This window comes from Propioniciclava flava, assembly GCF_004126535.1.
GTDB classification, from domain to species: Bacteria; Actinomycetota; Actinomycetes; order Propionibacteriales; family Propionibacteriaceae; genus Propioniciclava; species Propioniciclava flava.
This window is the reverse complement of record NZ_PPCV01000002.1, coordinates 225,842-423,834: the sequence shown is the minus strand read 5'-3', so window position 1 is coordinate 423,834 and position 197,993 is coordinate 225,842. Positions and strand designations below refer to the sequence as shown.

The window sequence follows — 197,993 nt, the reverse complement described above, 5'->3', positions numbered from 1 at the left end:
CCCAAAACACAAGGCCAAACAGCACCAAACGCGACACCCAAGAACCCTCAAACCGAAGCTCAACCAGCCCCCGAGCGCTTGAGAAACATTACACCCACCACAACCCACCACCAAATCAACCACCCCCCACACCCACCACCAACCCCACCAAACCCCACCCCACAACCGGCAACACCGTTGCCACTCGCCCGGGGACCCCCGAACACCAAGTGCCGGCAGTGGTGGACTGGGCTCGAACAAACCTCAGTTTTTCGTCCCCTTTTGTTGGCAACCTTGTCCTTGTGGGATCCCCGCTGCACTCAGATGTCGTTTCTTCCCGCGGGTCTGGGGGTCTCCGTCTCCGTCCTCAGCCCAACTGGATCAAGGAGTCAGCCACGGTCATCGGCATGGGGCGCAAGGGTCATCGGCATGGGGCGCAAGCCGCCCTCTCGAGGCTTCGGGTCTACGTAGCGGGGGTGACCCTGCTTGGTGATCCATTCGACAGAGCCCGTGAGCGATGTCTTTGGTGGGTGGTACACGAGCGTTCCGGGACGGAGGTCCGCTCCCAGCCAGGCTTCTCTTCGTGGCGTCGGTACGCAAAGGCACGTGCCGCTACCCGTGGTGCCCCTGCCCACCTGCATGAGCCGCTACCCGTGGTACCCCTGCCCAACTACACGTGCCATTGCCAGTAGGTGACCTTGCCACCACTGCACACGTCGCTGAACGGACTCACGGCAGCGTTATGTACGTCGGTCTATGTACTGGAACGTGTCGTTGCGGGCTTGTGTTGCTCTCAAGGAGGGACGGCTCCTGGTCTCAGTGGAGTTGATCTGCTCCAGGCTTCGGGATCGACGGCTGCCGTGACGACGCTCGTCATCTGCGTCAGTTCTCTCCGCGGGCGGGGGGGCCTTGCCGTGCACATGACAAGGTGGCGCTGCGCCTCGCCGAAGGCAGGTGGGATGCGCCACCTCCATCGATTCCCTTGGACGAGCCGATGCTCAGCCCCTGGACTGTCTTCAGGAGCGTGAGCGGTGCCCTATGCCGTGAGACTCTGTCGGTTCCCCCTGTGTGAGCAGGTTGGTCCTTCTGGTCTGGCAGGGCTGGAAACCGACCCTGTTCCCTGGAGTGTGGGAGCAGCACCAGGTCGATGAGGTCGGCACCATCCCTCACCGCACTCCGCAGAGCGCAACTCCCCACTGGCCGCGGGCCGAACACGGCGCGTCAGTCACGGAAGGGCACGTCCAGATGCCGATTCCCAGGGTGCCGCCTCTCAGGGAGAAATCACTCACATGGGTCGCCTCGGTGACGTTCGGTCTGCTGCGCGGACATTTGCCCCTCAGGTCTGAGCCACCGCACGGACCCGAGATGGGCGTCCGGGGCCGACTTGCATGCGACGCTCACAGGTGGCTAGACGGTGAACGAGATTCATACGCAGCGATGGGTTAGGTGCGCCGCGATCAGGTGGGGGCACTGTGACCGGCTACGCACACCGTAGAGCATGCTGGTAGGCAGTGATTGGGAAGAAGTCACTGGGGGGCCACACCGTGGAGCAGGCTGCTAGACGGTGTGCGGGAAAGAGTCACTGGAGGGGCCACACCGTGGAGCAGGCTGCTGGACAGTGTGCGGGAAAAGAGCCGCTGGCTGGGCACACCATGGATCAGGTTGGAAGATAGCGCGTGGGGGCCTCGGGGCTGCGCAAGGCCAACCCCGGCGAGGCGCTCGGCCCTGGTTCCCGAAGGCTCACGGCTGGGCTCAGCTCTGGGACCGCACCGCAGACCAGCCAGTCAGCGCCGAAGACCACAAGAGGGACCTCCGGTGACCAGCTAGTGGACGCCCTGAAGGGCTAATCAAGCAGCGCTCCTGAAAGCCGCCACCAAGGGATCAACCGCAACGGCACAACGGCACAACGGCACAACGGCACAACGGCACAACGGCACAACGGCAAACGATCCACGATGGGCTGCGGTGGCCTCACGGCACTGAGGCGTGGGCGACTACCGGAGGCCTTGCCTCATACGACAACCCAGCCCAGGAGGAGCCTCATTGCCCCCCCACCCTCTGCCTCATCGACGCTTCCGAGACGCGACCTCTACGCCGATGGCTGCGAGACCTCTCGACTCTGCTGTGTCTGAACGCGCGAGTGCCCCCTCCACACGGAAGGGGGCACTCGCGGCCAACGAAAATCGAGAGATCAGGCCTCGGCGTTAGCCGGCTTGACGCGAGCGACGTCAATGGACACACCCGGGCCCATCGTCGTCGACAGCGTGATCTTCTTGATGTAGCGACCCTTGGCGGCCGACGGCTTCAAGCGGAGCACCTCATCGAGAGCGGCGAAGTAGTTCTGCTCCAACTGCTCGGGAGTAAACGACGCCTTCCCGATGATGAAGTGCAGGTTCGCGTGACGATCCACGCGGAACTCGATCTTTCCGCCCTTGATGTCGGTGACAGCCTTGGCGACATCCATCGTCACCGTGCCCGTCTTCGGGTTCGGCATGAGACCACGCGGACCGAGGACGCGGCCCAGCTTGCCGACCTTACCCATCATGTCCGGGGTCGCGACGACGGCATCAAAGTCGAGGTAGCCGCCAGCCACCTTGTCGATGAGCTCGTCCGCGCCAATCTCGTCCGCACCAGCAGCCTCAGCGGCCGCGGCACGATCACCGGTCGCGAAGACGAGGACCCTTGCCGTCTTGCCGGTGCCGTTGGGGAGATTGACGGTGCCGCGCACCATCTGGTCAGCCTTGCGCGGGTCAACGCCGAGCCGCATCGCGACATCGACCGTCTCGTCGAACTTGGCCGAAGCTCCCTTCTTGGCCAAAGCGATGGCCTCTTCGGGGGAGTAGTTCTGATCTGCGTCCGCCAGTGCTGCGGCGGCGCGGTAAGCCTTGCTGCGCTTCATGTCTGGTTCCTTCCTTGGCCTCGAGGGCCTACCAGGGTGTGGTGTGTGGGCCGCGCTGGCCCTGCCACGATGAGAGGGGTCAGCCTTCGACGGTGACGCCCATGGAACGAGCGGTGCCCTCGACGATCTTCATCGCCGCATCGACATCGTTCGCATTCAGGTCGGGGAGCTTCGTGCTAGCAATCTCACGCACCTGATCGCGCGTGATCTTGCCGACGGTCTCCTTGCTCGGGTTCGACGCGCCCGACTTCAGGCCGGCAGCCTTCTTGATCAACTCGGCGGCAGGCGGCGTCTTCGTGATGAAGGTGAACGTGCGGTCCTCGTAGATCGTGATCTCGACGGGGATGACGTTGCCGCGCATGGATTCGGTCTGGGCGTTGTACGCCTTGCAGAACTCCATGATGTTGACGCCGTGCGGACCGAGAGCGGTACCGACCGGAGGTGCAGGGGTTGCCGCGCCCGCGTTCAAGGCAACCTTGACGAGCGCCGCTACCTTCTTCTTGGGAGGCATGTTGGGTCCTTGCTACTTAGTGGCGCAGCCGGGTCGCTGCACCGGGTGATGAAACGGCCCGCCAAACGGGCCACACGAACCTCGTGCTCAGATGTCCTTCTGAACCTGCGAGAACGTGAGGTCCACGGGGGTCTCCCGCCCCAGGATCTCGACCAGCGCCTTGAGGCGCTGATGGTTCGCGTTGATCTCGGTGATCGTGGCATGGACGCCGGAGAACGGCCCCTGCACAACCATGACGGAATCGCCTTCCTTGAAGTCGGCGACCTCGATCTTCCTCTTCTTCGTGGCCGACGGGCCCGCCGACTCAGCAGCAGCCTTGGCCAGCGCGGCCGGAGCGAGCATCTTGACGACCTCGTCGATCGACAACGGCACAGGCTGGCTGGCATGGGCGACGAAGCCCGTCACCGACGGCGTCTGACGCACTGCAGACCAGGACCCGTCCGTGAGTTCCATGCGGACCAGCACATAGCCCGGCAGCACCGTGCGCGTCACGGTTTTGCGCGCACCGTTACGGATCTCAACGACCTCTTCAGTCGGCACGACCGTCTCGAAGATGTAGTCCTCCATGCCGAGGGTCTGGATGCGGGCGTCCAGGTTCTGCTTCACGCGATTCTCCATGCCGGAGTACGTGTGAATGACGTACCAGTCACCGAACTGCCCCGTGAGGCGCTCGCGCAACTCCTCCAAAACCGCAGCCTCGTCGGCGTCCGAAGCGGGAGCCTCGTCGGCCTCCGGCTCGTCGTCCTCGAGGTTCAAGACCACGTCATCGGCATCGTCTTCAGCGTCGCCGCCAAAATCGAGGTTGAGTTCGACCTCGTCGGGCTGAGACTCCTCGATCGGGCCGAGGTCAATCTCTACCTCGTCCAGATCGATGTCGTTCTCGGGCACGTCAGCCATGAAAATCCTTCCACTCCTCGGTCGTCGGTCAGCCGAACAGCTTCAGCAGCAGAGCGCCGAAGCCCAGGTCCAAGCCGCTGACATAAGCGATGATGACGAACACGAACAAGAGCACGGCCCAGAAGTACGCCGAGACCTGCGGCCACGTCGGCCACACGACCTTCTTGAGTTCGTCGACCGACTGGCCAGCGAACGTGATCGGCCCGACCCGGCCACTATCGGACGACGGGCGCGGGGCGCGTTTCGCCGTGCTCTTCCCCTTCGGCGCCGTCTCAGCGGACTCGCTGCGACGCACCGGACGCGAACTACGCGCCTGCTGCGCCACGGATTCCGCCGCCACGAGTTGCGCGGCATCATCGACGCCACCCTCGCCCTCGGCTGAACCGTCGGTCAGCTCCTCGGCTTCGGTCTCGTCGGGAGCCACGCGATAGGGCTCGGGATCGTTGAGGTCGTCGGCGAGGAACTCGCCAGGCAGGTCTTCACGAGCGACGTCGTCGGGGTCGCCGACGGAGCCCTCGCTCATGTCGCTCCTGGGTGCCACCTGCACGTCCTCACATTGCCGACCAAATCACCTTCCGGACCGCGATCGGCCCAGCAGGGCAAGAGGGACTTGAACCCCCAACCTGCGGTTTTGGAGACCGCTGCTCTGCCAATTGAGCTATTGCCCTTTGCTTCCTACTTCAGCAGCACCCATGCTACCCACCTCGCGGAGGGCTCGCCGAAGCGACAGGTGCCACCAAGACGACGAGTGTACGGGGTTTCTTCCGCCGCGTCGAACTGGGTCAGTCCAGCGACACCCCGACGAACACGGGTTCCGGCACGAGTCGGACCCCCCACTTGGCTTCGACACCATCGCGGATCTCGCGAGCCAAGGCGATGACCTCATCGGCGCGAGCACCCCCGCGATTCGTGATCGCGAGCGCATGCTTCGTCGACAACGTCACCGGTGCAACTCCATACCCCTTGCCAAAGCCGGCGTGGTCGATGAGCCAGGCGGCGCTGCTCTTGACGAGCCCGCCCCCTGCATCGAAACGAGGCGCCTCGGGTGGCAAAGCGGCTGCCACCTCAGGCGTGACGACGGGGTTGGTGAAGAAGGATCCGGCGCTCCAGGTGTCGTGGTCCTCGGCGTCCAGGACCATCCCCTTGCCTCGCCGCAGCGCCAGCACCGCGTCCCGGACCGCCGCCAAGTTCGCCTTGTGACCCACCTCAACCCCGACGCGGTTCGCCAGTTCGGCATAACGCACCTTGGAACTCCGCGTCCCCTGGGTGAGCTGGAAGGTGACACCCAAAACGACGTAGCGATCGGGTTCGGCCTTAAACCGACTCGAGCGGTAGCCGAAGGCGCAATCTGCGTTGCTGAACAGCTTCGGCGACCGAGTGCGCCGATCCCACGTGCGCACATGCCACAGCGTCTGGGAGACGTCTTGCCCATAAGCGCCGACGTTTTGGATCGGCGTCGAGCCGACCGTTCCCGGGATGCCGGCCAGCGCCTCGACCCCCACCAGTTCGGATGCCACCGTCCAGTCGACGAAGGCCGACCAGTTCTCCCCGGCTGCGACATCCACCATGATGCCGCCGCAGGCAGCTTCGCCCAGGTCGCAACTGGCGACCTGGCCCCCGATCCCGCGCGTCGCGACGTGAACCACGACACCGTCGAAACCGTCATCCGAGACCACCATGTTGGACCCTCCAGACAGGAGGAGGACCGGCTCGCCGGCCGCATCCGCGTCCGCGACAGCGCTGATGAGGGCCTGCTCCGTGTCCGCTTCGACCCAGCGTCGCGCCGGGCCGCCGACGCGCAGGGTGGTGTGATCAGCCAGCAATTCAGCCACACCGCACCTGCGCTTGCGCCGAACCCAGCACGCGGGTCTCTCCCAGGAGAGCATCGATCGCGATCGTGGCCAGACCGTCCTCCAGCGCCGTCACCCGTGCCGTGACGTGAACGTCGACCCCGGCGTCGTCATCAGGGACGGGGACCGGCTTGGTAAACCGGACGAAGTAGCCCTCGACCCGCGCGGGATCCCCCACCCAATCGGTGACGATTCGCAACGCTTTGCCCATCGTGAGCATGCCGTGAGCGATGACGCTGGGCATGCCCAGGGCACGGGCGGCTCGATCGGACCAGTGGATCGGATTGAAGTCCCCCGAGGCACCCGCGTAGCGGACCAGATCCTCACGCGTGTAATGCAGCACCAAGGGCGGCAACTCAGTGCCGACCTCAACAACGTGGGCGCTCATGCTGTGACCTCCGGCCAGGTGTGGAGCAGGGTCGAGGTGGCCGTCACCAGCGACTCCCCCGCCGACGTGGACAGCGCTACCGACACGGTGACGAAGGCCGAGGCTCCGCGCGAACGCACCTTGTCGATCGTCAGGCGCGCCACCACCTCATCGCCGGCACGCAAGGGCCTGCGCCAGGCAAACCGCTGGTCGCCATGAATCGTCTGCGCAAGCTTCATATCGAGTTCAGGATCGGAAAACAGCGCATCCCACGCCTGCGCAGCAAGGACGGCTGCGAAGGTGGGGGGTGCCTGCGGCCGGTCGCCGGCATAGGCCGGATTGTCGTCGCCCAAGGCTCGGGCGAACTCGGCGATCTTCTCGCGGCTCACCAGATAGGGGCGCGTGGCCGGGTAGGTGCGACCCACGTGCGCATCGGAGAGGGACATGCCGCACAGGCTACCTGTGCCGTAGGGTCGCGTGGGTGACGCTCCGGCTCCTGTTCGTGTCCATGCACACCTCCCCCGCATCAGCGCCCGGCGCAGGCGATGCAGGGGGGATGAATGTCGTCGAACTCCACCAGGCGCGCGCCCTGGCCGATCTCGGATATCGCGTCGACATTGCGACGCGACGCTCACACCCCGACCAGCCCGACGTCGCCGACCTCGGTGGCGGGGTTCAACTGCTCCACGTGGACGCCGGACCGGCCGCCGACCTCCCCAAGAGCGCCATCGACGCCCACATCGACGAGTTCTCTGCCGGGCTGGCGCGCTTGATGCCCTACGACCTCATCCAGTCACACCATTGGATGAGCGGTGTGGCCGCCTTGCCGGTCGCCCGCGCGTGGGGCGTCCCCCATGTTCAAAGCTTCCATTCCGTGGCCGCCCATCCCGGCGACCCGCTCTCGGCAGGCGAGCCGCCCGAATCGGGGGCTCGGGTCGCGGGCGAGGCCCTCATCGCCCAGCGCTCGGACGCCATCATCGCGGTCAGCACCGCCGAAGCGCGGACGATCATCGAACGCTGCGGTGCCGACCCTCGCCGCGTGAGCGTCATTCCGCCCGGCGTTGACCTGGACACCTTCCGCCCGGCGGCGCCCACCGACCAGCGTCCAGCCTGCCCCTGGTGCGGGTCGGAGGCAGGCTACGTGCTCATGGCGGCACGGCTCCAACCCCTCAAGGGGGGCGACCTCGCTATCCGCGCCATGGCCGAACTAGCGCCCGACGAGCGCCCCGACCTCATGATCGCCGGGGACGTCTCCGCCGACTTCGCCGACTACCGCGCTGAGGTTGAGGCACTCATCGATCGTCTGGGGATGCGCAACCACGTTCACTTCGTGGGTGCCCAATCCCGCGTCGACCTAGCCGCACTCATGCGTCACGCCCAAGCGCTGCTGGTCCCCTCCCATTCGGAGACCTTCGGCCTGGTCGCACTCGAAGGCGCAGCCAGCGGGGTCCCCGTCCTAGCGTCCTCGACGGGTGGGCTGCGAGAGGTCGTCGTCCACGAGGAGACCGGCTACCTCATGCACGACCGCGACCCCATCGCCTGGGGCACGACGCTGCGGGGCCTCCTCACGAACGAGACGCTGCGCACCCGCCTGGGCGTCGTGGCACGCATCCATGCGCGACGGTTCTACTGGCCCGACATCGGAGCGCGGCTGGCGACCACCTACGAGCGGATCGCCGTCAGCGAGGGCGCCGACGTGTCCACCTGGTCGGTCCAGGTGTCCTGAACTTAGCCCCCGGACGGCCCCCGCACGGGCCAACAGCAACACGGGCCGCCCCCAACAGGGGACGGCCCGTGTGTCGTGTGACCTAGATCAACGCGTCTCGCGGTGCTCGGTGTGGTGCTTGCAGTTCGGGCAGAACTTCTGCAGCTCCAAGCGATCGGGATCGTTGCGGCGGTTCTTCTTGGTGATGTAGTTGCGGTGCTTGCACACGGTGCAAGCCAACGTGATCTTCGGGCGGATGTCGCCAGACTTCTTGGCCATCTCAGCCACTCCATTCGTTACGTAGGGCACCTAGGTGGTAGCGGGAACGGGACTTGAACCCGTGACACAGCGATTATGAGCCGCTTGCTCTACCGTCTGAGCTATCCCGCCTCTCGCCTCCGGCCGGAACCGGAGACCCGAGCCCCCATGCGGAATCGAACCGCAGACCTTCTCCTTACCATGGAGACGCTCTGCCTACTGAGCTATAGGGGCAAGACCGCAGATCAACTTACCCTACGCAGGCCCGGTTCCAAAATCGGGGGCCACCCAGCGCAACAACCTGGGCCAACCGGCACAGCAAAAGGGCCCCTGACTCGCCATCACGGCTTGTCAGAGGCCCTTTCCTTGCTGTGGCAGGTGTAGGGTTCGAACCTACGTAGGCAATGCCGACGGTTTTACAGACCGCTCCCTTTGGCCGCTCGGGCAACCTGCCATGCTGAACACTCAGCGGGAAAGTACTCTAGCAACTCATCGCCCGTCCGCCCAATCGAGAGGACCACCCATGGCAGGAGACAGCTCCTTCGACATCGTCAGCAAGGTCGACAAGCAGGAAGTCGACAACGCTCTCAACATGGCCGCCAAGGAGGTGCACCAGCGCTTCGACTTCAAAGGCACCGACGCCTCGATCCGCTGGTCCGGTGACGCCATCGAGCTGGAAGCCAGCGGCGAGGAGCGCGTCAAGGCCGTCCTCGACGTCTTTCAGAGCAAGCTCATCAAGCGGGGCGTGTCCTTGAAGTCTTTGGACGCAGGAGAACCCCGCCTCTCGGGAAAGATCTGGAAGATCACCGCGTCCCTGGAGCAAGGCATCTCCCAAGACAACGCCAAGAAGGTGGCCAAGCTGATCCGCGACGAAGGACCCAAGGGTGTGAAGACCCAGATTCAAGGCGACGAACTGCGCGTCAGCTCCAAGAGCCGCAACGACCTGCAAGCCGTGCAACAGATGGTGCGCGACGCCGACTACCCCTTCGCCGTCCAGTTCGTGAACTACCGATGAGTTCGATGGCCCGGCCCGCCCTTCCCCTGGCCGTCGCCACCGGCGTCGGCACCTTTGCCTGGTATGCCCTGCCTGGCGCCGTCGCCTCCCGTCCCGCCCGCGCCGTCGCGAAGACCGCGCTGGCCGCTGGTGTGACCGGGGTGTACGCCCTCACCAGGCCCCGCACTGAGGCCACCAACGGCCCCGACCGCGTCGACGAGCTTCTCCACGAGGCCAATGCCCACCCTGTCCAAGCGCTGGCCATCGCTACCGCCGGCGTGGGAGCAGGAGCCGCGATCACCGCACTGGGCGAGAGGGCCATGTACCGCTGGGGCGAGCGCCGTCGCGCGGCCGGGCGACGCTGGCCCTTCGGCGTCCCCGCCCTGCTCGCGGCCGTCGTTGCCACCGTGGGCGTCCTCGCGGATCCCCCGCGCGCCTGAACCCCGCGACGCGAGCGGCGGCGCCCCGAGGGACGCCGCCGCTCATCGTCTAAGCGAACAGGCCAGCCCCGACGTAGGAGCCCTCGCTCGCCCCGGGCGGGATCGCCCACAGGCCTGATCCCAGATGCTTGAGGTACTCGTTCATCGCATCAGTGGACAGCGAGCGCTGCACGGCAATGAAGTCGTCTGGGCGGCGCTGATAGGACAAGAAGAACAGGCCCGCATCGAGCTTGCCGAGCGCATCGTTGCCGTCCACGTAGTTGTAGCCGCGACGCAGCAGTTGGATGCCGTTGTTCTGATCTGGATGCGCCAATCGAACGTGGCTAGCACGGTCGATCATCGGCTTGCCACTCGCCGCCAGTGCGGCGAAATTGGGGGCGTCGTTCTCGACGCCGCTCGGGCTCGACAACGGAGCCCCCTCCCCCTTGTTGCGACCCACGATGCGGTCCTGCTCGGCCAGCCGTAGCCGATCCCAGCTTTCGGTGATCATCGCGATCTTGCGCGCAACCAGATAGGAACCGCCCGCCAGCCACGGCTGGTCGTCCGTGCCGACCCACACGTGCCGGGTCAGCGCCGCCTCGTCGTTGGCCAAAATGTTGGCCGTGCCGTCCTTGTAGCCGAACAGGTTCCGCGGGGTCTTTTGGTCCGCGGTGGTCTTGGACGTCCGCCCGAAACCAAGCTGCGACCACCGCAACCGGGCGCGCCCGAAAGCGATCCGCGTCAGGTTCCGGATGGCATGCACCGCCACTTGCGGGTCATCGGCGCACGCCTGGATGCACAGATCGCCATCGGAGTGCTCCCGCTGCAGATCCTCGCCGAGGAAGGCGGGCAGCCGGACCAGGCCCGCCGGACGCTTCGCGGCAAGACCGAACCGATCCGTGCCGTCCACCTCAAACAGCGTCGGACCGACACCGAACGTGATCGTCAGACCGCTCGCGGCCAGCCCCAGCGCCTCGCCCGTATCGTCCGGCGGCGCGGCGGGCGAACCGCCTACTGCCCCCTTGACGGTGACCTCCAGCCCCGCGACCATCCGCGACGCCGCGTACGACCAGTCCTGCAGCAGGCTGATCAGATCGTCACGATCGGCCCGCTCGGACATGTCGAACGCGGCGAAATGCAGGTGATCCTGGACAGGCGTCGTGATCCCACTTTGGTGCTGCCCGAAGAACGGATAGACCGTCGCGTCCGACGCTTCGCCGCCACCACGCTGCACGCCGAGGGTGCCCGCGACGCCCGCCCCGGCACCCACGGCCGCGCCGGCACCGAACAGCCCCAGCATCCCGCGCCGCGACAGGCCGCGACGCGGGGCATCGCTCGTCGATCCCGACCCCGACCCCGTGGCGGGAGGCGTCGAGGTGGCGGCGTCCTCCGCGGGAGAGGGCGCCTCCGAGGCCGGGGGCGCGAGAGGTTCCTCACGGGAGGCGCCCCCTGCGGCATCGGCAGAGTCGGGAAGAACTGGCTCGTCGGGCATCGGTATCACCCCAAAATGGTCGTGGTCAGCTTGGACAAGGGCTCCGCGAGCGCATTGATGTCGTCGATGAGCGCGCGCTTGTCGGCATCGGTGAGATCGGCGAACGTCGTGAAGCCCCGCTCGGCCGACCCATGGTCAGCCAGCGACTTCTCCAACGCCGCATAACCCTTGTCGATCTCGGCGACCAGCTTCTTGCCAGCGTCGCCCTTGCTCAACGTGAAGTCCCGCACCAGGGAGAACGCCATCTTGGAGCCCTCCACGTTGGCCGCGAAATCGTAAAGATCGGTGCCGCTCCACCAGTCTTCCTCGCCGGTGATCTTCGTGGTGGCCACCTCGTCGAGCAGGGAGATCGCCCCATTCGACAGCCCCGCGACGCCCTGCTCGTTGAGTGACGTGGCGAAATCATTGCCGTGGACGTAGTCGTAAAGCTGCTGCACGTCGGCGACTAGCGCGGAGGCGTGCGTCACCCGCTGTTGCGGCGTCGAAGGCTCCCAGTCCTTCCACGCGGGGGAATCGTCAGAGTTCTTGGCGTCCTTCGCCGGAACCCACAGATCCTTCTCGATGCGGTGGAACCCGGTCCAGTCCAGGCCCTCGGCCTTGGCGTCCACCTCGCGATAGTCGATGCGAGGGTCAAGATCGCCCAACGCCTCAGCGATCGGCTCGATCCGCTCATAGTAGGCGCGGACCTTCGGGAAGGCTGCGCGGGCCGCGTCGTCGCGTCCGGCCGCGTAGTCCTCGGTGAACGAGCGGACCGCAGGCAGCAACTGGGCCGTCTGATCCTTGACGAAAGCGGCATACAACGTCACGGCCTGCTGCTTCTGCTCGGCGTCTTCGCCGGTGATGGCCACGGTGTCGCCGGTCACGGTGAAGGCGGCCTTGCCCACGCCTTGACCAATCATGCCCGGCTTGCACAAGGTGAAGTAGTTGCCGGGTTGGGCGACGACGGTCAGCGTGCGGGACGCGCCGGGGGCGATGTTCTCGACCTCGCCCACGATGCGCAACGCGTCGTCGGCCAACAGGTAGAACTCGGTGATCTGCGGGCCCTTGTTGGTGACGGTGAACGCCAGGGTGCCACTGGTGGCCTTGGCGGTCGACACCTGGCAGGTCGTGGCGTCGGAGGTGACGGTCAGGGGACCGCCGGAGGCCGCGAGATCAGCCTTGGCGACACAACCCGACAACGCCAGGGCTGCGGTGGGAACCGCCACGAGGGCGGCGGTCAGGGACGTACGGTTCACGATGCTCCTTGAGCGGGAGAAGGGGACGGTTCGGTGGAAGGGCGCGGCCGACCAGCGGTCATGCGAGAGAAGAAGATGCTGAAAACCACAGCCAGGTAGAGCGCCCACGCGATGACCTGGATCCACGTCATCTCGGGCATGAAGCCCACGGTGGCCTGCAGCAGCGTGGCGAGGGTGCCGCCGGGCGCGATGATCGTCGACACATCGAAGGCGTAGCCGAAGGGGAAGCCCTCGAGCCCGACACCCACGGCGCCGGTCGCCGGGTCGAGGGTGGCCAGTGCGCTGAACGGCCCCGGCACTACCCCAGCCTCTTGCAGATCGTGCAGGCCGTAGGCCAGCACCCCGGCGGCCACCACGATGAGCAAGGCACCCGTCCAGGTGAAGAACGTCGACAAGTTCAGGCGAACCATGCCTCGAGCGATCGCCCAGCCGAGCAGAACAGAGATCGTCAACCCCAACAGGGCGCCGACGATCGCCTGGGGGGCAGACCCTGCCGACTCGACCATCGACCACAGCAGCAGCGCCGTCTCGATGCCTTCGCGCGTCACCGAGACGAAACCGACGATGACGATCCCCCACAGCGAACCCTGGGCGAGTGCCCGGTCCAGTTCGCCTTCCAGGGTTTTCTTCAGGTTGCGGGCGGCCCGCTGCATCCAAAAGATCATCCAGGTCACCAAGGCGACGGCTGCCAGAGAGAGCAATCCCCCGATGAGCTCTTGACCTTGGGTCGTCAGCGCGTAGGACCCGAACGTGAGGAGCGCGCCGATGCCGAGCGAGAGCGCGATCGCCAGACCGACGCCGATCCAGAGCCGGTGCAAGACGTCGCGACGGCCGAGTTTGGTGAGGTAGGACACGAGAATGCCGACGACGAGCGCGGCTTCGAGACCCTCGCGCAACCCGATGAGGAAGGCGCCGAGCACGGGTACCCACTTTCTTGGACGGACGGCCGCGCCTGGCGGTCAGGTAAGGCTTGCCTTACCCAAGGTCCGATGCTAGCGGCATCCCGGGCGGACGACTAATCGGTCCGCCGAACGAAACCGGGGCGTCCCTCACGCCGCTAACCTGGCAGCCGTGCTGCGGATCGCGTCGTTCAATGTCAATGGAATCCGGGCCGCGCAACGGCGCGGCATCGAGGCGTGGTGGTCCCGGACGCGTCCCGACATCGTGGCGATCCAGGAGATGCGGGCCTCCACCGCCGCGATCCCCGAAGGCCTCCTCGACGACTGGCACGTGGCCTATCACGAGGGAAACCTCGCCGGACGCAATGGTGTCGCCCTGCTCAGCCGGACGCCGCCGACCGCGATTCGGCACGGATTCGGTCACCGGCCCTCCGATCCCGAAGGCCGCTACGTCGAAGCGGATTACGACCTCGACGGGCTCGCGCTGAGGATCGGATCGGTGTACGTCCCCAAGGGCGCCACCTGGGAGGGGCCCGACGCCGATCCGGAGAAGTACCGCCGCAAGATGCGCTTCATGACGTCTTTCCGCTCCTACCTGACGCGAGCCCGCCGCCACGCCGCCCGCGAGGGGCGCGAGTTCTTGGTGATGGGCGACTTCAACATCGCGCACACCCGCGACGATGTGAAGAACTGGCGCAGCAACCAGCGCTCGGAGGGGTTCCTCCCCGAGGAGCGGGAGTGGTTCGGCTCCATCCTGGGGCCCCGCACACTGGTGGATGTGGTACGCCGCCTCCACCCCGAAGGGCCGGGCCCCTATTCGTGGTGGAGTTGGCGCGGGCAAGCGTTCGCCAACGATGCTGGGTGGCGCATCGACTACCACCTGGCCAGCCCCGGGCTTGCCGCCCGCGCGGTGGCCGGTGGCACCCACAAGGACGCGAGCTACGACACCCGCATCAGCGATCACGCGCCGGTCGTCGTGGACTACGCCACCTCCTGACGCGCCTTCGAGGAGGGATGCGGCCTCAGAACGTGAGGCTGCTGGGCTCTTCGGTACGGAAGCAGGCCAACACCTCGGCACGCGTCACGTCCTCGATGCGGTCGTGGCTCCAGCGCGGCGTCCGGTCCTTGTCGACCAGTTGCGCCCGCACACCCTCGATGAAGTCGGGGCTACCTATCATGTGGTCGGCCAGGACGCGGTCTTGGGCCAGCACGTCCGCCACCCCCGTCATGGTCGGGACACGGCGCATCGCCTCGAGCGTCACCGCGACGCTCAGCGGGCTACGGGCCCGGATCAGCGCGGCGGCGGCTCGGGCGCGAGAGTCGGCGTGCGATTCCAGTGCTGCGATCACGTCGGACGGGTCGGGGAAGCAGTAGCAGGCGTCGATCCAGGCACGGTTGTCCTCGAGTTCCCCGGCGGGGGCGGCCTCATCGGCCTCATCTGCTAGCCCGAGCAGGACGCCGTCGCGGGCACCGACCGTCGCCCCGGTCAAGGCGACGTGCATGCCCGTCCAGCCCGGGGCGTGCGCGAGATACCAGGTGACGCCGACGTCGGGCGTGAAACCGATGATCGTCTCGGGCATGGCGAACGCGGCATCCGCGGACGCCAAGCGGCGCGACCCGTGCGCAGAGATACCCAGGCCACCCCCCATGGTGATGCCGTGCTGTCGCGCCTCGTACGGCTTGGGGTACTCCTTGATGAGGAGATCGAGCCCATACTCGAGATCGAAGAACTCCCCGAAATCGCGGCCATCGAGCACCGCCTGGCGCAGCGCTCGCACATCGGCCCCGGCGCACAGCCCTCGGCTCCCCTCCCCTAGCAGCAGGACGCTGTCGACGCCCTCATCGTCACGCCAGGATTCCAGCGCCTCGCGCATGCCGCGCATCATCGCGACGGTCAACGCGTTGATTGCCGCAGGACGGTTGAGGCGCAGCACGCCCACGCCCTCGACAACCTGGGTGAGCAGTTCGGGTTCGGCCATGTCGTCTCCTGGTCGTTACGGATGGGCGCCCGTTCGGCGCGCTCGGAGTGGTTCCAGCCTAGGCTGCGGACGCCCTGGCGGCGTGGCGACGCAGGATGATCCACACGACGATGGCCGCGACACCCGCCAAGGCGATCGCGATGTACTGCCCGCCACCATCGTTTTGCCCGTTGCGCCATGCGAGGTTGCCCGCGCCGTAGGCCAGCAGGACCGAGGTGGCGGCTGCCGCCGCCCGCAGCACCCGGTCGCGGACCTGGGCCAGGGGCAGGAAGAGCGCCCCCCACAGCAGGTACCAGGTGTGCAGGGCGGGGCCGAAGACCGCAAACGTCAGGTAGGCCCAGGCCAAGAACCGCAGCGGCTCGGTGCGTCCGAAGCGAACCGCGAGCACCACCATCAGCACTGCGGCGATCCCCAGGCTGATGGTCTGCAGCAGCGGGATCACCGTGGCCGCCGCCGCCGTCATGCCCAGCGCGAGGAACACCTGCTGGCACACCCACCCGATCAGGCTGAAGGGCGCCAGCGTGACGATCATGCCGGGGACGCTGACCGCGTTCAGCCACCCAAACCCCAGACCTGTCGCCCACGAGATCGCGGCAAAGACGGCGAGCACACCGCCCAGGGTGCTCAATGCCCGGGGGAGGAATCGGACGAGATCACGCCAACGCCAAGACGCCCAGTTGCTGCCGATCACCGCCACCGGGAAGGCCGCCAGAAGGGCTGGTTGCTTGACGGCCATGCCCACCCCCAGCGCGACGACGGCCGGCCAATGCCATCCCTGGTAAGCCCAGCAGATCGCCACGGCGATCAGGCCGAGCATGAGGGCGTCGTTGTGGGCGCCACCGATGAGGTCGATGACGAGCAGCGGGTTGATGGCCGAGAACCAGGCGGTCTGGTGGGGGTCGATCCCGATCTGCCGGGCGATCCGTGGGAGGAAGTGCACGATCAACGCGACGCCGATCAAAGCAGGGATCCGTTGCGCGACGGCCGAATAGTAGGGGTTGAAACCCGCCAACTGGTCCAGCCAATGCGCCAAGGTCAACGCCAGCGGCCCGTAGGGGGCGGGCGTGTAGCGCCACAGCCAGGCCACCTGGTCGGCGAAGGTGCCGGGCAAAACCCCCGGAGAGACCTCGTAGGGGTTCATGCCGTTCTCGATCAGCCACCCCTGCGCCGCGTAGGAGTAGGCGTCGTGGCTGAAAATCGGGGGGGCCGCCACCAAAGGGGTCGCCCACCAGCACAGGATCGCCCACGGTTTGACGTCGTGGTAGACGGCCGGCCGCAGCCGGTACCAGGCGAGGATGAGCAGGTTGACGGCGCCGATGACCAGGGCTGTCGCCATGATCCTGGCCCATTCGGTGTCGAGGCCCAGGGCCCGCATGATGGGCCAGTAGGGGCTGGCTTGCGGCAGGTAGGCCGGGGACAGCGCTCCGAGCGCCAGCAGGGTCGTGCCGAGCAGGCCGAGCCGCACCGGCGCCAGCCGGATGGCAGCGACGACGTCCTGCCATCGGGCGCCCACGTTCTCGGCGAACCCGTTCACGGCCGTCCTCCTTGCCTGTCACGGTTGGCTGTCAGCGTATCCAATGGGCGCCGCTCCTTCGTCACAGCGTCGGCAACCCCCACGCGCACGCGCCCGACAGTTGGCGGAGCTACTAGGGTGGGGAACCGAGTCAGTCTGATCAGAGAAGAATGAGGCAGTCCGCCGTGACCGATGTGCAATCCCTCGACCGTGTCGTCATCCGCTTCGCAGGGGACTCCGGCGACGGGATGCAACTCACCGGCGACCGGTTCACCTCCGACACCGCCAGTCTGGGCAACGACTTCGCGACCCTCCCGAACTTCCCCGCCGAGATCCGCGCACCCCAGGGAACGGTGGCGGGGGTGTCGAGCTTCCAGCTGCACTTCGCCGACAGCGACATCAAGACGCCCGGCGATGCACCCGACGTCTTGGTGGCGATGAACCCGGCCGCGCTGAAAGCCAACCTGGCCGACCTGAAACGCGGCGGCGTCATCATCGCTGACGCGCACGAGTTCACCAAGCGGAACCTCGCCAAGGTCGGGTATGCGTCCGACCCGCTCACCGACGGTTCCCTGACCGACTACCAACTCCACGCCCTGGATCTGACAGGGCTCACCGTCGCCTCGGTGGAGCAGTTCCACCTGGGCCGCAAAGAGGCCTCCCGCGCCAAGAACATGTTTTCGCTGGGCCTGCTGACGTGGCTTTACACGCGTCCGGTGGAGCACACCCTGGAGTTCCTGGATCACAAGTTCGGCACCAAGCCCGAGATTCGCGACTCAAACAAGGCCGCCTTCCTGGCCGGTCACGCCTTCGGTGAGACGACCGAGACGTTCGCGGTCCGCTTCGAGGTGGCCGCCGCGCCCGCACAGCCGGGCACCTACCGTCAGATCACCGGCAATAAGGCGCTCGCATTGGGTCTCATCGCCGGATCGGTCACCTCCGGTCTTCCCCTGTTCCTGGGCGCCTACCCGATTACCCCGGCGTCCGACGTCTTGCACGAGTTGAGCAAGGCCAAGGATCAGGGCGTCACCACGTTCCAGGCCGAGGATGAGATCGCGGCCGTGGGCGCGGCCCTCGGCGCGTCCTATGCGGGACACCTGGGCGTCACGTCGACGTCAGGGCCGGGCATGGCGCTGAAGAGCGAGACCATCTCGCTGGCCGTCATGCTGGAGCAGCCCCTGGTCATCTGCGACATCCAGCGCGCCGGGCCCGCCACCGGCATGCCGACCAAGACCGAGCAGGCCGACCTGCTGCAGGCCATGTTCGGGCGCCACGGCGAGGCTCCCCTGCCCGTCATCGCCGCGCAATCCCCCGCCGACTGCTTCGACGCCGCCATCGAGGCGGTCCGCATCGCGCTGACGTACCGCACGCCGGTGATCCTGCTGACCGACGGCTACCTCGCCAACGGTGCCGAACCGTGGCTGCTGCCCGACATCGCGTCGTTGCCCGCCATCGACCCGCACTTCGCGACGCAACCCAACGGTCCGGAGGGAACGTACCTGCCTTACCTGCGCGATGAGCGGGGTGCCCGCCCGTGGGCGATCCCCGGCACGCCGGGCCTCGAACACCGCATCGGCGGCATCGAAAAGGCCGACAAGACCGGCAACGTCAGCTATGCGCCCGACAATCACGAGTTCATGGTTGCCGCCCGGCAGGCCAAGATCGATGGCATCGTCGCGGACGTGCCCGACCTGGTCGTCGATGACCCGACCGGGGACGCCGACGTGCTCGTGCTCGGCTGGGGATCGACGTGGGGCCCGATCTCGGCGGCCGCCCGCCGCGTCCGCGACGCCGGACGCCGCGTGGCCACCACGCACCTGCGTCACCTCAATCCGCTGCCCGCCAACACGGGCGAGGTGCTGCGCCGCTACCGCCGCGTCATCGTCCCAGAGATGAACCTGGGCCAGATGGCCATGATCCTGCGGGCCCGCTACCTGGTGGACGTGCAGTCCTACAGCCGTGTGCGGGGGTTGCCGATCAGCCCCGCCGAACTGGCACCGCACCTGATCGACGTCATCGATGCAGAGGAGGCCCGATGAGCACCGGACTGTCCGGCGTGCCCCTGGCGATCACGCCGCTCAACCGCAAGGAGTTCGTCTCCGACCAGGAGGTGCGCTGGTGCCCCGGCTGCGGCGACTACGCCGTCTTGGCGGCGTTCCAGTCGCTCATGCCTCAACTGGGCGTCAAGCGGGAGAACACCGTCGTCGTCTCGGGGATCGGCTGTTCCTCGCGGTTCCCGTACTACCTCGACACCTACGGCCTGCATTCGATCCACGGACGCGCGCCCGCCATCGCCACCGGCGTCGCTTTGACGCGTCCCGACCTGGCGGTGTGGGTGGTGACCGGTGACGGCGACGCGCTGAGCATCGGTGGCAACCACCTCATCCATGCGCTGCGCCGCAACGTGAACATCACGATCATGCTGTTCAACAACCGCATCTACGGCTTGACCAAGGGCCAGTTCTCCCCCACCTCGGAGACCGGCAAAGTCACCAAGTCCTCCCCCGTCGGCTCGGTGGACCACCCGTTCAACCCTTTGACGCTGGCCCTGGGCGCTGAGGCGTCCTTCGTGGCCCGGGCGCTGGATTCGGACCGCAAGCAACTCACCGAGGTGCTGACCGCCGCGATCAACCACCGCGGCGCGTCCATCGTCGAGATCTACCAAAACTGCCCGATCTTCAACGACGGCGCCTTCGAGGGGCTCAAAACGCCCGAATCCTCGGCGATCATCCCGCTGGTCCACGGCGAGCCGATCACCTTCGCCGGGGGCGAGTTGGGCGTCGTCCGCAAGCCCGACGGCTCGCTCGGCGTCAGCGCGGTCAGCGACGTCGAGCCGGGCGCGCTGGTCGTCCACGATGCGCACGCGCACGACGCGACGCTGGCCTTCCAGCTCTCCCAGCTCACCGACACCCAGGGGCTGTCGCTCTCGCCGGTGGGCATCCTGCGTGACGTGGCCCGTCCGGTGTTCGACGACGAGGCCCGCAACCAGGTTCACATGCCCGCCGATCGGGTCGCGTCCTTGCAGCGCCTGGTGGCTGGACCGGACACCTGGACCGTCTTGTAGTCCTCCCGCCTTCACGCGAACGCCCGCCTCTCCTGCGAGGGGCGGGCGTTCGCGCGTGAGGCGAGGTCGTCAGACCGTGGCCAGTGACGTCTCGATGAGCGCCTTCAGGGCGTCGACGTCGTTGGGCAGGTCGATCACGTGGCGAGGCAAGTTCTCCAGCCCGGCGAACGCGGCCGGACGCTCAACATCGCGGCCGAGCGCCTCCACGATGGTCGCGGAGAACTTCACCGGCAGTGCCGTCTCCAACACGATGACGGGTGCCTCCACGATTCCTGACTCCAGGGCCCGGCGGGCGACGGTGACCCCATCGGCGGTGTGGGGATCGATGATGACCCCGCTGTGGGCCGCTTCTGCGGCGATGGTGGCCAGTCGGTCAGCGTGAGTGGAGGTGCCCGCCACGAAGCCGTAGCGCTCGCCCAGGGCGGCGAACTCCGGCGTTGCGGACAGGTCGATGCTGCCGGTGGCGGGGAGCTCTTCGCCGAACAACTGCCGCACCCGGACGCCGTCGCGGCCCAGCAGGTCGAACACGAACCGCTCGAAGTTGGACGCCTTGGAGATGTCCATCGACGGGCTGGACGTGGCGCGGGTTTCTGCCGATCCGCGCACCCGGTATACGCCGGTGGCGAAGAACTCCGCCAGCACGTTGTTCTCGTTGGTGGCCAGCACGAGGCGGTCGATCGGCAGGCCCATCTCGCGCGCGACGTGTCCGGCGCAGATATTGCCGAAGTTCCCGCTCGGGACGGCGAAGCTGACGCGCTCATCCTCGGACGATGTGGCGTCCAGGTAGAGGGCGACGTAGTAGACGACCTGAGCGACGACACGGGCCCAGTTGATCGAGTTCACCGCACCGATGCTGTGGGCGGCCTTGAACGCGGCGTCCGCGTTGACGGCTTTGACGAGGTCTTGGCAGTCGTCGAAGACGCCTTCGACGGCGATGTTGACGATGGCGGGATCGTCGATGCTGAACATCTGCGCCTGCTGGAAGGGGCTCATGCGACCACGCGGGGTCAGCATGAAGACCCGGACGCGGCTCTTGCCGAGCATGGCGTGCTCGGCAGCGGACCCTGTATCGCCGCTGGTGGCGCCGACGATGGTGAGGGTGGCGTCGCGGCGCTCCAGTTCGTACTCGAACAGTTGTCCCAGCAGTTGCATCGCCATGTCTTTGAATGCGGCGGTGGGCCCGTTCGACAGGTGACCGATCTCAATCCCGCCGGGCAGGTCGGTGACGCCCACCACGGACATGTCGCCGAACGCCTCGGCGGTGTAGGCGCGCTCGCACAGGGCGCGCAGATCGGCTGCGGGAATGTCGTCGATGAACAGTTCCAGCACCGCGGCGGCCAAGGCCGCATACCCCTGCGTGGCGCGCAGTTCACGCCAGGACGCCAGCGTTGCGGCGTCGATGCGGGGGTAGCTCTGGGGGACGTACAGCCCGCCGTCGGGCGCGAGACCCTCGAGCAGGATGTCGCTGAACGAGCGGGCGGGCGCGTCGGCGGCGCCGCGGGTGGAGACATACTTCACGGAGTTGAGCCTACCGAGGGGCGATGGGCGAACGCGTGGCAGTCCGTGCCGACCGAGGCTGACGCACCTCCCCCGCCGGGATGACCGGGCGGCCTCACGCGGTGGCCAGGCCGTCCAGCATGGTGGCCGCAACATCGAGGTAGGCCGCCACGTCGAACTCCGCGAGCAAGGTGCGCTGGGCGAGCATGCCCATCATCTGACCCATCGTCAGCATGGCGATGACGGTGGCTCGCCCTTCCGCGTCCTGGACGCCGCGTGCGCGCAGGTAGACGGCCAGCCCGCCGGTGGTTCGTTCCCGCACGCCCTCCATCTGGTCGCGGATGATGGAGGCCAGTTGGGGCTCGTCGGCGGCGCCAGCCCACAGTTGGACGATCAGCGAGGAGTGCAGCGTCCCGTCCAGCACCGCCCCGGCCATGAGCCGCAGCAGGTCTCCGGGGGACAGCGCTTCGTCCTGGTGCGCGGCCAGGGCCGCCTCCAGCGGCTCGACGAGCGCGCGGCGGGCCACCGCGAGGACGATGTCGTTCTTGCTGCCGAAGTGGTGGTAGACGCTGCCCGCGGAACTGCCGGACGCCGCGATGATCTTCGCGATCGACGCCGCCCGGACGCCGTCGCTGCGGATGAGTTCGGTGGCAGCAGCCACGATCTCGTCGCGTTTGGTGGATCGCATGTGCGGACACCCTCCCCTTCGCCTGCGAAAAGCACTACGCTCTGTAGTAACTAGAACGATCGTTCTAATGGAGGTCTCATGACGCAACCCCCCCTCAGCCTCGGTCTCGACATCGGTTCGACGACGGTGAAGGCCGTCCTGATGGACGCTGACCATGTGGCCTTCTCCGATTATCGTCGCCACCACGCCGACGCGCGAGGAGAAGTGCGGCGCCTCCTGGCCGATATCGCCCACCAGTGGCCCGACGCGCCAGTGCGGGCCGCCGTCACCGGGTCAGGCGGGCTCCAGGTCGCCGAGATGATGGGGGCCACCTTCGTTCAAGAGGTGATCGCCGGCACCGAAGCCGTGGAACGCTTCCACCCCGACGCGGACGTCGTCATCGAACTCGGCGGCGAAGACGCCAAGATCACCTACCTCAAACCCACCCCCGAGCAGCGGATGAACGGCACCTGCGCGGGCGGCACCGGCGCCTTCATCGATCAGATGGCGACTCTGCTGGGGACCGACGCGTCCGGGCTCGACGAGTTGGCCTCGCGCTACGAGACCCTGTACCCCATCGCGTCGCGCTGCGGCGTCTTCGCCAAGTCCGACATCCAGCCCTTGCTCAACCAAGGCGCCGCCCACACCGACCTGGCCGCCTCCGTCTTCCAAGCAGTCGCGACCCAGACGATCTCCGGGCTGGCCTGCGGACGCCCCATCCGCGGCAACCTGGTGTTCCTGGGCGGCCCGCTGCACTTCCTGCCCCAGTTGCGTGCCGCCTACGAGCGCACCCTCGCCGACCAGGTCACCTGCTTCACCACCCCACCCGATGCCCAGCTCTACGTCGCCCGCGGTGCCGCGTTGCTCGCCGACGGGGAACCCACCACGCTCTCCACCCTGATCGCCGGACTGGACGCGGGCGCCGGAGGGGCCCCCTCCCTCACCGCCACCTTGCGCCCCTTGTTCACCGATGACGCCGAACGCGAGGCCTTCACGACCCGCCACGGCGCAGCGACGATTCCCACCGGGGACCTCGCCACCGCGTCCGGCCCGCTGTTTTGGGGTTTGGATGCAGGATCGACGACCATCAAGTCGGTCGTCATGAGCAGCGACGGCACGATCGTGCACCGTCACTACGCAGGCAACGGCGGCGACCCCGTCAAGGCCGCCCTCGGCATCGTCAAGGAGGTCCGCGAGGCGCTCCCGCCGGACGCCTACCTGGCCCGCTGCTGCGTGACGGGCTACGGGGAGGGCCTCGTCCAGGCTGCGCTGCGCGTCGACCAGGGCGAGATCGAGACGATGGCGCACTACCGCGCCGCGGAAGCCATCGCGCCGGGCGTGACCAGCGTCATCGACATCGGCGGACAAGACATGAAGTATCTGCGCGTCCGGGGCGGCGCGCTGGACTCGATCGCCGTCAACGAGGCCTGCTCGTCAGGCTGCGGGTCCTTCCTGCAGACGTTCGCCGAGACCATGGGCACCGACGTGCGCGCGTTCGCCCAGAAGGCGCTCCAGGCGCAGGCCCCGGTCGATCTGGGGTCACGGTGCACCGTCTTCATGAACAGTTCGGTCAAGCAGGCCCAGAAGGAAGGCGCCTCGGTCGGTGACATCGCCGCCGGCCTGTCCTACTCGGTGGTCCGCAACGCGCTCTACAAGGTCATCAAACTGCGCGACGCTGACGCGTTGGGAGACAAGGTCGTCGTCCAAGGCGGCACGTTCCTCAACGACGCCGTCCTGCGCGCCTTCGAACTGCTCACCGGCCGCGAGGTCGTCCGCCCCGACATCGCGGGCCTCATGGGCGCCTATGGGGCCGCGCTGACCGCCCAGCGCTCCTGGGAACCGGACCAGGTCAGTTCACTGATCGAACTCGACGAACTGGACGACTTCCAGGTCGAGGTCGAACGCCGCACCTGCAAGCTGTGCCAAAACCACTGCGGCCTCACCGTCAGCAGCTTCCCCGACGGCAGCCGTCACGTCTCCGGCAACCGCTGCGAGCGCGGCGCGTCGGTGGAGGCCAAGCCGCAGCGCAGCGAGATCCCCAACCTGTACGACTTCAAGTACCGCCGGTTGTTCTCCTACCGTCGCCTCACCGACGCGAAGGCGACCCGGGGCGCCATCGGCATCCCCCGCGTCCTCAACATGTACGAGAACTACCCGCTGTGGTTCACCATCTTGACCCACCTGGGGTTCAAGGTGATGCTGTCGGGACGCTCCAATCACGACCTGTTCACCGACGGCATGGAGACCATCCCCTCAGAAAACGTGTGTTACCCCGCCAAGCTGGCCCACGGGCACATCGAATGGCTGCTGGACCGGGGCGTCACCACGATCTTCTATCCGTGCGTCAGCCTGGAGCAGCCCACCTTCGAGGCGTCCGACCACAACTTCAACTGCCCCGTCGTGGCCTTCTATCCGCAGGTGCTGGCCAAGAACGTCGACCGCCTGCGAGAGCCCGGGGTGAAGTTCCTCGACCCCTTCGTCAACCTCGCCGACCCCGACAAGCTCGCCGAACGCCTCGTCGAGATTTTCGAGAGCGAGGGCGTCACGTTAGCCGAAGCCCAGGAAGCGGTGAGCGCGGGTTATGCCGAAGACGCGGCCTACAAGGCCGACGTCCTCGCCGAGGGACGCCGGGCCCTGGAGTACATGGCCGCCCACGAACGCAAGGGCATCGTGCTGGCCGGACGCCCCTACCACGTCGATCCCGAGGTTCATCACGGCATCCCGGAGATGATCAACCAACTCGGGATGGTCGTCTTGACCGAAGACTCCGTCGCCGATGCGCCGCGCCTGGAACGCCCCCTACGCGTCCGGGATCAGTGGACCTATCACAGCCGCCTGTATGAGGCCGCCGCTCGCGTCCGTACCGAACCCGAACTGCAACTCGTCCAGCTCAACTCGTTCGGTTGCGGCCTCGACGCCGTCACCACCGATCAGGTGCAAGAAATCCTGGAGGCAGCCGGGGACGTCTACACGGCCCTGAAGATCGACGAGGTGTCCAACCTGGGCGCCGCGACGATCCGGCTGCGCTCCCTGAAGGCGGCCACCGCCGAACGCCAGCCCCGCTCGGCGGAAGTCCTCACCTACGACGCTGCCGCCAAGGACGGCGGACGTGCCGTGTTCACGGCCGAAGCCAAGCGCACCCACACGCTGTACGCGCCGCAGATGGCGCCGGTTCACTTCCGGCTGCTCGTCCCGGTGCTGCGCCGCGTCGGATACAACGTCGAACTGCTGGAGCACGCCTCGCGCGACGACGTCGAGGTGGGGCTGCGCTACGTCAACAACGACGTGTGCTACCCGGCCATCATGGTCGTCGGTCAGCTCATCAACACGTTCCTGGCCGGGGGCGCCGATCCCGACAACAGTTCGGTCATCATCACCCAGACCGGGGGCATGTGCCGGGCCACGAACTATGCCGGGATGCTGCGCAAGGGCCTGGCTGACGCCGGGTTCGCCCAAGTGCCCGTGCTGGCCATCAGCGCGCAGGGGCTGGAGGAGAGCCCCGGGTTCAAGCTGACCCCGACCATGATCCACAAGGCCATTCAGGCGGTCGTCATCGGCGACCTCCTCCAAAACGTCGTGCTTCGGACGCGGCCCTACGAGGCGGAGCCCGGATCAGCCGATGCCCTGTATCGCCATTGGGACGCCGTCGCCGGCGAGTTCTTCACCACCGGCGGCTGGTCGGCCACGCTGCGGCGCCGGGTCAGCTACCGCTGGCTGATTGACCACATCGTCACCGCCTTCGATCAGTTGGCCGTGCGCGACGAGCCGCGACGCCCCCGCGTCGGGCTCGTGGGAGAGATCCTGGTGAAGTTCCAGCCCGACGCCAACAACGACGCCGTGCGCACCATCGAGGCCGAAGGCTGCGAGGCTGTCCTCCCCGATCTGCTGCCGTTCTTCATGATGCAGTTGCACACCGCGGGATGGCGGCTCGACAACTTGGGCGTCGGCTCCACGACGGGGGTCAAGCTGCAGCAGGGCATCGCCTGGTTCATCGAGCAATACCAGCGGCCAGCTCGGCGCGCCCTCGCGAAGGCGGAGCGCGACTTCACGGTCTCCCAGCCGCTCGCCGAAATCGCCCGTCGGGCCGAATCCGTCATCTCCCTCGGGACGACCGCTGGTGAAGGCTGGCTGCTCGTCGGGGAGATGATGGAACTCATCGAGCACGGCTGCCCGAACATCATCGTCGCCCAGCCGTTCGCGTGCCTGCCCAACCACGTCGTCGGCAAGGGCGTCTTCCGCGAGTTGCGGCGCCTGTTCCCCGAAGCGAACGTCGTCTCGATCGATTACGACCCCGGGGCCTCCGAGGTCAACCAGCTCAACCGGATCAAGCTCATGGTCGCCACCGCCCACAAGAACGCCGGACGCATCCAGGCCGAAAAGGTCGGGCCGCGTCCCCTGCGCATCACGCCGGTGAGTTCTCCCGTGGGGGTGTGAGCGGCCACGGATGAGCGGCCTCCAGGGAGGCGGCCAGCGCCAGGAGCGCTGCGTCGCGTCCGCGGACGCCGGTCAGCATGACGCCGAGCGGAAGCGTGACGCCGTCGATGTCAGCGCGCACCAACGGCAGGCTGATGGAGGGGCGTCCGGTGAGGTTCGCGACGCTCGTCCAAGGCGTGTAATCGATCTGAGCTGCGAAGTCGCCCGCCGGATCGGCGTCGTCGCGCAAGGCCCCAACCTTGGCGGGGGGCTGCGCCAGCGTCGGGGTGAGGACCGCGTCCAGGCCAGCCCACTGCGCTTCCACCTCCCACTCCAGCTTCTGGATCTCCGCTAACGCTGCGGCGTACTGCACGCCAGTCACGTCACGGCCTCGCTCGCGGAGCCAGCGCGTCAACGGCATGAGCCCCGCATCCGCCTGCGGGGGCAGCGGCAGCCCTGCGGCGCCGGTCGTCCACAGTGCGTCGAAGGCGCCCCACCGGCTGGCGGGAAACGCCCGAGGCGCGTCGACCAGGTCATGTCCCAGATCATCAAGCCAAGCCGCCACCTGTTCGACGGCGGCGACCATCGCGGGATGCACCTGGGCGGTGTCCGAGATGATCGGCGTCACGGAAAGACCGATCCGCAAGCGCTGTGGGGCGTGCTCCAGCCCAGCAAGCAGCCCGTGCCCAGGGGCCAGCACCTCCAAACCGAGCGCCGTGTCCGCGACTGTGCGGCTCAGGACGCCGTCGCAGGCCAGGCCGGGGGTACTCACGCGGCTGGGCGCGGTGGAGACCAGCCCGCGTGAGGGCTTGTGCCCGACCAGGCCACAACTCGCTGCCGGGATCCTGATGCTGCCGCCACCATCGGAAGCGTGCGCGAGCGGGACGATCCCGGCGGCAACAGCCGCTGCCGCTCCCCCACTGGAACCACCGGCGCCACGCGTCCGATCCCACGGCGTGACCGCGGGTGGGCGCCCGGCAGGCTCTGTGTAGGGCGGGAAACCGAACTCGGGGGTGGCTGTCTTGCCCAGCGTCAGCGAATCTGCGTCCATCAGGCGTTGCGCCACGACATCGGTGGTGTCAGCGATGGTGCCGCGCAACAGCGCCGCCCCCGCCTCGAACGGTACCCCGGCGACTTCGGCAAGGTCCTTGATCGGGACAGGCACGCCAGCCAAGGGGCCGACTCGCTCGCCTCGCGTCACCGCCGCATCGACGCGTCGGGCCTGCTCGAACGCCAGATCCGGCGTCAGACAAGCGAAAGCGCCCAGTTCGGGGTCCGCTTCGGCACGGGCGAGGGCCGAGGCCAGGATCGTCTCGGCACTCCACTCCCCAGCCCGGACACGACGCGCCATCTCGACGGCGCTGACCAGATGCTCCTCCTGCATACTCAGGAGGCTACTCCCTAGGCTCCCGGAGGCTTAGGCGGAGCGGAACGCCACCTGATCGCACAGTGCGGACAGGGCGTCCCTCGCGTGTCCCTGCGGCAACACCGACAGGTAGCCGCGAGCCACCTCGGCCCGACGCGCCACCTCGGCCCGTGCCTCGTCCATCACCCGGTGCGCCCGCAGGAGCGTCAACGCCTCGGCCACTTCGGCCTCGTCGTCCAGCGGGCCTGCCGTGAGTTCTAGCAGGCGCGCGTCCTCATCAGTCGCCGAAGCGCGCAGCAGCAGGACCGGCAGCGTAGGCACGCCCTCGCGCAGATCCGTGCCCGGTGTCTTGCCTGACGCGTCGGAAGCGATGTCGAGAAGGTCATCGCTCAACTGGAAGACCAGCCCGATCTCCTCGCCATAGGCGGCCAGCGCCGACAGCACCTCGGGCGGCGCGCCGCACACCATGCCGCCGAAGACCGTGGACGCCGCGATGAGCGATCCCGTCTTGTCGGCGATCACGTCGAGATAGTGCCGTAGCGGATCTTCGCCCTCGGTCAGACCACGCGTCTCGGCGATCTGCCCCTGGACAAGCCGGGCGAACGTTTCTGCCTGCAGCATCACGTAGTCGGTGCCCAGCGTGGCGACCGTGGATGAGGCTCGGGCGAACAGGAAGTCGCCGACCATAATCGCGACCGTGTTCCCCCACCGGCTGTTCGCCGACGGGACGCCGCGACGCACCTCGGCCTCGTCCATCACGTCGTCGTGGTAGAGGCTCGCCACATGGGTGAGTTCCATCACGATCGCCGCCCGGTCGATCGCCGAATCCTCGGCCCCGGCGTACAACTGCGAAGCCAGCACCACCAACAGGGGCCGGAATCGCTTCCCGCCCGCGGCCAGCAAATGCTGGGCGGCGTCCGACGTGAAAGCGGTTTGTGCCGCGGCAGCCTCGGCGAGGCGAAGCTCGATCGCGTCGATCCGCCGCCGGACGAAGGCTTCGAAGTCGGCGTCAGGTTGGGTCAGTGACGTCACCGCAGGAAGCCGCCCGCGAACGCCGCCAACTGCATGACTGAATCGGGAAGCAGCCCGAGCCACAGCGTGCCGACGACACCGATGATGATCGGAATCCACGTCCAGGCGCTTGCGCGGCCCACGAACGTCGTGGGGGCGGGCTCACCGACAAACATCACCACAACCACGCGCAGGTAGAAGTAGGCCGCCACCAACGAGAACAGGACCGCGACGATGACCAGCCACCAGTAGCCGCCCTGCCACGCGGACGTGAAGACGGCCCACTTGCCGATGAAGCCACCTGTCAGCGGGATACCGGCGAAGCTCAGCATGAACAGCGCAAACAGCGCCGCCACCCAAGGGTTCTTCGAGGCCAGCCCGGACCATCCCGCCAGCGTGTTGTCCTCACCGGCCGGGTTGCGGACGAGCGTCACGATGGCGAAGGCGCCGATCGTCGCGAATCCGTACGCCGCCAGGTAGAAGAACACCGACGAAGCGGACGTGGCCTGACCGGCCACCACCTGCTGGTTGGCTCCCACGATCGCGGTGAGAACGAACCCGGCGTGGGCGATGGAACTGTAAGCCAGCAGCCGCTTGATGTCGGTCTGCGTCAAGGCACCGATGACGCCCACGACCATCGTGGCGATCGCGAGCACCGCGAAGATGGGCTGCCACGTCCAGCGCATCCCATCCAGGGCCACGAAGAAGACACGCATCAGCGCGACGACCGCGGCGAACTTCGTGCAGATCGCCATGAAGCCCGTCACCGGAGTGGGAGCGCCCATGTAGACGTCGGGGGTCCAGTTGTGGAACGGGACGACACCGGTCTTGAACAGCAGCCCGATCGCGATGAAGGTCAGCCCGATGAAAATCAGGCCGGGCCCCGTCGTCGCGCCGCCCACGGCAGCGTGAATAACACGCAGGTCGAAGGAGCCGGAGAACACGTACAGCATCGCGATACCGAACAGCATGAACGCTGAGGAGAACGCGCCCAGCAGGAAGTACTTCAGGGCCGCCTCCTGCGACAGGAGGCGACGGCGTCGCGCCATGCCGCTGAGCAGGTACAGCGGAAGCGAGAACACTTCCAGGGCCACGAACAGCGTCAGCAGGTCAGACGCCGAGGCGAACACCATCATTCCGGTCAGGGCGAACAAGCCCAGCGGGAAGACTTCCGTGTGCTCGTGGCGCGCCGCCGACGACTCCGCTTCATCCGCCGACCCCGGAACCGAGGCCGCCGACGCCGCGAAGGTCGTGGCGCCACCGTTGAGGCTCCGCTCGGCGAACACCATGAAGGCCAGCACCCCGAACACCAGCAGGGCGCCCCACGCGAAGTAGGTGGGGCCATCCAGCATGATGGAGCCCATCGCCAGGCGTCCGGCGTACCCGGCCCGCCAGTTGATGACCAGGAAGGCGAGCGAGGCAACACCGGCGGCAATCACCAGCGTGGTCTGGGCGACGAAGCGCAACCGACGCGGAAGGACGGCCTCCAGCAGGATGCCCAGGCAGGCCGCCGCGAACACGAGCAGGACCGGGGCCAGCGCACGCCATTCGAGGGTCGGCGCCGCCATCTCCAGGACCGGCATGAGATACGACGACATCTACTTGGCTCCCTTCACGACCGGAGCGGGATCGGTCACACCGACGTACTCCATGGTCGCCTTGGCGGTGGTTTCGACCATCGACACCGCAGGCTGCGGGACGAAGCCGAAGAACAGCAGCATCGCGATGATCGGCACCATGACCGCCTTCTCGATACCGGTCAGGTCGCGGCCTTCGAAGGCCTTCTGCGTCTGCTCGGTGACAGGGCCGGTCATCGTGCGCTGGTACAAGACGGCCAGCACGTAGACGGCCGCGAGCACCACGCCGATCAGCGCGAACGCCGTGACGATCGGGTTGCGGGCCCACGTTCCGGCGATCACGAGGAACTCGCTGACGAACGTGGCCATGCCGGGCAGCGACAGCGCAGACAATCCGGCCAGCAGCATGACCCCTGCGGTCACCGGTGCGACCTTCTGCACTCCGCCGTAGGCGTTGATGTCGTAGCTGCCTCGACGCTTGGCGAGGAAGCCGACGACCAGGAACAGTGCCGCGGTAGAGAACCCGTGGTTGAGCATGTAGAAGATCGACCCGGTCTGGCTAGTGGTGGTGAAGGCGTAGATGCCCAACACCATGAAGCCGAAGTGGCTGACCGAGGTGTAGGCGACCAGGCGCATCATGTTCGTGCTGCCGATGGCTGCCAGCGCACCCCACAGGATCGAGATGACGGCGAAGACCATCATGAACGGCGCGACCCAGACCGACGCTTCGGGGAACAGACCCAGGCAGAACCGGATCATGCCGAAGGTGCCGATCTTGTCCAGAATGCCGACGAGCAGCGTCGCCGTGCCTGGCGTCGATGCGGCGGCCGTATCCGGCAGCCACGTGTGCAACGGCACCATGGGTGCCTTGATGATGAACGCGATCAGGAAGCCCAGCATCAGCCAGCGACCCAGATCCCCGTCGATGCGCAGGCTGGCCAGGTCACCGATCAGGTAGGACGGCATGCCCTGGCTGGCCGAGACGGCGAACAGCCCGACGACCGAAGCCAGCATGATCAGGCCACCGGCCAGGCTGAACAGCAGGAACTTCAGCGCCGCGTAGCCGCGCCGTTCCCCGCCGAACCCGACGATCAGGAAGTACGTCGGTATCAGCGTCGCCTCGAAGAAGAGGTAGAACAGCAAGACGTCGGTGGAGGTGAAGACGAACAGCGCCAACCCTTCCAAGATGAGCACGAGCGCGAAGAAGGTCTGCGCGCTCCAGCGCCCGGCGGGGGGTTCCCATTCGGCGAGCAGCACCAACGGGGTCAAGACGACGGTCAGCAGGATCATCGCCAGCCCCATGCCGTCCACGCCCAGCGCCCACCACGCACCGAACGCGCGGATCCACGGGACGGTCACGCTCAGGTCGACGCCAGAACCGCGCATCACGGCGACGGCCACACCGACGGCCAGCGTGGCCACCGAGAACACCAGGCCGAGCGTGCGGGCTGCGCCCTTGCCCATCGGCAAGAACAGGAGCAGGCCACCGATGATCGGCAGCAGGCCGAGGAAGGTGAGCCAAGGGAATGTCATGTCAACTCCTCCCTCAGCCCAGCTGACTGAGGATCAGAACGGCACCCACGACCAGCACGCCGAGCAGCATGGTGAGGGCGTAGTTGCGGGTGTAGCCGGTTTGCAAGCGTCGCAGTTGCGTCGACAGACCCTGGAAGGCACGGCCCGCGCCGTCGAACGAGCGGTCGATGAGCGAGACGTCGGCGGTATCGATCGCCTTGGCGGTGGCGACCGTGGGATGGGTGAACAAGAAGCCGTTCACCTGGTCGCCGAACAAGACGTTGCGACCGGCGATGGTGACGGGGTTCTTGGTAGCCGGAGCCACGTCGGGGATGCTCCCCCGCCCGAACACCATCCAGGACGCCGCGACACCAGCCGCCACGACCAGCAGGGTGGCCCACCCGACAGGCGTCGGGATGAGGCTGATGTCGTGAGCGTGGTTACCCACAGCCGGCTCAAGCCAAGTCTGGATCCACCAGTTCATCAGCAGGCCCGCGCCCACCGAGAACACGGCCAAGATGATCAGCGGAACGGTCATGGCCTTGGGCGACTCGTGCGGATGCACCCCCTGACGCCAGCGCTTCTCGCCGAAGAACGTCATCAGCATCAACCGCGTCATGTAGAAGGCGGTGATGCCCGCACCCAGCAGGGCGCACAAGCCGATGACGACATTGTTGGCGAAGGCCGCCTCGATGATGTGGTCCTTGGAGAAGTAGCCCGCGAAGAACGGGAACCCGATGATGGCCAGGTAGCCCATCGAGAACGTCAAGAATGTGACGCGCATGGCACTCGCGAGGCCACCGAAGTGGCGCATGTTCACGTCGTCGTTCATGCCGTGCATGATCGATCCGGCTCCCAAGAACATGTTGGCCTTGAAGAAACCATGCGTCAGCAGGTGGAAAATCGCGAAGGCATACCCGGCGGGCCCGATGCCCGCAGCGAGCATCATGTAGCCGATCTGGCTCATGGTCGAGCCTGCAAGGACCTTCTTGATGTCGTCTTGGCTCGTGCCGATCCAGGCGCCAGCCAGGAGGGTCACCGTCCCGACGATCACGACCGCCGCTTGGGCGATCGGGGCCATCTCGAAGATCGCGTGGCTGCGCACCACCAGGTAGACCCCGGCAGTAACCATCGTCGCCGCGTGAATGAGGGCCGACACCGGCGTGGGGCCTTCCATGGCGTCCAGCAGCCAGGCCTGCAACGGAACCTGAGCCGACTTGCCACAGGCGGCCAGCAGCAGGAAGAAGCCGATCAGCGTCGCCCACAGCGGAGGAACGTGGGCTGCACCCGCGTTGACCGCCTCAAACGAGGAGGACCCGAACATGGCCAGCATGGTGCTGATCGCCATGAGCAGCCCCAGGTCGCCGACACGGTTCATCACAAAAGCCTTGGTTCCGGCGGCGGCCGCGGACGGCTTGTGCTGCCAGAAGCTGATGAGCAGGTAGGACGCCAAACCGACGCCTTCCCAGCCGACGAACAACACAAGGTAGTTGTCGGCGAGCACCAGGATGAGCATCGCGGCGATGAACAAGTTCAGGTAGGCGAAGAACCGGCGGCGGCGCGCGTCGTGGGCCATGTACCCGATCGAGTAGATGTGGATCAGCGACCCGACACCGGTGATCAGCAGGGCGAACAAGATGGAGAGTTGGTCGACCAGGAGGCCAACCTCGAACGTCCAGTGTCCGACGCCCAGCCAGGTGTAGAGGTGAGCGGAGACGGCGCGCTCGGAGGCCGGGCGCATCATCTGCTCGGCGAACAGGCACACGGCAATCGCGAACGACCACACCACTGCGGCGGTCGCCGCAAGGTGTCCCCAGCGATCGGAGAGCTTGCCCGCCAGGAGCAGCAGGCCAGCCATCACCGCGGGGACGGCGATCATCGTCCACGCGAGCGTGAACATGCCGGTCGCTGCGACCGGGGCGGCGAGGGTTTCCAGAAGCATCACGTCGCCCACCTCAGAGCTTCAGCAGGTTGGCGTCATCGACCGAGGTCGAACGACGCGTCTTGTAGATCGAAACGATGATCGCCAAACCGACCACGACCTCCGCGGCAGCCACGACCATCACGAAGAAGGACGCCACCTGCCCGTTCAGCCCGCCGGTGATCTGCGACCCGGCGACCAAAGCCAGGTTGCACGCATTCAGCATCAGTTCCACGCACATGAAGGCGACCAGCGCGTTGCGGCGCACGAGGACACCGATCGAGCCGATCGAGAACAACAGCGCGGCCAAGATGAGGTAATTCTCCGGGTTCATCACTCGTCCTCGTCTTCCTCGACGGCCTCGATGGCGGCGAACGTTTGATCGGTCACCTTGGCCAACGGGATCGGATCGATGACCGCACCACGCAACAGCAGCGTCTGGCTGATCGACTTCGGCGCAATCGAACCGTCCGGCAACAGGGCCGGGGCTGCGATGGAGTTCGTGGTGGCGTAGACGCCCGAGTTGGGCAGCGGACCGGGGTGCTCACCCTTGTCGGCGTAAGCCGCCATGCGCTCCTGCGCCAACTCACGTTGATCGCGCTTCGGCGTCACACGCTGACGATGGGCCAAGATCATTGCGCCCACGGCAGCGGTGATCAGCAGTGCGCTGGCCAATTCGAAGACGAAGATGTAGCGCCCGAACATCAAGTTGGCTAGCCCCTGCGGGTTACCACCGAACTGTGCGTTCGCCTCGACGACCGTGGCAGCGGGCTGTGTGATCGAGCCGATGATCGCGAAGATCAGCAGGGCCGCCAGGCCGATGCCAGCCAGGATCGCCAGTGGCCGCTGTCCCTTGAGGGTCTCGACAGCCGAGTCGGGGGTGTCGACGCCCACCATCATCATGACGAACAAGAACATCATCATGACGGCACCGGTGTAGACGATGATCTGGGTCATCGCCAGGAAGGGTGCATCCAAGGAGGCGTACAGCACGGCGAGGCTGATCATCGCGACAGCCATCGACAAGGCGGCGTACACGGCCCGCCTGCTGAACACGAGGCCTAGAGCACCGAGCACCGCCAACGGGGCGCCGATCCAAAACGTCACCTCCGCTCCGGTCACGAGCGGAATGAGCATGGGGCTCACGAGGCGACCTCCTCGGTATTGACAGGACCGGTGCGGGTGTCCGGGACGCCGGTGGGCGGCAGGCCGAGGAAGTAGTCCTTCTCGTCCGCGCCGAGCCGCTGCGGATGCGGAGGCTCTTCCATGCCCGGCAGGAGCGGCGCCAGCAGGCGGTCCTTGGTGTAGATCATCAGTTCGCGACTGGTGTCGGCGAGCTTGAAGTCGTTGGTCATCGTCAGCGCCCGTGTCGGACACGCCTCGATGCACAGGCCGCACAGGATGCAGCGCAAGTAGTTGATTTGGTAGACGCGGCCGTACCGCTCCCCGGGGGAGTAACGCTCGTCGTCGGTGTTGTTAGCACCTTCGACGTAGATCGCGTCGGCCGGGCATGCCCAGGCGCACAGTTCGCAGCCCACACACTTTTCCAGGCCGTCGGGCCAGCGGTTGAGCTGGTGTCGCCCGTGGAAGCGCGGTGCGGTGACCTTCTCCTGTCCGGGCATCGGGTAGCCCTGGGTGAAGGTCTTACGGAAGATGGTTCTGAAGGTGACGCCGAAGCCGGCCCACGCATCGAAGATGCCCATTACTGGTCGCCCTTCCTCTCCTCGTCGGACGTCAGGACGCCCTGTTGTTCGGTGTCTGCGGTGGAACTGCCCGCCACCACTCCGGCGAACTCGGGCAGCGTCTGCCCGGGCATCGGGGGCACCGGGTATCCCCCGGCGAAGGCATCGAACGGCCCTTCGGGTTTCGGTGGGGCCACCTCAACCCGCTCCCCGCCCAGGAACACCACCGCGATCAGCCCGCAGGCCACCACGCCGATGAGGATGAACAGGAGCGGCCCCTGCAGCAGGCCGTGGTTCATCAGGCCACGCATGACGGCGATCACCATGACCCAGGCCAGCGAGATCGGGATCAGCCACTTCCAGCCCAGCGTCATGAACTGGTCGTAGCGGAAGCGAGGCAGCGTGCCGCGCAGCCACACGAAGATCGAGATCAGGAACTGCACCTTGATGAAGAACCACAAGAAGCCCCAGTAGCCGGTGTCGGGGATGATCATGCTCAAGGGCCAGATCGCCTTGTAGCCGCCGAGGAACAACGTCGTCGCGACGGCGGACACCGTCGCCATGTTGATGTACTCGGCGAGGAAGAAGATGGCGTACCGGAAGCCGGTGTACTCGGTGAGGTGACCCGACACCAGTTCGGATTCACACTCGGGCAGGTCGAAGGGGGCGCGGTTGGTCTCGCCGACCATCGAGATCACGTACACGATGAACGAGGGGAACAGCAACGCCCAGTACCACTGCTGCAGGTTCAAGGCGTTGCCCCCGAACAGCGGCAGCCCCTGCGCTTCGACGATTTCGGAGGTCGACATGCTGCCCGCGTACAGGAACACGGCGACGTAGCTCAGCCCCATGGAGATCTCATAGGAGATCATCTGGGCCGAGGAGCGCAGCGAACCGAGCAACGAGTAGGGCGAGTTCGACGACCAGCCGGCCAGCACGAACCCGTAGACCGCGACCGAACTCATCGCGAGGAGGAGAAGCGCGGAGACGGGCATGTCGGTGACCTGCAGGCGCGTCGTCACCCCGAACATGTTCACCTCGCCGCCCAGCGGGAGCACCGACCAGGCACCGAAGGCGCACACGCCGGCGAGGATGGGGGCGATGGTGAACAGCACCCGATCGACCATGCCCGGAGCGAAATCCTCCTTGAACATGAGTTTGAGGCCATCACCCAGCGCCTGGCCCAAACCGCCCAGCCAGATCGGGTTCATGATCGGGCCAAGACGATGCTGCATCTTGGCGACCAGGCGGCGCTCGTACCACACGTTGAAGATCGTCCAGGTCAGCAGCAGGACGACCACGCCGACGACCTTGATCAGGACGATCCACCAGGGATCGTTCATGAAGATCGAAATGTCTGCAGGCGTCATGCCGCACCTCCGTTGACTTCGACGGTTTCACCGGCAACGACGTCGAGCTCACCGAGCCCGGCACCGTGACGGTTTCCGGGGATCCAAACCACCCCGTCGACCATGGAATCCTCGATCACCAGCGGGAGCGTGGTCGCCCCGCCGCGAGCCGTCACCGTGAGCGGTTCTCCGGCTCCCACGCCCAGCGCCGCAGCCGTAGCCGGGCTGAGTCGTGCGACGTCCGGCTTGGCGGTCTCCAGCAGCGCGGTCGCACCATCGGTGGAGGCCGACCCGCCCAACAGGAGGCGCCACGACGCCAAGACGAGCGACGTCGGGAAGGCGACGTCAGGCAGCCCGCCCGCGGCTACGGCCGGGGCAGCGACGCGAGCACCCTCCCAGGCGCCCAGTTCGTCGAACTCGGCGCGCGCGCCAGCAGGAACCCGGAAGCCCAGATCCTCACCCAGCGCATCGGCGAGCATCGCCAGCACACGCACATCGGTCATCGGGGAAGGAACCCGCTTGATGACGCGGTTGACGCGTCCGGGGCGGTGCTCCCAGTTCCAGAACGTTCCGGCCTGCTCCTCGATCAAGTCGACCGGGAACACCACGTCGGCGCGCTCGGTCACCTCGGACTGACGCGACTCGAGGCTGATCACGAAGCCAGCCTTCTCGATGCCGTCACGCGTGGTCTGGGCGTCGGCGAAGTCGGTCGGCTGAAACCCGGCCACCACGAGGGCGTTCAGTTCACCAGCCGCAGTAGCGGCAAGGATCTGGGCCCCGGTCAGGCCGGGAGCGCTCGGCACCTCAGCCCCCCAGGCGGCAGCCAGATCGACGCGCGCGGCGGCGTCCGCCACCGGGCGACCGCCCGGGAGAAGCCCGGGCAGGCATCCGGCCTCCAGAGCGCCACGATCACCGGCGCGGCGCGGGATCCACGCGACGCGCGCCCCCGTCCGCTCGGTGAGGTCGGCCAGCGCGCTGAACGCACCGGGCAGGCCCGCTGCGCGCTCCCCCACCAGGATGACGGTGTCGGCGTCGGCGTCCAGGGTCGAGATGACCGACGCCTCGGTGCCGGGGACGGCAGCGATCAGGTTCGCGTTGAGCTTGGCGAAACCGTTGGACAGGTACGGGGCCACGCTGTGCACCGTGAGCTTGTTCTTCCGCACGCCCTTGCGCAGCCGCAGGAAGACGATCGCGCTTTCTTCCTCGGGCTCAAACGCCACGCAGATCACCGAAGAGGCGCTTTGCAGGTCGGCGAAGGTGACGCCCTCCCCCAGACGCTTGCCCGCCACGGAACTGCCCAGGAACTGGGCCTCCTCATCGCTGGCTTGCCGGGAGCGGAAGTCGATGTTGTTGGTCCCCAGCACCGTGCGGGCGAACTTGGAGTAGCCGTAAGCGTTCTCCAGCGTCAGGCGTCCGCCGGTGAGGACGCCGACGCTCGAGCCAGCGGCCTTCAAGCCGGTGACGGCGGCGTCGATCGCCTCAGGCCAGGACGCCACGCGCAGTTCGCCGTTCTCGCGCACGAGCGGTGCGGTGATGCGGTCGTCTTGACGCCCGGAGTAGAAGCCGAAGCGGCCCAAGTCGCAGTTCCACTCTTCGTTGACTTCGGGCTTGTTGCCCGCGAGGCGGCGCTTGACCTGGAAGTGACGGTGATCGGTTCGCAGTTCGCAGCCCGACGCGCACCCCTCGCAGGTGGTGGTCGTGGAGACCAGATCGAACGGGCGCGCCTGGAAGCGGTAGTCGGCACTGGTCAGCGCACCGACCGGGCAGATCTGGATGACGTTGCCCGAGAAGTAGCTGTCGTAGGGATGGTCCTCGTAGAAGCCCACCTGCTGCAGCGCGCCGCGCTCGACCAGCGCGATGAACGGATCGCCCGAAATCTGCTCGGAGAACCGGGTGCAGCGTGCGCACAAGACGCAACGCTCGCGGTCGAGGAGGATCTGCGCGGAAACCGAGACGGGCTTGGGGAACGTACGCTTGACGCCCTCGTATCGCGAGGTGCCCCGACCGTGCGACATGGCCTGGTTCTGCAGGGGGCACTCGCCGCCCTTGTCGCAGATCGGGCAATCAAGCGGGTGGTTGATCAGCAGGAGTTCCAGGATGCCGCGCTGAGCCTTATCGGCCTTCTCGGAGCTGACCTGGGTCTTGACCTGCATGCCGGGCGCGCACTCCAGGGTGCAGGACGCCTGAGGCTTGGGCATGCCGCGCCCATTGCCCATGTCGGGCACCTCGACCATGCACTCGCGACAGGCCCCGACCGGGTCGAGCAGCGGGTGGTCGCAGAAACGCGGGATGTCGACGCCGATCATCTCGGCGGCGCGGATCACCAGCGTGCCCTTGGGCACCTTGACCTCGGTGTCGTCGATGAAGACGCTGATCAGGTCGCTGGCGACGACATCGCCAGCCTTGGCCTCGACGCTCATGCGTGCGCTCCTTCGGACTGCTTGGCGAACAGGGCGCTGCGCCCGTAGGGGAACAACTCCCATGCAGGCGTGTGGTAGCCCTGTTCGAACTCGGAACGGAAGTGCTTCACGGCGCTGGTGACACACGCCACGGCGCCATCGGCCAGCGCGCAGAACGACTTGCCGCCGATGTTGTCGCACAGGTCGAGCATCTTTTCGATGTCGCCCTCGGACGCCTTCCCGGCCTCGAAGTCGCGCAGCAACTGCACCAGCCACCAGGTACCTTCGCGGCAGGGCGTGCACTTGCCACAGGATTCGTGCTTGTAGAACTCCACCCAGCGCAGCGTGGTGCGAACCACCGAGGTGGTCTCGTCGAAGATTTGCAGCGCCTTGGTCCCCAGCATGGAACCGGCACCGGCCATGCCCTCGTAGTCCAGCGGGAGGTCGATGTCAGCCGGCGTCAGGATCGGGGTGGACGAGCCGCCCGGGGTCCAGAACTTCAGTTCGTGTCCCTCGCGGACGCCCCCGGAGAGTTCCAGCAACTGGCGCAACGTGATGCCCAGAGGTGCCTCGAACTGGCCCGGGCGGGCGACGTGGCCCGACAGCGAGTACAGCGTGTACCCCTTGGACTTCTCCGACCCCATCGAGGAGAACCAGGACGCCCCCTCGCGAATGATGGAGGGCACCGACGAGATCGTCTCGACGTTGTTCACCACGGTCGGCGAGGCGTACAGGCCCGCCACGGCGGGGAACGGGGGCCGCAAGCGCGGTTGCCCGCGGCGGCCTTCGAGGGAATCCAGCAGCGCCGTCTCTTCGCCGCAGATGTAGGCGCCCGCACCAGCGTGGACGACGATCTCCAGGTCGTAGCCCGAGCCGAGGATGTTCTTGCCCGCATACCCGGCCGAGTAGGCCTCGCGGACGGCTTGCTGCAGGCGTCGGATCACGTGGGCGACCTCACCGCGCACGTAGATGAACGCGTAAGCGCACCCGATGGCGTAGGAGGAGATGATGACGCCCTCCACCAGGGTGTGGGGCGAGGCCATCAGCAGCGGCATGTCCTTGCAGGTGCCCGGCTCCGACTCGTCGGCGTTCACCACGAGGTACTTCGGGTTGGGGTTGTCCTGCGGGACAAAGCTCCACTTCATGCCGGTCGGGAAGCCCGCGCCGCCGCGGCCGCGCAGCCCCGAATCCTTCACCACGGAGATCACGTCCGACGGCGAGGTCTTCAGCGCCTTCTTCAGGCCCTGGTAGCCGCCGGTGCGCTCGTAGTTGGCGATCTTCCAGGAGCGCTCCTGGGTCCAGTTCTTGCTCAGGACGGGCGTCAGCAGGTCAGTCACTGGTTCTCCTCCTTCACCGGTGCAGCGATCTCACCGGGGGTCGGCGCCTGCCAACCCCGCTCTTCGGCGATCTGCAGGCCCAGCAGCGAGGCCGGACCGGCGCTGGGGCCCTCGTCGGCGCGGCCGTCGGGGAACCCGGCCAGCAGGCGCTCGGTGTTGCGCCACCCGGTCAGGACCGGGCCACGCGTGGACTGGACGGGACGTCCGGCAGCCAGATCGTCGATCATGGCGGACGCCTTGACCGGATCCATGTTGTCCATGAACTCCCAGTCGACCATCATCACCGGCGCATAGTCACACGCCGCGTTGCACTCGATCCGCTCCAGCGTGAACATGCCATCGGGGGTGGTCTCCCCCTCCCCGACGCCCAGCTTCTCGCTCACCTCATCGAGCAGGATGTCGCCGCCCATGACCGCGCACAGCGCGGTGGTGCAGACGCCGACGTGGTGCTTGCCGCCCGGCTTGCGGACGTACATCGTGTAGAAGGTCGCCACGCCCGCAACCTGGGCGGTGGTGATGCCCAAGACGTCGGCGCACACCTCAATGCCGCGGGGAGAGATGCGCCCGTCGACGGACTGGACCAGGTGCAGCATCGGCAACAGCGCCGAACGCGGCTCGGGGTAGCGAGCCGCGATCTGGCGCATCTCTTCGACGGTCGCGTCCGTGATCGAGGACGCCGTGTCGGCGTAATCGATGGAACCGGACTCGGGGAAGAACGACTGGAACTCGTGACCGCTCACCGGTCAACACCTCCCATGACGGGGTCGAGCGAACCGACCGCGACGACGACGTCGGAGATCATGCCGCCTTCGCACTGGATCGGGATGGACTGCAGGTGGTTGAACCCTGGGTCCCGCATGTGGACGCGGAAGGGGCGCGTGCCGCCGTCGGAGACGACGTGAGCGCCTAGTTCGCCCTTGGGGGACTCGATCGGGACGTAAGCCTGACCGGCGGGTACCTTGAAACCTTCGGTGACCAGCTTGAAGTGGTGGATCAGGGCCTCCATTGAGGTGCCCATGATCTCCTTGATGTGCTCGTGGCTGTTGCCCTGGCCGTCCGGACCGACCGCCAACTGTGCGGGCCAGGCGATCTTCTTGTCGGCCACCATCACGGGCTGCCCGACGGAGGCCTCCAGCCGGTCGGCGCACTGCTTGACGATCTTCAGCGACTCCCACATCTCCGCGAGGCGGACGCGGAAGCGCGCGTAGCCGTCGCTGCTGGGCCACTGCTCGGGCTCGCCCTCGGCCGGTACCGGCCAGGCGCACACGTCGAAGTCGTAGGTCTCGTAACCGCAGTACGCCTGCTGCTTGCGCAGATCCCAGGCGTACCCGGTGGAGCGCAGGACCGGTCCGGTGACCCCGAGCGCCATGCAGGCCGCGAGATCCTGGTGCCCGATCCCCATCATGCGGCCCTTGAAGATCGGGTTCTCGTTGCAGAACGCCGCGTACTCGGGCAGGTGATCGTCCAGCCAGGTGATGAGGTCACGCAACTGGGCCAGCCCGTTCTCGGGCAGGTCGTTGGCCACGCCGCCGGGGCGGATGTAGTTGTGGTTCATGCGCAGGCCGGTGAGCGCCTCGAAGAAGTCGAGGATCATTTCGCGCTCACGGAAGCCGATCGTCATGACGGTCAGCGCGCCGATCTCCATGCCGCCGGTGCCGATGGCGACCAGGTGGGAGGCGATCCGGCACAGTTCCATGACCAGCACGCGCAACTCGTTGGCGCGCTCGGGGATCTGGTCTTCGACGCCCAGCAGGCGCTCGACCGACAGACAGTAGGCGGCCTCATTGAACAGCGGCGCCACGTAATCCATGCGGGTCACGAAGGTGCCGCCCTGAACCCAGCTGCGGTACTCCATGGTCTTCTCGATGCCAGTGTGGAGGAAGCCGATGGCCGGACGGATCTTGACCACGGTCTCCCCGTCACACTCCAACTCCAGGCGAAGGACGCCGTGGGTGGAGGGGTGCTGCGGGCCCATGTTGATGACCATGGTCTCGTCGCTGCGCTCAGCCTGCTCCTGCGCGATCTCGGCCCAGTCGCCGCCCATCGCCGTGTAGACGGCGTCGGCAGGCTTGTCGCCGGACCCGGCGTAGAAGTCGCGAGTGGTTGCGCTCATCGGTACGTCCTCCGCTGATCCGGGGGCGGAACAACCGCACCCTTGTATTCCACGGGAATGCCGCCCAGCGGGTAGTCCTTGCGCTGGGGGTGCCCGACCCAGTCATCCGGCATGAGGATGCGGGTCAGTGACGGGTGATCGTCGTAGATGATCCCGAACATGTCCCAGGCTTCCCGCTCATGCCAATCGGCAGCCGGGTAGATGGCGCACACGCTCGGGATGTGCGGGTCGGCGTCGGGGCAGGTGACCTCGACACGCAACCGGCGGTTATGGGTGAAGGACTGCAGGTGGTACACCGAGTGCAGTTCGGCGCCGGCGTCGGTGGGATAGTTCACCCCGGAAACGCTCATGCAGCCCTCGTAGCGCAGGTGGGCGTCGTCGCGCAGCGCGGTGACGACCTCCAGCAGCTTCTCGCGCGGGACGAAGATCGTCAGCTCACCGCGATCCACCAGCACATGGCTGAACGGATCATCGACCAGAGTCTCCAACCGTGCCACGATCCGCTCATCCGCGTCGTCGAGCGGGCGTGCGCTGTACCGCTTGGGCAGGTACTCGCGCACGATCTCGCCGTAGCCGGACGTGTCGGGAGAGCCGTCGGACCACATGCCACGCCGGGTCACCGGGGGCTGCGGGCTGGGCTGGGCGTCTTCGCGTTCCAGGCCCGCCGACGGCGCCGAGTCGGCACCCTCAACGGGATCAGAGATCGTCTTCTCCTCGCCAGGCAGCTTGTCGCTCATCGCATGAGCCCCTTCTGCTCGAGGGTCGGCGTCGCGATCAAGGCGAGTTCTTCGAGATCCTCCAGCACCTTCGCGCGGTGCGCACCCATGGGATCCTTCAACACGATTTCGCGGAGCTTGAACATGCCGTCGATCAGCATGTCCGGACGCGGCGGGCAACCGGGCACGTACACGTCAACCGGGACGATGTGGTCGCCGCCCTGCACGATCGCATAGTTGTTGAACATGCCGCCCGCGCTGGCGCACACGCCCATCGCCATGACCCACTTCGGGTTCGGCATCTGGTCGTAGACCTGACGCATGACGGGGGCGAACTTTTGGCTGACGCGCCCGGAGATGATCATGAGGTCGGCCTGGCGCGGCGAGGCGCGGAAGACCTCTTGACCCCAGCGGCCGGCGTCGAAGCGCGGCGTGCCGAAGCTCATCATCTCGATCGCGCAGCAGGCGATGCCGAACGTGGCTGGCCAAAACGACGTGCGCCGCATCCAACCAGCAACGGCTTCCACGGTCGTGGTGAGGATGCCCTCTTCGGGCAGTGCGTCCTCGATACCCATCGGTGAGTCCCTTTCTACCCGGTCAGTCCCACTCCATGCCGCCGCGCTTGTACTCATAGAAGTACGCGATGCACAGCAGCAGGAGGAAGGCGATCATGGCGAAGATGGCGAACAAGCTGAGCTGATCGAAAGCCACCACCCAGGGGTAGAGGAAGGCGATCTCGATGTCGAAGACCAGGAACATCATGGCGGTGATGTAGTACTTGACCGGGAACCGGCCACCGCCCGCCGCTCGCGGGGTGGGGTCGATGCCGCACTCGTACGGCATGTACTTGCTCTTGTTGTAGCGCTTGGGGCCGACGAAGAGCGAAGCCAGGACCATCACCCCCAGCAAAGCAGCTGAGAAGAACAGCACTCCGAGGATCGGAATGTAGGGGCTCATCGCACCCTTCCCTTCTGGTGACGCGTCATGCCGACGGCACCACCTTCGTCATCGCCGTGATGGTCTTGTCCATCCAGTCACCATCAGTGGTGTCGTACAAGTGAGCGAGAAGCTTCATGGTGAACTTCATCAAGGTGGGCCTGGGCAAACCGTATCGCGTACACAGCCTCATGACCTCTGGTCGCTCGATCAAAGCCACGAAGACTTGCCCCAGGCGGTAGTAGCCACCCCATTCGGACTCCAGTCGGGAGCGGTATCCGATCAGCGCCTTTTCCGCGGCCCGCGAGCCGTAACCGCGGCCGTGGGCATCCGCAATCGCGTCGGCGGCCATCTCGGCTGCCTCCAGCGCGTACGGGATGCCCTCCCCGTTGAAGGGGCTCACCATGCCCGCGGCATCTCCCACCAGGACCAGGCCCCGGGTGTAGGCGGGCTTGCGGTTGAAGCTCATCGGCAGCGCCGCCGAACCGATGCCGCCGACCTGGTTCTCGGGGGTGAGACCCCACTGGCGCGGCGTGGAGCCGTGCAGCCAGGTCTCCAGTTGCTTGCGTACATTGAGCTTTTGGCTTGTGGCAGTGCTGTTGACGGTGCCCAGACCCACGTTGATCAGGCCGTTGCCGAGCGGGAACATCCACGCGTAGCCGGGCAGCAGGTTGGACGCGCCAGGTTCGCCGTCCCACAGTTCCAGACACGACTCGAGGAAGTCACTGTCGCCACTGGGCGCCCGGAAGTAAGCGCGGGCGGCGACACCCATGGGGCGCAGCTTGTTCTTCTCCAAGCCCATGGCGAGCGCGATCCGGCTGGAGTTACCGTCGGCGGCCACGACGATCGGGGCCCGGAACTCGCGGCCGTCCTTGGCACGCACGCCGACGATCCGGTCTGAGGCGGGGTCAAGGATGGGTTCAGATGCGTTGGTGTCCTCGTACAAGGTGGCGCCAGCCGTCACAGCCAGTCGTGCCAGCATCTCGTCGAAGTCGCCGCGCTGACGCGTCAACCCGTAGTTCGGGAAGGAGGCCAACTCCGGCCACAGGAACTCGAACGGCTCGGCGCGCCCCGCGTACGTCCGCAACCCGATGTTGTGGACCCAGCCCGCCTCCGTAGAAACGTCGACGCCCAGGCGGATGAGCTGCTTGGTGGCGCGCGGGGTCAAACCGTCGCCGCACACCTTGTCGCGGGGGAACGTGGACTTTTCCAGAAGGCTGACGTTGAGCCCGCGATCGGCCAACCACTTGGCTGTCGCCGATCCGCCAGGACCAGCACCGACGACCACTACATCCGACTCGACCACCGCCGGCGCCGTGCGCTCCTCGGTCATCGAATCCCCACCCTTCCGTCCACACCCACAACAGGTGTGCCTCGCGTCAGTTTAGGCAGTTCAATCCGGTTGCGCCATTTGACGCGGCACACAGCAAACCCCCAAGCCAGAACCCGATAATTACGTCACCTCAGCCTTGCCTAATTGCCTCGTTTGGCGCGCTCTGCGTCCAGCTGTTCTCGCTGTTCCTTGGCCTGTTCGGTCAACTCATCGGTGTTCAGCCCGGAGCGGAGGAAGAGCGCCACCACGACGGCCAGCGCCAACGACCAGATCGGATCCACATTCAGCAGCACCGGGGCGACGATCAGGGTCGCCACGTCGAACCCGCGCACGAGGTTCAGCACCAGCGTGGGCGGCAGCGCGCCCGCGGCAGTCGCCATCATCGGAACCCCGAAGTCGACCGGTTTGGCCGTCTGCCAGCGCACCGCCCCCAGCAACCCGGCCGCACCACACGCGACCGCGGCCATGGACGCCTGCGCCACGTCGCGCCCCACGCCCCCCACGACACCGGCGAAGGCGGGCGCCACGATCAGCGCCCACAGGAACGCCAAGACGCCGGGGATCACGAACAGCGCAGTGCGGATGGTGCCGGTCGTGAAGGGCAGCGTCCGCGCCAGGCCCTTCGTCCGGGACAGCACACGCAAGGCGCCCAGCGTGGGGACCAGCGCCAGCATGAGCGCCACCGCCGCCAGCCAGGGCGTGAGCATGCCCAACCCGACGGCCTCGCAGGCGTACGGGGTCAACGCCGCAGCGGCCACCCCCAGCAGCGGCTGCGGGAACCGCGCCAGGCGTTGGGCGTCGCGCCACACCAGCGCCCACACCCCCGACCAGCGCCCGCGCGCCGGGCGGACATGACCGCGAGCGATGGCCCGGCGATCCACGACGATGTCGCGCATCAGGCCAAAATCCAGCCCGAACATGGACCCTTGCAGGCCAGCTACCAGCGAGCCGCCACTGGTCAGCCGCGCACTACGGAACTCCTCCAGCCGACGCCGGGCCATCACCGAGGAGGCCACCAGCAGCACGAGTCCCAGGACGGCGAACCCGTAGGGCACCAGGCTCAGGGCAGCGGGCGGAGACAGGGAAATCCATCCGCCTGCCACGGCCACCATCAGCAGGAAGACCGCCGTGGCGCACGTCGCGAGCACACCCTGAACGACCCGCAGGGCGGTCACCCTTTCAAACGATTGCTCGACGGCAGCCCACGCGACGAGCCCGGCCACGCTGAAGGCCGCCGCGACCGTCCAGGCGGCGACGACGGCCGGGGGCTCGCCCGCGACGCCGACGATGGCCGCCATCGTGATCGCAGACGCGCCGAACGCGATAGCGATGACCGACCACAGGCGCGTCGCCAGGAACGGCGAACGGCCGATCGGCGCCATCAGGAGCCAGAATCCCTCCGCCGAGGAGGCCAGCACCGGGCCCACCAGACGGGCGAGGGAGACGGCCAACGCGGCCAGGGCGAAGTACATCCCCCACGGCACGAGCATGCGGCCATTCAGACAGGCGGCGGTATCGCAGGCCGCGGCCTTGGCCTGGCTGCCGATCACCACGTTCGTGGCCATCGCGCCGATCATCACGACGCTCAAGACGGCGATGTAGGCGTCCGAGAGCACCTGCCACAGCGTCCGCGTCGCGCGGCCCCGCCGCCACTGGCGCACGAGCCCCTGCAGGGCTGCCTCGCTGGCGCGTCCCCCCTCGACAGGTTCGGGAGCGAACGTCCACTCCCGTCCGACGTAGGGCTCATACGGGTCGGTCACCGGCTCGGGGGGCCGACCCGGTTCGGGAGCGACCTCTGGCGCCTGGTCGATACGGCGTGCGCGCCGCCTGCTGCTCTTGGCCATCAGGCGATCGTCTCCTCGGTTTCGGCGCTGGGGCCCCCCGTGCCGCCGCCCAAGTGCACCTCGCGCGTGGCCACCTCGCGCACCAGGTAGGGGTCGTGGGACGCGAACACCACGGCCAGCCCCTCCTTGCGCTCGGCCTGTAACCGGGCCGCCAGCCAGGCGACGCCCTCGACGTCGAGGCGCTGCTCGGGCTCATCGAGCACCAGCAGGCGGCGCGGTCGCACGAACGCGGTCGCCAGCGCGAGACGGCGCCGCTGGCCGGAGCTGAGCGTGCCCGGAAGCTGCCCCGACTGAGCCACGAGTTCCACCTCAGCCAAGACGGCGTCCACCAGCGGCTCGGGATCCGCGACGCCGTGCGCGCGGGCCAGCAGGTCCAGATGCTCCACGACGGACAGGTCAGGGAAGAAGTCCAGGTCGTCGATGACTGACGCCATCCCGCGGCGCACCTCGGCGCTGGTCTCGGTGAGGCGCTGGCCGTCGAACTCCACCCGGCCCTCATCCGGACGCACGGCGCCGATCAGCATCCGCAGGATGGTCGACTTGCCCGCGCCGTTGCGGCCGGTCAGGGCAACTGCCTCCCCCGGCCGGACGCTGAGAGAGAAGTCCGAAACGATGGGAACAGGCCCAAACGACTTCGAGATCGAGGTGGCTACAAGGACGGGTGCGCGGGACGCCATGCTCCAAGTCTGGCAGGATCATCAGGTGCAGAAGTTCGATGCCCGAGCCACGCTCGCCAAAAGGCGCGCCGATGTCGCCGAGATGTTTGACGGGGTGGCGGGCCGCTACGACCTGATGAACGACCTCATGACGGGCGGGCTGCAGCGCGCATGGCGCCGGGAGTTGGAGCGAGCGATTGCCCCGCGTCCAGGCCAGCGGATCCTCGACCTGGCGGCGGGCACGGGGACGTCCTCGCGCCGCCTCGCCGATTCCGGCGCGCTGGTGGTCCCTGCCGATTTGTCGTTCAACATGCTGGCCGAGGGGCGTAAGCGTCAACCCGATCTGCCGTTCGTCAATGCCGATGCCCTGCAACTCCCCTTCGCCGATGGCACCTTCGACGCGGTCACCATCAGCTACGGGTTGCGCAATGTCGAGGACACCGTGGCAGCGTTGACCGAGATGCGGCGCGTCACCGCTGCGGGGGGCGTGATCGTGATCGCGGAGTTCTCCACACCCACCTGGGCGCCGTTCCGCGCGGTCTACCGCGAGTGGATCATGGCCGCGCTGCCCGCGCTCGCCCGACCGTTCTCATCCAACCCGCGCGCCTACGATTACCTGGCCGAGTCGATCCTCGCCTGGCCCAACCAGGCGAAGCTGGCTGACCTGTTGCGTGAGGCGGGCTGGAGCGACGTGGAGTGGAAGAACCTGTCCGGTGGCATCGTGGCCCTGCACCGGGCGGTGGCGTAGGAGGTTTCCGGTGGGCTTCGTCCTGGACGCCTACGCCGCCCGCAGCTGCCCGCTGAAGACGGTCTACCGGTTCACACCCGGGATCGAGCCACCGCGAGACCGGCTGCCGGATCCTCCGTTCTTCCATGATGCCGACGCCATCGAGGCGTCGGTGTTCGCGCGTTTGCTGGCCTCCGACGACGAAGCCGTCGACCTGCGGACGCTCCCTGCCCCCGACGCAGCCACCGCCGAGCGCGCCACCATCGCCGCGATGCGGGCCGGAGCACCGCTCATCCTGGCGCCCGTCCTGCCGCGTGACGAGCGGGGGCACCGCGCCGGGCGTCCCTCCGCGCTCATCCGGGAGGCGGGGGATGGCCCCGGATATCACCCGGTGCAGATCAAGTTTCATCGCGTGCTGGAATCGGTCCCGATGGACGCACCGCCGCTCAGCGTGACGGCCTTGGACGCCCCCCGGCGGCTCCTCGCCCTCCCCGGGCGAGGGTTCCGGTGGCGGCACCGGCTGCCCGCCGCGTTGCAGTTGGCTCACGACTGGCGGCTCCTGGAGGCGTCCGGGTATGCCGCGGAGCGGCCGTTCGCCGGGATCATCGGGCTGGATCAGATCGCCTGGGACGGCCAGCCACCCCAGCCGCTCATCACCTGGCTGGATCTGTCCGCCGCCCGCGTCCCACCGCACCCCGACACGACCACCATCCCCGCCGAGGCCGCACCCATCAGCACCCTGCAGCGCTACGACGACGATTTCGCTGTGCGCGTCGCGTTGGCCGAGGGTGCGCTCACGGCGTCCGCCGCGGCGCCCCCTCCGCTGTTACCCGTCATCACGTCGGAATGCCGGGGGTGCGTATGGCTGCCTCGCTGCACGGCCGTGCTGGATCCCGATGACGTGAGCGTTCGCATCACGAAGTCCCCGCTGGATGGGCACGAGATCACCACGTTGCGCGCTTTGGGGCTGGGCACCGTGACGGCCCTCGCCGCCGTCGACCTCGACACGCTCTTGCCGTCCTACCTCCCGCGGGTGAGTCATCGTGACGACGCCGAGAGCCGCATCCGCCGTGCCCACCATCGCGCCTGCCTGCTCGCGGCAGGTGTCGAACTGGAACGCGAGACGTCGGGCCCACTCCCCCTGCCCCGGCACGACCTGGAGATCGACGTCGACATCGAAACCTCCGCCGAGGACCGGGTGTATCTGTGGGGTTTTTGGGTCGACGACCACACCAGCGGCGCATCGTATGCGCGTCAGTTCGCCGCCTTCGAAGACTTGGACGCCGCCGGGGAGCAGGCGCTGGCCGGCGAGGCGATGGCGTGGCTGGCTGAGTTGGTCACCGGTCGTGACGCGGCGGTCTACCACTACTCCGACTACGAGGTGGTGCGGCTGGGACGCCTCGCCGGGCACTTGGGTGACCTCGGGGTGTGGGCTCAAGAGTGGGCCTCGGAACACTTTGTGGATCTCTTCACGGTCGTGCGGCAGAACTATTTCGGCGCGAACGGGCTCGGTTTGAAGGTGGTCGCCTCGGCCGTGGCCGGTTTCGCCTGGCGCGACGAGGATCCGGGCGGGCTTAACTCTCAATCATGGTTTGCCGATGCCGTCCACGCACGCGATGAGATCGCCCGCGAGCAGGCGCGCGTCCGGGTGTTGGAGTACAACGAGGACGATGTCCGGGCCACCTGGCATCTGCGTCGTTGGCTGCGAACCCAGGGGTAGGACGCTGCGCTAGTCGGCCGCGCGTCGCCCTGGGGCGGCTGTCCGCCCTCGCACGACGACCTCACCCAGCCCCCCGGCTTCGGCGAGCCGTTCAGCCAGGCGCTGCGATGTCCGGCGCCCGAACCAGGCAAGGCCACCGAGTTCGACCTCGCTGAGGGCGCGCCCCTGACGCACGCTCACCGTGGGAACACTCAACAGGCCTGGCTGCAACTCAATCGAGGCGATATCGCTCCACGGCACCTCGCCGTGACCGGGCAGATGGACGCTGAATGGGCCGTGCCGGACGACCATGCTGAGCGCCAGCCAGGCCGTCCCGGAGGTTCCCGCCAGGCAGACCCCCGCCAGGACCATTCCCGAGGGAGGGCGCAACAGGAGGAAACTGGCTGCGCCGACACCGATCCACACCACACACAAGGCCGCCGTGACCCACACCATGGGGCCGACCAGCATCGTTCGTTTCATGCGCTCACCACCGCCCCGACGAGCATGAGGATCGCGCACGCCAACTCCGCGATCCCGGTGGCCTTCAGGATCGGGATCAACGCGCGTCCCTGCGCCCCTTGGAGCACCGCAACCACCGGACGCACGAGAAACCCGAAGCCCACCAAGCCCACCAGCATCCATCCGGTGGTCCACGCCGCGCACGCGATGACGCCGAGCGCACCCAGCACCGTCAGGCCCACGTACAGCCCCCGGGTGCCCCGCTCGCCCAAGCGCACCGCGAGGGTCCGTTTCCCGGCACGCTCATCGCCAGCGCGATCACGAAGGTTGTTGGTCACCAGCACAGCGGAGGCTAAAGAACCGGTGAAGACACCGGCCGCCCACGCTGCAGGCGGACCGGTCAGCGTCTGGACGTACGTTGTCCCGACGGTGGCGACCAGCCCGAAGAACACGAACACAAACGCTTCACCCAAGCCGGCATAGCCGTAGGGGCGACGCCCGCCCGTGTAATACCAGGCCGCCACCACACAGGCGATCCCCACGGCGAGCAGCCACCATTGGGCCGTCAGCACCACGAGGACGAGTCCGGCAACACCGGCAACACCGAAGGACCCGAACGCTGCACCCTTCACGGCGCCCGGGGTCGCGGCTCGTGAACCCACGAGTCGCATCGGACCCACACGGTCGTCGTCTGTTCCCCGCACGCCGTCGGAGTAGTCGTTGGCGAAATTGACCCCGACCTGCAAGGCAAGCGCGACCACCAGCGCCAAACCCGCTCGGAGGGGATGCGGGGTGCCCTCAGCGACCGCAACGGCCGTGCCCGCCAACACCGGGGCTATCGCTGCCGGAAGGGTGCGCAACCGCGCCCCCTCGATCCACTCGGCCGTGCTCGCCACCAACACTCCCCTCACGTGCCGAGCCGGTTCGGATCACCGCGCGCGACGCCCCCATCCTTCCACGCGGCCTGGGTAGATTGGCCCTATGCCCCGCGTCCTTCTCGTGATCGCTGTGATCGCCGTGATCCTCTACGCCCTGATTGAGGCGATCCAAGCCGACGGAGATCGCGTCCGGCTGATGCCGCGCTGGCTGTGGATCGTAGCGATCGTGCTCCTGCCCGGGATCGGAGCGCTGGGCTGGCTCGTCGTGGGGCGTCCCCCGCGACGCGGAAGCGGTGGTGCGCCCCGGCGTCCGATCGCTCCCGACGACGATCCGGACTTCCTGCGGCGCCTGTGAACTCCTGCCGGATCAGACGCGCGGCTCGACCGGGGGGACGATGCCGTCCTCGACCGCTCGCCGGAACAGGTCCAGCTTGGACGCCGCAGGGCGGTCGACCTGGGTGTACTTGGCGCGAATGCGCTTGAGGTACTCCTTGACGGAGTTTTCGGTGATGTAGAGGGTCCGCCCGATCTGCGGGATCTCCAGCCCCGCGGCGTACAAGCTGAGCACTTCGCGTTCCCGCGGCCCCAGCGCGGCAGCCACATAGCCCGCATCGCCCTCGATCGCGGCCAAGATCTCCTGGCTGATGACCTGGCGGCCATGGGCGACGGCGACGATGGCCTCCACCGTGTCCGCGATGGGATCGGCTTTACGGCACACCCCGTCCGCGCCGCCGGCCAACGCGCGCCGCAGCAAGCGGACGTTGTCGGCGATCGAATAGACCAAGACGCGGTACCCCTCGGCCCGGAGCGCCTCCGCGTTCTCCTTCGGGTCGGACTCGTCACCCAAGTTCAGATCCAGCAGCACGACATCGGCAATGTGGGGCTCGGTCGAGGAAGATCCGCACGCCAGGAACTCGCCGACGGTGGCAGCCCCCTCGCGCACCCCGACAAAGCGCCCACTGGCCCGCAGCGCGGCTGACATGCCCACGCGAATGGCCTCATGGTCGTCGATGATCGCCACCACAATCTCGGGGGCATAACTCATGTCTGGCTCACCACAATCGTTCCGTCGTTGAGGACCTTTGTCAGCGTAGAGCCGTTTGCGTCCGCTTGCACAATAGTGACGGCTTCGTCGTATCCCTCTGGCGCCGTACGGGCCACGATACGGCCCGATGTGGCGTTGGTGACCATGTCCACCAGATGCCGGACAGCGGCTCGGCGCACCGCTTCTCCCAGCGACGAACCACGATTGTCGATGAGCGTCACATCGATGCCGCGAAGCCGTGCCGCCATGACCGCCGCCGACAACGCGGGGGCCGACAGGTTGCTTGATTTAATGCCGTCGCGCAGGCGCCCTTCCAAGGCAAGGCATTCCTCACGATCCTCCTGCGTGATCGGATAGCTCGGATCGCGCAGTTTCTCCAGCATTCCTCCGAACTCATCGCGCATGTCCGCCAGCCACACTTCACGCAACACCAACGCCGCGAACGCTTCGGCGGTCGCCGCGGCCGCGCTCTCGCTTTGGCGACGGGCGGCGTCCAGGTCTCCTTGAACGTGCACCATCCATCCCAGCAGCATCTCGGCGACGAGGAGCCAGGCGCTGGGCTCGGCTGCGATGACGAGTTCGGGCCAGATCGGGACGGCCGCCAGGATCGCCGAAGCGACCAGCAACACTGCCCCCGTGAGCGCGAGCAGCCACGCGGCGAATCGCTGGCCACCGACCAGGAGCAGGACGGCGATCACCGAGATGCCCCCGGCGAGCCACGCTTGGTGGATCGACCACGGCGCGGACGAGGTCAGCAACCCGCAGACGGTGGCCCCCAACCCCAGCCCCACCACCACGACGGTGCGCGCCCTCGTGAACGGCTGCCCGAAGCGCAGGAGCGCCACCCATGCAGAAACAAGCAGGCACCCAGCAGCGATAGCGGTGGGCACGGGAGCGGCCGGGAACGACGCCAGCAGGCCGCCGACCGAACTCACGAGAACACTGAAGCCAAGGACCCACCCCATGGGCCCCAAGGTGATGGCCGCCAGGATGGGCGGAAGGGTTCCCCCAAGCGCGTCGGCGTCGTCGGCTTCGTCGGCGATCCACTCCAGCACGACCGCCGTGCCGACTCCGGGCTCGCTGGTGATCGTCGCGTCACCGCCCGAGGTGCGCATGCGCTCGCGCAGGGACAGCCGGATCCCCAGGCGTCGCTCGGGCACTTTCGCGGTGTCGAAACCGACCCCATCGTCCACGATCTCCACTCTGACCATCACTCGCCCCTCGGTCATGCCGATGGTGGTGGTGACCGCGATCACGTTCGCGCGCGCATGCTTATCGCCGTTGAGGACGGCCTCACGGGTGGCCTGGGCGAGGGCACGGACCGCTTCGGCAGGGATCGCGCTCGCGCCCGATTCCACCGTCCCCGAGACGCGCACCAGCGGACTCGTCGCCAGGGCCGCCTCGCCGATGAGCTGCTCGACGTGGATCGGGGCGAAGGACACCGCGCCGTCATCACCGACGACGTGAGCCTGGAGGCGCGCGATGGCGTGGTTGGCCAGTTCCGTCACATGGGGATCGTGAGAGCCCGCACTGCGCGCGGCCCCCACCAGCGTGGTCATGACGTGGTCGTGGATGACGGCGTCCAACTGGCTGCGCTGCGCTTCCAGCGTGGTCTGGATGGCCGCCTCAGATTCGAGCCTGCGGGCCTCGTTCACACGCGCGTCGACCAGCGCTGCCTGGCGCCGCATGTGCGCGAACAGCAACACGGTCAGCAGGGGCTGGACGCCGACCAGGAGCGCGTCCTGCACCGCCACCATGGCCGCGACTTCTCCCCCACTGGGGGAGACCCGGACGGCGATGAACGCGAGCGACATCAGGGTGCTCGCCACGATCGCGACGGCTGTGTTCCACCCGATGCACAGCACCACGGCGGCAGCGCCGATGCACGGCCAAAACCAGGGGGCCTCGGTGGTGGGGCCGCCCTGCCAGGCGAACGGCCAGGTGATCAACCCTGCGGTGACGGCGAGGGCGAAGAGCATGGCCGGAACCTTCACCCCACGCTGGCCCCAGGCATAGATCGGCATGAGCGCGCTGGTCCCGGCCAGGGCCCCACCGATGATCGACAGCCACATGACGTTGAGCTGGCCCAACTGCCCCGCGGCGAACGCCATCGCCCCCAGGCTGGTCGCCATCGTGATCAGCGCGCCGACCCGGTCGGTCCACCCCAGGAATCCTGCCTGCGCCAAACCCGACCCCCGGCGCGGGCGTGCAGGTACGGGCTGCTTTGCGGGGGTTGGATCGGCGGCGAGCCTGGTCATCGGGGCGTCAGCTCACGGTCCAGTCGAGCAGACCTTCGGCATCCAGCACTCCCGCTGGCCACACGGCACGGACGATTCCCGCCGCGGCGAGCGCTTTCCGGCATCCCGGACAGGGCTGATCGGTGATGTAGGCGCTGGCCCCCGACGTGTCCCGGGTCGCAAACAGCAACGCGTTCACCTCGGCATGGATCGCAATGCAGAATCCGGGCGTCCCGGGGCGGTCGTAGTCCCCCAGCCCCGGGACTTGGTCGTAGTCGAGCGCTCCGCGCGGGCAGGCGCCCTCCAGGCAACTGGGCTGGCCTGAGGCTGCGCCGTTGTACCCCGTCGCGATGATGCGCCGATCAAGGACGAGCACGGCTCCCACGCGCCGCCGCGTGCACTGGGCTCGCCGAGAGACGGCGTTGGCGATGCCCAAAAAGTAGTCGTCCCAGTCCGGGACGGTCACTTTCTCGCCCACTCAACTCCTTCCCTCCGCATGCACCTAGGGCGTCGTAGCGGTGTTATTCATCGCATCCTTGGCCTCGACGGCCGAGGTGATGATCCCCTGCTGGAGCATGAAGGAGCACATGGCCACCCACGCCTCTTCGTCCATGTCTGCGCTCACCGTACCGTCCGGGTGCGTCCACAGGGGAATAGTCGCCTTCAACGTGGCAGAAGCGGCGGATTCGCCGCCTTGATCGGCCAGCGTGGGGATGAACTTCTGGGCCGCGGTGACGGCCGATGCGGGGGCTGCGATGGTGGCACGGATGCCTTCGGTCATGCCCGCGACCACGCGCTTGGCTTCGTCTTGATGCGTCGCCAGACGCTGGGACGTCGTCACCAGGACCGTGCTTTGCAGCGGCACCGTGCCACTGGCGGTGAGCGGAACGGTCCGGGTGGGGATGCCCGCCGCAGCGAACTGCACCTGATCGTTGTTGGAGAACCCAATGATCGCTTCTACGCGCCCCGTGGTGAGGGCTGCGCGTTGCGTGTAGCCGATCTCCACGATCGACACATCCGACTGCGACAATCCGGCCTGAGACAAAGCGACCAGCAGGCCGAACCAACTCTCCCCGAAGCGTCCTGGGACGCCGATGCTGCGCCCGGCCAGGTCGGCTGCGGAGTGGATGTCGGAGTTCTCCGGCACGATGATCGTGATCGGGTAGGTGCGGTAGTACTGGCCGATGGCCACCACATCCATGCCCTCCGAGCGGGCCTGGACGACCTCGTCGCCACCCGCCAGGACGTAGTCCTCCTCGCCAGCGAGCAGGGCCGTGAACAGGCCCTCGTTCGAGCCGTGATGGCGCAGGTGGGCGTCGACCCCGGCTTGGGTGAACAGCCCGTTCGACTCGGCGACATAGAACGGGGCGAACTGGATGTCCGGAATGTAGCTCATGCCCAGCGTGACACGCCCCGAGCCGCCCGACGGGCTCTGCGGGGCGCGGGCGCAGCCGCTAAGGGACAATCCCAGCAGGAGACCGATCATCCCGATCATCGCGAGGAATCGACGCATAATGTGACCTTTCTTCAGGTGGCTGACCATGAGGCTCACGGGGCCTCCCCCGTGAGGTCGGCGACGGTGGCGGAACGTCGCTCGATGACCGAGATGACCCCGTACAGCGCTGACGCCATGGCGCACAGCACGAGGATGGTGCCGAACATGCCCGCCGTGTCGACGGAGTCGCGCTGGAGGGTGAGCAACTGCCCCAGACCCTGCCCGCCCATGACCATCTCCCCCACGACGGCGCCCGTCACCGACAAGGCGAACCCGTTGCGGAGCCCGGCGAGGATCGACGGCAGGGCGAGGGGCAACTCGATGGACACCAACAGCGAGAAGGAGCCAGCGCCGTCCATCAAGGCGGCGTCCACGACGAGCGGGTCGACGAGCCTCAGGCCCAACACCGAGGCCACCAGGATGGGGAAGAACACCATGAGCGCGCAGAGCAAGGCGATGGGGCCGATGCCGTACCCGACCCAGATGGCCAGCAGCGGGGCGACGGCGATCGCCGGGATGGCCTGCGTGGCACCCAGGAACGGCGAGATCGCAGCCCGCAGGATCCCGACGCGGTGAATCAGCACCGCCAACGGCAGCGCCACCGCGAACCCCAGCAGGCACCCGCCCAGCGCCTCGGCGAACGTCACACCGAACGCGGGCCAAAAGGACGGCTTGGTCAGCAAGGCACCTAGCTTGATCGCCACCGCAGACGGTGAAGGCAAGAAGTAGGCGGGGGGACGCGCCAGCGTCACCGTCAACGACCAGCCCGCCAGCAGGCACACCAGGAAAAGCCACGGCGCAAGCGAGCGCGCGGCGGGGCTTAAGCGACGGTGACGGATGCGCTGCACCCTTGCCTCCCTTTACGAGCGGGGCACGGGACGCAGCAACAGGTGGCGGGCCAGGACGGCACGCCACCAGTGCGTGCTGCCTCCCCTCCGGACTTTCACCGTCGGTCCTGGAGTTTCACCAGATCAACCGACCGCCGAGGCGATCGGGTCGCGGACTGTCACCGCCGGTTCGGAATTACACCGACCCCGGAGCACGTCTGTGTTCGGGTTGACTCTACCCCAGTGCCGGACTAGCGCTGCGCGCTGACGGCCCAGCGGTCCAGATCCTCGGTCGTGCCGAAGAACGTGACGCCGCATGCCCCGTCGGCCTTTTCCTGCAGCCACAACGTGGGTTGCGTCCACCCGGTCGGCAACGCCGGGACGGTGGGCGACTCTGCGGGTTCTCCCGGTTCGGCACGCAACGCGAGGTTCAAGTCGGACAACCGCTCGTCGGAGCCCACACACGTGGCCCACCAGGACGCGCTGGTCGCCAGCACGGGCACGCGCCCGCTGAAGCGCCGGTACTCCGCGGCGAACTCGCTCACCCAGGTGATCATCGCGGCCGGTTCGAGCCCCGAACAGTCGCGCGCCTCGCCCCCGCCGAACTCGACGATGCCAGGCAACGTGCGCCCATCCGGCTTCCAGCCGCCGCCCGAGGACGCGAACAGGCGGCCCTGCGTCTTCCCGGAGGACTGGTCGGGACGCGCCACATGCCAGCCGCCGACGAGCAACCCGGCGGCTCGCGCCTCGGCAGCCTGGTCCGCGAAGGACGCGTTCAGCCGACGATTCCCCTCCGAGACGTTGATGTAGGCGAACCCGTTGCCGTGGGAAGCGACCTCGATCCAGTCGGGTTCGAGGTCGGCCGGGACGTGCACTCCGTCCAGCCCCAGCCCGGTCGCCCACTGCTCCGAGACGGCTGAACTCAAAGCGGAGGAACCGGGGGCTTCAGCGGTGGACACCGCCGCGGGGCCCACGACCACGGGGGCAGGCAGAACAGAACAGCCTGCCGCGGCGAACAGCACGCCGACGAGGCAGGCCAGGTTCCGCCCGGTACGTTGTGCCCCCATCGCGCGCCACCCTAGCCGAGGTGCTCGCGCGCGGCAGCGCGTTGCCGCGTACGAGCACTGTTTTCATGCGCGCTCGGGAAGCACCCAGGGCAGGCGGCCCACGAAACTCACCGGTTCGGGCGTCGTCTGCGTCGCCGGACCCCCCGTGAGAACCAGCAACGTCGCGACCGCATCCCCGGTCGCCTCGAGTCGATGGGGGACGCGGGCGGCAACGTTGATGGCCTGCCCGGGCGTGAGCGTCAGGGTCTGGCCGTCGACGCCGAAGTCGATCACCCCGGACTCGGCGATCACGAGGATCGGGGATGCTGCCCGGTGGTCGTCCATCACGTCACCGGCCCGGAAGGTCAGCGCCACGACCGTGACGCCGTCGCCGCGTCCCAGGACGCGAACGTCCGGCTTTCCGGGTTGCGCACCCTCGCGCACCTGGGGGATGCCGATCCGGTCGATGACCGTCCACCCTTGCCCCACACGCGGTGCGTCGGAGGTTGCGGGAAGGGGCTGGGGAGGGGCGGGCGTCGCGTCCGTGTGAGGGGTCGTGTCCATGGGGGTCACCTGGTCCTTTCTGAGTCCGACGGACAGGGCAGCCGCCGGGCACACCCCGGGATCGTCGGGTTCCTGCGGGAAAATCTCGGCGATCACCAGGGTCGATGCCCTCCTACCTTATTCGGCGGGCGCCTCACGAACCCTGGTCCCCGCGTGCGGCCCGCCGAGGAGTTCGGGGGGCGCGCCACAATAGTGGTGAAGTCCAGCCGAAGGAGTTGTTCATGCGCGGCGTCATCATGCACGCACCCCGCGATGTGCGGGTCGAGGATCGCCCCGATCCCGTGATCGAAGAGCCCACCGATGCGATCATCCGCACCGTCGCGACCTGCATTTGCGGATCGGACCTGTGGCCCTATCGCGGCGAGGATCGCGTCCACGATCAGCCGATGGGTCACGAGTACGTCGGGGTGGTCGAGCAGGTCGGCGAGGACGTCACCCACATCAAGGTCGGCGACTTCGTCGTCGGATCGTTCTTCGCCTCCGACAACACGTGCCCGATCTGCGTCGCCGGTTACCAGTCGCGTTGCGTCCACGCCGTGCCGATGGGCCCCCTGGGGACGCAGGCGGAGCGCGTCCGCATCCCGCTGGCCGACGGCACGCTCGTGGCGACCCCGGGGTACCCCGATGAGGAGATCATCCCGTCCCTCCTGGCTGCCTCGGACGTCTTGGGGACGGGCTGGTTCGCCGCCGTGGCGGCCGAAGCTGGCCCCGGCAAGACCGTGGTGGTCGTCGGGGACGGGGCGGTCGGGCTCCTCGGCATCTTGGCCGCCAAGCACCTGGGTGCCGCGCGCATCATCGCGATGTCGCGCCATGCGGACCGCCAGGCGTTGGCGCGCCGGTTCGGCGCCACCGACATCGTCGAGGAGCGGGGCGAGGAGGGCGTCGCGAAGATCAAGGAACTCACCGACGGCCTCGGTGCGCACAGCACGATCGAGGCGGTCGGCACCCAGGAATCGATGCTGCAGGCCATCGCCAGCACACGTCCGGGTGGCCATGTCGGTTTCGTGGGCGTCAGCCATGGGGTGTCGATCCCGGGCCGGGTCCTGTTCCCTGCCGAGGTTCACCTCATGGGCGGCCCAGCCCCCGTGCGGCAGTTCCTCCCGGAACTCATCTCGTTGATCTGGGATCGCGAGATCGACCCGGGCGTCGTGTTCGACCTGACGCTCCCCCTGGAGCGGGCCGCCGAGGGGTATCAGGCGATGGATGAGCGCCGCGCCACCAAGGTGCTCTTGCGTCCCTGACCACCGCGGGAGGTGTCGGAGTGCGGCGTTAGACTCGCCGTCGTGCCCCGCTCCGACGCCTCCGCCCCTCGGCCACCCCGTGGCGTGTCGCACGCGGACGCCGCCTGGTTCGATCCGCAGGCGGAGCCCCCCGAGGATCCCTGGGACGAACCGCCTGACGATCCCTACGAGGACGCCGCCCCCGTGTCCCCCCAGCCGATTCGGGCGGGCGGATGCGCGCGCGCGGCCCGCGCCCCCCAGTTCCGCACCGCCCTCGACGCGTTGCGGTCGGTCTACGGGTTTGATGCTTTCCGGGGCGATCAGGCCGCCGTGGTGGATCAGGTCATCGCTGGCGGTGACGCCATCGTCTTGATGCCGACCGGCGGCGGCAAGAGCGTCTGCTACCAGATACCGGCTCTGGTCCGCGAAGGCACCGGGCTGGTGGTCTCCCCGCTGATCGCCCTCATGCACGACCAGGTGGACGCGTTACGCGCCAACGGCGTCCAGGCTGCCTACCTGAACTCGACGCAGGATGCTTCCGAGCGCGCGGCGGTCGAACGGGCCTACCTGGGCGGCGAACTTGATCTGCTGTATGTGGCCCCCGAGCGCCTCTCAGGGCAAGGCACCCGCTCCCTGCTGGCCCGGGGAACGCTGTCGGTCATCGCCATCGACGAGGCGCACTGCGTCTCGCACTGGGGCCACGATTTCCGGCCCGACTATCTCGCGTTGGGCGATCTCGCCGAGGCCTTCACGGGCGTCCCGCGGGTGGCGTTGACCGCCACCGCCACCGAGGAGACCCACCGGGAGATCACCCAGCGGCTTCACCTCTCCGACGCGCGCCACTTCGTAGCAAGCTTCGACCGCCCCAACATCACCTATCGCATCGTCGTCAAGGCCGATCCGCGCCGCCAACTCGTCGACTTCATCACCGCCCAACCTGAGGGCGTGGCGGGCATCGTGTATGCCCTCAGCCGCAAGCAGGTCGAGCAGACCGCCACGTTCCTGCGGAGCAAGGGCATCGACGCGCTCCCCTATCACGCGGGGCTGCCCGCCTCGATGCGCGCCGAGCATCAAGCCCGGTTCCTGCGCGAGGACGGGGTGGTCATGGTCGCCACGATCGCCTTCGGGATGGGCATCGACAAACCTGACGTGCGCTTCGTCGCCCACATCGATCTACCCAAGTCCGTTGAGGGGTACTACCAGGAGACCGGCCGCGCCGGGCGCGACGGGGAACCGGCCGTCGCATGGATGACGTACGGTCTCAGCGACGTGGTGCAGCAGCGCCGCCTCATCGATGCAGGCGAAGGCGACCGCGCGCACAAGCAGCGCCAGCAGCAGCACCTGGACGCCATGCTGGCCCTGTGCGAGACGGTCACGTGCCGCCGCCAGAACCTGCTCGCCTACTTCGGTCAGGCCTCCGAGCCGTGCGGCAACTGCGACACGTGTCTGGAGCCGCCCCCGACGTGGGATGGGCTGATCCCAGCTCAGAAGCTGCTTTCGACGATCGTGCGCTTGCAGCGTGAACGCAATCAGGCGTTCGGGGCCGGGCACCTCATCGACATTCTGCGCGGGGCGGGCACCGAGAGGATCCGCTCGCAGCGCCACGATCAGCTCAGCACCTACGGCATCGGTGCTGACCTGTCGGACCAGGAGTGGCGCTCGGTGGTGCGCCAATTGCTGGCCCGCGACCTGTTGCAGGCCGTGGGCGAGTACGGCACCCTCGCCGTGACCGAGGCGAGCGCGGGCGTCCTGCGCGGGGAGACGCCCGTCCCGCTGCGTCGTGACGTGGCCACCGGCACGGGCGCACGCACGCGGAAGGCGTCCGCACCGGTGGATCTACCCGAAGGCGACGCGGCGCTCTTCGAGGCGCTGCGGGCGTGGCGGACGCGAGTAGCCCGCGAGCAGGGCGTCCCGGCCTATGTCGTGTTTGCGGATGCCACCTTGCGGGCGTTGGCTGCCGCGCGTCCGGCCAGCCTGGCTGACCTGGACGCGATCAGCGGGATCGGCGCCAAGAAGAAGGAATCCTACGGTCGCGCCGTACTGGAGGTCATCGCCCAGGGGTGACCACCCCGTCAGGAGCGAGTGGGGACAGGTTCCCCGGCCAACTGCCGCGCGACGTGGCTGCGCGCATGCGCGACGGCGGCAGGCAGGTCGGAGAACACGTGCTCGGGGTCCCGCAGGGCGTCCAGCATTCCTGCCCGTTCGGCCACGCGACCGTGACGCCCGCGCAGCCCCTTGATGATGACGGTCGCGCCGCGGGCTTCCAGCATGTCGATGAGTTCGGTGAGGCGATGCGCGCCGGTGGGATCGAGCATTTCCAGCTTGGAGAACCGCAGGACGACCACCCACGCCTCGGAGCCCGCGATGTCCTCCATCACCTTGTCGGCGGCACCAAAGAACAGGGAACCTTCCAGCCGCAGCACTGCGATGTGATCGTCGCCCACCTGAGCAGGCTCCGGTAGCGCCTCGCGCGTGACCGAGGTGGTGGCAGCGAGCGCCCGCAACGCGAAGAAGGCGGCGAGCACGACCCCGACCTCGACGGCGGTGATGAGGTCGAGTGCGACGGTGCACACGATCGTGACAGCGAACGTGATCGCCGTCCCGCGCGAGATGCGCAGCAGTTCCCGCACCTGACCCACGTCCACCATGTGCAACGTCGTCGCCAGCAGGACCCCGGCCAGAGCAGCCATCGGGATGCGTCCGGCCAGCCCGGACCCGAACGCGACAACCCCGGCCAGGAGCAGCGCATGGACCACCGCCGCCAGCCGCGTCCGGGCACCCGCCCGTACCGCAACAGCCGTGCGCGCGATGGCCCCCGTGGCGGGCATGCCGCCGAAGATGCCCGAGGCGATGGACGCCAGCCCCTGCCCGAACACTTCGCGGTCGGGGAGGACGCGTCCGGTGGGGGCCATCCCGGCGGCCACCCGGGCCGAGAGGAGCGATTCGATCGCGGCAAGGACGGCTACTGCCAGCGCCGGGCTGACCAGGGTGGGGAGCACCGACCAGGAGACGAGCGGGATGGAGGGGGCCGGCAGGGAGTCGGGCAGCACGCCAATGCGGGCGATACTCAGGCCGCTCACCTCGGCCACGATGGTGGCTGCCACCACGGCGATCAGGGCACCGGGGAGGGTGGCTTTCCAGGCACGGAGCGCTTCGATCACGACAATGACCGCAACGGTCATTCCGAGGGCGATCGCCGCCTCCGGGAACCGTGCCGCGGCGATGGCTTCACCGGCGGCGATGAGCGGGGAATGCCCGGCCGGCGTGCGCACGTCGAGGGCGAACGGGATTTGCTGCAGCGCGATGATCACCGCGATGCCCGCAGTGAAACCCTCGATGACCGGCCAGGGAATGTAGACCGCCACACGCCCCAACCGCAGGACGCCTGCCGCCACCAGGATCAGCCCGGCCAGCATGGAGATGACGACGACCGCGTGCGGGCCGTGCACGGCGACGATGGGCGCCAAGATGACGGCCATGGCGCCGGTGGGCCCCGACACCTGCACGTGGGAGCCGCCGAAGATGGCGGCCACGATGCCCGCGACGATCGCCGTCACGAGCCCGGCCGCCGCCCCCATGCCCGAAGAGACGCCGAATGCGAGCGCCAGCGGCAACGCGACGACCCCGACGGTGAGCCCAGCTAGCACGTCGCGGCGCCAGGTGCGCGGCAGCGCTTGGACGTCCTCGCGCCCCGGCAGGAGCGTGACCAGGTGCCTCCGGATGTGGTCCGGGATCCTCACGCCTACTCCTTGCCTCGTCGTGCGCGGCCTCGCGGGCGCGAACCGGCGCGCCGAGGCTAGCGCGCCTGGCCAGGGGTTTTTCTCCCGGTCATCGTTGCTGGACCGGGAGAAATCTGCCTGCGAGTGTGTTAGTCCGCCTCAGGTTCAGCGTCGTGTAGGGCCCGAGAACGGCGATAGTCGGCGGGAGCGCCCTCGATGGGGAAGTCACCCAGGATTGTCCGCAGGAAACGGACGCTCTCGGGCAGCCACGACGCCACCGCCTCGTCGACCATGTCGGCGCGACCCGCCGCGGTGAGTGGCTTAGCCAGGCTCATCCCGTGCGGGCCCTTCAGGTGCACGTGCGTCTCATAGGGGATGCCGTGACGCGCCAAGGCGAGGCAATACTCCAGTGTTTCGGTGCTGGGCACCAGTTCGTCGCCCTGGGTGGTGAACACGAAACTCGGCGGGGTCTCGGCGTCGACGGCCTCCACGACGTCGAGCAGGTCCTTGCCCAGGAGCGGACCCAGCGTGGGGCGGGTCACGGGGTAGCCCAGCACGACCGCGCTGGGACGCGGCGAGGCGGTGACGCCGAGGCTGGCCGCCAGATGGCCGCCTGCTGAGAACCCGACCACCGCGATCTTGGCGGGATCGGTGTGGAACTCCCCGGCGTGCTGCCGCACCCACGTCAGGGCAGCGACGCCGTCGAGGCGCGCGGTCTCGGCGGGGTGCTCCCCCACGGCGTAATCCACCACGAACGCGTTGAACCCTTCGGCCAGGTAGCCCAGAGCCACCGGCTCGGCCTCCCGCGGGGAGCAGAAGAAGTAGCCCCCGCCCGGAAAGATGACGACGGCCGCCCGCTGGCATGACCCGATGTTGTCGGGGTGGCTGTCTTGGACGTAGCCCGTGATGGTCGCGGTGGACGTGATCTGCTCGGTGACGATGCGCATCGGTGCGCCCCTTCCTGAATCCGCTGCCACGCTACCGGTCGCTGAGCCCGCACGTGAGCGCGTTTCCTCGATGGGCCAAGGCCGCGAAGAAGCAGATAGTGGACGCGTCCTCTAATACCGGGGAGAGTCACGTAGCCTGACGCGCATGCTGGAGTCGCAGACCACCGCACCGCTGGTCCAACTGCGCGGTGTCACGAAGTACTTCGGGGACTTCAGGGCGCTCGACCACGTCGATCTCGACATCGCCAAAGGCGAGAAGGTGGCGCTGCTGGGCGCCTCCGGGTCGGGCAAGTCCACGCTGTGCCGCTGCATCAACCGCATCGAGAAGGCCACCGAGGGCACGATCATGATCGAGGGACGGCCTCTGCCCCAGGAGGGCAAGGCGCTGGCGGCGATGCGCGCCGAGGTCGGCATGGTGTTCCAGTCGTTCAACCTGTTTCCGCACTACACGGTCCTGGAGAACATCGCCTTGAGCCCGATCCACGTGCGGAAGGTGCCGAAGGCGGAGGCGACCGCGCAGGCGCGGGACCTCCTGGCGCGCGTGGGCCTGGCCGACAAAGCCGATAGTTACCCGGCCGAACTCTCCGGTGGTCAGCAGCAGCGGGTCGCCATCGCGCGCGCCCTCGCCATGCAACCCCACGTTCTCTTGTTCGACGAACCCACCTCGGCTCTCGATCCCGAGATGATCAAGGAAGTTCTCGACGTGATGACCGAACTCGCCGAGTCGGGGATGACGATGCTCGTCGTCACCCACGAGATGGGGTTCGCGCGTCACGCCTGCGACCGCGTCTGTTTCATGGACGCCGGTCGCATCGTCGAGCAGGGGACCCCGGAGGGGTTCTTCACCCGCCCGCAAACCGACCGTGCCAAGGACTTCTTGTCCAAGATCCTCGACCACTGACCGCTAGGAGAGCCATGCCCAACCAGTTCACCCGTAGGACGCTGCTGACCACGACGCTCGGCGTCGGCGCCTTCGCCGCACTGAGCGCCTGCTCCAGCAACACGAGCCTGCCCAGCGTCTCCACCTCGGCGGCCCCCGGTCAGCCGACCGCCGCCGCGCCGTTGACCCCGCAGGCCTACGACGCCCTCATCCTCGCCGGGCCCGTGGCCTCGGACGCCGTCATCGCGGCCAGCCCGTGGGCTCAGGCGATCAAGGCGCAGGGGTTCTTGCGTCGCGGTGGCGCCGAGACGAGCGCCATCTTCTCCCTCAAGGATCCGACGACGGGCCGGGTCACCGGCTTCGACGCGGGCCTTGGCGACCTGCTGTCGCGCTACATCACGGGCGGTCAGGATGTCGCGAAGCTGTCGCAGTTGACCCAGGTCACCTCCGACACCCGTGAGACGGTGCTGCAGAACAAGACGGTCGACACCGTCATTGCGACCTACTCGATCACGCCGCAGCGCGCCGAGAAGATCACGTTCGCCGGGCCCTACTACTCCTCGGGCGCCTCCATCCAGGTGAAGTCCGACAACACGACCATCCATTCGGTGGCCGACCTGGAGGGCAAGACGGTCGTGACGCAGACCAACTCGACCGGCATCACCGCGGTCGACGCGAACGTCAAGAACGCCCAGAAGCTGCTCCTGGCCGACAACGATTCCTGCATCGCCGCCCTGATTCAGGGCCGCGCCGACGCCTACGTGCTGGATCAGTCGATCCTGCTCAGCAACGCCGTGCGCAACTCGCAGGTGAAGGTCGTCGGCAACCCGTTCACCACCGACCCGTACGGGATCGGCCTCAACAAGGACGCGACGGACGCCAAGGCGTTCGTCAACGCGTTCCTGCAGACCATCTACGACTCGGGCGTGTGGCTGAACCTGTGGAAGGGCACTGTGGGGCGCTTCCTGGAGACGGCCCCCACCCCGCCGGCCATCGGTTCGGTCGAGGGCAGCTAGTCGAGACGGCGTCCCCTTCCTGCCCTGCGGGAGGGGGACGCCCCCGAGCGGGGAGGTGAGATGGTCGAGATCCTGACCGACAACTGGGCGTTCCTGCTCAGCGGGGTGGCCACGACCGTGGGCCTGACGATCGTCGGGTTCTTGGGGTCGCTGATCGTGGGCACGATCGCCGCGATCTTCCGGGTCAGCCCCGTGGTTCCGTTGCGCCTGGTCGGCTCCGCCTACGTCGAGTTCTTCCGCAACATTCCCCTGCTCAGCCTGCTGGTGCTCGTCACCTTCGGCCTGCCCGACATCGGCGTCTTGCTGCCGCTGTTTTGGTGCGGGGCCGTGTCGCTGATCTTGTCGGGGTCGGCCTTCGTGTGTGAGACGGTCCGCTCCGGCATCAACACCATCTCGATCGGCCAGTCGGAGGCCTCCCGGGCTTTGGGGATGTCGTTTACGCAGCAGCTCGCCTTGGTGATCCTGCCCCAGGCGTTCCGCACCATGGTCCAGCCGTTAGCCAACGTGTTCATCGGCGTCCTCATCGGCTCTTCCTTGGTCGCCGCCGTGGGTGTCTCCGACATCACGAACGTCACCCAGCAACTCAACATTCGCTACGCCGAAGCAGTGTTCCTCTTTCTGCTCTCCGGCGCGGTCTACCTGATCTTGGGCTTGGGTGTCGGCGGGGCGGGTAGCGCCGTGGAGCGACGCCTGGGTCGCTCGCGTATCGCCGGTGGCAAGGCGGTGTCCCGATGAGCGACAACGCCACCCGCGTCCTGTTCGACGAGCCGGGCCCCCGCGGCAAGGTCATGATCGTGATCTGGTCGGTCGTCGTCGCTATCGTCGTCGCCGCGCTGGTGTGGGCGGCGGTGATCCAGTTCGACTCGCACGGCCAACTTGCCCCCGAGCGGTGGGGCTTCCTGCTCAATCCCGGCATCGTCGCCTTCCTCGGCGAGGGCGTCCGCAACACGTTCGTGGCCACCGGCGTCGCCGCGCTGGCCGCCTATCCGCTCGGGCTACTGCTGGCATTGGGGCGTATGGCGCAGCGCCGCTGGCTTTCGGCAGTGTGCGCCGGATGGATCGAGTTCTTCCGAGCCATCCCCTGCTGCTGGTGGTGTACGCGTTCCTGCTCGCGCTGCCCCGCCTGACCCCGGCGCTGGCGCTGCCGGTGTTTTGGATGCTGGTCATCCCGATGATCCTGGTGAGCAGCGCGACGACCGCCGAGGTGTTCCGTGCGGGCATCAAGGCGATCGATCGCGGGCAATGGGAAGCCGCCGAATCGTTGGGCATGACCCGCCGGACGCTCATGCGCCTGGTGATCTTGCCTCAGGCGTTCCGCATCGTCTTGCCCGCCCTGCTGACCGGGCTGGTGTCGCTGCTGAAGGACTCCACCCTCGGCTACGTGGTCAGCTACCCCGAACTCATGCAGCAGGGCCGCACCGTGACCGCCTACTACGGGTATCTGATCCAGACCTTCTTGGCGATCTCGGTCCTCTATGTCGTCTTGAACTACCTGCTGACCAAGGTGGCCTCGTGGCTGCAGGCGCGCAGCACCCGCAAGGCGACGGCCAACCCTGCAGCCCGGGTCGCGGAGCCTGCCGCCGCTCAGTGAGGTGCCGATTCCTCCGATCGGGAACCGGCACCCTGGGGGTCGGCGTCAGTCGCGCTCGTCCGACGGCTGAGCGTCCGCAGGCGTGCGGAGCACGGCCACTGCGCCCGCGGGAAGCGTCAGCGATCCGTCCGCGTCGTGGCCGCTGAGCAGGTCGGTCCCCGTCACCTCGAGCGTCACCGAGTCCGCGGTGTGGTTGAGCAGGAACATGAAGTCCGCGCCCTCCCCGTGACGCACCACGGCCTCTACCCCCTCAGGGGCCACCACCACCGGCACGATGCCCGCTTGGTCCGCCCACGCCCGGACGAGCGCGCGCTTGGCGTCCACGGGAAGGTCGGCGGCGACGTACCAGGCGTGCCCGCCGGATTCCAGCGTGTGCTCGGTGACGACCGGCGTCCCGGTCAGGACGCCGTCCTCCAGCACCCCGTGGGCCTGTGCGCCGCGCAGGTCGAGGCGTTCGGTCCAGGTGGACGCCGTGGTGGGTTCGTCCCACAGCCTCACCGCATGACTCTCGCCTGCCTGGAGCGGGTGGAACTCTTCCACCCGGATCCCCAAAACATCACGGAAGGCTCCCGGGTAACCCCCCAGAATGATGTGGTCGTCGGCGTCCACGATCCCGGACAACCAGGTGGTCGCCAGGACTCCGCCGCGCTCAGCGACCCCCGCCAGGTGGGCTGCAGCGTTCGGGGCAGTGATGTACAGGTTCGGCGCGACCACCAGGGAGTAGCCGCTCAGATCGGCGTCGGGCGCGACGATGTCGACGGCAATACCCTCGTACCACAAGGCCTTGTACCAATCGAGGACGAGGTCGGGGTAGGACAACGTGTTGTTGGGGTGGCTGTCGAGTTCCAGACCCCACCAGGCGGAGTAGTCGAACACAAGAGCGGCCCGGGAGACCAACCGCGATCCCTTGACCGGCGCCAGGGCCCGCAGGCATCGGCCGAGTTCGACCGTGGAGCGCCACACCAGCGAGTCCGTCCCGGCGTGCGGCACCAAAGCCGAGTGGAACTTCTCGGCCCCGGCCCGGCTGGCGCGCCACTGGAAGAACAGCGCCCCGTCGGCCCCGCGTGCGACGTGCGCGAGGGAGTTGCGGACCATTTCGCCGGGGTCTTTGGCCCGGTTGACGTGCTGCCAGTTGACCGCCGAGCTGGAGTGCTCCATGAGCAGCCAGGGCTCCCCCTGGGCGGTTCCTCGCGTGAGATCCGCCGAGAACGCCAACTCGATGTGCCGCTCCGGATCGTGCGCACGCGTGTAGTGGTCATTGGAGACGACGGACATGTGCGGCCCCCACGCGAAGTAGTCCACGCCCTTGCTTCCGGCCGAACACATGAAGTTGGTGGTCGCCGGGATGCTCGCATCGACCGCGTGGACGGCTGCGGCCAGGGCCGAGTAGTAGCTCAGCCCGGCGTCGGAGTTGAACCGCATGAAGTCCAGTTGCTGGGTCGGGTTGGCGTAGGTGGGTGCCGACCGGGGTGGCAGGACGTCGTCGAAGCGTCCATAACGCTGCGACCAGAAGGCGGCTCCCCAGGCCTCGTTGAGGGCCTCAATGGTGCCGTAGCGCTGCGTCAGCCAGGCGCGGAACGCGGGGATGGCGTTGTCGGAGTAATCCTGCGGGACGTGGCAGCCGATCTCGTTGTCGATGTGCCACAGGCGCACGGCTGGGTGGCTGGCGTAACGCTGGGCCATCCGCGAGGCCATCACGGTCGCGTAGCGGCGATACACCGGCGAACTGATCGCATACGACTGCCGGGCTCCCTGGTTCAAGACGGTGCCGTCTTCGCGCTGAGGCAGAATCTCGGGATGCTTGCGCGTGAGCCACGGCGGCGGGGACGCGGTCGCCGTGGCCAGGCAGATCCCGATGCCGCCCGCATGCAGCTTGTCGACGATCTCATCGAGCCACTCCCAGTGGAATTCCCCCTCGCGCGGTTCGATGCTCGCCCACGAGAAGATCCCCAGGCTCACCAGGTTGACCCCGGCCTCCTGCATCAGCGTGATGTCTTCGTCCCACACTTCGCGGGGCCACTGCTCGGGGTTGTAGTCGCCGCCGTAGGCGAGGCCGTCCACCTCGTCGTTCCATGCGCGCATCGGGTCGCTCTCTCTCATTGCGTCAATCATCGCCAGCCTCACCCGAGCCGGAACTCCCCTGGTCCGGATGCTCCCCCCAGTCAACCGGAGCCGGCGACGCCAGGCCAGCAGATGCGTGACATTCCACGAGGATGCCGAGCATTGCCTAGTTCTGACGCGGAAAGGCCTCGTGGAGACGCCATTGGAGGTCCTCGATCCGGGCCTCATCGAGGGGACCTGTTTTGGTCAAGATGGTGATGAGCCGTTTGAGCCACACGATCCCCACGTCCGCCACCGTGAAGGGGTCAGGAAACAGGGGCCAGTCGGCGTCGAGGAAGCAGAGGCACCCCTGCAAGGGAACGTCGTCGCCAGCCAGCGCCTCACGTACCAGCCCGAGTTGCTTGTGCATGCCCTCGATCAGCGGCGTCCTGTCTCGCCCGCCCACGGTGAGCACGCGGCGCCGCTTCTCGAACAAGCCGCCCTCGACCTTGAAGCTGGGTCGTGCGTTGCGGTAGCGCTTCGCGTCCACGACAAACACCCCGGTGGGGCACACGATGAGATGGTCGATGTTCGCGCGCGTCTTCGGGATGCGCCGGTCGTTGAGGACGCGCAGGCGTGGGCCCGCGACCTTGCTGAGCGCTTGTCCGAGGCGCTGCTCCCCCGCCGCCCCCGTCGACCATGCCGTCGTGGACTGGGGATCGTCGAACACCGCCAACAGGAACCGTCCCACCTTGGGGTGAGCGCCGATGACGCGCTCACGTCGCGCGTCATGGCGCCGCTCGAACTCCCGCACCGCCGAGGCGCCCGCCTCACCGTCGACATGCTCCAAGGTCAGCACCGGTTCAGCGGCCCGGCGTGGCGCTGCCGTCGCCACCCCGGCTTCCTCCTGGGCTGCGCGTTGAGGTGGACATTCGACGCAGGTGACGCTGCGGGTCGCACGGACATAGTCGGCTGTCACCCCCGCCTCGATCGTGGTGCCGCAGCGCGCACACGCACCCGCGTACCGCAGCTTCATGCGCCGCGAGACGGGCGTGTCGGGAGTTGGCGCGAGAGGAGCATCCGGTTGGTCCACGCTGCCAACCTAGAGGACGCGCGGAACGTCCGCGGCTTGTGGCGGGCACTTCGCTGTCGCCGCGATGCGCGCTCAGGCCTAGGATCGTGGTGCTCCCACTGAGGACGAACAGCGAAAGAGGAACCATGGCCCGCAGCCCACACCAGCCGTCTTCACCGACCGGGATGATGGTGCTGCGCACCCTGGCCATGCCGCGCGACACCAACCCGTGGGGCGACGTGTTCGGCGGCTGGGTGATGTCCCAGATGGACATCGCAGCAGGGCTGATGGCCGGGGAAGTATCCGAAGGGCGCGCCACTACGGTCGCCGTGAACACGGTGGTGTTCCACCGGCCCGTAGCCGTGGGTCAAACCATCTGCATTTACGCGCACCTGGTGAAGATCGGGCGCACCTCGATGGAGATCGCCCTCCAGGTCTGGGCCCGGGACCTCGTCCACAACTACGAGGCTGACCGCGCCTTCGCCGCCGAGGCCGTGTTCCACTACGTCGCCATCGACGAGACCGGGCGTCCGCGTCCGGTACCAGAATCGGCGCGCGCGTTTCTCGACTGACCTGTCAGGGGTGGGCCCACTGGGAATCGAACCCAGAACCCGCGGATTAAAAGTCCGCTGCTCTGCCAGTTGAGCTATAGGCCCCGAGTGGGGAGTCTAGTGCCCCAACGGACGCTGACGCCTCCCCGCATCCTGCTTCCGTCTCCGGCAGACCGAGCGGCGCGGCGTTTCCCCGAGTCCCTAGACTGGGAACGACCTGCCCCAACGATCCGAGGAGAGATGCGGTGGACGCCTTGGTGAGCGCGCTGATGCTGCTCAGTTCACTCCTCGTGACGAGTTACTTCGTCGCTACCGGCATCGGCCGATTCCTCAGTGGCCGCGCCACCGGATTCACCACGCTGGGGGCGCCGCGCGTGAGCTTTCCCTGGTCGGCGGTCCTCGGCATAGTGGAGGTCGCCCTTGGCGTCGGAGTCTTCTTGCTGCCCGCACCGGGCGGCATGCTCGCCGCATACCTGGCCATGCTGCTCGTCGCGATCTATGCCTGGGTCACGGTACGCAACTACCGCTCCTCCAAGCGTCCTGACACTGGGGATCGCGCCTCAGGAACCCAAGCATGGGTCCAGATCGGCATGGCCGGGGTGAGCGTCGTCGCCCTCGTGGATTCCCTCGATCTCATCTCGCCGGTCGTCCGGCTCTTCGACCCCGCCGTCGTGGCCTGGCTTCTCGGCTTGGGCGTGTTCGCCGCAGTTCTCCTACTCCTGGGGCGGCGCCTGCGAACCGTGCCGCCCGCCGACGATCAGGGGGCGTCCCCTGACGAAGCCCCCCGCCCCGACCCGGGCCCCTGAAAGACCCGCCATGATCATCCCTCCGCTGTGGGGCATCCCCGTCGTCCTCGTCGTGGGGATCGCGGTGGTCTGGTACGGCTGGTGGGCTGACCGGCGCGCCACCGCCCGTGCCACAGCGGGCTACACCCCTCAATCAGAGATTGACGCGGCCACTCACGGCCACGCACCGGACGCCGAACACCTCCTCGCCGTCTTGGCCCGCCTATCGGACGCGGTCAGCGTCCCCACCGGCGCCGCAGGGACGGTCTTGACCGCGAGCGTTCCGCCCGGGCACGTCGGCCCGCCGTCCCTCGAGGGCCGCATCGCCGTCGCAGAGCACCCCCTCGTGCTCCTGGCCGACGCCGACCTGAACGATCCCGTTGCGCTTGTCCCCGCCTTGCGTCACGCCCGCGACGAGGATCGCCCCCTCGTCCTGGTGGCGCACACCCTGGGCGCGGCCGTGCTGGACACCCTCGACGCCAACGCTCGCACCGGACGCATCATCACGGTGCCACTCACGGCGTCCAGCGAGGTCATCGCGCAACTCAGCGAACTCACCTGCGCGCTGCCGCTCACCGAGCAGGACTGGCGCGCGGGCTGGCTTCCGTCGGGAGCGTGGGGCTCCGCGGAGGCCTGGGTGGCCGACGCGCAGCGCTCCTGGATCGTGCTGCCCGCCTGATTCCCACTCCCTGCACTGATCCCCCTGTAGGCGCAGGGGCGCGGGCTTCACACCTCAACTCTCGACCCTCCCTCGAGGGACACTGTTCCCAGCACGCGAGCCCCGGACACTGTTTCCGCTCCCCCACTCGCCCCATACAACTCCGCCCCCACTAGGGATATCACCACCCCTCACGCCCCCAGGGTCCCTGCGCCCAGCGACGGAGCCGAGGCCACCTCGACGCCGCCAATTCTCAGACCTGAGTTGAATCGGGGCTCATCCTCAGGCTGTACTGAAACGGGTCTTACCTTCCCCAAGGCCCACGACCGACACACGTGGTCGCCTCCTTGGCGACCCCTGGGGAAGGAACATCACGGTGCGACGCGCGGGACGACTCAAGAGCAAGGTCGTAGCGACCTGCATGGCCCTTTCGGTATTGGGCGCGAGCGGCGTGGTGCTGTCCGCTGGCGCGTGGGCGACCCAAACACTGAGTGCGACGACCTGGGTGAACGTGCGCTCCGGCCCGGGCAGTTCCTACCGGGTGCTCGGCACCCTGAGCCCCTCCCAAAGCGTGACCTCCTCCTCGTCGCAGGGCGGTTGGTACAAGGTCACCACCTCGGCGGGGCTCACCGGCTGGGTCTACAAGACCTACCTCAAGGCCACCGGCAGATCTTCCGGTTCCTCGTCGAGGCCCGCCTCGACCGCTGGCGCATCGGGCTCTGCGACCGTCAGCTCCGCGGTCAACGTGCGCACCTCCCCCAGCACGAACTCCGGCGTGGTCGGCGTCGCTGCCCGCGGCGCGAGCATCCCCCTCACCGGGAAGACGTCCGGCGGCTGGACCGAGGTGGTGTGGCAGGGCGCCAACCGCTGGATCTCCAGCAACTACCTCACCCGCGGCTCGGCCTCGACCAGTGCCGTGACCGGACAGGTCCAGACGACGGCCAGCCTGTACCTCCGCACCGGGGGCTCCCTGTCCGACGCCCCCGATGGCCTGCTGCCTGCCAAGTCGGTCGTCGACACGACCGGCAGGACGACCGCCGACTACACCGAGATCGTGTACAAGGGCGCCAACCGCTGGATCGCTACCCGCTACACCACGGCCGTGGGGAGTAGCGGCCCGGCAGCACCGAGCGCCCCCCAGGCCAGCGGATCGGTAACGGTCACCGTGGGCTCGCTGTACATCCGCTCCACCTCGGCTGCCAACGGCAACGTCGTGGCGACCGTTTATCGCGGGACGACCCTGCAGACGACCGGCGTCACCAGCGGGGACCGCCTCCAGGTCATCTACCAAGGCGCTGCACGGTGGGTCTTCCAGGCCTACACGAGCGCGGGCGGCGGGTCGGCGTCCCTGGTCGATGGCGGGTCGGTCACGATCCCGTCGGGGTTGACCACCTCAGGCATCTCACAGCTCACCAGCAACGCCAAGGCGGTCTTCAACCGGGTCGTCGCCAGCTACCCGCAGATCCGGACGATCTACGGCTGGCGGGCCTCCTCCAACTGGTCCTCCGACCACCCCAACGGCCGGGCCGTCGACGTGATGATCCGCAACTGGTCCCACCAGGGCAGCATCGATCTGGGCTGGCAGATCGCCAACTACTTCGCCACCAACGCGAGCAGCTACAACGTCTCCTACATCATCTATCGCCAAAAGCAGTACAACGCCGCCTACCCCTCGCGCGGCTGGCGCGCGATGGAGGACCGCGGCAGCGCGACGGAGAATCACTACGATCACGTGCACATCTCGGTGAAGCCGTAAGCCTCACCACAGCCCAGCCAGCAACGTCGGGGGTCGCGCCACACACGGCGCGACCCCCGACGGCTGTGATGGAAAGTTGCCACACCTTTGATCGTTCTATTAGTCGCCTTGACCTAAACTGGTGCCTGTCGGCTACCAGGAAGGAGGGACACCATGCTGCGTCGCGTGATCAGGATGTGGAATCAGGTCAGTGAGAACCTGACCCGAGCTCACCTCACCTGAGTTAACGTTTCCCTGAAGCCGTCACGACAACGCGGTCGTGATGGCTTCCTTTTCTTTGTACGGTTCGAGGCCGCGACTACGGTGTCGCCGCCGTTAGCGTCGACGCAAACGCCTCCAAGGCCTCATACTCCAGATCCCCACTCACAATGGTGGCCGCCACCCCGCGCTGGACGAGGGAGCGAGTCCTGCCGTCCTCTGACAGGTAGCGCTGCCACACCGCACCCTCGATCGTCGAGGTCCCCTGAGCAACGCCACCGCGCGTCACCTGCTGGATGAACAACTCCTGGGACGCGTCCCGCTGCTCCACCGCCACGTAGGACCGCTCCGGCGACAGCATCCCCAACTGCCATGTGTTGCCCGCGGCCGGCTCGCCGTTGACGTTCGGCTTACCCTCGGGCGTCCACCGGGCACGCGTCGCGGTCCACCCCTGCGGCAAATGTGCCGGCACGAGGACAGGGAAGGTCGCCTCCCCCGCCGCCAGGCGCGCGACCGGTGCGTAATCGAGGTGCTGGACGACCGGCTCGGGTGTGCGCGTGAAGAACGCGACGATGAGAGCGATCGGCACCATCAAGACACCCATCGCCACGATCATGTGAGTCGCGGTCGAGTTTCGCTGCTGACGTGCCATGCCCGGGATTCTCTCAGACCCGCGCCTCACGCCTCGACCGCCCACGCCCACAGCCCCCGCCGGGGATCATGTGCGCGGACGACGAGGTCACCCTGCGATCACCGCACAACGTAGGCGTGCGAGTTGAACATCATGGCGGCCATGCGCGCCGCCAGCGGCGTCAAGGCAGGGGGCACCATGTCATAGCCAGCCAGGCCCAAGAACGCATAGGCGGCCTGCCGGATCTGGTCTGTGGGCTCTTGGCCCAACGTCAGCCACGCCAACTCAGTGACCCACGCGTCCACCGTCATGCCCTCGACAGGAATCACGGCCTGCGAGAACTCACTGGAAGGCGTCAGCCCCTTGCGCCAGCCGCTGACGATGGCGCGGTGCAGGTTCCAGCGCGCACCCAGATGCCCGGTGGAGCGCCACGCCGAAGCGACATCGGGGTAACCGTCTGGCTGATCCCACCCCAGGGGGGCGTGCCCCATCTTGCGCAGCGTCCAGTACAGATCCGCCACGCCCTCACGCGACGCGGTCGCTGGCGTGACGCAGGCGGCCCTGACTGTCCCGACGATGTCTTCCAACGGACGCCGCACCTTGGATGCGGTGGATCGCCAGAACTCGTCACTGCGGAACAGTTCGATCAGTACCTCGCGGATGTCGGTGTCGTGAGCCAGGTAGACCCGAGCCAGATGGTCGACGATGGCATCGCTGGGCGAGTCGGAAATGAACCGGACCGCGAGGCGGCTGGCGACGTTGCGCGCCGTCTCGGGGAGCCGGGCCAAGTGCGCGATGAAGGCGTCGCCCACCTCAAGGCCATCGAGATAGCTGGAGTTCAGCGACTCGAACCCGAGCACGACCACCCGACCGACGGCATGGTTGGTCGCGCCGTAGCTGAACCGGCCCGTGGACGCGTCATAGCCACGCCCCGACAGGAGCATCGCGGCTGCGCGAACATCCCCCTCGGTGCAGGCACGAACCGTGTGCAGTTCGAGCAAAGCGCGCGCATAGTCGACGTTGACGACGCCCCCGCGCGATTCGTCGTTGTGCAGGGAGCGCAGCATGGCCGGATGCCGGGCCGCCGCGTGAAGCATGTCGGCGTAGCGACCCAGGGCGTGCGCCCGGATCACCTGGTTGCCGTAGTCGGCGCCGGTGTCCCACGCCCGGTCAGACGGGGTAGGAACGTGGAGCAAGTTGCTGAAGACGTCGACGACGACCTCATACACCTGGCGGACGCTGAACAGTTGCCGCGCGAGGGTGGCCTGCGCGTATTCGGTCTGGCCGTCCCAGGCGTACTTTTCCACCGACCGTCGCGTCTGCTGGATGTCGGCCACAGCCAAGGGGAACCACCGGTTGATGACGACGGCACTGGGGTCGTACAGATCGGGCTCGAGTTGGTCGGCGAGCCAGTTCTCCAAACCCTGGGCCGCAATCACGGTCTGCTGGGCGGCCCCCACACCCAATCCGGCCCGGCGCAGGAGGTGGTTGCGTGTCCGCTCCGTGTCGGCGACGGGGAGCCTCATGCCACTGACCGCACGCATCGGCACCCCCGGGAGGCGATAGTCGTCAGCAGGCGCGGACGCGTCATGATGAGTCGAGGCCGGCCCGTCGAAGCGGAACCCGGCGTTCGCCACGCGCAGACCACCCCGGCGTGAGCCCACGCCGAGGTGGACGTGAGAATGTGCTTCATCTTCCATACCGGAGATGCCTTCCGAGGGGGCGAGTAACTCGCTCGGCGATCGTGTCCCTTGCCAGGTTCACACCGCGGGGAATGAGCCTGAGAGCCGCCCCGAACCCTGGGGTGACGAGGGGGCTCTTCCAGCAAGGTAGCAAGGTTCACCGCCCGACGGTCACCGCTCTGCGCCCTCGCGAGGCAGACCACAGCACCACCTTGGTGTCACCCGTGGGGATGACACCAAGTCAACCCACCTTTCACTTTTTCTCCCATGTGAAAAAGTCGTCCGGATTCGATCCCAGCGTGCCGCCGACTAGGCCGCCCTCACCTCACCAGGCCGCGTCTTCCAGCATGTCGGTCACCAAAGCGGCGATCGGCGAGCGCTCCGACCGAGTCAAGGTGACGTGCCCGAACAACGGATGCCCCCGAAGCTTCTCCACCACGGCCGCCACTCCGTCGTGGCGCCCCACCCGCAGGTTGTCGCGCTGAGCCACGTCGTGAGTGAGCACCACCTTGCTGGCCTGCCCCATCCGCGAGAGCACCGTCAACAGCACATTGCGTTCCAGCGATTGCGCCTCATCGACGATCACGAACGCCCGATGCAGCGAACGTCCGCGGATGTGGGTCAAGGGCAGCACCTCGATGAGGTCGCGTGCCAGCACTTCCTCCATCACCGTCTTGTGGAGGATCGAGCCCAGCGCGTCGTAGACGGCCTGCGCCCAGGGCGCCATCTTCTCCTGCTCGGCCCCCGGCAGGAAGCCCAGTTCCTGCCCGCCGACGGCGTACAGGGGACGGAACACGATCACCTTGTCGTGCTGGCGTCGCTCCATCACCGCTTCCAGCCCGGCGGCCAGGGCCAGCGCTGACTTCCCGGTACCGGCGCGCCCGCCCAGGGACACGATCCCGACGTCGGGATCGGTGAGGAGGTCGAGCCCGACGCGCTGCTCCGCGGCGCGCCCCCGCAGGCCGAAGACGTCGCGTTCGGAAGGAATCAGCCGCAACGTCTGGTCCGGATGGCACCGCGTGAGCGCCGAGGACGCTCCCGCGTGCACCACCACGCCGGTATGGCACTCCAGCCCCTGCGGCGCACCAAGGACGCCCTGGGCATACAAGCTCTCCAGGGCGGCGGCGTCCACCTCGATCTCCGCCATGCCCGACCAGCCCGTGTGCGCTGGCTGCTCGTGGCGGTACTCCTGCGCCATGAGCCCTACCGCAGCGGCTTTGATCCGCAAGGGCAGATCCTTGCTGACCAACACGACCTCGCGCCCCTCGTGGGCGTAGTTCGCGGCCACCGCCAGGATCCGGGCATCGTTGTCGCCCAGGCGGAAACCCGCAGGCAGAACGCCGGGGTCGGTGTGGTTGAGTTCGACGTGCAAGACACCCCCGGCGTCGTTGATGGGCACCGGTTGGTCGAGGCGTCCGTAGCTGGCGCGTACGTCGTCGAGGAAGCGCAGCGCCTTGCGGGCGAAGAAACCGAGTTCGGGGTGGTGACGTTTCGCCTCGAGTTCCGTCACGACCACGACGGGGACGATGACCTCGTGCTCGGCGAAGTGCAGCAGGGCGTTCGGGTCGGACAGCAGTACAGACGTGTCGATGACGTAGCTACGCACGCGGGTCGCCGCGCGCTGGTGCTGGAGGCTGGTAGCGGGCTGGGTCACATCGGTCCCTTCCAATCGGGGCCGAGCGAGCGGTGTGTCCCTCTCGGCCGCGGTATCTCAGCCGAGAGCATCCCGTCGGGGAAGGAGTCGCATCCGGATTCCTCTCGTGGACGCCCACCCGAGACGTCCTGAGGCGACGGTAACCCGAAGGGGGACGAATCCGGCACAACACACGGCTACGTTCCCCGAATGTTCACGTGGCGTAATACGGTCGTGCGCATGCCGCAGACACCGCGTTTTCGTCCCCTGACACATCCGCTCGCGCGTCCCGACCAGATCGTCACCGGCGAGCATTGGCGGGTCACGGTACTGACGCCGCGGTTGCTGCGCCTGGAGTGGTCGGATTCGGGATCGTTCGAGGACCGCCCCACCCAGGTGGTGTGGCACCGCGACCTGCCTGCTGCCCGGTTCACGGCGACCCCGTATGGTGCGGGCGTTCGCGTCGAAACCGATGCCCTGCGCCTGGACTACGACGGCCTGCCCTTCTCGGCCGCGGGCCTGACCGTTCACCAGCATTCCTCCCAAGGCCACCACACCGTGTGGCACTACGGCGATCCCGAACCGGTCGTGCGTCCGACGCGCGGGAACATGGGCGGGACCGCCCGCACCCTCGATGAGGTCGATGGGGCCATCGACCTGGGCACCGGCGTCGTGAGCGCGCTCGGCTGGGCGACCCTGGACGACTCCGCCTCCCTCGCCCTGGACGAGGACGGCTGGCCCACCCCCCGCACCGGCACCAAGGATTTGTACTTCTTCGGCCACGGGCACGACAGCGCAGGCGCCGTCCGCGACTTCTATGCCATCACCGGCCCGCAGCCCCTGCTGCCTCGCTGGGCGCTTGGCAACTGGTGGAGCCGTTACCACCCCTACTCGGCGTCCGAATACACCGGGTTGATGGACCGTTTCTCCGCCGAGGGGATGCCCTTCTCGGTAGCCGTCATCGACATGGACTGGCACTGGGTCGAACTGGCGAACGGGCACGGTTCGGGCTGGACGGGCTTCTCGTGGAATACCGACCTGTTCCCGGATCCGGACGCCTTCCTTGATGGCCTGCACGAGCGTGGGCTCAAGGTCTCGCTCAACCTGCATCCCGCTGACGGCGTGCGTTCCTTCGAGGACGCCTACCCGGCGTTGGCGCGCCGCCTGGGACGCGACCCGGAAAGCGGAGAGGTGATCGAGTTCGCGGTCGCCGATCCCGAGTTCATGGCGGCCTACTTCGACACCGTCTTGCACCCGATGGAGGACGCCGGGGTCGACTTCTGGTGGCTGGACTGGCAGCAGGGCACGGCCTCGGCCCTGCCGGGCCTGGATCCGCTGTGGCTGCTCAACCATGCCCACTACTTCGATTCGGCGCGCGAAGGCAAGCGTCCCCTCACGTTCAGCCGCTACGCGGGCCCCGGCTCGCACCGCTACCCCGTCGGCTTTTCCGGCGACACCGTCACCTCATGGGCCTCGCTCGACTTCCAGCCGTACTTCACCGCGACGGCGTCCAACATCGGGTACGGCTGGTGGAGCCACGACATCGGCGGCCACATGTTCGGCACCCGCGACGATGAAATGGTGGCCCGCTGGTTCCAGTTGGGCACCTTCTCCCCCATCAACCGCCTGCATTCGACGGCGAGCCCGTTCATGGGCAAGGAGCCGTGGATGTTCGGCGTCGAGGCGCGCACGGTCATGACGGAGGCGCTGCGACTGCGTCACCGCCTGGTGCCGTACCTCTACACGATGAACGAGGTGGCTCACCGGACGGGGACGCCGCTGGTGCGTCCGCTGTATCACGCCGATCCGCGTGAGGAGACGGCGTTCTCCTCACTCAACACGTTCCTGTTCGGCACTGAACTCCTCGTCGCGCCCGTCACGACTGCGCGGGATCGGCGCACGCTGCGGGCCGCCACCACCGCCTGGCTTCCCGAGGGCACCTGGGTCGACTTCTTCGACGGCACCCCCTACTCGGGGGGCCGTTTCGTGACGCTGCACCGGACGCTGGAGCGGTACCCCGTCCTGGCCAGGGTGGGCGCGATCGTCCCGCTGGTGGGCGGGGAGGACCTCAGCACCACCAACCCGTCCGCGCTGACGGTTCGCGTGTTCGCGGGCGCCGACGGCGCCTTCACCTTGTACGAGGACGACGACGCCGCCGCCCCGGTCTGCGCGCGGACGCCTTTGGCCTGGGATCAGGCGTCGGGCACCTTCACCATCGCCCCCGTCGAGGGGGACGCCGCCGTGCTACCGCAGGGCCGTTCCTGGACGCTGGAACTGGTCGGGGTGGCCCCCGTGGAGGCCGCCTCCCACCCGGGCAGCTACGACGCAGCCACCGGGACGCTCCGCGTCGAGGTGGGCGCCGTGGATCCGGCTGTCGGCACCACGGTGCGGTTGGCGGCGCCGCCGGCGCCGTTCGTCCCGGATGCGGACGCACGCCTGTTCGCACTGATCACGCAATTGCAGGTGGGCTACCCCGACAAGCATGCGCTCTGGGCGTTCCTGAGCCAGAACCCGGATCCGGCGCGCCGGGTCGCGGGACTGGCGGCCTTGCCGATCGCCGAGGACATCAAACCCGTGATCGCTGAGGTGTTGCTGGCTCGCCTGTAGGTAGGCGCGGCCCCGCCCCCGGGGCCTCTCAGCGTCCGTAGCGGCGCTCGCGGCTGGTGTAGCTGCGCAGTGCCCGCAGGAAGTCGACGCGGCGGAAGTCGGGCCACAGCGCCTCGCAGAAATAGAACTCGCTGTGCGCCGACTGCCACATCATGAAGCCCGACAGGCGCTGCTCGCCGGAGGTGCGGATGATGAGGTCGGGGTCGGGCTGGCCTGCGGTGTAGACGTGCTCGGAGATGTCGTCGATCTCCAACGTGTCGGCCAGTTCGGCCAGATCGGTGCCTTTTTCGGCCTCGGTGCGCAGGAGCTTGCGGACGGCGTCACGCAGTTCGTAACGACCGCCATAGGCGATCGCCACGTTGACCTGCATGCCGGGGTTGTTCGCGCTGGCCGCCTCCGCGCGCTCGAGGGAACGCGCGATGTCGGGGGGAAGCAGCGAGGCGTCCCCCACACATTTGACACGCCACCGCCCGGTGGAGGCCAAGTCCACGAACAGCTTCTCGATGACGCCCAGCAGGGGGCCCACATCGCTGGGGTTCCTGGTCAGGTTCTCGGTGGACAGCACCCACAGCGTGACCACCTGGATGCCGACCTCGTCGCACCAGCCGACGAACGACTTCAGCTTGTCGGCGCCCGCCTGATACCCGGCCACGAGAGGGCCGCCGGGCGCGTTCAGCCGCGCCCAGCGACGATTCCCGTCCGCGAGGACGGCGACGTGTCCCGGGAGCCGGGAGCGATCAAGTTCGGCGAAGAGCCGCTGCTCGTACGTCGAGTACAGCAGCCCCGCCGGGTGAAGCCGGTCCACCCACTCCCGGACGCGTTCCCCCCATGCCATAGCGCCAGCGTAATGGCGGCTAGCGGGCCACGACGTTGCGCAGCGTCTCGCCTGCGCGCAGGCGAGCGAGGTTGTCGTTGAACAGTTCGTTGGAGCCGTAGGCCACACCGCCGGCCACGTGCGGGAACACGATGGTGTTGGGCGTGCTCCACAGCGGCCCGTCCACCGGGTAGGGCTCGGGATCGGTCACATCGAGCGCCGCACCACCGAGTTCGCCCGCGTTCAGCGCGGCGACGAGGGCGTCCTGATCGACGGTGACGCCGCGGCCAACGTTGACGACCCACGCATGGTTGGGCAGCAAGGCGATCCGCTCGGCAGACAAGGCGTGACGGGTGTCGGCCGAACTCGGCAGCACCATGATGAGGATGTCGGTCTCGGGCAGGAGCGTCGGCAGGTCGGCGTCGGTGAACACCTGGAAGCCGGCGCGCTCCCCTGCGCTGTTGGCCACGCCCTTCACATGGGCGTGCATGGCGGTGAAGTTGCGGGCGATCTGCTGCCCGATGGCGCCAAAGCCCCACACCAAGACGTTGGTATCGATGACCGAGCCCAGGCGACCTTCGGGGCGGAGCGTGCGCCACGCGCCGTAGGCGTCGTGCTCCCAGCGCTGCTCGCGCTGGGCCGTGAGCATCTCGGGTACCTGGCGGATCCCGGTCAGTGCGAGTGTGAGGGCCGTCTCGGCGACGGTGAGGTTGTGCAGGCCACGCCCGTTGGTGATGGTGACCTGCGCGGGGAAGTTGGCGGCCAAGACACCGTCGGGGCCTGCGGCCAGCGTCTGGACCCACCGCAGGTGCGTGGCCTCACGGGCAAGCTGCGTGACCGCGGGGGACGTCCAGCCCTGGACGATGGCGCCATCGGCGTCGAGGTGCTCGGCCGGGATGGGCTGATCTTCGTCGATCGACACAACCTCGACGCCCTCGGGGGCCTCGAACTCGAACGGGGCATTAGTGGTGGCAAGAATCTTCACGCCGCCCACGGTATCGGGGGTTGCGGCTGTTGCGCGTCGCGATGGACGCACCTAACCTTACCTACGTGACCGTAACTTACGCTTCGTCAAGTAGGGGGCGCGCCGTGGGTAACTCCCCAGCAGCCAAGCCGCGACTGCGCGGCTGGCTCCACCTGGGCATGGCCCCGATCATGCAGGTGGCCTGCCTGACGCTCCTGGTGGCCACCGACAGCCTCCACGCCCGTATCGGCGTCGCCATCTACCTTCTCGGGGCGACTCTGCTGTTCGGCACCTCCGCGGTGTACCACCGAGGGCACTGGACCACGCGCAGCGAAGCCGTTCTGCGCCGGATGGACCACGCCAACATCTTCGTGTTCATCGCCGCCACCTACACCCCACTGGCCCTGACGATGCTGGACGCCCCCAACGCCACCCTGTTGCTGGCGATCGTGTGGGGCGTCGCCGCAGCCGGGATCACCTTCAAGCTCACGTGGATGACGGCACCCCGCTGGCTCTACACGGCCCTCTATGTAGCCATGGGCTGGGCGGCAGTCGCCTGGCTGCCCGCTTTCTGGATGACAGGGGGCCCCGCCGTCGTCCTCCTGCTCCTGGCGGGAGGGCTGATCTACACCTTCGGAGCCGTGGTGTACGCCCGCAAGGCACCCAACCCCTCCCCGACCTGGTTTGGCTTCCATGAGATCTTCCACGCCTGCACCGTCGTGGCCGCGGTCTGCCACTTCATCGCCATCACGCTGGCGACCCTCGCCTAGGCGATCAGGCCACCCCCAGGCCACGCAGCAGGATTCCCACGCGCACACTCAGCGCTTCGAGGCTGACCGGCACGCACCGCATGACGCCCCGCAGAACCTCGTTGACCAGCGTCGAGAAGACGAATCGGGCCGAGTCCTCCAGCGACAGCCCCACCTGCTCCACATCCAGCGTCGGCGCCAGGATCTGCGCCAACTGCTCCACGGCACCGTCCACCACGGCCAGCGCCTCATCCCGGTGCGGCCCAGCCTCACCGAACAGAACCTCGCGCAGGTAAGGGGCGGCATTGTCGGGCTGGGCGCGCACCAGGGCCACCAGTGGTCCGATCAGCGCCACCACCGCGTCGGCGACCGTGGGGGCCGACGCCGCCGCGATGCGTCCGTGCTCCAGCAGGTCGGCAACCTGCTCGTTGAGGACCATCAGCAGCAACTCGGGCTTCGTCCCCGCATAGCGGAAGATCGTGCCGTCGGCGACGTCAGCGGCGGCCGCCACCTGTTGCGTCGTGGTGCGGGCATACCCGTTCTCGGCGAAGAGCGTGGCGGCGGCCTCGGCGATGCGGCGACGCTTCTCGGCCTTGTTGCGCTCGCGGCGGCCCAACAATCCGGCGGATGGCATGTCCACACCTTAGACGAATTTTGAGTTCACTCAACAATGAGTATCCTCATACATGTGTCTGAGTCACCCGTCACCTCCGCACCAGACGACGCCCTCCCGGCGCCGAGCACCCCGGCTGCCCCACGCGTCGCAGCCGACACCCCCGCGCAGGACGTGGCCGAGCCGGCCCCGTCGGCACCGCCGGAAGAGTCGGCCCCTGCCAGGGTGATCGCGGACGCCGACGAGTCGAACGCCCGCCCCGCCCCGGACATCATTCACGCCCGCAACTTCGGCATGGCTTCGCACGACCCGGCCTTTGCGGGGCTCGACATCACGCTGCCCGCCGGTCAGTTCGCTGCCGTCGTCGGCCATGCGGGGGCCGGAAAGTCAACCCTGTTGCTCGCCCTTACCGCACGGATGCGTCCCGTGACCGGCGAACTGCGGATCGGTGGCGTGGATGCCCGCAAGCATCCCGGCCAGGTGAGGCGCATGACGTCGGTGGCGCGCGTCCTCGGTCTGATCGAGCCGGAGCCCTCCTTGACGCTGGAGGACTGCCTGACCGAACGCACACTGTTCGACGGCGCGCGGGCCCGCTCACGCATGGCGCTCTATCTGCATGCCGCACGGCTCCTAGGGCTCAAAGCGCCCGTCACCACCTTCTTCGGCGATCTGCCTCCGCTGGACCAGACGCGAGCAGCGCTCGCCCTGGCGTGCGTCCGGCCCGCCACCATCGTCGCGTTGGACGACCTCGACGACGATGCCACCTTGGAGGACCAGCGAGCCCTCTGGGCGGGAATCGCCGCCCTCACCGCTGACGGCCAACCCGTCATCGCGTCCACCACTGAACGAACCGTCATCCCCGACGACGCCCTCATCATCGACTTGGAACCGGAGGCCTGACATGTGGGATTCGGCCAACAACCCGTTAAGCCTCGCCCGCTTCGAGCTGAAGCGCTTCCGGGGCCCGCTGCCCCGCCTCGCGCTCGGCTTCATTTTGCTCATCCCGTTGCTGTACGGCTGCATCTACCTGGCCGGAAACTGGGATCCCTACGGACGCCTCGACCGCGTGCCCGTCGCCGTGGTCAACCACGACGTCCCCACCACCGTCAACGATTCCAGCGTCGCCGCAGGCAAGGACTTCGTCGACAGCCTGCATCGGGCCAACACCTTCGACTTCATCGACACCGATGCCACCGAAGCCGCCGACGGGCTCTCCCGGGGGCGGTACTACCTGGTGATCACCGTGCCGGAGTCCTTCTCCACGGACCTGGTCAGCGGTCAAGGCACCGACCCGCGTCGCGCACAGATCATGCTGCAACGCAATGACGCCAACGGGTTCGTGATCGGCACGATCACCAACAGCGCCCAAAACAGCATCGCCCGCGCCATCGATGAGACGGCCGTGCGCAGCTACTTCGAGGCCGTGTTCGCCAACCTGGCCACCATCCGGGACGGGATGACGCAAGCGGCCGATGGCGCGGCACAACTCGATACCGGTTTGGCGTCCGCGCACGAGGGCAGCACTCAGTTGCGTTCCGGTACGGCCACGGCGGCGTCCGGAGCCGACTCCCTGGTCACGGGCGCCACGCAGGTGGCCACCGGGAGCGCGACCGCCCGCGACGGGTCCAAGCAGCTCGCCTCCGGGCTGGACCAGCTCAGCAGCGGCGCCGGAACCCTGAGCTCGGGCGCCACCCAGGTCGCGGGCGGGACGCAGCAACTCGCCGACACCCTGGACCCCATCCTGGGGATGGCCGCCGACAAGCTTCCCGCCATCCAAGATCGCGTGACCCGCGCTTCGGCCACCATCGCGGACGTGTCCGACAAACTGGCCCAGGGCAGCAGCAGCAGCATCTCGGGGCACACCGCGTCCGCCCTCGCCGATCTCGACGCCCTCATCGCCGACCACCCCGAACTGGCCAGCAACCCGCGCATCCAACGACTGCGCGACTCCCTCGAACATGCCGACAGCACGGCGACCACCGTCAGCACCGACCTCACCGCTGCGGCCGCGGACGCCGCCGCAGCGAACAAGGCCATCCAGGGTGCCGGGGATCTCTCCGCCAAGGCCACCGAGGCCAAGGCGAAGATCGACCAGCTCAACGACGGAGCACACCAGGTCGCCGGGGGCGCCAAGCAACTCGATCAAGGCCTCGACAAGGCCGCCCCATCGGCCCGCACGCTCGCGGACGGCCTGACCCAGCTCGCCAGTGGCAGCGGCCAGTTGCGCGACGGCGCCACCCAACTCGCCAGCGGCACTCATCAGCTCGCCGACGGCGCCGCGTCCCTCGACGACGGGCTGGGGCAACTCGCCACCGGCGCGCACGAACTCGCCACCAAGCTCGCGGAGGGAGCGGCGCGCATTCCCGCGCTGACCCCCGATCAGACCACGAACGCCGTCCAGGTGCTTTCAGCGCCCGTCGACGTCACGATGCAGGTGGAGAACCCGGCCCACGTGTACGGGCGCGGGTTGGCGCCGATGTTCTTCTCCATCGCCTTGTGGGTGCTCGGGATCTCCGCATTCTTCCTGGTGCGCCCCATCACTGGACGCGTCATCGCCGGGCGTGCGGGCGATCTGCGCATCGCGATCACCGCTTGGCTGCCGCTGGCGGGCATCTCCGTGCTGGCGAGTTGGCTGATGCTGGGCGCCGCGTGGATCGGGCTGGGGCTTGATCCGGTGCATCCAGGGCTCATGATCGTGATGGTGACCTTGGTGGCCTTGGCGTTCTCCGCGGTGGCTCACCTGCTGCGCACGTCGCTGGGCTTGGTGGCGACCGCCGCGATGCTGATCGTGCTGATCCTGCAGTTGTCCAGTTCGGGCGGCACGTATCCCCCCGAACTCCTCCCGCCGTTCTTCGCCGCCATCGGTCACGTCATGCCGATGACGTACACGATCGACGCCTTCCGCATCTGCATCTCGGGTGGCCTGATGAGCAAGCTCGCCCGCGACGCGGTCTTGATGCTGATCCTGCTGGTCTCCTGCGTGGGTCTGCTGGTGCTGGTCGTCCACCGGCGCCGTCAGTTCACCACCAAGGACCTGCACCCACCGCTCGGCTAACCGACTGTGCGCCCGGCCCCCCTGCGAGGGGCGTCCGGGGCGCACAGCCAGGTGACGTCAGGCACGGCTCCACAAGGCCCGCCGGGCGTCCTGGACCGCACGGGCAGGCGCGAACCGGTGCCCGTTGCGGGTGACGTACACCGTCTGTGGGAGCGTGACGATCTCGTGCTCGTCGTACTCCTCGGCCTCACTCACCTGCCCGGAGGCACCGATGCGGGCGTGCGTCAGCAGCCCCGTCTCGCCCTGCTCCGGGTCAGGATCGGGTGCCGGGGCCAGGCCCGTAAACGCGTCGCCAAACCCGGGCGTCCCCGCGGGTGCCGACACGATGGCCGTCCCGGCCGGGGCCATCCGCCACACCGCACGTGCCGCCTCGTTGAGCGGATCGCCGTCGGCGTCGACGATCACTGCCAGCGCCGGACGCATGCCCTGGCGTGCCTCGTCGGCGGCCAACAGGTCGGCCAGGGCCGCGGGGGCGAACCGAGGCGCAGCCTCCACCGTCCCCCAGGTCGTCGCGGCTGCGGCGTCGGCGCGGGCGATCAACTCGGGGCGATCAGCCAGGAGCCCGACCAGACGCAGGGCGGCGACGAGGCTCATCGTCCCCGACGGCGTCGGGTTGTCCTGGACGTCACGAGGACGCGTGTACAGGTCGTCGGCCGCCCCGTCGTAGAACCCTCCCTCGGGGGCGTCGAAGCGGACCACGGCGTCGGCCAGGAGCGCCTCGGCACGCTCCAGCCAGGACGCCTCCCCCAGCACTCCCGCGAGCCGGGCGAAGGCCAGTGCCGCGGCCCCGTAGTCCTCAGCCGTGCCGGGGGCCTCCCCGGCGACCCCGTTGAGGGAGGAACGCACCCAGCCGCCCTCGACCCGGTGCGTCGACCACAGGTACTCAGCGGCCGTGCGCGCCAACTCCAACCACGAGCGCTCCCCAAAGATCAGGGCCGCGCTCAGCAAAGCGTCGATCGCCCAGCCGTTCCACGACGCGATGACCTTGTCGTCGCGTGGCGGAGCGAACCGGTGCCCGCGAACCTCCAGCAGGCGCGCAGCCACGGCCGTCAGCCGGTCCGCGTCGGGGGCCCCACGCAACTGCAGCGTCGACAGGCCGTGATCGAAGGTGCCCGCCGAGGTGACGTGGAAGGTGTGACCGGCCCAGTCGGCGTCCTCCTCCCCCAGCGCATCGCTGAGCAACTCGGGGTTCCACACGTAGTAGATGCCCTCGTGTGCCATGCCTCGAATGTCGGCGGAATCGGCGTCCAGCGAGGCCGCGAAACCACCGCCGGGGACGGTCATCTCGCGGGCCAGCCAGCCGACCAGTGAGCGGACTACTCGCTCGAACAGGGCGCGGAGTTGGGCGTCGTGCTGCGGTGTGCGCCGCCACCCGCGCGCGTAGGCGCCCAACAGCAGGGCGTTGTCGTAGAGCATCTTCTCGAAATGCGGTACCACCCAGCCCGCGTCGACGGCGTACCGGTGGAACCCGCCACCGATCTGGTCGTGGATGCCACCGCGGGCCATCGCCTCCAGCGTCCGCTGGGCCAAGTCGAGCGTCCCGGCCTCGCCCTTGACCAGGAGCGCGTCGATGAGGAGCGGGGAGGGGAACTTCGGCGCCCCACCGAACCCGCCGTGGAGAAGGTCGAAGTCGGAGGCCAGCGCGTCGATCAAGGGCCACACCTCCGGGGGCGTATCGGTGCGGGGCACGGCGTTGATGGTGGTCAACTGGTCCGCGATCGCGCTGGCCGACTCCAGCACCTCGCCGCGCCGGTCACGCCATGCCTGGGCGAGCGCGTCCACCACCTGAGTAAACGACGGCTGCGCGTCGGTGGGTTCGGGGGGAAAGTAGGTGCCAGCGAAGTAGGGCAGGCCCTCTGCGGTGGCGAAGACGGTCATCGGCCAGCCGCCCTGGCCGGTGAGGGCCTGGGTTGCGCGCATATAGACCGCATCCACGTCGGGCCGCTCCTCGCGGTCAACCTTGATCGCCACGAAGTTGGCGTTCACCACCTCTGCCACGGCCGGATCCTCGAAGGACTCGTGGGCCATGACGTGGCACCAGTGGCACGCGGAGTAGCCGATGCTGATCAGGACGGGGACGTCGCGGCGTCGCGCCTCGGCAAACGCCTCCGGACCCCACGGCCACCAGTCGACCGGGTTAGCGGCATGCTGCAGCAGGTAGGGACTGGTCGCGTCGGCAAGGCGGTTTGGCATACCTCAACCCTGCCAGACCGACGCCACCCCGGACGCCACAACTGCGGCGCCGGTCGGTGCCGAACTCAGCCTTGACGGCCCCCCGCATCCGGGCGGCGCTCCTCGGATGCCTGCTTCTCCCGCACCTCGGCAGACGAGGGCAGGTCGGCGTAATCGGCGGTGCGCAGATGCTTACGCATGTTGAGGAACAACAGCACCAGCGCCACGAGGAGGGCAGCGACCAGCACCAGGGTCATCCAGCCCGGCGCCTGTTGGGCGCCTAAATCGTGTAGTACCACGCGTCCACCTTATCCACGGTGCGCGTCGGGATACCGGCGAACAAGTCATCCTCGGGCAGCGTCGAGGGCACGTGCGACTCAACCAACTGGAAGTCCTCGGTGGGCCATGCCTTGCGCTGCAACGCCAGCGGTACCGCGAACCAGAACGCGTTCGGGTCCACCTGGGTCGCGTGCGCACGCAACGCGTCGTCGCGGGCCTCGAAGTAGTCAGCCGCGGGGATGAACGTCGTCAAACGGGCGGCTTGGGCTGGGTCTTCAGGCCAGGACGCCAACCGCTCCCGGTAGGGCGACTCCAGCCCCTGGTCGTGCATCACGGCATCCAGCGCGACGGCCCGCGCGCGGTGGAAGTTCTGGTGGTAATAGACCTTCAGCACCTGCCAGGGTTCCCCCAGCGACGCGGGCGCACTCGGGTCTGCGGCGATCTCGATGCCCCGCATGCTGATCTCGTGGGTACGGATGTGGTCGGGGTGGGGATACCCACCGAACTCGTCGTACGTCAGCAGGACGTGGGGTCGGAAGGAGCGAATGATCCGCGCGAGCGCGCTCGACTCCTCTTCCACATCCCCCAGCGCGAAGCACCCCTCCGGCAACGGCGGCAGCGGATCGCCCTCAGGCAGGCCCGAGTCGACATATCCCAGCCACACCTGCTGGACGCCGAGGATCTCGCGGGCCTTGGCCATCTCGGCCTGCCGCAGCGCCGGAATGGTCGCCTGGTTCTCGGGGGTGTCCATGGCGGGGTTGAGGATGTCGCCTCGCTCGCCGCCGGTAGCGGTCACCACGAGCACCTGGACGCCCTCAGCGACGTACTTGGCCATCGTGGCCGCGCCCTTGCTGGACTCGTCGTCGGGGTGGGCGTGCACGGCCATCAGGCGCAGGGGCTCGCCGTCGGCGGCGACCCGGATCTGGGGAGCATCGGACATGAGCGTCATTCTCCCCGCCCACGCAAGCGCTCCCCGCGCAGTCTCGGCCACAGGGCGATCCGCCCCCGCCTGGCCCGGCACAATGGACGGGTGAGTTCCCCCACCGAGACCGACGCCGAACGGATCGCCCGCCGCTATCCGCCATCCAGGACGCCGCGCTGGCTGTGGCTGGCGGGGGTGGCCCTCCTGGCGATCCTCGCCGGAGTGTGGCTGGTCTGGTCGGCGCTCTACAACGCGAACCCGCCCGTGAGCGCCCGGGTGGTGAGCTTCACCGTCACGTCCGACCAGACAGTTGACGTGCGCCTCACGACGCAGCGCCCCGACCCCCAGCGTCCGGCCGTCTGCACGCTCACCGCTCAGGCCGTCACCTACGACACCGTCGGGCAGTTTGCCCTGGAACTGCCGCCCAGCGATCAGAAGCTGGAAGATCACGACGTGACGATCCGGACCTTCAAGCGCGCCACGTCGGTCAAGATCGAGAACTGCACCCCGCGCTGAGGTCTGCGCACAACATCGGGCACGCCCTAGCTCCCTCAGCGCCCCCCGCTGATAAGCTCGTTCAATGTCTGACACACAGAATTCCACCGTTTGGCTGACCCAGGAGGCATTCGACAAGCTCACCGCAGAGCTTGAATACCTCAAGGGCGAAGGACGGACCACGGTGTCGGCGAAGATCGCCCAGGCCCGTGACGAAGGAGACCTCTCCGAGAACGGCGGCTACCACGCCGCACGCGAGGAACAGGGGCAGCAGGAGGCGCGCATCCGCCAACTGGAGGCGATGCTGCGCGATGCAAAGATCGGCGAGGCACCGGCAGGCAGCAAGAAGGTCGCCCCCGGCATGACCGTCACCATCGCCTACGACGACGACCCCGACGACACCGACACGTTCCTGTTGGGCTCGCGCGAACTCATCGGCGTGACCGACACGTCGGTGGATGTTTTCAGCCCGCAATCCCCCCTCGGCGCCGCGGTCGTGGGCGCGAAGAAGGGCCAGAAGGTGTCCTATGCGGCGCCCAACGGCTCCACGATCAATGTGACGATCCTCGAGTTCGGCGTCTACTCGGGCTAGGCCCCAACGCTCGATCGCCCCGGATGCCGCGCTCGGCGTCCGGGGCGATCCGTGTTCGTGGGGTTACAAGCGCGCGAGGAGGTCCGCGGCGACGTCGGGGGCCAGGCTCCCCGCGGCGACCTGCGCCAGGATCTGGTCGCGGACGTCGTTGCCGACCGGAGCCGAGGCCGCCTCGACCGGCTCTTCGCGCGCGATCGGCTGGTCGGGCTCCTGTGCGGTGCCCGGCTCCGCCTCATCGTCGGCGCTCTCCAGCAGGCCCAGACGCCCGAGCAGGTCGTTGAACCGGGAGCGAGCCGTCGGGTAGGACACCCCCAGGTGCTTCTCGACTTCCTTCATGTTGCCCCGCGACGTCAGGAAGACGCGGAGAAGATCCAGGTCGGCTTCACCGAGCGCGCAGTAGGGGCAGGTGGCGAAGGAGCCGACCAGTTCGGTGCCGCATCCGGGGCAGCCCAGCCGTGAGACGGCCAGCCGGTCACCGCACACGGGGCAGTCGGCTGGGGCACGGTGCAGGTGTGCCGTGGCGCTCACGATTCCACCTTGCGTACCGTGACGGTGCCCATGACAACCTCGAGGTCGAGCCGCGCCGTCCCGTTGCCGACGATGTACTCATCGACAGCCGCCCCCTCGTCAGGCCACGTCACCCGCCCGACCTGGGCTTGGGAGCGCATCGTGACCGAGGAGCGCGGCGCCAGCCCGACGGTCAAAGAACCCGACTCGATCTTGAGCCGTGAACGACCCGTGTTGATGGGCCCCTCGACGGTCCCCGACCCAGCCTGCACGAGCGCGTCGGTGATCCGGCGGACGCCGTTGATCGCCATGCCGCCGGCGGTCACGCGGACCCGCCCCAGGAAGGGCACTCCGGTGACATTCAGGCTGCCGGCGGTCAGTTCGATGTCGACCTCGATGGCCGGGTTCACCCGGACGGTGAGCCCGCGGGCCAAGGTGATGCCGCGCAGGTCGTCGAAGCTCTTGGGCGGGTTCAGCAGGCTGAAGCCTTCCAGCTTGGGCCCCAGTTCACCGTCGGCGGAGACCTCCAGCACCTCGCCTTGGCGGCGCAGGACGTGCTCGCCGGTCACCGATGCCGTGGCGACCGACGGATCCCCGATGACGGTGACGCGGCGTCCGACTGCTCGGATCGCGACGCGCTGGGTGCCTTTGACGCCGGTGGGGCCCGCGGGCTCGTCCGCGTCCTGTGCCTCGCCGTCTGGGCGGCGCAACGCTTCGATACGGCGGGCGGCCTCGGCCGAATCGATATCCCCCGCCGCCAGGTCCGCCAAAATTGCGGAAAGATCAGGCTCACTCATGACTCAAATGGTAAACCGCGCTTACCAATCTGACATAGGGGCGGACCCCCTGTGTTAACCCTGGTCAGGTGTGGGGGATCGCGTCCTCAGGGTGACGCAGCGATGTGACGAACGCCACCATGAAGGCGAGCACCGGGATAGCCAGCAACGCACCGAGGATGCCGCTCACGATGGCGCCCGCCGTGATACCGACCAAGACGGCGAGCGGATGCACGTTGACGGCCTTGCCCATCACCAGCGGCTGGAGGAAGTTGCCCTCGGTCTGCATGACGACGATCACCGCGCCCAGCATGATGAGCGCCTGCACCCACCCGTGCGTCACGAGCGCCAAAGCGACGGCCACGGACCCGGCAAGCACCGCGCCGACGATGGGGATGAACGACAAGAAGAAGGTGAGCGCGAACAGCGCTGCCACCAGCGGCACACCCAGCAAGAAGGCCGCCAGCGCGACGCCTGCCGCGTCGACCGCAGCCACGATCACCGCCGAGCGCATGTAGGCCACCAAGGACGTCCAGCCGCGCAGCGCCGCCCGATCCACCTTGTCGCGGTAGTGGGACGGAACGACCACGTTGACCGTGTTGGTGAAGATCATGCGGCCCTGGAAGGCAAAGAAGAAGGCAGCAACCAAGGCGGTGGCGAGCCCGGCGAAGAAGTTGCCGAAGGCAGCCCCGACCCCGGCGGCCGCACCGGCCAGCGAGGCGGCCTGCGTCTGCAGCCACTGAGTGCCCATCTGGATCCAGTGCGACATCTGCGACGGCTGGAACCCGAAGGGAAGGGTGCCCAGCCAGGCGACCAGAGAGGAGAACCCGGCGCTGGTCTGATCCACCAGGCTGGGGAACTCGCCTGCCACTTGCTGCCCGACGAACCCCAGCAGGCCAGCGACGATCAAGACCAAGAGGAGCAACGCCGCCAGAGCCGCCAGGGCGGGGGGCCAGCCCCAGCGCTTGAGTCGGTCGGCGATCGGGTGGAGCATCGCCGCGAGCAGGATCGCGATCGCGAGCGGCACGGTGAGCTGGGAGAAGTAGCCCAGCGCCATGAACAGGCCCACCACCCCCACCCCGAGCAGGAGGAGGCGCCAGGTGTATCCGGCCGCGATCGTGAGCCCAGCGGGAATCTCGGGGGCGAGGTCGACGTGAGGCTCCGAGTGCTCGGGCTGCTCCACCTGGACGACCAGAGGCTGCGGGACCGACACGGCGGCCTCGCGGGGGGAGAACAGCCGAGCCAGGGCGTTACTGAGGGTCATGACGCTCCTTTCACCGCGGCCAGCCTAGCGGCCACCACCCCGACAGCCGGGCAGGGCTAGCCTGGGCCGGTGACCTCCCGTCCTCTGCGCGACCTGATGGCACCCGACTGGGCGCAAGCCCTCGAACCTGTGGCCCCCACCATCGCCGCCATGGGCGACTTCCTCCGCGCCGAACTCGCCGCCGGTCGGCACTATCTCCCCGCAGGCAACCAGGTTTTGCGCGCGTTCTCTCGCCCGCTCGCCGACGTCAGGGTGCTCATCGTGGGCCAGGACCCCTACCCCACGGTCGGGCATCCCGTCGGGCTGTCGTTCTCCGTCGCCCCCGACGTCCGCCCCCTGCCGCGCTCCTTGCAGAACATTTATGCGGAACTGTCCAGCGACCTGGGGATCGCCCCGGCCCAGCACGGCGACTTGTCGGCCTGGTTCAACCAAGGCATCCTGCTGCTCAACCGCTGCCTGACGGTACGCCCCGGGGCTCCCGCCTCCCATCGGGGACGCGGCTGGGAGACCGTGACCGACCGGGCCATCGAGGCGCTGGTAGCTCGGGGCGGTCCGCTGGTGGCGATCTTGTGGGGGCGTGACGCGCAGTCGCTCACCCCGCGCCTGGGCACCATCCCGATCATCGCTTCGGCTCACCCGTCCCCCATGTCGGCCCGCTCCGGGTTCTTCGGCTCCCGCCCCTTCAGCCGCGCCAACGCCGCGCTCCTCGCCCAGGGAGCCACCCCCATCGACTGGCAGATCCCCAGCGCGTAGCGTGGGAGGCACGCGCGGTTGCCACCCACGTGCCGCGTCAGAGCCGGACCATTAGACTGTTCGGGACCCCCGAGGGGGCGAGCCGGCGCACAGGGCGGAAACTCTGCCCGCCCGACCTACGCAGTGCCGCGGGCAACGAGACTGCCGAAAGGGCACACTTCATGGAAGTAACAACCACCCAATGGATCGTGACGATGGTCGTAATCGTGGGGCTGTTGGCGTTCGACTTCTTCTTCCACGTTCGCAAGGCCCACATCCCCACCATCAAGGAATCGGCAACCTGGACGGGCATCTACGTCACCGTCGCCATCTTGTTCGGCGTCTTCGTGTGGCTACAGATGGGGCAGACCTCGGGCGTGGAATACTACGCCGGCTACATCACCGAACTGTCCTTGTCGGTGGACAACCTGTTCGTCTTCCTCATCATCATGGGCAGCTTCAAGGTGCCCCGCGCCGATCAGCAGAAGGTGCTGATGTTCGGCATCGTGGTGTCGCTCATCTTCCGCACCGGCTTCATCTTCTTGGGCACTGCGCTGATCAACAGCTTCGCCTGGGTGTTCTACGTGTTCGGCCTCATCCTCCTGCTGACGGCGGGCAACCTCGTCAAGCCCGAGAAGGACGGCGACGACGACGAGTCCTCTGAGGCGAACAACTTCATCATCAAGATCGCCAAGCGATTCATGCACACCACCGACTACTACGACGGCGACAGGCTGTTCACGATGGTCGACGGCCGCAAGGCGATGACGCCGATGCTGCTGGTCATGATCGCCATCGGCGGTACCGACGTGATGTTCGCCCTCGACTCGATCCCAGCGATCTTCGGTCTGACCCAGAACCCGTACATCGTCTTCACCGCGGTGGCGTTCTCGCTGCTGGGCCTGCGTCAGCTCTACTTCCTCATCGATGGCCTGCTGGACCGCCTCATCTACCTCAAGTACGGCCTGGCCGTCATCTTGGCGTTCATCGGCGTCAAGCTGATCCTGCACGCACTGCACGAGAACAACGTGCCGTTCATCAACGGGGGCGAGCCGGTCCACGTCTGGGAGGTCACCACCGAGTTGAGCCTCGCGGTCATCGTCGTGACCCTGCTGGCCGTGATCGTCATGTCGCTGGCCTCCCCCAAGGGCAAGGCGCTGACCACGATCAAGAACACGCGGCGTCACGCCAAGCAGTACCTCGACATCGGCTTCGAGGCCGATCCGGCCATCCGCGAGAAGAACTACCGGGGGCTGATCGCGGAGGAGCAGTCGCTGCTGGCGCTGCCGGAGAAGCACAAGGAACTCATCCACGACGAGCAAGAACTCCTCGACATGCTGGATGAGGCGCATGCGACCCACGATCGCTACCTCGCCGAGCATCCGGGTGCGTTTGGCGGCGGTGACCCGATGCGCAACGAACCGCGGCTGGACACCGACGCCTACCGCACGGCGCTGCAGAACCCCGACGCCTTGGAAGGCCACGACCAAGAGGACTGACCGCCACGGGCATGAAGGTGGGCCCCGCAACGCATCGCGCGTTGCGGGGCCCACCTTTGTGCGGAGCCGACCCTGATCGCAAGCGAGGCTCGCGGGTGCCTCAGGGAATGTAGGTCAACGGGTCGACGGGCGTCCCGTTCTTGTAGACCTGCAGGTGAAGGTGGCATCCGGTCGACAGACCCGTGGTGCCCACGTAGCCGATCAGTTGTCCGGCGTTGACGTGCTGCCCCACCGACACCGCGATCTTGCTCTGGTGGGCGTAGCCGGTCATCAGCGAGGCGCCGCCGATGACGCCGTGGTCGACGACGACATAGTTGCCGAAGCCACCCTGCCGACCAGCCGTCACCACGGTGCCCGATTGCGCTGCATACAGCGGCATCCCGCAGGTGGCGCCGAAGTCGGTCCCGTTGTGCATGCGCCAGATCTTCAAAATCGGGTGGAAGCGTCGCCCGAACGGGGAGCCGGGCTTGGCGTCCACCGGACGGATGAACCCCTGGGGGCTGAGCGCCACCTGCGGGCCGTTGGCGACCAGCGGGTAGGTGGCGCGGTCGGTCCAGACCGTGCCCGCGGCGACCAGCGCCCCGATGTCGCGGCCACCACCCCGGGCCAGGTCGGCCGCGGCGCGCCGCGTGAGCTCCGCCTGGATGGACTGCTCCTCGGCCATGAGTCCGTTGTAACGCGCCGTGTCTTCGTCCAGGGCCTGTTGGGCCTGCGCCTGATACTCGGCGTTGCGCGCAACCAGGGCGGAGAGGTCAGACGCCTGCTGGGTGGCCGAAGCCTCCAGCTTCGCGATCTTCGCCACGTTCTGGGCTGAGGCCGCCTTATCGGCGGCAATCTGCGCCTCGATGGCGGCCTGGGCCTGCTCGGCTGCGGCGAGTTGCGCCTCCAGCGCTTGGAGCTTGTTCAGCTTCGCGGTGGTCGACTCGAAGATCGTGGTGTCCCACTGAAGCCGCTGCTGCAGGTCGCCCAGCGACTTCGACTCGAGGAGTCCCACCACGTTGGAGACCTCGCCGCGCCCCTGGTAAGCCTCGCGCGCCGCCTGCGCGGTGAGGGCCCGCTGCGCCGCAACATCGGCCTGGGCCGCCGCTACCGCGGCACGCGCACGATCCAGTTCCGCCTGGGCCTGCGCCAGCCGCGCGGCGATGGCCGCATCGTTGTCCCGGGCCGCTTGAAGGTCGGCCTGTGTCCTGGTCAGCGTCGCTCGGGCGTCGTCCAACTGCTGTTGGGACGCCGCGAGGGCGTCGTTGGCCGACTGCAACGTCGAGGTGCCCTCGTCCACGTCCTGGCGGGCTGCGGCGATCGACTCCTTGATCTGATCGTGTCGGTCACTCAGCGGGTCGGCCATCGCGGGCGGCACCAGGCCGCACAGGAGGCCGCCGGTTACGGCCGCTGCCACAAGCGCGGTCAGGGACCGGCGACGCCGACGCCCCTGTTCCGCGGGACGGGCGAAGGCGGGGGAAGTCACCATACGCACAGAAAAGCCCCTTAGATCGGTTTTCAGTAGCGCAGCGAGCCTAAGAAACGTCACCCCCTCCCCGGCGGAGGCGCGCCGGGCGCGTCGCAGCACGGGTAGGCCGTGTGTCACACTCGGGACGCGACCCCCTGCCGCCCTCACGCAAGGAGTACCTCATGGGCTGGTTCGATCTGTTCTCCTCCTCCGACCGTCACGTGACGCTGTCCGCGCTCCAGGAGGCCGAGGCCCACGACGGCACCGATGACGCCGTCACCAAGCTGATCAAGCGGCTCACGTCGGTCGGTATCGACGGCGTTGGCCCCTACCCCGGCGCCGCCACCGTGGCCGCCTCCGCGCTGGAGAAGGAGAAAGGCGACGTCGACGCCGCCGTGCGGCGCGTCCAACGGTGGGCCGGTCGCGGCGCGGCGGCGGGCGGCTTCGTGACCAGCCTGGGCGGCTTCCTGACGATGATCGTCGCCATCCCGGTCAACGTCTTCTCGTTCTATGTGCAAGCCACCCGCATGGCCGCGGCGGTCGCCGTCCTGCGCGGCTACGACGTCAACGACGAGCGCATCCGGACGGCGATCCTGCTGACACTGGTCGGCTCGAACGCCGCCGACATCCTCACCAACGCGGGTGTGGCTACCGGGTCGAACGCCGCCTTGCAGATCGCCTCGCGCGGCGGCGTCCCGCGCCCGGCCCTGATGGTGATCCAGAAGGCGGTTGGCTTCCGGATCCTGCGCAGCGTCGGCGAGCGGATCTTCACCCGGCTGGGCAAGCTCATCCCGCTCGCCGGAGGCGCCTTCGGCGCCGTGATCGACTACGCGATGATGCGGCGCATCTCAGCCCAGGCGCGGATCGAGTTCCCCGGATAGGCGGCGGGCGCCCGCCCCCGGGCGGGGCCCGCTCAGCCCTGCAAGCGTGCGGCCCGCTCCAGCCCGGCATGCAGGTCGGCGACCAAGTCGTCGGCGTCCTCGATCCCCACACTCAGGCGCACCAGGCCCGGACGCAGGCCCGCAGCCTCTTGGACCTCGGCAGGCATGGCGGCATGCGTCATCGTCCCGGGATGACAGACCAGCGATTCCACGCCCCCCAGCGACTCGGCCAGGCTGAAGTTCTCCAAACCGTCGAGGAAGGCGGCCACACCGGCCTCACCCCCGACGATCTCGCAGGAGACGATCGCGCCGAAGCCGTCCATCTGCCGGGCAGCCAGATCGTGGCCCGGGTGGGAGGCCAGGCCAGGGTAAAACAGCCGCTCGATCGCGGGATGGCCCACAAGGGACTCCACGACCGCGGTCGCGTTGGCCAGATGCTGACCCATCCGCACCGACAGCGTCCGCACGCCCCGCAGCGTCAGATAGGAATCGAAGGCCCCACCGGTCAGGCCCAGGCAGTTGGCCCACCAGCCCACCTGCTCGACCAGGTCGGGTTCGCGCGCCGTGACGACGCCGCCGATCACGTCAGAGTGCCCATTGAGGTACTTGGTGGAGGACTGCACGACGGCGTCCGCACCGAAGTCGAGGGGCCGCTGCACGATCGGGGAACAGAAGGTGTTGTCCGCCACCGCCAGGCCGCCCCCGGCGTGGGCGGCGTCGGCCAGCGCCTGCAGGTCGCTGATGCCCAGCAGGGGGTTCGAGGGCGTCTCGATCCACACCAGCGCCGGCGCCAACTCCCGCACCCGCGCTGGGGCATCGGGGGCAGTGAGGTCGGTGAGCTCCAGAGTGAAGGCACCCTTGCGGGCCAGCGCATCCAGCAGCCGCCAAGTGCCACCGTAGGCGTCGTGAGGGGCCACCACGAGGTCCCCCGGGCCGACCAGCGCCGACAGCGTGGCGGTGATCGCCCCCATTCCGGACGCGGTGACCACAGCCCCGGCGGCACCCTCCAGTTCGGCCAACGCCTGCGCCAGCAGGGAGCGCGTCGGGTTCCCGGAACGGGAGTAGTCGAACCCGCGGCGTCCGCGCAGCCCCTCGAAGCTGTAGTTCGTGGAGAGGTAGATGGGAGGAACGACCGACCCCTGGGCAGTGTCGGAATCGATCCCGGTTCTGACGGCGGCCGTCGTTATGGTTCGTTCCACGGCGATTTCCTTCCCTCGTGGGCGCCACGATCATAGGCCGTAGCCCTGGCGCATCCGCAGTGCGTCCGGGTACCGTCTCGTCATGAAGCTCGAGGATGTTATTCGCACCAAGGGCACCGCATCCGTGGTGACCATCGCACCGCAGGCCTCGGTGAGCGCACTCGTCACGGTGATGGCTGACAACAACATCGGTGCCGTCGTCGTCTCCACCGACGGCCACCACATCGAGGGGATCGTCAGCGAACGCGACGTCGTGCGGGCCCTGGCCACACACGGCGGCGACGCGCTGCATCACACAGTCGCCTCCATCATGACCGCCGAGGTGGTGGTGGCCACGCCCGAGGACGGCGTCGAGGAGACCGCCCACACCATGACGGCGCGCCGCGTCCGCCACATCCCACTCGTGGTCGAGGGCGAACTCCACGGGCTGGTGTCCATCGGCGACGTAGTGAAGTCCCGGATCGCCCAGCTCACCGACGAGCGCAATCACCTCTTGGGGTATCTGCACCAGTGAGCACTCAGGTGCGCGCGCTCATCTGGGTCGAGGGCACCGTGCAGGGCGTGGGCTACCGCTGGTGGGTCACGCAGCACGCGGAGCGCCTCGGGCTCGTGGGACACGCGCGCAACCTGAGCGACGGACGCGTCGAGATCGAGGCCCAGGGCGGCAGCGAGGCGGTCCAGGAACTGATCGACATGGTGACCGAGCGTCGACCGCGCGCCCGGCGTCCGGGCTACACCACAGGGTTCCTGGTCGAACATCACCCGCCCCGCCCCCGGGCCGCAGGATTCCACCCCTGGTGACCGGCCCTTCACAGCGCAGTCACAGGAAACTCATGGCTCATCGTCACCGTTCGGTGCCACCCTGGCATCATGCAGGCTCCCGAGCGTGACCCCCTCACCCGCCCCGACGGCACCCCGTTGCGCATCCTCACCGTCGACGACGAGGCGAGCCTGACCGACCTTCTTGGCATGGCCCTGCGCTATGAGGGATGGGAGGTCACCGCCGCGGACACGGGGCTGAGCGCCGTCCAGGCGGCGCGTGACGTCCGCCCCGACGCCATCGTGCTCGACATGATGCTGCCCGACTTCGACGGACTCGAGGTCATGCGCCGCATCCGCACCGAACAACCCCAGGTACCCGTGATCTTCCTCACCGCCCGCGACGCCGTGGATGATCGCGTCCACGGCCTCACAGCCGGTGGAGACGACTACGTCACCAAGCCCTTTAGCCTGGAGGAACTGGTGGCGCGCCTGCGCGGCCTGCTGCGTCGCTCGGGCGCGACGACGGTGCGCCCCGACTCTCAACTCGTCGTGGGCGACCTCAGCCTGGACGAGGACAGCCATGAGGTGACCCGCGGCGGCGAACCCATCCAGCTCACGGCCACGGAGTTCGAACTGTTGCGCTACCTCATGCGGAACCCGCGCCGCGTCCTCAGCAAGGCCCAGATCCTCGATCGCGTCTGGAACTACGACTTTGGCGGGCAAGCCAACGTGGTCGAGCTCTACATCTCCTACCTGCGCAAGAAGATCGATTCGGGTCGCCCGCCCATGATCCACACCCTGCGGGGCGCCGGGTACGTGCTCAAGCCGGGGCGGGCATGAGCGCTCCCGACTTCCGTCCGCCGGGGACCGGGCCCGCCGCGCCTCCTCCACCCCCGGCACCGTTGGCGCACGGCACCATGAGCCGCCGCCTCGTGCTGCGCATGACAGCTTTGGTAGCGCTCGTCGCGATCTTCCTCTCCACGCTGACCGCGCTGGCGATGCGCCAGATTCTGGTGAGCCAACTCGACACCCAACTGCAAGCCACGGCCGCACGGCTCGTCGGGCAAGGCGCCGCCCAGGGGCGCCCGCCCACCGGCGGCGGTCCAGGCCAGGCGCAGGGGCTGCTGTATTACGTCCAAGGCAGCGGGGGGTTCGTTCAGGTGGAGGACATCCGCGGGTCGCTGGGCTCGGAGGTCTCAGAGCCGCTCGAAGCGCTGACGCCCTCGCACCAACCCTCCGACGTGTTCCTTCCCCGACTCGGGGAGTATCGCGTCTTGACCACCCAGGTGGGTCCGATGGTCGTGGTCACCGGGCTGCCCATGGCGTCCATCACCGCATCCATGTGGGGCCTCATTGCCGCTGCCGCCGCCCTGACCCTGCTCAGCATCCTGATCGCCTTCGTGGCCGCCCGCAGCGTGGTCGAGCGCAGTCTGCGCCCGCTGGCCCGGTTGGCGACCACCGCCACCCAGGTGTCGGCGCTGGAACTGGGGTCGGGCGAGGTCGCCGTCCCGGTGCGCGTCCCCGACGCCGACGCCGACCCGCGCAGCGAGGTCGGGCAGGTCGGGATCGCGTTCAACCACATGCTCGACCATGTGGAGGGTGCGCTGGCGGCCCGGCAGCGTTCCGAGACTCAGGTCCGCCAGTTCGTCGCGGACGCCAGCCACGAACTGCGCAATCCGCTCGCTGCCATTCGCGGCTACGCGGAGCTGACGCGGCGCGAACGCTCCGACGCGCCGCCCACCACCGCTCACGCGCTCGTCCGGATCGAGGCCGAGTCGGCGCGCATGTCCAGCCTGGTGGAAGACCTCCTCCTGCTGGCCCGCCTCGACTCGGGCCCTGCCCTGGCCGCCTCGGCGACGCCCTTGAACCAGATCGTCGCCGACGCCGTCTCCGACGCCCGGGCAGCCGGGCCCCAGCACCAGTGGTCCCTCGTCATGCCTGCCGATGACGTGATCGCCTGGGGAGATCGCTACAGACTCCATCAGGTGGTGGCCAACCTGTTGGCGAATGCGCGCACGCACACCCCGCCAGGCACCCACGTGGAGACGGCGCTGACGGTCACCCAGGATCAGGCGGTCATCACCGTGAGCGATGACGGCCCCGGCATCCCACCCGAGATGGTGGATCGGATCTTCGAACGCTTCACCCGAGGCGACGCCAGCCGTGCCCGGCAGCACGGCGGGGTCCAATCGACGGGGTTGGGCCTGGCGATCGTCGCTGCCGTCGTGGCAGCCCACCAGGGAACGGTCGCGGTGGAATCGGCCCCCGGGCGCACCCGCTTCATCGTGCGCGTCCCGCCGGCCCCGCTACCCTGATCCGTCCGCCCGCGAGGGGCATCCAGGCACATCATCTTCCCTGGCCGCGCGGCATCCGATCCGTGGCGGGATGAGCGCATCACTGTGGCATCGCGCTACTTTGAGGCCGTGATCATCACCTTCACGCCGAACCCCAGTCTGGATCGGACAGCCTCCCTGCCGCACGAGCTCTCGGTCGGGCAACGCAACCAGCTCGCCGGGGTCAGCACGCAGGCCGCCGGCCGCGGTGTGAATGTGAGCCGGGCCCTGCACAACGCGGGTCGCAGCACGCTGGCGGTGCTGCCGCTCGACCCCGACGATCCGCTGACCGAGGCGCTGCGCGAACGTGGCGTCCCCAACCGGCCCGTTCCCGTCGGTCGGCGCGCCCGCACCAACTTGGGGGTCAGCCATCCCGACGGGACCGTGACGAAGTTCGTGGAGCCCGGCGAACCCCTCACCCCCGAAAACGTGACCGCACTGTTTAGCACCGTCATGGCCGCGGTGCCCGGCGCGGACTGGCTGGCCCTGTGCGGCTCATTGCCCCCCGGCGCGCCCGCGGACTGGTTCGTGCGCCTGACCCAGTTGGCCCACGAGGTGAACGTCCCTGTCGCTGTCGACACGCACGGCCAAGCCCTCCTGGCGGTCATCGCCGCCCTGCCCGACACCGCGCCCGATGTCTTCGCCCCCAATGCCGCCGAACTCGAGGTCGCCTCGGGCATGTCGATCATCCCCAGCCTGCTGAGCGGCGACATCGCCCCCGCCGTCGCGGCCGCCCAGTCGCTGGTCGACCGCGGCATCCCGCGGGTCCTGGCCACGATCGGATCCCTGGGCGCTGTCCTGGTCACCGATCACGGTGCCTGGTACGCCGTCGCCGAGCCGGTCAAGGTCGTCTCCGCGGTCGGCGCAGGCGACTCGGCCTTGGCCGGATATCTCCTCGCCCGCCTCGACGGCGCACAGGACGCCGACGCCTTGGCCCGCGCCGTCGCCTACGGAACTGCGTGCGTCCTGCTGCCGGGGGCCAACGTCCCGCTGCCCGAGCAAGCCGACGCCGTCACCGTGCTGGTTTCTGAACTCCCGCACTAGCAGGCCCCGCCGCGGCTGAGGCGCGCCCAGCCCGGGTCACGGCAGCAGGCTGCGGTGAGCCGAGCGAATGTGGTCCTCGCAACGCTGGGCGGCCAGTTCGCCGTCACCCAGCCGGAGCGCCTCGACGATGCCCTCGTGCTCGCGATTGAGGCGCTCGCGCATCGCGTCCCAGCCGTGCAGGCGCTCTTCGGCGAGCAGAATGGGCCGAGCCACCGCCTCGCGGATGGCGACGGTGACGTCACGGACCAGGCGGTTGGCTCCCAGCCGTGCGATGGTCACGTGGAACGACGTGTCGAGTTGGTTGAAGCTCGCGGCGTCCGTCGCGGCCCACATCGCCGCCACGATCGCGGTCAGGTCCGCGAGCCCCGCATCGTTGCGCTGCTCGGCCGCGGCGGTCGCGGCGGCCCGTTCCAAGACGACGCGCGTCTCGGTGACCTCGGTGAACGAGATGGCGTCCAGGGCCACATGCAGCCGGAGCATCCGACCGAGCGCCGCCCCCTGACGTGCTGCGACCCGCGTCCCGCCGCCGGGCCCTGCCGAGGACGTGAGGACCCCCTGCGCGTTGAGCACCTTGATGGCTTCGCGCACCGCACTGCGGGAGGCGCCAAGCTGGGCGGCCAGGATGCGCTCGTTGGGCAGCCGATCACCGGGCACGACTCGTCCTTCGAGGATCTCGTTGGTGAGGTAATCCAGGACTCCTTCGAACCCGTGGGTGGCGTCAGACATGTGCCCATTGTTGCCGATCACGGGGTAGGCAAGCCTTGGTTGACGCGCGCGAACTGCCGGATTATGGTCTGACCGGTACGACAACTGGTCAGACCAACCGAACGATGGAGTTCACCCATGCTTTTGGAGACCTTCCAACCCTCGCTTGACCCCCTCGGTTCTCCCTGGTTGTCGGCACTCGTCGCGGCACTGCCCATCATCGCCATGCTCGTCACCTTGGGCGGGCTGCGATGGAAGGCGCATCTGGCCGGCCCGTTCTCGTGGCTGGTCGCCTTCCTGGTTGCCATCACTGCCTTCAAGATGCCCGCGCTGCTCGCGCTGTCCACCAGCATCCACGGCTTCGTGTACGGCATCTTCCCCATCATCTGGATCCTGGTCGCGGCGATCTGGATGTACGAGGTCACCGTCGCCGCTGGCCGGTTTGACGACCTCAAGCGCACGTTCTTCCTGATCAGCGACGACCCGCGCATTCTCGGCCTGCTGATCGCCTTCTGCTTCGGCGGCCTGTTGGAGGCCTTGGCCGGGTTCGGCGCCCCCGTGGCGATCACCGCCGCGATGCTGGTCGCCATCGGGTTCTCCCCGCTGCGCTCGGCACTGATCGCCCTGCTGGCCAACACCGTCCCGGTCGCCTTCGGCGCCGTCGGCCTGCCCGTGCTCATGGCGGCCCGCACCGGTGGCTTCGAGGACGTCTTGGCTATCTCCCCGATCACCGGACGCCTCACTGCCATGCTGTGCCTGGTCGTGCCCTTCCTGCTGCTGGCGGTCATGGACGGCCGCCGCGGCCTCAAGCAATGCTGGCCCTTCGGCCTCGCCGTGGGTGCCAGCTTCGGCGTCACCAAGTGGATCGTCTCCGCGACCCCGCTGTACAACCTGACCGAAGTGTTCGCCGCCGTCATCAGCCTCGTCGTGACGATCGTCTTCCTGCGCCTGTGGCACCCCGCCGGTGGCGAGGAGGCTGCCACCCGCATCGGCGTGCCGATCGATTCGAAGCTCGAAGGCGAAGGCACCGGCGCCGTCAAGGCCGATACCGACGCTCCCGCCCTGACCCCGCAGCGGATCTTCATGGCCGTGGTTCCCTACCTGCTGGTCATCGTCGTGTTCGCGATCGCGGCTCTGCCGCCGATCAAGGCGGCTTTGGCCTCCACCGACGTCCGCATCCCCTGGCCGGGCCTGTCGGGCCTGCTGGATTCCGCCGGGAAGGCGTCAGCACACCAGGTCTACACGTTCGCGTGGGCGTCCACCCCCGGCATCCTGCTGGCGCTGGTCGCCATCGTGACCGGCCTCATCTACAAGATGACGCTGCCCGCCATCCTCGGCGTGCTGTGGACGAACGTGAAGAAGATGCGTTTCGCGATGCTCACCATCGGCTCCGTCGTCGCCCTGGCCTACGTGATGGGTGATTCGGGCCAGACGCTCACCCTGGGCATGTTCTTCGCGGGGGCAGGCCTGGCCTACCCGTTCGTGGCTCCCGTCCTGGGCTGGATCGGCACGTATGTGACCGGCTCTGACACCTCGGCCAACATCTTGTTCTCCGGCCTGCAGTCCGGTGTCGGCGCCCAGATCGCGCCCGGCAGCCACCTGGATGTGGAGCAGATGCGTGCCCTGCTGGTCGGCTCCAACGCCGCTGGCGGTGTCGTCGGCAAGATGATCTCGCCGCAATCGCTCACCATCGCCGCCACGGCGATCGGTATCCCCGGCTCCGAGTCCACGATCCTGCGTCGCATCATCGGCTGGAGCTTCGCCCTGCTGGCGCTCTTGTGCCTGCTGTCGGGCCTCATGTCCACACCCGTCCTGAGTTGGTTGCTCCCGTGACCGGATCGAAAGGAAATCACATGGGCCCTCGCGTTGCCCTGTTCGCTACCTGCATCAATGACACGATGCAACCGTCCATTCCGATCGCAACCGTCAAGCTCTTGGAGCGACTCGGCTGCACAGTGGAGTTCCCGCCGCGGCAGACCTGCTGTGGGCAGATCATGACCAACACGGGCTACTACAAGGAAGCCCTCCCGACGGTGCGCAACTATGTGCGCGCCTTCGAGGGGTACGACTACATCGTCGGTCCGTCCGGGTCCTGTGTGGGCTCGGTGCGTGAACAGCACGCCATGCTCGCTCACTGGGCGGGCGACACCGGCCTGGAAGCCGCCGCGACCACCGTCGCCGGGCGGACGTACGAACTCACCGAGTTCCTGGTCGATGTGCTCAAGGTCACCGACGTGGGCGCCTACTTCCCCCACCGGGTCACCTACCACCCGACGTGCCACTCGGTACGCATCACCAAGGTGGGCGACCGTCCGCTGCAACTGCTGCGGGCCGTCCACGGGATCGACCTGGTCGAACTCCCCAAGGCCGAGCAGTGCTGCGGCTTCGGCGGCACGTTCTCCATCAAGAACCCCGACGTCTCGGTCGCCATGGCCTCCGACAAGGCGCGCCACGTGCGCTCCACGGACGCGGAGTACCTGGTGGCGGGCGACCAGGCCTGCCTGATGAACATCGGCGGCGTCTTGCACCGTCAGCGTTCCGGCATCAAGACGATCCACATTGCCGAGATCCTCGCGAGCACCGAGAAGGAGGTGACGGTGGCATGACCACCCACGAGCGGCTCACTCCGCAACCGCCGTCCTGGAAGGACTTCCCCCCGTTCCCCCAGGCCGTCAAGACCGAACTGAACAAGGCCGAGCAGCGCAAGAACCTGCGTCACGCCACCGGGACCATCCGCGAAAAGCGCATCACCCGCGCACAAGAGGTTCCCAACTGGGAGGAACTACGCACCGCCGCAGCCCAGATCAAGGATCGCGTCGGACGCCACCTGGGCGACTACCTGGTGCAGGCCGAGAAGGCCATGACGGACGCCGGGATCACCGTCCACTGGGCTAGCACCGCCGCCGAGGCCAACAAGATCGTCGCGGACATCGCGAAGGCCAAGGGCGTCAACGAGGTCGTCAAGATCAAGTCGATGGTCACCCAGGAGATCGACCTCAACGAGGCTCTCGAAGCCGAGGGGATCGCCGCGTGGGAGACGGACCTGGCCGAACTCATCGTCCAGTTGGGTCACGACCTGCCCAGCCACATCCTCGTGCCCGCGATCCACCGCAACCGTTCCGAGGTTCGGGAGATCTTCACCACGGAGATGGGCACCTACGGCGCCCCCGCCCCGGCGGACGTCTCCGACAACCCGGCCGAGCTGACCGCCGCCGCCCGCAACCACCTGCGCGAGAAGTTCCTGCGCTCGAAGATGGCCGTCTCCGGCGGCAACTTCATCGTGGCCGAGACGGGCACGTTGGTGATCGTCGAGTCCGAGGGCAACGGCCGCATGTGCCTCACCTTGCCGGAGACCTTGGTCTCGGTGGTGGGCATCGAGAAGCTGGTGCCGACGATCGAGGATCTGGAGGTCTTCCTCAAGCTCCTGCCCCGCTCCTCCACCGCCGAGCGGATGAACCCCTACACCTCGTTGTGGACGGGCGTGACGCCGGGCGACGGCCCGCAGGACCTCCACGTGGTCCTGCTGGACAACGGGCGCACCAACGTCTTGTCCGACCCCGAGGGGCGCGCCGCACTGCGGTGCATCCGCTGCTCGGCCTGCCTCAACGTGTGCCCGGTCTACGAGCGCGTCGGCGGCCACGCCTACGGCTCGATGTACCCCGGCCCGATCGGCGCCATCCTCGGACCGCAGTTGCGCGGCCTGGAGAACGCCAACGATCGTGCCCTGCCGTACGCCTCCACCTTGTGCGGTGCGTGCAATGAGGTCTGCCCGGTGCGCATCCCGTTCACCGACATCCTCGTCCACATGCGTCACAAGGTGGCCGAGTACAAGACCTCGAAGCACCCCACGATCGAGCAGGGCCTCATGAAGGGCGCCGCCTGGGTCATGAGCGACGGCAGCCACCTGGCCACCGTGCAGGTCGCCTCGCGCGCAGCGGGCGGCATCTTCAAGAACAAGTGGATCGGCCCCATGCCGTTGCCACTGGTTGATCGTTGGGTTCAGGCCCGCGACGTCGAGGCACCCCCCACGCAGACGTTCCGTCAGTGGTGGAAGAACGAACACGAGGAGGGGAAGCAATGAGCGCTCGCGAGGAGATCCTGCAGCGGATCCGTACCGCCACCGCCGACGTCGCTGAGAAGGATCCGATCCTCGACGTCCCGGTCGAGTGGACCTACGGACAGGCCCTGCAGACCCCCGACGTCCTGGCCGACTTCGTGGAGAAGGTCGAGGATTACAAGGCCCGCGTCGTGCGCGTGGCCGAAGGAGACATCGGGTCGGCCATCGTCGAGGCGCTGGCAGGACTCCAGGCTGGGAGCGCCGTTCTGCCAGGCGGCCTCCCCGAAGCGTGGGTTCAGGCCGTCACCGATGCGGGCGTCGAGGTGTTCCGCGACGACCCGGAGCTCAGCCACGGCGAGCTCAACCTCATCTCTGCGGTGGTGACCACGGCCGCCGTGGGGATGGCCGATTCGGGCACCATCGCGCTCGACCATGGCCCGGGACAGGGGCGACGCGCCCTGTCGCTGCTGCCCGACTGCCACGTGTGCGTGGTGCGGGCAGACCAGGTTGTGAGCGACGTCCCCGAGGGGATCGCCCGCTTGGCGCCAGCGCTGCGCGCTCGGCGTCCGGTGACGTGGCTCAGCGGCGGTTCGGCGACCAGTGACATCGAACTGAGCCGGGTGGAGGGCGTCCACGGACCCCGCCACCTGTGGGTGATTCTGGTCGACTGACCGCCACGCTGACGGCCCGCCTCCCCCAGAGGCGGGCCGTTTGCGCGCCGGGACGCAGACCATATCCGGACTACAGTGACAACCATCGCAGCCGACCAAAGGAGTCCGATGACCCTCAGCCCGCGCGAGCTCGCCCAGCTCGTCGATCACACCCTGCTTGCCCCCACCGCCAGCATCGCCGACGTGGCGGCGCTGGCGCAGGAGGCCGCCGCTTTGGGCACCTACTCGATCTGCGTGTCGCCCTCCATGCTTCCGCTGCCGTTCGCCCCGACCGTCAAGGTCGCCACGGTGGTCGGTTTCCCGTCGGGCAAGCACACGACGGCGATCAAGGCCGCCGAAGCCGCCGAAGCTGTCGAGCACGGCGCGGACGAGGTGGACATGGTCATCGACATCGGCGCCCTCAAGGCAGGCGACGTCGCTTTCACCGAGGCGGAGATCAGCGCGGTCCGTGCGGCGGTCCCCTCCCCCACGGTGCTGAAGGTCATCATCGAGGCTGCCGCCCTTACCGACGACGAGATCGTCGCGGCGTGCCGCGCGTCCGAGGCGGCCGGCGCCGACTACGTGAAGACCTCGACGGGGTTCCATCCCGCAGGGGGCGCCTCCACCCATGCCGTGGCTCTGATGCGCGCCACCGTGGGGGACCGTCTCGGCGTGAAGGCCTCCGGTGGCATCCGCGACTGGGACGCCGCACAGGCCATGGTGGACGCGGGCGCCTCCCGGCTGGGGCTGTCGGGGACAGCGACCGTGCTGGCGGGCGGGACGTCCGCCGGGTACTGAGCGCGACACCCGCGTCCTCATCGCGACACAGAGGTGGGGCCCGGCCACACGGCCGGGCCCCACCTCTGTGTCGTTGTCCAGCTCAGCCCAGCAGCACCGAACGCGCGGCCGCCAGCCGTGCCACGGGCACCCGGAACGGCGAGCAGGACACGTAGTCCAGCCCGACCGAGTTGAAGAACTCGATGGAGGCCGGATCGCCGCCGTGCTCACCGCACACCCCGGTCTTCAACGTGGGCTTGGTCGAGCGCCCCTTCTCCACACCCAGGGCGACCAGTTGCCCCACACCGCTGACATCCAGCGATTCGAAGGGGTTCTTCTCGATCACCTCGGTGTCCACGTAGGCGCCCAGGAAGCCGGCCTCCGCATCGTCACGCGAGATGCCGATGCCGGTCTGGGTCAGGTCGTTGGTGCCGAAGCTGAAGAAGTCCGCCTCGCGGGCGATCTGATCCGCGGTCAGTGCCGCCCGCGGGATCTCGATCATGGTGCCCACCAGGTAATCCAGCCGCTTGCCCGCCTTGGCGAACTCGTCCTCGACGGCCGCCACCACGATCTCGCGCTGCGCCTTGAGTTCGGACTCGTAGGCCACCAGCGGGATCATGATCTCCACCCCGACGGTCTCCCCTTCGCGCTCCAGCACCGCCAGCGCAGCCCGGATGATGGCCCGCGCCTGCATGTCGGGGATGGACGGGTAGAGCATCGCCAGGCGGCAACCGCGGGTGCCCAGCATGGGGTTTTGCTCGTGGAGCTTCTTCACCTGGGCCAGCGTCGCCCGCTCGGCCGCCAAACGCGCCTCGTCGGCCCCCGTCAGCTCAAGCTCCTTCACCAGCACGCTCTGCTCAACCAGGTTGGGCAGGAACTCGTGCAGCGGCGGATCCAACAGCCTGACGGTCACCGGGAGGCCCTTCATGGCCGTGAAGATGCCCTCGAAGTCCACCTGCTGCATCGGCAGAATCTCCGCCAGCGCGGCCGCCCGTTGATCCTCGTTCTCGGCCAGGATCATCTTGCGGACGGCAGGCAGCCGATCGGCGGCCATGAACATGTGCTCGGTGCGCGCCAGCCCGATGCCTTCGGCGCCCAGTTCGCGCGCCTTGGAGGCGTCCTCGAAGTTCTCCGCGTTGGCTCGGACGCCAAGGCGACGCACCGCGTCAGCCCAGCGGCCCACCTTTTCGAAGTCCTCGTTGATCGACGGGGGCACCAAGGGCAGGGCCCCCGCGAACACCTCGCCGGTGGACCCGTTGAGGGTCAAGACGTCCCCGGTGCCGTACACCACACCGTCGATGGCGACCGTCTTGCCGAGCGGATCGATCTTGATCCCGGGTGCACCGGCCACGCAGGTGATGCCCATGCCGCGCGCCACGACCGCCGCGTGCGAGGTCATGCCGCCATGAGCGGTCAAGACGCCCTGGGAGACCATCACGCCGTGAATGTCGTCGGGGGTCGTCTCGTAGCGCACCAAGATGATCTGCTCCCCGCGTCCGCCGCGCTCGGCGGCGTCGTCGGCGTCGAAGGACAACGCCCCGACCGCTGCGCCGGGTGAGGCGGGCAGGCCCTTCACGATCGGTGTCGCCGTGTGATCGGGATCAATCCCTGGGTGCAGGAGGGCGTCCAGATCGGCGGGGTTGATGCGCAGCAGCGCCTCGTCGGTCGTGATGAGCCCCTCGTCCACCATGTCGACGGCGGTTTTGACGGTGGCTGCGGCCGTCCGTTTCCCGTTGCGGGTTTGCAGCATGTAGAGCTTGCCATCCTCGATGGTGAACTCCATGTCCTGCATGTCCTTGTTGTGCAGTTCCAAGGCGTCCATGGTCGCGAGCAGTTCGTGGAAGGCCTCGGGCAGCACGCCCTCCATTTCGGCGAGCGGACGCGGCGTCCGAATGCCCGCCACGACGTCTTCGCCTTGGGCGTTGGTGAGGAACTCGCCGTAGAGCTCCTTGACGCCCGTGGAGGGGTTGCGCGAGAAGCACACGCCCGTGGCCGAGGTCTCCCCACGGTTGCCGAAGACCATTTCTTGGACGTTCACGGCCGTCCCGAGATCGCGGCTGATGCCCTGGGACTTGCGGTACACCTCGGCGCGCGGGTTCAGCCAGCTCGCGAAGACCGCGTTCACGGCGCGCAGGAGTTGCTGCTTGGGGTCTGAGGTCCAGTCCCCACCCAGCTCACGATTGGCGAGTTCTTGGAACTGACGGGTGAGTTCCTTGAGGTCGGCGGCGCTCAGGTCGGTGTCCTGCTCGGCTCCCCGGTCGGCCTTCATGGCCGTCAACGCATCCTCGAACACGTGCGGAGAAATGCCCTCCACCACTTCGCCGTACATCTGAATGAAACGCCGGTAACAATCCCAGGCGAACCGCTCATTGCCCGCCAGCGCCGCGACAGCTTCGACGGTGTCATCGGAGATGCCCAGGTTGAGGATCGTGTCCATCATGCCGGGCATCGAGAACACGGCGCCGGAGCGAACCGACACCAGCAGCGGCTTGTCTGGCGACCCCAGCGTCTTGCCGGTGCGTTCCTCAAGCCGGGACAGACCAGCGTCGATCTGCTCGGCCAGCCCCTGCGGCCACGTTCCCCCGTTGTTCATGGCGGCGACGCATGCCTGCGTCGTGACCGTGAAGGCATCGGGAACCGGGACGCCGATCTTGTTCATTTCGGCAAGATTGGCACCCTTGCCACCCAGGAGGTTCTTGAGGCTGACGTCGCCCTCACTGAGGTCGTAGACGTACTTGGTCTGGTCGGTCATGTACAGACGTCTCCTTCGCGAGCTCCGTGCACCTCGGTGTGCGCCTGACGGCCTCCGGACGGCGGAGCAATCCGTTCCGGATGTCTCGGACCAACCGTAGTGCTTTTGTTTCCGTGCGGAAGAACAAGAGCCCACGAATCCGGGCACTCCTCCACAAAGGCCCCTCAACGACACTCGGTAGTATGTCGCTCATGCCCCTGGATCCGGTCTCGACGTTGATGCTGGAAGAAGCGGGTCCGCTCCCGGATCGGGTCTTGGTCCTGGACGATCCCGAAGGCGATCTCGTCGCTGCGGTGGCGGACGCCGGGGTGCAGGTGCGGGCCTGGAACGACGACGTGCGCGATGAGGCCCAGGTGCCCGTGGACGCACGCCTGACGGGCCCTTTCACCGGGTGGTCCCCCGACCTGGTGCTGTGGCGGCTGCCGCGTGCCCTGAGCGCCCTGGAGGATTACGCGCAGACGCTAGCCAACGACCTTCCCGCGCACGCCCGCGTCATCGCTGGGGCCCGTATCAAGCACATGACTCCGGGGCAGAACGCGGTACTGCGGCGCTCGTTCGCTGAGGTGTCTGCGAGTCTGGGACGCCAGAAGGCGCGCGTGCTGCGGGCATCTGGCCCGCTCCCGACCGCGCCTCGCTGGCCCCAACGGCGCTACGTCCCTGAACTGGGCGTCACTGCGGTCGCCCACGGCTCGGTCTTCGCGACCAACCGGCTTGATCCGGGGACGCACCTGCTGCTGCGGACGCTCGCGCGCGCCACCGCTGAGACGGGCGACGCCCAGCAACGCCCACGCGGCGCTGCCATCGACCTGGGATGCGGGTCGGGGCTCATCGCCACCTGGCTGGCCTCCCACGGGTGGAGCACGACCGCGATCGACGTCTCGCGGTATGCCCTGCTGTCCACCCAGCTCACCGCCCGCGCGCAGAACGCGGAGGTGGCGCTACGACGCGCCGACGGTTTGGTGGGAGTGCCGCACGACAGCGTCGACCTGATCGTGTCCAACCCGCCGTTCCATCGGGGTGCGGCCAAGGACTCCACCCCGACGTTTGCCATGATCGCTGCGGCCAAGGCGGCCCTGCATCCGGGTGGGGAACTGTGGCTGGTGTTCAACTCGCACCTGCCCTACTTGCCCGCCCTGCGCGCTCAGGTGGGCCCCACCACGGTGGAGGCCCAGGATCGCTCCTTCATCGTCACACGCACCCTCAAAGAACCCACGCGATGAGCGGGCGCGCCTTCCGCACGGGATGGGTGCCCAATCAGCACGGCGCGTGGGCCATGCTCGTCACCCCGTTCGCCATCGGACTCATCCTCGCGGTGCGGGCCGGGACGGCTGGGGGCTGGCTGTTGGCCTTGTTCGCGTGCTGGATGCTGGGCTACTTCGCCTTCCATGACGCCTCCTTGTGGTTGAAGGCTGCGCCGTCTCGGCGGCACCGGTACCTGGCCCCGCTGATCACCTACGGCCTGGCCAGCGCCACGGCCGGGCTGGTGACGCTGATGGGGGCGGGATGGGCGATGGCCTGGTGGGGTCTGGCCTATCTGCCGCTCCTGCTGCCCGCGTTGTGGCTGGCTTCCCGGCGCCAGGAGCGTGCCACGGCGGGCGGGGCTTTGACGGTGGCCGCAGCGTCGCTGATGACGCTCGTGGCGCGGTTTCCCGATCCGCGGACCCTCACCGCCGCCGAGTGGCTCACGCCCGTCCTGGTGACGGGCGCGGTGTTCGCCTACTTCTTCGGCACGGTTCTTTATGTGAAAACCAACATCCGCGAGCGCGGCAGCCGCGGATTCCTGCTCGCCTCGATCACCTGGCACGGCGCCGCCACCGTGGTGGCCGCGACGCTCGCGGGCGTCGGCGTCCTGCCCTGGTGGTGGGCAGCGTTCTTCGCCGCGACGACGATCCGTGCAGCCTGGGTGCCGCGGCTGGGGTGGAGCGCTCGCAAGCTTGGCATGGTCGAGGTCGTCTTCACCGTGGTGTTGATCGTCTGCTTCCTCGTGGCCTAGGAGCGCGGTTCGCCCCAGGGCGGCGGCTACCGAGGGAACTGGCTGCGCGCCTCCCGTCGGTGGCCCGCATCCCGTAGGTTGCGCGCGTGACCAAGACCGCGATCCGCCGCAACCGGTGGGCTTTCGCCGTGGGCACGGTCGGCCGCGACATGGTCTACACGATGATGGCGCTGTTCCTGATCGTCTTCCTCACCGAGGTTCTCGACCTCGACGACACGACCCTGTGGTGGGTCAACGGCATCCTGCTCGTGACGCGCATCGTGGACGCCTTCACCGACATCATCATGGGCGGCATCATCGACAACACCGCCACCCGCTGGGGCGCCTACAAGCCGTGGATCAGCGTCGGCGCCGTCGCGACCGGCGTCTTGACCCTGGTGCTGTTCAGCGATCACGGGCTCAGCGGGGCAGGCTTTGTGCTGGCGTTCGCCGTGATCTACCTGGCGTGGGGGCTGTCGTTCACCATGAACGACATCGGCTACTGGTCGATGCTGCCCTCCCTGACCCGCGACGGCGCCGAACGCGAGCGGATCAGCGCGTTGACGAAGGTCTTCGCGACCATCGGGCTGTTCGTCACGGTCGTGGCCATCGTCCCCGTGACGACCGCCCTGGGCGCAGGCCCCTCCGCCTGGACGACCTTCGCGGGCATCGCGGTCGCGATCATGCTGGTGGGACAGTGCGTCACCGTGTTCGGCGTCCGGGAACCGGCGACGACCCAGGTCCGCGAGCACACCCCGATGCGGGAACTGTTCTCGATCGTGGCTCGCAACGACCAACTGGTGTGGACCGCCATCGCGATGATGCTGTTCCTCATCGGCTACAACACGACCACCAGCTTTGGGATCTACTTCTTCAAGTACGCCTACCGCGACGAGGGCATGTATGCCCCCTTCGCCGCGATCGTGGGAGTGGCACAACTACTGGGCTTCGCCCTGTTCCCGTTGTTGCGGCGCCGCCTATCGCGGCGCGCCCTGTTCACGCTGGCGATGGGCCTCGTCATCGCGGGCTATGTGGTCTTCTTCTTCTCCCCCATGAACCTCATCCCCATTGGCATTGCGGGGCTGCTCATGTTTGCGGGTCAGGCCATCGTGGTCGTTCTCATGATCGTGTTCTTGAGCGACTGCATCGAGTACGGCGAATGGAAGCTGGGCCGTCGCAACGGGGCGGTCACGTTCGCCGTCCAGCCGTTCATCAACAAGATCGCGGGCGCGGTCGCCACCGCCATCGTGGGCGCCACCCTGATCGTGACCGGGATCAACACCGCAGCCACCCCCGACGACGTGACCCCCGAGGGTTTGCTGGGCTTGCGCGTCATGATGCTGTTCTTTCCGCTCGCCCTGATGCTGGTCAGCTACGTGGTCTACCGCCGCGGCTACCGCATCGATGAGGCGTTCCGCGAGCGCATCCTCGCCGACCTGAGCGCCCGCCCCAGCGCCCAGAAATAGCGCGTGGGCGTGCCCTGCGGCCCAGACATGACCATGCCCCGACCGCGCACAGCGGGCCGGGGCATGGACGAGGGGATGTCTCAGCTTTCGACGTCGACGATCTTCGCCTCGGGCGCATTCTTTTGGACCGACGCGATGCCACCGAGGCAGGAATCCTTGCTCTCGTAGCCCTGGCTGGCTGCAATCACCTGGCCATTGGTGGCCTTCAGACGGAAGCGGTACTTCCCTGCCGCGTCCTTGTACACCTCGAACGTTCCCGCCATAGCGAACCTCCTGATCTTGTCACCGGAGCCACCGGATAGCGCACAGCCTAGGGGTTGCCATCCCGCCGGGGCTCTTGCGACGCGCCCGCAGTAAGGTGCGAACCATGCGTGCCGATCAGCTTCCGTTGTTGTTCACCGTGGGGCAGCCCACCGTCGCACCCGATGGCTCGTTCGCCGTCGTCTCGGCCACCCGGCCGAGCTTCGAGGCGGACGCCTACACCGGTCAGTTGTGGCGCATCCCGCTTCACGGCGGCGCACCGACGCGCATCACCCGCGGCTTCCGGGACACGGCCCCCGCACTCAGCCCCGATGGCCGCCTCCTCGCGTTCGTGCGCTCCGACCCCGGCCAGCCCGGCCAGATTTGGGTGGCCCCGGCCACCGGCGGTGAGGCCGCACAGGTCACCGACGCACCCCTGGGCGCCTCCGCACCGGCGTGGTCGCCGGATTCGGCGTCCCTGGTCTACCTGGCCCGCGTCCCCGATCATGGCCGCTACGGGACGCTGGAGGGAGTTCCTGCCCCGCAGGAGGATCCCCGTCACCTGACCGGCTACCAGATCCAGGCCAACGGCTTGGGCTGGTCGACCGACCGCATTGCCCAACTGTTCGTGGTTGCGACACCCGACCCGTACGCGGAGCCCCCGATCGCTCCCGTGGGCCGGGCCGCAGCCGCGCAGGAGGCGACGAGCCTGCTGCCGGCCTCGCGTCAGCTCACCCACGGCGCCAGCGACGTCGAGTCGGCCCTCTTCACCCCCGATGGGTCGGGCGTTGTGATCGTCACCCAGCGCGGCGCCGACCTCGACGTGACGGTGCGCTCCAGCCTTTACCGGGTCGACGTCGCCACCGGTGAGGAGACACCCGTCCTCGCCGACGGACGCATCAGCTACGTCGCGGCCACGTATTCCGCCGACGGCGCCCACCTGTACGCGCTGGGCGCAGACATGGGCGAGGACGGCGTGCACTTTGTGGCAGCCAACCCGTCCTTGTACGTCGCCGATGCTGAGGGACGCTCCCCGCGTCGCCTCACCGACCCGGTCGAGGTCGAACTCCACCATCTCGCGCCCGCTGGTGCGGCCGACGTGTGGACCGTGCGCGCGCAGCGCGGCAGCAGCGAACTGTGGCGTGTCACTCCCGCCGGTGACGTGGTGAGCGTGTGGTCGGGTAGCCCGACGGTCGGCCTGATCGCAGGGATCCCCGGCAGCGACGATGCCCTCGCGACGGTCACCAGCGTGGACGCTCCCAGCGAACTGGCCCGCGTCACCGGTGACGGCGAGCCGGGCCAGCAGTTCCTCACCGCTTTCGCGGAGGGTCTGCAGGCCGCGACGAGCATCGCCACTCCCACCGAACTCACGGCGACGTCACGCGACGGGTACCCCGTCCATGGCTGGGTCATCACCCCGCAGGGCCCCGGCCCCCACCCGGTGCTGCTCAACATCCATGGCGGACCCTACGCCGACTACACCGGCGACTTCTTCGACGAGTTCCAGATCCTCAGCGAGGCGGGCTATGCGGTCGTGTACTGCAACCCGCGCGGGTCCGCGTCCTACGGGCAGGCCCACGGCGCTGCCATCACCGGCAACTTCGGCGGTCTGGACACCGACGACGTGCTCAGCTTCCTCGATCACGCCCTGGCCACCGTGCCGGGGCTGGACGCCGACCGCGTCGGCATCATGGGCGGCAGCTACGGCGGCTACCTGAGCGCCTGGATCATCGCCCACGAGCACCGGTTCGCCGGGGCGATCGTGGAGCGCGGCTTCCTCGATCCGGCCTCCTTCCTGGGCGCCTCCGACATTGGCTGGTACTTCATGCCCGGCTACAACGGTCACACCCTCGCCGAGCAGGACCGGCAGTCGCCCATGCTCTTGGCCGACCAGGTCACCACGCCCACCTTCGTGGTGCATTCGGAGTTGGACCTGCGCTGCCCCCTCAGCCAGGGACTGCGGTACTTCACCGCGTTGAAGCAGGCGGGCGTCGACACCGAGATGCTGGTATTCCCCGGTGAGAACCACGAACTGTCCCGCTCCGGGACGCCGTGGCATCGGCGTCAGCGCTTCGACGCGATTCTGGACTGGTGGGACCGTCATCTCCCCGTCCACGGGCCCGTCGAGGGGTAGTCTCGGCACAGTGAGCCTTCCGCGCCGCACCGCCGCAGCCGCCGTGGTGCTCGCCGTGAGCGCTGGCTGCACGCCCGGAAACGCCTCAACGCCAACGCTCAGCCCGTCCGTCGCCCCGTCGTCGTCAGCCGCGGCGTCCCCGGCGACGCCGTCCGCGACGCCGTCGGAGCATCTTGACCTGTTCGCGCCGGGGGCGGCCCCCCAACTGGTGAGCCGCCTGCTGACGGCGGCAGGCGCCTCGCGGGCGATCATGGTGACCGTGACCGCGTCGGACGCGTCGGTGGCGGTGGTGCGCAACGGTGTCGCGGAGACGTGGGCGTGGCGTGCCGGACGCGTTCAGCAGGTGCAATCCGACATCAACTATGTGGCGCAGCGCGAGTTCGACCCGAGCGACTTCCGCTTCGACGATCTTGGCGCGCTGTTCCGGGCGGCCCAGGCCGTTTCGGGGTCCGCGTCAGGTCAATCGCTGCAGATCGTGGATTATTCGGCGGGCCTGGTCTCCATGTCCGTCTCCACGAACCCCGAGACCAGGCCGGTGTTCTTCAACGCTGACGGCACCCTCTTGCCGACGCTGGATTTCAGCAGCGCCTGGGGGCTCCAGCAGGGCTACACCGACGTCGTGGGGGCGCGCGGCACGACGACTGGGCTGGGATTCGGTTCAGCGATCGGGGTCTATCTCGACTCGCCGCAGGATGCACAGGGCGCTTTTACTCGGCGTCAGCGCTCGGCCCGGACGCCCGTCATCGTCACGACGAAGACGTCGACCACCCGGCTGGCGCCGTTCGACCCGGCTCGGGTCACCCCGGCAACCGTGTGGGCCGTCTTGGAGGCGCTGCGCTCGCAGGATCGCTTCACCTTGGACATGACGTGGAGTTGCGAGGTCGACGACCGTGCGGCCACGGGCACCCCACGCATGTACTTCCAGGTGGGGGACCGCTCCTTCGTTACGGACCTGAGCGGCGCCGTCCTGCCCTGACGCCGCGCCGTCGTCGCCCGCGGGTGGGCTCAGCCGAGCGCTCCCGCAGCGAACGTGTTGCATTGGTTCGGATCCCCGGTGGTGAAGCCCTGCGACAGCCACTTCTTGCGCATCTGTGAGGAGCCGTGCGTCCACTGGGAGGAATCGACGCGTCCGGCGGACATGCGCTGGATGTGGTCGTCGCCGACCACCTCGGCCGCATCGACGGCCCGGTCGATGTCGTCTTGGGTGACGCTGGTGATGATGCCGGTGGGATCACCTGAGGCATAGCGCAGCCACACTCCGGCGTAGCAGTCGGCCTGGAGTTCGAGGCGCACCTGGGGCGAGCTTGCGCCGGTGCGCTGCCCTCCGGACTGGACCTTGCTCATCACCCCGGTGAGGTTCTGGATGTGGTGACCGTACTCGTGGGCGATGACGTACGCCTCGGCCGCGTCGCCGCCGTGCGCCCCCAACTGCGGCAGTTGGGTGGCAAAAAAGCTGGTGTCCAGGTAGACGAGGTGGTCGGCCGGGCAGTAGAACGGGCCGACATCGGCGGTCGCCTGACCACAGCCGGTGCTGATCGCGCGGTTGAACGTGACGGTCTTGGTCACCTCGTAGCCGGGGAGTGCCTGCTGCCAATACGACTGGATCGAGTTGGTGTAGGCCACGTAACGACAGTCGGGATTGGCCGCGATGTCGGCGCCCGTGCGGCAATGCGCATAGTCGCTGCTGGTGGGGGTTGCCGGAGCCGCCGGGGCACCACTGACCGCCCCCAGGAGCGCTCCCGGATCGAATCCCAGGACGAGAGCGACGAGGATGACCAGAATGCTGGCACCACCTCCGACGGCGACGGCGCCACCGCGTCGTCCTCCTCCACCGCCCATCTGGGACGGATCGAGTTGGGCCCCCGAGTTGTATTGCACGCGTCGCACCTTCCTGCCCCGGTACTGGTCTGGCTGAGCATAGCGCCGGGGTCGATTCGAGGGCAGAGGAGGTCCCCCCGCGTGCGGCGGCTTGGATTGGCCGGTGACGACGGCAAAGATGGAGGGATGCAGATCGTCGGCGTGGAGATACCAGGCGGTGCGCCTGTGCTGTCTTTCGCGCTAGGGCACGGGGAGGACCCGTACCAGGTGGTGTGGGAGCAGGGCTATCGGGTGACCCGCCCACTGTCGGTGACCGGCACCGTGGAGGATCTCAGCGTGACGCTCCTGGTCGCCGAGCACCATCGTCCGATCGTCCCGCGCGGGCCCCAAAAGATCCGCAGCACGCTGCGCCCCGACGAGTCCGGCTGTGAGCCCGTCGTCCGTCAGCGGCTCGCCGCCTACGCCCTGGTCGTGTCACGTCGGGGTTTGCTTGCCACGGAGTTCTCCTCGCGCACGGCCGTGCCTGGCATGTGGGGGCTCCCCGGCGGCGGCATCGATCCCGGCGAGAATCCGGCCGCCACGGTGCAGCGCGAGGTGTACGAGGAGACCGGGCAGACCATCGAGATCCTGCGGTTCCTCGATATGCAGTCCGACCACTGGATCGGTCACTCCCCCACCGGTGTCGTCGAGGATTTCCACGCGGTGCGGCTGATTTACGCGGCCCGTTGTGACGCCCCCATCGACGCCGTCGTCCACGATGTCGGCGGCACGACGGCGTCCAGCCGGTGGGTGCCCCCCGCCTCGTTGCGTGAGGTGTCCTGGATCAATGGGTCCCGGGCTCTGCTGGCCAAGCATGGCCAATCCGTCCTGCGCACCCTGCACCACCAGGGCGCCTGACCCCGTCCCCCCTCGGCGCCCAAGGGAGGGGGGAAACCTGTGCATCCATCGCAGCACGAAGCCCCGCCCGGACGACCCGGACGGGGCTTGACGTGGTGGTGACGAGGGAGCGCTAGTTCCTGAAGTAGGACATCAGGCGCAGCAGTTCGGTGTAGAGCCACACCATGGTGACCGTGATCCCGAAGGCGGCACGCCACGACTCCGAGGCAGGCAGACGGTTGCGGATGCCCTGCTCCACGTAGTCGAAGTCCATCAGCAGGTTGGCCACGGCCAGGCCGATCGCGACGAGGGAGACCACCAGCGCGATGATGTTGAAGCCGCCCCCGACCGTCCGAATGCCCAGATTGATGCCGAAGACAGCCAACACCAGGTTCACCAGCACGAGGCCGAGGAAAGCGAACGTCCCCAGCGTGACGATGCGACGGAACTTCGAGGTGATCTTGATCCGGAAGAACCGGTAGGCGAAGAGGGTCACCCCTGCCGCCATGAAGGTACCCAAGACCGCCTGGATGACGAGTCCCGCGTCGAATCGGAGAGCAAACATCAGCGTGAAGGCGCCGATGAAGGCACCCTCGATCACCGAGTACAGCATCACGAACGCCGGGTTCACGACACGCCGCAAGGAGACGAGCAGGACCGACACGAAGCCGACGATGGCGCTGACGATCAGCGTCGGGAGGAGCAGCGTGGGCGGCAGGAACATGAACGTCGCCGCCGCCGACAGGATGAGAACCCCCATCGTGATGGCGGACTTGGTGATGACGTCATCGACGGTCATGACCTGGCCTGCGGGCTGGGCGGGCTGCCCGTATCCGGGCTGCGCGTACGTCGGCTGCCCGTAGCCCTGCTGGCCATACGGTTGCTCGTAGCCCTGCTGGCCGGGCTGTCCGTAGCCAGCCGGGGCCTGGTAGGGCGCCGGAGCGTTGAACGACTCCGATCGTGTGAAGACCGGGTTGGTACTCCTCATGAGGGGTGCCTTTCCTTCGAGATTTTCTTCATCCTAGTCAACCTGGTGACTCGTCCGGCTATTCCGCGTGGCCCTCAGCACCCTGGGATCCCCCCGAGGAGAGGACGCTGAAGCCAGGCACAGCCCCGCTGGGGAGTCTCACGGCACGAGAACCAGACGAGGGGATGCCGCGGCGTCCTCCCAGGCTTGGGAGACGTCACGCAAAGCGACGGCGCGAGACGGCGTGACGATAGTCCCGGCGACGACTTCGTGGGCGAGCGGTCGTCGTCGAGTTCGATGCACCGGCGCACCCCGAACTCCGTCAGGTCGCTCATGCGCGTTGCGTTCCGCCCGACCGCCACGATCTCGGCGGCCCCCAGGTGGTGCGCCACCCGGACGGCCGCACGTCCGGCGCTCCCGGTGGCACCCAGAACGAGGACGCTCCCCCCAGGGCGCCAGTGGGCGCGTTGGCGCAGGGCAACCCAGGACGCCATGGCGGGGTTCATGGTCGCCGCCACTACGACCGGATCCGCACCTTCGGGCAGGACCACGCTGCGTCGCGGGTCCATCGCGACACGTTGCGCCATCGAACCGTGCGTCGTGTCGGGGGGAAGGAGGAAGTACACCTGTCGACCGTCGGGCAGGGCACCCACCCCATCTACCCCGGGGATCAACGGAAGCGCACCAGTGCTCGTGTAGTGCGATCCGGCTGCTTGTGAACGGACGCGTGGCGCGAGGGCGGCGGCGAGGACGTCGATCACGATCTCTTCCTCGCTCGCCACGGGTTCGGGGGCGTCGGCGTACTGGGGGTTGTGTCCATACGCCGTGACCAGAGCTGCCTTCATGACGGTCTCCTTTTACTTGGTATCACCAACTATATGCGTCGGCATGCGCTACGCAACGCGTAGGGTGAGCGCCATGCGCTCCGACTCAGGCCCCGCCGGCCCGCAGCAGGATGCGGCGGCAGAAGTCCTGGGAGCGCTCGTCCAAACCTCGTATGCGGTCGTCGACGCGGTCGCTGCCATCGCCGCCCGGCACCGCCTTTCGTTGACGCTGTGGCGCGTGATCGCGATCTTGCGCGACCGGACGCCCATGATGTCGGACCTGGCCGAGCACCTGGGACTCGACCGCTCCACCATCACCGGGCTGGTTGATCGAGCCGCAACGCGCGGCCTGCTCGTCAAGACGGGAGATCCGCTCGATCGCCGTTCTGTCCGCGTGCGCCTCACCGCGGCGGGCCAGGACCTCGCACGGACGTGTGCGGCGGAACTCAGCGAGGCGCTCTCCCCGGTGCTTCGACGCCTCAGCACCTCGGAACAAGAACACCTCGGCCAACTCCTGGACGCCCTCGACGTCACCGGCTGACGGGCCCTTCCCTTGTTCCGGCACGATCCGTGCGTGGCGTCCGAGAATCGCGTCGAGAAGGGATCGGCGCGATGAGCGGATGCTCGGTACCCCCGACGGGAGTCGAACCCGCACTTGGGCGGGTTTAAGCCGCCTGCCTCTGCCATTGGGCTACGGGGGCCAGCGGCCCTGCCTCCTGCAGTCTAGGGGTGGGGGCGGTGACCCCGCAGACGCGCTCGCCTGCGGTCGCGCGCCGCGCAACCCCGTGCTCGGAGGTGTCAGCGCAGGAGCCCCGCGACCAACCCGTCGAGGATGTCTGCTTCGCTGACGGTCAACGGCACGGGCAGACGCTCGGCGATGCGGCGAACGATCAAGGCCCCTGCACAGATCACATCCGCGCGCCCGGGCGCCATGGTGGGGATCTCAAGAACGCGCGACACCGGCCACGACAGCAGCGTCCGCGACAAAGCCACGATCTGCTCGCGTGTCACGGTGGCACCGTCGACCCTCGCGCGATCGTAGACGGGCAACTCCAGCACGATCGCGGCCAGCGCCGTCGCGGTGCCCCCCACCCCGAACCAGGTCGCGGGGGCGGCGAAGTCGATGCCGCTGGCGTCCAGCAGGCCGTCGATGAACGCGGTCGCCTCGGCGATCTCCTCGGCGGTGGGCGGATCGGAATGCAGGAACCGCTCCCGGATCCGCACCGACCCCATGTCGAGCGACACCCCCCTGGCCGAGGCGGCGTCCTCCCCGACGAACAACTCCGTCGAGCCGCCCCCCACGTCCATCACCAGCATCGGAGCCGCGACGACCCCGCGTGCGGTCGCCGCCGCAACCGCGCCACCGAAGGAGAGTTGCGCCTCCTCTTGGCCGGGGATCACCTCCGGGCGGACGCCCAAGCGCTGCTCCACGCCATCGAAGAAGGCTTGGCGATTGCCCGCGTCTCGTGCGGCGGAGGTCGCCACGAACCGGACGCGCTCCACACCCAGGTCGGCCAGGACGATGGCGTACTCGTCGCACGCAGCAAAGGTGCGGGCCAGCGCGTCGGGGTGGAACTCCCCCGTCGCATCCACGCCTTGCCCCAGCCTGGTGATGATCAGCCGACGATCCAGTTCGCGCACCCCGCCGGGACCGGCCTCGCTGACCAACAGTCGGATCGAGTTCGTCCCGCAGTCCACCGCCGCAACCCGCGTCATCGTTGTTCCTCCTGCACAGGATGCGCAGCACCGCACACGTCGCCGATGCGCGCCAACACCTCGTCCCCGAACGGGTTCACCCCTGGCCCAGCCGCGAGGGCGTGCCCGACGAGCACGTGCAAACACTTGACTCGCGTCGGCATGCCACCGGCGCTGATGCCCGCAATCTCGGGGACGTCACCCAGGAGGGCCCGATCGGCCAGATAGGCCTCGTGCGCGGCGCGGTAGGCGGCCGCCAGGTCGGGGTCGTGGGTGAGGCGCTCGCTCATCTCCACCATGACGCCCTCCGACTCGACCGTGGAGACGGCAGCAACGATGCGCGGGCACGTCAGGTAGTAGGTGGTTGGGAACGGGGTTCCGTCGGGCAGGCGCGGGCTCGTCGCGACGACGCCAGGTTCACCGTTCGCGCAGCGGTAGGCGATCCCGATGATGCCGCGTGGTGGACGCCCCAACTGGGCTTCCAGGACGGCAACGTCGGCAGCAGTGGCGGGTTCGATGATCGGCACGGCCGCCACCCTACTGCGCCTGCCGCGTCGGCTCGGCGTGGATCAGCGGTTGACGCCCATGGGGGTGTCGGCGTTCTTCATCGAGGACGCCAGCCGGTCCCACCATTGCGCCTCAAGCTGATTGCCCTGCGGGTTTCCCACGCCTTCGATCTCGTTGGAGCCAGACAGCACCTGCCCGTGCTCGTCGACCACCCGGTAGCCGACCTCGCTGGGCATCACCCAGCCGAGGCGGGCGCGAGCTTGGGCTTTGACGTAAGCGGAGTCGTCCCAGCGGGCCAATTCGTCCTGCAACTCGGTGACGCGCTCGGACCGCGCCGCGATGGCGGCGTCGGCGGTGGCCAGATCACCGGACTGGATGTACCACACGCGCAGCGAGTTCGCGAAGGAGATCATGACAACGGCCAGCACCACGATCGCGATCAGGGCTCGCGCGGTGAAATCGAACCGCCGGGGGCGGCGTGCCGGACGTGCTGCGGACTCTGGCACCGGGACGACGGCCCCGCCCTTCTTCGCCGCCGCAGAGGGGGACGTGGGCGTGCGCTTGCTGGACCGTCCGCGGCCGGACGGCTGCCGATTGTGTCGGTTTTCGCGCACCAACGGGGCCTTTCGCATGGGGAAGTATGCGCCTCCACAGTAGGCGGTGAGAACGTTTCACCCCAGGCCGACACCCCGCGCAGGTGCCATCCCAGGCACCAATCCTGGACGCCTACGCACACCATCCTGGGTGCCCGCGGACGCGAAACGGCCGGGCCCCGAAGGACCCGGCCGCTTCGATGATGCGGTGGTGAAAATCAGCCCTTGAACCGCGGGAACGCGGAACGACCCGCGTAGGTGGCGGCGTCATCGAGGGTTTCCTCGATGCGGATGAGCTGGTTGTACTTCGCGACGCGCTCGGAGCGGGCCGGGGCACCGGTCTTGATCTGGCCGCAGTTGGTGGCGACGGCCAGGTCGGCGATGGTGGTGTCTTCGGTCTCACCGGAACGGTGCGAGATCATGCACTTGTAGCCGTTGGTCTGGGCGAGGGTGACCGCGTCCAGCGTCTCGGTGAGGGTGCCGATCTGGTTCACCTTGACCAGCAGCGCGTTCGCGGTGCCGGACTCGATGCCCCGGGCCAGGCGGGTGGGGTTGGTGACGAACAGGTCGTCGCCCACGAGCTGAACCTTGTCGCCGAGGGCCTCGGTGATCTTCTTCCAGCCGTCCCAGTCCTCTTCGTTCAGCGGATCCTCGATGGAGACCAGCGGGTACTTCTCCACCAGGCCCACGTAGTAGGCGATCATCTCGTCGGAGGACTTCTTGGCGCCTTCGAAGGTGTAGCCACCCTCGTCGTAGAACTCGGAGGCGGCGACGTCGAGCGCGAGCGCGATGTCCTTGCCGGGCTCCAGCCCCGCCGCCTTGATGGCGTCGAGGATGAGGTCGAGGGCCTCGGCGTTGGAGTCGAGGTTCGGCGCGAAGCCGCCCTCATCGCCCAGGCCGGTGGACAGACCGCGGTCCTTGAGGACCTTCTTCAGGGCGTGGTAAACCGAGGCGCCCTTCTCGACGGCCTCGGCGAACGTTTCCGCGCCGATCGGGGCGATCATGAACTCCTGGATGTCAACGTTGGAGTCGGCGTGCGACCCACCGTTGAGGATGTTCATCATCGGGACGGGGAGCACGTGGGCGTTCGGGCCGCCCACGTAGCGGAACAGGGGAAGGCCAGCCGACTCGGCGGCAGCCTGAGCCACAGCCAGGGACACGCCCAGGATGGCGTTGGCGCCCAGCTTGGCCTTGTTGTCGGTGCCGTCCAGTTCGAGCATGACGGCGTCGATCTCGCGCTGGTCGGTGGCGTCGAAGCCAATGACCTCTTCGGCGATCGCCTCGTTGACGTTCTCGACCGCCTTCAAGACGCCCTTGCCGCCGTAGCGGGCCTTGTCTCCATCGCGGAGCTCCACGGCCTCGAAGGCGCCGGTGGAGGCACCGGACGGAACCGCCGCGCGGCCCAGCGAATCATCATCCAGGAGGACCTCGACCTCGACGGTCGGGTTACCGCGGGAATCCAGAATCTCGCGGGCGGTTACGACATCGATGAGTGCCACAGTGACATACCTTTCGTCGGTGAGTGGACCACCTCCAGGGTATCGCTCACCGGCACAAAGTGCTGGTGCGTATTTCGATCGGCGGGCGAGGCGGCACGGAGGCGATCAGGCATGCCTTCGGCTCACAGCGTCGCGTCGGACCCCTGTGCCTGTTCGGCGGCGACCACGGCCTGCTCGAGGGCACGCACCGCGTCACGGACGGCCTGGTCGGCGTCCAGGCCGCTGGCCTCGGCCCGGGCCACCAACTCCAAGATGCCCGCCCCCGTCGCCTCCGCAGAGATCGGCTGGCGCGGCAGTTCCAAAGGCACGGCGAGCTTGCGCGTCCGGCGGATGACCTTCATGCTGCGGGCCAGCGCATTCAGCGGGGGAATCCCGTCCAAGGCGGAGGTGCGACCCTTCTCGGCGCGCTTACGGGCCTCCCAGGTCGCGTCCAGGTCGCCGGGCACCTCACCGGACGCGAACACGTGCGGGTGACGAGCGACCAGCTTGTCGGCGATGCCGTGCGCGACATCCTCCAGGTCGAAGCGGCCCTCATCGGCGGCGATCTGCGCATGGAACAGCACCTGCAACAGCAGGTCGCCGAGTTCTTCGACGAGGTGGGGATCCTCGCCGTCCTCGATCGCCTCGACGACCTCAGCGGTTTCCTCGATCAGGTACGTGACCAGCGACCGATGCGTCTGCTCGGCGTCCCACGGGCAATCACGGCGCAGCCGCGCCATGACCCCGATGAGACGCATCAGTTCGGGGTGCTGATCGGCCATCGGTTCAGCGATTGGCCTGCAACGCCTCGAGCGACGTCGACAACGCCGAGGACGTGAGCGCCGCCTGGGACGCGGACCAGTTCCCGTAGCGGGGGTTGACCTCGATCTGGATGCGGCTCAGTTGGTCGAGGTAGGCGTTTTGGCCGAGCTTGGAGGCCACGACCGCATTCGTGGCGATCCCGTCGATCAGCGGGCCGACGTCGGGGGACGCGAACAGGGCCGGGCTGACGGTCACGGCAGACTGCTTGGCCGCCGTCGTCACCTCGATGTTGTTCTGCGCGGCGATCTGCCGGGCGGCCTCGCCCAGCGCGAACCCGGAGGCCGCGGTCTGCAGCACTTCGGTGGCGTCCGCATCGCCGCCACCACGGATGTCCTGAATCGCGACCGATGCACGCACGATCGCATCGTCGGAAATGCGGGTCTCGCCGACACGCACCCCCGTTCCGGGCCAGGAGGCGCACCCGGTGAGGGTGAAGGCCGCGAGGGCGGCACCTACGGCGAGGCGGCGAATTGCCTTGTTCATCAGTGGACTCCTGAACGCGTGACAGTCGTGGCGATCCTAGCGGGCTGGGCTGAGAAGTGCCGTCATCGCTTGCGCCGCCCACTCCAGCAAGGGGGCATCCGTCACCGGTTTGCCCGCGATGGGTTGCGTCATCGGACGCGGCAAGAACAGTTGGCCGGTGGCCCGGTTCAGCCGCGACCCCGGGTAGAGGCGTGCCCGACGCATGTCGGCCGACTCGGACAGGCTCACCGGGGCGAAGCGGACCATGGTGCCCGCGCTGAGCACCTCGGTGACGCCGAGCGAGCGGGCCAGCATGCGGAACCGGCTCACCGCGAACAAGTTCTCCACCGGGGCGGGCAGCGGACCGTAGCGATCCAGCAGTTCGGCGCGCACCGCGTCGAGGTCGGACTCCTCCCGTACCGCCGCCAACCGCTTGTACATCTCCAACCGCAGCCGTTCCGACTCGATGTAGTCGGTGGGCAGGTGGGCGTCCACCGCGAGTTCGATCTTCATCTCGGGTTCTGGTTCGGCGGCCTCGCCGCGGAAGTCGGCCACCGCCTCGCCCACCAGACGGATGTAGAGATCAAAGCCCACGTCGGCGATGTGTCCGGACTGTTCGTCCCCCAGCAGGTTGCCTGCGCCGCGGATCTCCAGGTCCTTCATCGCAATCGCCATGCCAGCGCCCAGATCGGTGTGGGCGGCCATCGTGGCCAGCCGGTCGTGCGCGGTGTCGGTGAGGGGCTTGTCCGGCGGATACAGGAAGTAGGCGTAGCCGCGTTCGCGACCCCGCCCCACGCGTCCGCGCAACTGGTGCAACTGAGAGAGGCCCAGCAGGTCCGCCCGCTCGATGATGAGGGTGTTCGCGCTGGAGATGTCCAGGCCTGCCTCGACGATGGTCGTACACACCAAGATGTCGGCGCGACGCTCCCAGAAGTCGAGCATCACCTGCTCCAACTGATGCTCGTTCATCTGACCGTGAGCGACCTCGACGGTGGCCTCGGGCACCAGATCCCGGATCCGCGCCGCAGCCTTCTCGATGGTGCCAACCCGATTGTGGATGTAGAACACCTGCCCCTCGCGGGCCAGTTCGCGCCGGATCGCGGCCCTGATCTGGGCGTCGTCGCTGGGCCCGGCGAACGTCAGCACGGGGTGCCGCTCTTCGGGTGGGGTTGCGATGACGCTCATCTCGCGGATGCCGGTGATCGCCATCTCCAGCGTTCGCGGGATCGGGGTGGCCGACATCGACAGCACGTCGACGTTGAGGCGCATCTTCTTCAGCGCCTCCTTGTGCTCGACGCCGAAGCGCTGCTCCTCATCGACGATCACCAAGCCCAGATCCTTGAACAGGACCTCCTGGGAGAACAGCCGGTGAGTGCCGACGACGACGTCGATCGAGCCGTCCAGCAGGCCGTCGATGACCTTCTTCGACTCCGCGGGCGTCTGGAACCGGCTCAGGGAGGCGACCGTCACCGGGAACCCCGCGTAGCGGTCGGCGAAGGTGGCGTAATGCTGCTGGACCAGCAAAGTGGTCGGGACCAGGATCGCGACCTGCTTGCCGTCCATGACGGCCTTGAACGCGGCCCGGATGGCGATCTCGGTCTTCCCGTACCCGACATCGCCGCAGATCAGGCGGTCCATGGGGACGATCTGCTCCATGTCGCGCTTGACCTCGCTGACGGCGGCCAACTGATCGGGTGTTTCCACGTAGGCGAAGTTGTCTTCGAGTTCACGCTGCCACGGGCTGTCGACACCGAAGGCGTACCCCTGGGTGGCCTGCCGCGCCGCGTACAGCTTGATGAGTTCGGCGGCGATCTCCCGGACGGCCTTGCGAGCGCGGCTCTTGCGCTTGTTCCAGTCCGCTCCCCCCATCCGGTCCAGTGCGGGAGCCTCCCCGCCCACGTAGCGGGTGACCTGGTCGAGGGCGTCCATGGGGACGAAGAGCCGATCCCCCGGCTGACCACGCTTGGAGGGCGCGTACTCGATGACGAGGTACTCCCGGGTCGCCCCGGCGGCCGTCCGGGTCACCATCTCGACGTAGCGGCCCACACCGTGCGCGTCGTGGACGATCAGGTCGCCGGGCTTGAGTTCCAGCGGGTCGATCGTGTTCTTGCGCCGCGCAGGCATCTTCCGGGGGGCCTTCTCGACCCCTTGGACGCCAGAGAGATCCCCGGAGGTGAAGACCTGCAGGTTCACCTTGTCGAGGCGGAAGCCGTGCCGCAGATCTGCGGTGACGATCGAGGCCCGCCCGGCCAGGTCGTGCTCGGCCAGCACCTCGCCGAGGCGCGTCGCGCGCCCGGGGCTGTCTGCCACCATCACCACGCTCATCCCGGCGTCCAGCGACGACCGGACCGCACCCAGGGCCGCTTCGAGATCCCCGCGGAAGGGCTCGTTCTCTTCGGCGGCGATCTGCAAGCTGGCGGGATCTTCGGCGAACGCGGACAGCGTCCACCACGCCACGCCCCGCCCCAGCGCCTCGGTGCGCACCTCGCCCAGCGTCCGGTACGCCGAACCGCCCAGATCGATCGGCGCCTTACCGCCCTCGGCGGCCGCCGCCCAGGACGCCATCAAGAACTCTTGGCTGGTGGCGTGGAGTTCCATAGCGCGCGCCCGCACCTTCTCGGGATCACTCACCAAGACGGTCGTGTTGGGGGCCAAGACATCGACCAGCAGCTCGAGGCGGTCGACCAGCACGGCGGCGAGCGCCTCCATGCCGTCGACGGCGTGGCCCTCGGCGATCTTGGCGAACATCTCACGCAACTGCTCGCCCAGGTCGGTGCGCATCGACAGCGTGGCCGCCCGCTCTCGCACGGCGTCGCTCAGCAGCAGTTCGCGGCAGGGGTCGGCGGTGATGGCAGGCAGCGTCTCCTCCATGGAGCGTTGATCCGCCACCGAGAAGGGGTGGATCTCCTCGACCTGATCCCCGAAGAAGTCCACGCGGTAGGGGTGCTCGCTCGTGGGCGGGAAGACATCGATGATGCCGCCGCGCACCGCGAACTCGCCCCGCCGCTCCACCAAATCCACACGCACGTAGGCGGCATCCACCAGCGCTGCGGCGATCTCATCGACGTCGTAGTCGCGCCCGGCCTCGATCCGGACCGGGAGCAGATCACCGAGCCCCGCAACCTGTGGCTGCAAGATGGCTCGCACCGGCGCGACGATGACGCCGGGCGCCGGGAGCTCATCGTGGCCCGCGAGCCGCCGCAGGACGCTCAGGCGGCGACCCACCGTGTCCGAGCGCGGCGAGAGGCGCTCGTGCGGCAGCGTCTCCCAGGCCGGGTAGTAGGCCACGTCGTCTTCGCCCAACACGGATGCGAGCGTGTCGCGGGTGTTCTCCGCCTCGCGGTACGTCGAGGTGACCACCAGCAGTGGACGATCCGCGCGGGTGCGCAGCACGGACGCCAGGAGTGGGCGCAGCGCGCTGGGACAGGAGACGTCCAACGTCGCATCCGAGCCCACGCGCGCATGCGAGACCAGCTCAGCAATGACGGGTTCGGAGGCGACGAGCTCAAGAAGGCCCGCAAGATTCACGACGGACAGTCTAGAGGCGGCCCCTGACACTCCCCATGGAGCCCGGGTCGGAGCGGTGTGGATCGCAGCGCGTGGTCAGGGCTGATAGTGAGCCTCGACGACCTGACTCGCACCGTCGAGGGTGATGATGCCCCCGAAGGGGACGATCCATTGCGGGCGCGTGTGTCCACACGGCACACCCACGCAGACCACGGCATGCGGGTTGTATCGAGAAACCTGCTCGATGATGGTCTCGCGTTGCTCCACGCGAAGCCGAGAGCGCTCGGATGCTGACGGAACAGGCTTGTCTAGCGCGCTGACCGGTGGACGGGCGACCAGAACCCCTGCGGCAGCCTCGAGCACCCCTCGCTCGCTAGGGCTCGCACCCACCGTTTCACCTCGTCAGCGGAGGGGATTTCCTCGCTGGTCTCCAACAGGAGGATGGAGCCCGCCACGTCGGTCACGGCCGGCATCCGCCCCGCCAGTGCGATCTGATCGATCACTTCGATACAGCCACCCCAGCTATGCCCCGACACTGTCCGCGCCGGCCCCGCCCACGTCCAGGGCTCGGTGATCTCGCGATCCCCGAACTCGGTGAGGGCCCGGGCGTCCTCCCAACGCCGACCGAAGTCCTCAGCCTCGCCGGGCTCGGTGAGTTCCAGCGTGTCCCCGCCGAGGAGCACCGCGACGCGATCACCTGGATGAGCCTAGGGAACCCTGAGAAACGTCTTCACGGTCATATCCCATGAAAGCAGGGCACGGAATCGGCTCACCGGAGTTGGCCCGGCGCCCTTCCTGCGATCCTGAAATAACGCTCTGCCGCTGCCCGCCTCAGGAGTTGAAGCGGTTCTGGACAGCTTCGAGGCCTGCAGCGATCAGCGTCTCGACGGCGTCGGCGTTGCGGGACGCCTCGACGGCGTAGTCCTCGCGCAAGGACGCCGGGATCGTCGCCAGCACGTAGGCGGCGGCGTCCTGACGACCGGGTGGACGCCCGATGCCGAACCGGACCCGGTAAAAGTCGCCGGTACCCAACGCGGCACGGATCGACTTCAGGCCGTTGTGCCCGTTGTCGCCCCCGCCCTTCTTGACGCGCAGGCGCCCGAAATCCAGATCGAGTTCGTCGTGGACGACGATCACGTTCTCGGGGGAAATCTTGTAGAACGCGGACGCCTTACCGACGGCGGCACCCGAATCGTTCATGAACGTGCGCGGCTTGATCACGACGACGCGCTGGGCGTCAGCCCCCACGCCGCCCATCCCCGCAGGGGTCAGCCGCGTCTCGCACACGTCGGCGCGCATGCCGCGCGGCGCCGTGAACGGTGCGCGCGCCCGCCCGGCGAGTTCGTCGGCCACCATGAAGCCGACATTGTGCCGGGTGGACGCGTAGGTCGGGCCCGGATTACCGAGCCCGACCACCAACCACGCGTGCGGCAAGGACTTACTCCGCGGCTTCCTCGGAAGCAGCCTCGGCGGGCTCGTCGCCAGCCTTGGCCACGGCGGCGTCCAGTTCGGCGTCCAGTTCCTCGGTCGTGGGGGCCGGGGCGATGGAGAGGATCAGTTCCTCGGGGTCGCCAGCGAACACGGCACCCGCAGGCAGTTTCAGGTCGGCGGCGGTGATCTGGTCGCCGACCTGCAGGGCGCCGCCGTCGATCTCGACGTGGGCCGGGATGTTCGTGGCCTCGACCTCGAGGGTGATGGCCTGCTGGTCCTGAACCAGGATGCGGTCTTCCTTGATGGTGCCGGTGATCAGCAGCGGAACCTCGACGCTGACCTTCTCGCCCTTCTTCACGATGACGAGGTCGACGTGCTCGAGGAAGCCGGTGATCGGGTCGCGCTGCACCTGCTTGGGCAGGGCCAACTCGGGCTCGGCGCCATCGATGACGAGGGTGAGCAGGGCGTTCGCGGTGCGCAGCGCCAGCAGGGTCTCGTGGCCGGGCAGCGTGATGTGGATCGGGTCTCCGCCGTGGCCGTAGATAACGGCGGGCACCTTGTTGGCGCGGCGGATCCGGCGGGCAGCGCCCTTGCCGAACTCATTGCGGGACTCGGCTACAAGCTTCAGCTCATCGCTCATGTGTGGTTCTCCTCAACCTTGCGGTACAGACGTGGCAAGGGAGGACCTTGTCGATCACGGGATCAGACGTCCCCTCGCCAAGCAACCTTTGCATCCTACCCCACACGGCAGGGCGTGGATAGTTCAGAGGCGCGGGCGGGGAGGAACACGGACCGACGGCGTTATGCGCTTGGCTGACTAGGCTCGCAGAAGGGGCATCCAACCTGCGTGAGGGGATCCGATGAACGTGCTCGCCGGGCTCGAATCGTTCTTCAGCGGCATCGCCGCACTCACCGTGAGCGTGTTGCAAGCGTGGCTGCTGGTCCACGCGGCCCGCCGCGTCCTGGGCGTCCCGGTGGGGTGGCTCCGCTCGTTCGTTGTCTCGATCCTGACCATCGGCATCTTCTTCGGCGTCATCGGCTGGGCCCTGGAGTCCGGGACGATGGTCATCACCGACTCGAGCGCCGGGGCAGGCCTGCTCGTCCTCATCGTGTTGGCCCTGTGGGGGTTCGCCTTCAGCGCAGCCGTCCTGGTGGGGCTCGAAGTGCTGTGGCCCACCGGATCCCTGCCCCCGCTGCGGTCGGCGTTCTTCGGGTGGGGGCGCCGCTTCGCCACCGCCCGCCGCTACGGGGAGATCACGACGATCCTGGCCCGCAACGGCCTCACCTCCCAGCTACGCGGCCTGCGCGGCGACGACCGGCCCTCCGTGACCGCCCATTCGCTGCGCCTCGCGTTGGAGCAGTCCGGGGTGACGTTCGTGAAACTGGGCCAGATGTTGTCCACGCGGGCGGATCTGCTCCCCCCGGTGTATCTGGAGGAGCTGTCCCACCTCACCAACCGCGTCGCGCCGCAACCGTGGCCCGTGTTCGCGACTGCCGTGGAGGCTGAACTCGGCCGCCCGCTGGAGGAGGTGTTTTCAGAAATCGATCCCGAACCCCTCGCGTCGGCGTCGCTCGCCCAGGTCCACACGGCCACTCTGGTGAGCGGGGAGCGCGGCGTCCGCATCCCGCACGTCTACGACGAACTCTCGGGGCGTCACGTCATCGTCATGGAGCGACTCACCGGGACCCCCATCGCCCAGGCGGACGACCTCATCGAGGCTCTGGACGCCGACACGCGCGCTGCGTCCGCGCAGACCCTCCTGGCCGCAGTGCTCGGCCAACTCCTCGGTGATGGCATCTTTCATGCCGACCTGCACGCTGGCAACGTCGTGATCTGGCCCGACGGCGCGGTGGGGCTGCTCGACTTCGGATCAGTAGGACGCCTGGACGCCCCCTCCCGTCAGACGCTGGCCCTGATGCTGTGGTCGATCGACGCCGACGACCCCGTCTTGGCCACCGACTGCGTGTTGGAGTTGCTGGACCGGCCCGACACGCTGGACGAGCGTGCGCTGCAGCGCGAGATCGGGCTGCTCATCACCCGCTACCGCGGCGGCATCGGACGCGGCGGAAGCCTCAAAGTGTTCGGTGAACTGCTGTCGCTGGTGATGCGCTACGGATTCGGCGTCCCCCCGCAGATCGCCGCCGCCCTGCGCTCCCTGGGCGCGCTCGAGGGGACACTCAAACGTCTCGATCCGGGGCTCGACCTCGTCGAGGCGGCGCGCTGTGTCGCCAAGGACGTCACCGGCGATCTCTCCCCTGAAGGCGTGACCGCCCAACTGCAACGCCGGATGGTGCGCATCCTGCCCGTGCTGGAGCACCTGCCGCGGCGCATCGACAAGCTGACCGACGACCTGACCGAAGGCCGTTTTGCCGTGCGGGTGTCCTTGTTCCACGATCCGCACGACCGGCGCTTCGTGACGTCGCTGGTGCAGCAACTCGTCCTCGCCCTGCTGGCGGGTGCGGCCGTCGTCGGAGGCATCGTGCTGGTCACCAGCGGCGGCGGGCTCCCGCTGATCGCGGGCATCGACACGTTCAGCCTGCTGGGCCTGCTGCTCGCCTTCGCCGGGGTGATCCTCGCACTGCGAGCGGTCGCGCTGATCTTCACCCGCCCCCGCTGACGCGCACAAGCAAGGCGCGTGAGGCCGCCTTACAGGCTGGCGCCCTGGAACAGGCTGGTGACCGAACCGTCCTCGAAAATCTGCCGGATCGCCTCGGCGATCAGCGGAGCAACCGACAACGTGGTGAGCTTCGGCACGTTCACCCCGTCGGGGATCGGGAGCGTGTTGGTGACGATGATCTCCTCGAACGGCGCCGAGTTCAGCCGCTCGGCAGCCGGGCCCGACAAGATCGGATGCGTCGCTGCAGCGATCACGCCGGCGGCGCCGTGCTCCTTCAACGTGTGCGCGGCCGCCGTGATCGTGCCCGCAGTATCGATCATGTCGTCCACAAGCAGGCACACCCGGCCCCGGACGTCACCGACGACCTCCCCGACCGCCACCTCGTTGGCCTTGTTCGGGTCACGCCGCTTATGGATGATCGCCAGCGGCGCACCCAGCCGGTCGGTGTACGCGTCGGCCAAGCGGACGCGGCCAGCGTCGGGGCTGACGACGGTCAGGTTGTCCAGCGGGTAGTGCGTGCGGATGTACTCCTCCAGCACCGGGAGCGCGATCAAGTGATCGACGGGCCCGTCGAAGAATCCCTGGATCTGGGAGGCGTGCAGATCGATCGACATCAACCGATCCGCGCCCGCGGTCTTGTACAGGTCGGCGATGAGCCGGGCGGAGATGGGCTCGCGGCCCGCATGCTTCTTGTCCTGACGCCCGTAAGGGTAGAACGGCGACACGACCGTGATGCGTTTGGCCGAAGCCCGCTTCAGCGCGTCGATCATGATGAGTTGCTCCATGAGCCACTCGTTGACCGGCGCCGGGTGTGCCTGGATGACGAACGCGTCCGCGCCGCGCACCGACTCCTCGAAACGCACGTAAATCTCGGAGTTCGCGTAGGTGAGCGCCCTGGTCGGGACCAACTCCACCCCCAGCAGGCTGACGACCTCGTCGGCCAGTTCGGGGAACGCCCGCCCGGACGCCACGATGAGGTGTTTCTCGGACTGACGCTTGATCCCGGTCACTGCTCGGGCGTCCCTTCGCTCGCTTCTCGGGCTGCGGTGAAGGTCTTGGTGCCTGCGCGCCGAGCCGCCACCCATCCGGCGATATTACGCTGCCGGGCCCGGGCCACCGCCAGTTCACCAGGCCCCACCGGGTCGGTGATCGCCGACCCGGCGCCGACGTAGGCCCCGTCGGCGATCTCGACCGGCGCCATGATGACCGAGTTGCTGCCCACGAAGCTCGCCTTGCCCACCACGGAACGGCTCTTGGTGACGCCGTCGTAGTTGGCGAAGATCGTGCCCGCGCCGATGTTGGCGTCCGGCCCGATCTCGACATCGCCCGCATAGGTGAGGTGCGGCACCTTGGCGCCCTCGCCGATCATGGCGTTCTTGGTCTCCACGAAGGTGCCGATCTTGCCGCGATCCCCCAACTCCGTCCCCGGACGCAGGTAGGCGAACGGCCCCACCGAGGCGCCCGCCCCGATGATCGCCAGCGACCCGTGCGTCCGGACGATGGTGGCGTCCTCGCGCACCTCGACGTCGATCAATGTGGTGTCGGGACCGATGGTGGCCCCCGTAGCGACCGAGGTCGCGCCTTCGAGGTGGGTGCCCGGCAGCAGCGTCACGTCGGGGGCCAGATCAACGGTGTCGTGGACCCAGGTGGTTTCCGGGTCGAGGATCGTGACCCCGGCACGCATCCACTTCTCCAGCAGGCGACGATTCTGTTCGCGCCCCAGCCGGGACAACTGGATGCGGTCGTTCACCCCTTCGGCCTGCCAGCGATCCTCCAAGATCATGGCGTGCACGTCACGGCCCCGTTCGCGGGCGAACGTGATGACGTCGGTGAGGTACAACTCGCCCTGCGCGTTGTTGCTGGTGAGGGACGCCAGCCCGGCCCGCAGCGTCGCCGCGTCGAACACGTAGATGCCCGCGTTGATCTCGGTGATGGCAGCCTGCTGGGGGGTGGCGTCCTTCTGCTCGACGATGGCCGCGACCTGGCCGCCGTCGGCGTCACGAACGATGCGCCCATACCCGCTCGGATCGTCCAGCACCGTGCTGAGCACCGTCACCGCATCGCTGTGGGTGCGGTGGGCCGCCACGAGGGCGGCGAGCGTCTCCCCGGTGAGTAGTGGAACATCGCCGTAGGTGACGACGATCTCCCCCTCAACGTCGGCGAGGTGCTCCAGGCCTGCGCGCACCGCGTCGCCGGTGCCGTTTTGCTGCTCTTGGACCGCGACCGTGACCTGGGGGGCGATGTCGGCCAGGTGCGCCTCGATCTGTTCGCGCTCATGGCCCACCACCACGACAAGGCGCTCAGGGTCGAGGAACTCGGCCGCATGGATGGCGTAGCTGAGCAGGGAACGCCCTGCAATCTGATGCAGCAGCTTCGAGGTGCGTGACTTCATGCGCGTTCCCGCGCCCGCCGCCAGCACCACTACGCCTGCTACGCCCGGTACCTGGTCGTCCATCAGGGGCTCCTTCATCGACGCGGGTCATTCGCGTGCAGCAGCCTACCGTCCGCAGACCTCCCCCACGCGGCTCGCCGTCAAGGGTCGGCGTCGCGGGCTGCACAATAGGCGGGTGGACATCGCCCTCATCCTCGTCGGAATCGCCGTGGTCGTCTTGGCCGCCGAAGCCGTCAGCGAACGCCTCAACGTACCCCCGCCCCTGCTGCTGATCGTCGTCGGCGCGGTGGCCTCCTACCTGCCCTTCCTGCCGCAGATCCATCTCGAACCAGAGATCGTCTTGCTGGGTTTGCTGCCCCCGCTGCTCTACACGGCCGCGCTGCAAACCTCGCTGGTCGACTTCGCCGCCAACCGCCGGCCCATCATCTTGTTGTCGGTCGGCCTGGTCGTCGTCACCACCTTCGCGGTGGGAGCCGTCGTGAACTGGCTGATCCCGGACCTGGGCTGGGCGGCCGCGCTCGCGATCGGGGCCGTGGTCGCCCCGCCGGACGCCGTTGCCGCCACGGCGATCGGACGCCGCATCGGGCTTCCCCGCCGCGTCGTCACCGTCTTGGAAGGCGAGTCGCTCCTCAACGACGCCAGCGCACTGGTCGCCCTGCGGACGGCGATCGCCGCCCTCGCCGGTGCGGTCACGCTCGGGCAGATCAGCTTCCACTTCCTGCTCGCCGCAGGAGGCGGGACGCTGGCCGGGTTCGTGATGTTTGTGATCGTGGCCCGGCTGCGCCGACGCATCACCAACCCGGTGATCGACACCACCATCTCGCTCATCACCCCGTACGCCGCCTACATGCTGGCCGAGGCCGTCCACGCCTCCGGCGTCATCGCTGTCGTCGTCGCGGGCCTCCTGCTGGCGCACAAGGCGCCCGTGATCCAAACTGCCCCCTCGCGGATCGCCGAACGCACGACCTGGAACGCCATCTCGTTCCTACTGGAGAACACGGTCTTCCTCCTGATCGGCTTGCAGACCAACTGGATCATCCACGATGTGCTGGCGTCCCACCTTCCGCTGGGGTGGATCGTCCTGGTCTGCGGCAGCGTGCTGGCCACCGTCATCGTGGTCCGGTTGGTCTGGGTGTTCGCCATGCGGGTGCCGCTGATGCTCAACCACCGCAAGAACGCCGGCGGCGGGGCCGCCGCCCTCCTCGTGGGATGGGCGGGCATGCGTGGCGTGGTCACGCTGGCGGCGGCCTTCATCCTGCCCAGCGACGTCCCCTACCGGGAAGTCCTCCTCTTGATTGCGCTGACCGTCGTGGCCGGGACCCTGTTCCTGCAAGGCCTGACCTTGCCGTGGGTGACGCGGCACCTCGACATCGAGGCCCCCGATCCCGCCTCGGACGCCCTCACGCGCGCCGTCGTGCTGCAGGAGGCAGGCCGGGCCGGCCTCGAACTCCTCGACACCCTCGACATCGACGACCCCCACCACGTCGTCGACATGATCCGCACGCGCATCAACGAACGCTCATTCGCCGCGTGGGAACGCCTCGGCACCAACGGCGACCACCAGTCCCCCTCCGAGATGTATGGCTACATTCGGCGGACCATGCTGACCGCCGAACGCGAGAAGGTCCTCGACATCCGCAAAACCGGCACGGTTCCCGGGGACATCATCGCTGAGGTGCTGAACATGCTCGACGTCGAGGAGTCGATGATCGACACCCACACCGAACGGGTGGAAGCCATCCGCACGGCGGGGCTGCGGATCGCGCAGCCACAAAGCTGCGCCGACCTGGACCGCTACCCCGCCATCGAGGACGCCGAAGCTGACGTGTGCCCGGCGTGCATCGCCGACGGCACGGACTGGGTGGCCCTACGCCGTTGCCTGGAATGCGGGCACGTCGGCTGCTGCGACTCCTCGCCCGGGCGTCACGCCACCGCCCACTTCCGCGACAGCCACCACCCCGTCATGCAGTCAGCCGAACCCGGCGAAGCGTGGCGGTGGTGCTACGTGCACCACACCACCGGCTGATCTCAGGCGGACGCCCCCCGCGCGTCTGCGGCGAACTCGTCGGCGCGCAGCCGCGCCAAGTGTTCGTGTACCAGTGCGACGACCGTGGCCCCTTCCCCGGCCGCGGCCGCGACCCGCTTCATGGAGCCAGAGCGGATGTCACCGGCCACGAACACGCCCGGGACGGCCGTCTCGAGGCTGGCGGGCGGGCGTCCGTCGCGCCAGCGATCCTGGGGGACATCCCGGCCCGTTTGCAGATAGTTCTTCTCATCGCGGGTCACCGCGGCGGGAACCCAGTCGCAGGCCGGGTCGGCGCCAATCAGCAGGCACAGACCACCCGCCTCCACGCGCTCACGGTGGACGACGTCGGCGTCACGCACCTCAACCTCAAGCCATTCCAGGCGTCCCTCGCCCCCGCCCCCGACCACGCGGGTACCGGTGCGCACGTCGATGTTGCTCGTGGCGTCGATCTCCCGAATCAGGTAGTCCGACATCGTCGCGCCCAGCCCGTCGCGGCGCACCACGATGCTGACCTGCGCGGCGAAGGTCGCCAGATGGATGGCCGCCTGGCCAGGCGACCCCGGCAGCGAGGACGACGGCGCGCGCGCAGATCCTCACCCCCCGCACGAAGACGTGATGGTGGGTCGGCTCCCCGGGTGGGGAGTCTTGAATATCGGTGACCGGTCGTCCGGTGTAGAACTTCGCACCGAACCGGAGGGCCTGGATGCGGGCTCGCTGCGCCAGCCGCATCCCGGAGATGCCGCGCGGGAACCCGAGATAGTTGCGAATCATCGAACTCGACCCCGCCTGTCCCCCGATCGCCTCCGACTCGATGACGATGGTGTCCAGGCCTTCCGAAGCAGCGTAGACGGCCGCTGCCAGCCCGGCGGGCCCGGCGCCGACGATCACCACATCGGCGACCTCGTCGGCGGGGATCGCGTCGTGGCCGCCATACATCGCCTCGGCGGCCTTCGCCACGGTCACGCCACTGAGGAACTCGTCGCCGAACGTCCGCAGCAGCGGAAGCTCCACATCGGGACCGGCCGCCTCCAGGACCGCGATGCCTTCGGGCGAGTCAGCCGTGTAGGCCCGCGAGGGCATCCCTGAGCGCTCCAGCCAATCCCGCACGGCAGCGACGTTCGCATCGGGACGGTCGTACACCAACTCGACGCGGGCCACGACCGGGCCAGCGACCGACCAGCCCCAATCCGAGAGCGTCTCTACCAAGGCGGTGTGGAACTCTTCATCGCGTAGCCCCGTGGGAACGGCCAGGTAGGCGTCCAGTTCATTGTCCAGGGACGCGATGCGCAGCCGGTCCACGTGCAACCGGAAATTCTCGGCGAGCAGCGCCACCCGGCGCGCGGTCGGCACCAACGGGCGCAGGCGGGCGAACAGTTCTAGGGAGTCACCATCGCGCAGATCGTGCTCGGCAGCGACCAGAGCCAACTGATAACCCTTGTGGACGAGCGATTCGACGACGCCCACGGCGTCGGCAACGCTGGTGGCAGGCACCACCGTGTAGTCACGGGAGTAGCGCTGAAACTCACCCAGCAGGATCGCGCGATGCGCGTCGGTGACGAGCAGAATGATCGGACGATCACCCATGGGACACCGCGCAGGGGGTGAAAGCGTCGACAAGGTGGGGATGGTGCATACGGCGATGGTGACAGACCACGCAAGCCCACTGGCTCCCCGGGTAGGAGTCGAACCTACTGCGCTAATCCTGATTCAAAGTCAGGCGGGCCCTACCGAAAGACCAACCGGGGAACGGACGCCAGAGCGTCCAGGGGATGAGTGTAGGCGAGGACACGGTGACGATGCACATGCACCCGGTGATCGGTTTCATTGGCGCACCGACTTGCCACGCGAGAGACTGGGGCGGTGAGCAGTCAACCGAGCACCGCACGCGCCCGCCGCGGACGCGTGCGGATGACCCGGGAGCAGCGCAGACAGCAACTCATCGACGTCGCGCGCGGGCTGTTCGCTGACCGGGGGCTCGACGGCACCTCGGTCGAAGAAATCGCCGCCCACGCCGAAGTGAGCAAACCGGTGGTGTATGAGCATTTCGGCGGCAAGGAAGGCCTGTACGCGGTCGTCGTCGACCAGGAGGTGCGCCGGCTCCACGACGCCATCTTCCAGGCCATCTCACGGCCGCACGCCGACCCACGGTCGCTGATCGAACTCGGAACGCTGGCCCTGCTGGATTACATCGAGGAAGAACCGGACGGGTTCCGTATCATCAGCCGTGACTCCTCCCCCTACGCCCCTGGCGGGACGTTCCAAACGATCTTGTCGAGCATCGGCAGCCGGGTTGAAGGGCTTTTGGCGGCCCAGTTCGACCGCCGCGGCTTCGATCCGGCTACCGCACCGCTGTACTCACAGATGCTCGTCGGTCTGGTGGCGCTCGCCGGACAGTGGTGGGTCGAATCCCACAATCAGACGACCATGACCAAACCTCAGGTCGCCGCGCACCTGGTCAACTTGGCCTGGAACGGCATGCGGAACCTCCACCCCGATCCGGTGCTGCGCGTCGCCGAAGGCCCGCTGGCCTCGGGCGACAATCCGGCGTAGCGGCTCAACACGACAGCAGGCGCGCACCGGGAACGGGCGCGCAGACCCGGCGCACCGCCCGCGCCAGATCGCTGCCCGCCAGCGCGTTGGACAGCCGCACGGCGGCGTCCTCGTTCTCAGACAAGAAGGCGCAGGTGGGCCCCGAGCCGGACACGATGCCCGTCAACGCGCCCGCGTCCACCCCCGCCGCCAGCACGTCGGCCAGGTGCGGACGCAGCGAGACGGCCGCGGGCTGCAGATCGTTGACGAGGTTGTCGGCCACCTGGGCGATGTCGCCGCTGGCCAGCCCGGCCAGCAGCCCGGGCGGCGTCTCGGGGGCGGGACCGGCGTCGGGGTTCAGTTCGTCGAAGCGGGCGAACACCTCAGGGGTGGAGAGTTCGACGTCGGGCAGTGCCAGCACCCAGTGATAGCTGCCCCGGCTGAGCATCGGCACCAGTTCGTCGCCGCGCCCCCGCCCCAGGGCGGTGGAACCCATCAGGCAAAACGGCACGTCCGCGCCGAGCCCGGCGGCCACGACGGCTAGCTCGTCGGGCGCGACATCGATGCGCCACAGGGCTGCGCACGCGATCAGGGCGGCGGCGGCATCCGCGGAGCCGCCCGCCATCCCCCCGGTGACCGGGATCGTCTTGCGGATCACCAACTCCACGCCGGGCTGCCGCATGCCCGCATAGGACGCCAACGCCTGGGCGGCCTTCAACGCCAGGTTGCTCTCATCGGTCGGCACCAGGGACGCCTGATCGCCGAGCACCCGCACCGTCCGGACGCCGCGGGGCGCGGGCAGCGCCTCCACCTCGTCGAAGAGCGACACCGCCTGGAACACGGTGTCCAGCGGGTGGTAGCCGTCCGCCCTGCGGCCCCCCACGCGCAGCGCGAGGTTGACCTTCCCCGGGACCCGGACCCTGATCCGCTCGGCCTTCTCCATGCGCCTTTCCTACCAGCAGGGGCGAAACGGGGCGAGCGAAGTCATCGCGGCAACTGCTCGGCGATGGCGACGAAGTCCTCGATCGTCAGCACTTCGCCGCGGGCCTGCGGATCCACCCCGGCACGCTCCAACGCCGCCGACGCGGCTGTGGAGCCGCCGAATAGCCCCGCCAGGGCGCCGCGCAGCATCTTGCGACGCTGGGCGAACGCGGCATCCACAACCCCGAACACCTCGGCGCGCGTCGCGGTGGTGTCCGGGACGGGACGCCGCCGCAGTGAGACCAGACCAGAGTCGACGTTGGGTACGGGCCAAAACACGGTCGGCGGAACCGTCCCCACGCGGGCCGAGGACGCATACCAGGCCAGTTTGACGCTCGGGACGCCGTACACCTTGCTTCCCGGCGGGGCGACCAGCCGGTCAGCCACCTCCAACTGCACCATCACCAGGCCGTGCTCGATGGTGGGGAACTGTGCCAGGACGTGCAGGAGCACCGGGACGCTGACGTTGTAGGGAAGGTTCGCCACCAGGGCGGTCGGTTGCGGGTCGGGGACGTCTGCCACATCGAGCGCATCGGCCTCGATGACGGTGAGCCGATCGGCACGATCGGGCAGCCGTTGCGCCACGATGCGAGGCAGACGCTGCGCCAACGCGGACTCGATCTCGATGGCGGTGACGTGACGGGCGACCTCCAGCAGGCCCAGCGTGAGGGAGCCCAGGCCCGGCCCGATCTCCATGACCGCGTCGTCGGCGTCCACACCGCTGGCGGTGACGATGCGGCGCACCGTGTTCGCGTCGTGGACGAAGTTCTGGCCTCGTTGCTTGGTCGGACGCAACCCCAGTTCGGCGGCCAGCGCACGGATGGTGCGCGGATCCAGCAATCCCTCAGCCATGGTGCCCCCAATCACCGAACAAAGCCGTGGCGTTCGCGTCCACGGCCTCACCAACCGCTTCGACGGGCTCCCCACGCACCTCGGCCAAGAAGCGCACCGTGTGCGGCAGCAAGAAGGACGCATTGGGACGCCCCCGCACGGGCACGGGCGTCAGGTAGGGGGCGTCAGTTTCGGCGAGAAGACGATCGGCGGGAGTGATCCGGGCCGCCTCGCGGAGCGCCTCGTTGGCCTTAAACGTCACGGTCCCGGGGAAGGACAGGTACGCCCCCTGCTCTAGGCAGCGGCGCGCCAGGGCGGCGTCCCCGGAGAAGCAGTGCATTTGCACCCGTGCAGGCCAGCCCTCGGCGTTCAGCACGTCCAGGAGATCGTCGTGGGCGTCCCGGTCGTGGATGACCAGGGCCAGATCGTGGGCCTTCGCCCACCCGATGTGGGCGGCGAACGCGTCGCGTTGGGCGGCCCGGCCCGCCTCGTCGGTGATCCAGTAGTAATCGAGCCCCGTCTCGCCGATGGCGCGCACCCGGTCGTGCGACCCGAGCAGGGCCTCGACTCCGCGCAGGGCGGCGTCCAGCCCGTCACCCAGTTCGACGACATCGTGGGGGTGGATCGCGATCGCGGCGATGACCGCGTCGTGGCGGCTCGCGACCTCGACGGCCGTGGCGGAACTCGGCAGGTCGTAGCCGACGTCCACGACCCTGTGTACCCCGACGGCAGCTGCGCGTGCCAGCAGATCCTCGGCGGACACGCCCGTCTTGGCGGTCGTGGAGGCCAGGTGCGTGTGCGCGTCCGTGGTGGGGCGCGGCAACGGCTCGGGGGCCTTCGGCAGTTCAGGTGCGCTCATGCGCGTTCCTTCCGTGCGACCAGGGCCGCATCGTAGAGGGCTTGCTTGGCGACACCATGCCGCTCGGCCGCGGCGCTGACCGCGGCCTTGAACCGCTCCCCGGCCTCCACCTGAGCCACGACATCGTCGACGGCCTCAGGCAGCGATCCTGCGCGCGGGACGGCGCCGGCCACCACGATGGTGATCTCGCCGCGCACCTCTCCCTGCGCCCAGGTGGCGAGTTCGCTCAGGGTGCCGCGCAGCACCTCTTCGTACGTTTTGGTCAGTTCACGGCACACGACGGCGGGACGGTCTGCCCCCAGCGCGTCGGCAGCGTCGGCGAGGAAGGCCCCGAGCCGGTGGGGCGCCTCAAAGAAAACCATGGTGCGGCGCTCCTCGGCGACATCGGCGAGCGCACGTCGTCGTTCACCGGGCTTGCGGGAGACGAACCCCTCGAACGTGAACCGGTCGCTGGGCAGCCCGGAGACGGCAAGCGCGGTGAGGACGGCGGACGGTCCCGGCACGGCCGTCACCCGGATGCCCGCCTCCGCAGCGGCCTGCACGATACGGAATCCCGGGTCGGAGACGACGGGCATCCCTGCGTCGGTGACCACCACGACCGTGGCACCGTCCTGCATCGACGCGAGCAGCCCCTCCACGCGTCCCGCCTCGTTGCCCTCGAAGTAGGACACCACGCTGGCGGTCGGCTCCAAGCCCAGGCGTCGGCACAGGTCCCGGAACCTCCGGGTGTCCTCGGCCGCGATCACATCCGCCTGGAGGATCGCGCGGCGCAAGGCAGGGCTCGCGTCCTCGACATCACCGATCGGGGTCGCGGCCAGGATCAAGACTCCCGCTTCGGTCTGCATCACGGTCCCAGTATGGCGAACCGCACCCGTCCCGGGCGCGGACAGGGCCGATGGCTACCATGTCCCCGTGACCTTGGACCGGCTGCGCGACGGCGTGCGTGACAACCCCTGGATCAGCTGGGGGGTCACGCTCGGGATCGGGCTGCTGGCCTTCCTCATCCGCATCGTCAACGTCGGGAATCCCCGCACGATCATCTTTGACGAGACGTACTACGCCAAGGACGCCTGGTCGCTGCTGCAGTTTGGGTACGAGGCCGAATGGTCCGGGGCGAACGTCAACGAGCAGATCGCTCAGGGCAACCTGTCCGGGCTGACCACCAACGGGTCGTTCATCGTCCACCCCCCGGTGGGCAAGTGGCTGATCGCGCTGGGCGAGGCGGGCTTCGGGATGAATAGCTTCGGCTGGCGCATCGCCGCCGTCGTGTTCGGCTCGCTGCTGGTGGTCGCCACGATCCGCCTCACCCGCCGGCTGTCGCGCTCCCTGCTGATCGGCGCTCTGGCCGGGATTCTGCTCACCTTCGACGGCCTTGCCTTCACCATGAGCCGCATCGCGCTCCTCGACATCTTCCAGGCCACGTTCCTCGTGGCAGCGGTCGCGGCGCTGGTCGCCGACCGCGACCACCATCGCCACAAGCTCGCCGACGCGATCGAGGCCCGCGGCTGGACCGATCTGCGCGGCGAATTCGGGCCCCTCCTGTGGTGGCGTCCCTGGCGGTGGGTCGCCGGGCTGTTGTTCGGTCTAGCGGTAGCGACCAAGTGGAACTCGCTGTTCGCGCTGGCCGCCTTCGGCATCCTCAGCGTGATGTGGGACATCGGCGCGCGGCGACTCGCCGGGGCAGGATTCGTGTCCTGGACCGCCATCCTGCGCGAGGGACTCACCGCGTTCATCGCGCTGGTCGGCACCACCTTCGTGGTCTACCTGGTCTCCTGGAGCGGGTGGCTAGCGACCTCCGGCGGTTGGGGGCGCCAGTGGGGCGCCCAGAATCCGGACCACCCCTGGGTCGCCGCGTTCGGCACCGGGCTGGCATCGCTGCTGCACTACCACCAAGAAATCTTCAACTTCCACACCGGCGACTACATGCGCCAGCAAACCCACCCCTACAACGCGCACCCGGCAGGGTGGCTGCTCATGCTCCGTCCGATCAGCTTCGACGCGACCAACGCCATCCCCGTGGGCACCGACGGCTGCGCGGGCCCCGAGACGTGCGTGCGCGTCATCGTCGGCATGGGCACCCCTATCTTGTGGTGGTTAGCCGCGATCGCACTCGTCATCTCCGTCATCTGGTGGATCGCCGGGCGCGACTGGCGCTTCGGCGTCCCCGTTGTCGCCGTGGCGTCCTTGTGGTTGCCCTGGTTCGCCTCCGCGGACCGGCCCGAGTTCTTCTTCTACGCCATCACCTTGATCCCCTTCACCGTCACCGGCTTGGCGATGGCCTTCGGGCTGCTCATCGGCCCACCGGGCTCCCCCGGTCGGCGCCGCGGCGCGATCATCGTCGGCACCCTCACCGGCCTGGTCATCGCAAACTTCGCCTACCTGTATCCGGTCCTCACCGACGGCTCCCTGCCCTACAGCCAATGGTTGGCGCGCATGTGGCTTCGTTCATGGATCTAGCTGTTTGCCGAACTGTGACCTAACCGGCGGCAATCGTGACCTGTTCGTGTGAACGGCTCCACGACGGGGGAATAGGCTGAATCCCGGCCTCAACCCCGAGACACACAGGAGGTGTCCGTGAACGTCCGGCGCCTCGTCCCGGCTCTCTGCGCCGTCCTGACATTCACGCTGGCCGGGTGCACCGCATCCTCGACGCCGACCCCCAGTTCCAGCACCGCCATCCCCGCCAACGCGACCCGCGACATCAACGCGCTGCCCCGCGACCGCGTGCGCGACGGGGGGCTGTTGCGGTTCTCGCTCGCGACGCTGCCCACCCAATGGAACCCGCACCACCCGGCGGCGGCCACCGAGGACGCCCAACGCCTGCTGGCACCTTTGACCCCTCAGCACATGCGCCTGGACGTCGCAGGCCGCGCCAGCATCAACCCCGATTTCCTCGTCTCCGCCGACGTGGAGAACACGCCCAACACCCGCGTCACCCTGCGGCTCAACCCGTTGTCGCGGTGGGGCGACGGGGCGAAGATCACGGCGGACGACTGGATCGCCACCTGGCGGGTCGCCACCGGTCGCATCCCCGGCGCCACCGCCTCAGATCTGCCAGGGTGGCAGCGGGTCGCCGACGTCGCCGCCGGAGACACCCCCGCTGACGTGATCATCACCTTCAGCGGCCCAGAACCCGACTGGGCCGAACCCCTCGTCGCGGGGCCCGTGCGCGCGAGCGCCACCGCCCACGCGGACGCCTGGTCCTGGTCGTCGTATGACCCCGCCCACTACGCCTCACCGTTCACGGTGACGCACGTGGACGCCCTCCAGGGAGTCATCACCGTGGAGCGTAATCCGCAGTGGTGGGGCGATACGCCCAAGCTCGATCAGATCATGTTCCGCACCGTCCAACCGGAGGCGGTCGCTGCGGCGTTCCAGCACAACGAACTCGATGTGTGGGAGATCGGCACATCCGAGGAACGCCTGCAGCAGAGCAAAGCCGCCACCGACACCCGCTTGCGGACCGCTCCCGGGCGCCGCGGCCGCGTCCTGCAGGTGGCGACGTCGGGGGTGCTCTCCGATGTCGCGGTCCGGCGAGGCATCGTGCAAGCGATCGACCGGGGTGCCCTCGCCGCGCAAGCGCTGGATGCGACCCCCGACACGGTGGCGGCGTGGTCCAACGCGCTCCTGCTGCCCACCCAACCCGGCTACGTCGACGAAGCCCGCGCAACCGGCGTCATCTTCGACGTCACCCAGGCGTCCGCCACGCTGCGCGAAGCGGGCTGGAAACCCGGAGCCGACGGGGTGCGTCTCAAGAACGGAATCCCCCTGGAGATCACGTACACGCTGGATCCGGCGGACTCCGCCTCCGGGCAGGAGTTCGCCCTGCTCAGCAGCCAACTGCAGGCGGCAGGGGTCCGCCTGCGTGCGGTGGCTCAGGGCGGCGATCTGACACCGGCACGGCTCACGTTCAGCCCGTTCCCGCTCGCGCATCTCCCGGCCGGGGCAAACCAATCCACCTACACCGAGTTGGTGGCGCGGATTTCGGTCGAGCAGGACGCCGTGCGTCGCGCCGACCAGGCGGGGCAACTCGCCCGAGCCCTGTGGCAGGAAGCCACCGAAGTGACGCTGTATCAGCTCCCACAGCAGGTGGCCGTGCGCAATGGACTGGCCAACTATGGTGCCCCAGCGTTCAGCACCACCGACTGGGAAGACGTGGGCTGGGCACCCTGATCGGCCCCCGCCCAATCACGGTACTGTTCAGCCGTTTGGCCTCGTAGCCGACGGTTGGCCACGTACTCGTAAGGATGCCCGATGGCGTTGTGGAAGCTTCACGGTGACGGATCTCTCAAGCTCGGTGAGGTGGTGGCACCCCACGAGCGGTTGAGTTGGGGCAAGACCATTGGGCTGGGCGCCCAGCACGTGGTGGCCATGTTCGGCGCCACCTTCGTCTTCCCACTCCTGATGGGGCTCAACCCGCAGTTGGCCGTCATGATGTCGGGCGTCGCCACCTTGGTGTTCCTGCTGACCGTCAAGGGCAAGGTGCCCAGCTACTTGGGCTCCTCGGCGTCCTTCGTCGGCGTCGCCACCGCGATCTACTCCGCCGGTGGTAACCCCTCCGACGTCACCGGTGCGATGTTCTGGGTGGGTGTCCTGCTCCTCATGGTGGGCCTCATCATCAGTGCGGTCGGCGCCAAGGTGATCCACCGCGCGCTCCCCCCGGTCGTCACCGGCGGGGTCGTCATGCTCATCGGGTTCAACCTGGCCCCCGTCGTCGCCAACACCTACTGGCCCCAGGATCAGTGGGTGGGTCTGGTGACGATGCTCCTGGTCGTGGTGCTCAGCGTGGGCGTGCGTGGCTTCCTGGGGCGCATCGCCATCTTCGTCTCCCTCATCTTCGGCTACGTGTTGAGCTGGCTGCTCGACGTCTTCACCGGGCCGATCACCGCCTTCTCGGCCTCCGCCGGAGCCGTGACGACGCACCTGCGCGTCGACTGGTCCGGCGTCGCCAACGCGGCCTGGGTCGGCCTGCCTCCGGTCACCGACCTCGCGAACTGGCAATGGCATGCGCAGACCAACGTGGTGGGCTTCCATCTGCCGCACTTCAACGTCGCCTTCGCGCTCATCGCCCTGCCGGTCGTCATCGCCTTGATCGCTGAGAACACCGGTCACGTGAAGGCCGTCGCCGAGATGACCGGTGAGAACCTCGACAAGCAGATGGGCCCGGCCATCGCCGCCGACGGCGCCACCTCGATGCTGGCCACCTTCGTCGGCGCTGGCCCCACCACCACCTATGCCGAGAACATCGGCGTCATGGCGTCGACGAAGGTGTACTCCTCGGCCGCGTACGTCGTCGCCGCCATCGTCGCGATCCTGTTCGGGTTCTCGCCCAAGTTCGGCGCCATCATCTCCGCGACACCTGGCGGCGTCCTAGGCGGCATCACGGTCGTGCTCTACGGCATGATCGGGCTGCTCGGCGCGAAGATCTGGAAGGAAAACCAGGTCGACTTCGGCAACCCGGTCAACCTGGTGCCGGTCGCCGCAGGCATCATCATCGGCGTCGGCAACGTGTCGTTGGATCTCGGCGGCTGGCAGCTCAGCGGCATCGCGTTCGGCACGCTGGTGACGGTGATCGTCTACCACCTGGCGCACCGCCTGGCTCCCGCTGAACTGAAGAACAACCCCGAGGGTGCGGTCCTGATCGTGGACCGCCCGGGCGCCTACAAGGGCGACCACGAGGACTGAGCCCCACCCGCGTGCGGGGGCTCGCCCTTGCCCCGCACGTGGCCGGTTCAGGCCAGGCGGTGCTGCACCAGCCCGATGGCCTGCATCAGGGCGAACATCGTCACCGGCCCGACGAACACGAACCCGCGCTTCTTCAACGCCGCGGCCAGTGCCACCGACTCGGGCGATTGCGTCGCGTTGACGTGACCACGGGGATCCGCGGGCTGGAACGACCACACCACGTCGGCCAGATCCTCCCCCGCGTCGCTCAACGCGACCGTCGCCTGTGCGTTCGTGATCGCCGCCTCGATCTTGCGCCGGTTGCGCACGATCGAGGCGTCCGTCATGAGCCGCTCGACGTCCGCCGCCCCGAACTGCGCCACCGCCGCGGGATCGAACCCGACAAACGCCTGACGGAACGCCGGACGCTTCCGTAGCACCGTCTCCCAGCTCAGACCCGACTGGAACCCCTCCAAGGTGATGCGCTCGTACACGCCCGGAGTGTCGCGAACCGGCAGCCCCCATTCGTGGTCGTAGTACTCGCGCAACAGATCAGACGTCTCGGCCCAGCCAGGTCGGTTCATGCCCACAGGTTAGGACGAGCGCGCCAGCACGCCTGGCTTGCACCTGACACAGTGTCAGGGCGTCGAGTGAGGCCATGGATCAATCAGCGGAACCGTTACTGGCCATCGGGGTGTTCTCCCGCCTGAGCGCCATCAGCGTCCGCATGCTGCGGCACTACCAAGGGTTCGGGATCCTCGAACCCCACCGGGTAGACCCGTTCACCGGCCACCGGTTCTACCGGCCCGAGCAGTTGGTGACCGCCCATTGGGTGGCCCGGCTGCGCGACGCCGGTCTGCCGGTCAGCGAGATCGCCCGCGTGCTCGCGGCGTCCGACGATCCTGGCCTCCTCCGTCGCCTGCTGGGCGAGCAACAAGCACGGCTCGATGCCGACCGGCTCACCCTCACGCAACGCGAGGAGGCCTTCCAGCACCTCACCACCTATCTGGAGGCCTCCACCATGGATATCGACGTCCGCAGGGAAACCCTGCCTGCCATGACCATCGCCGCGCTGCGCCGCGTCCTGCCCGACTACGGCAGTGAGGGGGTGCTGTGGCAGGAGATCGGTCCCTTGATGGTCGCCGACGGCGCCCTGCCGCCCGACCACGACGCGGGGATCGGTGGCGCGACCTTCTGGGACCCGGACTACCGCGAGAGCGACGTCGACGTGGAGGTCTGGCTTCAAGTCGACGCCCCCTTCGAGGCGACGGCCCCACTCACCTGCCGTACCCTGGCCGAGCAGGAGGTCGTCGTCGCGACGCTGCGGGGCAGCTATGACGCGATGGGCGACGTCACCGCCGCGGTCGGCGCGTACCTGGCGGCCCACCACCTGGAGACGGGGCCCATGTTCAACATCTACCGCGTCAGCCCGGCCCAGAACCCCGATCCGAGCGCCTGGGTGACCGACGTGTGCTTCCCCATCCAGCGGTAGCGCCCATCCGCCATGCCCGGCCCCTCCAGCCTGCGAGGGGCCGGGACTACCGCACATCGGCCACCGACACGCCCGGGGTTAGACTCGCCCTGATCCCGTCGCCGTCCCCTGAGTTGAGGTTGCCCTGTGAGCACAGCGCCATCGTCGTCGCACGCCCCCCGGGTGCCCAGTACAGGCATGTTGATCGGGCTGGCCGCCGTCGTGGTGGCCGCCTACGTGGCGGTATGGCTGGTTGCTTTGGATCTCGCGGTGCGTCCTCCCTTGCCCGCACGGCTCCAAGCCGACGACGTCACGGGCGCGATCTCCCTGCTGGGGGATCTGACGGCTCGCCTGTCCGCCATCGGGACGCTCGGGTTCTGCGTGGCGGCGCTGGGTACTGGCCTCGTCGATGGCGCCCTGACCCCCGCGGGGCAGCGGTTCGCCCGGTCGGCGGGACGCCTGGCTCAGATCTGGTTCGCCGCCTCTGTCCTCAACACGTTCGCCAACCCCGCCTACGTCAACGGCGTCGGAATCCACACCACGCTCACCCCCTCGTCCTGGTGGACGTTCCTGTGGGCGTCCCCCTCGGCGCTGGCCTGGCTCACCTCCGCCATCGTCGCGCTGGGGTGCGTGATCGCCTCCTATGTATCGCGGCGCTGGGCCAGCTTCGCCTGGTGCTGGGGCCTGGGAATCGTCGCCTTGATGTTCGTGGCCGTGACCGGCAATGTGACCGTGGGCCTGAACCACGACTGGGCCACCGATGCCGCCGTCATCGCGACGCTGGCGTCGGTTCCGCTCATGTCGCTGGCTCTCGGCTCGTGGCTGTTCGGCACGCGGGACGCCGCGAGCAGCTACCACCGCCTCGCGCTGCCGCTGCTCCTGGTGGCCATCGCCGGACAGTCCCTGATCGCCTGGCAGCAGTTGGCCGGGGTTTCCCCGACGGCCACGCCCTACGGCGGCTGGCAACTCGCCATGGCGGGGATCGCCGCCCTGTGGCTGCTGAGTTGGATCCTCCGCGCGATCAGAGGCGCACGCCCGGGCGCAGGCATCGGGCGTGACGTGTTGCTCGCGGTGGCCTACGTGGCCTGCCTGGCCGCGGAGAACCACGTCCCGCCGCCCCGGTTCCTCGAACCGCAAAACATCATGATCAACTATTTGGGCTATCAGGTGCAGGTGGGCCCGACGATCGCGCGCCTGGTGTCCTTGGGGCGTCCCAACCTGCTGTGGGTCGTCATCGTGGTGGCGGCGATCAGCTGGTATGTCATCGCTTGGGTGCGTGCCCGCCGCCTGGGCCGTCCCTATCCGATCGTGCGGTTGGCCGCCTGGTGCGCCGCCTGGCTGCTGACGCTGTTCCTGGCCGTGACGGGCCTGTGGGAGTACTCGACCGTCCAGTACACCTGGCACATGGTCGTGCACATGACCGTCAACATGATGGTTCCGGTCCTTGCCGTTCTCGGCGGACCGCTCGGCCTCATCACCGCGGCGTCCGATCCCCGCCCAGGACGCGTGGGCGCGGCTGCTGCGCTGGAAGCCCTCGAAGCGTCTCGCCCCTGGCAGGTGCTGACCAGTCCCTTGGTGGCGTGGCTGCTCTATGTCGGCAGCCTGTTCGCGGTGTACTTCACCCCCGCGTTCACCTACCTCATGAAATATCACTGGGCCCACCAGTTGATGCTGTTGTTCTTCATGGTGACCGGCTACCTGTTCTTCGATCACATCATCGGCAGCGACAAGGCCGGACGCCAACTCCCCCATCTGCTGAAGCTGGCCTTGGTCATCTCGATCATGCCGTTCCACGCGATCTTCGCGGTCAGCATCTTGTCCAGCCGCAGCCTGATCGGCGCGGACTTCTACGAGACGCTCGCCGTCCCATGGATCACCGACCTGCTCGCCGAACAGAACACGGCAGGCCAGGCCACCTGGTTCTTGGGCGAGGTGCCGCTGTTCATCGTGATTGCCGTGCTGGCTGCGCAATGGTTCCGCCAAGACAGCAAGGACGCCGCGGAGATCGACGCCGCCGATGACTCGGGCGAGGACGACTCCTACGACGCCTACAACGACATGCTGGCCGAGTTGGCCCGGCGCGACCGCGGGGCCGGGGCTGGCGATCACGAAACGAGGACGTCATGAGCATCGACACCCAGCCCGCCCCGAGCGCACTGGATCAGCGCGTCGAACTCGACATCTCCGGGATGACGTGCGCCGCATGCGCCTCCCGCATCGAGAAGAAGCTCAACAAGATGGAGGGCGTCTCGGCCACCGTCAACTACGCCACCGAACGTGCCGTCGTGTTGGGGTTGGCCGCGGAGCGGGCCCCCGAGGCGGTCGCCGTCGTCGAGAAGGCGGGCTATGGGGCCTCGGAGGTTCGTGACGGGCAGGAGGCGGAGGGCTACACCGACCGGGTGAAGATGCTGCGCAACCGCCTGATCGTCGCGGCACTGCTGACCGTCCCGTTGGGCGATGTCGCGATCGTGCTCGCGTTGGCTCCCCAGATGCGGTTCCCTGGCTGGCAGTGGGTGCTGCTCATCACGGCACTGCCAGTCGTCTTCTGGTGCGCGTGGCCGTTCCATAAGGCGGCCTGGCGCAACGTGCGTCACGGCAGCACGTCGATGGACACGCTGGTCTCCCTCGGCATCCTCGCCGCCTTCTCCTGGTCGTTGATCTCGACGATTCTTGGAGCCGAGGATCACGAGGGGTTCTGGTTGGGCTACGGCATCGCTCCCGGCGGCGCGGACTCGCTCTACCTGGAGGTCGCCTCGGCGGTGACCACGTTCTTGCTGGGCGGGCGCTACATGGAGGCGCGTTCCAAGCGATCGGCGCGTAGCGTCTTGTCGGCCCTCGCCAAGCTCGCCCCGTCCTCGGTGCGCGTGATCCGCGACGGGGCCGAATCCGTCATCCCCATCGGGGAGTTGCTCGTCGGGGATCGGTTCTCGGTCCGTCCTGGCGAGCGGATCGCCACCGACGGCACGGTGGTGCTGGGTTCCTCGGCCCTCGATACGTCGATGATGACCGGCGAGCCGATCCCCCGCGACGTCACCGAGGGGGACGCCGTGCTGGGCGGGACGGTCAACACGACCGGCGCGCTCATCGTGCGCGCGGATCGCGTCGGCGCCCACACGCAACTGGCGCAGATGGCGGCCACCGCCGAGCAGGCCCAGGCCCGTAAGGCGTCCGTGCAGACGCAGGTCGACAAGGTGGTTTCCTGGTTCGTGCCCGCCGTGCTGGTGATCGCTTTGATCACCCTCACCACGTGGCTGCTGCTGGGCGGCGGCCCCCGTGCCTCCTTCAGTGCCGCCCTGAGCGTCTTGATCATCGCCTGTCCGTGCGCGCTCGGCTTGGCCACCCCCACGGCGCTCATGGTGGGTGTGGGACGCGGCGGGCAGTTGGGCATCCTCATCAAGGGCCCCGACGCCTTGGAGGCGTCCGGTGTGATCGACACGGTCGTGCTGGACAAGACCGGCACCCTGACCACGGGGGCGATGACCGCGACGGGCATCCACGCGCTGGGCGAGGCCTCCCCCACCGCCCTTCTGCGACATGCCGCCGCGGTCGAGGAACAGTCGGAGCATCCGCTGGCTCGTGCCATCGTCAAGCGAGCCGCCCAGGACGAGGTGGAGTGGGCGCGCGCCGTCGACGTCACGGCGATTCCCGGACGCGGTGCGGTCGGCCGCGTCGAGGACCAGGAGGTCCTGATCGGGAACGCCGCGCTCCTGGAGGAGCGGGGCATGGATGTTCCGGCCGAGGCGCTGGCGCGGGTTGAGGCCGCCGCCAACCTGGCCGCTACGGCCGTGCTCGTGGCGGTAGCCGGGCAATGCCTGGGTGTCATCACGGTGACGGACGCCCTCAAGGATTCCGCCCCGGGGGCGATCGCCCGGCTGAAGAAGATGGGGCTGCACACCGTTCTCCTCACCGGGGATCGTCAAGCCGCCGCCGACGTGGTGGGCGGCTTGGTGGGCGTCGACGAGGTGATCGCCGAGGTGCTGCCGACGCAGAAGGCGTCGGTGATCGAGCGGCTGCAGGCGGAAGGTCGCCGGGTCGCGATGGTCGGCGACGGCATCAATGATGCCGCGGCGCTGGCGTCAGCGAATCTTGGGTTGGCCGTGGTCTCGGGTACCGATGTGGCGCTGAAGTCGGCCGACATCATCTTGGTGCGGCGCAACCTCAATGTGATCCCGGACGCCATCGCGTTGGCGCGTCGGACGCTGCGCACGATCCGCGGAAACCTGGTGTGGGCATTCGGCTACAACATTGCTGCGATTCCCTTGGCTGCGTTCGGCCTACTGAATCCGCTGATCGCGGGCCTGGCCATGAGCCTGTCGAGCGTTTTCGTCGTGACCAACTCGACGCGCTTGCGGAGGTTCAAGCCCGGCGACTGACCTCATCAGGATGTAACCCCGTTATCACTTCGTGGCGTGGTCATGCCACCATGGTCGCGGACTATCGACGCCTCACCTGTTTTCGTCGGCGCCCGCATGACTCTTGCGGACGACGACACCCACCCCCGGAGGACGGAATGTTCGGGCGCCGGAACATCACCTCACCAGGGAGACAACATATGCGGATGCGGAGAGCAGCGGCGGTGGTCGCGGCGGGTCTCGTCGCGCTGGCGACCTTGCCGATGAGCACGCCCTTGGCCGCGGCGGCCGATCCGGTTCCCAGCCCGTGCGAACTCAGCAAGCCCCTGTATTTCGGTGGTGACGCGACGCCCAAGCCCGGGTTGAAGACTGACTGGAAGTGGCGCAACTCCACCACCGGGGCGGCAGCAGGACCGGCTGTCCAGAATGTCGGCGATTACTCGCTGCGTTCCTTCGCCCGAACCCTGACGAACACGACGTCCGGCAATGCAGCCCGGGAACTTCACGATGTCACGGCCTACTACTCGGCTACGCAAATGGCCGCCACGGTCAATCACCTCAACTACCTCCAGGCGCCCTGGGACGCCCAGTACGGCGCGTTCGTGACCCAGGGCGAGTTTCCGGCCGGGTGGGAGGGACGGGTCACTCCGCCCGCGGGCAGCACCGTCGAGATCTATGATGCGGGCGCCTGGGATGGCAGCGCGTACATCCTCGGCACCAAGATGACGGCCTCCGTGCCGGCCGAGTCGGTTCCCGTGCCACTCACCGGTACCGCCGCGATCCCCTACGACAACACCGGGCAGCGCCTTCCCGTCCGTGCGGTGGCATCGACCCTGGCACTCGGCCAGACGTTGACCTACACGACAGGCGTCTCCCAGGAGAACCCCACCGCACCGAATGGTTCGTACACGATCTTCATGGTGGATGATTTCACGGCCAAGATCTGCTTGCCGACGCCTACCGTGGCCGGATGGAAGGCCACGTCGGTCGACGGCCTGGGAACGGTGACGGGTACCGGGAGTTACCCCGGCGACGACATCACGGTCACCACGGCCGCCGGAGCGGTCCTCGGCACGGCCACCGTGAACGCCGACCTCACCTGGACGCTGACCCTGACCAGCCCGCTCCCGTCCGGCCCGAACCCGCTCACCGCCACCGAAACCGATGCGTCCTACTCCACGCCCACACAGCCCTTGCGTGGAACCTCAGCCCCGGCCCCGCACCCGGTGGGCACCCCCGCCCTAAGCGCCACGATCACCGATGCCCAAGGCGCCACGACCGCCGAGGCACCCCGCATCGTCACCACGGCCGACGCCTACCCCGTCACGTTCACCCTCACCAACACGGGGACGGCGAACGTCACCCACGTTCACCTGGCGGCACCATCGGCATCAGGCCTGACGCTCACGGCGCCGGTCTGTTCCCCCGACGTCACCGGTGACGCCGTCACGTTGGCCCCCGGCGCCACCGCGTCGTGCACCGCGACGCTCAGCGGGTTGACCGCCGACGCACCGGGCACGATCTCGATCACCGCCGACGGGGCCTCCCCCGTCTCCGAGTCCGGGGTTTCGGCAACGGCGGGCTACTGGGTCCAGTTCCGCGCCCCCCAGCCAACACCGTCGCCGACCCCCTCGCCCACGACGACTCCGACCCCCACGTCGTCCCCGACGGCCTCCCCGACAGCAAGCCCCACCGCCACCCCTGAACCGGGCACGCTGCCCTTCACCGGGGGCGGTCAAGCAATCGGCCTGGGCGCCGCGGGACTCGCGCTGGTAGCACTGGGTGCCCTCGGGATCCGCCGAGCACGCAAGGCCTGATCCCCTCACGACAGCCGCTAGCCCGGTGAACTCCTGCGAGTTCACCGGGCTAGCGGCGTTCTGACGGACGCGTCCGCGACACCGACGACGCCCCAAGCGCCATCGGTTCGGCCAGGGTTAGCGGGCGGGTGCTCCCGTCATGATCTCGGCACCGTCCCGGGTCACGGCGACGGTGTGCTCCGTGTGGGCGGTCAGACAGCCGGTGGCGCTGCGCAGCGTCCAGCCGTCGGGGTCGAAGACGAGTTCGTCGGTGTCGACCATCACCCACGGCTCGATCGCGATCAGTTGCCCCACGCGCAGCCGCGGGCCATGGTGGGCGCGGCCATCGTTGGGGATCGACGGCTCCTGGTGCATGGTCGAGCCGACACCGTGACCGCCAAACTCGGTGTTGACACGGAATCCGGCGCCGCGCAGCACGGCACCGATGGCTGCGGAGATGTCGCCGACGCGGCCGCCGGGGCGCACGGCGGCGATGCCCGCAGCGAGCGCGTCACGCGTCGCGTCGATGAGTCGTTGCTTCTCCGGGGAGTTCGTCCCGACGACGAAGCTGATGGCGGCGTCCGCGACCACCCCCTCCAGCGAGAGGGCCAGGTCGAGGGTCAGGAGGTCACCGTCGGCCAGCGCGTAATCGCGGGGCAGCCCGTGCAGGACCGCGTCGTTGACCGCCGTGCAGATGTAGTGGCCGAACGGTCCGTTGCCGAAGGACGGCGCGTAGTCGACGTAGCACGACTCTCCTCCCGCGCCCAGCATCATCTCCTTGGTCCACTCGTCGATCTCCAGCAGATTCGTGCCGACGACGGTGCGCTCCCGCATCGCCTCCAAAATGGCGCCCACCAGGGCTCCGGCGGCGCGGGCTCGCGGCAGGTCTTCGTCTCGCATGATCTCGATCATCAGTGCTCCTTCATGGGTGGTCAGGTGCCGGAGGTTTCGGGCATGCGCCAAAACACGACGGCGGAGATGAGGCACAGCGCGACCATCACTGCCTGGAACACCCAGAACAGGTCGAACTGCAAGGACGCGGTCGCCAGCACCGGGGTCAGGCCCCCGAAGACGGCCACGGCGACGCCATACGGCAAAGAGATGCCCGCGGTGCGCACCTCGGCGGGGAACTGCTCGGCCATCACGGCGGCGAGCGATCCGGCGTAGGCGGCCAGTAGCACGGCGTTCACCGCGACAGCCACGAGCACGCTGGACATGGTCATGCCGACCGTCGACAGCATCGGGACGAAGGAAACGGCCGATCCGAGAGCGAAGATGAGCAGCAGCGGACGCCGACCGAAGCGATCCGAGAGCCACCCCGAGACGGGCTGCAAGACGGTGAACGCCGCTAGCCCGACCATCGTCGCCAGTTGGGCGTCGGCCAGTTCGACGCCGGTGCGCAGGTGCATGATGCTGGGCAGCGACACGAACCAGAACTGCACCAGGGCCGTCCCGGCGGCCACCATGCCGATGACTCGCAGCACTTCCCTGGGGTGTTCGCGCAGGACCTTGGCCAGCGGACGTGACGCGACGCGTCCCTCTTGCCGGATGCGGTCGAAGGAGGCGGTGTCGGGCACAGCCAGGCGCAGCCACAGCCCCAGCAGGCCGAGGATCGCTCCCAGGCCGAAAGCGCCCCGCCAGCCCCAGGTCATCAAGGCCGCGTCCGGGAGGCGCAGGAACATGACCGCGGCCAGCAGCGAGGCCAGGAGGGTTCCTGCGCCGACCGAGACCTGCTGGAAGGATCCGGCCCAGGCCCGGCGTCCCGGCGGCGCGTTCTCGACGAGGTACGCCGACGAGATCCCAAATTCGCCGCCCGCAGACAGGCCCTGCACGCAGCGAGCCAGAGTCAGCACCACCGGCGCGGCCAGCCCGATGCGGGTGTAGTCGGGGACGAGCGCGATGACCAGGCTGGCCCCGGCCATGAGGGCGATGCCCAACGTCATGCCCGCGCGGCGTCCGTGCCGGTCGGCGTAGGACCCCAGCAGGGCCCCGCCGAGGGGCCGCATGAAGAACCCGATGGCAAAGATGAGGAACCCCGCGAGGAGTTGTGCGATCCGGTCACCGGAGGGGAAGAAGGACGCCGCGAAGTACGGCAGGAAGAAGGCGTAGATCGACCAGTCGAACCACTCCACGAGGTTGCCGATGGTGCCGGCGAACAGGGCCCGGCCCCTCCTCGCCGTGACGGCGTGCGTGCTGCTGATGGTCAGCCCCCTTCTGTCAGCAGTGCCCACCGTAACCGGGCGGGGGCTCCTTCGGTACGCCTTTGGCCGTGTCTGAGGGCCCTGCGGTGCTCTTTCAGCGTGTTTCGGCCTGCCCGAGCGCTTGGAGGGTGGCCGCTAGCTGCGCGGCGGCGCGACGATCGGGCTTGCCGGTGGGCCTCATCGGCAGCGTCGCGACACGCACCAGCGCGCGAGGCCGCTCCGCTGGACGCAGGGCCGCGGTGGCGGCGCGGGCCGCGTTCAGGTCGGCGTCCGGGTGGGTGGTGACGGCGGTGATCCGCTGCCCCCAGTGCGGGTCGGGGACGCCGACGACGAGCCATTCCCCGCCCAGCGTGGCGAGGGCTTCCTCCACGACCTGCGGGGCGACGTTGGTGCCGCCGCTGATCACGACGTCGTCGGCGCGCCCGAGGACGCGCAGGCGTCCTTCGCTCAGCGTTCCTAGGTCAGAGGTGACGAGCCAGCGCTGGCCGTCCTCATGGACGAAGGGCTGGGCGTCGGGCGCGACATCGAGGTACCCGTCGGCGAGCATCGGCCCCGCGAGCAGGATGCGTCCAGGTGCGGTCGGGGAAGGTGCCTCGGCGTCGTCGCGAATGCGGACGCGCACGCCCTCCAGGGGGAGGCCGTCGTACACGCAGCCCCCGGCGGTTTCGGTGGATCCGTAGGTGGTGACGACGCGTACCCCCGCCGTGGCGGCGCGGGCGGCCAATTCGGGGGCCAGCGCGGCACCGCCGACCAGCACGGCATCGAAGCGGGCCAGCCCTGGCGCCCCGACCTCCAGTGCGGCGTGCAACTGGGTCGGGACCAGCGACAGGTAGGCGCGACCGGGCCCCAACGCGGTGACGGCGCGCTCCAACAGGCCTGCGTCGAAACCCGAGGAGGGGGAATACACCACGGGTGGTATCCCGGCGACGGCGCTGCGCAGCACCACCTGGAATCCGGCGACGCCGTGCAGGGGCAGCGAGGTCACCCACTGCCCCGGGCCGCCCAGACGATTCAGGGTGGCGGACGCCGAGGCGAGCAGGGCGTCCATCGTGAGGCCGACCAGGTGCCCGCGACCGTCGGTGGATCCCGACGTCGCGATGATCACGTCGACCGACTCGGGGACGGCCCGCAACCGCGCCACCGCGGCGGTGTAGGCGTCCGCGTCGGGGGCCATCAACCACGGGCCAGCCTGACGCCCAGCGCGCCCCGCACGTGCACCACAGTGATCGAGCAGGTGCGCATACAGGGCGGCGATCGCGTCGGGGCCGGTGCCGCCGACGCCCCAGACCGGGGCGGGCACGTCAGTAGTAGTAGGGGTAGCCGGTCCAGTCGGGATCGCGCCGTTCGACGAACGCGTCACGCCCCTCTTGGGCTTCGGCGGTCATGTAGGCCATGCGGGTGGCTTCCCCGGCGAACACCTGTTGCCCGGCCAAGCCGTCGTCGGCGAGGTTGAAGGCGTACTTCAGCATGCGGATCGCCTGGGGCGACTTGGTGGCGATGATGGCCGCATACTCCAGGGCGAGCGATTCGATGTCGTCGTGGTCGGCGACCTCGTTGACTACACCCCAGCGTTCGGCGTCCTCGGCGGAGTATTCCCGGGCCAGGAAGAAAATCTCCCGGGCCCGCTTGTCGCCGGCCTGACGGGCCAACAGCGTCGAACCATAGCCTGCGTCGAAGCTGCCCACGTTGGCGTCGGTTTGCATGAACCGGGCGTGCTGCCGCGACGCGATCGACAGGTCGCACACCACGTTGAGCGAGTGCCCGCCGCCCGCTGCCCAGCCGCTGACCACGCAGATCACGACCTTTGGCATCGTCCGGATCAGGCGCTGCACTTCGAGGATGTGCAGGCGTCCGGCACGGGCTGGGTCGATCTGTTCGCGTCGGGTGGCCGGATCGGCGGACGCGTCCGCACCGTCGGTTTCGTAGCGGTAGCCGTCGCGGCCGCGGACGCGCTGGTCGCCGCCAGAACAGAACGCCCACCCGCCATCTTTCGCCGACGGGCCGTTGCCGGTGAGGATGACGGTGCCGACATCGGAGGTCATCCGGGCATGGTCGAGAGCCCGGTAGAGCTCATCGACGGTGTGGGGGCGGAACGCGTTGCGGACCTCGGGGCGATCGAACGCCACCCGGACGGCCGGCAGGTCATGCCCCTGCTCGTCCACGGCACGGTGGTAGGTGATGTCGGTGAAATCGAAGCCTTCGACGGTGCGCCACCGGGTCGGATCAAACGGGTTGCCCATGGTCGCCCAGCCTACGACAGGACCATCGGGATCGGGCTGCGGCCAGGCGCGACGGTAGACTTCCCCCTCGTGATCCCTACGCCGCCCACTGTGTCCGCGGCCCCGGTCGTGTGCACCGTCGCCGAGCCGCTCGAGGATTCCCTGCGTCGCGGTGTGCCGCTGGTGTGGGCTACCGGAGCGGACGCCGAGCGGCGGGCGTTGCTGGGGTGGGGCGAGGCCGCCCGCTTCACCGCGCACGGCGCGCAGCGTTTCACCGATCTCGACGCGGGGTTCACCACTTTCCTCGCGCGCACCTCGCGGGCGGTCGTGTCCGGCGGCGTCACCGCGCCGGTCGCGTTCGTCACCACCAGCTTCGCCGACGACTCCGCGACCGCGTCGGTACTGATCGTTCCCGCGCTGCTGGGGGTGTGGCAGGACGGCGTCCTCACCGTGGTAGCCAATGCCCCCGACACGTCCGGCGCTTTGCCGCCGGTGAGTGCCCCCGCCGAGTTCGAGGAACTCGACCTGCGTCCGGGGACCCTCACCCGTGAAGGGTTCCGGTGCGCCGTGGCCGCCGCAGTGCAACGCCTCGCGGTCGGCGACCTGGAGAAGGTCGTGCTGGCCCGCGACCTGGAGGCCACCGCGTCCCGCCCGCTCGACGTGTCCGCCCTGCTGACCCGGCTGCAACGGGCCAACCCGCAGTCCTACACGTTCCACGTCGACGGCATGGTCGGTTCCTCACCGGAGATGCTGGCCGCCGTCGATGGACGCCACGTGCGCTCCCAGGCCCTGGCCGGGTCTGCGCCCGTCAGCGGCGACCTCACCCTGGACGATGTGACCGCCACCCGGCTCGCCAGTTCCGGCAAAGACCACGCCGAGCACGCTTACGCGGCGGCATCGGTCGCGGAGAAGCTCGCCACCGTCGCGGCGGTGCGGCGCTCCGACCCTCACGTGATCCGGCTACCACGCATCATGCACCTGGCCACCGACATCACCGGGGAACTCCGCGAGCCCGCCAGCGCGCTGGCGGTCGCCGGGGTCCTTCACCCCAGCGCCGCGGTCTGCGGGACGCCGACCGCGCTGGCCGCGTCCGTCTTGGCTGAGTTGGAAGGCTTCGATCGTGGCCGCTATGCGGGCCCGGTGGGCTGGCTGGACGCCTCCGGCGCCGGGGAGTTCGCCATCGCCTTGCGGTGCGGGCAGGTAGAGCAACATGGCACCGGCATCCGGCTGTACGCGGGCGGCGGGATCGTGGCCGGTTCTGACCCGTCGGAGGAACTCGCGGAGACGGCGCGCAAGTTCCTGCCCATGTACGAGGCGCTGTCCCCGGTGGACCGGCCATGATCGCGGTCTACTCCACGGGCCTACGCGATCGGTTCCGCAACCTGGACCGTCGCGACGGCGTCCTGCTCCGGGGGCCCGCCGGGTGGGGCGAGTTCTCCCCGTTTTGGGATTACGACGACGTGACCTGCGTCCCGTGGCTGCGTGCGGCCGTCGAGGCGGCGACGCTGCCCTACCCGACGCCGGTGCGTGAGCGGGTCGCGGTCAACGCCACTGTGCCTGCCGTCGGGCCGGTTCGTGCCGCCGAGATCGTCGCCTCCTCCGGGTGCACGACGGTGAAGGTGAAGGTCGCGCAGGCCGGCCAGTCGCTGGGTGAGGACCTCGACCGGGTCGCCGCCGTCCGGGACGCCCTGGGCCCGTCCGGGCAGGTGCGCGTGGACGCCAACGCCGCCTGGTCACTGGAGGACGCCGTGCGGGCTGTTCCCGCCCTGGATCGTGCAGCCGGGGGTTTGCAGTATGCCGAGCAGCCGGTGGCTGGCGTCGATGATCTGGCCCGGCTCCGGCGTCGCGTGTCGGTGCCCATCGCGGCCGACGAGTCGATTCGCCGCGCGTCCGATCCGCTGGCGGTCAAGCGCGCAGAGGCCGCCGACGTGGTCGTCATCAAGGTGCAGCCCCTGGGCGGCGTCCGGGCCTGCCTGGCCCTGGTGGCCGAACTGGGTTTGCCGATGGTGGTCTCCTCGGCCCTGGAGTCGTCGGTCGGGATCGCCGCGGGGGTGGCCCTCGCCGCCGCCCTTCCAGGGATCGAGTTGGCCTCGGGGCTGGCCACGGTCACCATGTTCGAGCAGGATGTCGCGGCCACTCCCCTCGTCCCTGAGGCGGGTTCGCTGCCTGGGGGACGCGTCGCCCCCACCGCGCTGACGCACGCCCCGGACGCGGTGGCTGCGCGCTGGCTGGAACGCCTGCATCGGGTCGCCGACGTGGGCGGCATCGATCTGGATGAGGTGTTGGCATGAGTTCCACCCAGATGGCCCGTGAGGTGATCGCACGGCTCGTGAGCACGGGCCTGCGGCACATCGTGATCGCGCCCGGCTCGCGGTCGGCGCCACTGGCCTATGCCGCGGCGGATGCCGAAGCTGCAGGGTTGGTGCGGGTGCACGTCCGCGTCGATGAGCGCACCGCCGGGTTCTACGCGCTCGGGTTGCTGAAAGCCCATGCGCTCAACGGTGAGCATCGTGCGGTGGCGGTCGTCACCACGTCGGGCACTGCGGTGGCGAACCTGCATCCAGCCGTCCTGGAGGCTTCGCATACGGGGCTGCCGTTGGTGGTGCTCAGTGCGGATCGCCCCCACGAGTGGCGCGGGACGGGCGCCAGCCAGACGACCCATCAGCCGCACCTGTACGGGGTGGCGACGCGCTGGTCGGCCGATCTTCCGGCGCGCATGAACCCTGCCGCGGTCCAAGGCCAGGTGACCAGGGCGGTGGCGGCGGCGCTCGGCACGATCACCCGCGATCCGGGGCCGGTCCAGCTCAACATCGGCTTCGCTGAGCCGCTGGTGCCCGCCGACCGCTGGGAGGACATCGGACGGTTGATGCCCACCGAGGTGATCGCCCCAGAACTGGGCGCCAGCGCCGCCGCGCTCCCGCCGGACGCCCGCACGTTGGTCATCGCGGGGGACGGCGCGGGGGGGAGTGCTGCAGAGTTGGCCCTGCTCGCGCAGTGGCCCCTGCTGGCCGAGCCGTCGTCGGGGGCGCGCGTCGAGGGTGCGATCGTCCACTATCAGCGCCTGGTGGCCGACGGGCTGGCCGATGATGCGCGTCGATTGATCGTGTTCGGGCATCCAACCTTGTCACGGACGATGTCGGCGTTGCTGGCCCGCGGTGATCGTGAGGTGATCGTGGTGTCCCCCACCGCGCGCTGGAATGACGTCACCGGTCACGCGACAGCCATTGTTCCCGCGGTGACGCCGCCGCCCGCACGGGTCGCGGACATCGCCTGGTTAGAGCGCTGGCGTGAGGCCGACGCCGCGGTGGCCCGCACCTACGTGCCCTCACCGATCGAACAGGTGGCGCTTGCGGTCTGGGAGGCGCCCGGCGTGCTGCTGTTGGGCTCCTCGAACACGGTGCGCGCCTTCGACACCGTCGTTCCCGGAAGGGATCGCGGCGTCCGCGTGCTCGCCAACCGGGGCCTTGCGGGGATCGATGGGCTGATCTCTACCGCGCACGGGCTGGCCATCGGGCTGGGCGCACCGGTGCGCGTCGTGCTGGGGGATCTGAGTTTCGCTCACGACGTCGGCGGGCTCGGGCGGGGGACGCTGGAGGCCGAACCCGACCTGGACGTCATCGTGGTCAACGATCACGGCGGGGGGATTTTCGGCGGCCTGGAACACGGGCGCGCGCCGCGTCCGCTGTTTGAGCGGTTCTTCGCCGCAGGTCAGGTGCTTGATCCGGTCACGCTCGCGCGGGGGTTCGGCGCCGACGGCGTCAGGGTGGAGGCTGCGGGTCTCGCGGACGTGCTGGCGTCGTACCAGGGCGGGCGGCGCGTCGTCGAGGTGCCGCTGCCGCCGGTGTAGTGCCGGACGCGTCAGCTGGCTGCGATCAGCAGGACGCTCAGCATGAGCACGGTGCTCACGGGCATCATCAGTTTGCGCTGGCGTCGGCTGCTCGACATGGCGTTGAGGATGACTTGGCAGGCGCCGTAGGCGAACACGATCCAGGCCAGGGCGCGAATGAAGGGGGCATCGTGCCCGGGCAGCAGGTCGGCACGGCTCAGCAAGACGAGTGCAGCCACCGCGTAGGCGAGGACGGCCCAGCGTGCCACCTGACGCAGCCGAGGGGTGGCGCAGCGATGGCGACCACCCCACAGGTATTCGCCCACGGGTTGCCCCAGGGCCAGCAGGGCCTGCAGGGTAGCGAGAAGGGTCAGCAAGGCGAGCGCCACGATCACGGGCACGACGATCATGAAGCCTCCCCTCTGCACCGTCGCGGTCGAGTCGACGGGTCCATTGGTTCAACCTAGCGTCGAACGTCCCCGATTGGGGACTTTACAAACCTGAGATCTTCTCAGTTCGTGCCATCGCCGAGCGGGGCGGCACCCAGGACGCGGCACCTGTCGGACTCCCACCAGGTGAGCAGCAGTTCCTCGGCTCGCCCGCGTGCGGGAACGACATCGGCCAGGGACGACAGCGTGGAGGCGACGCTGACGCCGGGCCCTGTCCGGTCGAGGGTGAGGTGCGGTGCGGGTTCCGCTCGCCCCCAGTAGGGGCGAATGTGGGGTGCGGCGGCCCGTGCCGCGGCGGTGAGGGCGGTGAAACCGTCGGCGGGTTCGGGAATCAGGTGGATCGTTCCGTCGGGGAACTGCCCGCAGCGGCGAAGGGTGAAATCGAAGGGTGCCACCGTGGCGGCGACGCGCGTCAGGAGTGTGAGGTCGGGCGGGCAGGGCGCCAGGATCGTGATGTGGGCGTGCGCGAACCGTGGGTCGGCGGACAGGAAACTCGCGTCGTAGAAGGCGGTGCGTTCCCGGATCCAGCCCTCCAGGGCGGGGACGCCGATCAGCAGCACCGCGTGTCCCCCCACCGACCCAGTCTCCCATGGGCCCTGGCGGGGTGGACCCTCCTACACTCGGGGGCATGGCAGTCGTCAAGATCAACGCAATCTCTGTCCCCGCAGGTTCGGGTACCGAACTGGAGGCTCGTTTCGCGGCGCGCAAGCACGCCGTCGATCAGGAGCCGGGGTTCTTGGGTTTCCAGCTTCTGCGTCCGGTGCGCGGCGATGATCGGTACTTCGTCGTCACCACGTGGGCGGATGAGGAGTCGTTCGTGCAGTGGCGCGACAACCGTGCTGCTGCCGCGCATGCGGGCCCGGGCACCAAGCCGGTGGCCAGTGGCGCGGATCTCCTCGAGTTCGAGGTCGTCGAACTGTAGTCGGGTCGTCCTAGGACGCCGCCGCTGCGTTCTCGGCGCGGAGGCGGCGTTCCAGCAGCGCCTCGTAGATGGGTGGGACGCGGAGGGCGTCCGCGGTGAAGGCCGCGATGATGACGACGAGCGCCACCGGTAGCAGGTGGGACAGGCTTCCGCTCATTTCGGCGGTGAGCAGGATCGACGTGAGGGGTGTGCGGACGGTCGCGGCGAGCAGCCCGGCCATGCCGCACAGGGCGACGACCGCTTGGGAGGCGGGCGAGATGCCCCAGGTGCGCAGGACGACGGCGTAGCTGGCCCCGCACAGCGTCCCCATGGCGAGGATCGGCATGAAGATCCCGCCGGGGATGCCGCTGCCGAAGCTGATCGCGGTGAAGAGCATTTTGCCTGCCAGGAGGATCAGCAGGACGCCGATTCCGGCGCTTGCTTGCTCGGCCCAGCCGATCAGCGGCGCTCCCCCGCCGAGCACCTGGGGCATGGTCAGGCCGACGAGTAGCGCGGCCCCGAAGGCGACCCCCAGCCCTGTGGGGCCGGGCAGGTGGGCGAGCGTTTGGGAGGCGAGGAGCAGCCGGTTGACGGCCGCGCCGAGCACTCCCGTGATGATCCCGAGCGGGAGGAGCAGCCAGAGTTCGGTGAGCGGCAGCGGATCCACGGCGGCGAATTGCAGGATTGAGTGGGGCCCGAAGACGAGGGGTGAGACGGCACCGGCAGCGAGCGCTCCGGTGGACGCGGAGGCCACCACGAGCGGGGAGAAGCTGCGGTGGAGGCCCTCCATGCCGAAGATCATCCCGGAGACGGGGGCGTTGAAGGCGGCGGCGAGGCCTGCTGCGGCTCCGCTGGTGACGAGGTGGTCGGCTTCTTCGGGGGTGGCGCGGAGCGGACGCCGAAGGAGTGCCGCGACGGCCGCACCCAGATGGATAGAGGGCCCTTCGCGGCCCAGGGAGAGCCCGAACACCGCACCGCTCGTACCGCCGAGGAACCGGGCACCGATGACGCGTCCGGGGCGCATGCCGAGCCCGCCGAGCAGGAAGCCCTTCACTTGCGGGATGCCCGAACCGGACGCCTGGGGTTCCCACCGCAGGACCAGCCAGACCCCCACGACGACCACCGCTGCGGCGACCCCCCATACCGGGATCATCCAGGGATGCTCACCGAGGTAGGCGTAGGTCTGAACCGCGAAGCCGGTGGCGATTTCGATGAGATAGCGGTACAGGCAGACGACGGCGCCAGCCAGCAGGCCGGCCAGGACGCCGTTGCGGGCAACCCGCCACCGCCGCGACGAGGCAAGGTGCCGCACCCGGGCGATCAGCGTTTCCCACACGGGCCGATTCTCCTCCCCTCGAAGGACAGGCACCGTCGGTCTCAACGGTGGCGGACACCGCTAGGCTGCGGGCATGCCCGTGCGCATGGACAACGTCGGCCTGGTGGTCGCCGACCTGGACGCCGCGATCCCTTTCTTCGTCGATCTGGGGCTCACCTTGGAAGGCCGCACTGTGATCGAGGGGCCGTGGGCGGGCCGAGTCACCGGCCTGGGTACCCAGCGCGTCGAGATCGCTATGCTGCGCACCCCTGATGGCCACAGCGCACTGGAACTGTCCCGCTTCCTTACCCCCGACGTCATCGCCGATCATCGCCGCGCCCCCGTGAACGCCCTGGGCTACCTGCGCGTCATGTTCGCCGTCGACGACCTCGACACCACCTTGGCCCGGCTGCAGCCTCACGGCGTCGAACTGGTCTCCGAGGAGGTTGTCCGCTACGAGGACGCCTACCGGCTGTGCTACATCCGCGGCCCAGAAGGCGTCCTGATCGGCCTGGCCGAGGCCCTCCCCACCCCGCAGGCGTAACCCCTGACCGCACACCAAGCGGTCGACTCGACACGCGGGGAAGGCAAGGGTGCGTGGCAAAAGTGGATTGACTCACCGATTGGCTCACCAGCCACGCCGGGCCGCCGCGAATAAAGAAAACCCCGCCCGGCTGGATTACATAGCCGAACGGGATTCGATGTGGGTGGACCTCCGTAGAGAGTTTGAGAACCCCTGCCCACCCTTGAAAACCTTGTCTTTGCGCAGGTCACGGGGCTTCTACGACCACGACCAGCGCTCCTCCGAGCCTACTGTGTCCGACTCCAGGGGGCGAGTGGTGCGATCACTTGGGATGGCTCAAACCCTCCTTCGCCCGGAGCAGGTCGACGATCTGGTGGCGCAGTATCGCGAGGGAGCGACGCTCGTTGAGTTGGCATCCCGCTTCGGAGTCAACCGCCGCACGGTCGCCACCCACCTCACCCGGCGGGAGGTGACGATCCGCCGTGGACGGTTCGACCCCTCCCGCATCCACGAAACAGCCGACCTCTACCTCAGCGGGTTGACGCTGGTAGAGGTCGGCGTGAAGGTTGGGGCGGGGCCTCAGGCGGTCCGGCGAGCTCTCGCTTCGCACGGTGTCGTGATCCGGCCTGGCGGGCGCTGTGGTTCTCGCATCACGGCATCCACTACCGTGGGCGGTTGAGCCTAGACACGAAGGGCTGGCTCACGCAGGCTCGCCTCGACGCGCGAGTCGTGGCGCTGGTGACGACGGACCGCAGCCTCGCGCAGGCGCGCACGGATGAGCAGAGCGACGCTCACGGGTCCCATGATGATGAACTTGAGCGCGTTCCAGCATGCCCACAGCACGATGAGGTGGAGCCAGCCGGGGCCGCCGTCGGCTGTCGCGCCCGAGCAGACGCTGGCGATCAGGATGTACGGAAGCGCGACCAGCATCGCGGGTATCCCCCACTTGAGTCCGCGACGGGTGCGGATGGCAGCGAGCAGCTGGTTGCTCGGCATGTAGCGGTGCAGATAGTCGCGAGTGCGAACGCTGAGCGTCCAGATAAGGCGGAACATGACGGGCCTCTCGTCACACGTGTTACTCCGTCGAGGAGGCAGAACGTGTGTGAGTGCCCGAAGGCCGTCCCGGAGGACCCGCAATATGAGGAGAACCTGCTTAACCATCCACTGTACGCCGGGGTCGGCGTTCACGGAACCCTTCGCTCCCGAGTTGCCGCGCGCACCTCTCTGTAGGAGTGAGAGGGCCCGACGATGACGAACCTGAGCGACGTAGTCCAGGACGAGCGCACAGCACGGATGGTGCTGTCGATGATCGTCGAACCAGACGACGCGGTAACAGGCCGACTCCTGGGCAAGCTGGGAGCGCTTGAGTTGCTCCGACTCGCCGAACGTGACGACGTGGTGCCGGGCCTCAGTAACGTTGACGCCCAGGTGTGGCGTTCCCAGTTCGAGCGCTCAGACGCTCGGACACTTGAGCAGAACGTCGTCGAAGCCGAGCGCGCTGGTATCGGCGCGCTAGTCCCCGGCGACAAGGAGTGGCCTTCCGCGCTCGACGATCTTGCCGACCGACGGCCATACGTCCTGTGGGCTCGTGGCACGACATCGTTCCTCGCGCGACCGCTCAGCGATTTCGTTACGATCACCGGCGCGAGGGCCTCGACCTCCTACGGCGACCATGTGGCCGGGCAGCTTGCCTCCGACCTCGCCAACGCTGAGCGGATCATCGTGGCCGGCGGCGCATACGGCATCGAAGGCGCCGCCCACCGAGCGACCCTCGCGTCAGGCGGCGACACGATCGCTGTCATGGCGAACGGCGTTGATCGTCCCTACCCGATGGGTCACCGTGAACTGCTTGAACGAGTGGCCGACCTCGGCCTCCTGGTCAGCGAGGTTCCACCGGCCGCAGTGCCGACGCGCCATCGCTTCATTGCTCGGGCGCGGCTGATGGCCGCGCTGTCTGCGACCACCGTCGTGGTCGAGGCTGGCGTTCGCTCTGGATCCATGACCGTCGCCCGACGCGCGCACGAACTCGGCCGCGCCGTCGGAGCTGTTCCCGGCCCGGTGACCAGTGCAACAAGCAATGGACCGCACGAGTTGCTGGAACTGAAGATCGCTCGCATCGTGTCGCACTCTGAACAGATCATCGGTGTCCGCCAGGCGGAGCGCCCCACGCCTGTAGGCGAACGACGTGCGTACGAGCACACCCGCACGGCGACGTCGCGGTCGGATCAACGGGTGCTGTAGCCACTCACCACGCGGCCCAGTCGAGCAACGCCATCGGGTGCGTGAAGCGCGGCGAGTAGACTCTAGCCATGCGGTTCTGACGCCTCCTCGCGGAACCTTCGTTCCTGCGGAAGGAGTCCTGTGAGCGGTCGAGAGTTGACGATGGACTTCGCGGGGTCGCTTGTTCGCCACCTCGGGCTGCAGATGTACTCCGGCGCGGTGCCAGCCATCGCGGAGCTGGTCGCGAACGCCTACGACGCCGACGCGACCTCCGTACAGATCGAGGTTCCGCTCGACACAGCTCTCGACGCGAACTCTGAGATCGTGATCCGAGACGACGGTCTCGGAATGACCTTCGAGGACGTAAACGAAAAGTACCTGCTCGTCGGGAGGGATCGACGGGCCTCCGGCGCAGATCGTTCGCCCGGTGGACGACTTGTCCTCGGGCGCAAGGGCCTCGGAAAGCTCGCCGGTTTCGGCATCGCGAAGATCGTCACGATTACAACTGTCAGCGACGGCCATCTCACCTCATTCCAGATGAGCTACGACGACCTCGTGAGTAGCAACACCAACACGTATCGTCCTACCGTGCTCGAAGACAGGGTGCTCCTACCGGATGAGACGCGACCCAACGGGACCGAGGTGCGTCTGACCGAGCTCCAGTTGAAGAATCGCATCCCGTCTGCATCGTTCCGACGGAGCATGGGACGACGATTCTCGATCCTCAGCAATTCCTTCCAGGTGACGCTCAATAACGACGCACTCGCCTCGGACGAGACGGAGCTCCAGTTTCGTTATCCAGAGAACGGTCTCGACACCGTCGACCTGCCCGGCGTCGGAACAGTCCAGTGGTGGGTCGGATTCACCGAGAAGCCGATCAAGAACGATGACATCCGAGGCATCTCCGTGCTCTCTAGAGGAAAACTGGTCCAGACCCCGTTCTTCTTCGACATGAGCGGTGGAACGCAGAACCAGCTGGGGCTTCAGTACCTCACCGGCGAGGTATTCGTGGACGGACTCGACTCCTACTCTGACGACTTGATCGCCACCGACCGCGCCACAGTCCTGTGGGAGCATCCCATCGCGCAGCCGATCCTGGAATGGGGCCAGGGCATGCTGCGGGAGTCTCTGCGCAAGTGGGCCGCTGCTCGCGCCAAGAGGCAGAAGGAACGCCTCAGGGTCTCCACGACCTACATGAAGCGGATCGAGAAGTTTCCGGAACGGCAGCAGAAGGAGCTCCTCAGAGCGATTCAGACGCTCGCCGATTCCCCGACGATGGAGTCTGACCGGCTCGATCAGATCGTCGAGATCCTTCTGAACGCCTATGAGAACGAGCAGTTCTTCGCGCTGCTCAAGGAACTCAGCGAACTCGCTGCATCTGACCAGAAGTCCATCCTCGACTTGATGAGCGAGTGGGACATTCTAGAGGCAGTCCAGGCCGCACAACTCGTACGCGGCCGGGTGGTCGTGATCCAGACGCTCAAGCGGCTCATCAAGGAACGCGCCCCCGAGAAGCCGACCATGCAGGACCTTCTGCGTGAGCATCCGTGGATCATCGACCCCATGTGGCAACTGCTCCATCACGAACGTTCCCTCGAAACGGTCTTGCGTGAGACATTCCACTCCGAGGTCAGCGAAGGCGATCAGCGCAGGCTCGATTTTCTCTGCATCGGAGACAGCAGCACCGCGATCGTCGTCGAGGTGAAACGCCCCGGCGACAAGATCGGCCTCAAGGAACTCGGCCAACTGCGCGGATACGTAAACACGCTTCGTGACCGGAACGAGAAGGCGGGCAACTTCTCTACTCAGCGTTCGCAGATTCTCGGTGTGATGATCCATTCTGGGCTCAAGGACGAGCCTGGGATCAATAGCGAGCTTCAGGACATGGTCAAGAGTGGCTACCGCATCTCACCCTGGGACCACCTCCTTGAGGCGGCGGAGCGTCTGCACCGTGACTACCTCGACGTGATCGCTGAACGCGCACCTCAGGACGACCCCCGGATTCAGGCGATCCAACGCGACTCCGCTACGGAGACCGCACCGAGCACGGACATCAGACCGGATGAGGACAACGCCGAATAGTCCCTACGCAGCCCGTCCTTCGAGTGAGTCGAGCAGCGCACCTGCGATCCTGGCTGCCATGCGTACGGGGACGGCGTTGCCGATCTGACGTTCAACAGCACCTCTCGTACCGGCGAACTTGTAGTCCGGCGGAAACGTCTGAATCGCCGCCGCCTCGCGCAAAGTGATCGGCCGATGCTCCTCTGGATGCAGAAAAGGCCCACAAGCCGGGGTTGTGCACCGAGTCGTCATCGTCGGCGCAGGCTGATCCCAGCGAAGCCGTCCGTATGACCCGGACGCCCCACGCTTCTTCTCTTTGGCCAACTTCTTATGGCATTCGAGCTGAAGGTGCTCCGGAAGGTCGCGGCGATTGCCACCCACGGGGATCGCTTGAACCCTTCTGAGCACGTTGTCCGGCAGGATGCGATGCACGCCGAGCGGATCGTCAGCAGGGACTTCAGCCTCCAGCTGACGGAAGGCGTCTCGCACTGTCACGGGCGTCTCGGGATCGGTTGTGGTGAGAGACTGCGGGAGTAGCGTGCGCGTGCCGCGCAAGGCCAGGATGATGAGTCGCTTGCGTCGCTGCGGTACGCCGAACTCGACCGCATTTACATGGTAGGCACGCGCGTTGTAGCCCATCCGGCTCAGCGCAGTCAGTAGTTCTGTGGACCGCCTGTCACGCCCCAGCCCGGGCACGTTTTCGACCAACACGGCGCGGGGTCTGAGCGCTCGAACGAATCTGACCGTGTGATTCACCAGGTCGTTGCGAGGATCGTCGCCCTGAATGCGACCTTCTGCGAGCGAGGAAAACCCTTGACAAGGCGGGCACGCCTTCAGCAGCGTCAACTCGCCCGTCTTCAGCTCTAGCTCGCGCTTCACCTCGGCTGCGCTAACCTGCCGAATGTCCCGCTCCCACAGCCGCGTACGTTCGTGATTCAGGCGGTAGGACTGGGCAGCGGTGGTGTCAAACTCAACAGCGCCGATCACGTCGAACCCGGCATCGATCAACCCTTGGGTTGCGCCACCAGCACCGGCAAACAGATCGACTGCTGTGGGCCGCGAACCTCCCGAAGCGCCATCGATGCACGTCTCATCCGGGAGCGAGTCTGTTGGCTTGTGCACGGTCGTTCGCACTCAACACCTACCTTCACTGCCTCGGCGAGTTGTCACCCTTCGGTTCGCGGCTGACCACGATCTTGCGGCGAGCACGCAGCAAGCTCATCTTCTGATCCTACTGGGTGGGTCTGACCTCCTGACCCAAGGTCTACAAGCGACGAGACTGCGGTTCGGTTCGCACCTGAGGACGCGTGACCGATGGCGCTGTGGCGATGTCCGTCGCCTGTCTGAGCGCGGCCCTTGCCCGTGCGGCGTCGACCTTCTGCGCGGCAGACTCGGGCGAGGCTCCGAGGGGTGCGTCGTCGGTGACGCGGTAGCGGTCGCGGTAAGCGGCGACCACGCGGGCGGCCCTGCGCCAGGCCGCGGCTCGGTGCCGGTCGTTCGGCTGCACTCCAAGGGCCTTCGTCCACGGCACGTTCCCGGTCAGCGCGACGTCGAGTGCGACGTCGGCGCGTGCCTCGATCAGTTCCTCCCGCTCGTCGAGTGCCGCTCGCATCTCGGCGTCGATGACTCCGTGCGCCGATGGGATGAGGCCGGCGATGAGCCGCGGTGGCTTGCGAGTCCGGCCCGAGCCAGCCGGGCGGGCGGTCGCCCGCTCGACTCGGTAGTGGAGGACGGCGGCGATGTCGTCCGCGTCGCCGAATCCACGCGCAGTGACGAGGCGCGGCAGCAACGCATCGACATCGTGATGGTTCGCTTCAGCCCGGCGGAGTTCAGCCGTGAGCGGGCCGAACGCCTCGGACTCTATGGCGCTCTCGGCCTGCTCGTCGGTGAGCCCGGAGCCACGGACGAGGGTGGCCCAGCGGTCGTGCTGAGCGGCGGCGGCGATCGTCTCATACTCGGCGGTGAGCTGAGCGATAGAGCCCCACTGGTCCTGCTCAGCCACGATGGTCTCGTGCGCGGAGAGTTCGGTGCCGCTGTGCTGCAGAACGCCGTAGAGCACGCTTCGCGCGGTGGCGTGTGGGTCGTCACCAGGGTGCGGCTGGGCATGGTCGTCGGCGCGGTCGAGCATCACGTAGGCATGGTTCGCGTGCCGTCCTCGGCTCATCGCGACGTAGAAGGTCTCTCGGGTCGAAGTCGGTTCGACCAGGACGTGCGCAGTGTCGGTCGTGATGCCTTGCGCGCGGTAGGCGGTGACCGCGTAGCCGAGATCGACATGCTCGGCCACGTACGAGGCTGGGAGGACGATGCTGCCGCCGAACCTGCGCCCTCGCCTGCGAGCCCTGATGGTTCCGTCGTCGCGAATGGTGGTGCTGGTGCCGTAGTCGCGTGCGATGGTGATTGTCCCGTCGTCGCCGACGGCGGTGATGGTCCATATGTCGCCGTTGCGTACCCAGTCCCGCCCTGCCATGGTGCGGAGGTTCCGGTTGTTGCGTCGGGTGATGATGGTGTCGCCGACGCCTGCGGCGGTGCCGTCGCGCAGTTCGACTTCGCGGTCGGGGATCAATGTCTTGTTGAGGATCAGGTCGGCGCGGGCGCGACGGTTCAGCGCGGTCACGTCTTCGTGGGTTTCGGCGATCAGCACCGAGGTGAGTCCGGCGTCGCGGTCGGCGCGCCAGGCGTTGTAGGCCGTGTCGGTCATGGCCTCGGCGTCGCCGTCGGTGATGCGCTGGTGGGCGAGGTAGATCTCGATGGCCCGGGTGTGTCCGTGGCGTAGCTCGAGTGAGGCGGTCTTCTCCCAGGCGTGGGTGAAGCGGTGAACGTCGACCAGTTCGGGGGTATCGGCCCGGTCTCTGGCGACCATCGCGAACGCGCCGCCCGCGTCCACGGATTGGAGTTGGGCGTAGTCGCCGACCAGCAGCACCTTCGCGCTCGCGGCTTGCGCGAGGTGGGTGAGGCGGTCCAGTGACAAGGTGCCGGCGAGGGAGGCTTCGTCAATGATGACGAGCTGGCCCGCCTCGAACGTCGTGCCGTGGATGAGGTGGTTCTGCCACCACTTCGCCGTGTTCTCAGTACCGATCCCGAGATCATCGGCGAGAACCTGGGCAGCGACCGCTGACGGCGCGAGACCGACGACTGAACCGGAGCCGTGCTCGGCTTCCCACGCGCGTCGGAGCGCGTTCATGGCGGTGGTCTTGTCGACGTGTCGGGTTTGACCGGCGTACCTACCAGGCAACGAGGGAGGTCGTCATGGACGGCACGGAAGACAACAACAGCATGGAGCAGGTGGTGGTGTACCTGCGCATCAGTGAGGATCGTACGGGCGCGGAGGCCGGGGTGGAGCGGCAGCGTCAGGACTGCCTTGAGATGTGCGGGAGGCTCGGGATTACCGATCCGGCGGTGTTCATGGACAACGACATCTCGGCCTATTCGGGGAAGAAGCGTCCCGGGTACCTCGACCTGTTGGAGCGGGTGAAGTTGGGGCCGTCGCGGATCGTGGCGTGGCATGTGGATCGCCTCTACCGTCGCCCCCGCGAACTGGAAGACCTCATTGACCTCGTGGAGGCGCATCCGATCCGCATCGAGACGGTCAAGGGCGGTGGGTTCGATCTGAACACCCACGAAGGCAGGCTGATGGCGCGCCAGCTCGTCGCGATCGCCTCCTACGAGTCCGGGCATAAAGCCGACCGCATCCGCCGGGCGAACCGGCAGAAGGCCGAGCGTGGTGACTGGCACGGCGGGGCGAAGTACGGATACGGCATCGGCGGCGTCCTCATCCCCGAAGAAGCAGCCGTCATCCGCGAGATGGCCGACCGGTTCCTCGCCGGGCAATCGGTGCGGCAGATCACGAGGTGGCTCAACCGCGACGACGGGCCAGTATCGCCATCGAAGGGGAAGAGCCGGTTGAACGTGTGGCACGAGAGCACGGTCGGCTCGATCCTCTGCTCTGCCCGCATCTCGGGGCAGCGCGCCTACGAACCCGCCTCGAAGACGACCGCCACGTGGGAGCGACGCGACCGGGCGATCCTCGGGCCGGGGAACTGGGAGCCGATCATCACCCCGGAGGAGACGATGCGTATCCGGGCGGTGTTCAACCACCCCGACCGGCGCGTGGGCCGCTCCTCCAAGAGCCTGCTGGCAGGACTAATCACCTGCGCCAAGTGCGGCAACACCCTCGTCTCCTCGGGACTCCACCGCGGCGAGACCTCGATCGGGAAGCGACGCTTCTACCGCTGCCTCCCCCTCCCCGGCAGGCCCGAACGTGGCGGTCTCGTCGTATCCGCGCACGGGATCGAAACCCTGGTAGGCGAGGCCATGATCACGCGCCTGGCCGCGACCACGCTGCCCGCCACCGCGCCGGGTCAGGATGCGGGGGTCAGTGCGGCGATGGAGCAGATCACTGCCGCGCGGCAACGCATGGAAGACATGGCCCGCGACTACGGCGCAGGCCTGCTCTCCCGCACCGAGCTGCACGCCGCGAAAACCGCCGCCACCGCGACAATCACCAGCGCCGAACTTACCCTCGGGCGTAACGCGAAGTCGTCTGCGTTGAAGGGCATCCCCATCGGCGACGAGGAGGCGTTGCGGGCGGCCTGGGAGTCGGAGTGGTCGATCCCGCAGAAACGCGCGATCATCGCCGCCCTAATCGACACCCTCATCGTCAAACCCGCCCAGCCCGGCAAGCGCGGGGCGAGGTTCCGACCCGAACGCGTGGAACTCACCTTCAAAGCCTGACCCACCACGGTAGTGAGCGCCGCCGCCCAGCCGGGACGACGACGCTCGCGGGTACTGATGTGGTCAGTGTTCGGGGCGGGTGAGGACGCGGAGCTTGGCCAACGCCACCGGATCGCTTACCCCGACCGGCACCCCGGAACGCTCGCACGCCTGGCGCGTCCACACCACCACATCGAAGCCCGGCGGCAGACCGCTCCGCGACTGGCCCCGCCGTTCACGAGCCGAAGGTGGGACGGAAGTTCCGGGTGTGCTGGGTGCTGCTGTGGTCGCCTTCATGACAGACAGGTACGCACCCCAAACCACAACATGTAGTATTCATGTTCGCCAACGGGTACTACATGTAGTTTCTTCTCTCAGACTCACTGTTCAGGTGTCGGTTCGGGGCTTGGCTGCCCAGATCGCAGCCAACAGCCTCGTGTCACAGCGTAGGGAGTCGAGGGGTTCACCGCCGAGCAGACGCAGGAGAATACCGTCGCCGGTCGGGGTGCCCGCGTGTTTGCGATCGGGATGCCCGAGCACGATCCGCAGCAACGCGGCCCATGACTTCGGCGGCACGCCCAGCAGTACCGGAACGGTGTGGTTGCGGCGCAGCACCTCCACTGCGTTCGCGCGGGAGGTCAGATCAGCAAGCCGGTAGGCGACATGCTCCACGCAATCGGCGACGAGCACCGCATCCCACCCCACCGACGCGAACAACTCCACTATCGCTGACAGGGCGGCCGTCACCCGAGGATGGCCGCCGTCGTCGGGGTCGTCTTCCTCGTCGGTCGCGGAGTTGACGGCGAAGGCAGGGTGGTAGTCGGCCAGGTGCTCTCGCTCAGCGAACCGGATCGCGTCGTGGAACTCGGCGATCCTGGACGTGTGGCGGACCTTGCCGGTCGAGACCAGCATCCCCGCCGCGCGCGCTTCGGCGGTACAGGTGATCTGCACGGCGCGGGTGACCACGGCCCACGGATTACCAGCGCGTCGTGCCGAGTCTGTGAGCATGACCTCGAACGCAGCCGAGGCGACCTCCCAGGCGTCCAGCCCGTACTTATGGGCCAATCGTCGGTACCTGGCGGCTGTGTATTGCATGAGTTCCGCCGCTTCGCGATCACTCCGCCAGGCCCCAGGGCCGGACTCATACAAGCGGATCAGCAAGGCGCGCAACCTCTCCGGGTTCTCGAACCCGTGGCTGGCCGCCCCAGCCGGAGTCGCAGGATCACCTGCGCCAGGTGCAGTGTGCTCGTCCACGGTGGCCTCCCGTGAGGGAGGTGCGCCACCAGCGCCCAAACGAGGACGCGCACCAGCACGCCCCTACACCCGCCGCCCGTCAGCAGGCGTGACGCTTGCCGAGCGCTGTGACCGGTCTGTCGGCGCGGTAGGGCTTCTTAGAAGTCGCCTTTCGGCTTTGCTGACGACTGATGCAGAGCCGGGCATCATTCGGGTGTGGCTGGCCGACCAGTTGGGAGTGACACCGATCGGACCACATGCTCGGCCGAGACCTTCGCTGGACTTGCTAGCTCAAAGGGAGTTAGAGAAGCCTTGTCCCCATTGATGGGCGCGGAGCAGTTCTTGGTCGAGTAGCGGTCCCGGGATTCCGGCGACGTGGAAGCTCGGGCCACGCCGTGCCTTGGTGAAGCCTCGCTTCTTGAGCAGTTTGTATGCCGTCTTGGAGGCGGTACCGGGCGTGAAGCGTGTCTTGGTCGAGGTGTCGATGGTGACCACCGGGAGTCCTGTGACCGGCTGGAGGGCCTCGATCCATTCCCGTACTCCCCGCGTGGTGTTTGCGGTTGCTCCCTTGGCCTGTGCCTGCTCGCGCGTCCGTGGAGTAGGCAAGGAGAAGTCGTGCGTAGGGGCGGCGATGATCGCGGCGGTCAGGCCGGCTGGCAACGTAGCGCCAGCTTCGCTGGCCGTCACGATCGAGGCTTGGCCTGCGCCAAGGGCATCGGTGATCCCCTCTGCGACCGCTTTGGCGATGGCCGAAGTGTTACCGAAGTAGGACTCGGTGATGATCAGGATGCTCATTCCTTGATCCGTTCGGTGGTGGGAAGCCAGGCGACCACCACGGTGAGCGCGCCGAACGCAGCTAGAGCGATGCTCACGATGCGCCACGACAGCGGCAGGATGGGTGTGTCGTGCTCGGAGACCACTGCGCCGAAGATCAGCAGCGCGCTGCCCACGACGAAGCAGGCCGTAGACCACCACCGCGCCCACCTGGACCCGCGCCATGTCCCAATAAGCGCGACTGCCCAACCCACTAGTGCGAGCCCGAAGACGCTGTACAGGAAGACCCACGGCACGATCGGGTCGGGGACCTCGCCATACGGTGCGTAGAGCTCGTGGACGTGGGAGGCGACGCTGTCACCGGTCGCCTGATCCACGACCATCCAGATCACGGCTACCACCGTGGCAGCCAGTCCAAGCCCCAGGCAGATCGACACCGCAATCCGCCTTGACGCCGTGCGTTCCGTTCCCATGAACACTCCTAGTCTGCAAGTCACTATCAGTTGATGGTGACTCTACCTAAGGAGATAGAGTCCGTCAACTGCTAGTGACTTGCAGTATGGTGGGTGGATGGCACAGGGACTGAGAGAACGCAAGCGGCACGCAGCGATGCGCCACATCCAGCGGACCGCCCTCGATCTGTTCGACGAACGCGGTTTCCAGCAGGTCAGCGTCGAACAGATCGCCGAGACCGCAGAAGTGTCGCCGTCCTCGGTCTACCGGTACTTCGGCACCAAGGAGGGCATCGTCCTGGCCGATGACTTCGACACCCTGAGCGAAGCCGAACTCACCACCATCATCGACCCCGATGACCTCGTCGGCACCGTACGAACCGTGGTCGCACGGTTCGAGCCATCGCCAGACCAGCAAGACCCCGAGGGCAACCTTGCGCTACGTCGCATCCGCTACTTCTTCGACGAACCATCCGTCCGTAAGGCGTCCTACGAGATTCTGGCCAACGCGGTGGAACGGATTGCTCCGATCCTCACCGCATCCGGTCGATTCACAGCCTCCGAGGCCCGCGTCATGTCCTCGGCCTTGGTCTTCGGATACTTCTCAGCCGTGGAGCAGTGGTACCGCAATCCCGCCGGTCGCTCCATCGCCGATGTCCTCGCCGAAGCCCTGGGGACCCTGCGGCGGCTATGACGTGGACGGAAAACTCCCCACCTTCATGCTCAGCGATCCAGACCCCCGAAGTGTCGCCAATATCCTGAAACATCGCGGGAATCCGAAGGATGCACGGTGACGGCACCGTCCAGGCTTGTTCGGCCTGCCACTCGCGCGGAGATCCTCGTCCGCGATCAACGCAGTCCGGTCGTGTCGGTAGCGCAGACGCGCAGGCGGTGACCGTCACCGCCACCCGAGCGCGAGGGATACAGCTTCCTGGAACTGGAGTTCGTGGACCACCTCCACGCGATGACCATCCTGCTCCGCCTCGGGCCCGACGTCATCATCGTCAGCTCCATAACCCTCCGCGAGGACTTCACCACATACCTCGCCGCCACCCTCGACCGCTACACCGACTGACACCGGCCACTTTCGAAGCCATACACGGCACCGCCGCGGACCAATCCGCTCCCCAAGAGTCCAAGTATCCAAGTATGCACGGATGCTACGGCGGGGCCGTAGTGCGCACCTCCCTCATGAGAAGTCGTCTCGTGAGGGAGGTCAGTGTGAAGGGCGGAGTGCTCCTGTTTCGTGGCAGCGGCAAGGCGGCGCGCCGGTATGTCGAGGCCGACCGTTCCCGCGCCGATGAGTATTACCTCGGTGCGGACGACGCCGTGGCCGAGTACACCGTGCTAGAGAGCACGGGTGAGGTCACCGCCACCCGGTCTCTGTCGGCGGATGAGTACGAGGCGTGGGTGGACTGGCACGACCCGGTCACGGGTGAGTCGATGGGCACCCCGCGTCAGCCGGGTGAGGGGCGTAAGGGGTCGCCGTTGTTCGCGGAGATGACCGTGAACGCGCCGAAGAGCCTGTCGGTCGCTGCAGCCCTGCACCCCGAAGTCTCTGGGGCGTTGGATCGTGCGCAGCAGGACGCCCTGGCGGAGATTCGCCGGTGGCTGGGCCAGCACAGCGTGACTCGGGTCGGGCCGCGTGGGGCGCAGGAGGTCGCGCCTATCGAGGGCATGCAGGTCGTGGGCATCGGTCATAAGACCTCGCGGGCGGGTGATCCGCACCGGCATATTCACATGCAGATCGGCACACGGGTGTGGGCGGCTGGGAAGTGGCGGGCACTGGATACCGCAGCGTTGTTCAGGCAGCAGGGCGCGATCCGTGCGATGGGTTCGGCGGTGATCGCCGCGCACCCGCAGCTCGCGGCCACGCTTGCAGAGCATGGCCTGACCCTGGACCCGGTGAGCGGCGAGGTCGCCGAGTTGCAGCCGTTCAATGCGGTGATGTCGAAGCGTTCGGCGCAGATCAAGAAGAACCTCGACCGGCTTGAAGCCGAATGGGAAGCGGCGCATCCGGGCGAGGAACCTGGCCCGGTCGTGACGGCGCGGATGCAGGGCATCGCGTGGGCGCATCAGCGGCCTGGTAAGAAGCCCGCCGACCTCAAAGATGAGCAGTGGTGGCAGCAGGAACTCCGCGACGCCGGCTACGACCCCGGCAACCTCGCCCGACGTGTCGCGCAACCCCCGGTTGCCCTCGATGACCTCGCGGTGCAGGAGATTGCATCGCGGGCACTGGACCGCAGTGCTGCCGGGTCGTCGGCGTGGACACCGCACACTGTGGCTGAGCACGTCACCAGGATCACGACCGAGCACGGTGTGCAGGCGGCACCGGCAGAGTTGCGGGAGTTCATCAGCAAAGCGGGCGAGGTTGCGGTCTCGGATTGCTTCTCGATCCTGCCACCAGGAGCGGCAACCCCGGAGCACGTCGCGCATCTGACCAGTCTCAGCGTGGTCGCCGCCGAGACTGCGCTGCGCGATCAACTCACCGCCGCGACACCGCGCCGGGAGCCGAAGCATCCCGACGTGGTCGAAGCCGCACGAACAGCAGGATTGGATGAGGGGCAGGTCCTCGCCGCCGCTGCGGTGGCCTCGACCGATCCGCTGGTGATTGTGGAGGGTGCCGCGGGTAGCGGGAAGACCACCATGCTCCGCACCGCCATCGAGGTAGCAGCGCAGCAGGGCAGGCCGTCACGGGTGGTTGCGCCGACGTTGCGGGCGGCGCAGGTCGCCCACGATGAACTCGACGTACCCGCGACCAGTGTTGCGGCACTGGTGTACGCGCATGGGTGGCGATGGAACAGCGACGGCGTATGGACACGCCTCGCAGTAGGTGACACCGACCCCGCAACCGGCAGTCTCTACACCGGCCCACCGAAAGATGCGCGGCTGTCTGCTGGTGAGCGCGTGATCGTGGACGAAGCCGGAATGCTCGACCAAGACACCGCCCACGCACTCCTGACCATCACCGCTGAGGCGCGAGCGACGGTCGCCCTCGTGGGCGACCGCGCACAACTCCCGGCTGTCGGTCGAGGCGGGGTGCTCGACATGGCCGCCCAAATCAGAGGCCGCACCTACGACATGACCGAACTCCACCGCTTCACCGACCCCGAATACGCGGCCCTCACGCTGTCGATGCGCGACCGGGCCAACCCCGGCGAGACGTTCAACCATCTTGTCGCGATGGGACTGGTGAGGCTGCACGCTGATGATGAGCAGGCTCGCGAGCACACCACCGAGAACGCCCGCCAGGGCGAGGCGATCACCGTAGCGACCAACGATGAGGCCGCGGCGTTGAACGAGCGCATCCGCGCCGGGAGAGTCGAGACTGGCGAGGTCAATGACACGGTGACGGCGACCAGCAGCGACGGCCTCAGTATCGGAGCCGGTGACCTCATCCAGACCCGGAAGAACGACACCGCGCTCGGTGTGGCGAACCGGCAACAGTGGATCGTCCAGCAGGTCACCGAGGATGGCGTCGTGTACGCGCGAGAAGCTGCCAGCGGGCGCAAGAGCCCCCGCACCGTCGCCCTGCCCGCCGAGTACGTGGGTGAGCACGCGCACCTGTCCTACGCCACGACCGCCTACGGCGTCCAAGGCGCAACCGTCGATGCCTCCCACACGGTGCTCACCGAGGCGACCAGCGCGGCAGGGGTCTATGTCGGCATGACCCGAGGCCGCGAGACCAACCGGCTGCACGTCGTCGCCACGGACATGGCCGATGCCAGGGCGCGGTTCATCGAGGCGATGGACCGCGACCCCGCCGACCGGGGCCTCGACCACGCCACCGCCCAAGCCGCCGAGGCCGTGCAAGGTCTCGTCAGCGACGGCCCGGTGCGACTTGTGGTGGACGAACTCGACCGGCTCGACCACGAGGCCGAACACGCACAACGGGCGGCGCAGCGGTGGGAGCAGATCGCCGCACGCCTCGATGCCCAACGCGCCACCCACCGCGCCGAAGACGATGAGAGCGCCGCCGTGCTCGGCAAGGCCAAGGACGCCGCCGAACAGGTACGCGCCGAGGTCACGCAGCCGCTCACCAGCCAGGCTGAACGCAATGGAGCGGCCTACCTCGCCGCCGCCGAAGACGAAGCCGCCACCAATGCCCGCCTCGCCACCGTTAGGCGGTTCGGCAGGCGCAAGGCCCGCACCGAGCGCAAGGCCGCGACCGAGCGCACCCAGGCGTTGCGCGGCCAAGTCAGCCGCGAATGGGGCACCACACCGGAGAACCCTGATCGTCTCACCGAATGGGCAGGCCAGGCCGCCACCAAACGCGCCGAGACCGACCCTCGCGTGACCGAGGCCGCCCAGACTGTCGAAGCCGCCACCGCCGACCGGCAGATGATGCGGCGACGGCACAAGCAGGAACACACGGCACTGCTGGTCAGCGAGTACGGGGCCGAGCACGCCCAGGCAGCCCGGTACGGGATGCGGAGCACCACGAACCCCCGCCGTCAAGCGCACGACGCCAAGAACCGGGCCGCGCTCCTACGGTCAGAGGCCGATGAACTCCGCGCCCTCCCCATCACCGACGCCGCCCATCTGATCGAGGCCAAGCGTGCCGAGCAGGAGCGGGCACGGCAACGAGCAGCAGAACGGGCGCGGCAACTCCATGACCCGTTCCAGCGTGACCCCCACCGCACCGACCCGAGCCATGAGGGGCCGACACGGAGCCTATAGACCGCAGAAGGCACGCTGTGGGGTTGCGAAAGTAGCTTCGTCTAGATCGGCTATATTCAGCGGGTTCTAGGTTATCCCTATGCTGCTGATGGTTGGACGGTCGCCTTGGTAGCCGAGTGCGTCGAGCGCGGCATGAATGGTCTGCGCAACGAGTCGGTCGTCGATAGGCGGTAGGCCGGGCATCACCGCACGCATGACGAGCGGCCCGGTCAGTAGGTCGGCGATCCAGGCGGAGTCTGTCGCGACGGTGACCTCGCTTCTCTCCACGGCGCGATTGAGGATGATCTGTGTGTACGCGCGGCGAGGCGCGAGATAGTCGCGGAAGAACGGTGCGCCTATCTCAGGGGTGGCTTCGATGTGTGAGAGCCATCCGGTGAAGCCCCTGGTGACCACGGGATCGGTGAACAGGCGTCGCTGCCGACGCTGCACCTCGATCAGGTCCCCGACGAGGGTGCCGGTGTCGATGTCCTCATCGGTGCCATGCCGTGAGATAAGTATCTGCGGCACCACCTCGGCCAGGTGCTTGAACCGTCGGTAGAACGCCGGCTTGTTCGTTCCTGCACGAGTAACCACCTGATCGACGGTGACGGAGGCGTACCCGTGTTCGGCGACCAGATCGCCCATGGCCTGCACGATGCTGTCCTCCACCGCGCTCTTGCGCGGGCGACCTGAACGAACCATAGTGTAACCAAGAGTAACGTAAGTAGAGCATGTGAGAGAAGAGGACAGGCATGTACAAGCGGATCGTCAGAGGAAAGGTACGGGCCGTCTTCGAGCGGATCAACGCGGGCGACTACACGACGATGGTCGACGGACTCGCCCCGTCGTTCGAGTACCGCTTCCACGGGGAGCACGCGCTGGGAGGCCGCCGCACAACACGGGAGTCGATGATCCGCTGGTGGCAGCGCGTCCTCGATCTTCTTCCGGGAGCTCGATTCGACATCCAGGACGTCCTAGTGAACGGCGGTCCATGGCGAACTCGCATCGCTGTGCGGGCATCAATCGCGGGTGACCTGCCAGGAGGGGTGCGGTACGAGAACACGGTGTTCCAGTTCATGACGCTCGCGTGGGGCAAGGTCATCTCGGTGGAGACCGTTGAAGACCTGCAAGTGCTCGAACGTGCGCTCGCCGCTGTCGCAGAGAATGGAAAGCCCGAAGCTCTCGCCGCACCCATCAGCGACTAGGTGACAGAGGACTCGGCTCTTCCGAGTTGAGCGCGGTTACGTCGAGAGAAGGACGCCGTGGGGAAGCAAAGGTAGCGCGGTCTCGACTTCTTCAATCCGGGGCCAGGCCAGACGTGATGGCTGCCTATTTCGAGGGCCGACGCGGTTGCGGCGACTGGCATCGTCGCGGGCTGAGCACGCTCCGCCAGAATGCTCTTGCCTGATCCAGTGAAAGAGGTTCCGCGAGAATGGCGCTGCGATACACGAGGCCTCCGATGACCGCGTCGACCATCACATCCGGCTGGGTGTTCTCCTCGAGTTCACCGCGTTCGACCGCGGTCGCGATGAGTGTGATGGCTTGCTCGCGTATGGGGTCGATAATGCTTTGCCGGTAGGTGGAGCGTAGTTCGGTGTCGCCTTGGCGGTGGATGTCCAGCGCTACGGCCAGCAGATCAGACCTGCCATCGACCAGAAACCCCAGGCCCGACTCGACGAGGCTGTCGAGGTCGGCTTCAGTGTCTCCGGTGGCCTCGAATGCACGCTCGCCGAGCGCATGCTGCATTGCCGCGACCACGAGGTGCGTCAACGTCGGCCATCGCCGATAGATCGTCGTCTTGGCCGTCCCCGACGCCTCCGCGATGTCATTGATGCGCAGCCCCGCGTATCCCCGCTCTCGGAGCAGGCCGATCGTCGTCGCCAGCACCGCAGTATCGACCGCGGCGTTCCGAGGTCGGCCACCTGCCCCATTCATCGCGAGCCTCCTAGTTCTATCCCTAGTTCCACTACTCGTGGTAGCGTAACCGATGGCAAGGGAGAAAGGAGCTGAACCGCGATGAATGATCTCACTCGGGCCAGTCTCGGCTTTTTCGCCGCGTTCGCCATCCACGACGCGGAGGAGCTCGTGACTATGGCACCCAGCTCGCGCCGAGTCCTCGCACGCGTGCCGAAGTGGGCGCCGATCCCTGACGATCTCAGAATGAGAGGACTCTCGCAGACCCACGTCAACGTCGGCATCGGAATCATGGCGGCGCTCGTCGCCACTGCGTCTGTCGCAGGCGTTCGAACCGAGGGCCGGTCGGTCTGGTTCCGCGGAGGGCTGCTGGCGTTCGGAGCACACGGTTTCACCCATCTCGCAACCGCTGTCGCCGCGCGCGAGTACACCACCGGAGTCGCAACCTCTCCCACGATCGTGATTCCATTCTGGCTGTGGGCGCGGCGCGTGCTGCGCAGGAACGGCATCCGCGAGCACGACGCGAAGTCCATCGCGGTGGCCGTCTCGGTGCTTCCGCTGATACTGGGCACCCATGTGTTCACTCGCCTCATTCTCGGCAAGAAATCAGCCGCAAACATACCCGTGCGCGGTCGGCGGCGGAACGGATAGACGATGTGGGCCATCCAGTACCACCGATACGGCGATCCCTCCGTTCTGCAACGAGACGAGGTTTGCCTGCCGTCGCTGCGACCGGGCGAGGTGCTCATCGAGACCGTGTCCAGCGGGGTCTCAGATATCGACCTCATGTACCGCTCGGGCCGACTGAGGATGCACGGCGTGGGGTTCCCGAAGCAGCCCGGATTCGACGTGCTGGGAGTCATCCGCGATACCCGAAGCGTCGCGGTCCAGCCCGGACGATGGGTGTGGTCGGTGCTCGGTCTCGAACCCTCTCGACGTCGAGGAACCGCCGTCGAGTATCTTCGGGTTGATTCCAGTCGCATAGGTCTCTTCCCCGATGGCTACGCGCCAGAAGCTGATATCGGCGCATTGACCCTTGGCGCGCTGACCGCGCTGAAGAGCCTTCGAGCCGCCCGTGTCGTCGCCGGGCAGCGGATCCTCGTCGTCGGTGCGGCGGGAGCCGTCGGCACGGCCGCGATTCAACTCGCTCGTTTCTTCGACGCCAACGTCGACGCGGTGGCAGGCCCCGCGGGTCAAGACCTCTGTCGCCATCTCGGGGCGAGCGGGGTCTTCGACCACACCACGGTCTCGGTGGATGCTGTCCAGGCATCCGGCGCTTACGACGCCATCGTCGTCGCAGCCGGCCGAGGAAAGGACTGGCTCGGCGCAGCGCGACCCGGAGGCCGTATCGTTCTCACCCGCGCAGACAGCTGGATCAAGACCATTCCTTCCGCGACACGCGGTCGCCACCGAGTCCTCGGCATCGCCGCCGGCCACAGCGCCGCAAACCTCACGTGGCTCGCACAACGCGTGGCAGAGGGGCAACTGACGCCCGCGATCGGGAAGTCCTATGATATCGACGACCTCGCCCGTGCTCACCACGAATACGGCCATGGCGGAACCGCCGGAGCACGACTCATCAGGCACAACCACCAAGCCGGCCCGAACTGACCCCGTCTGGCAGATTCGGTCTGTCCGCGTGCACTGAGTCATCGTTTACGCTCAGCCGTCTCCGCAGGGCAATTCTCTTCCCGTTACTACGGAGAGTTGGGGACCCCGCTCAGCACGTAATCGCACCCTCCCGTAGTGGCGTCAAACACGACATGTGGTATTGCCCGCCCCGGCAGGACCGACCAGGACATCGAGGAGGCGTCCTGATAGCGCGATGTGAGTCAGGGCGTCGGCTTGGTCGTCGCCTAGCAACCGACCGTCCGCATCGGGGCTGCGCGTGATCTTCTCGACTCTTGCGAGCGGCACCGTCGGACCGGCCAAGTTCGCCGCTCGTTCCAGGAGTCTGTCCTCGGCCGCGAGCTGGGATTCGGAGGTGAACACGGTCGAACCCTTCGGACGGAACACCGAACTGCCGTCGGGCCGACGGAACACGACGGGCGAGGAGGCGAGTTCGGGCGGCGTGAGCCGAAGGGAAACGAGCTCGGCGGCATCGGCAACCATCGCAACGATCGCTTCGCGGTGTCGACGACGGTCGAAAAGGGAGCCAGTAGCGACGGTCGAAAAGGGGGCCACGCGATCACGATGGAGGGATGATCAGCGTGGATGTGTGGGCCGAGATTCGGTATCTGCATGCCAGTGAGGGCTTGTCTGGTAGGGCGACCGCGAAGCGGTTGGGGGTGGCTCGCAAGACGGTCGCGAAGGCGTTGGCCTCGGATGGCCCACCGGTTTACAAGCCCAGGCCGCCGGTCGAGTCGGCCTGGGCCCGGGTTGAACCGGCAGTGCAGGCGTTGCTGGAAGAGTTCCCGGACATGGCGGCGACGGTGCTGGCCGAGCGGGTCGGTTGGGAGGGATCGATCACCTGGTTCCGTGAGAACGTCGCGGAGGCCCGTCGCCGGGTTCGCCGGGTTGATCCGGCGGATCGGCTGGTCCACCGGCCCGGTGAGCAGGTCCAGTGCGACTTGTGGTTCCCACCGGTGGACGTCGGCTTGGATTCCCGGCTGCGGGGCCGTACGCCGGTGTTGGTGATGGTCGCGGCGCATTCCCGCCGGATCGAGGCGGTGATGATCCCCAGCCGTCGCACCGGTGACCTGTTGGCGGGGATGTGGTTGTTGCTGCAGCGTTTCGACGCTATCCCGAAGCGGCTGTTGTGGGACAACGAGGCCGGGATCGGACGCCGTGGCCGGCTGGCTGAGGGGGTGAGTGGCTTTTGCGGCATGCTGGGCACGTGACTCGTGCAGGCCAAGCCGTATGACCCCGAGACCAAAGGGGTCGTTGAGCGGGCCAACCAGTATCTGGAGACGTCCTTCCTGCCCGGCCGCAGCTTCACCGGCCCGCAAGACTTCAACGCTCAGCTGAGTGCTTGGCTGACAACGGTGGCCAACCAGCGCAGGGTCAGGGCGTTGGATGCGAGCCCTGCCGAGGTGTTCCCGTCTGATCTGGCGGCGATGGGGGCCTTGCCACCAACACCGCCGAGGGTTGGTGAACGGTTCACGATCCGGCTGGGCCGTGACTACTACGTTCGCGCCGCCGGGAATGACTACTCCGTTGACCCGCAGGCCATCGACCGGCTCGTCGAGGTCCGCGTCAGTTTGGACGAGGTGATCGTCACTCACCAGGGCCTCACGATCGCCCGGCACGAGCGAGTCTGGGGATCGGGCCGCACGATCACCGACCCGGCTCATGTCCAGACCGCCGCCCAGCTGCGCCACGACTTCCAGCACCCGCCGCTGCAAGCGGTCGACGAGGGCCTGGCCCGGGACCTGGCGGTCTATGACCAGGCCTTCGGCCTCGCAGCAGCTGATTTCGAGGGGCAGGTCGCCTGATGCCCACCGCCGCTGATGAGACGTTCACCCGCATCGACTACCTGGCCCGGGTGATGAAAGCACCCCGCATCCGCGAATCGGCCCGACGCCTGGCCGACCAGGCCGCGGCCCATTCCTGGACCGGGCCCCAGTACTTGCAGGCTGTGTTGGAGGCCGAAGTCGCAGCCCGCGAGGCCTCCGGCGCGAAGCAACGCCTCCGCGCCGCGGGCTTCCCCGCAGTCAAGACGCTGGAGGAGTTCAACTTCGACCACCAACCCGCCGCCGACCGGGCCCAACTCCACCGCCTCGCAGCCGGCGGATACCTGAGCGAAGCAGGCAACGTCGTGCTCCTCGGCCCACCCGGCACCGGCAAGACCCACCTCGCCACCGCCCTGGCCGTCGCGGCCTGCCACCAACAAATCCGTGTCGGGTTCGACACCGCAGCCGGCTGGGTCACCCGCCTCCAACAAGCCCACCGCACCGGACGGCTCGATGCAGAGCTACGCAAACTCGCCCGACTGCAGCTGCTGGTCATCGACGAGGTCGGCTACCTGCCCTTCGACGCCGACGCCGCGAACCTGTTCTTCCAGCTCGTCGCCTCACGCTACGAGAACAGCTCGATCATCCTGACCGGCAACCTGCCCTTCAGCCGCTGGGGAGAGGTCTTCGGAGACCAGGCCGTCGCCTCCGCCATGATCGACCGCATCGTCCACCACGCCGAAGTCATCACATTGAAGGGCGCGTCCTACCGGCTGCGCAACACCACCATGACCACCCTGCCTTCCGCCCGCCTCGAGCAACAGGCAGACTAGACACCACAAACCAGTGGCTCCCCTTTCAACCGCCGGAAACGGTCCCCTTTTCGACCGTCGTTAACAGATGGGGCACGCACCCCTCAACCATCTGAACCGAACCAGGTTGCCATGGTCCTCACCGGCAAGGTCTCAGGCGTCTGTGCGGCAGGCCAGCGTCAGGCGAGGCACAGGCCACCGGGCGTTGTCCGGAAGGGGGTCCAATGGCACGCCCTACGACTGCTGGAGGAGCATCGACCATGTCACCTGAACACAGACCCCCTCACGTCCCGACCTCTCGCGAAGTCCCGATCCTCGAGGGGGATGGATCTGCGCTCAATGCGGAACAACGTACCCTTTCCCTGACGGAACTGACCTCTGGCGAGCCCATGGATTTCCTCGTGGTAGGTGGCGGTGTCACGGGAGCTGGTATTGCGCTCGATGCCGCCAGCCGGGGTTTGCGTACCGGCATCGTCGAGATGGGTGACTGGGCCTCGGGCACTTCGTCCTGGTCCTCGAAACTCGTCCATGGCGGCCTGCGATACCTGTACCAACTCGACTTCCCCCTGGTACATGAGGCCCTCACAGAACGGGGCCGTCTGCTGACGACCACCGCCCCTCACCTGGTGAAGCCGCAGCCATTCCTGTGGCCGTTGAAGCACCACTACGAGCGTGTGTACTCCGGCGTCGGCGTCGGCCTGTATGACGCCCTCGCCGTGGCCGGTGCCCGCGGGCGGTGCACGGTTCCGCTCCAGAAGCACCTGGGACGCAGGGGGACGCAGGAGCTGGCACCGGCGCTGGACACGTCGCAGTTGGTGGGAGCCATCCGCTTCCATGACGCGCGGGTCGACGACGCACGCCTCGTGATCGACCTCGTGCGCTCCGCGGTCGGTCTCGGTGCCTTCGCCGCCAGCCGCACCCAGGTCACCAAGTACCTCACCGATGGTGCCGGAACCGTTACCGGGGCTCGCGTGATCGACCGTGAGACTGGCAGGGAACACGACATCCGCGCCACCCGCACCATCAATGCCACCGGCGTGTGGACCGAGCAGACACAGAACCTCGCCGCCCATGAAGGTGGGCTCAAGGTCCTGGCATCCAAGGGCATTCACATCGTCGTGCCGAAGGAAGCGATCGACGCCAAGACAGGGATCTTCCTCCGCACGGAGAAGTCGGTCCTGTTCATCATCCCGTGGCCCCGCTATTGGGTCATTGGAACCACCGATACACCATGGCAGCACGACGTCTCCAAGCCTGTTGCCACCAGCGCTGACATCGACTACATCCTCCAGCATGCGAACGCAGCGCTGAGTCGCCCCCTGACACGCGACGACATCATTGGCACCTACGCCGGGCTGCGGCCGCTCCTGCAGCCCCAACTCAAGTCAGGCTCCGACACGGCAAGTACCAAGATCTCGCGGGAACACACCGTGACGCGGGTTGCCCCCGGCCTGACGGCGATCGCCGGCGGCAAACTCACCACCTACCGGGTCATGGCCCAGGACGCCGTCGACCACGCACTTGGCGATGAACTCGCGACAGCCCGTCCCACCCGCACCACGACCCTGCCGCTGGTTGGCGCCAACGGCTACCGGGAACTGGCCGGGCACGCCGAGGAACTTGCCAGCACCCGCGGCTGGCCCCTGACACGGGTCACACACCTCTTGGATCGCTATGGGTCGGAGACGCCTGCTCTGCTGGCTGTCGCTGACGAGCACGACGCGGCGCTGGCCGTGGGATCGCGGGAGCTGGCCTGGGGCCAGCCGCTGACCGGTGCACCGGACTTCCTGCGGGCAGAAGTCGCCTGGGCAGTCACCCATGAGGGTGCCACCCACCTTGATGATGTGCTTCTGCGACGTGTGCGACTGGACATCGAACGACGAGATCGAGGACTGTCTGCGAGCGACGAGATCCTCGTCATCATGGCCCCACTGCTGGGGTGGGACGCCGCCGACATCGACCGCGAACGCCGGGCCTACGCCGACCGGGTTGCGCAGATTGCGGCAGCCGAGGCCGAGACCGACGACGCGGCCGCCGTGTCCCACTTGTCCATTGCCATCTGAACCACCAATGCCCCGGGGGTGGCCACCAGCATCGCTGGTGGCCACCCCCGCGCTCTTCCCGTCCCGTGCGTGGTGGAAGCGCTTTCGTCCAGGCGCGGGTTCCGGCGATCCAGGTCTTGTAGCCCCCGTCCAAGTTGCGGGCAGGGATGTCGTGCCCGGCCAGGATCCGGCACGCCACATGGCCGCGCACACCGACAGCTCAGTGCACGACAACTCGTGGCCCGGGGCCAGCTCCCGGACCTCGTCGATGCGCTGGCGCAGCTCGTCGACGGGCATGTTGATGGCTCCGGGGATGGCTCCGGCCGCGAACTCTGCGGGGCTATGGACGTCGAGGAGGACGGCGACACTGTCCTGGGCCTGGGCGAGCTGGTGCCACTGGTGGGTCAGCGAGGTGGCGGTGTGCAGGTTCTCGTCGGCGAAGCCGAGCATGTTCACCGGATCCTTGGCGCTGCCGAAGGGCGGCGCATAGGCCAGTTCCAGTTGCGCCAGATCACTGGCCATCACATGGCCGGTCATTGCCGTGGCAATGACATTGATCCGCTTGTCAACACCCTTGGGGCCCACGCCCTGGGGTCCGATGATCGCGTCGGGTAGGGGTCGACGAGCAGCTTCAGCGCCATCTGTGTGGCGCCGGGGTAGTAGCCGGCATGGTCTCGGTCGGATGGGTGTGGATCGCGCGGTAGGGGCGCCTGCGGCACGCAGGCGCTTCTCATTCCAGCCGACGGTGGCCGCCTGCAGACCGAACAGGTCCACGATTGCGGTGCCGAGCACCGGACGGTCGCCGATCTCGCGGCCCATGATGCGGTCGGCGATCCGATGTCCCTGCAGGTTCGCCGTCTGGGCCAGCGGCACCAAGACCAAGCACCCATCGACGGCGTCATGCTTGGCCACGGCGTCACCGGCCGCGTAGATGTGCGGATTGCGCGTGGTGAGGTTCCGGTCGACGACGATCCCGCCATTGGGTGCGCACTCCAGGCCCGCATCACGGGCGAGCTGCGAGTCAGGGCGCACCCCGATGGCGGCCACCACCAGGTCGGCATCCAGGATCGACTGGTCGGCGAGGGTCACGTCGTGGTCACCGATGGCGGTGACCGCGCACCCCAGGTGCAGGTCGACCCCGGCCGAGCGCAGCGCGTCGCGCAGGTGTGGCCATCTCGGGGTCGAGCGGTGCCAGGACTTGGTCGGTGGCCTCCACCAGCGCCACCTGCAGGCCCTTGCGAACGAGGTTCTCGGCGACCTCGAGACCGATGAAACCGCCGCCGGTCACCGCGTCGGTGCGGGCCTGCTGGGCGGCGGCAGCGAGCGCATCGGCGTCCTCGACATTGCGCAGGGTCAGTGCCCACTCGATGCCGGGGATCGACGGACGCACCGGTGTGGCACCGGGCGCCAGCACCAGCCGGTCGTAGTGCAGACGCCGGGCGGCGCCAGTGGCCAGGTCGGTGACGGTGTGAGCTGTGCGGTCGATGGCCTCGGCGCGGGTGTTGACCAGTACGTCGATGTTGAAGCGGGCCTTGATGGCCTCGGGCGTCTGCAGCAGCAGGGCATCACGGTCGGTGATCACA

176 protein-coding genes, 7 tRNA genes, 3 pseudogenes and 1 riboswitch (1 of these 187 cut by a window edge) are annotated in these 197,993 nt (G+C 68.0%); of the genes and pseudogenes, 75 read left to right on the top strand and 111 right to left on the bottom strand.

Going from position 1 to position 197,993, the window contains the following annotated elements:
* Positions 1-2,170 precede the first annotated feature (2,170 nt).
* The 8 genes from rplA to C1706_RS04740 all read right to left on the bottom strand — a co-directional run bounded on the left by rplA (position 2,171) and on the right by C1706_RS04740 (position 6,949).
* Positions 2,171-2,878 (bottom strand): 50S ribosomal protein L1, encoded by a 708-nt coding sequence (rplA, locus tag C1706_RS04775; RefSeq protein WP_129458057.1) that lies wholly within the window; start codon positions 2,876-2,878, stop codon positions 2,171-2,173.
* A gap of 79 nt (positions 2,879-2,957) precedes the next feature.
* Positions 2,958-3,389 (bottom strand): 50S ribosomal protein L11, encoded by a 432-nt coding sequence (gene rplK / locus C1706_RS04770; RefSeq protein WP_129458056.1) that lies wholly within the window; start codon positions 3,387-3,389, stop codon positions 2,958-2,960.
* 87 nt (positions 3,390-3,476) lie between these two features.
* Positions 3,477-4,286, bottom strand: a complete 810-nt coding sequence (gene nusG, locus C1706_RS04765; RefSeq protein ID WP_129458055.1) for a transcription termination/antitermination protein NusG — start codon at positions 4,284-4,286, stop codon at positions 3,477-3,479.
* A 28-nt stretch (positions 4,287-4,314) separates the two neighbouring features.
* Positions 4,315-4,809: a preprotein translocase subunit SecE gene (gene secE, locus C1706_RS04760; protein ID WP_129458054.1), complete on the bottom strand. Its 495-nt coding sequence runs from the start codon at positions 4,807-4,809 to the stop codon at positions 4,315-4,317.
* 72 nt (positions 4,810-4,881) lie between these two features.
* Positions 4,882-4,954 (bottom strand) — tRNA-Trp (locus C1706_RS04755).
* Positions 4,955-5,068: 114 nt separating this feature from the next.
* Positions 5,069-6,118 (bottom strand): UDP-N-acetylmuramate dehydrogenase, encoded by a 1,050-nt coding sequence (locus C1706_RS04750; protein ID WP_241653423.1) that lies wholly within the window; start codon positions 6,116-6,118, stop codon positions 5,069-5,071.
* Complete coding sequence (locus C1706_RS04745) at positions 6,111-6,524, bottom strand: MaoC/PaaZ C-terminal domain-containing protein (RefSeq protein WP_129458052.1); 414 nt, start codon at positions 6,522-6,524, stop codon at positions 6,111-6,113. Before C1706_RS04745 ends, C1706_RS04750 begins: the two co-directional genes overlap by 8 nt.
* Positions 6,521-6,949 (bottom strand): FAS1-like dehydratase domain-containing protein, encoded by a 429-nt coding sequence (locus C1706_RS04740; RefSeq protein WP_129458051.1) that lies wholly within the window; start codon positions 6,947-6,949, stop codon positions 6,521-6,523. The genes C1706_RS04745 and C1706_RS04740 overlap by 4 nt, the downstream gene beginning before the upstream one ends.
* 35 nt (positions 6,950-6,984) lie before the next feature.
* Between C1706_RS04740 and C1706_RS04735 the strand changes: the two genes are divergently transcribed.
* The gene (locus tag C1706_RS04735) at positions 6,985-8,229 is read left to right on the top strand and encodes a glycosyltransferase (RefSeq protein WP_206660970.1); all 1,245 of its coding nucleotides are present in this window, start codon (positions 6,985-6,987) and stop codon (positions 8,227-8,229) included.
* Between the two features lie 87 nt (positions 8,230-8,316).
* Here the strand turns inward: C1706_RS04735 and rpmG are convergent, their stop codons facing one another.
* The 4 genes from rpmG to C1706_RS04715 form a co-directional block, all read right to left on the bottom strand.
* Entirely contained in the window at positions 8,317-8,487 is a 171-nt protein-coding gene (rpmG, locus tag C1706_RS04730) for a 50S ribosomal protein L33 (protein ID WP_129458050.1), read from the bottom strand.
* A 35-nt stretch (positions 8,488-8,522) separates the two neighbouring features.
* Positions 8,523-8,598: transfer RNA gene (locus tag C1706_RS04725), tRNA-Met, on the bottom strand.
* A 29-nt stretch (positions 8,599-8,627) separates the two neighbouring features.
* Positions 8,628-8,700 (bottom strand) — tRNA-Thr (locus C1706_RS04720).
* A gap of 138 nt (positions 8,701-8,838) precedes the next feature.
* Positions 8,839-8,920, bottom strand: a tRNA-Tyr gene (locus tag C1706_RS04715).
* A gap of 69 nt (positions 8,921-8,989) precedes the next feature.
* Between C1706_RS04715 and C1706_RS04710 the strand changes: the two genes are divergently transcribed.
* Entirely contained in the window at positions 8,990-9,481 is a 492-nt protein-coding gene (locus C1706_RS04710) for a YajQ family cyclic di-GMP-binding protein (protein WP_129458049.1), read from the top strand.
* A complete protein-coding gene (locus C1706_RS04705) occupies positions 9,478-9,900 on the top strand; it encodes a hypothetical protein (protein ID WP_129458048.1) in 423 nt (140 codons plus the stop codon). Before C1706_RS04710 ends, C1706_RS04705 begins: the two co-directional genes overlap by 4 nt.
* 49 nt (positions 9,901-9,949) lie before the next feature.
* Here the strand turns inward: C1706_RS04705 and efeB are convergent, their stop codons facing one another.
* Genes efeB through efeU form a run of 3 tightly spaced genes read right to left on the bottom strand, consistent with a single transcriptional unit; the run spans position 9,950 to position 13,526 of the window.
* Positions 9,950-11,371, bottom strand: coding sequence for an iron uptake transporter deferrochelatase/peroxidase subunit (gene efeB, locus C1706_RS04700; RefSeq protein ID WP_129458047.1), 1,422 nt, complete (start codon positions 11,369-11,371; stop codon positions 9,950-9,952).
* A 5-nt stretch (positions 11,372-11,376) separates the two neighbouring features.
* Positions 11,377-12,606 (bottom strand): iron uptake system protein EfeO, encoded by a 1,230-nt coding sequence (gene efeO, locus C1706_RS04695; protein ID WP_129458046.1) that lies wholly within the window; start codon positions 12,604-12,606, stop codon positions 11,377-11,379.
* On the bottom strand, positions 12,603-13,526 hold the full coding sequence (gene efeU / locus C1706_RS04690) for an iron uptake transporter permease EfeU (protein WP_129458045.1): 924 nt from the start codon (positions 13,524-13,526) through the stop codon (positions 12,603-12,605). Before efeU ends, efeO begins: the two co-directional genes overlap by 4 nt.
* Before the next feature lie 154 nt (positions 13,527-13,680).
* On the opposite strand from efeU, the gene C1706_RS04685 reads away from it, so the two are divergent.
* Positions 13,681-14,502, top strand: coding sequence for an exodeoxyribonuclease III (locus tag C1706_RS04685; RefSeq protein ID WP_129458099.1), 822 nt, complete (start codon positions 13,681-13,683; stop codon positions 14,500-14,502).
* Between the two features lie 25 nt (positions 14,503-14,527).
* Here the strand turns inward: C1706_RS04685 and C1706_RS04680 are convergent, their stop codons facing one another.
* Both C1706_RS04680 and mptB read right to left on the bottom strand, forming a co-directional pair.
* Positions 14,528-15,484, bottom strand: a complete 957-nt coding sequence (locus C1706_RS04680) for an enoyl-CoA hydratase/isomerase family protein (protein WP_129458044.1) — start codon at positions 15,482-15,484, stop codon at positions 14,528-14,530.
* 58 nt (positions 15,485-15,542) lie between these two features.
* The gene (gene mptB / locus C1706_RS04675; protein ID WP_129458043.1) at positions 15,543-17,018 is read right to left on the bottom strand and encodes a polyprenol phosphomannose-dependent alpha 1,6 mannosyltransferase MptB; all 1,476 of its coding nucleotides are present in this window, start codon (positions 17,016-17,018) and stop codon (positions 15,543-15,545) included.
* A gap of 164 nt (positions 17,019-17,182) precedes the next feature.
* Between mptB and C1706_RS04670 the strand changes: the two genes are divergently transcribed.
* Positions 17,183-19,036, top strand: coding sequence for a 2-oxoacid:acceptor oxidoreductase subunit alpha (locus C1706_RS04670; RefSeq protein WP_241653422.1), 1,854 nt, complete (start codon positions 17,183-17,185; stop codon positions 19,034-19,036).
* Positions 19,033-20,061: a 2-oxoacid:ferredoxin oxidoreductase subunit beta gene (locus C1706_RS04665; protein WP_129458041.1), complete on the top strand. Its 1,029-nt coding sequence runs from the start codon at positions 19,033-19,035 to the stop codon at positions 20,059-20,061. The genes C1706_RS04670 and C1706_RS04665 overlap by 4 nt, the downstream gene beginning before the upstream one ends.
* Positions 20,062-20,130: 69 nt before the next feature.
* On the opposite strand, the gene thrC is transcribed toward C1706_RS04665, so the two are convergent.
* Positions 20,131-21,579: a threonine synthase gene (gene thrC / locus C1706_RS04660; RefSeq protein ID WP_129458040.1), complete on the bottom strand. Its 1,449-nt coding sequence runs from the start codon at positions 21,577-21,579 to the stop codon at positions 20,131-20,133.
* A 94-nt stretch (positions 21,580-21,673) separates the two neighbouring features.
* On the bottom strand, positions 21,674-22,246 hold the full coding sequence (locus C1706_RS04655) for a TetR/AcrR family transcriptional regulator (protein ID WP_164987430.1): 573 nt from the start codon (positions 22,244-22,246) through the stop codon (positions 21,674-21,676).
* A gap of 78 nt (positions 22,247-22,324) precedes the next feature.
* Between C1706_RS04655 and C1706_RS04650 the strand changes: the two genes are divergently transcribed.
* Positions 22,325-26,659 (top strand): acyl-CoA dehydratase activase-related protein, encoded by a 4,335-nt coding sequence (locus C1706_RS04650; protein WP_129458038.1) that lies wholly within the window; start codon positions 22,325-22,327, stop codon positions 26,657-26,659.
* On the opposite strand, the gene C1706_RS04645 is transcribed toward C1706_RS04650, so the two are convergent.
* The 19 genes from C1706_RS04645 to C1706_RS04555 form a co-directional block, all read right to left on the bottom strand.
* Positions 26,628-28,022 carry an amidase gene (locus C1706_RS04645; RefSeq protein ID WP_129458037.1) on the bottom strand — a complete coding sequence of 465 codons (1,395 nt, stop codon included), beginning with the start codon at positions 28,020-28,022 and terminating at the stop codon, positions 26,628-26,630. The two genes, C1706_RS04650 and C1706_RS04645, sit on opposite strands and share 32 nt — an antisense overlap.
* 33 nt (positions 28,023-28,055) lie before the next feature.
* Positions 28,056-29,027: a polyprenyl synthetase family protein gene (locus tag C1706_RS04640; protein WP_129458098.1), complete on the bottom strand. Its 972-nt coding sequence runs from the start codon at positions 29,025-29,027 to the stop codon at positions 28,056-28,058.
* Positions 29,028-29,032: 5 nt separating this feature from the next.
* Positions 29,033-30,613, bottom strand: a complete 1,581-nt coding sequence (nuoN, locus tag C1706_RS04635) for an NADH-quinone oxidoreductase subunit NuoN (RefSeq protein WP_129458036.1) — start codon at positions 30,611-30,613, stop codon at positions 29,033-29,035.
* Positions 30,614-32,125: an NADH-quinone oxidoreductase subunit M gene (locus C1706_RS04630; protein WP_129458035.1), complete on the bottom strand. Its 1,512-nt coding sequence runs from the start codon at positions 32,123-32,125 to the stop codon at positions 30,614-30,616.
* A 13-nt stretch (positions 32,126-32,138) separates the two neighbouring features.
* Positions 32,139-34,046 (bottom strand): NADH-quinone oxidoreductase subunit L, encoded by a 1,908-nt coding sequence (gene nuoL / locus C1706_RS04625; protein WP_129458097.1) that lies wholly within the window; start codon positions 34,044-34,046, stop codon positions 32,139-32,141.
* 13 nt (positions 34,047-34,059) lie between these two features.
* A complete protein-coding gene (nuoK, locus tag C1706_RS04620) occupies positions 34,060-34,359 on the bottom strand; it encodes an NADH-quinone oxidoreductase subunit NuoK (protein ID WP_129458034.1) in 300 nt (99 codons plus the stop codon).
* A complete protein-coding gene (locus C1706_RS04615) occupies positions 34,359-35,162 on the bottom strand; it encodes an NADH-quinone oxidoreductase subunit J (protein WP_129458096.1) in 804 nt (267 codons plus the stop codon). The genes nuoK and C1706_RS04615 overlap by 1 nt, the downstream gene beginning before the upstream one ends.
* A gap of 5 nt (positions 35,163-35,167) precedes the next feature.
* Positions 35,168-35,728, bottom strand: coding sequence for an NADH-quinone oxidoreductase subunit NuoI (nuoI, locus tag C1706_RS04610; protein WP_129458033.1), 561 nt, complete (start codon positions 35,726-35,728; stop codon positions 35,168-35,170).
* A complete protein-coding gene (gene nuoH / locus C1706_RS04605; protein ID WP_206660968.1) occupies positions 35,728-37,077 on the bottom strand; it encodes an NADH-quinone oxidoreductase subunit NuoH in 1,350 nt (449 codons plus the stop codon). Before nuoH ends, nuoI begins: the two co-directional genes overlap by 1 nt.
* A complete protein-coding gene (locus C1706_RS04600; protein WP_129458032.1) occupies positions 37,074-39,476 on the bottom strand; it encodes an NADH-quinone oxidoreductase subunit G in 2,403 nt (800 codons plus the stop codon). Before C1706_RS04600 ends, nuoH begins: the two co-directional genes overlap by 4 nt.
* Entirely contained in the window at positions 39,473-40,792 is a 1,320-nt protein-coding gene (gene nuoF, locus C1706_RS04595; protein ID WP_129458031.1) for an NADH-quinone oxidoreductase subunit NuoF, read from the bottom strand. Before nuoF ends, C1706_RS04600 begins: the two co-directional genes overlap by 4 nt.
* Positions 40,789-41,532: an NADH-quinone oxidoreductase subunit NuoE gene (nuoE, locus tag C1706_RS04590; protein ID WP_129458030.1), complete on the bottom strand. Its 744-nt coding sequence runs from the start codon at positions 41,530-41,532 to the stop codon at positions 40,789-40,791. The genes nuoF and nuoE overlap by 4 nt, the downstream gene beginning before the upstream one ends.
* Positions 41,529-42,905 carry an NADH-quinone oxidoreductase subunit D gene (locus C1706_RS04585; protein ID WP_129458029.1) on the bottom strand — a complete coding sequence of 459 codons (1,377 nt, stop codon included), beginning with the start codon at positions 42,903-42,905 and terminating at the stop codon, positions 41,529-41,531. Before C1706_RS04585 ends, nuoE begins: the two co-directional genes overlap by 4 nt.
* On the bottom strand, positions 42,902-43,642 hold the full coding sequence (locus C1706_RS04580; protein WP_129458028.1) for an NADH-quinone oxidoreductase subunit C: 741 nt from the start codon (positions 43,640-43,642) through the stop codon (positions 42,902-42,904). The genes C1706_RS04585 and C1706_RS04580 overlap by 4 nt, the downstream gene beginning before the upstream one ends.
* The gene (locus tag C1706_RS04575; protein ID WP_129458027.1) at positions 43,639-44,196 is read right to left on the bottom strand and encodes an NADH-quinone oxidoreductase subunit B; all 558 of its coding nucleotides are present in this window, start codon (positions 44,194-44,196) and stop codon (positions 43,639-43,641) included. The genes C1706_RS04580 and C1706_RS04575 overlap by 4 nt, the downstream gene beginning before the upstream one ends.
* Positions 44,197-44,218: 22 nt before the next feature.
* Entirely contained in the window at positions 44,219-44,578 is a 360-nt protein-coding gene (locus tag C1706_RS04570; protein WP_129458026.1) for an NADH-quinone oxidoreductase subunit A, read from the bottom strand.
* A 25-nt stretch (positions 44,579-44,603) separates the two neighbouring features.
* Positions 44,604-45,890, bottom strand: a complete 1,287-nt coding sequence (locus C1706_RS04565) for a geranylgeranyl reductase family protein (protein WP_129458025.1) — start codon at positions 45,888-45,890, stop codon at positions 44,604-44,606.
* Positions 45,891-46,030: 140 nt separating this feature from the next.
* On the bottom strand, positions 46,031-47,734 hold the full coding sequence (locus C1706_RS04560) for a DUF6297 family protein (RefSeq protein WP_129458024.1): 1,704 nt from the start codon (positions 47,732-47,734) through the stop codon (positions 46,031-46,033).
* Complete coding sequence (locus C1706_RS04555) at positions 47,734-48,411, bottom strand: ABC transporter ATP-binding protein (RefSeq protein ID WP_129458023.1); 678 nt, start codon at positions 48,409-48,411, stop codon at positions 47,734-47,736. The genes C1706_RS04560 and C1706_RS04555 overlap by 1 nt, the downstream gene beginning before the upstream one ends.
* Between C1706_RS04555 and C1706_RS04550 the strand changes: the two genes are divergently transcribed.
* Entirely contained in the window at positions 48,410-49,138 is a 729-nt protein-coding gene (locus tag C1706_RS04550) for a demethylmenaquinone methyltransferase (RefSeq protein ID WP_129458022.1), read from the top strand. The genes C1706_RS04555 and C1706_RS04550 overlap by 2 nt on opposite strands.
* A gap of 10 nt (positions 49,139-49,148) precedes the next feature.
* On the top strand, positions 49,149-50,837 hold the full coding sequence (locus C1706_RS04545) for a TM0106 family RecB-like putative nuclease (RefSeq protein WP_129458021.1): 1,689 nt from the start codon (positions 49,149-49,151) through the stop codon (positions 50,835-50,837).
* A gap of 9 nt (positions 50,838-50,846) precedes the next feature.
* On the opposite strand, the gene C1706_RS04540 is transcribed toward C1706_RS04545, so the two are convergent.
* Together C1706_RS04540 and C1706_RS04535 are read right to left on the bottom strand one after the other, a co-directional pair.
* Positions 50,847-51,299 carry a hypothetical protein gene (locus tag C1706_RS04540; RefSeq protein WP_129458020.1) on the bottom strand — a complete coding sequence of 151 codons (453 nt, stop codon included), beginning with the start codon at positions 51,297-51,299 and terminating at the stop codon, positions 50,847-50,849.
* Entirely contained in the window at positions 51,296-52,174 is an 879-nt protein-coding gene (locus C1706_RS04535) for a 1,4-dihydroxy-2-naphthoate polyprenyltransferase (protein ID WP_129458019.1), read from the bottom strand. The genes C1706_RS04540 and C1706_RS04535 overlap by 4 nt, the downstream gene beginning before the upstream one ends.
* Before the next feature lie 85 nt (positions 52,175-52,259).
* Between C1706_RS04535 and C1706_RS04530 the strand changes: the two genes are divergently transcribed.
* The gene (locus tag C1706_RS04530; protein ID WP_129458018.1) at positions 52,260-52,511 is read left to right on the top strand and encodes a PLD nuclease N-terminal domain-containing protein; all 252 of its coding nucleotides are present in this window, start codon (positions 52,260-52,262) and stop codon (positions 52,509-52,511) included.
* Positions 52,512-52,523: 12 nt separating this feature from the next.
* Here C1706_RS04530 and C1706_RS04525 read toward each other — a convergent pair whose 3' ends face one another.
* From C1706_RS04525 to C1706_RS04495, 7 genes are all read right to left on the bottom strand, one after another.
* Positions 52,524-53,201 carry a LuxR C-terminal-related transcriptional regulator gene (locus C1706_RS04525; RefSeq protein ID WP_129458017.1) on the bottom strand — a complete coding sequence of 226 codons (678 nt, stop codon included), beginning with the start codon at positions 53,199-53,201 and terminating at the stop codon, positions 52,524-52,526.
* Complete coding sequence (locus C1706_RS04520) at positions 53,198-55,459, bottom strand: sensor histidine kinase (RefSeq protein WP_129458016.1); 2,262 nt, start codon at positions 55,457-55,459, stop codon at positions 53,198-53,200. Before C1706_RS04520 ends, C1706_RS04525 begins: the two co-directional genes overlap by 4 nt.
* Before the next feature lie 7 nt (positions 55,460-55,466).
* Positions 55,467-55,916: a deoxycytidylate deaminase gene (locus C1706_RS04515; protein WP_129458015.1), complete on the bottom strand. Its 450-nt coding sequence runs from the start codon at positions 55,914-55,916 to the stop codon at positions 55,467-55,469.
* Between the two features lie 24 nt (positions 55,917-55,940).
* Positions 55,941-56,951, bottom strand: coding sequence for an ABC transporter substrate-binding protein (locus tag C1706_RS04510; protein ID WP_164987429.1), 1,011 nt, complete (start codon positions 56,949-56,951; stop codon positions 55,941-55,943).
* A 35-nt stretch (positions 56,952-56,986) separates the two neighbouring features.
* Positions 56,987-57,781 (bottom strand): ABC transporter permease, encoded by a 795-nt coding sequence (locus tag C1706_RS04505; protein ID WP_284690549.1) that lies wholly within the window; start codon positions 57,779-57,781, stop codon positions 56,987-56,989.
* Positions 57,782-57,851: 70 nt separating this feature from the next.
* Positions 57,852-57,979: riboswitch (FMN riboswitch) on the bottom strand.
* A gap of 32 nt (positions 57,980-58,011) precedes the next feature.
* The gene (locus tag C1706_RS04500) at positions 58,012-58,827 is read right to left on the bottom strand and encodes a GH25 family lysozyme (RefSeq protein ID WP_129458013.1); all 816 of its coding nucleotides are present in this window, start codon (positions 58,825-58,827) and stop codon (positions 58,012-58,014) included.
* A 63-nt stretch (positions 58,828-58,890) separates the two neighbouring features.
* Entirely contained in the window at positions 58,891-59,370 is a 480-nt protein-coding gene (locus tag C1706_RS04495; protein WP_129458012.1) for a cupin domain-containing protein, read from the bottom strand.
* A gap of 221 nt (positions 59,371-59,591) precedes the next feature.
* On the opposite strand from C1706_RS04495, the gene C1706_RS04490 reads away from it, so the two are divergent.
* Positions 59,592-60,611, top strand: a complete 1,020-nt coding sequence (locus C1706_RS04490; protein WP_129458011.1) for a zinc-dependent alcohol dehydrogenase family protein — start codon at positions 59,592-59,594, stop codon at positions 60,609-60,611.
* Positions 60,612-60,653: 42 nt separating this feature from the next.
* Positions 60,654-62,654, top strand: a complete 2,001-nt coding sequence (gene recQ / locus C1706_RS04485) for a DNA helicase RecQ (protein WP_241653421.1) — start codon at positions 60,654-60,656, stop codon at positions 62,652-62,654.
* Positions 62,655-62,662: 8 nt separating this feature from the next.
* On the opposite strand, the gene C1706_RS04480 is transcribed toward recQ, so the two are convergent.
* Positions 62,663-64,330: a SulP family inorganic anion transporter gene (locus C1706_RS04480; RefSeq protein WP_206660967.1), complete on the bottom strand. Its 1,668-nt coding sequence runs from the start codon at positions 64,328-64,330 to the stop codon at positions 62,663-62,665.
* A 128-nt stretch (positions 64,331-64,458) separates the two neighbouring features.
* Complete coding sequence (locus tag C1706_RS04475) at positions 64,459-65,256, bottom strand: alpha/beta hydrolase (protein WP_129458010.1); 798 nt, start codon at positions 65,254-65,256, stop codon at positions 64,459-64,461.
* Positions 65,257-65,401: 145 nt separating this feature from the next.
* On the opposite strand from C1706_RS04475, the gene C1706_RS04470 reads away from it, so the two are divergent.
* From C1706_RS04470 to C1706_RS14275, 5 genes are read left to right on the top strand one after another with little or no spacing between them, the layout of a single operon-like run.
* Positions 65,402-66,157 carry an amino acid ABC transporter ATP-binding protein gene (locus tag C1706_RS04470; protein WP_129458009.1) on the top strand — a complete coding sequence of 252 codons (756 nt, stop codon included), beginning with the start codon at positions 65,402-65,404 and terminating at the stop codon, positions 66,155-66,157.
* Positions 66,158-66,171: 14 nt separating this feature from the next.
* The gene (locus C1706_RS04465) at positions 66,172-67,152 is read left to right on the top strand and encodes a glutamate ABC transporter substrate-binding protein (protein WP_129458008.1); all 981 of its coding nucleotides are present in this window, start codon (positions 66,172-66,174) and stop codon (positions 67,150-67,152) included.
* Positions 67,153-67,212: 60 nt separating this feature from the next.
* On the top strand, positions 67,213-67,887 hold the full coding sequence (locus C1706_RS04460; protein WP_129458007.1) for an amino acid ABC transporter permease: 675 nt from the start codon (positions 67,213-67,215) through the stop codon (positions 67,885-67,887).
* On the top strand, positions 67,884-68,279 hold the full coding sequence (locus C1706_RS14280) for an ABC transporter permease family protein (RefSeq protein ID WP_206660966.1): 396 nt from the start codon (positions 67,884-67,886) through the stop codon (positions 68,277-68,279). Before C1706_RS04460 ends, C1706_RS14280 begins: the two co-directional genes overlap by 4 nt.
* Entirely contained in the window at positions 68,207-68,743 is a 537-nt protein-coding gene (locus tag C1706_RS14275) for an amino acid ABC transporter permease (RefSeq protein WP_206660965.1), read from the top strand. The genes C1706_RS14280 and C1706_RS14275 overlap by 73 nt, the downstream gene beginning before the upstream one ends.
* Before the next feature lie 45 nt (positions 68,744-68,788).
* On the opposite strand, the gene C1706_RS04450 is transcribed toward C1706_RS14275, so the two are convergent.
* Both C1706_RS04450 and C1706_RS04445 read right to left on the bottom strand, forming a co-directional pair.
* Entirely contained in the window at positions 68,789-70,825 is a 2,037-nt protein-coding gene (locus C1706_RS04450; protein ID WP_129458006.1) for a beta-galactosidase, read from the bottom strand.
* A 145-nt stretch (positions 70,826-70,970) separates the two neighbouring features.
* Entirely contained in the window at positions 70,971-71,876 is a 906-nt protein-coding gene (locus C1706_RS04445; protein ID WP_206660964.1) for a nuclease-related domain-containing protein, read from the bottom strand.
* Positions 71,877-72,001: 125 nt separating this feature from the next.
* Between C1706_RS04445 and C1706_RS04440 the strand changes: the two genes are divergently transcribed.
* Positions 72,002-72,427 carry an acyl-CoA thioesterase gene (locus C1706_RS04440; protein WP_129458005.1) on the top strand — a complete coding sequence of 142 codons (426 nt, stop codon included), beginning with the start codon at positions 72,002-72,004 and terminating at the stop codon, positions 72,425-72,427.
* Between the two features lie 11 nt (positions 72,428-72,438).
* Here the strand turns inward: C1706_RS04440 and C1706_RS04435 are convergent.
* A tRNA-Lys gene (locus C1706_RS04435) sits at positions 72,439-72,511 on the bottom strand.
* A gap of 140 nt (positions 72,512-72,651) precedes the next feature.
* Here C1706_RS04435 and C1706_RS04430 point away from each other — a divergent pair.
* The 3 genes from C1706_RS04430 (at position 72,652) to C1706_RS04420 (ending at position 75,605) form a co-directional block, all read left to right on the top strand.
* Positions 72,652-73,212 (top strand): MauE/DoxX family redox-associated membrane protein, encoded by a 561-nt coding sequence (locus C1706_RS04430; RefSeq protein WP_129458004.1) that lies wholly within the window; start codon positions 72,652-72,654, stop codon positions 73,210-73,212.
* Positions 73,213-73,222: 10 nt separating this feature from the next.
* Entirely contained in the window at positions 73,223-73,870 is a 648-nt protein-coding gene (locus C1706_RS04425; RefSeq protein WP_129458003.1) for a hypothetical protein, read from the top strand.
* A gap of 400 nt (positions 73,871-74,270) precedes the next feature.
* Positions 74,271-75,605 (top strand): SH3 domain-containing protein, encoded by a 1,335-nt coding sequence (locus C1706_RS04420; RefSeq protein ID WP_129458002.1) that lies wholly within the window; start codon positions 74,271-74,273, stop codon positions 75,603-75,605.
* 298 nt (positions 75,606-75,903) lie between these two features.
* On the opposite strand, the gene C1706_RS04415 is transcribed toward C1706_RS04420, so the two are convergent.
* The 3 genes from C1706_RS04415 to phoH2 form a co-directional block, all read right to left on the bottom strand.
* On the bottom strand, positions 75,904-76,455 hold the full coding sequence (locus tag C1706_RS04415; protein ID WP_129458001.1) for a DUF4245 domain-containing protein: 552 nt from the start codon (positions 76,453-76,455) through the stop codon (positions 75,904-75,906).
* A 98-nt stretch (positions 76,456-76,553) separates the two neighbouring features.
* Positions 76,554-77,960 (bottom strand): DUF1800 domain-containing protein, encoded by a 1,407-nt coding sequence (locus tag C1706_RS04410; RefSeq protein WP_164987428.1) that lies wholly within the window; start codon positions 77,958-77,960, stop codon positions 76,554-76,556.
* 481 nt (positions 77,961-78,441) lie between these two features.
* On the bottom strand, positions 78,442-79,770 hold the full coding sequence (gene phoH2 / locus C1706_RS04405; protein ID WP_206660963.1) for an RNA 5'-3' helicase PhoH2: 1,329 nt from the start codon (positions 79,768-79,770) through the stop codon (positions 78,442-78,444).
* A 219-nt stretch (positions 79,771-79,989) separates the two neighbouring features.
* Here phoH2 and C1706_RS04400 point away from each other — a divergent pair, with 219 nt between their 5' ends.
* Positions 79,990-82,356, top strand: coding sequence for a glycoside hydrolase family 31 protein (locus C1706_RS04400; RefSeq protein WP_129457998.1), 2,367 nt, complete (start codon positions 79,990-79,992; stop codon positions 82,354-82,356).
* 28 nt (positions 82,357-82,384) lie between these two features.
* Here the strand turns inward: C1706_RS04400 and C1706_RS04395 are convergent, their stop codons facing one another.
* Together C1706_RS04395 and C1706_RS04390 are read right to left on the bottom strand one after the other, a co-directional pair.
* The gene (locus tag C1706_RS04395; RefSeq protein ID WP_129457997.1) at positions 82,385-83,191 is read right to left on the bottom strand and encodes an isoprenyl transferase; all 807 of its coding nucleotides are present in this window, start codon (positions 83,189-83,191) and stop codon (positions 82,385-82,387) included.
* A gap of 19 nt (positions 83,192-83,210) precedes the next feature.
* Positions 83,211-84,155: an NAD(P)-dependent oxidoreductase gene (locus C1706_RS04390; RefSeq protein ID WP_129457996.1), complete on the bottom strand. Its 945-nt coding sequence runs from the start codon at positions 84,153-84,155 to the stop codon at positions 83,211-83,213.
* Between the two features lie 104 nt (positions 84,156-84,259).
* Between C1706_RS04390 and trhA the strand changes: the two genes are divergently transcribed.
* The gene (gene trhA, locus C1706_RS04385; protein ID WP_241653420.1) at positions 84,260-84,904 is read left to right on the top strand and encodes a PAQR family membrane homeostasis protein TrhA; all 645 of its coding nucleotides are present in this window, start codon (positions 84,260-84,262) and stop codon (positions 84,902-84,904) included.
* Positions 84,905-84,908: 4 nt separating this feature from the next.
* Here trhA and C1706_RS04380 read toward each other — a convergent pair whose 3' ends face one another.
* Positions 84,909-85,517, bottom strand: a complete 609-nt coding sequence (locus C1706_RS04380; RefSeq protein ID WP_129457994.1) for a TetR/AcrR family transcriptional regulator — start codon at positions 85,515-85,517, stop codon at positions 84,909-84,911.
* Positions 85,518-85,571: 54 nt separating this feature from the next.
* Between C1706_RS04380 and C1706_RS04375 the strand changes: the two genes are divergently transcribed.
* Positions 85,572-86,396: an ATP-binding cassette domain-containing protein gene (locus C1706_RS04375; protein ID WP_164987427.1), complete on the top strand. Its 825-nt coding sequence runs from the start codon at positions 85,572-85,574 to the stop codon at positions 86,394-86,396.
* A gap of 1 nt (position 86,397) precedes the next feature.
* The gene (locus C1706_RS04370; protein ID WP_164987426.1) at positions 86,398-88,551 is read left to right on the top strand and encodes a YhgE/Pip family protein; all 2,154 of its coding nucleotides are present in this window, start codon (positions 86,398-86,400) and stop codon (positions 88,549-88,551) included.
* A 57-nt stretch (positions 88,552-88,608) separates the two neighbouring features.
* On the opposite strand, the gene C1706_RS04365 is transcribed toward C1706_RS04370, so the two are convergent.
* The 3 genes from C1706_RS04365 to mca all read right to left on the bottom strand — a co-directional run bounded on the left by C1706_RS04365 (position 88,609) and on the right by mca (position 91,942).
* Positions 88,609-90,744 carry a thioredoxin domain-containing protein gene (locus tag C1706_RS04365; protein ID WP_129457991.1) on the bottom strand — a complete coding sequence of 712 codons (2,136 nt, stop codon included), beginning with the start codon at positions 90,742-90,744 and terminating at the stop codon, positions 88,609-88,611.
* A gap of 65 nt (positions 90,745-90,809) precedes the next feature.
* A complete protein-coding gene (locus C1706_RS04360; protein WP_129457990.1) occupies positions 90,810-91,022 on the bottom strand; it encodes a hypothetical protein in 213 nt (70 codons plus the stop codon).
* Positions 91,004-91,942, bottom strand: a complete 939-nt coding sequence (gene mca, locus C1706_RS04355; protein ID WP_129457989.1) for a mycothiol conjugate amidase Mca — start codon at positions 91,940-91,942, stop codon at positions 91,004-91,006. The genes C1706_RS04360 and mca overlap by 19 nt, the downstream gene beginning before the upstream one ends.
* Before the next feature lie 90 nt (positions 91,943-92,032).
* On the opposite strand from mca, the gene C1706_RS04350 reads away from it, so the two are divergent.
* Together C1706_RS04350 and greA are read left to right on the top strand one after the other, a co-directional pair.
* The gene (locus tag C1706_RS04350; protein ID WP_164987425.1) at positions 92,033-92,440 is read left to right on the top strand and encodes a DUF4307 domain-containing protein; all 408 of its coding nucleotides are present in this window, start codon (positions 92,033-92,035) and stop codon (positions 92,438-92,440) included.
* Between the two features lie 64 nt (positions 92,441-92,504).
* Positions 92,505-93,011 (top strand): transcription elongation factor GreA, encoded by a 507-nt coding sequence (gene greA / locus C1706_RS04345; RefSeq protein WP_129457987.1) that lies wholly within the window; start codon positions 92,505-92,507, stop codon positions 93,009-93,011.
* Positions 93,012-93,074: 63 nt separating this feature from the next.
* Here greA and C1706_RS04340 read toward each other — a convergent pair whose 3' ends face one another.
* The 3 genes from C1706_RS04340 to C1706_RS04330 all read right to left on the bottom strand — a co-directional run bounded on the left by C1706_RS04340 (position 93,075) and on the right by C1706_RS04330 (position 95,558).
* Positions 93,075-93,539: a DUF2089 domain-containing protein gene (locus C1706_RS04340; RefSeq protein WP_129457986.1), complete on the bottom strand. Its 465-nt coding sequence runs from the start codon at positions 93,537-93,539 to the stop codon at positions 93,075-93,077.
* Positions 93,536-94,315 (bottom strand): hypothetical protein, encoded by a 780-nt coding sequence (locus C1706_RS04335; RefSeq protein ID WP_129457985.1) that lies wholly within the window; start codon positions 94,313-94,315, stop codon positions 93,536-93,538. The genes C1706_RS04340 and C1706_RS04335 overlap by 4 nt, the downstream gene beginning before the upstream one ends.
* A 64-nt stretch (positions 94,316-94,379) precedes the next feature.
* Positions 94,380-95,558, bottom strand: coding sequence for an AI-2E family transporter (locus tag C1706_RS04330; protein ID WP_129457984.1), 1,179 nt, complete (start codon positions 95,556-95,558; stop codon positions 94,380-94,382).
* A 69-nt stretch (positions 95,559-95,627) separates the two neighbouring features.
* Here C1706_RS04330 and C1706_RS04325 point away from each other — a divergent pair, with 69 nt between their 5' ends.
* Positions 95,628-96,311, top strand: a complete 684-nt coding sequence (locus tag C1706_RS04325) for a uracil-DNA glycosylase (RefSeq protein ID WP_129457983.1) — start codon at positions 95,628-95,630, stop codon at positions 96,309-96,311.
* A 161-nt stretch (positions 96,312-96,472) separates the two neighbouring features.
* Complete coding sequence (locus C1706_RS04320; RefSeq protein WP_129457982.1) at positions 96,473-97,789, top strand: TerC family protein; 1,317 nt, start codon at positions 96,473-96,475, stop codon at positions 97,787-97,789.
* Between the two features lie 100 nt (positions 97,790-97,889).
* Here the strand turns inward: C1706_RS04320 and C1706_RS04315 are convergent, their stop codons facing one another.
* The gene (locus C1706_RS04315; RefSeq protein ID WP_241653429.1) at positions 97,890-99,257 is read right to left on the bottom strand and encodes a M23 family metallopeptidase; all 1,368 of its coding nucleotides are present in this window, start codon (positions 99,255-99,257) and stop codon (positions 97,890-97,892) included.
* A gap of 161 nt (positions 99,258-99,418) precedes the next feature.
* On the opposite strand from C1706_RS04315, the gene C1706_RS04310 reads away from it, so the two are divergent.
* A complete protein-coding gene (locus tag C1706_RS04310; RefSeq protein WP_129457980.1) occupies positions 99,419-100,117 on the top strand; it encodes an EcsC family protein in 699 nt (232 codons plus the stop codon).
* Positions 100,118-100,149: 32 nt separating this feature from the next.
* Here the strand turns inward: C1706_RS04310 and metB are convergent, their stop codons facing one another.
* Entirely contained in the window at positions 100,150-101,316 is a 1,167-nt protein-coding gene (metB, locus tag C1706_RS04305; RefSeq protein ID WP_206660962.1) for a cystathionine gamma-synthase, read from the bottom strand.
* An 82-nt stretch (positions 101,317-101,398) separates the two neighbouring features.
* Between metB and C1706_RS04300 the strand changes: the two genes are divergently transcribed.
* From C1706_RS04300 to C1706_RS04280, 5 genes are all read left to right on the top strand, one after another.
* A complete protein-coding gene (locus tag C1706_RS04300) occupies positions 101,399-101,830 on the top strand; it encodes a CBS domain-containing protein (RefSeq protein WP_129457978.1) in 432 nt (143 codons plus the stop codon).
* A gap of 8 nt (positions 101,831-101,838) precedes the next feature.
* Positions 101,839-102,117 (top strand): acylphosphatase, encoded by a 279-nt coding sequence (locus tag C1706_RS04295; RefSeq protein ID WP_206660961.1) that lies wholly within the window; start codon positions 101,839-101,841, stop codon positions 102,115-102,117.
* Positions 102,118-102,186: 69 nt separating this feature from the next.
* Entirely contained in the window at positions 102,187-102,918 is a 732-nt protein-coding gene (locus tag C1706_RS04290) for a response regulator transcription factor (RefSeq protein WP_129457976.1), read from the top strand.
* Between the two features lie 77 nt (positions 102,919-102,995).
* On the top strand, positions 102,996-104,393 hold the full coding sequence (locus tag C1706_RS04285; RefSeq protein ID WP_241653419.1) for a sensor histidine kinase: 1,398 nt from the start codon (positions 102,996-102,998) through the stop codon (positions 104,391-104,393).
* Between the two features lie 108 nt (positions 104,394-104,501).
* On the top strand, positions 104,502-105,455 hold the full coding sequence (locus C1706_RS04280; protein WP_164987424.1) for a 1-phosphofructokinase family hexose kinase: 954 nt from the start codon (positions 104,502-104,504) through the stop codon (positions 105,453-105,455).
* Between the two features lie 36 nt (positions 105,456-105,491).
* On the opposite strand, the gene C1706_RS04275 is transcribed toward C1706_RS04280, so the two are convergent.
* The gene (locus tag C1706_RS04275; protein ID WP_241653418.1) at positions 105,492-106,181 is read right to left on the bottom strand and encodes a FadR/GntR family transcriptional regulator; all 690 of its coding nucleotides are present in this window, start codon (positions 106,179-106,181) and stop codon (positions 105,492-105,494) included.
* A 117-nt stretch (positions 106,182-106,298) separates the two neighbouring features.
* Between C1706_RS04275 and C1706_RS04270 the strand changes: the two genes are divergently transcribed.
* The 5 genes from C1706_RS04270 to deoC all read left to right on the top strand — a co-directional run bounded on the left by C1706_RS04270 (position 106,299) and on the right by deoC (position 111,665).
* Entirely contained in the window at positions 106,299-107,993 is a 1,695-nt protein-coding gene (locus C1706_RS04270; RefSeq protein ID WP_129457974.1) for an L-lactate permease, read from the top strand.
* Between the two features lie 20 nt (positions 107,994-108,013).
* On the top strand, positions 108,014-108,766 hold the full coding sequence (locus tag C1706_RS04265) for a (Fe-S)-binding protein (RefSeq protein ID WP_129457973.1): 753 nt from the start codon (positions 108,014-108,016) through the stop codon (positions 108,764-108,766).
* Complete coding sequence (locus C1706_RS04260) at positions 108,763-110,241, top strand: LutB/LldF family L-lactate oxidation iron-sulfur protein (protein ID WP_129457972.1); 1,479 nt, start codon at positions 108,763-108,765, stop codon at positions 110,239-110,241. The genes C1706_RS04265 and C1706_RS04260 overlap by 4 nt, the downstream gene beginning before the upstream one ends.
* Positions 110,238-110,888 carry a LutC/YkgG family protein gene (locus tag C1706_RS04255; protein WP_129457971.1) on the top strand — a complete coding sequence of 217 codons (651 nt, stop codon included), beginning with the start codon at positions 110,238-110,240 and terminating at the stop codon, positions 110,886-110,888. The genes C1706_RS04260 and C1706_RS04255 overlap by 4 nt, the downstream gene beginning before the upstream one ends.
* 108 nt (positions 110,889-110,996) lie before the next feature.
* Complete coding sequence (deoC, locus tag C1706_RS04250; RefSeq protein WP_129457970.1) at positions 110,997-111,665, top strand: deoxyribose-phosphate aldolase; 669 nt, start codon at positions 110,997-110,999, stop codon at positions 111,663-111,665.
* Positions 111,666-111,747: 82 nt separating this feature from the next.
* Here deoC and ppdK read toward each other — a convergent pair whose 3' ends face one another.
* Positions 111,748-114,396 carry a pyruvate, phosphate dikinase gene (gene ppdK / locus C1706_RS04245; protein WP_129457969.1) on the bottom strand — a complete coding sequence of 883 codons (2,649 nt, stop codon included), beginning with the start codon at positions 114,394-114,396 and terminating at the stop codon, positions 111,748-111,750.
* 182 nt (positions 114,397-114,578) lie between these two features.
* Here ppdK and C1706_RS04240 point away from each other — a divergent pair, with 182 nt between their 5' ends.
* From C1706_RS04240 to C1706_RS04230, 3 genes are all read left to right on the top strand, one after another.
* Complete coding sequence (locus C1706_RS04240) at positions 114,579-115,616, top strand: class I SAM-dependent methyltransferase (protein ID WP_129457968.1); 1,038 nt, start codon at positions 114,579-114,581, stop codon at positions 115,614-115,616.
* Positions 115,613-116,389, top strand: a complete 777-nt coding sequence (locus tag C1706_RS04235; protein WP_129457967.1) for a YwiC-like family protein — start codon at positions 115,613-115,615, stop codon at positions 116,387-116,389. The genes C1706_RS04240 and C1706_RS04235 overlap by 4 nt, the downstream gene beginning before the upstream one ends.
* An 86-nt stretch (positions 116,390-116,475) precedes the next feature.
* On the top strand, positions 116,476-117,834 hold the full coding sequence (locus C1706_RS04230; protein ID WP_206660959.1) for a glycoside-pentoside-hexuronide (GPH):cation symporter: 1,359 nt from the start codon (positions 116,476-116,478) through the stop codon (positions 117,832-117,834).
* 80 nt (positions 117,835-117,914) lie between these two features.
* Here the strand turns inward: C1706_RS04230 and C1706_RS04225 are convergent, their stop codons facing one another.
* Positions 117,915-118,097 (bottom strand): YegP family protein, encoded by a 183-nt coding sequence (locus C1706_RS04225; protein ID WP_129457966.1) that lies wholly within the window; start codon positions 118,095-118,097, stop codon positions 117,915-117,917.
* Between the two features lie 104 nt (positions 118,098-118,201).
* Between C1706_RS04225 and C1706_RS04220 the strand changes: the two genes are divergently transcribed.
* Entirely contained in the window at positions 118,202-120,208 is a 2,007-nt protein-coding gene (locus tag C1706_RS04220; protein ID WP_129457965.1) for a S9 family peptidase, read from the top strand.
* A gap of 10 nt (positions 120,209-120,218) precedes the next feature.
* Positions 120,219-121,184, top strand: a complete 966-nt coding sequence (locus tag C1706_RS04215; RefSeq protein WP_129457964.1) for a hypothetical protein — start codon at positions 120,219-120,221, stop codon at positions 121,182-121,184.
* A gap of 29 nt (positions 121,185-121,213) precedes the next feature.
* Here C1706_RS04215 and ypfJ read toward each other — a convergent pair whose 3' ends face one another.
* Positions 121,214-122,086, bottom strand: coding sequence for a KPN_02809 family neutral zinc metallopeptidase (gene ypfJ, locus C1706_RS04210; RefSeq protein WP_241653417.1), 873 nt, complete (start codon positions 122,084-122,086; stop codon positions 121,214-121,216).
* A gap of 126 nt (positions 122,087-122,212) precedes the next feature.
* Here ypfJ and C1706_RS04205 point away from each other — a divergent pair, with 126 nt between their 5' ends.
* Complete coding sequence (locus tag C1706_RS04205) at positions 122,213-122,923, top strand: NUDIX hydrolase (protein WP_129457963.1); 711 nt, start codon at positions 122,213-122,215, stop codon at positions 122,921-122,923.
* A gap of 112 nt (positions 122,924-123,035) precedes the next feature.
* Here the strand turns inward: C1706_RS04205 and C1706_RS04200 are convergent, their stop codons facing one another.
* Both C1706_RS04200 and C1706_RS04195 read right to left on the bottom strand, forming a co-directional pair.
* Positions 123,036-123,890 (bottom strand): Bax inhibitor-1/YccA family protein, encoded by an 855-nt coding sequence (locus C1706_RS04200; RefSeq protein ID WP_129457962.1) that lies wholly within the window; start codon positions 123,888-123,890, stop codon positions 123,036-123,038.
* Positions 123,891-123,964: 74 nt separating this feature from the next.
* Entirely contained in the window at positions 123,965-124,714 is a 750-nt protein-coding gene (locus C1706_RS04195) for a quinone oxidoreductase family protein (protein WP_129457961.1), read from the bottom strand.
* 73 nt (positions 124,715-124,787) lie between these two features.
* Between C1706_RS04195 and C1706_RS04190 the strand changes: the two genes are divergently transcribed.
* Positions 124,788-125,234 carry a MarR family winged helix-turn-helix transcriptional regulator gene (locus tag C1706_RS04190; RefSeq protein WP_129457960.1) on the top strand — a complete coding sequence of 149 codons (447 nt, stop codon included), beginning with the start codon at positions 124,788-124,790 and terminating at the stop codon, positions 125,232-125,234.
* A gap of 87 nt (positions 125,235-125,321) precedes the next feature.
* Here the strand turns inward: C1706_RS04190 and C1706_RS04185 are convergent.
* The 11 genes and pseudogenes from C1706_RS04185 to C1706_RS04135 all read right to left on the bottom strand — a co-directional run bounded on the left by C1706_RS04185 (position 125,322) and on the right by C1706_RS04135 (position 135,828).
* Positions 125,322-125,394, bottom strand: a tRNA-Leu gene (locus tag C1706_RS04185).
* 97 nt (positions 125,395-125,491) lie between these two features.
* A complete protein-coding gene (locus C1706_RS04180) occupies positions 125,492-126,409 on the bottom strand; it encodes a Ppx/GppA phosphatase family protein (protein WP_129457959.1) in 918 nt (305 codons plus the stop codon).
* Complete coding sequence (locus tag C1706_RS04175; RefSeq protein ID WP_241653428.1) at positions 126,406-126,909, bottom strand: DUF501 domain-containing protein; 504 nt, start codon at positions 126,907-126,909, stop codon at positions 126,406-126,408. The genes C1706_RS04180 and C1706_RS04175 overlap by 4 nt, the downstream gene beginning before the upstream one ends.
* 48 nt (positions 126,910-126,957) lie before the next feature.
* Positions 126,958-127,527: an FtsB family cell division protein gene (locus C1706_RS04170; RefSeq protein WP_129457957.1), complete on the bottom strand. Its 570-nt coding sequence runs from the start codon at positions 127,525-127,527 to the stop codon at positions 126,958-126,960.
* Between the two features lie 179 nt (positions 127,528-127,706).
* Complete coding sequence (eno, locus tag C1706_RS04165; protein WP_129457956.1) at positions 127,707-128,987, bottom strand: phosphopyruvate hydratase; 1,281 nt, start codon at positions 128,985-128,987, stop codon at positions 127,707-127,709.
* A 122-nt stretch (positions 128,988-129,109) separates the two neighbouring features.
* Positions 129,110-129,760 carry a nucleoside triphosphate pyrophosphohydrolase gene (locus C1706_RS04160; protein WP_431830686.1) on the bottom strand — a complete coding sequence of 217 codons (651 nt, stop codon included), beginning with the start codon at positions 129,758-129,760 and terminating at the stop codon, positions 129,110-129,112.
* Positions 129,753-130,271: a hypothetical protein gene (locus tag C1706_RS04155; protein WP_129457954.1), complete on the bottom strand. Its 519-nt coding sequence runs from the start codon at positions 130,269-130,271 to the stop codon at positions 129,753-129,755. The genes C1706_RS04160 and C1706_RS04155 overlap by 8 nt, the downstream gene beginning before the upstream one ends.
* Before the next feature lie 36 nt (positions 130,272-130,307).
* On the bottom strand, positions 130,308-133,808 hold the full coding sequence (gene mfd, locus C1706_RS04150) for a transcription-repair coupling factor (protein ID WP_431830684.1): 3,501 nt from the start codon (positions 133,806-133,808) through the stop codon (positions 130,308-130,310).
* Positions 133,809-133,853: 45 nt separating this feature from the next.
* A pseudogene (locus tag C1706_RS14270) lies at positions 133,854-134,230 on the bottom strand (hypothetical protein).
* A 358-nt stretch (positions 134,231-134,588) separates the two neighbouring features.
* Positions 134,589-135,191: an aminoacyl-tRNA hydrolase gene (pth, locus tag C1706_RS04140; RefSeq protein WP_129457952.1), complete on the bottom strand. Its 603-nt coding sequence runs from the start codon at positions 135,189-135,191 to the stop codon at positions 134,589-134,591.
* Between the two features lie 4 nt (positions 135,192-135,195).
* The gene (locus C1706_RS04135; RefSeq protein ID WP_129457951.1) at positions 135,196-135,828 is read right to left on the bottom strand and encodes a 50S ribosomal protein L25/general stress protein Ctc; all 633 of its coding nucleotides are present in this window, start codon (positions 135,826-135,828) and stop codon (positions 135,196-135,198) included.
* Positions 135,829-136,048: 220 nt separating this feature from the next.
* Here C1706_RS04135 and C1706_RS04130 point away from each other — a divergent pair, with 220 nt between their 5' ends.
* Positions 136,049-137,806 carry an AarF/UbiB family protein gene (locus C1706_RS04130; protein WP_129457950.1) on the top strand — a complete coding sequence of 586 codons (1,758 nt, stop codon included), beginning with the start codon at positions 136,049-136,051 and terminating at the stop codon, positions 137,804-137,806.
* Positions 137,807-137,835: 29 nt separating this feature from the next.
* Here the strand turns inward: C1706_RS04130 and C1706_RS04125 are convergent, their stop codons facing one another.
* Positions 137,836-138,816 carry a ribose-phosphate diphosphokinase gene (locus C1706_RS04125; RefSeq protein WP_129457949.1) on the bottom strand — a complete coding sequence of 327 codons (981 nt, stop codon included), beginning with the start codon at positions 138,814-138,816 and terminating at the stop codon, positions 137,836-137,838.
* Positions 138,813-140,261: a bifunctional UDP-N-acetylglucosamine diphosphorylase/glucosamine-1-phosphate N-acetyltransferase GlmU gene (gene glmU / locus C1706_RS04120; protein WP_129457948.1), complete on the bottom strand. Its 1,449-nt coding sequence runs from the start codon at positions 140,259-140,261 to the stop codon at positions 138,813-138,815. Before glmU ends, C1706_RS04125 begins: the two co-directional genes overlap by 4 nt.
* Before the next feature lie 112 nt (positions 140,262-140,373).
* On the opposite strand from glmU, the gene C1706_RS04115 reads away from it, so the two are divergent.
* Positions 140,374-142,224, top strand: coding sequence for a Na+/H+ antiporter (locus C1706_RS04115; RefSeq protein ID WP_129457947.1), 1,851 nt, complete (start codon positions 140,374-140,376; stop codon positions 142,222-142,224).
* Between the two features lie 2 nt (positions 142,225-142,226).
* On the opposite strand, the gene C1706_RS14740 is transcribed toward C1706_RS04115, so the two are convergent.
* The 3 genes from C1706_RS14740 to C1706_RS04105 all read right to left on the bottom strand — a co-directional run bounded on the left by C1706_RS14740 (position 142,227) and on the right by C1706_RS04105 (position 143,970).
* On the bottom strand, positions 142,227-142,709 hold the full coding sequence (locus C1706_RS14740; RefSeq protein ID WP_250645419.1) for an FAD-dependent oxidoreductase: 483 nt from the start codon (positions 142,707-142,709) through the stop codon (positions 142,227-142,229).
* The gene (locus C1706_RS14735) at positions 142,591-143,808 is read right to left on the bottom strand and encodes an FAD-dependent oxidoreductase (RefSeq protein ID WP_250645418.1); all 1,218 of its coding nucleotides are present in this window, start codon (positions 143,806-143,808) and stop codon (positions 142,591-142,593) included. The genes C1706_RS14740 and C1706_RS14735 overlap by 119 nt, the downstream gene beginning before the upstream one ends.
* Positions 143,809-143,888: 80 nt before the next feature.
* Positions 143,889-143,970 (bottom strand) — tRNA-Gln (locus C1706_RS04105).
* A 162-nt stretch (positions 143,971-144,132) separates the two neighbouring features.
* Here C1706_RS04105 and C1706_RS04100 point away from each other — a divergent pair.
* Complete coding sequence (locus C1706_RS04100; protein WP_129458086.1) at positions 144,133-144,774, top strand: TetR/AcrR family transcriptional regulator; 642 nt, start codon at positions 144,133-144,135, stop codon at positions 144,772-144,774.
* Positions 144,775-144,778: 4 nt separating this feature from the next.
* Here the strand turns inward: C1706_RS04100 and C1706_RS04095 are convergent, their stop codons facing one another.
* The 4 genes from C1706_RS04095 to rsmI are packed head-to-tail and all read right to left on the bottom strand — an operon-like array spanning position 144,779 to position 148,272.
* On the bottom strand, positions 144,779-145,696 hold the full coding sequence (locus C1706_RS04095; RefSeq protein ID WP_129457946.1) for a 4-(cytidine 5'-diphospho)-2-C-methyl-D-erythritol kinase: 918 nt from the start codon (positions 145,694-145,696) through the stop codon (positions 144,779-144,781).
* A 41-nt stretch (positions 145,697-145,737) separates the two neighbouring features.
* Positions 145,738-146,586, bottom strand: a complete 849-nt coding sequence (gene rsmA, locus C1706_RS04090; protein ID WP_129457945.1) for a 16S rRNA (adenine(1518)-N(6)/adenine(1519)-N(6))-dimethyltransferase RsmA — start codon at positions 146,584-146,586, stop codon at positions 145,738-145,740.
* The gene (locus C1706_RS04085; protein ID WP_129457944.1) at positions 146,579-147,424 is read right to left on the bottom strand and encodes a TatD family hydrolase; all 846 of its coding nucleotides are present in this window, start codon (positions 147,422-147,424) and stop codon (positions 146,579-146,581) included. The genes rsmA and C1706_RS04085 overlap by 8 nt, the downstream gene beginning before the upstream one ends.
* Positions 147,421-148,272: a 16S rRNA (cytidine(1402)-2'-O)-methyltransferase gene (gene rsmI / locus C1706_RS04080; RefSeq protein ID WP_206660955.1), complete on the bottom strand. Its 852-nt coding sequence runs from the start codon at positions 148,270-148,272 to the stop codon at positions 147,421-147,423. The genes C1706_RS04085 and rsmI overlap by 4 nt, the downstream gene beginning before the upstream one ends.
* Positions 148,273-148,336: 64 nt before the next feature.
* Here rsmI and C1706_RS04075 point away from each other — a divergent pair, with 64 nt between their 5' ends.
* From C1706_RS04075 to C1706_RS04065, 3 genes are all read left to right on the top strand, one after another.
* Entirely contained in the window at positions 148,337-149,881 is a 1,545-nt protein-coding gene (locus C1706_RS04075; protein ID WP_129457943.1) for a dolichyl-phosphate-mannose--protein mannosyltransferase, read from the top strand.
* Between the two features lie 117 nt (positions 149,882-149,998).
* Entirely contained in the window at positions 149,999-151,597 is a 1,599-nt protein-coding gene (locus tag C1706_RS04070; RefSeq protein WP_129457942.1) for an ABC transporter substrate-binding protein, read from the top strand.
* An 81-nt stretch (positions 151,598-151,678) separates the two neighbouring features.
* Positions 151,679-153,109: a uracil-xanthine permease family protein gene (locus C1706_RS04065; RefSeq protein WP_129457941.1), complete on the top strand. Its 1,431-nt coding sequence runs from the start codon at positions 151,679-151,681 to the stop codon at positions 153,107-153,109.
* A gap of 47 nt (positions 153,110-153,156) precedes the next feature.
* Here the strand turns inward: C1706_RS04065 and C1706_RS04060 are convergent, their stop codons facing one another.
* Positions 153,157-153,672: a DNA-3-methyladenine glycosylase I gene (locus tag C1706_RS04060; protein ID WP_129457940.1), complete on the bottom strand. Its 516-nt coding sequence runs from the start codon at positions 153,670-153,672 to the stop codon at positions 153,157-153,159.
* A gap of 74 nt (positions 153,673-153,746) precedes the next feature.
* Between C1706_RS04060 and C1706_RS04055 the strand changes: the two genes are divergently transcribed.
* The 4 genes from C1706_RS04055 to C1706_RS04040 all read left to right on the top strand — a co-directional run bounded on the left by C1706_RS04055 (position 153,747) and on the right by C1706_RS04040 (position 160,728).
* Complete coding sequence (locus C1706_RS04055) at positions 153,747-154,580, top strand: MerR family transcriptional regulator (RefSeq protein ID WP_129457939.1); 834 nt, start codon at positions 153,747-153,749, stop codon at positions 154,578-154,580.
* Positions 154,581-154,757: 177 nt separating this feature from the next.
* Positions 154,758-156,686, top strand: coding sequence for a cytochrome c oxidase assembly protein (locus C1706_RS04050; RefSeq protein WP_129457938.1), 1,929 nt, complete (start codon positions 154,758-154,760; stop codon positions 156,684-156,686).
* Positions 156,683-158,932 (top strand): heavy metal translocating P-type ATPase, encoded by a 2,250-nt coding sequence (locus tag C1706_RS04045; protein WP_129457937.1) that lies wholly within the window; start codon positions 156,683-156,685, stop codon positions 158,930-158,932. Before C1706_RS04050 ends, C1706_RS04045 begins: the two co-directional genes overlap by 4 nt.
* Before the next feature lie 185 nt (positions 158,933-159,117).
* Positions 159,118-160,728, top strand: coding sequence for an Ig-like domain-containing protein (locus tag C1706_RS04040; RefSeq protein ID WP_129457936.1), 1,611 nt, complete (start codon positions 159,118-159,120; stop codon positions 160,726-160,728).
* 117 nt (positions 160,729-160,845) lie between these two features.
* Here C1706_RS04040 and map read toward each other — a convergent pair whose 3' ends face one another.
* From map to C1706_RS04020, 4 genes are all read right to left on the bottom strand, one after another.
* Positions 160,846-161,619, bottom strand: coding sequence for a type I methionyl aminopeptidase (map, locus tag C1706_RS04035; RefSeq protein WP_129457935.1), 774 nt, complete (start codon positions 161,617-161,619; stop codon positions 160,846-160,848).
* 20 nt (positions 161,620-161,639) lie between these two features.
* Positions 161,640-162,938 (bottom strand): MFS transporter, encoded by a 1,299-nt coding sequence (locus tag C1706_RS04030; RefSeq protein WP_129457934.1) that lies wholly within the window; start codon positions 162,936-162,938, stop codon positions 161,640-161,642.
* Positions 162,939-163,002: 64 nt separating this feature from the next.
* Positions 163,003-164,208: an AMP-binding protein gene (locus tag C1706_RS04025; protein ID WP_129457933.1), complete on the bottom strand. Its 1,206-nt coding sequence runs from the start codon at positions 164,206-164,208 to the stop codon at positions 163,003-163,005.
* A 1-nt stretch (position 164,209) separates the two neighbouring features.
* A complete protein-coding gene (locus tag C1706_RS04020; protein ID WP_129457932.1) occupies positions 164,210-165,148 on the bottom strand; it encodes a 1,4-dihydroxy-2-naphthoyl-CoA synthase in 939 nt (312 codons plus the stop codon).
* Between the two features lie 69 nt (positions 165,149-165,217).
* Here C1706_RS04020 and C1706_RS04015 point away from each other — a divergent pair, with 69 nt between their 5' ends.
* From C1706_RS04015 to menD, 3 genes are read left to right on the top strand one after another with little or no spacing between them, the layout of a single operon-like run.
* The gene (locus C1706_RS04015; protein ID WP_164987423.1) at positions 165,218-166,468 is read left to right on the top strand and encodes an isochorismate synthase; all 1,251 of its coding nucleotides are present in this window, start codon (positions 165,218-165,220) and stop codon (positions 166,466-166,468) included.
* Positions 166,465-167,418, top strand: a complete 954-nt coding sequence (locus C1706_RS04010) for an o-succinylbenzoate synthase (RefSeq protein ID WP_129457930.1) — start codon at positions 166,465-166,467, stop codon at positions 167,416-167,418. The genes C1706_RS04015 and C1706_RS04010 overlap by 4 nt, the downstream gene beginning before the upstream one ends.
* Entirely contained in the window at positions 167,415-168,974 is a 1,560-nt protein-coding gene (gene menD / locus C1706_RS04005) for a 2-succinyl-5-enolpyruvyl-6-hydroxy-3-cyclohexene-1-carboxylic-acid synthase (RefSeq protein WP_241653415.1), read from the top strand. Before C1706_RS04010 ends, menD begins: the two co-directional genes overlap by 4 nt.
* Before the next feature lie 11 nt (positions 168,975-168,985).
* On the opposite strand, the gene C1706_RS04000 is transcribed toward menD, so the two are convergent.
* Entirely contained in the window at positions 168,986-169,363 is a 378-nt protein-coding gene (locus tag C1706_RS04000; protein WP_129457929.1) for a hypothetical protein, read from the bottom strand.
* A gap of 101 nt (positions 169,364-169,464) precedes the next feature.
* Positions 169,465-169,977 carry a 2'-5' RNA ligase family protein gene (locus tag C1706_RS03995; protein WP_129457928.1) on the bottom strand — a complete coding sequence of 171 codons (513 nt, stop codon included), beginning with the start codon at positions 169,975-169,977 and terminating at the stop codon, positions 169,465-169,467.
* A 53-nt stretch (positions 169,978-170,030) separates the two neighbouring features.
* Here C1706_RS03995 and C1706_RS03990 point away from each other — a divergent pair, with 53 nt between their 5' ends.
* A complete protein-coding gene (locus C1706_RS03990) occupies positions 170,031-170,324 on the top strand; it encodes an antibiotic biosynthesis monooxygenase family protein (protein ID WP_129457927.1) in 294 nt (97 codons plus the stop codon).
* Positions 170,325-170,334: 10 nt separating this feature from the next.
* On the opposite strand, the gene C1706_RS03985 is transcribed toward C1706_RS03990, so the two are convergent.
* The gene (locus tag C1706_RS03985; RefSeq protein ID WP_129457926.1) at positions 170,335-171,639 is read right to left on the bottom strand and encodes a H(+)/Cl(-) exchange transporter ClcA; all 1,305 of its coding nucleotides are present in this window, start codon (positions 171,637-171,639) and stop codon (positions 170,335-170,337) included.
* 73 nt (positions 171,640-171,712) lie between these two features.
* On the opposite strand from C1706_RS03985, the gene C1706_RS03980 reads away from it, so the two are divergent.
* Together C1706_RS03980 and C1706_RS14260 are read left to right on the top strand one after the other, a co-directional pair.
* Positions 171,713-172,162, top strand: a complete 450-nt coding sequence (locus C1706_RS03980; RefSeq protein ID WP_129457925.1) for a VOC family protein — start codon at positions 171,713-171,715, stop codon at positions 172,160-172,162.
* A 310-nt stretch (positions 172,163-172,472) separates the two neighbouring features.
* Positions 172,473-172,820 (top strand): helix-turn-helix domain-containing protein, encoded by a 348-nt coding sequence (locus C1706_RS14260; protein ID WP_241653414.1) that lies wholly within the window; start codon positions 172,473-172,475, stop codon positions 172,818-172,820.
* Positions 172,821-172,822: 2 nt separating this feature from the next.
* Here C1706_RS14260 and C1706_RS03970 read toward each other — a convergent pair whose 3' ends face one another.
* Positions 172,823-173,194: a sulfate permease gene (locus C1706_RS03970; RefSeq protein WP_129457924.1), complete on the bottom strand. Its 372-nt coding sequence runs from the start codon at positions 173,192-173,194 to the stop codon at positions 172,823-172,825.
* Positions 173,195-173,389: 195 nt separating this feature from the next.
* Here C1706_RS03970 and C1706_RS03965 point away from each other — a divergent pair, with 195 nt between their 5' ends.
* The gene (locus C1706_RS03965; RefSeq protein ID WP_206660954.1) at positions 173,390-174,382 is read left to right on the top strand and encodes a DNA-processing protein DprA; all 993 of its coding nucleotides are present in this window, start codon (positions 173,390-173,392) and stop codon (positions 174,380-174,382) included.
* Between the two features lie 141 nt (positions 174,383-174,523).
* Positions 174,524-176,443: an ATP-binding protein gene (locus C1706_RS03960; protein ID WP_241653426.1), complete on the top strand. Its 1,920-nt coding sequence runs from the start codon at positions 174,524-174,526 to the stop codon at positions 176,441-176,443.
* Between the two features lie 3 nt (positions 176,444-176,446).
* On the opposite strand, the gene C1706_RS03955 is transcribed toward C1706_RS03960, so the two are convergent.
* Together C1706_RS03955 and C1706_RS14505 are read right to left on the bottom strand one after the other, a co-directional pair.
* On the bottom strand, positions 176,447-177,556 hold the full coding sequence (locus tag C1706_RS03955; RefSeq protein WP_129457922.1) for a DNA cytosine methyltransferase: 1,110 nt from the start codon (positions 177,554-177,556) through the stop codon (positions 176,447-176,449).
* A 130-nt stretch (positions 177,557-177,686) separates the two neighbouring features.
* Positions 177,687-179,603, bottom strand: a complete 1,917-nt coding sequence (locus C1706_RS14505) for an ATP-dependent DNA helicase (RefSeq protein WP_241653413.1) — start codon at positions 179,601-179,603, stop codon at positions 177,687-177,689.
* Between the two features lie 65 nt (positions 179,604-179,668).
* Between C1706_RS14505 and C1706_RS03945 the strand changes: the two genes are divergently transcribed.
* The gene (locus C1706_RS03945) at positions 179,669-181,153 is read left to right on the top strand and encodes a recombinase family protein (protein WP_048768662.1); all 1,485 of its coding nucleotides are present in this window, start codon (positions 179,669-179,671) and stop codon (positions 181,151-181,153) included.
* 366 nt (positions 181,154-181,519) lie between these two features.
* Here the strand turns inward: C1706_RS03945 and C1706_RS03940 are convergent, their stop codons facing one another.
* The 3 genes from C1706_RS03940 to C1706_RS03930 form a co-directional block, all read right to left on the bottom strand.
* Entirely contained in the window at positions 181,520-182,386 is an 867-nt protein-coding gene (locus C1706_RS03940) for a hypothetical protein (protein ID WP_048768664.1), read from the bottom strand.
* Between the two features lie 270 nt (positions 182,387-182,656).
* Positions 182,657-183,160, bottom strand: coding sequence for a flavodoxin family protein (locus C1706_RS03935; RefSeq protein WP_048768667.1), 504 nt, complete (start codon positions 183,158-183,160; stop codon positions 182,657-182,659).
* Positions 183,157-183,612 (bottom strand): hypothetical protein, encoded by a 456-nt coding sequence (locus tag C1706_RS03930; protein WP_129457921.1) that lies wholly within the window; start codon positions 183,610-183,612, stop codon positions 183,157-183,159. The genes C1706_RS03935 and C1706_RS03930 overlap by 4 nt, the downstream gene beginning before the upstream one ends.
* A 97-nt stretch (positions 183,613-183,709) precedes the next feature.
* Here C1706_RS03930 and C1706_RS03925 point away from each other — a divergent pair, with 97 nt between their 5' ends.
* Positions 183,710-184,285 (top strand): TetR/AcrR family transcriptional regulator, encoded by a 576-nt coding sequence (locus C1706_RS03925; RefSeq protein WP_048768674.1) that lies wholly within the window; start codon positions 183,710-183,712, stop codon positions 184,283-184,285.
* Positions 184,286-184,797: 512 nt separating this feature from the next.
* Positions 184,798-188,271: a MobF family relaxase gene (gene mobF / locus C1706_RS03920; RefSeq protein ID WP_206660952.1), complete on the top strand. Its 3,474-nt coding sequence runs from the start codon at positions 184,798-184,800 to the stop codon at positions 188,269-188,271.
* A 66-nt stretch (positions 188,272-188,337) separates the two neighbouring features.
* On the opposite strand, the gene C1706_RS03915 is transcribed toward mobF, so the two are convergent.
* Entirely contained in the window at positions 188,338-188,919 is a 582-nt protein-coding gene (locus C1706_RS03915) for a TetR/AcrR family transcriptional regulator (protein ID WP_164987422.1), read from the bottom strand.
* A gap of 83 nt (positions 188,920-189,002) precedes the next feature.
* Between C1706_RS03915 and C1706_RS03910 the strand changes: the two genes are divergently transcribed.
* Complete coding sequence (locus C1706_RS03910) at positions 189,003-189,455, top strand: nuclear transport factor 2 family protein (protein ID WP_129457918.1); 453 nt, start codon at positions 189,003-189,005, stop codon at positions 189,453-189,455.
* 124 nt (positions 189,456-189,579) lie between these two features.
* On the opposite strand, the gene C1706_RS03905 is transcribed toward C1706_RS03910, so the two are convergent.
* Positions 189,580-190,137, bottom strand: coding sequence for a TetR/AcrR family transcriptional regulator (locus tag C1706_RS03905; protein WP_164987421.1), 558 nt, complete (start codon positions 190,135-190,137; stop codon positions 189,580-189,582).
* A 129-nt stretch (positions 190,138-190,266) separates the two neighbouring features.
* Between C1706_RS03905 and C1706_RS03900 the strand changes: the two genes are divergently transcribed.
* Together C1706_RS03900 and C1706_RS03895 are read left to right on the top strand one after the other, a co-directional pair.
* Positions 190,267-190,815 (top strand): HXXEE domain-containing protein, encoded by a 549-nt coding sequence (locus C1706_RS03900; protein WP_129457916.1) that lies wholly within the window; start codon positions 190,267-190,269, stop codon positions 190,813-190,815.
* Positions 190,816-190,818: 3 nt separating this feature from the next.
* Positions 190,819-191,775, top strand: a complete 957-nt coding sequence (locus C1706_RS03895) for a zinc-binding dehydrogenase (RefSeq protein ID WP_129457915.1) — start codon at positions 190,819-190,821, stop codon at positions 191,773-191,775.
* A gap of 141 nt (positions 191,776-191,916) precedes the next feature.
* On the opposite strand, the gene C1706_RS03890 is transcribed toward C1706_RS03895, so the two are convergent.
* Complete coding sequence (locus C1706_RS03890; protein ID WP_206660951.1) at positions 191,917-192,348, bottom strand: hypothetical protein; 432 nt, start codon at positions 192,346-192,348, stop codon at positions 191,917-191,919.
* Positions 192,349-192,374: 26 nt separating this feature from the next.
* Between C1706_RS03890 and istA the strand changes: the two are divergent.
* The 4 genes and pseudogenes from istA (at position 192,375) to C1706_RS14235 (ending at position 197,025) form a co-directional block, all read left to right on the top strand.
* Positions 192,375-193,598, top strand: a pseudogene (istA, locus tag C1706_RS14935) (IS21 family transposase).
* On the top strand, positions 193,598-194,389 hold the full coding sequence (istB, locus tag C1706_RS03880; protein WP_129457914.1) for an IS21-like element helper ATPase IstB: 792 nt from the start codon (positions 193,598-193,600) through the stop codon (positions 194,387-194,389). The pseudogene istA and the gene istB overlap by 1 nt, the downstream one beginning before the upstream one ends.
* A 368-nt stretch (positions 194,390-194,757) precedes the next feature.
* On the top strand, positions 194,758-196,431 hold the full coding sequence (locus C1706_RS03875; RefSeq protein WP_241653425.1) for a glycerol-3-phosphate dehydrogenase/oxidase: 1,674 nt from the start codon (positions 194,758-194,760) through the stop codon (positions 196,429-196,431).
* Between the two features lie 321 nt (positions 196,432-196,752).
* Positions 196,753-197,025, top strand: a complete 273-nt coding sequence (locus C1706_RS14235) for a hypothetical protein (protein WP_206660983.1) — start codon at positions 196,753-196,755, stop codon at positions 197,023-197,025.
* 297 nt (positions 197,026-197,322) lie between these two features.
* On the opposite strand, the pseudogene C1706_RS14230 reads toward C1706_RS14235, so the two are convergent.
* Both C1706_RS14230 and C1706_RS14225 read right to left on the bottom strand, forming a co-directional pair.
* A pseudogene (locus C1706_RS14230) lies at positions 197,323-197,992 on the bottom strand (NAD(P)/FAD-dependent oxidoreductase); the annotation flags it as partial.
* Positions 197,976-197,993, bottom strand: partial view of a hypothetical protein gene (locus C1706_RS14225; RefSeq protein ID WP_206660981.1) — the 3' end only. It continues 153 nt past the right edge of the window; only the last 18 of its 171 coding nucleotides appear in the window; the start codon falls outside the window, past its right edge; the stop codon is at positions 197,976-197,978. The gene C1706_RS14225 and the pseudogene C1706_RS14230, both read right to left, overlap by 17 nt.

Coding starts and splice junctions, on each gene's coding strand:
- rplA (WP_129458057.1), bottom strand. CDS start 2,878: ATGAAGCGCAGCAAGGCTTACCGCGCCGCCGCAGCACTGGCGGACGCA.
- rplK (WP_129458056.1), bottom strand. CDS start 3,389: ATGCCTCCCAAGAAGAAGGTAGCGGCGCTCGTCAAGGTTGCCTTGAAC.
- nusG (WP_129458055.1), bottom strand. CDS start 4,286: ATGGCTGACGTGCCCGAGAACGACATCGATCTGGACGAGGTAGAGATT.
- secE (WP_129458054.1), bottom strand. CDS start 4,809: ATGAGCGAGGGCTCCGTCGGCGACCCCGACGACGTCGCTCGTGAAGAC.
- C1706_RS04745 (WP_129458052.1), bottom strand. CDS start 6,524: ATGAGCGCCCACGTTGTTGAGGTCGGCACTGAGTTGCCGCCCTTGGTG.
- C1706_RS04740 (WP_129458051.1), bottom strand. CDS start 6,949: ATGTCCCTCTCCGATGCGCACGTGGGTCGCACCTACCCGGCCACGCGC.
- rpmG (WP_129458050.1), bottom strand. CDS start 8,487: ATGGCCAAGAAGTCTGGCGACATCCGCCCGAAGATCACGTTGGCTTGC.
- C1706_RS04710 (WP_129458049.1), top strand. CDS start 8,990: ATGGCAGGAGACAGCTCCTTCGACATCGTCAGCAAGGTCGACAAGCAG.
- C1706_RS04705 (WP_129458048.1), top strand. CDS start 9,478: ATGAGTTCGATGGCCCGGCCCGCCCTTCCCCTGGCCGTCGCCACCGGC.
- efeB (WP_129458047.1), bottom strand. CDS start 11,371: ATGCCCGACGAGCCAGTTCTTCCCGACTCTGCCGATGCCGCAGGGGGC.
- C1706_RS04680 (WP_129458044.1), bottom strand. CDS start 15,484: ATGGCCGAACCCGAACTGCTCACCCAGGTTGTCGAGGGCGTGGGCGTG.
- C1706_RS04665 (WP_129458041.1), top strand. CDS start 19,033: ATGAGCACCGGACTGTCCGGCGTGCCCCTGGCGATCACGCCGCTCAAC.
- C1706_RS04655 (WP_164987430.1), bottom strand. CDS start 22,246: ATGCGATCCACCAAACGCGACGAGATCGTGGCTGCTGCCACCGAACTC.
- C1706_RS04650 (WP_129458038.1), top strand. CDS start 22,325: ATGACGCAACCCCCCCTCAGCCTCGGTCTCGACATCGGTTCGACGACG.
- C1706_RS04645 (WP_129458037.1), bottom strand. CDS start 28,022: ATGCAGGAGGAGCATCTGGTCAGCGCCGTCGAGATGGCGCGTCGTGTC.
- nuoN (WP_129458036.1), bottom strand. CDS start 30,613: ATGTCGTCGTATCTCATGCCGGTCCTGGAGATGGCGGCGCCGACCCTC.
- C1706_RS04630 (WP_129458035.1), bottom strand. CDS start 32,125: ATGACATTCCCTTGGCTCACCTTCCTCGGCCTGCTGCCGATCATCGGT.
- nuoL (WP_129458097.1), bottom strand. CDS start 34,046: ATGCTTCTGGAAACCCTCGCCGCCCCGGTCGCAGCGACCGGCATGTTC.
- nuoK (WP_129458034.1), bottom strand. CDS start 34,359: ATGAACCCGGAGAATTACCTCATCTTGGCCGCGCTGTTGTTCTCGATC.
- C1706_RS04615 (WP_129458096.1), bottom strand. CDS start 35,162: ATGCTCATTCCGCTCGTGACCGGAGCGGAGGTGACGTTTTGGATCGGC.
- nuoI (WP_129458033.1), bottom strand. CDS start 35,728: ATGGGCATCTTCGATGCGTGGGCCGGCTTCGGCGTCACCTTCAGAACC.
- nuoH (WP_206660968.1), bottom strand. CDS start 37,077: ATGACGCCTGCAGACATTTCGATCTTCATGAACGATCCCTGGTGGATC.
- C1706_RS04600 (WP_129458032.1), bottom strand. CDS start 39,476: ATGAGCGTCGAGGCCAAGGCTGGCGATGTCGTCGCCAGCGACCTGATC.
- C1706_RS04585 (WP_129458029.1), bottom strand. CDS start 42,905: ATGAGCGCAACCACTCGCGACTTCTACGCCGGGTCCGGCGACAAGCCT.
- C1706_RS04580 (WP_129458028.1), bottom strand. CDS start 43,642: ATGAGCGACAAGCTGCCTGGCGAGGAGAAGACGATCTCTGATCCCGTT.
- C1706_RS04575 (WP_129458027.1), bottom strand. CDS start 44,196: ATGGGTATCGAGGACGCACTGCCCGAAGAGGGCATCCTCACCACGACC.
- C1706_RS04570 (WP_129458026.1), bottom strand. CDS start 44,578: ATGAGCCCCTACATTCCGATCCTCGGAGTGCTGTTCTTCTCAGCTGCT.
- C1706_RS04565 (WP_129458025.1), bottom strand. CDS start 45,890: ATGACCGAGGAGCGCACGGCGCCGGCGGTGGTCGAGTCGGATGTAGTG.
- C1706_RS04560 (WP_129458024.1), bottom strand. CDS start 47,734: ATGGCCAAGAGCAGCAGGCGGCGCGCACGCCGTATCGACCAGGCGCCA.
- C1706_RS04550 (WP_129458022.1), top strand. CDS start 48,410: ATGCTCCAAGTCTGGCAGGATCATCAGGTGCAGAAGTTCGATGCCCGA.
- C1706_RS04555 (WP_129458023.1), bottom strand. CDS start 48,411: ATGGCGTCCCGCGCACCCGTCCTTGTAGCCACCTCGATCTCGAAGTCG.
- C1706_RS04540 (WP_129458020.1), bottom strand. CDS start 51,299: ATGAAACGAACGATGCTGGTCGGCCCCATGGTGTGGGTCACGGCGGCC.
- C1706_RS04530 (WP_129458018.1), top strand. CDS start 52,260: ATGCCCCGCGTCCTTCTCGTGATCGCTGTGATCGCCGTGATCCTCTAC.
- C1706_RS04525 (WP_129458017.1), bottom strand. CDS start 53,201: ATGAGTTATGCCCCCGAGATTGTGGTGGCGATCATCGACGACCATGAG.
- C1706_RS04520 (WP_129458016.1), bottom strand. CDS start 55,459: ATGACCAGGCTCGCCGCCGATCCAACCCCCGCAAAGCAGCCCGTACCT.
- C1706_RS04510 (WP_164987429.1), bottom strand. CDS start 56,951: ATGCGTCGATTCCTCGCGATGATCGGGATGATCGGTCTCCTGCTGGGA.
- C1706_RS04500 (WP_129458013.1), bottom strand. CDS start 58,827: ATGGGGGCACAACGTACCGGGCGGAACCTGGCCTGCCTCGTCGGCGTG.
- C1706_RS04495 (WP_129458012.1), bottom strand. CDS start 59,370: ATGGACACGACCCCTCACACGGACGCGACGCCCGCCCCTCCCCAGCCC.
- C1706_RS04490 (WP_129458011.1), top strand. CDS start 59,592: ATGCGCGGCGTCATCATGCACGCACCCCGCGATGTGCGGGTCGAGGAT.
- C1706_RS04475 (WP_129458010.1), bottom strand. CDS start 65,256: ATGCGCATCGTCACCGAGCAGATCACGTCCACCGCGACCATCACGGGC.
- C1706_RS04470 (WP_129458009.1), top strand. CDS start 65,402: ATGCTGGAGTCGCAGACCACCGCACCGCTGGTCCAACTGCGCGGTGTC.
- C1706_RS04465 (WP_129458008.1), top strand. CDS start 66,172: ATGCCCAACCAGTTCACCCGTAGGACGCTGCTGACCACGACGCTCGGC.
- C1706_RS04460 (WP_129458007.1), top strand. CDS start 67,213: ATGGTCGAGATCCTGACCGACAACTGGGCGTTCCTGCTCAGCGGGGTG.
- C1706_RS14280 (WP_206660966.1), top strand. CDS start 67,884: ATGAGCGACAACGCCACCCGCGTCCTGTTCGACGAGCCGGGCCCCCGC.
- C1706_RS14275 (WP_206660965.1), top strand. CDS start 68,207: ATGGATCGAGTTCTTCCGAGCCATCCCCTGCTGCTGGTGGTGTACGCG.
- C1706_RS04450 (WP_129458006.1), bottom strand. CDS start 70,825: ATGCGCGCATGGAACGACGAGGTGGACGGCCTCGCCTACGGCGGCGAC.
- C1706_RS04440 (WP_129458005.1), top strand. CDS start 72,002: ATGGCCCGCAGCCCACACCAGCCGTCTTCACCGACCGGGATGATGGTG.
- C1706_RS04425 (WP_129458003.1), top strand. CDS start 73,223: ATGATCATCCCTCCGCTGTGGGGCATCCCCGTCGTCCTCGTCGTGGGG.
- C1706_RS04420 (WP_129458002.1), top strand. CDS start 74,271: ATGGCCCTTTCGGTATTGGGCGCGAGCGGCGTGGTGCTGTCCGCTGGC.
- C1706_RS04415 (WP_129458001.1), bottom strand. CDS start 76,455: ATGGCACGTCAGCAGCGAAACTCGACCGCGACTCACATGATCGTGGCG.
- C1706_RS04410 (WP_164987428.1), bottom strand. CDS start 77,960: ATGAGGCTCCCCGTCGCCGACACGGAGCGGACACGCAACCACCTCCTG.
- C1706_RS04400 (WP_129457998.1), top strand. CDS start 79,990: ATGCCGCAGACACCGCGTTTTCGTCCCCTGACACATCCGCTCGCGCGT.
- C1706_RS04395 (WP_129457997.1), bottom strand. CDS start 83,191: ATGGCATGGGGGGAACGCGTCCGGGAGTGGGTGGACCGGCTTCACCCG.
- C1706_RS04380 (WP_129457994.1), bottom strand. CDS start 85,517: ATGCCATCCGCCGGATTGTTGGGCCGCCGCGAGCGCAACAAGGCCGAG.
- C1706_RS04370 (WP_164987426.1), top strand. CDS start 86,398: ATGTGGGATTCGGCCAACAACCCGTTAAGCCTCGCCCGCTTCGAGCTG.
- C1706_RS04365 (WP_129457991.1), bottom strand. CDS start 90,744: ATGCCAAACCGCCTTGCCGACGCGACCAGTCCCTACCTGCTGCAGCAT.
- mca (WP_129457989.1), bottom strand. CDS start 91,942: ATGTCCGATGCTCCCCAGATCCGGGTCGCCGCCGACGGCGAGCCCCTG.
- greA (WP_129457987.1), top strand. CDS start 92,505: ATGTCTGACACACAGAATTCCACCGTTTGGCTGACCCAGGAGGCATTC.
- C1706_RS04335 (WP_129457985.1), bottom strand. CDS start 94,315: ATGAGTGAGCCTGATCTTTCCGCAATTTTGGCGGACCTGGCGGCGGGG.
- C1706_RS04330 (WP_129457984.1), bottom strand. CDS start 95,558: ATGACCCTCAGTAACGCCCTGGCTCGGCTGTTCTCCCCCCGCGAGGCC.
- C1706_RS04320 (WP_129457982.1), top strand. CDS start 96,473: ATGGAAGTAACAACCACCCAATGGATCGTGACGATGGTCGTAATCGTG.
- C1706_RS04315 (WP_241653429.1), bottom strand. CDS start 99,257: ATGGTGACTTCCCCCGCCTTCGCCCGTCCCGCGGAACAGGGGCGTCGG.
- C1706_RS04310 (WP_129457980.1), top strand. CDS start 99,419: ATGGGCTGGTTCGATCTGTTCTCCTCCTCCGACCGTCACGTGACGCTG.
- C1706_RS04300 (WP_129457978.1), top strand. CDS start 101,399: ATGAAGCTCGAGGATGTTATTCGCACCAAGGGCACCGCATCCGTGGTG.
- C1706_RS04290 (WP_129457976.1), top strand. CDS start 102,187: ATGCAGGCTCCCGAGCGTGACCCCCTCACCCGCCCCGACGGCACCCCG.
- C1706_RS04285 (WP_241653419.1), top strand. CDS start 102,996: ATGAGCCGCCGCCTCGTGCTGCGCATGACAGCTTTGGTAGCGCTCGTC.
- C1706_RS04275 (WP_241653418.1), bottom strand. CDS start 106,181: ATGTCTGACGCCACCCACGGGTTCGAAGGAGTCCTGGATTACCTCACC.
- C1706_RS04270 (WP_129457974.1), top strand. CDS start 106,299: ATGCTTTTGGAGACCTTCCAACCCTCGCTTGACCCCCTCGGTTCTCCC.
- C1706_RS04265 (WP_129457973.1), top strand. CDS start 108,014: ATGGGCCCTCGCGTTGCCCTGTTCGCTACCTGCATCAATGACACGATG.
- C1706_RS04260 (WP_129457972.1), top strand. CDS start 108,763: ATGACCACCCACGAGCGGCTCACTCCGCAACCGCCGTCCTGGAAGGAC.
- C1706_RS04255 (WP_129457971.1), top strand. CDS start 110,238: ATGAGCGCTCGCGAGGAGATCCTGCAGCGGATCCGTACCGCCACCGCC.
- deoC (WP_129457970.1), top strand. CDS start 110,997: ATGACCCTCAGCCCGCGCGAGCTCGCCCAGCTCGTCGATCACACCCTG.
- ppdK (WP_129457969.1), bottom strand. CDS start 114,396: ATGACCGACCAGACCAAGTACGTCTACGACCTCAGTGAGGGCGACGTC.
- C1706_RS04240 (WP_129457968.1), top strand. CDS start 114,579: ATGTCGCTCATGCCCCTGGATCCGGTCTCGACGTTGATGCTGGAAGAA.
- C1706_RS04235 (WP_129457967.1), top strand. CDS start 115,613: ATGAGCGGGCGCGCCTTCCGCACGGGATGGGTGCCCAATCAGCACGGC.
- C1706_RS04225 (WP_129457966.1), bottom strand. CDS start 118,097: ATGGCGGGAACGTTCGAGGTGTACAAGGACGCGGCAGGGAAGTACCGC.
- C1706_RS04220 (WP_129457965.1), top strand. CDS start 118,202: ATGCGTGCCGATCAGCTTCCGTTGTTGTTCACCGTGGGGCAGCCCACC.
- C1706_RS04205 (WP_129457963.1), top strand. CDS start 122,213: ATGCAGATCGTCGGCGTGGAGATACCAGGCGGTGCGCCTGTGCTGTCT.
- C1706_RS04200 (WP_129457962.1), bottom strand. CDS start 123,890: ATGAGGAGTACCAACCCGGTCTTCACACGATCGGAGTCGTTCAACGCT.
- C1706_RS04195 (WP_129457961.1), bottom strand. CDS start 124,714: ATGAAGGCAGCTCTGGTCACGGCGTATGGACACAACCCCCAGTACGCC.
- C1706_RS04190 (WP_129457960.1), top strand. CDS start 124,788: ATGCGCTCCGACTCAGGCCCCGCCGGCCCGCAGCAGGATGCGGCGGCA.
- C1706_RS04180 (WP_129457959.1), bottom strand. CDS start 126,409: ATGACGCGGGTTGCGGCGGTGGACTGCGGGACGAACTCGATCCGACTG.
- C1706_RS04170 (WP_129457957.1), bottom strand. CDS start 127,527: ATGCGAAAGGCCCCGTTGGTGCGCGAAAACCGACACAATCGGCAGCCG.
- C1706_RS04155 (WP_129457954.1), bottom strand. CDS start 130,271: ATGAACAAGGCAATTCGCCGCCTCGCCGTAGGTGCCGCCCTCGCGGCC.
- C1706_RS04135 (WP_129457951.1), bottom strand. CDS start 135,828: ATGAGCGATGAGCTGAAGCTTGTAGCCGAGTCCCGCAATGAGTTCGGC.
- C1706_RS04130 (WP_129457950.1), top strand. CDS start 136,049: ATGAACGTGCTCGCCGGGCTCGAATCGTTCTTCAGCGGCATCGCCGCA.
- glmU (WP_129457948.1), bottom strand. CDS start 140,261: ATGGACGACCAGGTACCGGGCGTAGCAGGCGTAGTGGTGCTGGCGGCG.
- C1706_RS14735 (WP_250645418.1), bottom strand. CDS start 143,808: ATGGGTGATCGTCCGATCATTCTGCTCGTCACCGACGCGCATCGCGCG.
- C1706_RS04100 (WP_129458086.1), top strand. CDS start 144,133: ATGACCCGGGAGCAGCGCAGACAGCAACTCATCGACGTCGCGCGCGGG.
- C1706_RS04095 (WP_129457946.1), bottom strand. CDS start 145,696: ATGGAGAAGGCCGAGCGGATCAGGGTCCGGGTCCCGGGGAAGGTCAAC.
- rsmA (WP_129457945.1), bottom strand. CDS start 146,586: ATGGCTGAGGGATTGCTGGATCCGCGCACCATCCGTGCGCTGGCCGCC.
- C1706_RS04085 (WP_129457944.1), bottom strand. CDS start 147,424: ATGAGCGCACCTGAACTGCCGAAGGCCCCCGAGCCGTTGCCGCGCCCC.
- C1706_RS04065 (WP_129457941.1), top strand. CDS start 151,679: ATGGCGTTGTGGAAGCTTCACGGTGACGGATCTCTCAAGCTCGGTGAG.
- C1706_RS04060 (WP_129457940.1), bottom strand. CDS start 153,672: ATGAACCGACCTGGCTGGGCCGAGACGTCTGATCTGTTGCGCGAGTAC.
- C1706_RS04055 (WP_129457939.1), top strand. CDS start 153,747: ATGGATCAATCAGCGGAACCGTTACTGGCCATCGGGGTGTTCTCCCGC.
- C1706_RS04050 (WP_129457938.1), top strand. CDS start 154,758: ATGTTGATCGGGCTGGCCGCCGTCGTGGTGGCCGCCTACGTGGCGGTA.
- C1706_RS04045 (WP_129457937.1), top strand. CDS start 156,683: ATGAGCATCGACACCCAGCCCGCCCCGAGCGCACTGGATCAGCGCGTC.
- C1706_RS04040 (WP_129457936.1), top strand. CDS start 159,118: ATGCGGAGAGCAGCGGCGGTGGTCGCGGCGGGTCTCGTCGCGCTGGCG.
- map (WP_129457935.1), bottom strand. CDS start 161,619: ATGATCGAGATCATGCGAGACGAAGACCTGCCGCGAGCCCGCGCCGCC.
- C1706_RS04020 (WP_129457932.1), bottom strand. CDS start 165,148: ATGGGCAACCCGTTTGATCCGACCCGGTGGCGCACCGTCGAAGGCTTC.
- C1706_RS04010 (WP_129457930.1), top strand. CDS start 166,465: ATGATCGCGGTCTACTCCACGGGCCTACGCGATCGGTTCCGCAACCTG.
- menD (WP_241653415.1), top strand. CDS start 167,415: ATGAGTTCCACCCAGATGGCCCGTGAGGTGATCGCACGGCTCGTGAGC.
- C1706_RS04000 (WP_129457929.1), bottom strand. CDS start 169,363: ATGATCGTCGTGCCCGTGATCGTGGCGCTCGCCTTGCTGACCCTTCTC.
- C1706_RS03990 (WP_129457927.1), top strand. CDS start 170,031: ATGGCAGTCGTCAAGATCAACGCAATCTCTGTCCCCGCAGGTTCGGGT.
- C1706_RS03980 (WP_129457925.1), top strand. CDS start 171,713: ATGCCCGTGCGCATGGACAACGTCGGCCTGGTGGTCGCCGACCTGGAC.
- C1706_RS14260 (WP_241653414.1), top strand. CDS start 172,473: ATGGCTCAAACCCTCCTTCGCCCGGAGCAGGTCGACGATCTGGTGGCG.
- C1706_RS03970 (WP_129457924.1), bottom strand. CDS start 173,194: ATGTTCCGCCTTATCTGGACGCTCAGCGTTCGCACTCGCGACTATCTG.
- C1706_RS03965 (WP_206660954.1), top strand. CDS start 173,390: ATGACGAACCTGAGCGACGTAGTCCAGGACGAGCGCACAGCACGGATG.
- C1706_RS03960 (WP_241653426.1), top strand. CDS start 174,524: ATGGACTTCGCGGGGTCGCTTGTTCGCCACCTCGGGCTGCAGATGTAC.
- C1706_RS14505 (WP_241653413.1), bottom strand. CDS start 179,603: ATGAACGCGCTCCGACGCGCGTGGGAAGCCGAGCACGGCTCCGGTTCA.
- C1706_RS03945 (WP_048768662.1), top strand. CDS start 179,669: ATGGACGGCACGGAAGACAACAACAGCATGGAGCAGGTGGTGGTGTAC.
- C1706_RS03935 (WP_048768667.1), bottom strand. CDS start 183,160: ATGAGCATCCTGATCATCACCGAGTCCTACTTCGGTAACACTTCGGCC.
- C1706_RS03930 (WP_129457921.1), bottom strand. CDS start 183,612: ATGGGAACGGAACGCACGGCGTCAAGGCGGATTGCGGTGTCGATCTGC.
- C1706_RS03925 (WP_048768674.1), top strand. CDS start 183,710: ATGGCACAGGGACTGAGAGAACGCAAGCGGCACGCAGCGATGCGCCAC.
- C1706_RS03910 (WP_129457918.1), top strand. CDS start 189,003: ATGTACAAGCGGATCGTCAGAGGAAAGGTACGGGCCGTCTTCGAGCGG.
- C1706_RS03900 (WP_129457916.1), top strand. CDS start 190,267: ATGAATGATCTCACTCGGGCCAGTCTCGGCTTTTTCGCCGCGTTCGCC.
- C1706_RS03895 (WP_129457915.1), top strand. CDS start 190,819: ATGTGGGCCATCCAGTACCACCGATACGGCGATCCCTCCGTTCTGCAA.
- istB (WP_129457914.1), top strand. CDS start 193,598: ATGCCCACCGCCGCTGATGAGACGTTCACCCGCATCGACTACCTGGCC.
- C1706_RS03875 (WP_241653425.1), top strand. CDS start 194,758: ATGGATTTCCTCGTGGTAGGTGGCGGTGTCACGGGAGCTGGTATTGCG.
- C1706_RS14235 (WP_206660983.1), top strand. CDS start 196,753: ATGGACGTCGAGGAGGACGGCGACACTGTCCTGGGCCTGGGCGAGCTG.